Below are 230,686 nucleotides of genomic sequence, written 5' to 3'. Positions count from 1 at the left end.
CTTTGCTATGCTGTGTAATTTCACATAAATCACACTTTTTCATAGGAAAAAATACCAATTCCCCACACTTTTCCAAAGGAACATTTTTCCAAAGGAACATTTGCACCACAATGCAAACTCGCCCAAATTTCGGGATCAATTTTCATCATAATGCAAATGCCAAGGTCGTCTGAAAGCCTATTACTGAATTTTTCTCACAACCCTATTCAGATTTACCCCGATTATCAAACCAACACAAATCCCTATAATGCGTTCCATCGATCAATCAACCGGCAGGATTTAAAATGAAACGTCTCAAAACCACTTTATTAACCATCATGTTAACCGCAACACTAGGAGGCAACGCTATGGCAGCAGACTACCGCAACAACCCATTCACTTTGACTTACGACCACGCCATCACCCAAAACGTGGCGGGCAAAGTGCAAATCCACCTCGTCAAATACGTGCAAAAACAGACCGGCATCGAAGTCGCCGCCAACGTTTATACGCCCGCCAATTTTGACCCGAGCAAAAAATACCCGACCATCGTCGTCGCCCACCCGAACGGCGGCGTGAAAGAGCAAGTGGCGGGTCTGTACGCGTAAAAACTCGCCGAACAGGGCTATCTGACCATCGCCTTTGACGCGGCGTACCAAGGCGCAAGCGGTGGCGCACCACGCTACACCAGCATTCACTATTATTCTTCAATAAACAAAACCGACATTTTTTCATGATTTTCTCCTTGTTATTTGATGAAGCAAATAATGATTAAGTAATAAACCACACTTTATGAACAACATTTTTTACTAATAGGAAATGACATGAAAAGTGCAGTCAAATTTTCGGATATTTTGCGTATTTAAACCCTATCCGGGTCGACTTTATGCGAGTCGTCAATCTTGCAAGCCTTTAAGACGCTATACCCTGAAAAACACTAAAAAATCCTACCGCACTTTGCTATAATGCGCGCCATTCATTTCATTCAAAATAAGAGAAGAACATGACTGATTTTCCTGCCATTCGTGACCTCAACGAGCAAAATCTCAACGAAATTTTACAGCTTTCACAACATTATCCTTTGGTGATCACCTTTTACGCGCCAAGCCATACAGATTCTGTGGCGTTTGTGAAAACCTTGGAAAATTATGCCAACCAATACCAAGGGCAATTTGTGTTAGCTAAAGTGGATTGTGAGAAAGAGCAAATGGTTGCGGCACAATTTCGTATTCAAGCCTTGCCGACCACTTATTTATTTAGAGACGGGCAAGCGTTGGATGCCTTTCAGGGGGCATTGGATAACACCACATTGCAACAGCGTTTGAGTGTGATTTTGCCGAAAGAGGAAGAAATTAAATTTAATCAGGCGTTGGATTTGCTTGCGGTGGAAAATTATGATCAAGCGTTGCCGTTGTTGAAAGAGGCGTGGGAGTTGTCTGATCAGAAAAATAGCGATATCGCACTGCTCTATGCTGAAACCTATATCGCCATGAAAAAAACTGAGCCTGCACAGCAGATTTTGAACAAAATCCCCTTGCAAGATCGCGACAGTCGCTGGCAAGGATTACAAGCGCAAATTGACTTGTTGATTAAAGCCGCCGATACGCCGGAAATTCAACAATTACAGGAAGAATTTGCAAAACAGCCAACCCATGATCTCGCGTTGAAATTGGCGTTGCAATTACACCAAGCCAACCGCAACGAAGAAGCCTTGGAGTTGTTATTTACCATTTTACGTCAAGATTTAGGCGCGGAAGACGGCAAAATCAAGCAGGAGTTTTTATCCATTTTGGCTGCTATCGGCAATAACGATCTGGTAACCAATAAATACCGCCGATTGCTCTATTCGTTGTTGTACTGATGGGAAATCTTCTATAATACCGCCCACAAATTTCAAGTTGATAAGGATTGATTATGTCAGATATTAAACACGCGCAATTACTCATTTTAGGATCAGGCCCTGCCGGTTACACGGCGGCTATTTATGCGGCGCGCGCTAATTTGAAACCGGTGCTCGTCACCGGATTACAACAAGGCGGACAACTCACTACCACCAGTGAAATTGAAAACTGGCCGGGTGATTTTGGTGAAACGACCGGCCCGGAATTAATGCAAAGAATGTTGCAACACGCCGAAAAATTTGAAACCGAGATCGTCTTCGATCATATTAACCGCGTGGATTTATCTTCTCGCCCATTCAAATTATACGGCGATGCACAAACCTTTAGCTGCGATGCGCTAATCATCGCCACCGGTGCGTCTGCCCGTTATTTAGGCTTACCTTCCGAAGAAAACTTCAAAGGTCGCGGCGTTTCCGCTTGTGCCACTTGTGACGGTTTCTTCTATCGCAACAAACCGGTTGCCGTCATCGGTGGCGGTAACACCGCTGTGGAAGAAGCACTCTATTTAGCCAACATTGCTTCCGAGGTGCATTTAATCCACCGCCGCGACAGTTTCCGTGCAGAAAAAATTCTCATCGACCGCTTATACAAAAAAGTGGAAGAAGGCAAAATCGTACTACATACCAACCGCACTTTAGATGAAGTGTTGGGCGACAACATGGGCGTAACCGGCGTACGTTTGAAAGACGTGCAATCTGAAGCAACGGAAGAAGTCGTATTAGACGGCGTCTTCGTGGCCATCGGCCATGCACCGAATACGGAAATTTTCCAAGATCAGCTAGAATTAAAGAACGGCTATATCGTTGTGAAATCCGGTTTAGATGGCAATGCAACCGCCACTTCTGTGGAAGGTGTTTTTGCCGCAGGCGATGTAATGGATCACAACTATCGTCAAGCCATTACCTCTGCCGGCACCGGCTGCATGGCGGCATTAGATGCTGAGCGTTATTTGGATGCGCAAAAAGCATAACTGTTCGGTCATCGCACCGAGACAACACATTGTGCAATACAGGGTGGGCAATAACGCCCACCTTCCGTTTTTCTGTTTCTGATACAACATAACTTATGGATAAATCTCGTCAAAAATATTTGCAACAATGGCTTCGCACACAGCAAAAGCCGATTAAAAAATATTTGAATCTCAACATTCTGCTCGCCACTTTCTCCTCAGTGATTTTAGTGGGACAGACTTATCTCTTGGCCTCTTTGCTGCATAAGCTCATTATTCTGGGCGAACCGGTCACCGGCTTGGCGCCTTACTTTATTGGCTTAGTCGTCGGCTTTGCGCTACGTGCGCTGATTTTGTGGATCCGAGAAAAAATCGGCTTCAAGTGCGGTCAATTATTACGGAATATTATTCGTCAGCAAATTTTGGATAAAATCCATCAAGTTGGTCCGGCAACGATTAACAATAAACCTGCCGGCAGCTGGGCAACCATCATGTTGGAGCAGGTAGAGAACTTGCATAATTTCTACGCCCGCTATTTACCGCAACAAGCGCTTTCCGCCATTGTGCCGATGATTATTCTGATTGCCGTGTTCCCGTTAAACTGGGCAGCCGGTTTGATTTTAATGGGCACCGCGCCGCTAATTCCTATCTTCATGATTTTGGTGGGCAAAGCGGCAGCAGACAGCAGCCAAAAGAACATGGATACCCTTGCGCGTTTAAGCGGTCAATTCCTCGATCGTCTGCGCGGTTTGGAAACCTTACGTTTATTCGACCGCACTTCCGAGCAAACCCGCCATATTGAAAACAGCACGGAAGATTTCCGTGAAACTACCATGGATGTGCTGAAAATGGCGTTCCTCTCCTCTGCCGTTCTTGAGTTTTTCACTTCGATTTCTATTGCATTAATGGCGGTGTATTTCGGTTTCAGTTATTTAGGACAAGTAGAATTCGGCAGTTACGGCACGCCGATTACACTCTTTATCGGTTTCTTCTGCCTTATTCTTGCACCGGAGTTTTATCAACCCTTACGCGATCTCGGCACCTATTATCATGACCGAGCAGCCGGTATTGGTGCGGCAGATGCCATCGTGGATTTCTTGGAAGAAGATTATTTAATCGCTCAAGGCAACAGCAAAGCGGCATTTGAAAGCCAAAGTGCGGTGGAAATTTTAGGTGAAAATGTGGTGGTTTTGTCGCCACAAGGCAAACCGCTGACAGAAGCGCTGAATTTCCATATTCCGGCGCAGAGCCACATCGCTATCGTAGGACAAAGCGGTGCCGGAAAAACCTCGCTGATCAATGCCATTTTGGGCTTTTTACCTTATGAAGGCAGCCTGAAAATCAACGGGCAAGAATTGCGCAATGTCGATTTAGCCCAATGGCGCAAACACATTGCCTGGGTCGGACAAAACCCGTTGTTGTTGCAAGGCACGATCAAAGAGAATTTATTATTGGGTGATATTCAAGCTTCCGCGCAAGAAATTGATCAGGCTTTGGCATTAGCGCAAGCGAAAGAATTTACCGACCGTCTCGGCTTAGAGGCAGAAATTAAAGAAGGTGGCATTGGCGTGTCCGTAGGGCAAGCACAACGTTTAGCCGTTGCACGTGCGCTACTGCGCAAAGGCAATTTGTTGTTATTAGATGAACCGACTGCCAGCCTTGATGCGCAATCGGAAAATCAGGTATTACAAGCCTTGCAACACATCAGTCGCCAACAAACAACCGTGATGATCACTCACCGCATTGAAGATCTGAAACAATGCAACACCATTTTAGTGATGCGCCACGGACAAATTATTCAGCAGGGGCATTTTGACCAACTGCAACATCAAGGTTTCTTCGCCGAATTATTGGCACAACGACAACAGGATATTAACTAATGCGTGCTTTATTGCCTTTTATTCGTTTATTTAAATTTGCCAAACTGCCATTAATTTTCGGTGGTTTGTTAATGATTCTAGGGCTTGCCTCCAGCATCGGGTTACTTACCCTTTCGGGTTGGTTCTTGGCGGCGACCGCCATTGCCGGCTTGGGTTCGCTCTTTAACTTTTTCTATCCGTCCGCTAGCGTACGCGGTTTAGCCATCGGGCGCACGGTGGCGCGCTATTTTGAAAAAGTCGTCACCCACGATGCCACTTTCCGCGTGTTAGCCAAATTACGCGTGCAAGTGTTTAGCAAAATTATTCCGTTAAGCCCAGGCGTGCTCAATCGCTATCGTAACAGTGATTTATTAAACCGTTTGGTCGCCGATGTGGATACCTTAGACGGACTTTATCTTCGCCTGATTGCACCGTTTATCAGCGCCATTGTGGTGATTACCTTAATTACCCTTGGATTAAGTTTTGTTCATGTGCCGCTCGCACTGTTCCTTGGCCTCACGTTACTGACCTTGTTACTGGTGATCCCAACCATTTTTTACCATCTAGGCAACAAATTCGGCGCAAAATTAACCCAATCCCGCGCGCTTTACCGCACGCAATTTGTGGAATTTATTCAGGCACAAGCAGAATTATTGTTATTTAACGGGGAAGAAAAACTAAAAGGGAAATTGAGCCAAACAGAACAACAATGGCAAGCCTATCAACAACAGGAAGCGAATTTATCGGGATTTTCCACCGCACTTTTGTTGTTCGCCAACGGCTTGGTGTTATGTATTGTGATGTGGTTTGCCGCACAAGTGGATTTGGGCAGCGATGAATACCGTGCCGCGTTGATTGGCTTGTTCGCCTTTGCCGCCCTCGCCTCGTTTGAAATTCTGATGCCTATCGGCGCCGCATTCTTGCACATCGGGCAAATGGTAGCATCAGCTGAACGGGTGACGGATATTATCGAACAGCAACCATTGGTGGATTTTTCCGGCACGCAACTTGTTGAAAGCCAAACTCAAGTGCCGTTATTGCAAATTAATCACGTTCATTTCACTTATCCGCAACGTGATAACCCGGCATTAGTGGACTTAAATCTCTCTATTCAAGCCGGTCAAAAACTTGCCATTTTAGGGAAAACCGGCAGCGGCAAATCGACGCTACTTCAATTATTGGTACGCAATTATGATGCCAACCAAGGAGAAATCTTATTCGCCGGCAATCGCATTCAAGCCTATAGCGAAAGTAGTTTACGCCAACAATTTTGTTTCTTAACGCAACGCGTGCATGTATTTAGCGACACTCTGCGTAACAACTTGCAACTGGCTACCCATGCACCATTAAGCGATGAAAAAATGATTGCCGTGCTACAACAAGTGGGCTTGGAAAAATTGGTGAATCAAGAACAAGGATTGAATTTGTGGCTGGGAGACGGCGGTCGTCCGTTATCGGGCGGTGAACAACGTCGTTTAGGCTTAGCGCGTGTGTTATTAAATGATGCGCCGATCTTGCTGTTAGATGAACCGACAGAAGGCTTGGATCGCGAAACCGAACGCAATATTCTGCAAGCGATTTTGGCACACAGTGTCGACAAGACTTTAATTATGGTGACACACCGTTTAACCGCCATTGAACAATTTGATCAACTTGTGGTGATCGATAACAGTCGATTAATTGAACAAGGTTCGTACAGCGAATTGATCAATAAAGAAAATGGCTTTTTCAAGCAACTGACACAACGTATTTAAAAGGAAGGGCTGGAAAGGTGGAAACCTTTCCGGCTTAGTCTCGGCACACGAAAATTCTGACTCTGGCTGCTTTCTTCCGAACCTGACCTGGTAAACCAGACTTCATTGCGAGGGACCGAAAAGGTTTCCATTGAATTAACCGCACGATTTGATAGCGCGATTAAGGCTTCGCATTATGCAATAAGCCCTATTGAATTGCAAATGTTATCTCCGGATCACATCAGAACAGCCTGAACTTTAAACAAACGAGGAAAACCATGACCGCACTTAACCAACTTATCGAACTGTTAAAACTGGAAAAAATCGACGATTTACTTTTTCGTGGCGCAAGCCAAGATCTTGGGTTTCGCCAAGTGTTCGGTGGTCAAGTCGTGGCGCAGGCGCTTTCTGCTGCGATTCAAGTCGCCCCTCAAGATCGTTTTTTACATTCTTGCCACGCCTATTTTCTCTCGCCGGGCGACAGCCAATATCCGATTATTTATGACGTCGAAATTTTACGCGAGGGCAGAAATTTCACGGCAATGCGGGTAAAAGCTATTCAACATAAATCACCGATTTGTCACATTACCGCCTCTTTTCAAACACTGGAACAAGGCTTTGAGCATCAAAGCGAGATGCCAAAAGTGGAAGCCCCTGATGCCTTAATGTCAGAAAGCTCGGTCATTCAGCAAATGGCACAAACCATTCCGGAAGCCGTGCGCGATAAATTTACGGCAGAACGTCCATTTGATATTCGCACCAAATATTTAAATAATCCGTTCCGTGGACACAAACTGCCACCGCAACAATTCTCTTGGGTGCGTACCAATGGCGAGGCGCCGACAGACTATCGCATTCAACAATGCCTGCTTGCCTACTTCTCTGATTTTCATTGTATTTTGACCGCACTTCATCCCCATGAAAAAGGCTTTTTACAAAAAGGCATGAAAGTCGCCACCATCGACCATTCTATTTGGTTCCATCGCCCGTTTGATATGAACGACTGGTTGCTCTATGCCATCGAAAGTAACAATGCCTACGCTGCCCGCGGCCTTGCTCGCGGTCAATTCTTCGCAGCAGATGGCAGATTAATTGCCACCACACAACAAGAAGGGTTAATTCGTTACGTTCCGGAAGAACAATAAAAAACGAGGGAAAAAATGACCGCACTTTATGCCGCTCAAGATTTTTGGCATGCCGTTACCACGGCACTGCAAACCACGGATCTGTTAGAAAAATGCCGCTTAGTGAATCATCTTTATGATGAGCTATTACCGCAGATTAAATTGGCGGAATTATCCGATTTTCCGGAAGTGACACCTGAAATGGATCTTGCCGGTATTCCGGAGAAACCGCTGCTCGTTGCACCGAAAGATGTGCCGAAACGTTCTTTCGCCACAGAGGAAGGTTATGCAGCCACCTTGCACGCTATTGCCCATATTGAATTTAATGCCATTAATTTAGGCTTAGATGCTGCTTGGCGGTTTGGCCGAAATGCACAACAAGAATTAGGCGAGGGTATGGCATTTGTAAAGGATTGGCTGCGTGTCGCACGTGAAGAAAGTACACACTTTTCCTTAGTCAACGCACATTTGCAGACCCTTGGATATCAATATGGCGATTTTGAAGCCCATGCCGGTTTATGGGAAATGGCACAGGCAACCGCGCATGATATTTGGGAGCGAATGGCATTAGTGCCGCGTGTACTGGAAGCGCGAGGGCTGGATGCCACACCTGTGTTACAAGAAAAAATTGCACAACGCAAAGATATGGCTGCCGTCAAGATTTTAGATGTGATTTTAACGGATGAGATCGGGCATGTTTATATCGGCAATCATTGGTATCATGCGCTTTCCGCCAAACGCGGATTGGATGCCATGAAATGCTTTACCGAATTGCTGCATAAATATCGAATTGTAATTTTTAAAGGGGTAATCAATACAGATGCCCGTTTACAGGCCGGGTTCACGCAACATGAATTAGATTGGATTTATGAAGTGGAACAGACATTAAAGTCGTATGTTAAACATTAAAAAATGCCCGATAAGAAATATTATCGGGCATTTTTTTAGAATCGAACGCCTGTGCCAACACCAACGCCTACGCCGACACCATTAGAACCGCCACCAACACCGACACCGACGGAACAGGCACTAAGACTCAAAACGAGAAATAATGTCATGATCAATTTTTTCATTTAGTCCTCTTTTTTCACTTGTTCAACATTCTCATATAGCCGATAAACCCCGATAAGATCGCGCTTGGCGATAGATTTAAAGGGCAACAATAAATAATAAATGAAACGATAATGTTCTACAGATGCCAACATATCCAGCCACTCCTGTGGCTCGCAACATTCACGGTATTTTCGCATAACATCGCAAATGATCTCATCGGATAATTCATCTTCACGACATAAATTATAGATAAACAGCAACAAATCACGCGCTTTTTGCTTACTTAAAGTTCGCTTGGTCGCATTCACTTCAAAATCAATAAACAACACTTGACCATCACGCCATAGAATATCGCGAATTGCCGGACGTCCGTGCACCAACCCTTGTTGATGTAAAGTCGCCAATGCCACCGCCGCATCCAATAAAATAGCGCGTTTTTGTTGTTCGGAAAGATGAAGCCCCATCCAATGGGCCACACTGTTCCCGCCGTCTTCCAACACCAAAAAATCCTCACCAAACATTTCAAGGCGCGGCACCGGCGCATCATGTTCCGCAAGATATTGCAAACTTTGAATTTCGTTTTTAAACGCTTGTTTCGGTTTCGGCTTCAAAAAATGCCACACACCGTGTAATTGTTCCGGTTGTTTTAACCAAAACTCTTTATCGTTATAAGTAAAATGATATACGCGCTCACCTTTATGCTCAGCAAGGATTTGCTGAACATATTCCTCAAAGGATAATGCGGATAATTGCGACATATTTTCGTTCCCCACAAACATAAAGTGCGGTCAAAATTAACCGCACTTTTAAGCCAATAGCCCGTGCTATTTTTTAATTAAACTTAATTTAGCCACACGATCACCGGCTAATTGACAATCCATTTTATAAAATTGGTTGCCGTTTAAACGAACATCCGCGGTAAGACGCGAATCACTGTTAGCATGATTCGCTGAACTGCGGAATACCCGTGAGGTTTGTGCAACCTGCTGAATTTTTGCAATGCAAAGGTAATTCAATTTAGCATCATTACCGGTTTTTATGTTGGACGCCCCTTTATCTGCGCTGTTGGTTCCCAACATTTTGTACAATTTAGCCCCTTCGGCGACGAACGCTTTATGCGATTCATTGGCATCATTTACGCTGTAAACTTTACCGTTTTCTTGCACAGCAGACACTTTCCCGGCTTTATAGAAAAATAATTTATTCTCGCCTTCGTGCGTAACTTTAATCAATTCCGGTTGTCCATTAAGATACGCAACATAATGGGTATTGTTATGCGTATATTCAAAGCGCGGCAATGTTTCCGCTTTTTGCACAAAAGCATTAACATCAAATTTTGCTGTGGATGTTGAGCCGGCCTCAATAACCGCCCCCGGTTTGTGAGTGTTGCTCGACGGAAATAAAGATCCGCACGCAGAGAGCAATAGAATTGAAGAACATAGTGTCGCTTTGATGATATATTGACGCATAAAAACTCCTGAAACCAATAAAAGTGCGGTCTAGTTTAACCGTTTTTTGATTTTTTTTAAACCTTACGCATTGGAGAACATCTATGTTTACATGGTTAAAACAAAAAGGCATGACTTTCATTTGTGCCTGTTTACTGACATTCACATGCTCAACTTCCGCTTTTGCCCTGGCTATCGGCGAAAGTGAAATTAACCAATTACTCAAACAACACAATCATTATAAAAACAGTTATGGCATTTCGGGACTCGCCGGCGTGGACTACAACCTGCATGATTTCAGCGCCAAAATTGGGCAAACGGGAGAAAAACGATTGGAATTAAACGGCATTATCGATGGCTTATTTCAACTCCCTACCGATAAATTTTCTGCCAAATTGAATCTCACCTTCGACACCGTGCCATATTATGATGCACAAAAAGGCGCCGTCTATTTGAAAGATATTCGTGTGCTTCGTTGGTCCGGCTCGCCACAACAGTATATGGGGCAAGTGCAAAATCTTATTCCCCTACTTGCCAGTAATATTTCCGCTTACTTGAGCAGTACACCGATTTATACGCTGGATGAAAAGAATCCTCGGGATAAAATGATCAAGCAAATCGCCAAAGCCATTCGTGTAGAACAAGGCAGACTGGAAGTGGAAACCATTGATAATTTGTTAAAACCGTAATCTTGAAGAAAAAAGAAAGGCTGAAATAAATTCAGCCTTTTTATTTTTAATCATCATTCGCGGGATAAAAACAATGCTGCCGCCCCACGCACGCCGCCGGAATCACCGTATTTAGCTTTTTTAATCACCGGTACTTTAGCGCTACGCATTAAATGTGGCGGTAGCGCTTTTGGTAACGCTTCGTATAAATAATCGAAATTGGATAATCCCCGCCCAGCACGACAAGATGCGGATCGAAAGCCGTAATAATGTTGCCGATAGAAATCGCAGCAAGCTCCACAAAAACGCCGACAAAATCCACCGCACTTTTATCGCCCGCATAGAAACGTTGAATGATGTCTTTCGCCGGTAACGCTTCACCTTTCAAATCACGGTATAGCATTTCAAAACCACGACCGGATAAATAGGTATCCAGACACGCTTTGTTGCCGCAACCGCAATCATAAATCGGCGCCTTATCCCAGCCGAGTAATTTCAACGCGTGGTAGTTCAGTTGCAAATGCCCCAGTTCCCCCGCCATGCCTGTTTGTCCTGAATGAATTTTGCCATTCAATACAAATCCACCACCAAAACCGGTGCCTAAAATCAAGCCTAACACCGAAGGATATTGTGCATTTTCAGCATCCCAAGCTTCCGATAACGCAAAACAGTTTGCATCATTCTCGGCGCGAACTTCACGGTCTAACAGCGCAGATAAATCACGCAAAATGGGTTTATTGTCTGCCACGCGAATATTAGTAATTTCAGCAATGCCGGTACTTTGGTTCACAAACCCCGGAATCCCCAACCCCACAGCCCCTTTACAACCAAATTTTTCATCGGCTTTCTTCACTAAATTGACAATGGCATTCAACCAATCTTCATAGCTGTTTTTCGGTGTTTCCACCCGCTCGCTATATTGCTTCTCCAACTGAGAATTAAACACCGCCAATTCAATTTTAGTGCCCCCAATATCAAGCCCGTATAACATACGCTTCTCCTTTTACACGACTTAACAAATACCTGAAAAACCTACCGCACTTTTAGCCACTTATTCCGTTTTTTGGAAATACTGTTTTTTCGCTAAAAATGCAAAAATCACCCAATGCACCAACCACGCAATTAACACGGAAATCAATAAATCAATCGGATAATGCATGCCGAAACGCAAGCGACTGACTAACATCAACACCGCCCAACAGCTCATAAATGCGATTAATAATTTTGCGCGCCCTTTTCGGTTACCGATTAATTGCACGAAACCCACCGTTAACATAAGCCAGCTGGCGGCAAAAATCGTATGTCCGGATGGAAAAGAATAGCCCACTTCGCTCGCGTAATGACCTTTGATCCAGTCCGGTACAGCGTCTTTCATTTGATAGAATTGCTCAACAAATTGCGCCCGTGCTTTACGATCTTGCGCATAAAAAGCCTCGGTGCTTATGCCGGTCTGCTCGGCGACATACGTCACGAAAGGTCGTGGTTCGGTAAATGCATTTTTCAATCCGGATTTCAGCCCTTGCGTCACAACCATTGAAAAAGCCATTACAGCAACAGCTAAAATCCATTGTTTTCGCTGAGGAAATAATGGTAAAAAAAGCAACGCAAAAACGCCGCAAGTGATAATGGCGTAAGGCACACTCCCACTTTCTGTCAACCAATATAAAGGATGCTCGTAGTCTTCAAAAATGAGACTGCCACTCCACTGCCAAGAGAACAACCAGACAAAAAGAGGGACAAGACAAAGCAATAGTGTATATAATGACAAACTTTTTAACATATTCATAACCATAGATAAAATTGAGCCGTCATTTTATCACCAGAACCCGGCAAAAGAAAAAGAATAAGGACAAAATAAGGACACGTTATGGCAAAAATTGAACTCGTTGCCCAAGCCAATTTACCTACAGAATTCGGGCTATTTAAAATTGTAGGATTTGAATTTCCCGACACGAAAAAAGAACATGTTGCTTTAGTCTTGGGCGATATCAGCCATTCAGAAGAACCCGTTTTAGCACGCATCCATTCCGAATGTCTCACCGGCGATGCCTTGCATAGTTTAAAATGTGACTGCGGTTTCCAGCTTGCCGCGGCATTACGCCAAATTCAACAAGAAGGTCGCGGCGTATTGATTTATCACCGTGAAGAAGGTCGCGGCATTGGCTTAATTAATAAAATTCGCGCTTATTCCTTACAAGATAAAGGCATGGATACCATCGAGGCAAATTTGGCTTTAGGGTTTGCTGCGGATGAACGTAATTTTAGCGTATGCGCAGACATTTTCGATTTATTGGGTGTCAAACAAATTCGCTTACTCACCAATAACCCGGAAAAAATCGAAACAATGAAACAATCCGGCATCAATGTGGTAGAACGAGTGCCGTTGAATGTTGGGGAAAATCGCTATAACACCGCTTATTTGGATACCAAAGCTAAAAAAATGGGCCATTTTATCGTGCATAACGGCGAACAACATTTAATGGAATGCCCGTATTGCCAAGAAGAAGTGCCGAAAAAATAACAGACTCACATTAAATAAAAAAGCACAAACGTTCATTGCGTTTGTGCTTTTTGTTTTTCTAAGGCAGCTATCTCAAATATCTATCCAAGCATACTTTTAACACTTAAATAAACGTTCCTATTTTCAACCGCACTTTACTCAATCCGTCTAAACAAATCCTTGCTGTAAATAGCCTCTGTTGGATTGGCTGAGTCGTAACCGTTTAAGGTTGGATGAAGATAAACAGGAAGCCGAGACTGATATAGTGGCAACACCACATTTTCTTCCTGCAAAATTTGCTCAATTCGGCTATAAAGTGCGGTGCGTTCCGCCGATGGAATCACCTTCAAGCTTTGCTCAAACAAACGATCCACTTCTTCGTTACGATAACCGCTTTTATTATCTGGACTATGACTATAAAACAAACTTAAAAATGCGGAGGGTTCGTTATAATCAGCACACCAACCGGAACGGGCAATATGGAAATTGCCTTTGGCAATATTTTCTAATAACTGTGATTTCGGCATGCCTTCGCCAATAATTCGGATCATATCTGACTGTGACCACATACGAATCACCCCTTGCACTAACTGATTCTGCAATTCAGATTGTTCGTAACTCAAGGTCAGTTTTAACGGCGCTTTTTCGCTAATTTGACCTTGGCTCAATAATTGTTCTACCGGTGTTTGTTCCCAGTGACTTTCCGCCGTTTGCATAGACTGCGGTAAAAAATTATCCGTTAAATAGAACCGACTTGGGTTTTCAGGCAATAAGCGACGAGGAGATGTCAGCATCGCCAAGGCTTTACGCACGGAACTTTGTGCCAATTGTGGCATGTTGAAATTAAACGCATAGAAATAAGTACAGAGTTGCGGGAAATATTGTGTCCGTTCAACGTATTGTTGCGGTTGCCACACAATATCTAATGCGCCCACTTCCTGTTGTGAGGTGATTTTTTGATAATCCACGTTTTTGAAGGAAACTTTTTCTTTCGCCCAATAGTGTGGATTCTGTTCTAGATGAATAAGCTCACCTTGCTGACCGCTGACTTGATACGCCCCATTGGTCACGATGCCTTCATGAGGTTGCAAATATTGCGGCAACAAGCTGCTATGAGCCAGCATGTGTGGCAAATATGGCGTTGGTTTATCTAAGGTTAAGCGTAAAGTGCGGTCGTTTTCCGCCACGACTCCCAGCGCCTCCGGTGGCAGTTCTTGCTTCAATACTTTCTCTGCATTGAGCAGATTCATGTACGCCAGATAATCTTTTAACGGGCTATTAGATTTCGCCAATGCCTGCCAGCTTGCCACGAATTGCTGAGCCGTCACGGACTCACCATTGGACCATTTAGCGGTTTCGCGTAACGTAAATTGCCACGTTTTATTGTCTTGAGTTTGCCAATTTTCCGCCATCGCCGGCACGATATTGCCTTTGGCATCGTAAATCACCAATCCTTCAAAAAGATCACGCAGAAAAGCAACTTGATCAATGTTAGACGCTTGTTGTGGATTGAGAAATAAATCGGAATAAACACCGCGAACTAATCGTTGGCGACGGGATTGAGAGAATTCCGGTGTTGCAGATGCATCAACTGTTAGAGAGGTTTCGGCGGGCTTTTGAGCGTTTTTATCACATCCGTTGAGAAAAAAAACACCTAAAAAAAGCACCGCACTTTTAAATTGAAAAAGACGAAAAGCAGAAAGTGGAAAGTGAGCAACACGCATAGGAATCAATTTATGAAAAAGTGAGTGCATTATACACCTATTCTTCTTCCAGCGTTTTAATCCAGAAAAAGAAAAACCAATATTTAATCAATAACACGGTAATAATAACACTTTTGCCAATCCAACTCGGAGTGAAATAAAACCCGGCTAGCAACATTGATGTAGAAAGCATCAAAATAGAAATTTTGGTCTTCATAGTCAGCGCTCGCTGTTCATGAAAATCTTTCAAATGCTTTTGATAGATCTTAGATCCGACAAACCACCGATGTACTCGCTCGGAACCTTTGGCAAAAAAGAAGACGGTTAATAATAAAAACGGCGTAGTCGGCAAATATGGCACAATAATACCAATAATACCGACGGCTAAAAAGAAAAAACCCAATCCGGTATAAAAATACTTCATGTGAAATCCTCAAAATAAAAATTATTCGCAATTATCCCTGAATGGCTAGATTTTTCAACCTTGAAATCATAAAATCGAGCCCAATTTTACTCACTACGTTTATTTATATTATTAAGGATAGCTTCATGACAAACCCATTACTGACGCCAACCGCACTTCCTGCATTTTCTAAAATTGAACCGCAATACATTGAATCCGCCATCAAACAACTTATTCAAGAAAACCGCGAAACCGTAGAACGCGTGGTAAATCAACCGCACTTTACTTGGGAAAATTTCATTCTACCGTTAACCGAAGCCGGTGATCGTTTAAGCAAAGTATGGTCGCCAATCTCTCATTTAAACTCAGTGAAAAATAGCCCGGAATTACGTGAAGCCTATCAAGCCTGTTTGCCATTATTAGCCGAATACAGCACTTGGGTCGGTCAACATCAGGGGTTATATGAAGCCTATTTACAATTAAAAAATAGCCCTGAATTTGCCGGCTATACTCAAGCGCAAAAGAAAGCCATTGAAAACAGCTTGCGCGATTTCAAATTATCGGGCATTTCCTTGCCGGCAGAAAAACAAAAACGCTATGGCGAGATTGCTGCCCGCTTGTCCGAACTGAATTCACAATTTAGCAATAACGTATTAGACGCCACCATGGGCTGGGAAAAGATCGTTGAAGATATCAACCTGCTCAAAGGCTTACCGGAATCCGCACTGGAAGCGGCCAAACAATCCGCGGAAAGCAAAGGTGTCACAGGTTATCGCTTCACCTTGGAATACCCAAGCTATATTCCCGTAATGACGTATTGTGAAAACCGTGAATTACGCGAGGAAATGTATCGCGCCTTTGCCACCCGCGCGTCCGATCAAGGGCCAAATGCCGGTAAATGGGATAACTCGGCGATTATGCAAGAGATCCTCACTCTACGCGTGGAATTAGCCAAATTATTGGATTTCAACACCTACACCGAATTATCCCTTGCCACCAAAATGGCGGAAAATCCGCAACAAGTGTTGGATTTCTTAGAAAATCTCGCCACACGTTCTAAAGCCCAAGGCGAACGTGAATTGCAAGAATTAAAAGACTTCTGCAAAACACATTATAATTTGACCGCACTTGAGCTTTGGGATCTGTCTTTTTACAGCGAAAAACAAAAGCAACATTTATATGCCATCAACGATGAAGAATTGCGTCCGTACTTCCCGGAAGATCGCGTATTGAGCGGTTTATTTGAATTGATTAAACGCATTTTTAATATTCGCGCGGTGGAACGCCATGGCGTCGAAACCTGGCATAAAGATGTGCGTTTCTTCGATTTACTTGATGAAAAAGATGACGTACGCGGTAGCTTCTATTTAGACTTATACGCTCGTGAACATAAACGCGGTGGCGCTTGGATGGACGATTGTATCGGTCGTCGTAAAACGATTGACGGCAGCCTACAAAAACCGGTGGCGTACTTAACCTGTAACTTCAATCGCCCACTTGGCGACCAACCGGCCTTATTCACGCATGATGAAGTCACGACGCTATTCCATGAATTCGGTCATGGATTGCATCATATGTTGACACAAATTGATGTGGCCGATGTGGCCGGTATTAATGGTGTGCCTTGGGATGCCGTGGAATTGCCAAGCCAATTTATGGAAAACTGGTGCTGGGAGGAAGAGGCGCTACAGTTCATTTCCGGTCATTATCAAACCGGCGAACCGCTACCAAAAGAGAAACTCAGCCAATTACTTAAAGCCAAAAATTTCCAAGCTGCGATGTTTGTTTTGCGTCAGTTAGAATTTGCGCTGTTTGATTTCCGCTTGCACCACACATTTGATCCGAACAAGCAAAATCAAGTGTTAGCGATGTTACACGAAGTGAAAAGCCAAGTTGCCGTCATCCCTGGCGCAGAATGGGGAAGAATGCCACATAGCTTCAGTCATATTTTTGCCGGTGGCTATGCGGCAGGCTATTACAGCTATTTATGGGCGGAGGTTTTATCGGCAGATGCCTACTCGCGTTTTGAAGAAGAAGGGATTTTCAATGCCCAAACCGGCCAATCCTTCTTGGATGAAATTCTCACCAAAGGCGGCTCTGAAGAACCGATGACCTTGTTCAAAAACTTCCGTGGCCGCGAACCACAGTTAGATGCGTTGCTGCGTCACAAAGGTATTGCAAACTAAAAATGCTGAAAAAAATGACCGCACTTTTGCGGCAATCAAAGTGCGGTCATTATTCAATGTGTTTTTGAACTTATAAAAAAGGCTTACTCATAACAAGTAAGCCTTTCGCTTCTTTAAAATCTATTTATTTTTTCAACACCAACACAACGGAATCTCCGGCAACCACTTCACCGGATTTTTTCTCCATATTGGTGATTTCATCCATGTTGGAAATCACCACTGGGGTTAACACAGATTTCGCTTTGGCTTCCAATAAGGCTAAATCCAATTCGATAATGGTGTCACCACGTTTAACGCTTTGACCTTCTTGCGCCACGCGAGTAAAACCTTCACCTTTTAATTCAACGGTATCAATACCAAAGTGAACGAATAACTCAACGCCTTCTTTGGATTCCATAGAAAACGCGTGATTGGTTTCAAAGATTTTACCGACAACGCCATCTACCGGTGCAACCAGTTTGTTACCGGTTGGACGAATTGCAATACCGTCGCCAACAATTTTTTCGGAGAAAACAACATCCGGAACATCTTCAATATTCACGATTTCACCAGAAAGCGGTGCATAGATTTCTACATCAACCGCTTTCTTATCTTTTGAGCCAAATAGTTTGTCAAATAAACCCATTTTTTATCATCTCCTGAAGTTTAAAATCTGGTCTTATTCTAGCTTAAAAAGCGAAAATTGTATCTAATTTAATGCTTTTTCTGCTAAAAAATCAGCAACTAAGCGCTCAATTTCGGCAGCCGTTGGTTGCTGTAACGCTTTTTCAGCCAAGAGTTTTGCATCTTGATAATTGACGTTACGAATTAATTTCTTAATGCGTGGCACAGAAATTGCACTCATACTAAACTCATCCAAGCCCATACCTAATAGTAAAATAGTGGCATTTTCATCACCGGCTAATTCACCACACATGCCGGTCCATTTTCCTTCCGCATGAGATGCATCAATAACCTGTTTAATTAAACTCAGCACAGACGGACTCATTGGGTTATACAAATGAGAAATGAGTTCATTGCCACGATCCACGGCCAACGTATATTGGGTTAAATCGTTCGTACCAATACTGAAGAAATCGACCTCTTTTGCTAAGAATTTGGCATTCACCGCAGCGGATGGCGTTTCCACCATCACACCGATTTGAATATTTTCATCAAAATCTTTGCCTTCATTGCGTAATTCAACTTTTAATTCTTCAATCACAGATTTAAGCTCTCGAATTTCTTCCACAGAAATGATCATCGGAAACATAACGGCTAATCGACCGTAAGCAGATGCGCGTAACACTGCTCTTAATTGCGCATTTAAAATTTCACGACGATCCAACGCAATACGAATAGCACGCCAACCGAGGAATGGGTTCATTTCTTTCGGCAAATTCAAATACGGCAATTCTTTATCGCCACCGATATCCATGGTACGCAATATCACCAAGTTACCATTCATGGCTTCCACTACTTCTTTATAAGCAATAAATTGCTCTTCTTCGGTTGGTAGCTGATCGCGATCCATAAACAACAGTACGATATAAACCCACACCTTCTGCACCATTACGCTCTGCCCCTTCAACATCGCGAATGGTCCCAATATTGGCCACCACATCCACACGGTGTCCATCTAACGTCAATGCCGGTAAATCTTTTAATTTTGCCAATTCGGCTTTTTCTTCCGCTAACTTCGCTTGCAATGTTTTTAGACGTTGGATTTCGTCTTGGGAAGGGTTAACGTAAACCGCATTATTTAAGGCATCAAGAATTAAGAAATCACCGGTGTTCACCAACTCGGTAACATTGTTCGTCCCCACAATTGCCGGTAATTCAAGAGAACGTGCCATAATGGACGTATGTGATGTGCGACCGCCGATATCCGTCACAAAACCTAACACTTTATCTAAATTTAACTGTGCCGTTTCAGAGGGCGTTAAATCATAGGCAACTAAAATCGCTTCTTCATTAATTTCGCCTAAATCAACAATGTGCATCCCTAAAATATTTTTAATCAATCGATTGCCAATGTCGCGAATATCACCGGCACGTTCTTTTAAGTATTCGTCATCAATTTCAGACAACATGGCGACTTGCTGATCAATAATTACATTGGCAGCTACGGCAGCATTCACCTTATTTGAACGAAGATAATCAAGAATTTCTTCCTCTAACTCCTCATCTTCCAGAATCATCAAATGGCCTTCGAAAATCGCCGCTTTTTCTTCCCCTAAAGAAGCATAAGCACGATCTTTTATTGAATTTAATTGTTCAACTGCCGCACTGCGCCCTTCATAAAAACGCGCGATTTCGGCATCAATTTGGCTCTCTTTAATTTTTTGCGTATCCAGAACAATTTTTTCTTCTTTAAGGACAAGCGCTTTACCAAAAACAATGCCTGGAGAGGCTGGAATTCCTGAAATCATAATGACCTTCTCTATTATCTAAATTCATTGATGTAAATTGAACAAAAATCAATCACCGAACAAATAAAACAAAGCCATAACTCACGGCTCTCCATGCTTTTATTAAAAACATAAGAACGCAAATTATGGCGAAAGAATTATTCTAACGTAGGAATTAATGCAACAAGATGTTCAACCGCTTTTTCTGCATCTTCACCTTCAGCAGAAATCGTAATCACCGTCCCTTGAGTTAATGCTAATGTTTGTAATTTAAATAAACTTTTTGCACTCGCACTTTTTCCTGCAGAAGTAACTGTAATATCTGCGGCAAATGCTTTGGCTTCTTTTACAAATTGTGCCGCTGGACGAGTATGCAAGCCGTTAGGTGCTGTGATTTCAACATCTTTTGATGTACATATAATTTTCCTCTGGAAAAAGTGGATGGGATTCGTCAAATATTTATTTAAATAATTAAAATAAATATGATGCAGTATCAGACGAACACAATGAATGCGCAAGACGATTTGGCTTAAAATTTGAATTAGATCACAAAAAAAAAGAAAAATCGGTCATTTCATTAACTAAAAGTTAACATGTCATACCTAAAAAATGGTAAACCACTTTTATTCAGCAGAAAAATGGCGCTGCGATTTCATTTCTTTTTTACTGGTTAACAAACGATGGTAGTTTTCATAGCGAACAGCACTGATTTTGCCTTCTTCTACCGCCTGACGTAAGGCACATCCGGGATCATTTAAATGCTTACAATCACGGAACTTACAAGTACCCAGCACAGTTTGAAATTCACGATATCCTTTTGTAATCTGTTCATCTTCCAAATGCCACAAACCAAATTCACGGATGCCCGGCGAATCAATTAAACTGCCACCTTGCGGTAAATGATATAAACGAGAGGAAGTAGTGGTGTGTTGTCCAAGACCCGAGGTTGAACTAATTTCTCCGACCAACGCGTCCACCTCCGGCAAGACAGCATTAATCAAACTGGATTTTCCTACACCGGATTGCCCTACAAAAATAGACACGCCATCCGATAAAAGTGCGGTCAGTTTTTCCAGATTTTTTTTATTTTGCGCTGAAACCATCAGCGTTTGATAGCCAATATTGCGATAAATTTCCAACTGCGAATCCACGTCTTGCCATTGTTGTTCCGTCAACATATCGGCTTTATTCAACACAATAATGGGTTCAATGTTGGCTTCTTCGCACACCACCAAATAACGATCAATAATATTCAGCGACAAACTCGGCAGTACGGAAGAAATGATGATAATACGATCAATATTGGCAGCGATGACTTTAATGCCGTCATAGTAATCCGGACGGGAAATTTCATTTTTACGCGGATGAACCCCTTCAATCACGCCACTTACACCTTGCAACTGCTCATTACCTTGTCGCCAGATCACACGATCGCCCACGACAACACTCACCAATGTGCGACGCAAGTTACAACGAAAAATCTCGCCTTGCGCATTTTCCACATCCGCATGACGGGCATAGCGCGTGACGACCAAACCATCTTGCGAATCGCCCAGCATATCATCCTGCCAATCAATGTCTTTCTTCTGATGGCGATGTAATACCTTATTATTATTGGATTGAATTCGGCGTTTTTGATTTTGCGTTAATTTTGGTTTACTCATACAAAGTGCGGTCGTTTTTTATAGCGTTTTTCGCTAGAATAAGGAAAATTTTCGCATAGGATACCTTATATAATGACATTAGATAAACAAAATCTGATCTGGATTGATCTTGAAATGACAGGCTTAGATCCGGAAAAAGAACGCATTATTGAAATTGCAACCATTGTGACCGATAAAAATTTAAATATTCTTGCCGAAGGCCCTGTTCTAGCCGTCCATCAATCTGACGAATTACTCAATAAAATGAGCGACTGGTGCATGAAAACCCACACGGCAAACGGGCTGGTTGAACGCGTTAAAAACAGCAAATTAACCGAACGTGCGGCAGAATTACAAACCTTGGATTTTCTCAAAAAATACGTTCCCAAAGGGGTATCACCGATTTGTGGTAACAGTGTGGCACAAGACAAACGCTTTCTCTTTAAATATATGCCGGAACTTGCAGACTACTTTCACTATCGCCACCTTGATGTCAGTACATTAAAAGAATTAGCCGCCCGCTGGAAACCGGAAATTCTGGACGGCTTTAGTAAACAAAACACCCATTTGGCATTAGACGATATTCGCGAATCCATCAAAGAACTCGCTTACTATCGCGAACATTTTTTAAAGATAGACTAAATCGACGAATATATAAACAAGCGCATCATTTTCATGATTTTATACTTGCACTGTCTAAAAATATTCGTATAATGCCGTCTCATTCATTTGATGTGAATGCGGGAATAGCTCAGTTGGTAGAGCACGACCTTGCCAAGGTCGGGGTCGCGAGTTCGAGCCTCGTTTCCCGCTCCATTCTCAACATCAAATCTCTGCGGGAATAGCTCAGTTGGTAGAGCACGACCTTGCCAAGGTCGGGGTCGCGAGTTCGAGCCTCGTTTCCCGCTCCAAATTGACAATCCCTCGCATTTGCGGGGGATTTTTTTTATGCTTAACAAGTAACTTTCACGATGACATTTGTGCCATGACTCTTGGCAACCTTACGTAATCATAAAACTACATAATTCCCTCAAAGTGCGGTACAATCCAGCCTTATTTTTCAACCGATGAAGAAGATGACTGAAACATTAATTCAATATATTTCTGATGAAAATGCCATGTGTAATTTTGGCAAAAAACTCATTAATGCCATTTGCCAAGTACCCAATCATAAAAGCATTACACTCTATCTGAACGGAGAACTCGGTGCGGGAAAAACCACATTAAGCCGTGGCATGATTCAGGCGTTGGGTTATCAAGGCAATGTAAAAAGCCCTACTTATACGCTCGTGGAAGAATATAAAATTTCGGGAAAGAATATTTATCATTTTGACTTATATCGCCTGTCTGATCCGGAAGAACTTGAATTTATGGGCATTCGCGATTACTTCGCAGAAAACACGATTTGTTTAATTGAGTGGGCGGAAAAAGGTGCCGGTTTGCTCTCTGCACCGGATTTACTCGTCAATATTCATTACGCTGAACATGCCCGCAATATTGAATTAATTGCTAAATCTGAAACCGGTCGACACATTATTGAAAAACTGAATTAACCCTTTATCACAATGAAACCCAAAACGATGTTTAGATTTCTTTTGATTAACAGCCTTTTCTTTTTTGCGCTCTCCGCGTTTGCAAATAATACTTGGACGATAGCGATCGACCCGGGCCATGGTGGGAAAGACCCTGGCGCAATCGGACTCAATCTCAAAATTTATGAAAAAAATGTCACACTTTCCATCGCCAAAGAATTAAAAGCGTTACTGGATAAAGATCCTCACTTCCGTGCAGTACTCACCCGTAACGGCGATTATTTTATTTCCGTGCCGCAGCGTTCCGAAATTGCCCGCAAATACAAGGCCAATTATTTAGTTTCCATCCATGCCGATTCCTCCGAAACCCCGAATTTACGCGGCGCTTCAGTGTGGGTTCTTTCCAATCGCCGTGCCAATGATGAAATGGGGCAATGGCTGGAAGATCATGAAAAACGTTCAGAATTACTCGGCGGCGCCGGTAACGTGCTTGCTTCACACAATGAAAAATATTTAGATCAAACCGTATTGGATTTGCAATTTGGTCATAGCCAACGCGTCGGATATGAATTAGGCAACATCGTTTTACGCCACTTTTCCCAAATTGCCTCTTTAAGCCGTCCAACGCCGCGCCATGCCAGCCTTGGCGTATTGCGCTCACCGGATATTCCCTCCATTTTGGTTGAAACCGGCTTTCTATCTAATCAAGAAGAAGAGCTTAAATTAAGTACGCCGGCATACCGTAAAAAAATCGCCCAAGTTATTTACAACGGCTTAGTGGAGTACCACCGTAAAAACTATAAAGACGAACCTGAAATTGCCACGGTAAAAACGCCTGAAAAATCTACCGCACTTGAGACAAACGATAGCGCTTTACGCCACACCGTAAAATCTGGTGAAAGTCTAACAAAACTTGCGGCCAAATACGGCGTAAAAGCAGCGGACATTCTTACGTTGAATAAATTAAAACGCAAAGAATTGCGAATCGGCGAAACCATTAAAATTCCAAGTAACGGCAAAAATAACGTCAAGGAAAGCGTTGAAGAAAAAGAGAGTCAAACACAAGTTTCTCAGGAAAACCCCCAAGAGATTAAATCTGTCGACATTAAAGATAGTGGTATTCGTCATACCGTAAAACGAGGCGAATCCTTAGGTAAATTAGCCTTAAAATATAAAGTTTCCTCTGCTGACATCCTTACGTTCAATAAACTCAAGCGAAAAGAACTCTTGGTGGGTGAAACCCTGAAAATTCCGGGAGACGCCAAAATAGAAGAAGTAAAAACAGAAAAAACACCAAAAACAAACGCTCCAAACGCTAAGGAAACCAAATCGACAGAAACTAAGGCTGCGGATAAAAGTAAAAAACAAGAGAAATCCAATAACAGCCCTACTAAGCCGAAAGAGCAAAGTAAAAATAAGGTGGAAGTCAAAGAAGCAATACCGAAATTCCATACGGTGCAAAAAAATGAAACGCTTTACTCCATCGCGCGAGAATATAAAGTTTCACCGAATAACCTGTTGAAATTAAACCCAAAATTAAAAGATGGCAAAGTGTTAAGCGGACAAAAAATCCAACTGCTTGACGATAATCCAGGGAAAAAATAATGACCATACGTATTTTATCGCCACAATTAGCCAACCAAATTGCTGCCGGAGAAGTGGTGGAACGCCCTGCTTCGGTGGTAAAAGAATTAGTGGAAAACAGCCTGGATGCCGGTGCCGATAAAATTCAAATTGATATTGAAAACGGCGGCGCCAGTCTTATTCGGATTCGCGACAACGGCATTGGTATTGCCAAGGAAGAATTGGCTTTAGCACTTGCCCGTCACGCCACCAGTAAAATCGCTGATCTTGCCGATTTGGAAGCCATTTTAAGTTTGGGATTCCGTGGCGAAGCCCTTGCCAGCATCAGTTCTGTTTCCCGTTTGACTCTAACCTCTCGTACCGCAGAACAAAATGAAGCTTGGCAGGTATATGCCCAAGGCCGCGACATGGAAACGACTATTCAACCCGCATCCCATCCAGTGGGAACGACAGTTGAAGTGGCAAATTTATTTTTTAACACGCCCGCCCGTCGCAAATTTTTACGTTCCGAGAAAACCGAATTTTCTCATATTGATGAAGTCATTCGTCGTATTGCCTTGGCCAAATTTAATATCAGTTTTACCCTCACGCATAATGGCAAAGTATTACGCCAATACAAAAGTGCGGTCACGAATGAACAAAAATTAAAACGTGTTGCAGCGATTTGTGGCGATGATTTTATTCAGAATGCATTGCAAATTGATTGGAAACACGATGATCTGCATTTATCCGGCTGGGTAGCTACGCCATACTTTCACCGCCCGCAAAATGATTTAAATTATTGTTATGTGAATGGGCGGGTGGTGCGCGATAAAATCATTACTCACGCTATCCGTCAGGCCTATGCAGACTATTTAACCAACGATCAGTACCCTGCTTTTGTGCTGTTTATTGATCTTAATCCAAATGATGTTGATGTGAACGTACATCCTACCAAACATGAAGTGCGTTTCCAGCAATCTCGTTTGGTACATGATTTCATCACTCAAGGCATCAGCAATGCATTAGCCTCCGAGCCAATGCCGTTGAACACACCGCCAACAGAATGTGGCGTGGAAGAACCTGCCGGTGCATGGGAAGTTTCAACGCATACGAAACCTAATCGTTCGGCTGCGGGACAAAATATATTTGCCCAACCGATGGTTCATTCTGCCAATACCTACATAGGAAATAGATATCACGAACCACCAAAACAGCAGCAAAATCCACCGCACTTTTATGGTAGCTCGTTCCCTCGTGAGCCGATAACACCGAAGGTACTCGAGGCGCATAACGCATTGTGGGCGTCTTCGGAGAAACACGTGCAAAGCAACGTAACCGAAGTCAAAAAGCCAAATACCAATTTCTTGCACGCCCTTGCATTAATTCAACATAAAGCCTTGTTGTTACAGCAAGAACAACGTTTTTACTTGCTCTCGCTTGCGTGTTTGCAACAACTCAAACAAACGCTGAATTTAACTTTAGCGCCAACCTCTCAACCATTGTTAATTCCAATTATTTTCCGTTTATCGGATGCGCAATGGCAGGCATGGCTTCAACAAAAAGCCTTTTTCGAGCAAATCGGCTTTGTTTTTATGGAAGAAGCGGCACAACATAAAATCACGTTACAAAAAGTATCGGCACATTTGCGCCAACAAAACTTACAACACATGATTGTGTCGTTATTGAATCAATCTTTCGAAAATTTACCTGAATTTTTGACCGCACTTTTGGCACCTTTAGCCTCCCCGCCAATCACCGTGCTTGCCGATGCGGTAAATTTACTGACTGAAACAGAACAATTACTCGCGAAACAGCAGCAAATTCGCCTGTTAGATTTACTCGTCGAAATTGACTGGCAGCCTTATTTAACTCAATTAACCCGCTAACTATGCAGCATTCAGAACACAAACCTTTAGCGATTTTTTTAATGGGGCCTACCGCCTCCGGCAAAACGGATTTGGCAATCCAGTTGCGCCAACAATTGCCCGTGGAAGTTATCAGTGTGGATTCTGCCCTGATTTATCGCGGCATGGACATTGGCACGGCGAAACCCTCAAAAGCCGAACTGGCACTGGCACCTCATCGTTTAATTGATATTTGCGATCCGTCAGAAAGTTATTCTGCGGCAAATTTCCGCACAGATGCTTTACGCGAAATGCAAGAGATTAGCGCACAAGGCAAAATCCCCTTATTGGTGGGCGGCACAATGTTGTATTACAAAGCCTTATTGGAAGGTCTGTCGCCCCTCCCCTCCGCCGACGAAAAAGTGCGGTCGGAAATTGAGGCAAAAGCAGCACTTATCGGTTGGGGTGGATTACACCAAGAACTCAGTAAAATCGATCCGATTTCAGCACAACGCATTAACCCGAACGACTCGCAACGGATTAACCGCGCATTAGAAGTCTTTTATTTAACTGGTAAGACCTTAACGGAATTAACGGCACAAAAAGGCGAGGCCTTGCCGTATGACATTCTGCAATTTGCGATTGCACCGGAACAACGAGAGGTCTTACATCTTCGAATTGAGCAACGTTTTCACAAAATGATTGAACTTGGTTTTCAGCAAGAGGTCGAAAAATTGTGCCGTCGTCCCGACTTAAACGAGAACCTGCCGTCTATTCGCTGTGTGGGTTATCGACAAATGTGGGAATATTTACGCGGTGATTATGACCACGATGAGATGATTTTTCGTGGTATCTGCGCCACCCGCCAATTAGCAAAACGCCAGATCACTTGGCTACGTGGTTGGACATCACCGATTCAATGGTTGGATAGTTTGCACCCGGCTCAAGCCCTTGAAAAAGTATTAACATCGGTTTCAACGAAAGCGTAAAACACAGATTGCGCCTAGTGACTTTCAATATAATTGTTGCTATATTGATTTGCGGAGGCATACAGCTTGCTGTATTGTTTTAATTCATCATTTTTTACAAAAAGAAGGAAAGAAAAATGGCAAAAGGACAATCTCTACAAGATCCTTACTTGAATGCATTACGTCGTGAACGCATTCCCGTTTCAATCTATTTAGTAAACGGTATCAAATTACAAGGGCAAATCGAATCGTTTGACCAATTCGTGATTTTATTGAAAAACACGGTAAATCAAATGGTTTATAAACACGCAATTTCAACTGTTGTTCCGGCACGTTCTGTCGCACATCACAATGCGAACCAACAGCAACAACACCAAGTACAACAGGAAACTCCTTCTGTAGAAAACAATATTGATGCTCAAGCAGAATAACAAAGCGGAAAATATTGGCTAATTTACTCGATAATTTAACTCAACAACGTTTAACTGAAAGTGCGGTGGATTCTGCGGAAATTTCCACCGCACTTTTTGCGTCTGAAAATCCCCAAAAAAATGAACATCACGCATTGAACAATGCCATTATCGTGCACTGTTTTTTTGAAGGACAGAAAAATGTAGACGATTTAAACGAATTTCAACTCCTTGCCAAATCTGCTCAAGCACATATTCTCACCGTCATCACCGGTAGCCGCAGTTCGCCACAAGCCAAATATTTTGTTGGGCAAGGCAAAGCGGAAGAAATTGCCGATGCGGTCAAACAATACCAGGCCGATTTAATTTTAGTAAACCATACCTTAACGCCTGCACAAGCCCGAAATCTAGAAAGCTTGTGTGATTGTCGCGTAGTCGATCGCAACGGCTTAATTTTAGATATTTTTGCTCAACGCGCCCGCTCTCACGAAGGGAAATTACAAGTGGAACTGGCCCAGTTAAAACACCTCGCCACACGTTTGGTGCGTCGTAAAACCGGGCTAGATCAACAAAAAGGTGCGGTGGGCTTGCGTGGCCCCGGTGAAACTCAACTGGAAACCGACCGTCGTTTAATTAAAGTGCGTATCAACCAGTTACAAAATCGCTTGGAAAAAGTCGCCAAGCAACGTAATCAGAATCGTCAAACGCGCCAAAAAGCAGATATCCCGACTATTTCTTTAGTGGGTTACACCAATGCCGGAAAATCTACCCTGTTTAATTTATTGACCTCTGCCAATGTGTATGCGGCGGATCAGTTATTTGCTACGCTCGATCCCACATTGCGTCGACTCAGTTTAAAAGATGTCGGCACAACGATTTTGGCGGACACGGTTGGCTTTCTACGGGATTTGCCCCACGATTTAATTTCCGCCTTCAAATCCACCTTACAGGAAACCACCGAAGCCGCATTATTGCTCCATGTGGTTGATTGCGCCGATCCCCGCAAATTAGAAAATATCGAGGCGGTGAATCACGTTTTGGAAGAAATCGGGGCGCAAGATGTGCCACGATTGTTGGTGTACAACAAAATTGATCAATTAGAAAATGTGGTATCGCATATAGAATACGATGAAAAACATCACCCAAGTGCGGTCTATATTTCGGCTAATTCTGCAGATGGCCTTGAACTTTTATTGGACGCGATTCGTGTTCGTTTAACAGATTATATTCTCCAATTCCCGCTTCAACTGTCACCGTCGGAAGGCAAAATCCGTCATGCGCTGTATGAACTGAATTGCGTGGAAAAAGAAAAAATCAGTGAATATGGTGAGTTTTTATTGAGTATTCGTCTTGAAAAAACAGAATGGCTGAAACTGGTGAAACGTTTTCCTATACTTGAAGCATTTAATCCAATTCAGCCGGAAGAAGACTAGGTTTTGCCAATTCCATATTGACGTAATTTATTGGCGATTGCCGTGTGGGAAACACCCAAGCGAGCGGCAAGTTTTCGGGAGCTCGGGTATTGGGCGTAAAATTTGGTCAGCACTGCCGCTTCAAATCGCCCTACCATTTCCTCTAAGGTTGTACCTTCCATCATCAATCCCTCCATCTCTTGCGATGCAGAGACCGATGTTTCCAAACCTAAATCCTCAATATGCAACTGATTATCTTTTGTTAAGGGAACCGCGCGGTACAAGGCATTATAGAGTTCACGAATATTGCCGAACCAAGGATATTGTTGAAGATAATGTAAAAATCCAGCATCAAAGTGCGGTGCAGAAATGGCGAGTTTTTCACTGATTTCTCGGATAAATTGACGAGCTAGTGGCTCAATATCTTCCACGCGATCGCATAATCGAGGCAAGTTTAACGTCAGCACATTTAATCGATGAAACAAATCACTGCGCATTTTGCCTTGTTCTACATAATGTTGCAGTGGCTGTTGTGTGGTACAAATGACGCGAACATTGGCGTAATGTTCCTCTTCCTCACCCACACGACGAAAAGTGCCGTCACTTAAAAAACGGAGTAGCTTTGCCTGTAAGGTTAAGGGCAACTCCTCCACCCCGTCCAACAACACCGTGCCGCCATCCGCATATTCAAAAAAACCGATAAACTCGCCGTCTTTATTGCGTCGCCCGAACATTTCCGTTTCCGCATCTTCTCCCGGAATACCGGCGCAATTCACCGCAAGAAATTCCTTATTTCGACGCGTACTAAAATCATGGCAAGCTTTGGCGATCACATCTTTTCCCGTGCCGGTTTCACCTTGAATCAATAATGGCGCATCCAATAAAGCAAATTTTTTCGCTTTGGCGATAATGTCCTGCATTTGCGGATTTCGCGTCACGATATGAGAAAAAGCATCAATATTTGGGGACGTTGCCATAAGAAGCCTCAAGAAATAAAAAGCACATTCGGTAGAAAACAGCAGTTATGATACCGTTACAACAAAGAATCGCAACCATTTTGGCAAGTTTTATTTACAGTTTACACCTTGTCTTTTTGCTTTACTTTCAAATTATCAAAAATACTCGCGCCAAGATGACTCAATAATTCTTTATGAATATGAGATAAACGCGGTTTTTCATTCGACTCAAATGCCAACGGACGACAAAATTCCATGGCTTTAATGCCCAATCGCGCCGTCAACAATCCAACGCCAATGCCCTGTGCGGCACGGGCAGAAAGTTTAGCGGTGAGATCTTGCGAAAGCCAATTCACACCAAGATCTTGAATCAATTCTGTCGCTCCGGCAAAGGCCATATTCACCAACACCATGCGCAACAAACGAAGGCGGCTGACATAGCCCAATTCAATGCCATAAAGCCGTGCAATTTGGTTGACCAAACGAATGTTGCGCCAAGCAATAAAAAACATATCTGCCAACGCCAGCGGGCTAATTGCTACCAATGCGGCCGACTCTGTCGTTGCTTTGTTAATGAGTTTTTTGGCCTGTTTATCAAATGGCTGCAACACATTTTGACTGAACAAATGCAATACTTCCGGCACGGAATAAGATTCGTTCATTTGCTGACGCCACTTCGCCAAATCGCTTTGTTGCGCGTCCAGTTTCATTAATTTGCCCATTTGCTCACACAATTCAATCGCTTGTTGATGGGTTGCCGCAGAAAATTCACCGTGAGAAACGACCGCACTTTCCAGCCATTCACGGCTTTGATGCTGCATTTCACCCCGCTTACGCAAGTGCACCAAACGTCGCCACTCACCAATGATGGCAGAAATGCCAAGTAACACCGCCAAACATAACACCAAGGAAAAGGCAAAATAGATCCATTGATTTTGCTGCCAAGTATCCACCAGCCATTGTACGGACTGCGCCACTGTCGCCGTAAAAAATAAAAGTGCGGTTCCTATCAGGGCTCGGTTCCACCAACGCGGTGGCGGTTGAACACTTTGCTCAAATTGCACTTCTAACAATTCACCTTCCAAAGGCACATTGTCTGCATCCGTATCCGGCACAGCCTGTTCTTCATGAAATTCCTGCTTGGCGATGAAAGCTTCCTGTTGTTCAACCTGCTCCTGTTGACTAAAAATCGTTTTTTCCATTCTGCTTGCTCCTGTTATAACTTATCGCCCAGCAAAAATTGCAACACGGCATCCATTCGTAAGTGCGGTATGTTTTCACCCTGTTCTAAACGGCGCGGTTCAAACTGATCAAATTCAAATTTTTGATCTTGCCAAAAATCAGCACTCGGCAATTTACTCGGCACACTGCCGGGATAAAGCGTGACTTTTTGCAAATCGCTACTCCGCACGCCTTGAATGGCTTTAAATTGACGACCATGTTGATTTACCACCATCTGTTGCGTTGCCCGAATAGACGCAATGGCGGTGTAATCGGTAGCAATATCGGCAAACTCCACGTAACGCCCGCCATCCTGTACTAACTGACGCATGAGGCTGACCAAATTCGGTAACTGATCGGTGGTGATATGATCTGCTTTGGTGGCGATAAACATCAATTTATCGATTTTCGGCGAAAAAAGGCGGTTCAAGAAATTACGTTTGCCGTAATGAAAATTGCGAAACAGTTGATGTAACGCTAATTGCATGTCCTCAAACGCTTCGCGACTGTGATTCAACGGCGTTAAGCAATCCGCCAAAATCACTTGCCGATCAAAAGTGGAAAAATACTGTTGATAAAAATCTTTCACAATGTGCCGACGGTAATAATCGTAGCGTTTTTGCAACACCGCAAAATAACTGTTTTCTTTCGCTTCATTTTTCACTTGTTGCCATTGTGATTCGGTTAAATGCAACAAGGGGAAAAATTGCAAAGCCGGTGCCCCCTCCAGCTCACCGGGTAACACAAATCGCCCCGGCTGAATAAAATGCAATCCGTGCTGTTTACATTGCCATAAATAATCGGTGTAATCCTTGGCTAGTTGCGCCAAAATATCCTCATCCGCCGGCGCAGTTAAATTCACGTTTTGAGCTTTTTCCAACCAGCTTTGTGCAAATTTCAAATGTGTCGAATTAAGCTGCCGCTGCAATTCTAGCGACCATTGCTGAAAATCCAAATCCAACAACGGCAAATCCAACAGCCATTCTCCCGGATAATCAAAAATATCCAGATACAACGTCCCTTTTTCTTTCACATGACGCAATAAACCGCTACTGCGCTGATAACGAATCGCCAGACGTGTTTCACTTACGCCTTTGGTGGACTGTGGCCACTTCGGTGGTTGTTGAGACAATGCGTTAAGATTGCCTTCATAATCAAAACGAGGGATGGACAAATCCAATTGCGGAATACGTTTTACCGCAATAATGCCATGTCGGCGTGCCGCATCAAACAAGGGAAGATGGCTATTATCGACGCGATTAATATGTAACAACTGATTAATTAAACTCGTAATAAACGCAGTTTTTCCACTTCGACTTAGCCCTGTCACAGCAATGCGTAATGTACGATCCAAACCGCGATTAACCAGTTCATTTAATTCTTTTTGCAGATGATTTAGCATAATTTCCGTTCTTTTTAATTAAGGGAAAATGACATAGATAATGAGCGATATTATACCGAAAAAATGAAGAGGCGCTTAATTTGCTTGGGATTAAGGAAATAATGGAAGAAAAGTGCGGTCATTTTGGGCGACAAATTTTCAGAACTGGCAGATTCGCTAGAATATCCACGGAATATATCTTACAATTTGGCATTCATTTTTAGCCTGTTGATCCGTTTATGATGTTGTATAAAAAATTAATTGTGCCTGTTTGTTTGTTTGCTTTTGCGGTGGATTCTGCAACGGCGGCACCACGCGTGCCTGAAGAACTGACAGACAACGGATTGATTTATTGCACGCACGCCTCCGGCTTTTCCTTTAATCCGCAAACGGCGGATGCGGGAACCAGTATGAACGTGGTGACAGAGCAGATTTACAATAAACTGTTTGAAATTTCGAACACCGCTGCCGAGCCAATCCCCGTATTGGCACAATCTTACTCGCTTTCGCCCGATGGCAAAGTGATCACCATTCATTTACGCCGTGGGATTAAGTTCCACCAGACCGATTGGTTTAAACCGACCCGTGATTTTAATGCGGATGATGTCGTGTTTTCGCTCAATCGGGTATTAGGTTATGAGACGTATTTACCGACGTTAGAACAAACTTCCGTCAGCTATAAAAATCCGCAATATCGTATTTTCCATGAACAGGCGAAAAAGGTGCGCTTTCCTTATTTTGAAAGCATTAAGCTAAACCAAAAAATTGAATCGGTGAAAGCCATCAATCCGCATACGGTAGAGATTACCTTATTCAAACCTGATGCTTCCATTTTGTCTCACTTAGCAAGTCAATACGCGATTATTTTCTCGCAAGAATATGCGGTGCAGCTTAATGCAGACGATAACTTAGTACAACTAGACACCTTGCCTGTCGGCACCGGCCCGTATAAAGTCAAAAACTATTTCCGCAATCAATATGTGCGTTTAGAAAAAAACGAAGAATATTGGAAAAAAGAAGCTAAAATTCATGACATTCTGATTGATTTATCTGCAGATCGTACCGGGCGCTTGGTGAAATTCTTTAACGGTGAATGCCAAATTGCTTCCTATCCGGAAGTTAGTCAGTTAGGGTTACTGAAGGAAAATGACGCACGCTATTATATGAAAAGTGTTGAAGGCATGAATTTGTCGTATTTGGCGTTTAATTTCCAAAAGACAGCAATTCAAGATCCGGCATTGCGACACTCAATCTCACAAGCCATTAATCGTAAAAGAATCATTAAAACGATTTATCACAACACAGCAACGGTGGCGAATAACATTATTCCGAATATTTCGTGGGCTTCAAGCGTGAATACGCCGGATTTTGAGTATGACTTCATGCCATTGAAAGCCAAACAAGTGTTACAAGATAAAAAATTAAGCTTGACGATGTGGGTGATTAATGAAGAACAGGTATATAACCCGGCTCCGCTTAAAATGGCAGAATTAATTAAATCAGATCTTGCGAATGCCGGCGTTGACGTGAAAATTCGCCCGGTTACACGAACATTTTTAATTGAGCAATTACATAATAAATCTGAAGACTACGACATGATTTTAACCGGTTGGCTCGGGGGAAATTTAGATCCCGACAGTTTTATGCGCCCGATTTTAAGTTGTAGCACCTCAAACGAAATCACCAATTTATCCAACTGGTGCAACGAACACTTCGATAACATCATGGATAGTGCATTAGATAGTTCCAATCAACAGATTCGCTCCGAAGCCTACAACCAAGCGCAAGAATTAATTTTATCAGAATTGCCGATCATCCCTATTGCAAACGTCAAACGAGTTTTGGTCGCTAATGGTCGCGTACAAAATATTGAGATGAGCCCCTTCGGCACCTTGAACTTCTCGACGCTATCACTACGAAAAGGACACAAGTAATGTTTAATTCTCTGATTCGACAATGTGTTTTTCTCGTTTTGACATTTCTTATCCTGACATTAATCAGTTATCTGATTTTGATGCGGGATCCACTGAATGCCGAATTAATGACACCGCACTTTTACAATGGGTATTTTCATTATTTGGTGCGCCTTATCCAAGGCGACTTAGGTATCAGTTATAACGGTGGTGAAGCCCTTAAATCGACAATTTTTACCGTGCTCCCACCAACATTAGAACTCTGTTTTTGTGCGATTTTACTGGCAACATTGTTCGGTATTCCCCTTGGGCTCATCGGTGCAACTTATCCTGCTAATTTTATCGGAAAAACCATCCGAACTTTATCTGCTGTCGGTCTCTCCTTGCCGGTATTTTGGATTGCGCCGATTTTATTGTATTTTTCCGCCATTAATTCGTGGGAAATTTCTGCTATCGGGCAATACAATTTACTTTATGAAATCAAGCCGATTAGCGGTTTCCCAATTATTGATGTTTGGTTTGTTGAAGCGCCTTATCGGATTAAAATCATCCAAAACGTTTTGCAACACTTGGCGTTACCGACTTTAGTTTTAACCATTTTACCTACCATGGAAATCGTACGTTTAGTGCAACAACGAGCTGAATTTATCTTCCAACAAAACTACGTTAAAGTCGCTTCTACACGAGGTTGGTCGAAATTTAGCGTGTTACGTAAATACATTTTGCGCAACACCTTGCCTTTGTTAATTCCTCACACCACCCGTTTATTTACGTTGGTGATTACACAATGTATGTTGGTTGAAAATACCTTAGGTTGGCCGGGAATCGGACGTTGGTTAATTGATGCCGTCACACAGCAAGACTACAACAGTATTTCAGCCGGCATCATTACTATCGGGCTTTGTATTATTATCATTAAAGTGGCATCTGAAAGCTTAATCTTTATTTTGGATCCGTTAAATAAGAAGGGTTGGCATGCAAGATAGAGAACCTGAAGATTTTCGCGAAAGCGATTCGTTAAAGCATATTTGGGCACTCTTCCGAGAAGATCGCATTGCGCTTTTCAGTTTCTATGCTCTTTTAGTGCTGATTTTGACCGCACTTTTTAGTCCATTGATTGCCCCTTACTCTGCTGAAATGCAATTTATCGGGCAAGAACTTATGCCGCCTTCTTGGGCCAATAACGGCCAGATCGCCTATTTTTTAGGAACCGATGATATTGGTCGGGATGTGCTCAGTCGTATTATTATCGGCACGACCTACACCGTTGGTGCTGCCATTATTGTAGTAATTCTGACTGCACTTATCGGTGGCGGACTTGGTATTTGGGCGGGAATGTCGCAAGGTATTAAATCTCGTGTGCTTGGCCATTTTTTAGATGCCTTCCTCACTATTCCGGTGTTATTAGTGGCAATCATTATTGCCACTTTAATGGAACCAAGTTTAATTAACGCCATGTTGGCAATCACCTTAGCATTGCTACCTTATTTCGTACATGAAATTTATCGCAGCATTCAAGCAGAGCTCAAAAAAGAATATGTATTGATGTTACGCTTAGACGGCATCTCTAATAGCGTGTTACTGAAAGAAACCATCTTACCCAACATTGCACCACAATATATTCAAGAAATCTCCCGTGCATTTACGATTGCTATTTTGGATATTAGTGCCCTCAGTTTTATTTCTCTTGGCGCACAACGCCCAGCACCGGAATGGGGGGCGATGATAAAAGACTCCTTAGAATTAATTTATTTAGCCCCTTGGACGGTTATTCTGCCGGGACTTGCAATTATCATCAGCGTACTAATCGGCTTGGTGTTTACCAATGGGCTATGCCGAGCGATTACCAAATATTATGAGTAGATAACTATGGCTCTCCTAGATATTCGCAATCTTCGCATTGATATCCAAACCCCAAATGGGTTAATCCGCATTGTCGATAATGTGAGTTTTACAATCGATGAAGGGGAAATTTGTGGCTTGGTCGGTGAATCCGGTTCAGGCAAAAGCCTCATTGCTAAAGTTATCTGTAATGCCTTTAAAGATTCTTGGATTGTTACCGCTGATCGTTTCCGTTTTAATGATATTGAATTGCTAAAACTCAAACCGGCACAACGTCGCAAACTTGTGGGTAAAGAAATTTCGATGGTGTTTCAAGATCCGTTAACCTGTCTTGATCCTAGCCAGAAAATTGGTAAACAACTTATCCAAAGCATCCCCGGATGGACATTTAAAGGTCGTTGGTGGCAGCGTTTATTTAATTGGAAAAAACGTCGCGCCATTGAGTTACTGCATCGCGTCGGAATCAAAGAACACAAAGATATCATGCGCAGTTACCCTCATGAATTAACCGAAGGAGAAGGGCAAAAAGTCATGATTGCCATTGCCGTGGCAAACCAACCTCGATTACTGATTGCCGATGAACCGGCAAATTCGGTGGAATCCATTACAAAAGTGCAAATATTCCGTCTGCTTTCAAGTATGAATCAAAACCAAGGCACATCCATTTTACTTGCCAGTAATGACATTAACACTATCAGTGAGTGGTGTGATTCATTTATTGTGCTATATTGCGGACAAAATGCAGAATCCGGCCCTAAAGAGAATATTTTAGAAACCCCACATCACCCCTATACCCAAGCCTTGTTGCATTCCATTCCGGATTTCACTCAACCTTTGCCTTTTAAAAGTCAACTTGGCACACTCAAAGGTTCGGTTCCCCTACTGGAACAAATGCCGATTGGCTGTCGTCTTGGCCCCCGCTGCCCATTTGCGCAGAAAAAATGTATCGTAAAACCGACCGCACTTCGTATTAAACAGCATGAATTTTTCTGCCATTTTCCCATCAATTTACGGGAAAAGAAAATCAAAGAAAAAGAATTGATTCAACCGCTCACTTTAAGTTCCGATCAAGAATAAAGGAAAGAAAATGCCATTATTACAAGTGGAAGATCTCACAAAATCATTTAAAAATACACTCGGTCTGCTTAACCCCGGTTATTTTCGCGCAGTAGAAGAAATCAGTTTTTCCCTCGAAGCGGGCAAAACATTGGCGATTATCGGACGTAATGGCTCAGGAAAATCTACCTTGGCAAAAATGATCGTAGGCATCACCGAACCCACTTCAGGCAAAATCCTATTCAAAGATAAACCACTCACTTTCGGTGATTACAACTATCGCTCCAAACATATCCGCATGGTGTTTCAGGATCCGAATACGGCGTTTAATCCACGCCTCAATGTGGGACAAATTCTTGATACGCCATTGCTATTGGCCACACATCTAAATGAGCAAGAACGCAATCAGAAAATTTTTGATATTTTGAAATTAGTGGGAATGCATCCTGATCACGCCAATATTAAAATTAATACGCTTTCCGTGAGCCAAAAGCAACGTATTGCCCTTGCACGCGCGTTAATTTTAGATCCACAAATTATCATTATTGATGATGCGGTTGGGTCATTAGATACCACGGTCAAAACCCAACTGACCAATTTAATGCTCGAATTACAAAACAAGCTAGGACTTGCCTATATTTATGTTGGTCAGCATTTAGGCATCATTAAGCATATTGCCGATGAAATTTTAGTGATGGAAGACGGCGTGATGATTGAATACGGTGAGACGCATTCAATTTTCACGGACCCACAAACGGATATTACTAAACGGCTAATTGAAAGCCATTTCGGTAAAATTTTGGATGACTCTTCTTGGGAGAAATACCAAGACTAAAAAATCCAATGCATTCAATAAGAAAAAAGTGCGGTGGATAATTACGATAAAAAATTTTCATTAAATGAATTCAAGTCGAATTAACTGATAGGGAAGACAAAAAAGGTGGCTGGGGTACTAGGATTCGAACCTAGGGATGCCGAGATCAAAACCCGGTGCCTTACCGCTTGGCGATACCCCAATAGATTTTTATTATAAGTAGAAACTGAGAATAGTATGGCTGGGGTACTAGGATTCGAACCTAGGGATGCCGAGATCAAAACCCGGTGCCTTACCGCTTGGCGATACCCCAACAACTATATTGATATCAATGAAATAAATGGTGCGGGACGAGGGACTTGAACCCACACACCTCGCGGCGCCGGAACCTAAATCCGGTGCGTCTACCAATTTCGCCAGTCCCGCAAATATGGTGGCTATGACGGGATTCGAACCTGTGACCCCAACATTATGAGTGTTGTGCTCTAACCAACTGAGCTACATAGCCATTTCTTTGCAATCATCTCATTGACTTTGCGGGGCGTATTATGCGGATATTGCCCCTACTCGTCAACCATTTTTTTGGGAAAATAAATAAAATTAGATCATTCGGATAGAGATTAAACAAATCGCATTAATTTTATTCAACGCTTAGTTTACTCCTCTCTCAACCTAAATGACTTTTAGTCATTCCGGCTCTCAAAAATATTCTTTTTGAGGGCCGCACTTTTCTCTTGAAGATTTATTCTTCAATTAAACGGCGCAGTAAACTGCCATCAAACAAGGCTCTTTTTACTAAAGCAAAAGCACCTATCACATCTTCATTGCTAAGCTCCGATGCGACTAATGGCGTATTTTGGACAAACGCCGGTAATGCATGACTTTCCAAGGTGCGACGAATTGCGGCAAATAAGACATTTTTGGCTTGGGTTATTTCACCGGAAATCACAATTTTTTCCGGATTAAACATATTCACACTCATTGCCAACACACGCCCGATTTGTGTACCAACGTGTTCAATTAACTCTGTGGCTACCACATCTTGCTTATTGCTGGCTTTGCAAATTGCCTCAATGTCATGGGCTTCCAAAGAAAGCCATTTACTTTGGTAACCATCTTCCAATAACTCCGACATTTTATTTTCAATTGCTGAATTGCTGACCACCGTTTCCAAGCAGCCCACATTGCCGCACATACAACGTTTTCCTAACGGATCCACCTGAATATGCCCAATTTCGCCTACATTCTTTTTATAGCCGGAAAAGAGTTCATGATTAATCACAATTCCCGCACCCACACCGCGATGAATACGCAATAGCAATGAATCGTAACAATCTTTGGTGACACCAAAATAGTGCTCCGCAAGGGCTAAACTACGCACATCATGCCCGATATAGGTCGGTAAATTGAAACGTTCGGCAACGTGATTAGCCAAGTCCCAAGGCGTAGTTAATTCAAAGTGCGGAACCTGTTCAATCATGTTACTTTTCGTATCCACAAAGCCGGGAACCGTGATACCAATCGCAATAAATTCACTGCCACGTTTTTGGTTTTCTTGAATAAATTCATCCAAGCGTTGAAATAAAAACTGTTCAAATGCTTGTGGTGTTGGGTAATTTTCAAGCGTAAAGACGGATTTATTCACTAATTTGGCGGATAAATCCATAATGGCTAAGGTTAAATGTTCCCGCCCGATACCCACTAAAATCGCACGAAAATGTTTATGTTCCGCCACAATCGAGGTTGCCCGACGCCCGCCGGTAGATTCTTGTTGCTCAACTTCTTTAATTAAACCGCGAGCAAGTAAATGGCGGGTGATTTTAGTCACACTTGCCGGAGCAAGTTGGCTTATTTCAGAAATTTGAATACGGGAAATAGGACCTTGCTGATCGATGAGCTTATACACCACCGCACTATTCATTTGTTTTACTAGATCAACATTCGCGATTTGAGGACTTTCTCGCATTTTTTTCTCCCGCAAAAGTAAGTTGAGTGATGTTAAACGGCATTTAAACACATTCGGAACGACTATTCATCGTCCATTCCCAAGGCTTTGGAAAAGGTTTGCAGACCCACCGCATTACCATTTTTCACCATGGTTTGCATAGCTTTTGTCGGCGAATGGATCAATTTATTCATTAATTTATAACTTAATTCTTGTAGCACTTGTTCCGCCTCTTCGCCTTGTTGTAAGGAGGCTATCGCTTTTTCCAGCAAATCCTGGCGAGTAAGCTCCGCCTCTTCACGATAACGACGGATCAAATTAGAAAACTGATGGACTTTCAACCACGCAAAGAAATCCGCGCATTCCGCCTGAATAATTTCCTTTGCCTGCGCAGAGGCTTGTTCCCGTTGGCTTAAATTATGCTGAATGATATTTTGTAAATCATCCACCGTATAATGATAAACACTGTCTAATTCCGCCGCACTTTCTTCAATGTCACGCGGCACGGCAATATCCACCAACAACATCGGACGATAGCGGCGAATGATTTGCGCCTTTTCAACCATGTTGCGGTTTATCAAAATATGCGGGCTGCCGGTAGAGCTAATCACAATATCCGCTTGATTTAAGCCCTGCTGTAACTGTTCTAGCGGCAGGATTTGAATATCCACCGTTGTATCTAATTTCTCCACGAGGGCTTCTGCGCGAGCTAAAGTGCGGTTGGAAATGACCATGTTTTTTACACCGTGACGCAATAAATGACGGCACACCAATTCAATGGTTTCCCCTGCGCCCACTAATAAAATGGTTAATTCGCTCAGCGATTCAAAAATTTGGCGCGCCAAACTGCAAGCAGCGTATGCCACAGATACCGCACTTTCACCAATATTGGTTTCTGTACGCACGCGTTTTGCCGTGGAAAATGTTTTTTGAAATAAACGGGATAATTCGCCGGAAATAGCTTGCTGTTCTTGTAGATAGTGCTGCTCGCTCATTTGGTAAGCTTGCTTCACTTGCCCCAAAATTTGTGGCTCGCCTAAAATCAATGAATCCAAGCCACAAGCTACTTCCATTAAGTGATTGACTGCCGGCAGGTTTTCATAAGTGTAAAGGCAACGTTGAAGCTCGGCTAAGTCCAGTTGATGAATTTCAGCGAACCATTGTACAGCCTGGCGAATCCAATGTTGCGTTTCTTGTGGCGGGACGGTTTTATTGTGCAGATAAACTTCAGTTCGGTTACAAGTGGATAAAATCACCGCACTTTCGGCTAATTCAATTTGCCGAATATGACGCAAAGCAAAAGCACGTTTTTCGTCAGAAAAAGCAACTTTTTCCCGTAAGGCAACAGAGGCGGTTTTGTGATTAATACCAAGAACTAAAATCGTCATAAAAAATACATGAAAAATCACCGCACTTTATTATGTTGACACAACAAATACGGCAACATTTATCCCACTAAAATAGAAAAAATAGACATAAAAACGGGCTATATTCTAGCTGAATTGCCCCTACTTGGGCAAATTAGCGCAAGAAAAAAGCCATTAATCTGCAATTTTATTGCGAATCATCAAATTTCTAAAACGTATCTTTTGCTTGGCGTAATTGGGTAAATTGCGCCAAATTGGTTGCCGTTAAAAACGGATTAATGTGTTTTTCCAAGCCTATCGTGGTGGGCAGGCTTGGTTTATTTTCAGCACGTAACTGCGCCACTAAAACGCGATGATTTTCCACCGCACTTTTGTTTGCCCAAACGTTTTGCACAAACGCCAAATTGCTTAACGTATATTCATGCCCCGGGCAAACGATGGTGTCGTCAGGCAACGCTGCAAAACGCTGCATGGTGGCAAACATTTGCGCGTAATCCCCGGTAAATACCCGTCCGCAACCGGCGGAAAATAACGCATCACCACAAAACAAATGCCCATCCACCCAATAACTCACATGCTGCGCCGTATGCCCGCCGCTGGGCAATACTTGAATTCGATAATGTTCGGTGGTAAGGTCGCCTTCATTCACTACCTGCGTCAGCCCACAAGCAGTGCACTCTGCCGGACCATAAATCGGGATTTGAGGAAAACGTTGTTTAAACGCCGCGACGCCGTTCGTATGATCTGCGTGATTGTGCGTGAGCAACAATGCTTCAACGGAAAAATGTTGTTCTTCCAGAAAATGAAACAGACAGTCGGTTTCTGGCAAATCAACAATGAGCAACGGTAAATTTTCCCGTGCATAAAGCCAAATATAATTATCGTTTAACGCAGGAATCGGAATTAACATAGGACCTCGGAGTTACCATGATGTGGCGTGCTAAATATGAAAAGTCACTGGCGATGCCCACCGGTTGGCAACAACTGCCAAATGGGCGCGCTTATTGTAACGCATTAAACGCTTATTTTGCCCCTTGGTTTACAAAAATTTGTGGTTATCAGATTCTGAAAATTGGCGGACTTAGCGCAGAAATTCAATGTGATTTGCCCCTTCGCCACCAAATTAGCCTCAGCGAAAAAATAACGGAAAATTTGACCGCACTTTTAGACGATCATCATTCACTCGTACAAGCCAAGCTCACCGAACTCCCCTTTATTCAACAGCAGTTGGATGCTTGTGTGTTGGCCAACACGCTGAATTTTGTCCAAGATCCCCATCAAGTGTTGCGAGAAACCCACCGAGTTCTCACCGATGACGGCTATTTGTTTCTCAGTCTGTTTAATCCGTTTAACGGTCTATTTTTTAAATCAAAAACAGGCGACTTCCCCGCGCGTCATTATTGCATTTGGCGGATCATCGATTGGTTGGAATTACTCAACTTTGATATTTTAGAACAGCGGAATTTGGCGCTATCCCATCAAACCGCCGGTTGGTTTGCCCCGCTGACGGTTATCGTGGCGCAAAAACGCACCTACCCGTTGACGCTTAATCCACAAAAAGTGCGGTCAAAAATCCCGGCGTTTTTACAACCGGCAGAAGCGTTGAAACAAGCCGAAGATCTTTAGTCTTTGAAGAAAAAAAATAACGGTCAGAAATAAATTAATTTCTGACCGTTCCTATTTGTAGTGAGGAAAAAATTAATCTTCTTTACCTAAAATCTGGTTAATCTCGCTTTTATATAATACTGCTTTAGCACCATAAACTGCTTGTACGCCACCACCGACTTCCAACACTTCAACGGCACCTAACGCTTTTAAGCGTGGTTTATCCACTAATTTGACGTCTTTCACCGCCACCCGCAAACGAGTAATACAGGCATCCACGTTCTCAATATTTTCTGCGCTACCTAGGGCGTTGATGATCTCGTGGGCGTTTTCCGTTAAAGAAGAGGTTTGTTGTTCCACGCTGTCTTCTTGCTCTTCTGCACGTCCCGGGGTCATCACATTAAATTGGGTAATTAAGAAACGGAAGCTGAAATAATATAACGCCGCCCAACATACACCGACCCAAATTACCGTAAACCAGTTGGTATTTTCATTGCCTTGTAAGATCCCAAACAACAGGAAGTCAATAAACCCGCCGGAGAACGTGTTACCGATGGAAATATTCAAAATGTCGGCAATATAGAAGGAAACGCCGTCTAAAAAGGCGTGGAAAACATACAGCCAAGGTGCAACGAATAAGAACATAAATTCAATAGGCTCGGTGATCCCTGTAATAAAAGAGGTTAACGCTGCACCAAGGAATAACCCGCCAATGGCTTTACGGCGCGCTTTCGGCACACAGTGATACATCGCCAAACAAGCTGCCGGCAAGCCGAACATCATGGTGTCAAAACGACCTGCGAAAAAACGTGTACCTTCGGTAAATAAACCTTGGTGATTCGGATCCGCCAATTGGGCAAAGAAGATTTTTTGTGCGCCGATAATGGTTTCACCATTCACGATTTCCGTACCGCCTAATTCGGTGTACCAAAATAAAGGATAAATCATGTGGTGTAAGCCTACTGCACCACATAAGCGCATGAGGAAGCCATAAAAGAATGTTCCGATTGCGCCCATAGAAGCAATATGTTCACCGGCAGACAACAACCAATTTTGAAATGTCGGCCAAATTAAAAAGAAGATGGCGCCGACAAAAATCGCCGCAAAGGAGGTGACAATCGGTACAAAACGTGAACCGCCGAAGAAGCCTAAAATTTGAGGCAATTGAATATTATGATATTTATTGTGCAGTTTGACGGTAATCAAGCCCATCACCAAAGCACCGATCACCCCTGTATCAATTCCTTTGGTTTCCGGTGAGAACAGCGGAATCAATGCTGCAATCGTACCGGTCATGATCAAATAGCCGACGGTTGCCGCCAACGCCGCAACCCCTTTATCCCGTTTGGCTAAACCAATGCCCAAACCGATACAAAGCAATAATGCCAAATTGCCGAACACCACCGAACCGGCTGCCGACATGATCTGAAACACACCTTGCAAAACAGAATGATCCAATAATGGATAGGCTTGCACGGTGGCTTTATTGGACAATGCCCCCCCAATCCCTAGTAACAAACCGGCTGCAGGTAAAATGGCAATCGGCAACATAAATGCCTTACCAACCTGTTGAAGCTGTTTAAACATACGTTTTCTCCTTAATTTACGACATGGTTTATGCCCCAAATACCACACTTGCCAGATCTGGTGTTTTCCCTTCAAAGGCAAAGTGCTTTGTGGAATATTACTTCAATACGTCAGTAAAAAATATGATGAAGATCGCATTTTAAAAAGAAAACCTGTTTTCTGATTAACACACTGATTTTAGATAAAAAAAATCGGCACCTCAGTGCCGATAATGTTTATTTATTCTTGCATGTTATGCCGCAATTTCACGAATATCTTCGGTTGAAGCATTATTCATCACGGATTCCACGCCTTTTTGTGCGGCCGCCTGTGAGGAATAATATTGGCTACGACCGATTTCTTGATGGTTAGCCGCTTTCAACACGAAATACGGTTGATCGCTTTTTGTCGTGCGAAACTCAAAGTTTTTCTCATCTACGCCGTTTTTCTGCACGGAAGCAATGCCGTTTTGCGCAGAGGCTTTGGTTTTGTAAAGCTCGCTGGTTAAAATGACTTGTCCGTTAGTGGCGATTAAGTTGAACATAAATTGGCCGTCTTTCGCGACTTTTAATTCATAATGTCCTTGTGCCATGTTTATTCCTCCTAGGGTTAATTCAATGGTCTGAAACGTCTACATTTAATTTGGTTAAAAAAGAAATGTTAGACGCTGCTAAATGTATAAAAAAAGCCTGTTTACCGCAACAGCCAAGAGTGAGAATATGCTAGAATGCGCCCCGATTTTATAGAACAGCAAATCTAACAGAGAGCAAATTATGGCAGGTATTTATCCGCTGAATGGTCGCCTTCAACATTATGTGTGGGGCGGTGAACGTTATATTCCTCATTTATTGCATATTGATAAAACTGAATCTCACTATGCCGAATACTGGCTTGGGGCCCACCCATCGGCACCGTCACAGATTCTTTACGCACAAGAGGAAATATCGTTGAGCGATTTTTTACACCAAAATCCCACCGCACTTGGTACGCAAAGCCGTCAATTGTTTGGGGATAATTTGCCTTATTTGCTGAAAATTTTAGATGTTGCCAATCCGCTTTCCATTCAGTTACACCCAACCAAAGAACAGGCCGAAATCGGCTTTGTGCAAGAAAATGCCGCAGGCATTCCGTTAAATGATCCGAAGCGCACCTATAAGGACGATAACCATAAGCCGGAAATGATGATTGCGTTGTCCGATTTTTGGCTTTTACATGGTTTTAAAACCAAAGCCCAAATTCTCGATACACTACGCCAACGCCCGTCACTTGCGGAATTGGCAACAAAATTGGTCTCGCAGAATTTAGCGGATTTTTATGCTGACATTATGTTGGCAAAACAAGAGCAACTGGCACAATGGCTCTTGCCGATTATTGAGGGTCAACAGAAAGCTTACGAGCAAAATCAGCTTGCTATGCAGGATCCTGATTACTGGGTGCTTTACACATTGCACGCCATGAAGATTTCCCGAGACAAGTTAGATGCAGGCTTAATGAGTTTCTACCTGTTCAATATTGTAAATTTGCAGGTCGGCGAAGGTATTTTCCAAGCTGCCGGCGTACCGCATGCGTATTTACGCGGGCAAAATATTGAATTAATGGCCTGTTCCGACAACGTGATTCGTGGCGGTTTAACGCCAAAACACGTTGATATCGAACAATTACTAAAAATCATTGATTGCAGTGAAATCGTCCCTCAAATTATCGCGCCGGCGCCTAAAAATCAGGTTTACACCTACCCCACGCCCATTGCTGATTTTGCCTTGAGCAATATGCCTTACGCAAAAAACACCGAGATTTCCGACCGCACTTTAAACGGCTCGATTCTCTTAGTGATGGCAGGCGAAATCTCCTTGGAAGTCGCACAACAAAAACTCACGTTGAAACAAGGACAAGCGGCGTTTATTGAAGCAGATACAGACTATCGCGTGCATGGCATACAAGAAGGTTATGCCGTTCTCGCCGGGCTGCCGCTTTAAATTTAGTTACGCTTTCCCTCACCCATTTACGGAAGAGGGGAAAAATTCATATTTTCTTGGCGATTCAAGAAAAAAATATATCAAAAATAGGAACATTATGACCGAACAAACTTTTATTCCCGGCAAAGATGCCGCCCTTGAGGAAAGTATTGAAAAGTTTCAACAAAAACTGACCGCACTTGGCTTTCACATTGAAGAAGCCTCGTGGTTAAATCCCGTGCCAAACGTGTGGTCGGTCCATATTCGTGACAAAGACTGCCCACAATGTTTCACCAACGGCAAGGGGGGCAGTAAAAAAGCGGCATTAGCCTCCGCATTAGGTGAATATTTTGAGCGTCTTTCCACCAATTATTTCTGGACGGATTTCTATTTAGGGCAAGACATTGCCAACAGCGATTTTGTGCACTATCCGAACGAAAAATGGTTCCCGATTGAAGATGAGGCACTGTTGCCTCAAGGGATTTTAGACGATCATTTATTTGAACATTTCGATCCGAATCAGGAGTTGACTCCTGAACTTTTAGTGGATTTGCAATCGGGTAATTACGAGCGAGGTATTGTCGCGCTGCCTTATATACGCCAATCGGATCAACAGACGGTGTATATTCCGCAAAATATTATCTCTAACCTTTATGTTTCCAACGGTATGTCTGCCGGCAACAGCCAATTTGAAGCCCGTGTACAGGGATTGTCGGAAGTGTTTGAGCGCTATGTGAAAAATAAAATCATCGCAGAAGCGATCAGTCTGCCGTTAATTCCGCAGGAAGTGATGGCGCGTTATCCTTCGATTCAAGCCTCTATCGACAAACTGGAACAGGAAGGTTTCCCGATTTTGGCGTACGACGCTTCTCTTGGCGGTAAATATCCGGTGATTTGTGTCATTTTGCTCAACTCGACCAATGGTACGTGTTTTGCCTCTTTCGGAGCGCACCCAAAATTCCAAGTGGCATTAGAGCGCACCGTCACCGAATTATTACAAGGTCGCAGCCTAAAAGAGTTGGACGTTTTCGCCCCGCCGTCATTCAATAATGATGATGTGGCCGAACACGCCAATTTGGAAACCCACTTTATTGATTCCAGCGGTTTAATTTCTTGGGATTTATTCAAAGACACACCGGATTACGAGTTCGCCGATTGGAACTTCTCCGGCAAAGATACCCATGAAGAATATGATAACCTCATGACGATTCTCCGCGAGGAAAGCAAAGAGGTTTACATCATGGATTATAACCACTTAGGTGTTTACGCCTGCCGCATCATCGTACCGGGCATGTCCGATATTTATCCGGCGGATGACTTAATTTACGCTAACAGCAACATGGGCATGGACTGGCGCGAAATTCTGCTGGATTTACCGCACTTCCACCACGACCAAGAAACCTATCAAGAATTATTGGACGAACTGGACGAACAAGACATTGACGACGCCACCCGCGTACGCGAATTTATCGGCATCGTGGCACCGAAAGCCAGCGGTTGGACAACCTTGCGCATCGGTGAATTAAAATCCATGCTCTATCTCGCTTTAGGCGACTTGGCAATGGCGTTAGACTGGGCGAACTGGACATACAATATGAACAGCTCCGTATTCACCGCCGAACGCGCCAACTATTATCGTTGCTTAATCAGCAGCCTTGAATTGTTTATGGATGATCACCGCGATCCGCAACAATATCGTCCGGTGTTCGAGAAAATGTACGGCAAAGATGCAGTGGAATTTGCGTGGGGCGCAATTCAAGGCGGAAATCCGTTCTATAACCTGCCAGCCAGCGACGAAACCCTCGCTAACTTTAGCGAACACCAAAAATTATTAGCAGCCTATGCTAAATTGCAAAAGGCAAAACGTGAAAATTGGCAGTAAAGTGCGGTCGTTTTTAAAAACATTTTTGAAGGGCGAAAAATATTCGCCCTTTTATTTTCCGAAAAATTTTCGTTCTGTGATCTAACACATAGAAATAAAACCCTGTTCAGGCTATGATTTAATCAATTGTTTCACATAAATTAGAGGAGGTTATTTATGCAAACTTGGACAGCTGAAATGTGGCAAGCAGCGTTAATCGGTTTAGTGGTGGGTTTTGTTATTGGTTATTTCTTATTACGACTCACAAAAGAGTCTGCCAAAAAACAAGTGAAAACTGAAGCGGAATTGCGAGTCGCAAAAGAGCAATTGGAAAGCCAAAAACAACAATTGGAAAAACATTTTGCGGAAAGCGCCGATTTGTTGAAATCTCTTGCGCAAGATTATCAAAAACTGTACCAACATCTTGCTCACTCCTCGACTCAACTACTGCCGGAACTGAACGACAGCACCTTGTTCCAACACAGTTTATTGGATGAAAAAGGCAACGTTTCCCCGTCTAAAACAGAAGATCCACCGAAAGACTATTCCGAAGGTTCTTCAGGTTTATTCAAAGCAGAAAGATAATTCAACAAGCGCCCTTCAATTGAAGGGCGTTTTATTGTTTGAACATTTATTAAAAAAACTCACCGCACTTTTCTTTTTCCTCATGAATTAAATAAAAAACCAAGAACATTCAACCATTTTACTTGTCATAGTCATCACCGAAACTCATTGAGATTTCGTTTTTTATTTTTTTTGATTGGAGAACATTTAATGAAAAAACGTCATTTTGTTTTAACCGGCATTGCTCTCGGATTAAGCATTTTAACAACCCCAATGATGAGCCAAGCAGAAACACCAGTTTCCATCGTAGCAGGACAGCAACTTCCAAGCTTGGCACCAATGCTGGAAAAAGTATTACCTTCCGTGGTGTCTATTTCCGTCGAAGGAAAACAAAAAGGCAGTTCAGCTGAAATGGATGATGATATTCCGGAAGAATTTAAATTCTTCTTTGGCCCGGACATGTTCGATCGCAATCGCGCACCGCGTAATTTCAAAGGTATTGGTTCCGGCGCCATTATCAATGCGGAAAAAGGTTATGTATTAACAAACAACCACGTGATTAAAGATGCCGACAAAATTACCGTGCAATTACACGATGGCCGCGAATTTAAAGCGAAAGTGATCGGTGCTGACGAAATGTCTGATGTAGCCTTGATTCAAGTAGAAAATCCGAAAAATTTGACCGCACTTAAACTCGCGGATTCCGATAAATTACGCGTAGGCGATTTCACGGTTGCTATTGGTAATCCGTTCGGTTTAGGACAAACCGTGACCTCCGGTATCGTGTCTGCTTTAGGTCGCTCCATGGGCTCTGACAGCGGCACATACGAAAACTATATTCAAACAGATGCTGCCGTAAACCGTGGTAACTCCGGTGGCCCGCTCGTCAATTTAAACGGCGAACTCATCGGCATTAATACCGCCATTATTTCGCCAAGTGGCGGCAACGCGGGTATTGCGTTTGCGATTCCGAGCAACATGGCGAACAATCTCGTACAACAAATTCTTGAATTTGGTGAAGTTCGTCGCGGTATGTTAGGCATTAAGGGCGGAGAATTAAATGCTGATTTAGCTCAAGCCTTTGACATTGAAGCGAAAAAAGGCGCTTTCGTGAGCGAAGTAATGCCAGGCTCTGCTGCCGATAAAGCCGGCTTAAAAGCAGGCGATGTCATCACAGCAATGAACGGTCAAGCGATTTCTAGCTTTGCGGAAATGCGTGCCAAAATCGCGACTTCCGGCGCAGGTAAACAAATTGAGCTGACCTATTTACGCGATGGAAAATCCAATACCGCCAAAGTTACGTTACAATCAGACGAGCAAACCCAAACCACCGCCAATAGCCTATTACCGGCATTGGATGGCGCAGAATTGAATAACTACGATGAAAAAGGCGTAAAAGGCGTATCTATTGGTAAAATCAAACAAAATTCCTTAGCGGAACAACGTGGTTTGAAAAATGGCGATGTCATCATTGGCATTAACCGCCAAAAAGTCGAAAACTTAGGTCAATTGCGCAAAGCCTTGGATAGCAAACCATCTGCTATTGCGTTAAATATCATCCGTGGTGACAGTAATTTCTATTTATTAGTGCAATAAAGCATCTTTAAAAAACAAAAAAGGCGAATTGATTTCGCCTTTTTTATTATAAAAATCACCGAGAAAAACGACCGCACTTTTACTCGCCAGATAACATAAAACTTTCCCGCAATTGCTGCAATTGATCCCGCACCGTAGCAGCTTTTTCAAATTCCAAATCTTGCGCAAACTTATACATTTGCTGTTCCAGTTTCTTGATTTGTTGTTGATATTCTTTCGGTGATGTAGGCACGGCATAAAGTGCGGTCGGTTCTGCCACCATTTTTCCACGTTGTTTATTGGCTTTCGCTTTTTGATTGGCGCCCTGACCGATATCCAACAACTCACCCACTTTTTTATTTAACGCCTGTGGCACAATGCCGTGATCTTCATTGTATTTCGTTTGTTTTTCGCGACGGCGATTGGTTTCCGTAATGGCTTTTTCCATAGACTTAGTGATGCTGTCCGCATACAAAATCGCTTTACCATTCAAGTTTCGCGCTGCACGTCCGATGGTTTGAATCAAAGAACGTTCGGAGCGCAAGAAACCTTCTTTATCCGCATCTAAAATCGCTACGAGTGACACTTCGGGAATATCCAAGCCTTCCCGTAATAAGTTAATTCCGACCAACACATCAAATTCGCCCAAGCGTAAATCACGGATAATTTCTACCCGCTCTACGGTATCAATATCGGAGTGCAAATAACGCACTCGAATCCCGTGTTCATCCAAATAATCCGTTAAATCTTCCGCCATTTTTTTGGTCAGCGTCGTCACTAAAACTCGCTCATTTTTATCCGCTCTTTGACGCGCTTCAGAAAGCAAATCATCCACTTGAATAGACACCGGGCGAATTTCAATTTGCGGATCCAGTAAGCCCGTTGGACGCACTACCTGATCGATAATTTCTGCACCGGATTTTTCTAGCTCATAAGGCCCCGGGGTAGCCGAAACATAGATAGTTTGCGGAGCCAAACGTTCAAATTCCTCAAAACGTAACGGACGGTTATCCAACGCTGAAGGCAAACGGAAGCCATATTCTACCAACGTTTCTTTACGGGAACGGTCGCCACGATACATCCCGCCGATTTGCGGCACGGTGACGTGAGATTCATCGATAATTAAAATGGCATCGGACGGCATATAGTCAAATAAGGTTGGCGGCGGTTCGCCTTCATTTCTGCCTGACAGATAACGTGAGTAGTTTTCAATCCCCGAGCAATAGCCCAATTCGTTCATCATTTCAATATCAAACTGAGTACGTTGGCTAATGCGTTGTTCTTCTAACAATTTATTCTCTTTAATGAAATATTCCCGTCGTTGTGCCAGTTCCACTTTGATTTTTTCAATGGCATCTAAAATGCGCTCGCGCGGTGTGACGTAGTGCGTTTTTGGATACACAGTGAAACGTGGCACGATACCAAAGCTGCTTCCGGTGAGCGGATCGAATAAGCTTAAACGCTCAATTTCATCATCAAATAATTCAATTCGTACTGCGCGCTCATCGGATTCTGCCGGGAAAATATCAATAATTTCCCCACGTACACGAAATGTGCCGCGCTGAAACGCCTGATCGTTGCGCGTATATTGCAATTCTGCCAACTTCGCCAAAATCTGACGCTGATTGATTATTGCCCCTTGTTGCAAATGCAACATCATTTGCAAGTAAGAATCCGGGTCGCCCAAACCGTAAATAGCAGAAACCGAGGCAACCACAATGGTATCTCGCCGCTCTAAAAAAGATTTAGTCGCCGACAAACGCATTTGCTCGATTTGATCGTTAATAGACGCATCTTTTTCAATGAAGGTGTCGCTGCTCGGCACATAGGCTTCCGGCTGGTAATAATCATAGTAAGAAACGAAATATTCCACCGCATTTTCAGGGAAAAAAGCTTTCATTTCCGCATAAAGCTGCGCCGCAAGAGTTTTATTTGGCGCAAGCAACATGGCCGGTCGGTTTAACTGCGCAATCACATTGGCAATCGTAAAGGTTTTTCCGGAACCCGTAACGCCCAGTAAGGTTTGGTGCGCCAAGCCGTCTTCTAAATTTTCGGCAAGCTTGGCAATGGCTTGTGGTTGATCACCGGAGGGCTTGAAATCGGAATGAAGAATGAAAGGTTTGGTGTTAATTTTCTCTGACATAAAGTGCGGTCATTTTTTACGGTATATTCTAAATGCTGCGCATTTTAACACATTTATCACGCCACATTGAGTGATAAAAAATGAAGTTTTACACAGAGTTATATTTGTCAAGTGGCCTAAATCACAAATTTATAAAAAAATTTTAAAAAATTCTCTAGATTTTTGTTAACTATTTGAAAAATAAAAAAATGTTATTTTACAATCAATTTTATATCGAATTTCAATAAAGCCTGATTTTATCGGGAGCGGGGTGATTTTTAAAATAATAACTCACAAACTTATCCACAGAGTTTGTGGATAGAAATATCACACTAAAAACGGGGAAATATTTTTTATTTTAGGTGTTGACAACCTATAGAGGGATAAGTAACATACGCGGCCTATCTTTTGATACCAAATTTATTCCTCCTTAGTTCAGTCGGTAGAACGGTGGACTGTTAATCCATATGTCGCTGGTTCAAGTCCAGCAGGAGGAGCCAGTTTTTTCTTTTGGATAGTTTTTATTTGTCTCCTTTTATAAAAACTAAAGCATACCGAAAGAATTTGAGCCCATAGCCTCCTTATGGGCTTTTATTTTTTTCTGCTGAATCCTTTTTATTCTCGCCTCTTTTATCTCGTTATCTCGCAAATAATGTCGCGCCTCCGCTTACCGGCAAGGTCGTCCCATAAAGCAACGCTAATGCAAAGAAAATCAACATAAGACCGGCAAAACATTTCGCCACAGTTTCAACATTGATCTCTGCAAAAGGTCGACGATACCATTGGCCGATTTTAATCGCCGTTGAGCGAGCATAGCGCACCAGTAACGCAAATGCAGATAACGTGATTCCCGTCCCCAGCGACATCGCTAATGTTGCCGCGATGCCCCAAGGGAACAAATCCAACATATAAGCAAGGAACAAAACAAAAATCGCACCGGAGCAAGGTCGCATACCGATACTCAAAATAATCAATACGCTTTCTTTTATATTTGTGCTTTGATTCAAAGCGTCAGGATCCGGAATATGTTGATGACCACAACCACAGTTGGCATGGTGTTCCGTATGTGTTTCTGCAAAAACAGTTGAAATTCCTACCGCACTTTTTTCAGCAATTCGCATCTCATTTTTGATAGGGCGTTGAATCGTATTAATGTGTAATTTTTGTTTCTTCTGTCGATGCTGTTTATACAGCGTTTTCCCGCTCTTCCAACACCAACTCAGCCCAAGCAAAATCACCATAACATAAGCCGTTCGTTCCAACCATAATTGGCTTAAATTGAAGTAGGCGGAGGAAAGCTGCAAAATCAACACCACCACAGACACCGCCACAATGGCAACGAAACCTTGCGCTAAAGAAGAGAAGAAAGTGATTTGCATGCTACGTGCAAGCTTCGTCTGGTGAGTTGCCAAATAGCCGGCAATAATAAACTTGCCATGCCCAGGACCTAAGGCATGAAACACACCATATAAAAAACTCACTAAAATGAGCAAACTGCCGGCATAAACGGGCTGCAGTTCTATAGCATGTAAATAGGCAGAAATGAGCTGATTAAATTCCCGTTGCCAGAGTACAACATGGGAAAATAACCACGGAAACAAATAAATACAGGCAGCTAGCAATATGCCTAACAACAGGAAATAAAATAAACGGGATTTCATGAATTTCTTAAAAACTATTTGCAAATTAACCGCACTTTTTGTGCAAACTGCGCGCCAAGGGTGTCATCTTCGTTGCGTTGAGACTGATCTAACGAGGAAGCATAGGCTTTGAGCTTTTCATTAACATCAGGCTCCAGCACTTCGCCATGACAATTTTCCGGTAATTGAGAAAAATCGACAGCCGAATGAAAAGGCTGATCGTAATACATAGAAACATAATAAGTCGGATCGTAAGTACTTAATGTAAATTCGTTATCCTGCAAAAGCTGCGGTTTTGACAACATAAAATCAAAATAATACAACACCTGCGCTCCACTGCTCTTCATCCCGTAATTTTGTGGTTTCGCACTGTATTTTACTTTATTGCCTTGTTTATCAAATAAATAGCTAAAGTAATGCTCATTGACCACATTGCCGATAACCTCATCAATTAATTTTTGCAATGCTTTCTTGTCACCTTTTGCTTGTTTTACATCATATAACACAGCGGCTGAACTGGGCTCATCTAAAATCCATTGCATCGAAAACCCGACTAATTGTTGTTTGTCCACCAACACCTTCATTTTCATGTCAATAAACGCATGAGGATGCGCAAAAAGCGTTTGGGCACAAATTAAGGTTATAAAAAATAAGCTTATTTTTTTCACTGGATCACCTTCCCGGTAAATTTGACTTCATTATTTTAGCATAAATAAAAATGCACCACAGTGCGCTCAAAAAAGCATCCATCATGAAAAAATCACCCGTTTTTTCTGATTTATATCAAACAAACCTAATTTTGCATTTTGCTTCTCACTGAAAAATCGATAACATTCAACACCATCAAGTGATTGCTTGATATTCATAAAGTTCCTAAATAAAATAATCATAAATAGCTAAACTACTTTCCTACCTCTCTTCGGAGAGGTTTTTTTATGCCTAAAATTTTACTGCGATAAATTGGCACAACGGCAAACATCAAGTAGAATGAGCCGCCTGAATCATGACAATGATTTTTATGCTTTATTGTTTCTTTAGGGTCATTCCGCATGTAAAAACATCGACAAAAATGACCGCACTTTTCCCTTAACCAGAGAAAAATTATGTCAACACAATTCGTTTACACGATGCACCGAGTAGGCAAAGTGGTTCCGCCGAAACGTCATATTCTAAAAGATATTTCCCTAAGCTTTTTCCCAGGAGCCAAAATTGGTGTGCTCGGTTTAAACGGCGCAGGTAAATCCACGTTGCTTCGCATTATGGCGGGCATTGATAAAGAAATCGAAGGGGAAGCACGTCCGCAACCCGGTATTAAAATCGGTTATCTTCCTCAAGAACCAAAACTTGAACCGCAACAAACTGTGCGTGAAGCGATTGAAGAAGCGGTGGGTGAAGTTAAACGTGCGTTAACGCGTTTAGATGAAGTTTATGCCTTATATGCCGATCCTGATGCAGATTTCGACAAACTTGCCGCGGAGCAAGCGGAGTTGGAAGCCATCATTCAAGCGCATGACGGGCATAATTTAGATAACCAATTAGAACGCGCCGCCGATGCATTACGTTTGCCGGACTGGGATGCCAAAATCGAACATTTATCCGGGGGGGAACGCCGCCGTGTGGCACTTTGCCGTTTATTGCTCGAAAAACCGGATATGTTGTTATTAGACGAACCGACCAACCACTTGGATGCGGAATCCGTGGCATGGTTAGAGCGCTTCTTGCACGACTACGAAGGCACCGTGGTGGCAATTACCCACGACCGTTACTTCTTAGATAACGTTGCCGGTTGGATCTTGGAGCTTGACCGTGGTGAAGGCATTCCTTGGGAAGGCAACTACTCTTCTTGGTTGGAACAAAAAGAAAAACGCTTGGCGCAAGAACAGGCGCAAGAATCTGCCCGCCAAAAATCCATTGAGAAAGAATTGGAATGGGTGCGCCAAAATCCAAAAGGTCGCCAAGCGAAAAGCAAAGCGCGTATGGCTCGTTTTGAGGAACTTAATTCCGGCGAATATCAAAAACGTAATGAAACCAACGAACTCTTTATTCCACCTGGTCCACGCTTAGGCGATAAAGTGATTGAAGTGCAACATTTAAGTAAATCTTACGGCGACCGCACTTTAATCGATGATTTGTCTTTCAGCATTCCGAAAGGCGCTATCGTTGGGATTATCGGAGCAAACGGTGCGGGTAAATCGACCTTGTTCCGCATGCTTTCCGGCAAAGAACAACCGAATTCGGGTTCCATCACCTTAGGTGAAACCGTCGTGTTGGCTTCCGTAGATCAATTCCGCGATGCGATGGACGACAAGAAAACCGTGTGGGAAGAAGTTTCTAACGGACAAGATATTTTAACAATCGGTAACTTTGAAATTCCAAGCCGTGCTTATGTAGGACGCTTCAACTTCAAAGGCGTGGATCAGCAAAAACGCGTAGGCGAACTTTCCGGTGGTGAACGTGGCCGTTTGCACTTAGCCAAACTGTTACAAGCCGGCGGCAACGTGTTGTTACTGGATGAACCGACCAACGACCTTGACGTGGAAACCTTACGCGCATTGGAAAATGCGATTTTAGAATTCCCAGGCTGTGCTATGGTCATTTCCCATGACCGCTGGTTCTTAGACCGTATCGCTACACATATTTTAGACTACGGTGATGAAGGCAAGGTAACCTTCTATGAAGGCAACTTCTCCGATTATGAAGAATGGAAGAAGAAAACCTTCGGTGCTGAAGCCCTTCAACCACACCGCATGAAATATAAACGTATTGCGAAATAAGCCTTTGTCGTTTAACCCTTAACCCCAGACTTTATTGAATCTGGGGTTATTTTTTATATTTTCTCACCATATTTACAACCACATTTCACTTATTTCTCATTTTGTGATTTTAATCACAGCCAAATGAAATAAAACCCTTTAAAATCAAAAAATATAAATATATAAATTATTTTATTTAACAAACCAAAACGTAGAGGAAACATCATGAAAAACATTGATTTATTAATTACATTAACTGCCCATGAGCGCGATTCAAATAATGTTACTATTGCTTTTACTGTCGGAATAAACGCCCTAGAAAAAGGCAAACACACTGTCATTTTATTGCTTTCCGATGCCGTTCATCTCGGCGCTAAAAATTACGGCGATAAAATCGACATTGGCGCACCATTCAAACCAGTTCGTGAACTCATTGATACCTTTATTGCAAAAGGTGGTAGAATTGCCGTGTGTTCTTCCTGTATGCAACATAACGGCGTATCCGAAGAAAGCCTTTATCCTGAAGCAGAAATTGTAACTGCCAGCTTTATTACAGAATCCTTATTTGCTTCACAAAGACAACTTCAACTGAATTAATCTTTTTATATCGTTACAAATAAAAAGCCATTAAACATCGCATTTAATGGCTTTCTTTATATACTTCAAATTGTTAAAACAGGATTTATCTGCTGCCTTCCTCAATCACGCGTGGAAACAGAATATTATTTTCCGTATGAATGTGCATCATTAAATCATCCATAAATTCTTGAATCCCACTATAGAGGGCACGCCAAGTATTACACGCATCTGCCGGCGGTGTTAAGTTATTGGTCAGCGCTTTCAATACATCCAAATGCTCACCGTGTTCAGCGTGTTCATGTTCCATAACTTGAATCGGCATTCTTGCCATCGCATAGTTACCCATTTTGATCATCGGGAACAAAATTTGCTCTTCTTTCATCATATGACTGGTTAAATCACTATAAATATTTTGAATTTCAGCAGCAATGCCAATCGGACAATCATCACGATCGCCGTGAACGGATTCTACTCGCTCAGCCAAGACAAAAAGTTCAGAAAGCTGTTGTTTGTGACGTTCATGATAACGATGAATAATGTGCTCGATGATGTCTGCGTAAGGTGCTGTCAACCAACGTTGCTCATCGTCCTGTTTTTTACTATTTTGCAATTCTGTTAAACGAGCTTCAATTTCCGCTAAATTTAAATTTTTCTCTGCAACAGCTGCGCCTAATGTATCGGCGCCACCACAACAAAAATCTAAATCATATTCACGTAAAAGTGCGGTTGATCCTGGAATTGAAATCGCAATTTCACTTAATTTTTTATCGGCAAAAGACATGATAATTTCCCCCATAACTGTGGATAACAAAAAAAACTGAGTAAAATGGTAAACTATTTTGTAGGAAGATAAAGCACTTTTTCAAAAAAAATGATTTTGTATGATTCAGGTCAAAAGTCATACCTTAAAAGAGTGAGACAGAAAAAAGGGAAAAAAGGGTATGCTAAAGAACATCATTTTATTACCAGGACAAACCATGAACCGTTTATTTACAATGCTACTTGCCGCATGGCTGCCGATGTCTGCCTTAGCGCTAGAAAAAGAAGCCCGTGAAATGCCGAAAGGCGGAATCGATAAGGCATTATTGGGACAAATTTTATTTTTTGATAACAACCTCTCTCTACACGGCAACCAAAACTGTTCCAGTTGCCACAGCCCGGATACCGCCTTTGTTGATTTACGAGAAAACAGCGCAGACAAAATGGTCTCTCAAGGTGATGATCCGACGCGGTTCGGCACACGAAATGCGCCAACCATGCTTTATGCAAGCTATGCACCGGAATTTCATTACGATGAAAAAATTCAGGATTATGTGGGTGGGCAATTCTGGGATGGGCGAGCTAAAAACTTAGCAGAACAAGCCGGCGGGCCGCCGATCAATCCGGTGGAAATGGGCATGCCGGACAAACTTTCCGTTGCTAAACGAATTTTCAATACACCAATGTATCTCACGCTCTTTACTCAACATTACGGTAAAGAAACTTGGGAAAGTGTAGATCGTGTTTATTCTGCCATGGAAGATGCCCTTGCCGTATTCCAAAAAGAAAAACGTTTATTGCATCCTTTTGATGCCAAATACGATAAATCGCTACAAGGCAAATATGCGATGACGGCACAAGAAGAACGTGGTAAACAATTATTTTTTGATAACACCAAAACCAACTGTAGCAACTGCCATCAAGCGCAAGATACCGAACATAAGGAAGAAACTTTCACCAATTATCGCTACTACAACATGGGCGTGCCTAAAAATCAGCGTTTAATCGCACATAATCAGCTCAGCCAGGATTTTATCGATAACGGTTTGTTGGATAACCCAATGGTCAACGGCGATCAACGCCAAAAGGGAAAATTCAAAGTACCTACCCTGCGCAACATTGCCGTCACCGCACCTTATATGCACAACGGCGTGTTTAAACATTTGCGCACCGTGTTGGAATATTTCGATCATTTCAACAACCCTGCGCGTAAACTTAATCCAGAAACTCAGAAACCTTGGGAAGCACCGGAATACGCCGCAACAATGAATCTTGAAGAACTCAAAGCGCCACCGTTAAGCGACGAACAACTGGATGACCTTGAAGCCTTTCTGAAAACCTTAACGGACGAACGCTACGAAACGCTACTCAAACAACAATAAAAACGCTCGCCAAAATGACCGCACTTTTCTCTTCTCTCAGCACGAAAAGTGCGGTTAAAAATCCCGTTGTTTTTTGCTATAATCCTGCGCAATTTTGCTTCCAAGATTTTATTAATGAATGACTATGACAACGAATTATTCCGCCAACGAAATTACCGTTTTAAAAGACCTTGAACCGGTACAACTCCGCCCGGGCATGTACACCGACACTACCCGCCCAAATCACCTCGCACAAGAAGTTATCGACAACAGCGTGGACGAGGCCCTTGCCGGTTTTGCCACGAAAATTGAAGTGATTTTGCATAAAGATCAATCCATTGAAGTGACCGACAACGGACGTGGTATGCCGGTGGATATTCACCCGGTGGAAAAGATATCCGGCGTAGAAGTGATCATGAGCAAACTGCACGCCGGCGGTAAATTTTCTAATAAAAATTACACCTTCTCCGGTGGTTTGCACGGGGTGGGAATTTCTGTGGTGAACGCCTTATCCGAGCGAGTTGATGTCACCGTTAAACGTAACGGTGAAGTGTATAAAATCGCCTTTGAAAATGGTCAAAAAGTGGAAGACCTCACCGTTATCGGTACCTGCGGTCGTCGCACGACCGGTACCACCGTGCATTTCAAACCGAATCCGAAATATTTCGACAGCGAAAAATTCTCCGTCAGCCGTTTGCGTCATTTACTCCGAGCCAAAGCCGTGTTGTGCTCAGGGCTAGAAATTAAATTTATCGATAAAGTGAATGGCACCGAAGACACTTGGCTTTATCAAGACGGCTTGAACGACTATTTAATGGAAGCGGTAAACGGTTTAGTCACCTTGCCGGAACAACCGTTTATCGGTGAATTTAAAGGCGAAAAAGAAGCGGTATCTTGGGCGTTATTATGGTTGCCGGAAGGTGGCGAACTCATTGGTGAAAGCTATGTAAACCTGATTCCGACCGCACTTGGCGGCACACATGTCAACGGTTTACGTCAAGGCTTATTGGATGCCATGCGTGAGTTCTGCGAATTCCGCAATTTATTGCCGCGCGGCGTGAAACTCACCGCTGACGACTTATGGGATCGTTGTGCTTATGTGCTTTCCCTTAAAATGCAGGACCCGCAATTCGCCGGACAAACCAAAGAACGACTTTCCTCCCGTCAAAGTGCGGTGTTTATTGGCGGCGTTGTGAAAGATGCCTTCAGTTTGTGGCTCAACCAAAACGTTCAAACTGCCGAATTGTTGGCGGATATGGCTATTAGCTCAGCCCAACGCCGTTTGCGTGCAGCGAAAAAAGTGGTGCGTAAAAAACTGGTAAGCGGCCCTGCGCTACCGGGCAAACTCGCCGACTGCAGCTCACAAGATCTCAATTTAACCGAATTATTCCTCGTGGAAGGAGATTCCGCCGGCGGTTCTGCCAAGCAAGCTCGAGAACGTGAATACCAAGCGATTTTGCCGTTGCGCGGTAAAATCTTGAACACGTGGGAAGTCTCACCGGAGCAAGTCTTAGCCTCACAAGAAGTGCATGACATTGCCGTGGCACTGGGCATTGACCCCGACAACGATGACTTATCCCAGCTACGCTACGGTAAAGTCTGTATTCTCGCCGATGCGGATTCGGATGGTTTACACATTGCCACCCTACTTTGCGCCCTCTTCCTACGTCATTTCCCGAAACTGGTAGAACAAGGCCATGTGTATGTGGCGATGCCGCCGCTCTATCGAATCGACTTAGGCAAAGAGGTGTTCTATGCCCTCGACGAAAGCGAAAAAGACGCTATCTTGGATCGTCTGAAAGGGAAAAAAGGTAAACCAAACGTCCAGCGTTTTAAAGGGTTGGGTGAAATGAACCCAATGCAATTACGCGAAACCACAATGGATCCGAACACCCGTCGTTTAGTGCAACTCACCTTTGAAGCACAAAGCGAAGAAAGCCAAGAAACAATGGAAACCATGGATATGCTACTGGCCAAAAAACGCGCTGAAGACCGTAAAAACTGGTTACAAGCGAAAGGGGATCAAGTGGATTTGGCTGTGTAAAAAGAAAAGTGCGGTGAAATTTTCAAACGCTTCAAAACATTTCAAAAATTAACCGCACTTAAAAGCTCCCCTCGCCCCTCTTTACAAAAGAGGGGAAACTTGGCGAAAGCCAATAAATTAAACGAATATTATCGACATAAATAAAACGCAAAAATAAATCATGACTGACTCCATCAACTACGAAGGCATCGAACAAATGCCACTACGCCACTTCACCGAAAGGGCGTATCTCAACTACTCCATGTACGTCATCATGGATCGCGCCTTGCCGTTTATCGGTGATGGTTTGAAGCCGGTACAGCGACGCATTATTTATGCCATGTCCGAGCTAGGGCTGAATGCGGCGGCAAAATATAAAAAATCTGCCCGTACTGTGGGGGATGTGTTGGGTAAATTCCACCCGCACGGTGATAGCGCTTGCTATGAAGCCATGGTGTTGATGGCGCAGCCCTTCTCTTACCGTTACCCATTGGTTGACGGGCAAGGCAACTGGGGCGCGGTGGACGATCCGAAATCTTTCGCGGCGATGCGTTATACGGAATCCCGTTTATCTAAAATTTCAGAAGTGCTATTGGCGGAGCTCGGTCAAGGTACTGTGGATTATCAACCAAACTTTGACGGTACCTTAGAAGAACCGCAATATTTGCCGGCACGTTTGCCGCATATTTTACTCAACGGTACGACAGGGATCGCGGTGGGGATGGCAACGGATATTCCTCCGCACAACATTAATGAAATCGCCGATGCTGCAGTGATGTTGTTGGATAATCCAAAAACCACCTTGGATGACTTGTTGACTGTGGTGCAAGGCCCGGATTTCCCGACAGAGGCGGAAATCATTTCACCGAAAGAAGAAATTCGCAAAATATATCAGCAAGGTCGCGGCTCTATCAAAATGCGTGCAGCATGGAAAAAGGAAGACGGGGAAATCATTATCAGCGCCCTGCCGCATCAAGCGTCGCCATCCAAAGTGATTGCGCAAATCGCCGAGCAAATGACCGCGAAAAAACTGCCGATGGTAGAAGATATTCGTGATGAAGCAGATCATGAAAATCCGGTGCGCATTGTGATCGTGCCGCGTTCGAATCGCGTAGATACCGATGCCATGATGGCGCATTTATTTGCTACCACCGATTTGGAAAAAAGCTATCGTGTCAACATGAACATGATTGGTTTGGATTACAAACCGGCAGTGAAAAATCTGTTGGAAATCCTCACCGAGTGGCTGACTTTCCGTCGCACCACCGTGACTCGACGCTTGCAATACCGCTTAGACAAAGTGCTTGCACGCCTGCATATCTTGCAAGGTTTGATGATTGCCTTTTTGAATATTGATGACGTCATCGAAATCATCCGTCACGAAGATGAACCGAAAGCCGAATTAATGGCACGTTTCAACTTAAGCGATGCACAAGCGGAAGCCATTTTGAACTTGCGCTTGCGTCATTTGGCGAAACTGGAAGAACATCAGTTGCAAGCGGAACAAGCAGAGCTGGAAAAAGAGCGGTCATCTTTGGAAGAGATTTTAGGCTCTGAACGCCGTTTAAATACGCTGTTGAAAAAAGAAATTCAACAGGATGCCAAAACATACGCTAGCCCACGCCGTTCGCCGTTGATTGAACGAGCGGAAGCCAAAGCTATTGCAGAAAACGAAATGCTGCCGACAGAACCGGTGACGGTGATTTTATCGGAAATGGGTTGGGTGCGTTGTGCGAAAGGGCATGACATTGATCCGCAAGGCTTAAGCTACAAAGCCGGCGACAAATATTTGGCGCATGCCTACGGTAAAAGCAATCAACCGGCGGTGTTTATCGACAGCACGGGACGCAGTTACGCCCTGGATCCGCTAAGTCTGCCGTCTGCTCGCTCCCAAGGCGAGCCGCTCACCGGTAAACTTACCCTGCCGGCAGGCGCTACTGTTGATCAGCTCCTCATTGAAAATGAAGATCAGCCGTTGCTCATGGCATCTGACGCCGGATATGGCTTTATTTGTAAATTCGCCGATTTAGTCGCTCGTAACAAAGCCGGTAAAGCGCTCATTTCCTTACCGGAAAATGCCAAAGTGTTACCACCGTTAACACTGAAAAATCCGACCGCACTTTTGGTGGCACTCACATCTGCCGGCAGAATGCTGATTTTCCCTGCACAAGATTTACCGGAACTGTCCAAAGGCAAAGGCAACAAAATCGTCACTATTCCGTCCGCCAACGCCAAAGCGCGTTCTGAATTACTGGTGCGGTTATTGTTGATTGAAGAAAATTCCAGTCTCATCTTCCATTCCGGGAAACGTAAAGTAACCTTAAATCCGGAAGATTTACAGAAATTCCGAGCCGAACGGGGTCGCAAAGGGACGCAGTTACCGCGAGGGTTGCATAGCAACGTGGACATCGAAGTGGTGACACCACAGGAATAAAAAAGATAAGGGTGCCAATGGCACCCTTATTTTTTTAGGTTGAAGAACTTTTTTGATTTTCCTGCAATCTCGCTAACCCCTGACTAATCAGCAAACATCCTTTCCAGCCCCAATAGATTCTATGTTGTTGAATGAGCCCGTTTTCGATTTCCATCAATTCTAGAATATCAATTTGTTCACCCTCATCGGTTTGCCTTGGATATTCCCAAACTAATAAACGCCCATTTGTGAGATAGTCACCACGCCGAAACCATTTGACCAACTCATTAGGACGACGCTTTGTCCCTTCCTGTAAGAAAAATTTAATCTCATCCTTGCTATTCAGTACGCCATTTGTCCTATCTAAGATAGCCGGAACCAAAGGACTTTCAAATACCGCATGATCCGCGTATAACGCAATTAACGCCTCAACATCGCGCTCCTTTGCATACTGGTGCCATTTTTCGTATATGTATCGAATCTCATCCATTTATTGTATCCACTTAACCTTCTAATAACGCTAGACGCTCTTTTGCTTCTTCAGAAAAACGGCTTTTTTGTGCGATTAAATCTTTATAAATAGAAATCGCCATCGGTCGATTACGTTTTGTGCCTTCGCCTCGTTCATACATTAACGCTAAGCGGAAAATAGCCTCTTCATTACCTTGTTTAGCCCCTTTTTCTAACCACTTGAAGGCTTTATTAAAGTCTCTAATTTTAATTTCGTTATAGTACAGAGTGCCTAAAACGAGCATCGCCTGTGAGTCATTAGCTGATGCGGTTTTCTCCAGCAAAGAAATGCCATGATTAAGATTCTTTTTGACGCCATAACCACCGGCGTAAAGAATACCTAAATTGGTTACCGCAATTCTGCTTCCTTGTTCTGCGGCTTCGCTGAACCACCAATAGGCTTTTTCATAATTTTGTTCGACACCTTCTCCACGAAAATAAAGTCGCCCAAGATCCAACTGTGCGCGTCTATCATCTTTCAACGCAAGAAGATACATCACATTAAACACGGAGGGCATATCATTGCGTTGAAGAAAAGCACGCCCCCAATCTCTTAGCTGATCATTCGTAAGTTCATTACGCAACAGTTTCCCGCTTTCTTCCACGGTTTGAACCATGGGAAAAACCGGCGTTTCCACAGCAAGAGCAGAAAAACTAAATAAGCCAAGGCCAATTGCAAAATGCTTTAAGCGTTTTTTCATCATCTTTTTACAAAGTGGCATAAAGTAAATTCGCAAAAAACAATAGGGAAATACCCATTTCAGTGAAACCCACTTGTTTGACCGACATTTTTTTCTTCGGCAACCAAATGGCACGAATGAATGGCGGCACAAACGCCAACGCCATGAGATATTGTTGGACAAAAACAAATCCGAGAATACAAAGGGCGTGAAAACCAATGGATAATTTTAAATACAACGGATTTTTACGCTCGCGCATAACGGATTTTACATATAAAGTCGTTCCAATAAAAAATAAGCTCGGATACAGCGCGACCAGCCAAATTTTGTCATCAAAAGTGCGGTCAGGAAAATAATAAGCTCCCATACCGGCAATGGCAAAAATCACGATACCTACCAAATCATTTAAAAAAGCGCGCTCATCTTTCTGCTTAACGTAATAAATACTGATCAACACGAACGGCAACATGGCCGCCACAAATAACACCGTATGCCAGTTATAAATCAATACTGGGATGGCAAAAATGACACAGGCGAAGAAATAAATCCACGACCATTTGATATATAGTTCCAAATTTCTGCCTTTAAATAAATTCAGAAACGGATAAGTCATTAAATACAAGGAAAACCATGCCAGCAAAAAGAAAACGTGTTGCCAAATCGGGTTGCTGAGCAACATCCCATATAAAAATGGCATGAGCGCCATGACGATGGCACCGTGTTGATTCGAAATCAATAGTTTCATAAATAAGACGAGTGATTGGTTAATAAGTTTAAGAATTTTAGAGGTTTTTCATTTAGATGAACATAGCTCTTGCGAATTATTTTTATTACGAAAAACAAACTAACTTGCATTCAATGTTTAATCGGCTAATTCCACATCCAACAACAAAGGTGCATGATCAGAGCTTTCCGTTGGTTCTGTTGTCGCATTTAATACGTTCAGCCCACGCACAAAAACATGATCCAACGGATTGCCTAAAAAACGTAATCGGTGATCTTGTGCAAAAGAAACTTCAATCAAACCGAATTCCTTTATCAATTCTCGGATGATCCGCATACGATAACCGTTCCAAGAATTAAAATCACCGGATAACACAAGCGGGCCTTGATGTTGCGAAACTAACTGCATCAGTGTGCGAAGTTGTTCTTCATAAGCCGTCGGATTCATTTCAAAATTAATCAAATGCACGTTGACCAATAACAGCGCTTGCCCGTGGGACAGAGGCAAACTCATCGCCGCGCCCACTTTGGGAATACGAATCCAAGGCTCAGATTTTGAGCCGGCACAGTAAAAGTGCGGTGCAAATTGAGAGAGAATTTCAATGCCGGATTGTTGTTGTAAATAAGCAAAGGCGCTGACATAAAGTGCGGTAGGAAATCGCGATGAATATTGCGCAGCCAATTCTTGTGTGTTTAACACTTCCTGTAATAACAACAGATCACGTCCCTGCGCCAAACGATTCAGCGCCTCTTGCCAACCGGCATCTTGTCCTTTATGCAAATTCCAAATCAACAAGCGAAATGTCTTCTGTGTGATTTCGGGGAGAGGCTGTTCTGCTTGATAACAAATTAACTCATCCTGTTTTTTTATCGGATGATAGGTGAGATTTGGCGTCGTGGTAAAGTGAATGTTGACGGGGGAGAAAATCGTTAAGCTATAAAAAAGATAACCGGCAATCGCCGCTATAAGGAAAACGAGAAAGGCGATAAGTTTAAAGGCGTGTTTTCTAAACATCATTACACCGGACGAATGCTTTTCACATCAACGCTACAATCAAATTCGCGTTCTAATAATTGCAATTTTTGATCCTGCAATAAATCCTGTTTCGCCTGCTCCCGTAATTGAGCATAAATTTTGCGGCGATAATCCGTCGGCGTTAAATACTGTTCGTCATCGTTAATTTCAACGGTCAATGCAATGGTTTTCCCTAACACATGTGAAACCGACTGCTGCAGCAATTTGCAATGTTTATCTTGATTCAAATGTGCATGGCTGGAACGCACACCCAATTTAAGCGAATCTTCGCTTTCCGTCCAAATAAAGGTATTTAACGCGAATTCTTTGGTGAGATTTTCCACGCCACTTTGTTCAATCAACTGTGCCCAGCGATCTTGTTCTTCCGTTAAATGGACAATTTTTTGCTGTAATTCAGGGGTGATGTCTTGCAGAATGGCGGCCTTGATGTCCGAAGGTTTGGGACCTTGTTCAACGTATGCCAGTTCAGGATTGCTCCACTCCCAACGGTAATCTTCGCCTAGCACATCTGAATCGTTTTCTTCGCTCTCCGATTCATTCGGATTTTCTACCGCACTTTTAGCATCCAAGGTGTCAGAAGCGTGAGAAAGTGCGGTCAGTTTTTCAGAGGAATGTTGTGCTAGGCGCTCAGACTTTTTTTTTTCTTGAGAAGGGCTGCTCGGCATGGCATCCAGTTGGTCTAACCCGTTTAATGCGCCAAGTACAGGCGAGCTCACCAAGGTTTCTGCCGATTGCGTGGATTGAGGTTGCGCGCTTTTTGCCACGGTTTCATTCGTAGTGGATTTTTTACGATCTTGATAATGGGCTTTTATCGCCTGAGAAACGACCGGCATTTCAATCGCCGCTGAAGCAGTTTGACCAGAAGATTTAACACGATTTTCCACCGCACTTGATGTATTTTTTGGTGAGCTTTCTTGCGTACTACTTTCAAGGTTTAGTGGTTGACCAATGAATTTCGGATGAAACGCCAACGCACGCAATAACACCATTTCTGCGCCCATGCGCGCGGTTGGTGCCAAACTTAATTCTTTCCGACCACTCACCACCACTTGGTAGAAAAACTGTACATCCTGTGGTGCGATATGTTTCGCTAAAAAGCTAATGTGATCCGCTTCCGTTAACGAGGCTTGTGGTAATAATTGCTGCATCGCAATCTTGTGCAGATTTTCTGCAACTTCACGCAACAGCTCATCCCAATCACCTGCTTTATTCGCCACCTCACTCACAACTTGCATGAGCTTTTCGCCATTGCCTTGTTGCAAGGCATAAATAATTTCAATGGCTTGGGTTTCATCCAATAAACCAAGCATTTCATTGACAATATTGAGCGTGACATTGCCGTTACTCATTGCAATAGCTTGATCTGTCAAACTGAGACTGTCGCGGATACTGCCTTGTGCCGCACCGGCAAGTTTATCTAATGCTAAAGACTCAAAGGGAATCTGTTCCTGATTTAGGATGTATCCCAAATGCTCGGCAATTTGGGATTGCTCCAAGGCTTTCAAATGGAACTGCATGCAACGAGATAAAATCGTCACCGGCAGTTTATGAGGATCAGTGGTCGCCAACAGGAATTTCACATATTCCGGCGGCTCTTCCAAGGTTTTTAAGAGCGCATTGAAAGAATGGCGTGAAAGCATGTGCACTTCATCGATAAGATACACTTTATAACGCCCCAACACCGGCTTGTATTGCACGTTATCCAACAGCTCGCGTGTATCTTCCACTTTGGTGCGGGATGCCGCATCGATTTCAATTAAATCGATAAAATTGCCTTCTTCAATGGCTTTACAGTGTTCACATACACCACAAGGCTCGGCAGTCACACCGTTAACACAATTCAGCCCTTTGGCAAATAAACGGGCAATGGAAGTTTTCCCCACGCCGCGCGTGCCAGAAAATAAATAAGCATGATGCAGGCGATTTTCACGCAAGCCGTTAGCAAGTGCGGTCAAAATGTGTTGCTGACCGACAACCTCGGCAAACGTTTTTGGTCGCCACTTTCTTGCTAATACTTGATAACTCATGCTTTATCCCTGTCCATTTGGAAAATTAATGGCCGGCAAAATTAACTAAAGTATAAGGTTCTACGCCTAAATCGCGTAAGCGTTGTTCGCCGCCGAGATCCGGTAAATTGATCACGAATGCCGCATGCTTCACTTCGCCGCCCAAACGTTGTACTAATTTGACCGTGGCTTCAACGGTTCCGCCTGTTGCCAATAAGTCATCAATAATCAATACGTTATCACCTTTTTGAATGGAATCTACATGAATTTCCAAGGTGTCTTGTCCATATTCCAATTCATAAGATTGCGCAATGGTTTCACGTGGCAATTTACCCGGTTTACGTACCAATACGAAAGGCACATTTAATGCCAATGCCACCGGTGCACCAAAAATAAAGCCACGGGATTCCGTCCCAATGACTTTATTAATGCCTTTATCTTTGCAATGTTGCACCATCAAATCGATCGCAGCGCGAAATGCCGTCGGTTGTTCTACTAAGCTGGTAATATCACGAAAAATGATCCCCGGTTTCGGATGATCAGGAATGGATTTAATTGAAGAAGCAATAAGTGCAAGTTGTTTTTCCATTTTTTTACCTAAAAGTGCGGTTGTTTTTTCACACAAATTAAAATTATAAATCGGCGCGCATATTATCATAAATCGACAGATTGCCGAACATTAATCATAAAGATCTTCGCCATTTTTTCGGGTGCGCAGAAGCTGCAAAATCCACACGTATTGTTCTGGGGTTTCGGTAACAAAACTTTCGATTTCTGCGTTCATGGCACGAGCAGATTGCTGCGGATCATCACTCAGTGTCATTGCCGGATGAATTTCCATTTGGTATTTACCCAGCTGCGCGTTATAGCGTGGAAACATCGGGATCACAACGGCTTTTGCCAACTTCGCCATTTTATTAATGCCCGGTAAAGTCGCTTTGTAAGTCGCGAAGAAATCCACATACACGCTTTGTTCTTCCCCAAAATCTTCGTCCGGCAAATAATAACCCATTTGTCCTTGTCGAATGTGGCTCAAAAACGGTTTGATGCCATTTTGACGGGCGTGCATTTTGCCGCCGAAACGTTGGCGCGCCAGCGTCCAAAGCCAATCCACCAGAGGATTGCGATGCGGGTTATACATGGATGTCATCGGAATGCCATGGGTGTGCAAAATAATCCCTGACGCATCAATTGCCCAACCGTGCGGCACCAGCAAAATCACATTTTTGCCCTGCTCTTTTGCCTGTTTAATATGTTCAATGCCAATAAATTCACTGCGCTGTTGCAAATGTTTTTTTGAACGCACCGCAATTTCGCCGATCCCTAACATCACTTGCGCCAATACAACAAACATGTCATCAATCACCTGTTCGCGGTGTTGTTCCGACCATTGCGGAAAGCAATATTGCAAATTAATTTGAGCGCGTTTGCGTTGCTTTTTCGCTTTATGTCCAACCAACAGACCAATCTTGGCGGCGAATTTATCGCGCAAACGAAAAGGAATAAACGCCAGCAACAGCAAAACCAAAATACCGAGCCAAATGCCCCAATATTTAGGCTTTAAATAGGACCACGAGAAATGCGGCTCATAGCCGACACGTGCCGTTAAACGAATATTTTGTTGAGAATCTGTCATAAAAAAACGTTGCGGAAATTCACCGCACTTTATCCCGTTAGAAATTAAACCAGCCTTGATCAAAAGCCATTTTTATCGTCATGATAAAAGACATAACCACCACCATTGGGCGAATCAACGTTTTGCCTTTGGTCATCACCATTTTAGCGCCTAAATTGGCGCCAATAAATTGGCCCGCCATCATAGCCAAACCGACCGTCCATAAAATTTGCCCGCCAATAAGGAAAAAAATTAAGGAAGCCAAGTTAGAGGTAAAATTCATGACTTTGGCATGCGCAGTGGCCTTGGCTAAATTAAAACCCAGTAATGTCACACATGCCAAGCTCATAATCGAACCGGTGCCCGGCCCGAAAAATCCGTCATAAAAACCCATCCATGTGCCGATACAAAAAGCGAAAATCGGATAAGACAGACGTTGTTTACGATCTTCATCGCCCAGTTTAGGGGTGACTAAAAAATAAATCCCGATCGCTAAAATTAAAAATGGCAGCATTTTTTTAATGACGGAGGCATCAATCAGCTGAATTAAAATCGTTCCGGCGACAGATCCAAAGAAAATCATCAGCAAAATTAGCCAAACTTCCGAAAAATTGACCGCTCTTTTGCGCAAAAAATAAAGACTGGCGGAAAAGGAACCACCACAGGCTTGTAGCTTGTTAGTCCCTAGTGCAACCGCAGGCGGGATCCCCGTCATCAGCAACGCCGGAATCGTGATTAATCCGCCACCGCCGGCAATGGCATCAATAAAACCGGCAACAAAAGCGACCACAAATAAAATGGCTAAAATATCAAGACCGAATTCCATCCCTTACTCCAACCATTCACTCCGATTTGGTGAGTTCAAGATTTGTTGACACAAAAAAGGTTCTGGCGGTGTGACTTTGGGCTTACTTGGTGTTGCCCCGGGTTTTGGCGGTTCAAACCAAGAATAAAGTTCGCTATCACAGCCATCCTCAGCAGGCACCGGTGCTTGGTTTTCGCAGTGTTGTGCTCCCGGCGGACAAGTGAGGCGCACATGGAAATGCGAGTCATGCCCAAACCACGGACGGATTTTGTGTAACCAAGCACGATCCGAACCTGCAGTTTCACAGAGTTTCAACTTAATCGCCGGATTAACAAAAATACGCGTCACTTTCGGATCTTCCGCGGCTAACTTAATCAGTTTTGCGTGATTTGCTGTCCAAATGCTTTCGTCCACCCGTTGTGCTTTGCGATTCACCACCAACAAACCTTTTCCATCTGAATTCAAGGCATCAGTGTCAGACATACTGCCCATGCGCAACCAAATGTCAGCATCTAAGCCCATTTGATGACTGGCGTGCCCCGTCAAAAAACGTCCGCCCCCCGGCATAGCAATATCCCCAACCAACATCGTTGGTAAACCAGCCGCTTTGACGCGTTGCCCAAGACGTTGCAAATAACGAATCATGTCCGGATGACCATAATAACGGTTTTTATTCATACGAATGACTTGATAGCCTTCGCCTTTATAAGGCAAGGGTTCCGCACCGATAATACAGCCGTTGGAATAGCTGCCAATCGCCTCGGCTTTGCCGTTTTCTGCCGGAATCGGGCGTTTGATCTGTTGCCAATCTTGTGGTGCAGCAAAAGTGGAGGTCGCAAAAAAAACGCTGCTAAAAATGACCGCACTTTTGATGAGTTGATGAAAAATCTTATTCATTATGGTGTCCCTGTTGCAAATTATCGACACTGCGCCTGAAATCGTAATAAATGATCTAATAGCACAATCGCCATCATCGCTTCGGCAATCGGCACGGCGCGAATCCCCACACAAGGGTCATGACGACCTTTGGTCACCACCTCTACGGGTTCGTTATTAAGATTGACTGAGCGCCCCGGAAGGGTGATGCTAGAGGTAGGTTTTAACGCAATGGTCGCAATAATCGGTTGTCCTGAGCTGATACCGCCCAAAATGCCGCCCGCATGATTGGAAAGAAAGCCCTCCGGTGTCATTTCGTCACGATGTTCACTGCCCTGTTGTTCTACGACGGCGAAACCATCGCCAATTTCTACGCCCTTTACCGCGTTAATGCTCATCAGAGCGTGGGCTAAATCCGCATCCAATCGGTCAAATACCGGTTCGCCTAAGCCCACCGGCACATTTTCGGCAATGACAGTTAATTTGGCGCCGATGGAATCACCTTGCTTTTTCAAGTCACGAATTAATTCATCGAATTTTTCCACCGCTCTTTTATCCGGACAGAAAAACGGATTACTATTCACTTCCGCCCAATCAATGTTTTCAAGGGATTGTGGTGCAATTTTCACTTTGCCGATTTGGCTTAAAAAGCCTCGCACTTCAATGCCGAATTGTTCACGTAAATATTTTTTTGCAATAGCGCCTGCCGCCACACGCATGGCGGTTTCACGAGCAGAAGACCGACCGCCACCGCGATAATCACGAATACCGTATTTTTGCTGATAAGTGAAATCAGCATGCCCCGGGCGAAAACGATCTTTGATTTCGCCATAATCCTGCGAGCGTTGATCGCCGTTTTTGATGATCATGCCAATGCTGGTACCGGTGGTTTTGCCCTCAAAGACGCCGGACAAAATTTGCACTTCATCGTCTTCTCGACGTGGCGTCGTGTAACGAGAGATACCCGGTTTACGGCGATCTAAATCCGGCTGAATATCTGCTTCCGAAAGCGCCATATTTGGTGGCACACCATCAACAATACAACCTAATGCGATGCCATGAGATTCACCAAAGGTGGTGACGCGAAACAATTGCCCAATCGTATTTCCAGCCATAATCTTCTCTCTTTAATTCGATTTATGATTTCACTTCCACCAACGGCATAATCGCGCCGGTATCTTGATTTTTGATAAAGACATCAAGCTGATTGAAAGCGATCTCAATGTTATTTTCCGCAAACAATTCGTTAATACGGCGGTTTAACGCATCAATGGTATTGGTGCGCTCAGAGACTTGAGAAACATAAACTCGTAATTCATGATCCAAAGTGCTAGCGCCAAAACTGAGGAATAAGGCGCGCGGTTCCGGATCTTTCATAATATTGGCTTGTTCTGCTGCCGCTTGTAACAATAAGCGTCTGACCAAGTCTAAATCGGAACCGTATGCCACGCCAATGGAAATCACCACACGAGTAATCGTGTTAGACAATGCCCAGTTAATGACCTGTCCGGTCACGAAAGATTTATTTGGTACAATGACTTCCTTACGATCAGGATCGATAATCGTAATCGCACGAATACGGATTTTCGCTACCGTGCCGGTCACATCGTTAATGGTCACGGTATCACCAACCCGAATCGGACGTTCAAATAAGAGAATGATACCCGACACGAAGTTCGCAAAAATTTCCTGCATACCAAAACCGAGACCTACAGAAAGTGCGGCGAATAACCACTGCAATTTTGACCATGACATGCCCAAGGTGGCAAAAGCCCAAGCCCCACCAATGGCAACTAACGTGTACGTCAATAACGTGTTGATAGTATAAGGCGTACCTTGTGATAACTTCACGCGGGAGAAGATCAACACTTCTAAAATCCCCGGCAAGTTGCGCACTAAAATGTAAGTAATACCGATAATCACTAACGCAACAAGTAAGTTAAACAGCGAAATACTTTCGGTTACCACACCGGCTTCTGTTGTCGTTGTTTGCTGCCATAAGGTAATGTCGCGTAAGTAACTTGCTACGGTGACTAAATCCGACCACACATAATAGAGAATCGCAAACAATGCCGTCCAAATGAATAAATCGGCAAAACGTAACAACTGACTGCGCACTTGGTTGACCGCCATGCCTTCTTCTTGCTCGCTCACCACCACAACATCATCGGAAGGCGAACCATCATTCAACTCAGCCGCTTTTTGCTGACGTTTTTCTTGTAAACGACGATAAGCCAAACGCTGAGAAGATACTGTGATCGCACGGTATATCGTATGGCGCGCCAACGACCAAACCACCCAAGCGATGTAGGTGTTAATCATATGATTAATTAAGTTTAGTGCCGTGTAGTAATAACCGAGAACCACCAATACGATTAACCCGACCGGCACTAATTGCAACAAGATGCGGACAATTTTTAAAAGCAGTTTATCGCGATGATCGTGGCTTGTTTGACCAAAGGCTTTTGACGCTTTGCTAAAACGTGGTGCAATGATGACGATACAGAAAACTAATGCGATGATGGTATTCACTTCTCCAAGCACATCATCCGCCAAACCGCTTTCCATTACGTCACTAAATACCGAAGTATTCAATAACAACACCACGGTAACAATGATGCGTTTTGTAATGGCTTGCAGTTTTTCAGCCGCATCCTGCGTGAAACCGAAGTGGTGTACCAAAATGCCATTTGGACGTAACACCGCAAGGACAAAAGTAAAAAACCACCAATACGCCGCCATACTCAACGACCACTGCCAAAATTCCGCAGGGTTTCTCACGAAGAAGAAACCAAACAACTGACAAACGGCCAAGAACCATAATGTTGACGATAACGAAATAATGCCGGTAAACAATAACGCCATAGGGGTGTGCCACTGGCTATCGGTTCTAAGGCGATTAATTTCACTGTTGATAGAGGCTAATTTTTGTTTAATAAAGGTTTTAAATCTAAAGATAATGCCACCAATAAGCACTAAAATCGCCACATAGGTCAGCAAATAAGGCAAATTATCAAAATTACTCGGAAAACCTAATTTTTTACTGATTCCCTCAAGTTGCTCGCCAAGCGACATAGGTAAATTCTTAAACCACGCTAAATTAATCGGGTTATTGCTTTTTACCCAAAAGCTTTGTTGATCCAATTTGGCTTGAATTTGATCACTGATTTGCGTAATTTGTTGCTGTGTCAATTCTAAAGAAATCGCTAAATTCAGCTGATTATTTAAGGACTTAATCACATCTGAAGCAATTTTACGGCGCTCTGTCAACAAATTGATGAGCTGTGTTTTTTCCGCCTCAGTAAAGGTTTGATTCTGATCCGCTTGAACTTTCGCTAAGTAAGCATCTAAATCGTATAACTCATTACGGCGTTGGGTCATATCAAAAATTTGTACACGCAAATCGGCAATTTGTTTTGATAATTCTTGGATATTCAAGTTTGTCGGTAATTTTTGTTTTTGTTGTTGAATAATCCGTGATAGCACTAATGTGCCTTGCAACGCACTAATTTGCTCATCAATGGTGCGCTGCGTTTGGGTTAAGCTATCCAACACACTACGCATACGCAATTCATCTTGCGTCAAGGCGTTGGTTTTTTCCGTTTGTTCCAATAAAAATTGGCTCAGTTGCGCATTACGCTCCAATTCTTTCTGAATATAATTATTTTTGACCGCACTTTGACTTTGTTGCTGTACTTGATCAACCTGATTTTGTGTTTGTGCCAAATGCTGTTGATTAATCGCCTCTTGAATGGCCGCAATCTGTTGTTGTAGCACTTGCGCACGAGCGTTTAATAAGTCATAACGGCTTTGATATAACACCGTCAGCTGATCGCTGTTTTTCAACAAAATTTGATTGTAATTATTTTTCAGCTCAATCAGTTGTAACTCTAACTGAGCCTGCTGTTTCAATGCTGCTGAAGTCGTACTATCGCCAAGCTTTTGATTAAGCTCTTGCGCACGCTTCAAATTGGCGGTTAATGTGGCTTGCGCCCGCTCGGATACTGAGCTTTGCCCCGCCAATTGGCTATTCACTGTCCCTAACGCCGATTGCGTTTCCTGTTGTTGTTCGATTAATTTTTCAAGCTGAGCTTGTAAATCCGCTAAGCGGCGAGATTGATAATCCGCAGCTGTGGCGGTATTTAACTGTTTTTTCAGCGTTTGTAATTCGGCATTATTCTTCTGAATCTCAGCATCCGCCCCATTCAATGTGGCTTGTAGCGCCTCATTGGTCTTTTGCTGCGCTTGAATTTGTTGCAATAAATCCAAAGAGGTTTGAATGTCTGTGACCAACGTTTGTTTTTCATCACCATCCGGCATTTTTTGTGCGGCGGCGAGATCTGCCTTGAGACTTTTTTCTGTTGGCAAAGACAGGGTATTTTGATCGGCAAAGGCACTTTGTGACACCGCCATATTTAAAAATAAGGCAGCACAAAGTGCGGTTAAAAACGCGTTTATTTTCATATTTATCCTAATTGTTTCGCTAGCCAGCCTGCTAACGTTTTCCGAGAAACTTTGATTGCACCGTCGCTTAAATTTAACGGCAATTCATAATAGGCAACAGGTTGTTTAAAACGTTCCAATCGCCCTTGTAAAAATCCGTTCAGATTTTCCACCGCACTTTTTGTCGGCTCCCGCCATTCCACAATGGCTACCGGTCGTTGACCAAACTCCTGATCGGTGACAGGCAATACAAAAACCTGTTTGACTAAATCAGACTGTAAAATCAGTTTTTCAATTTCTTCCGGCTGGATGTTTTCCCCACCGGAAATAAACATATTATCAATTCGCCCTGAAATCACAAGTTCGCCATCGTGCCACACGCCTTTGTCTTTCGTTGCAAACCAACCTTGTTCGTTAAGAAGAGAAACGATGCGGTCCTGTTGCCAATAACCTAACGCTAAGCCTGCACCGCGCAACCAAATTTCCTCATTGTGCAAACAGTATTCACGTCCGGCTAAGGGCTGCCCTACCCCGTTTTTTTCATCGCTTTGTTTAGCAAACACCGTAGAAGCCATTTCTGTCATGCCATAACCGGAATAACTTTTCACGCCAAGACGCTGCAAAGCTTGCGTCAGTGCTAAAGGAATATGTGCCCCGCCAAGCAATACGGCGCGTGTTTGTATCGCCGTTGGTTTTTCCTGCAAATACTGTAACCAGCGTTGCACTTGCGTCGGCACCAAAGAAACGTGGGTCACCTGATTGACTGCCGCATAAAAATCTTCGCCAGGTAACACTAAAGTTGCCCCTGTTGTCAACCAACGCCACACAATGCCCTGACCGGAAACATGATATAACGGTAATGAAAGCAACCATGAATCTGCCGCACCAAATTGCATTAAATCACATACGCCTTGTGCGTTTGCCAAATGTGCTTGCACATTATGCACAACGGCTTTTGGCAAGCCCGTAGAACCCGACGTAAGCGTCATAGTAGCTGGTTGCGTCAAATTAACGGGAAAATCACCGAAAAAGTCTATTTTCTCTGCCTGCTTTATGGCATCCGAAAAAGTAAAAAAACACCTGAAAATCTCACCGCACTTTTGGGATTCAGCAACACATTCTGCATGATCTGAGGTAAAGAAAAAATCCACATTATAGGCTTGACAAAGTGCAATACGTTTTTCCAGAGGAAACATGGGGTTGAGCATTAAAACACGGGCACCGATTTGAATCGCGGCTAAATAAAACAGCACCAGTTCTAGGCTATTTTTCCCACACAAAGCGATGCCATTTTGGGGCTTCACACCGAGGTGTTGCAAATAAGTGGAGATTTGCTGTGTTTTTTCGAGAAGTTGTTGCCATGTAAAAGCGTCGCCTTGCAAAACTTGCAAGGCGATTCGCTTGGAAAATAAGGGAGATTGTGCAAATTGACGACCAAGTGCCATAAGATTTAATTTGCCGTAAAAAATGGCCGCACTTGATCAATTAAATATTCCGGCAAATGCATGGACTGCATAGCCCCTTCCAACATGAGCATTTTACGACCACTGTTGGTGTTCGTGATCACCCAATATGGCGTATCAGGAATTTGTTTCGGTTTGGTGTGATTACCCGCCATCAGCAAAGTCCCTTCATCACGGGCAAAGTAAACGCGGGTGCGCCCTTGTAACGATTCCGTTGCGAGGGCAAAACCTTCCGGATTGGTACGGTATAAAATCGTTAAAATATTTAAGAAACGAATGACCGCTTTATTCTCTTGTTTAAATTCTTCAGAATTGAGCAAAGCCTCCAATCGGCTAATGGTTTTTTGCATGACTTCGTCAGATTGCTTTTTAAGCACCGGTTTATTGATTTCTTCATCAAAAACAGGTTGTTGCTCAGTTATCTGCGGTTGCTCATTAGAAGACGTGGTTGCCATCGTTGATTGATTTTCCGGAAGGCTAAAATAAGCATTACGCGGAGAAAGATTTAATAAACGGCGTAAAATATCCGATGCACTTTCGCCAATAGATTGCGTGTTGCCGGCAATGTATTGATAAAGTTCTTCGTCCACTTCGATAATTTTCATTTTCTTTCTCCACTTGCTTGATCTATTTAAGCTTTTCGCACATTATAGCGAGCTATTAGCAAATTCTCTAGCCCCAAATTTAGCCGATGAAAAAATTACTCAATTTTCAATTTAATGAATTAAAACAAGCAATTAACAAACCTGTTTTGGTGTTTATTCACGGTTTGTTCGGCGATATGAATAACTTGGGTGTGATCGCACGCGCATTTAGTGATGATTATTCTATTTTACGGGTGGATTTACGTAATCACGGCTTGAGTTTTCATAGCGAAGACATGAATTATGATTTAATGGCAAAAGATGTAGTTGACGTGATTCATTCTTTGGGCATTCGTGAAGTGATTTTAATCGGGCACTCCATGGGGGGAAAAACCGCTATGGTTTGTGCAGCAAATTATCCTGAATTAGTAAAACGCTTAGTGGTCATTGATATTGCACCTGTCGCTTATGGCGAACATGGACATGATGATGTATTCAACGGTTTATTTGCCGTAAAAAATGCACAACCCCATACCCGTCAAGAGGCTAAGCCCATTTTAGCGCAACATATTCGCGATGAAAGTGTACAACAATTTATGTTGAAATCTTTTGATGCCTCAAGTGACAATTATTTTCGCTTTAATTTAACCGCACTTAAGCGCAATTACCCCCACTTAATGGGCTGGGAATCTTGCCATATCAAACAACCTTGTTTGTTTATCAAAGGCGGCAATTCATCTTATATATTGCCCGAATATACCGATCGCATTTTATTCCAATGCCCACGGGCGACCTCCTTCACCATCAACGGCAGCGGGCATTGGGTTCACGCAGAAAAACCGCAATTTGTTATCCGTGCAATTACGCATTTTTTAGATAGAATTAATAGCTCAGATGAATCCAAATAGAATTTCATTTGGTGTTGAATCTATGGTATAGTTCACAACAAATTTCGTTGTGGCTTATCATTATCACTTTCTGAATAATTCTTTATTCAACGTGATGAACACGCCAGTGGTTAATTAAAATGGCAAAACAAGATTCTGACTGCATTACTTTAGATTTATTTAGTGAAATTCGTAGAGTTGGGCGTCCGAAAACCAATCCACTGAGTCGGGAGCAACAAATTCGTATTAATAAACGCAATCAATTAAAACGTGATAAATCCTGTGGATTAAAGCGTGTCGAATTGAAATTGCATGCGGATTTGGTTCAACAACTAGAAGATTTAGCATCCACTCGAAACGTGAATCGTTCCGAGCTAATCGTAGCAATTTTACAAGATTATTTTAACGTTAAGAAATAGGTAACAAGATGGCTGTTGTCGGCTTATTTTATGGTAGTGATACAGGCAATACTGAAAACATTGCCAAAATGATTCAAAAACAATTAGGTAGCGAATTAGTTGATATTCGTGACATTGCAAAAAGTAGCAAAGAAGATATCGAAGCGTATGATTTTCTTCTGTTTGGTATCCCAACTTGGTATTACGGTGAAGCGCAATGTGACTGGGATGATTTTTTCCCAACATTAGAACAAATTGATTTTACCGATAAACTTGTTGCGATTTTCGGCTGTGGCGACCAAGAAGATTACGCCGATTATTTCTGTGATGCGATGGGAACAATACGCAATATTGTTGAACCTCACGGTGCAATTATTGTTGGTCACTGGTCAACCGAAGGTTACACATTCGAATCATCACAAGCATTAGTTGACGATAATACCTTTGTCGGATTATGTATTGATGAAGATCGTCAACCGGAATTAACGTCTGAACGTGTCAACAAATGGGTTAAACAAGTTTATGACGAAATGTGTTTAGCTGAGTTAGCTTAATAGCAAAAAAGGAGCTGTTATGTCTGAAGAAAACATCAAATTATTAAAAAAAGCAGGATTAAAAATCACCGAACCCCGTTTGACGATTCTTGCTTTAATGCAAAAACACAGTGAACAGCATTTTTCTGCGGAAGATGTTTACAAAATGCTATTAGAAAATGGTGCAGACATCGGTTTGGCCACGGTATATCGTGTTTTAAACCAATTCGATGAAGCAAAAATTTTAATTCGTCACAACTTTGAAGGGAATAAATCCGTCTTTGAATTAGCACCAACACAGCATCACGACCACATCATTTGTACCGATTGTGGAAAAGTGTTTGAATTCAATGACGAATTAATTGAAAGTCGCCAAAAAGAAATCAGTAAACAACATGGCATTGAGCTTTCCAGCCACAGCCTGTACCTTTACGGAAAATGCAGCGATATCCATCAATGTTCAGAAAATAACAAAAAATAATTACAAATAAGGCGGTCTTTGAACCGCCTTATTCATATTAAAAACATATCAAAAACCGACCGCACTTTTCTCGTCTAAAAATAAGATTTTCCTTAGGGGAAAATGCCTTGTTGTGCTATAATTACGCCAATTTTTTCACTATTAAATTTAATGATTAGGAAGTTCTAAATGTCTGATTTCGTCCAAGATATTACGCCGGTCAGTATTGAAGAAGAGCTGAAATCTTCATACCTCGATTACGCCATGTCCGTTATTGTAGGACGTGCCTTGCCTGATGTACGTGACGGCTTAAAACCGGTACACCGCCGCGTGTTATTTGCTATGCACGAAGGGGGCAATGCCTACAATAAACCTTACCGTAAATCTGCCCGTATTGTGGGTGACGTTATCGGTAAATACCACCCACACGGTGATAGCGCGGTATATGATACCTTGGTGCGTATGGCGCAACCTTTCTCCTTGCGTTATATGTTAGTGGACGGTCAAGGTAACTTCGGATCTGTAGATGGCGATGCGCCGGCGGCGATGCGTTATACGGAAGCCCGTATGACCAAAATCGCCCACGAATTATTGGCAGATCTCGATAAAGAAACCGTCAATTTTGTGCCAAACTATGATGGTTCGGAACAAATTCCTGAAGTATTACCAACCAAAGTCCCAGCCTTATTGGTCAACGGTTCTTCCGGTATTGCGGTAGGGATGGCGACCAATATTCCACCACACAACCTAGGCGAAGTATTAGACGGTTGCTTGGCTTATATCGAAAATAACGACATCACCATTGATGAATTGATGAGTCATATTCCCGGCCCGGATTTCCCAACAGCCGCATTGATTAATGGTCGTAAAGGTATTGAAGAAGCCTATAAGACCGGTCGTGGTAAAATTTATGTCCGTGCCCGTGCGGAAATTGAAACCGATGAAAAAGGCCGTGAAACCATCATCGTTAACGAAATTCCGTATCAAGTCAATAAAGCCAAATTAATCGAAAAAATTGCGGAATTCGTCAAAGAGAAAAAAATTGAAGGCATTAGCGGTTTACGTGATGAATCAGATAAAGACGGTATGCGTATCGTCATTGAAATCAAGCGCGATGCCGTGGGTGAAGTGGTATTAAACAACTTGTATGCCCTCACGCAAATGCAGGTCACTTTCGGGATTAATATCGTAGCATTAGACCACGGTCAGCCGAAACTCTTGAATTTAAAACAACTCATTGAAGCGTTTGTGTTACACCGCCGCGAAGTGGTGACCCGCCGTACCATTTTTGAATTACGCAAAGCCCGTGAACGCACCCATATTTTGGAAGGTCTTGCTATTGCGTTAGCCAATGTGGATCCAATTATTGAGCTAATTCGTCAAGCACCTAATCCTGAAAGCGCCAAACGTGAATTACTTGCTCGTCCATGGCAACTTGGTCATGTGGCAGAAATGTTGGCAGCAACAGGTGTAGATGCCGCTCGCCCAGAAGATTTAGACGAGCAATATGGCATTCGTGACGGTTTATATTATTTAACCGAAGTCCAGGCCCAAGCCATTTTAGATTTACGTTTACAAAAATTGACCAACTTAGGTCATGACGAAATCCTAGACGAATACAAAAAATTACTGGAAGCCATCGGCGAATTGCTCTATATCCTACGCAGTCCCGAACGCTTAATGGAAGTGATTCGTGAAGAGCTGGAACAAATCCGAGAACAATTTAACGATCCGCGAAGAACAGAAATTACCGCCGCTTCCGGTGACATTAATTTAGAAGATTTAATCGCCCAAGAAGATGTGGTGGTGACACTTTCTCACGAAGGCTATGTGAAATATCAGCCAATTAGCGATTACGAAGCACAACGCCGCGGTGGCAAAGGTAAATCGGCAACGAAAATGAAAGAAGAAGATTTCATTGAGAAACTCTTAGTTGCCAATACTCATGACACCATTCTCTGTTTCTCCAGCCGTGGACGCTTATATTGGTTGAAAGTATACCAACTTCCGCAAGCCAGCCGAGGATCACGCGGACGACCAATCGTCAATATTTTACCGCTCAATGAAAATGAACGTATTACCGCCATTTTACCGGTGACCGCTTACGAAGAAGATAAATTCGTCGTCATGGCAACCGCCGGCGGTATTGTGAAGAAAATTGCGTTAACCGAATTCAGCCGTCCACGTTCTAGCGGTATCATTGCGCTGAACTTACGCGACGAAGATGAATTGATCGGTGTAGATATTACCGACGGCAACAATGAAATCATGTTGTTCTCTTCCCAAGGTCGCGTGGTCCGCTTCAGCGAATCCGCTGTGCGTGCAATGGGGCGTTTGGCGACAGGGGTACGCGGTATCAAACTCGCCTTAACCAATGATCTGAATGACGATGAAAGTGCGGTTGAAATTGAAGATGTTTCTGACGATAACACAGAAGAAACCTTAGATCTCAATATCGATAAAGTCGTTTCTTTAGTCATTCCAAAAAACGATGGCGAAATCCTGACTGCGACACAAAACGGCTACGGCAAACGGACGAAGTTAGAAGAATATCCGACCAAGTCCCGTAATACTAAAGGGGTGATTTCAATTAAGGTGAGCGAACGTAATGGCAAAGTCGTTGCGGCAACACAAGTGGTTGATACCGACCAAATCATGTTAATCACCGATGCCGGTACCTTAGTTCGTACCCGCGTAAGCGAAGTCAGTATTGTCGGACGTAACACGCAAGGTGTTCGTTTAATCCGCACAAGTGAAAATGAACATGTTGTGAGCCTAGAACGCATCTGCGATGTTGATGACGAAGAAGGCGAACAAGAAAGTGCGGTAGAAAATACCGAAGAATAACAACATAAGAGCATTTTAAGGCAGCAGTGTTTTATTGCTGCCTTAAATATTGGGGGATAAATGGATATTTATTTAGTTTATTTGCACATTATTTGTGCCTTCGTCAGCCTCGGATTACTCATTATTCGTGGTGCTATGCAGTTAACGAAGAAAGACTGGCGAGCAGTCAAATCGTTGAAAATTCTACCGCACTTAATAGATACCCTATTGGTTTTAAGCGGTATTATCATGCTATTTATATTTAACTACGGCTTACCGGTGTGGATTATTGCGAAGACGGTATTATTGATCGGTTATATTGTCTTCTCGGCAAAATTTTTCAGCAAAAAACAATTGCAAAATCAACCGCACTTTTTCTTCTTGGCGCTTGTATTACTGATAGCCACGATCCTAATCGGTTATTTTCACTAAAATAAAAAAGTGGGTATCAAACCCACTTTTTATCCCCCGGCTAATTTCACCTTGTAGCCTTTCTGCTCCAGTAGCTGTTTCAGTAAATCACGTTTTTCACCCTGAATTTCGATGGTATGATTTTTTACTGCTCCGCCACACCCACAACGTTTTTTTAGTTCCGCGGCTAAGGTTTTCAATTCGGTTTCGGCTAATCCAAGCCCGGTAATAATGCTCACACCATTACCTTTACGACCACTTTTTTGCAGTTGAATTCGTACGATACCATCACTTTGTGGAATCTCTTCCTGCGGTTTATCGGCTTTAATCCGTCCTACTTCAGTAGAATAAACTAATTGATTTGTCATAATAAATTACGCGATAGAAGCGTTAATCGCTTTCAATACCTCTGCCGGATTTTCAGCCTGCGTAATTGGACGTCCAATGACCAAATAATCAGAACCTGAACGAATAGCAGCAGCTGGTGTCATCACACGGCGTTGATCACCAAAATCGGCGCCAATCGGACGAATGCCCGGTGTTACAAGCAAGAAGTTTTCACCACAGTTACGACGTAAAATTTCCACTTCCTGCGGAGAACATACCACGCCATCTAAACCTGCACGTTGGGTCAAATGCGCTAGACGAATCACCTGTTCCATTGGAGAGGCATTAATGCCAATTTGCAATAAATCCAAATCTTCCATACTCGTTAACACGGTCACCCCAATTAATAATGGCGCATCTTTTCCATAAGGCTCAAGAATTTTTTTCGCTTCCTCCATCATACGCAAACCACCGCTCGCATGTAAATCCACCATCCAAACACCTAAATCAGCCGCAGAACGTACCGCTCTTGCCACGGTATTCGGAATATCATGAAATTTCAAATCAAGGAAAACATCAAAATTACGCGAATGTAATTGCTTCACAAAATTTGTTCCAAGAGTGGTAAACATTTCTTTCCCGACTTTTAAACGACAATTTTGTGGGTCAAGCTGATCAACTAACGCTAAAGCATCGGCTTCTTTTTCATAATCTAATGCGATGATGACTTTATTTGTCATAGTTTTCTCCTTACAGATAAGCAATGTTAGCGGCTTAATCATGTTCAATCGCGCTAACCGGTTTAATCGTTTCCCACTGACGACAAGAGGGACAACACCAAATTAATTTATGGGTTTGATAACCGCAATTACTACAACGATAATCAAAAGTTTGTTTAATGCGCTCTCCCACCATTTTATGTAGCAAAATTAAACTATCCTTCCCTCTTCCATTTTCCGCATCATCAATTTGATATTGAATAAAGCGGTGAAAAATAGGCGTAGCCGGATTTTGTTGAAGTTGTTGGTAAAGCTTAAGTTGTGCCGCAGCAAGCCCATCTTTTTCTTCAATAAGATCAGCTAACATCAAGGATACTGCACTATTATGATTTTTTTGATTGGCTTTGATGAGAAATAACTCAAAATTATCTAACTGATTTAATTTTTGGTAGCAGAATTTCAAGGTATTTAAAACTTCACCTATATAATCAGAATTTTGTGTCAAAATATTTTCTAAAATATCGACCGCACTTTTATAGTTTTCTTGTTTAATCGCTAAATCAGCAAGCATTATGGATGCCCTAGCACAACTAGGAGAAACCTTTAAAGCTTGTGATAAAATCTGTTGAGGATTTTCTTTGCTATCTTGGGGTAAATTGCGCACGTATTCACAATAATAGTGTGCCAATTCGATATGATTTTTTTTAGGAGAGATTTTTGCAAGCTTTTCAGCAACATTAATGGCTTTTTTCCATTCTTTCGTTTTTTGATAAATAATCGCCAGCTGTTGTAATGCCGCCTCGGCAAATTCGGGCTCATCAACCATTAAAATATAAAGATGTTCAGCACGATCAAAAAAACCTACTGCCATAAAATCTTTTGCAAGTTGTTGTTTAGCAAGCAATTTTTGTTCAAAGGTATAATGTGGGCTATTATCTAATGCTTGATGAATTCGTAATGCACGATCCACCTCACCTCTCGAACGAAAAAGATTTCCTAATGTTAATTCGGCCTCAAATTGTGATGAACTATTAATTTCATTTTCACTTTCTTGTTTTTGGAGCATATCCAAAAATAAATCAACTGCTTTATCTGTTTGATTAGCTAGTAAGAAATTAACCCCAGTTACATAATCACGGGAAAGTTTATTACTTATGTCCTCCTGATCCCTTTTAGCACTACGATGCCCCATATACCAGCCATAAGCGGCAGCAATAGGTAAAAGAAGGAAAAGCAATTCAAGCATTATTGAGAAACCTTATCTCTGCTATTTGTTAATTCATTAATTTGCAGAGTTTGTCGTTTAATCTGACGATTTAATGCAATATTTTTAAGTTTTAGTTTGATGTAGAAAAAACCGGTAATAAACCAACCAAGGATAAGCCCCAAGCCGAATAAAATAGCAACCAAGGTAGAAAGTTGGAATTGACTTTGTGCGACAATATAATTGAAGGTGATCACTTGATCATTATTTGCACCTACGGTGACAGCAACCAGCACAATAGCTAACACGATGATTAATCCGAAAATATATTTAATCATTTTCTTTCTCCTTAAAATAAAGTTGCCTTCATTATGCCAAAAATGAGCATAAAAAACGACACTTAAAAGTGCCGTTATAAAAAGTTAGTCAAATAAATTATGCGTAAACATCAACGCGTTCTCTTAGCTCTTTCCCTGCTTTAAAGTAAGGTACACATTTTGCATCTAATTTTACTTGTTCACCGGTTTTAGGATTACGACCTAAACGAGGTTGGCGACAATGCAAAGAAAAACTACCGAATCCACGTACTTCGATACGTTCACCACTTTCTAATACATATGACATTTGTTCTAAAATCGCTTTTACTGCTTCTTCCACAGATTTAACAGGTACACTGTGATTTTTCTGTACTAAAAGTTCAATCAGCTCTGATTTAGTCATACTATTCTCCTAACTCTTTAAACCGGCATATTGCTATGCCGATTTTATTAACAAAGCGAATTATTCACCTTTTGCTGCTTTGAAAGCTTCAGCCATTGCATTTGGAATAGCAACATCTTCTTGCTTATTCACGGTTGCAACGGCTGCCGCTTCTTCAGCTTGATCTTTCGCACGAACAGATAAGTGAACAATACGAGCTTTACGATCTACACCAGTGTATTTTGCTTCAATTACATCGCCTGCAGCAACTTCATTCGTTAAATCTGCTGCGCGGATGTAACCTTCCACACCACCGTCTAATTCAACTTTAGCGCCTTTCGCATCAGCTTCAACAACTTTAGCGTTTAATACAGTGCCTTTTTTGTTGATAGCAACGAAGTTATTGAATGGATCTTCTTCAAGTTGTTTGATACCTAAAGAAATACGCTCTTTCACTGCATCGACTTGTAATACAACTGCGGCAACTTCATCACCTTTTTTGTAATTACGTACAGCTTCTTCACCTTGAACATTCCAAGAAATGTCAGATAAATGAACTAAGCCGTCAATACCGCCATCTAAACCGATGAAGATACCAAAGTCAGTGATAGATTTGATTTTACCAACAACTTTGTCACCTTTGTTGTGAGTTTCAGCGAATTGAGCCCATGGATTTGCTTTGCATTGTTTTAAGCCTAAAGAAATACGACGACGTTCTTCATCGATTTCTAATACCATCACTTCAACTACATCACCTAAGCTAACCACTTTAGATGGGTGAATATTTTTGTTAGTCCAATCCATTTCAGAAACGTGAACTAAACCTTCAACACCGTCTAAAATTTCAACGAAACAACCGTAGTCAGTTAAGTTAGTTACTTTACCGGTTAATTTGCTGTTTACTGGGTGATTTTCAGCGATTGCAGCCCAAGGATCTTGACCTAATTGTTTTAAGCCTAAAGATACACGAGTACGATCTTTATCGAATTTCAATACTTTAACGGTGATTTCATCACCAACATTAACGATTTCGCTTGGGTGTTTAACACGTTTCCAAGCCATATCGGTAATATGTAATAAACCGTCAACACCGCCTAAATCAACGAATGCACCGTAGTCAGTTAAGTTCTTAACAGTACCTTTAACTTCTGCACCTTCAGACAAGTTCGCTAATACTTCTTCACGATCTTGGCTGCTTTCAGATTCGATTACTGCACGACGGGAAACAACAACATTGTTACGTTTTTGATCAAGTTTGATTACTTTGAATTCTAATTCTTTACCAAGTAAGTGATCTGCATCACGAACTGGGCGGGTATCAACTAATGAACCCGGTAAGAATGCGCGAACACCGTTTAACTCAACTGTGAAGCCGCCTTTCACTTTACCGTTAACTAAACCAAGTACAGTTGCTTGTTCGTCGTAAGCTTTTTCCAATACAATCCAAGCTTCGTTGCGTTTTGCATCAGCACGGGAGGCAACAGTTTCACCGAAACCATCATCCACAGCTTTAAGCACAACATCAACAACATCACCAACTTGAACTTCCAATTCACCTTGTGCATTTAAAAATTCTTCGGAAGGAATTGCAGACTCGGATTTAGAACCGGTATCTACAAGTACGAAGCCTTTTTGGATAGCAACGATGGTACCTTTAACAACTGCACCTTGACGGGTTTCAAGGTCTTTTAATGATTCTTCAAAAAGTTGAGCAAAAGATTCTGTCATAATTAATCTTCAATTTAAGTAAATAACGTCCACTTCTAATCCATAAAAAGTGGGGCTGATAACAAAGTTTATCCATCCTTGAATAAACCGTAAAAATTTAAGCTTTAATACCAATACGCTGCTGAATATAGTCTAAGGCCTGACCAATCACTTCATCGATACTCAATGTCGTGCTGTCAAGTAAAAACGCATCATCAGCGGGTTTTAAAGGGGCGACTGCTCGATTTCTATCGCGCAAATCACGCTCTTTTATCTCGGCTAAAATCTGTGCAAAGTTACCACTAATCCCCTTATTTTGCAACTGGTTATAGCGTCTTTTTGCACGTTCTTCCGCACTCGCATCTAAAAATAATTTCACTTGCGCATCAGGAAACACCACCGTTCCCATATCACGACCATCCGCAATTAAACCGTCATTTTTGGCGAAATCCTGCTGAAGTTGTAATAATGCCGCACGAACTTGCGGGAAAACAGCAACTTTTGATGCGGCATCCGCCACTTCTTGCGTACGGATTAAATGACTGACATCCATGCCACCTAATAATACATTCACTTCGCCATTTTTCGGCACAAATTGAATATCCAAATGACGAGCAAGGTCAGCCAATGCCGTTTCATTGGTTAAATCAGCATTTCGTTTTAATGCGGCTAATGCTGTCACGCGATAAATTGCGCCGGAATCCAACAACGCAAAACCTAGTTTTTCTGCCAATGCGTAACATAAAGTGCCTTTACCGGCACCACTTGGTCCGTCTACTGTAATAATTTTATTCATGATTTTTCTCTGTCAAAAGGGATTGAATCTCAACCGTCATCTTGTCAAACATGTCATAACGTTTGCGATACATAGAACGTTTTTTACTTTGAATGTCTTCTAAAGGACGACGCTCAAGTGCGGTCGGAATTTGCCAATAATTTTCCGCCAAATGCCCCTCGTTTTCCTGCCAAAATTCATCGTAGTTAAACAATAATTTTGCCGAATCATTCCAGCGATATTTTGCCTGACGTTTATGCGGAATGCCTTCCAAACGACAATTCAACGTCTCCGCAAAAATTTTAAACGCATTCACCAACATAAACATCGGGCGCACACCATGTAGCAATTTTGTCGCCTGACGCACTAAATCCTGTGCTTCATCGCCCTTTGGCCCTTGAATTGAGGCGATCAATAAACGGTTATCCGCTAAAAACGTAAAGCTGGCAGAATAAATCGTACGTTGATTAGCATCGGTTAAAGCGATAGCAAAAAAGCCTTCATAAGGATCGATATGGTTGAGCGTTAAATTTAATGTCAATTCATCCGTTAACTGTGCCAACAGTACCGGCTGTTGTGAGATTAATGTCTCGCATAACGACACACCAAAGTGTTTTTCCGCCATGGCAAAATTGGTCTTAATAGCGTCTAAACGCTGTGTCGCATTAAAGTGTTTATCACAGTACTGGCTTAATAGCGTATTTACACGATAAGGATACTGAGCAAAAACCGGCTGCCACAAGGGATTTTCATGAATAAAATCGACTAACGCCTGACATTGCACTGCAAAAACCAAACGGCGCGCCCGATAACGTAGCCATTCCCGCAACAATTTTAATTTGCGTTTTTCTACGGGAAACATTTCATGAAATGTTGGAAAATGGAATTTCGTCACCACAAACCTCAAAAAGAATTCAATAAATTAAGTGTAAAATTATAGCAAAAAGGCAGTTGCTTTTAAATGCGCCGATAGGCTGTAAAAACGTAGAAAAAAACGACCGCACTTTATAGTTTTACCTTTTCGAAGAGAAAAAGTGCGGTCATTTTCACGGGTATTTTATGCAACAAAAACCTGTTGCACTAAGAACATATACAATAAAGTACCGGTGGCAATGGACAAAAACATATTCCGTTTCCAAAAATGCAATACCAGCACCACTGCGCCTGCAATAAACTCAGGTAAGCCATGAAAACCGCTCAATACATCAATATTTTTATAGCAATAGACCACCAGCATGCCAAACATCGCCGCAGGCAACACTCGCCCTAAATAACGAATATATTCAGGAATCGGACGGTTGGCTGGGAAAATCCAAAACGGCAGCCAACGCGTAATTTGCACGGCCAATACGGCAATTGCAATAGTGAGGATTTGTTCCATCAAGCTCATTTATTGCACCCTCTCTAATTTCGTGGTCAGTTTCGGACGACGGAATGTTAAGACCATCCAAATGCCTATCAGGGTTGGCAATAAGAAATAGTCATGACCAAAAATTAGCAGTGAAATAAATGCAATCGCCAGGCCTAACAAGGAACTTTCGTGAGATTTTTCTTTCGTCCAATTTTCCGCAAAAATCACGAGAAACAACGCAGTCATTGCAAATTCTATCCCTTTCAAATTAAATGGAATGATATTGCCAAACAGGTTGCCCAAGACCGCCCCGACCACCCAATACATATGCAGGTAAAAGCTGACAAAAAACAGATACCAGCCACGATCCAAGTGCGGTGGGATTTTTGCCATATAATTAAGAGAAAAAGATTCATCGACTAACGTTGCGATAAGATACGGGCGCTTTTTACCTAAAAATTTACCGTATTTTTCCAACATGGAAATACTGTAAAAAATTTGCCGTCCGCTAACCATCAAGGTAATCAGCAAAGCATTGAGGGGCGCAAAAGACAAGGTGAGCGCACCGGCAATAATAAACTCGACAGAACCGCCATAAATCAACAATGCCATTAAAAATGGGTACCACACGCAAAATCCAAGGGCTTTCATATAAATGCCGTAGGCTATACCGAGGAATAAAAAACCGGCAATCATCGGTGCGCTATACGGCAATGCCGCTTTGGCTGCGGCAAAAATAGGATGAGGCGTTGTCTTAACATCAGACATACAACTAATTCTCGTCTAATACAGATAGTTCAGGTAAGGTTGAAAAGCTTTGTGCTTTCACGGTTTCATAGAAATCATCCACGAAAGCAACTTGTGCATCCGCTTCACGAAAAGCCGCGTATAAATTGCTGTGCAAACCTTGGTCGGTAATTTTGCGCGCCACAATATAACCCCGATCCAAATAAGGTTTCGCTGCCCAAAACGGCAATGCGGCGACGCCACGTTTACTTGCCACCAGTTGAATAATGGCAATGGTGAGCTCACTGGTTCGACGGGTCGGATTAATGCCTTTCGGATGCAACACTTTACGCAGCAAATCCAACATATCATCCGGTACCGGATAAGTAATCAACGTTTGATCGATAAAATCTTCCGCTTGCCAAATATCCTTCGCGGCAAGTGGGTGATCTTTCGCACATAGCCCTACCATTTCATAGGAAAACAACGGCTTATACACAATGCCCGGATTTTCTTCCACTTCTTGCACCACCGCCCAATCGGCACGATGACTTAATAACAAGCCAACCGCATCCGTGTGGAAACCGGACACAATATCCAGTTCTACCAGCGGCCAATGTTTACGGAAAGAATCCATTGCCGGCATCAACCAATCAAAACAAGTATGGCACTCCACCGCAATGCGTAATTCCCCCGCATCACCTTGTTTTACACGTGCCAGATCGCGTTCTGCTTCAATCACTTTCGGCATGATTTCGTTAGCAAGCTGAATCAAGCGCTCCCCTGCGGCAGTGAAATGCAAGGGTTGGGTTTTACGTTCAAATAACGGCAAGCCGTATTGATCTTCTAATAATTTAATTTGGTGGGACAAGGCTGACTGGGTGAGATAAACCCGTTTGGCCGCCAACGAAACGCTGCCGGTTTCTTTTAGGGCTAACAAGGTTTTTAAATGTCTGAGTTCAAGGAAGATTGGTTTCATGAGAAAGATTCATACTTATGAGAAAAATGATGAAACCCTATAATACACGAAAATGCCCTGTACTTTAATGTTACCTGGGAGAAAAGTGCGGTGCGTTTTCACTGTATTTTTTGCTTGGCACATATATTAACGCCATGAATCACAAGATTATTAAAAATTTTCATCAACTTTCAGAAAATTATTAATTTGCATAATGAACTTAATTCCGTCATTCTAGCCTCGTACAGACGTTTAGCCGTCTAAATCATTTAACACAAAACAAGGAATTATGATGACAACATTTCATTTATCGGGTTTCCCACGCGTAGGGGCAAAACGTGAACTTAAATTTGCCCAAGAACGTTACTGGCGCGGTGAAATCGCTGAAGCTGATTTATTAGACATTGCAAAAAAATTACGCGAAATTAACTGGCAACATCAAGCTAATGCGAATGCGGATTTTGTGGCGGTTGCTGATTTCACTTTCTACGATCATATTTTAGATTTGCAAGTGGCAACAGGCGCCATTCCTGCACGCTTTGGTTTCGACAGCCAAAACTTAACCTTAGATCAATATTTCCAATTGGCGCGTGGCAACAAAACACAATTCGCCATTGAAATGACCAAATGGTTCGATACCAACTACCACTATCTCGTGCCGGAATTCCACAAGGACACCCAATTTAAAGCCAACCCGGCGCACTATGTGCAACAAATCCGCGAAGCTAAAGCCCTTGGTCACAAGGTAAAACCCACCATTGTTGGTCCATTAACCTTCCTTTGGTTAGGGAAAGAAAAAGGTGCCGCATTTAATCGTTTCGATTTGTTAAACAAACTCGTGCCGGTTTATGTGGACATCTTAAACGCGTTAACCGCTGAAGGCGTGGAATACATTCAAATTGATGAGCCTGCTTTAACCTTAGATTTACCGGAAGAATGGATTGCCGCTTATAAAGCAGTTTATGCCAGTTTTGCTGCGCAAGTTAATGCCAAACTCTTGCTTGCCACGTATTTCGGTTCCGTGGCGGAACATGCGGATTTATTGAAATCCTTACCGGTAGCCGGTCTCCATATTGATTTGGTGCGTGCACCGGAACAACTCTCCGCCTTTGCCGATTACGACAAAATCCTTTCCGTAGGCGTGATTGACGGTCGTAACATTTGGCGTGCGAACTTAAACCAAGTGTTAGATGTGGTTGAACCATTAAAAGCAAAATTAGGCGAACGTTTATGGATTGCGCCAAGCTGTTCCCTACTCCATACGCCTTATGATTTAGCGGTGGAAACCCAACTGCAAGCCAACAAGCCGGAGCTTTATCAATGGTTGGCGTTCACCTTACAAAAAATTCAAGAATTACGCGTCATTAAAACCGCACTTGAGCAAGGCAGAGCAGCTGTGCAAGCTGATCTTGATGCTAGCCAAACGGCAGCTGATGCGCGTAAAAACTCTCGTGAAATCCACCGCACTTGTGTGGCGGAACGTTTGGCAAATCTGCCGAAAAATGCCGATCAACGTAAATCGCCATTTGCAGAACGGATTAAATTACAAAATGCGTGGTTAAATCTACCGTTGCTGCCAACCACCAATATTGGTTCCTTCCCGCAAACCACGGAAATTCGTCATGCCCGTGCCGCCTTCAAAAAAGGTGATCTCAGCTTGGCGGATTACGAAACGGCAATGAAAAAAGAAATTGAATTTGTGGTACGTGAACAAGAAAAATTGGATTTAGACGTGTTAGTGCATGGCGAAGCGGAACGTAACGACATGGTGGAATACTTCGGCGAATTGCTTGATGGATTTGCGTTCACCAAATTCGGTTGGGTACAAAGTTACGGTTCCCGCTGCGTAAAACCACCGGTCATTTACGGTGATGTGACCCGCCCGGAACCGATGACCGTGCGTTGGTCGCAATATGCCCAAAGCCTCACCAACAAAGTGATGAAAGGCATGTTGACCGGCCCGGTAACGATTTTACAATGGTCTTTCGTGCGTAACGACATTCCACGTTCCACGGTGTGTAAACAAATTGCCGTAGCGCTTTCTGATGAAGTGTTAGATTTAGAAAAAGCAGGCATCAAAGTCATCCAAATTGACGAACCCGCTATCCGCGAAGGCTTACCGCTCAAACGTGCCGATTGGGACGCTTATTTACAATGGGCAGGCGAAGCTTTCCGTTTAAGTTCAATGGGTTGTAAAGATGATACGCAAATTCACACACACATGTGTTATTCCGAATTTAACGACATTCTACCGGCTATTGCCGCCCTGGATGCCGACGTGATCACCATCGAAACCTCCCGTTCCGACATGGAATTGCTTACCGCATTCGGTGATTTCAAATACCCGAACGACATCGGCCCGGGCGTGTACGACATCCACAGCCCACGTGTGCCGACCGCAGAAGAAATTGAACATCTTCTTCGCAAAGCGTTGCAAGTGGTACCAAAAGAACGCTTATGGGTCAACCCAGACTGCGGCCTAAAAACCCGTGGCTGGCCGGAAACCATCGCCGCATTAAAAGTGATGGTAGATGTCACGAAGAAATTACGTGCAGAATTAGCCTAATTCACAGATAATTGTTCACAGGTAAAAAGAAAAGCTGAATCTCGAGAGAGGTTCAGCTTTTTTGTTTTACGGAAGAGAAAAGTGCGGTTTTTTTTAAAAGAGTTTTATTCAACAAAATACGGAAAAGTGCTCTTTTTTTAAACATGTCGCTTAGCTGTGGAAGCAAAGGTAATTTTATCAGGGCGATAACTAATGCTACCGTACTGAAATAGACGTCCGTCGGCTAAATAAGTGGTGCTGGTAACATTCACTACCATATTATATTCACCGAGATCCATAGTACTTTTTTCTTCTTCATTGGCATAACGAAACGCAATTTCACGCTGTGAATAACTAATTTTTAGACCTAGTTCACTTTCTAAATAGTGATAAATGGAGTGTTCCGCAATCTCACGATTAATAAAAGGAACAATACGACGATCAAAATAAGAAACTTCATATTCCACCGCCTCCCCGTCAATTTCACGAACACGACCTATACGGTAAAAATCAATTTGATCATTTACGTTAAAGATCTGCATTAATTCCTCTTCCCCTTGCACAATATACAAGCTGGTCAAGGTTGTTTTCACTTGATGGGTTAAAGGGCGATTCAGCTCTCCAACGGTTTTGATTTCGGAAAGCTGTTGAGGCGTTGATAAATTATGCTCGAGAACAATAGAAGTTCGCCCCTGTTGTTTCTGAATGTAACCGTCCATTTCGAGCAGAGAAAGAGCTTTGCGAATAGTGTCTTTAGAAAAACCATATTCTTGCATAAGCTCACTTTCACTGGGTAATTCTTGCTTGGGAGATAAAATTCCATCGGTTATTTTTCTTTTTATATCATTATAAACCGCTTTGTATTTACTCACTTTTCCACTCCATTTTTGACTTTTATTCCCTCAATTCAAATATTCAATAGAATAACACAAACCTTTCTTCTTATACGTATAATTTTTGTGATCAAAATCACGCTTTTACGTTAATGTTTAAACTTTTACGTAAAAGTTATTGCGTAAAATAAAATTTAGATTAGAATCTCTACAACTTTTACTTCTGAAGGAAAAAATTATGCTTACTCGGTCAAGTGGTGTTTTAATGCACATTACCTCATTACCCAATGCATTTGGAATTGGTAGCTTTGGGCAATCTGCCTATGATTTTGTAGATTTTTTAGTTGAAACGAAACAAACCTATTGGCAAATCCTTCCATTAACCACCACCAGCTACGGTGATTCCCCCTATCAATCCTTCTCTGCGATTGCAGGTAACACACATTTAATTGATTTTGCTTTACTCACCCAAATGGGTTTATTGCAAGAAACGGATTATGCTTCGGTTAATTTTGGCAATGATCCGACAAAAGTAGATTACGAGCGCATTTTTTATGCACGCCGCCCGATCTTAGAAATCGCAGTCAAACATTTCCTTGCCGATAAAAAACACCAAGCAGACTTCAAAAACTTTGAAAAAAACAACCGCACTTGGTTGGAAGACTATGCGGAATTTATGGCAATCAAAGAGCATTTCGGCAATAAGGCCCTACAAGAATGGGAAGATAAACAGGTTGTTGCCCGTCAACCCAAAGCACTTGGGAAATACCGTACGATGCTGAAAGAGCAAATTCAGTATTTCAAAGTAACGCAATATTTCTTTTTCCAACAATGGTTGGCATTAAAAAATTACGCTAATCAAAGAGGAATTAAAATTATCGGCGATATGCCGATTTATGTGGCGGCGGATAGCGTCGAAGTATGGACTATGCCGGAACTCTTTCAATTAGATAAAGAACGCAATCCGCTTTTCGTTGCCGGTGTTCCTGCCGATCAGTTTAGCGCCACCGGACAGCTTTGGGGCAATCCGCTTTATGACTGGGCTGAACATAAGAAACAAGGCTATGCTTGGTGGATTCATCGTATTGAGGAAAGCTTTAAAATTTACGATGTACTTCGTATCGATCATTTCAAAGGTTTCTCCGATTATTGGCAAGTGGATGGCAAAGCAGACATTGCAAAATACGGTAGCTGGCAACCCGGCCCGGGATATGATTTGTTTAAAGCGGTAAAAGCACAGCTAGGCGATTTGCCGATTATCGCTGAAGATCTCGGCAATATTGATGAAAAAGCGAAGAAATTACTGGTTGATTGCGGTTATCCCGGCATGAAAATTTTGCAATTTGGTTTTGAAGATGTGAGTGGTGAAAGCCTGGATAGCCCACATTATTGCATTCCGCATTGTATCGCCTATACCGGCACACATGACAATGATGTCACAAACGGTTGGTATGACGGATTAACGTCGAAACAGCAACAATATATCAATGCTTATACCCATCGTGCTGCAAATGAATCTGTTTGTCAGGCAATGATTCGACAATTATTTGCTACCGTAAGTAATACGGCGATTGCCACCATGCAAGATATTTTAGATTTACCTGCCAGCTCAAGAATGAATATTCCTTCTACTATAGGTGGAAACTGGGAGTGGCGAATGCAAGAAAGTGATTTAACCAACGCCAAAAAAGATTTCTTAACCCAAATAACCACGTTATATGGACGCGCCAATAAGGAAAAAAGAATGATTAAATTTAGTGAATTTGTACAGCAAACAACAAACAAAAAACTTGAAAAGTTAAGTGATCACGCGATTTACGTACAGTTATTAAACTATGTTAAAACCCTTGCTGCGAATAAGGAAAAAAATACGGCTAAACGTAAGGTCTACTATATTTCTGCAGAGTTTTTGATTGGCAAATTGCTGTCTAACAATTTAATCAATCTTGGCGTATATCAAGAAATCAAAGATGAATTGGCGCAGGCAGGAAAATCACTCAGCCATATTGAAGATATTGAGCCGGAACCGTCTTTAGGGAACGGCGGATTAGGTCGTTTAGCGTCCTGTTTTATTGATTCCATGTCCACACTCGGGCTAAATGCGGAAGGTGTAGGCTTGAATTACCATTGCGGTTTGTTTAAACAAGTCTTTAAAAACAATGAGCAACATGCAGAACCAAATGATTGGATTGAAAAAGAGTCTTGGTTAATCCCGACAAATATCCGTTATGAAGTACCATTTAAAGACTTCACGTTAACCTCTAAATTAGATCGCATTGATATTCTTGGTTACAAAAAAGACACCAAAAATTATCTCAACTTATTTGATATTGAATCAATTAATCATAAATTGATTAAAAAAGGTATCACCTTTGATAAAACAAAAATCAAAGAAAATCTGACTTTATTCCTTTATCCGGATGACTCCGATAAAAACGGTGAATTATTACGTATTTATCAGCAATATTTTATGGTCTCCAATGCGGCACAGTTATTAATTGATGAAGCCATTGAACGTGGCAGTAATTTACATGATTTAGCCGATTATGCCTATGTGCAAATTAATGACACCCACCCATCCATGGTGATTCCGGAATTGATTCGCTTATTAACGGAAAAACATCGTATTAAATTTGCAGAAGCGGTAGAAATCGTGCGCAATATGGTGGGTTACACAAACCATACGATTCTTGCTGAAGCCTTAGAAAAATGGCCTTTAGCTTATTTAGAAGAAGTAGTTCCACATTTAGTGAAGATCATCAAAAAACTAAATAAATTAGTGCAGAAAGAATATTCAAATCCTGATGTACAAATTATTGATAAGCAAAAACGCGTCCATATGGCGCATATGGATATTCATTTTTCAAACTCTGTAAACGGTGTCGCGGCATTGCACACGGAGATTTTGAAAAATTCCGAACTCAAAGCGTTTTATGAAATTTATCCCGAGAAGTTTAATAATAAAACTAACGGAATCACCTTCCGTCGTTGGTTAGAATTTTCTAACCAAGCGTTATCCGCTTATATTAAACAACTTATCGGCGATGAGTACTTACATGATGCAACTCAATTGGAAAAACTGCTTGCCTTTAAAGATGACAAAAAAGTACATCAAAAATTAGCTGAAATTAAATTCCGGAATAAATTAGCTCTGAAGACTTATCTTAAAGAAAATAAAGGCATTGAATTGGATGAAAATTCCATTATCGATACGCAAATTAAGCGTTTCCACGAATATAAACGCCAACAAATGAATGCACTTTATGTGATTCATAAATACCTTGAAATCAAAGCAGGCAAACTGCCGAAACGTAAAATTACCGTGATTTTTGGTGGGAAAGCCGCACCGGCTTATGTGATTGCACAAGATATTATTCATTTAATTCTTTGCTTGTCTGAGTTAATCAATAATGATCAGGATGTGAATCAGTATTTAAACGTCTATTTAGTGGAAAACTACAATGTTAGCGTGGCGGAAAAATTGATTCCGGCAACGGATATTTCAGAGCAAATTTCCCTTGCCTCAAAAGAAGCTTCCGGAACGGGCAATATGAAATTTATGCTGAATGGCGCATTAACCTTGGGCACGATGGACGGTGCGAACGTAGAAATTGCCGAACTAGCCGGTGCGAAAAACATTTACACCTTCGGTAAAGATTCGGAAAGCATTATTAAACTGTATGAAACCGCCGGTTATGTTTCAAAAGATTACTATAAAAAGGATAAGCACATTAAAAGAGCGGTCGATTTTATCCTTGATTCTACGCTGGTGAAACTGGGTAATGAAGAGCGTTTAAAACGCCTGCATGATGAGTTGCTCAATAAAGACTGGTTTATGACCTTAATTGACTTTGATGCTTATGTCACAGCGAAAGAACAGATTTTGGCGGATTATGAAGATCAAGATAGCTGGAACAAAAAAGTGATTCATAACATCGCCAAAGCCGGTTTCTTCTCATCGGATCGCACCATTGCACAATATAATACCGATATCTGGCATTGTGAGGATTAAAGGGAACGTATGAAACTACTCACCCTCAACGTACACGCTTGGTTGGAAGATAACCAAGCGGAAAAAATCGACATTATTGCCGACACCATTGTTGAAAAGGGCTACGACATCGTTGCCCTACAAGAGGTGAACCAATTAATGTCAGCACCTGCGATTTCACAAGCATTAAAGCAAGACAACTATGGCGTTGTGTTGCTGAATAAAATCAATCAACGGGCGACGCAAAAATATTCGCTGTTTTGGAGCAATTCGCATATTGGCTACGATAAATATGACGAAGGCATCGCCTTTTTAACCCGCTTGTCGGTTTATGAAGTGGATGCTTTTTATTGCAGCCAACATCAGCGCCTCAATTCTATCCTCTCGCGCAAAATTCTTGGCTTAACCGTGGAATATCAAGGCCAACTTGTAGATTGTTATTCCTGCCATATCAACTTGCCGAATTGCGCGGGTGAAAATCAACTGGACAACATTCGCAATATCGTGGAGCGCAGCCAAAGCCGAAATCTTAAAATTTTGATGGGTGATTTCAATACAGATGCAATCAGCGATCCAAACGCTTATCAGAAAATTAAATCTCTCGGTTTACTTGATACTTTTGAGATTGCGGAACAGAAAGATAGCGGGATCACCGTTGAGAAAGCGATTGATGGCTGGAAAGGCCACAGTGAAGAAAAACGATTAGACTATATTTTTTTAAATCAAGCAAAAAGGGTTTTATCGAGTCAGGTGGTTTTTAATGGCAAAAATAAACCGGTAGTTTCCGACCATTTCGGTTTGGAAGTCGATCTTACATTGTAGGAGAACATACATGAAAAAATTGCTCAGTTTTGAATTTTGGCAAAAATTCGGCAAATGCTTAATGGTGGTAATTGCCGTTATGCCTGCCGCAGGTTTGATGGTAAGTATCGGTAACTCGTTACCGTTAATTAGCGATGCCGAATGGCTGGCGCGCGTGGGTAACATCATTGCGCAAATAGGTTGGGGCATTATCGGCAATCTGCATTTGTTATTTGCTTTAGCCATTGGCGGCAGTTGGGCGAATGAGCGTGCGGGCGGTGCGTTTGCCGCAGGTCTTGCCTTTATTTTAATCAACTTAATTACCGGTCACTTCTTCGGCGTAAAAATTGAAATGTTGACCGATCCGAATGCCCATGTCAGCACCATCTTGGCAGGCGACATTCCGGTGGCCAACTACTTTGTGAATATCCTCGGACAACCTGCATTAAATATGGGGGTATTCGTAGGAATCATCGCCGGTTTTGTAGGGGCAACCACCTTTAATAGTTACTACAATTTCCGCAAACTGCCTGAAGTGCTTACTTTCTTTAACGGTAAACGCTTTGTGCCATTCGTGGTGATTTATCGTTCCGTTTTAGTATCGTTAGTGTTGGCGGTGTTCTGGCCAGTGGTACAAACCGGGATCAATCATTTCGGTGAATGGATTGCCAACTCTCAAGACTCCGCGCCTATCCTTGCGCCTTTTGTTTACGGTACATTAGAACGTCTTTTACTACCTTTCGGTTTACACCATATGCTCACCATTCCGATGAACTACACCTCATTGGGCGGTACCTATGAATTCTTAACCGGTATGCAACAAGGCAAACAAGTATTCGGACAAGACCCGTTATGGCTCGCTTGGATCAGTGATTTAATCAACCTGAAAGACGCGGGCAATATGACGCAATATAACGAACTCCTCTCAACAGTGACACCGGCGCGCTTTAAAGTGGGTCAAATGATCGGTTCAAGCGGTATTCTAATGGGCATTACGCTTGCCATGTACGTGAACGTTGATCCAGATAAGAAAACCATCTACAAAGGGATTTTCCTTTCTTCCGCCCTTGCCGTGTTCTTAACCGGCGTAACAGAACCGATCGAATATATGTTTATGTTCGTTGCACTACCACTTTACCTTGTGTATGCGGTCGTCCAAGGTTGTGCATTTGCCATGGCGGATATTGTGAACTTACGCGTTCACTCCTTCGGTAACATTGAGTTTTTAACCCGTACGCCAATGGCGATTAAAGCGGGCATCGGCATGGATCTCATCAACTTCATTTGGGTATCCGGTGTGTTTGCGGTCGCTGCCTTCTTAATTGCAAATTTCATGATTAAGAAACTCAACTTAGCCACCGCCGGTCGCAACGGCAACTACGATGCAAAAGGCACTGACGAAGCCCCGGCAGAGGAGAAAAAAGTCGCTAATGCCAGTGCGCAAGTGATGCAAATCATCAATCTTCTCGGTGGACGCAACAATATTGCCGAGGTAGATGCTTGTATGACCCGTTTACGTATCACTGTGCATAATCCTGAATTAGTGGGCGATGCAGCGGCTTGGAAACAAGCAGGCGCAATGGGTTTCATTGTTAAAGGCACAGGCATTCAAGCCATTTACGGACCAAAAGCAGATGTACTGAAATCGGATATTCAAGACCTACTCTCTTCAGGCGTTGAAATTCCGAAAATGTAACAATATGCAAACATAGATAAACTAAAAGAGCGGTTAAAATGATCTGACCCCAAAAGAAAAGCTGAATCTCGAAAGAGGTTCAGCTTTTTATTTTTATGAAAAGAAAGTGCGGTGGGTTTTGAGCATATTTTTGAAATGTAAAAACGTCAGGAATAAAACTTAATATTTTTGATATGCCGGATTACCGACAGGTTCAAAATAAACAAATCTGTTTTGCTGAATTGCAAATAAAACAACCGCACTTTTCTGTCTTTCACTTTTAATCATCCATCAGTAAAAAATATTTTCCTTGTAATAATTGACTTTTCTCCCCTCTGCCCTTACCTTACAGCAACGTTATAACCTTTCATTTCTCTTTAAATTTAAAGGAGTTTTTATGCAATCTCGTATTATCGTTGACAGCAGAGAAGAATCGTTGCTTAGCACACACAAAGTGTTACGTAACACCTATTTCTTGTTAGCGTTAACATTAGCCTTTTCCGCTGTGGTGGCTTATGTGTCCATGGCGATGAATTTACCAAGACCGGGGCTTATCATCATGCTTGTGGGTTTCTATGGGCTGCTTTTCTTAACTAATGCCCTAGCAAATAGCGCATTAGGGATTTTATCTGCTTTTGCCTTCACCGGTTTCTTAGGTTACACCGTAGGACCGATTTTAAATGCCTATGTGAGTGCAGGTTTGGGGGATGCCATCGTGTTAGCCTTAGCGGGCACCGCAGCCACTTTCTTCGCTTGTTCCGCTTATGTCTTAACCATGAAGAAAGACATGTCTTTCTTATCCGGTACGATTCTAGCCTTATTCGTGGTGTTATTACTTGGCATGGTCGCGAGTTTCTTCTTCCAATTCCCAGCACTTTATGTGGGAATTAGCGCGTTGTTCGTGATTTTCTCCACTATGGGAATTTTGTATGAAACCAGTAACATTATTCATGGCGGTGAAACCAATTACATTCGTGCAACGGTCAGCTTATTTGTGTCTATCTACAACCTGTTTATCAGTTTGTTAAACTTACTTTCCTTCTTCTCTTCCAGAGATTAATTATTAATTTGATAGATAAATTCAACGCCCCTTCTTTGGGGCGTTTTTATATAATCCGTCCTCATAAATACTAAGGTTATTATCATGCTTGAAGTCAATAATAAACACATTGAAACCGATGCTTCGGGTTATTTACTCAATATTGATGATTGGGATGTTGAAGTCGCGCAAGCCATTGCGAAATTAGAGAATTTGGAATTAACTGACGCTCACTGGGAAATCATTCATTTTGTACGCGCGTTTTATCAGGAATACAAAACCTCACCGGCGATTCGTATGCTGGTGAAAGCTACCGCACAAAAACTCGGTGAAGACAAAGGGAATAGTCGTTATTTACAACGTTTGTTTCCTGACGGTCCGGCAAAACAAGCCACAAAATTAGCCGGATTACCCAAACCAGCAAAATGCTTATAATTTATTTGATAATTATTTGCATTTAAAAAATAAAAGAATATAATTTACCCCGCAACTTATGTTGTTATTTTTTACTAAAACTTTTCAAAGGAGAAAAACATGCGTTTATTCGCGACATTAATCAGTGTGCTTGCACTAAGTTTAGGCAGCAGCTTCGCTTATGCAAAATTTAAAGTTGTTACCACCTTCACCATCATTCAAGATATGGCGCAAAATATCGCCGGTGATGCGGCTACCGTGGAATCAATCACCAAACCGGGAGCAGAAATTCACGATTATGAGCCAACCCCAAAAGACATCGTGAAAGCCCAATCTGCCGACCTCGTATTATGGAACGGTTTAAACCTTGAACGTTGGTTTGAAAAATTCTTCCAAAACGTGAAAGATAAACCGGCGGTTGTTGTAACTGAGGGTATCGAGCCAATGTCTATTAATGAAGGTCCTTATACCGGCAACCCAAATCCGCACGCCTGGATGTCCCCTTCCAATGCATTGATTTATATTGAGAACATTAAAAATGCGTTGGTAAAATACGATCCACAAAATAAAGAAACGTATGAAAAAAACGCCGCACTTTATGCACAAAAAATCAAAGCGTTGGATAAACCGCTTCGCGAAAAATTAGCACAAGTGCCGGAAGCTCAACGTTGGTTGGTCACCAGTGAAGGCGCTTTCAGCTATCTCACTCGTGACTATGGTTTTAAAGAAGCCTATTTATGGCCGATTAACGCAGAACAACAAGGTACGCCACAACAGGTTCGCAAAGTGATTGAAACCGTAAAAGCCAATAAGATTCCGGTCGTTTTCAGTGAAAGTACCATTTCACCGAAACCGGCAAAACAAGTGGCAAAAGAAAGTGGCGCGAAATACGGTGGTGTGCTTTATGTAGATTCGCTTTCCAATAAAAATGGCCCGGTGCCGACTTATGTCGATTTGTTAAATACCACCGTGTCCACTATCGTAAAAGGATTTGAAAAATAATGTCATCGAATATTGCCTCGATTTGTGTTGAAGACGTTACAGTCCGCTATAACAACGGCCATACCGCCATCCATAATGTCTCCTTTCACTTGGAAGGAGGCACCACCTGTGCCCTCGTGGGCGTCAATGGTAGCGGAAAATCGACCTTGTTTAAAAGTCTCATGGGATTAATTCATCCACAACGAGGCAATATTACGTTGTGTCATTTGCCAATTAAACAGGCATTAAAACAAAACTTGGTCTCTTATGTTCCCCAGTCGGAAGAAGTTGACTGGCAATTCCCGGTGTCTGTTTATGATGTGGTGCTCATGGGACGCTACGGCTACATGAATTTCTTACGCCGCCCAAGTGAAACAGATAAGCAAAAAGTGCAAGAAGCCATGCAACGGGTGAACATTGAGCACCTTGCCCACCGTCAAATTGGTGAGCTTTCCGGTGGACAGAAAAAGCGCGTATTTTTAGCTCGTGCGCTTGCGCAACAAAGTAAGATTATTTTACTGGATGAACCTTTTACCGGCGTTGATGTGCAAACAGAAAATGCCATTGTCGATTTACTTGGGCAATTACGTAGCGAAGGTCATCTCATTTTGGTTTCTACCCACAACTTGGGGGCGGTACCGGATTTCTGTGATCAGGTGGTAATGATTAATCGCACTGTCATTGCGACGGGTTCAACAGAAACCACCTTCAACCAACATAACTTAGAACTCGCCTTTGGTGGCGTATTGCGTCACATTAAATTGCTCGGTACAGACCTACACGATGATGAAGATCCGCGCGCAGTCACCGTACTTACCGATGATGAACGGGCGGCGGTGTTTTATGGTAAAACCAAAGTCGATCCTCCGGCACCAATTGTGAGACAGTGCAAATCAGAGGAAAAACCCTAATGCTAGCGCTCTTACTGGAACCTTTTTCCTATGATTATATGGTGAAAGCCATCTTGCTCAGTTCTGCCGTCGGTGGCGTTTGTGCTTTCTTATCAGCTTATTTAATGCTAAAAGGTTGGTCTCTCATTGGGGATGCCCTTTCCCACTCGGTTGTTCCCGGTGTTGCCATCGCTTATGCGCTTTCCCTGCCTTATGCACTCGGCGCTTTCTTTTCCGGTATCTTAGCCGCCGTGTCTATTTTATGGGTGAAATCCATTACCAAACTGCGGGAAGATGCAGTTATCGGCTTCATTTTTACCACTTTTTTTGCGCTTGGTTTGTTGATCATTTCCCTCAATCCGACCTCTGTCAATGTGCAAGATATTGTGTTAGGTAACATCTTGGGCATTGCAGATGAAGATATTCTTCAAGTGGCAATCATCATTGGCATCAGTCTAATTTTATTACTCATTTTCTGGAAGGATCTGTTATTAATTTTCTTTGATGAAGTTCATGCCACTTCCGTAGGACTCACACCAATTTATTACAAAGTGCTGTTTTTTACGCTACTCAGCGCATGTGTCGTCGCCGCATTACAAACCGTCGGTGCGATTTTAGTTATCGCCATGGTAATCACACCGGGCGCTACTGCCTATTTACTTACCGATCGTTTTAAAACCCTTGCCATGATCGCCGTTATTCTAGGCATTCTTTCCAGTGCGATTGGCGTGTATATCAGTTATTTCTTAGATGGCGCAACGGGTGGCATTATTGTTTGTATTCAGACCGCACTTTTCCTATTGGCTTTTATTTTCTCGCCAAAATACGGCTTAATCCGCCAGCGTAAACCAATCACGAAAGAAGAGGTGCAACAATGAATGCTATTTATCAATGGCTCACCGAGCCTTTCGCGTATCCCTTTATGCAAAATGCGTTGATCACGGCGCTATTGGTCTCCGTTATTTGCGCCATGCTCTCCTGCTATTTAGTGTTGAAAGGTTGGTCGTTGATGGGGGATGCAATTTCTCATGCTGTTCTGCCGGGCATTGTGGTGGCTTTCTGGTTAAGTTTGCCTTTAACCATCGGTGCCTTTGTCGCCGGATTGCTCTGTTCTGTCTGTGTGGGATATTTAAAAGAAAACAGTCGTATTAAAGAAGATACCGCCATGGGCATTGTCTTTTCAGGGATGTTTGCGCTCGGGATTGTCTTGTTTAGCAAAATTGAAACGGATCAACATTTAACCCATATTTTATTTGGTAATTTGCTTGGCGTGAGCGATGCAGAAATGTTGCAAACGCTAGTCATCAGTGCGGTCGTTTTTTTGGTTGTTTTTTTACGTCGAAAAGATTTTTTACTTTATTGTTTTGATGCTACGCAAGCCAAAATCGTTGGCTTATCGCCTCGACTCTTGCATTACAGTTTACTGATTCTTCTCGCGTTAACCATCGTCAGTGCCATGCAAGTGGTAGGCGTAATCTTAGTCGTTGCGATGCTTATTTCACCGGGTATTACCGCGTTTATTTTAAGCAAGCGCTTTGATCATATGATTGTCATTGCCTTGGCAACATCTATCAGCACCAGTATCTTCGGAACGATTATTAGCTACCACATTGATGGCGCCACAGGCTCTTGCATTATTTTGTTACAAGCGGCGGTATTTTTAACCGCACTTATTTATAGCAAAATCAAACTGCGTTTCAGTGTAGCACTTGAAACGCCGTAAATTCTTTGTCGCCAAGATAATCTTCTACAAATACATCGTCCACGATGGCAGTGCGAGGCCCCTCTTGTAACCAAGCATCTAACGCTTCAATTTGACTTTCCGAACCGACGGCGATCACTTCCACGGTGCCGTCGGCAAGGTTACGTACAAATCCCGTTACGCCGATTTTCAGCGCTTGCTTCCACGTAAAATAACGAAACCCAACGCCTTGCACATAACCGTGAACACAAAAACGTTTTTTGACCATACAATTTCCTCTTAAAATTGAATAAAAACAAAAAACTAGCGCTTAAATACAATTTTCTATTTTCATTTTTCCCAATTTGGAATAGCATACAAACTACGCTTTATTCCATAAAGTGTCATCTAATTTTAATGAATGTCCTTCAAAACAGGAGTAAATATGAAATTTCGTTTTGCTGTCTTAACTGCAACACTTTTAGCCAGTACGGCGAGCTTTGCCGGCATGGTAACCAGCTCATCTAATATTGATTTTTTAGCCATTGACGGTCAAAAAGCAAACAAATCTTTATTGAAAGAAACTAACGCATTTAATATCAACGATACACAAAAACACCAAGTTGTGGTTCGTGTATCCGAAATTACTCAAGTGGGTTCCGATCGCTCCTTATTCGAATCAGATCCGATTGTTGTGACATTCCAAGGTTCAAATGAAGATATCGTAATTTCAGCCCCACGTTTACAAAATGAACGTGATGTAAGTAACTTCAAACAATCTCCTGTCATTACCGTAAAAACCCAATCCGGTAACAACGTAGAAAATAAACAAGAATATTTAAAACAAGAAGGTTTATTCCCGGGCATGAACCTTATCAAAGACTTAAACGAATACAACGCGTCTGGCGCACCGGCCTCTTTACCTTCTTTAGCAACAATCACCACCTCAGCTGCAACAGCGGTAGTCGTTGGCGGTCCTGCTGCAACCGGTAAAGTCAACAAAGGCAAGGTGACATTACAAGGTGAAAATGTGGCAGAGCAAATGTTGCAATATTGGTATCAACAAGCCGATAAAGAAACCCAAGCACGTTTTATTGATTGGGCGAAAAAACAAAAATAATCGGTGATTTCTTCTCATTCATTGATGTCCGAAAAGTGAGCTTGTTCGCTCACTTTTTATTTTAGGAGCACTTATGCAAACGACCTATCGCACATTGTCGGCGAATAAACACATTGCCTTAGTGGCGCATGACCACTGTAAAGCGGATTTGATAAACTGGTGTAAAACCCACCGCACTTTATTAGCCCATCATACCCTGTATGGCACCGGCACCACAGGGAGTCTCATTCATCGTGAAACCGGTTTAATTGTGAATAGCTTACTCAGTGGCCCTATGGGCGGCGATCAACAACTCGGTGGCTTAATTGCTGAAAATAAAATTGATTTAATGATTTTCTTTTGGGATCCGATGAATGCTGTGCCACATGATCCGGATGTCAAAGCGTTAATGCGCATTGCCACCGTTTGGAATATTCCGGTTGCTATGAATATGGCAAGTGCCGATTTTCTGATTTCTTCGCCATTTTTTAATGATACCTGCGATATTCGTATTCCGGACTATCAAGGTTATTTAAACGAACGCTTAAAATAGACATTGCTATGAATTGGAGCTTGATTCTTAATATTCTCAATTTTGTCCTTGGTGGCTTCGTAACAACGTTAGGGTGGTTATTCGCCACCCTCATGAGTGCCGTATTGATCGTCACATTGCCTTATACGCGTAGCTGTTGGGAAATTTGTAAAATGTCATTGGTTCCCTTCGGCAACGATTTAATTCATGTGAAGTATTTGGAACCTAAAAGTGCGGTGGGAAATTCCCTCGGATCAGTGCTCAATGTCGTCTGGTTTATCCTTTTCGGTTGGTGGTTGTTTCTTGCTCATGTTTTTTGTGGCATTTCTCAATGTCTAACTATCATCGGTATCCCAACCGGCTTGGCAAATTTCCATATCGCCAGAATTGCGTTATTTCCGGTGGGGCAACGGGTTGTTCCTAAAGCAATGGTGGATTTAATTCGTCAACAACACGCAACGCAATACGATCGTTTTTATAAGTAGTCTTAAGGATTTCGCATGAATCACTGGTTTAATGCAAAAGTGATTGCCTCCATTCCGATTTTTATTGCCGTCAATTTGGCGGTGATTGCCATTTGGTATTTTGATATTTCCGAGCAAAGTATGCCGTTGGTATTAGGCATTATTGCCGGCGGTTTGGTGGATTTAGATAACCGATTAACCGGCCGAATCAAGAATGTGCTTTATACGCTGCTCGCATTTTCTGTTTCTACGATCAGTGTGCAACTGAGCATCAACCATAATTTCCAATTTATGGTGTTGATGACGGCGATGACCTTTGTTTTCACCATGATTGGGGCAATCGGACAACGTTATAGCACCATCGCGTTCGGTACGTTGGTTGTGGCGCTATACACCACACTGACTTATTTGCCGGAAACCGTGTGGTATATGAACCCTCTGATGATTCTTTGCGGCACCTTGCTTTACAGTATCACCACATTATGCGTGCATTTATTTTTTCCGAATCGCCCTGTGCAGGAAAGTGTTGCCAGATCCTTTCTAGCGCTTGCCAATTACCTTGATGCGAAAGCCACTTTTTTTGATCCTGACGATATTGAGCAAATTGAAAATAAGCATATCGCCATGGCAATGAAAAATAGTGAACTGATAAGTGCGTTTAATGAGACGAGAACGGCGCTGTTTTATCGTATCCGAGGACAACACCGCCACAGCCGCACAACTAAAATGATTCGTTATTATTTTTCTGCGCAAGATATTCATGAGCGCATTAGTTCCAATCATTTTGACTACCAAACCCTTGCGGAACACTTAAAAAATACTGATTTAATTTTTCGTATTCAACGCTTACTGGAACTCCAAGCCCAAGCTTGCCGTGATATTGCGCTAAGTTTGCAACAAAATAAAACCTACCGTTATGACCTGCGTTTAGAAAAAGCCATTAACGGGCTAAATCAATCGTTCGAGCTTTATAGTAATGGCCATATTGAAGAAACCGAAAATCTTATCAATCTCCAAACCTTACTGGATAATTTAAAAAGCGTTGACTATCAATTACGCCATATTGATCAAGAAGTGAATGAGTTGGAACAAACCGATACGGCTCAAATTTATACGGAGCAAATTACCGGTTTAAACAATATCCTACTTGCCCTGCGTAGCCACTTTAATTTCAATTCGCAACTCTTTCGCCATGCGGTACGTTTGTCGATTGTGGTGTTTATTTGCTGTACTATCGGCGAGTTTTTGCCGTTAGATCGGGCTTATTGGGTTTTATTAACCGCTGTTTTTGTTTGTCAGCCTAATTACACGGCCACCAAACTGCGTCTAAAACAGCGAATTGTCGGCACCATTCTCGGTGTGATTATCGCCTCGCTTCTGCCTTATGCGAATCCGACACTGGAATTACAATTAGGCTTAATCGTTCTCACTAGCACCCTGTTTTTCTTTTTCCGTACCAATAATTACAGCTTTTCCACCTTCTTCATTACCTTACAGGTGATTTTCAGCTTTGATGTGATGGGCTTTAATGTGGAACAAGCGCTTTATTCTCGCGTCATTGACACCCTGATCGGCGCGACCATTTCTTGGTTTGCCGTGTCTTACTTATGGCCGGATTGGAAGTATTTGCAGTTGGATAAAGTCAGCCGTCAGGCAATCAAAAGCGATGCGAAATATTTGTTGTATATCATCAGTCAATTACAGTTTGGCAAAGGCGATAACTTGAAATACCGCATTGCCCGTCGCTATGCCCATGAATATGCTTCGGCATTAAGCGCCACCATTTCCAATATGAACCATGAGCCGAAAAAATATCAGGCATATTTACAGGCTGGATTCGAGCTTTTAAAAATTAACTATTCTCTACTGAGTTACATTTCTACGCTAGGAGCTTACCGCAGTAAAATGAAACAAATGCAACAAAGCACTTTTTTCTTGGCGGAATTTTATCCGGCAGCGAAGAAAATTATTTACATTTTAGAGCATATTGAACAGCTTACACCGATGGTTTTCGAGAAATTACAAAATAACATTGAAGTGAGTTTAAAACAGGCACAAAGCCATTTAGAAAAAAATCATAAAGCGGCACAGCTGCAAGGACACATTCCAATGCAGCAACTTAGCATGATCAACCAAATTTTACCGCCGCTTTACCATGCCGTTCATAAATGTTGTTAAACATCAATCAGGATCAAAATGGCTGCTTCACCGCCCCATTCCTTTGGGGCTTGGTGCAATGCTCGTACTTTCGGATGCTGCACTAACCAACGGGGAATTTGGCGTTTTAACGTATAAGTGCCATAACCTGTCATCACACTGGCACAATAAAGATGTTCTTTCTCGCAGGTTTGAATTAATGCCGCCAGCTCTAATTTTGCCTGTTCACGCGTTAAGCCATGCAAATCCAAAAAAATCTCCGGTGAAAAATCTCCACGCCGTAATTGTTTCAGCAAATGAGAATCTTCATTTTCACGCAAATATTTGACCGCACTTTCCTCATTTAACAACGGCTCATATTCATCAGAAAAATAAAATAACGTGTCTTGTTGTTCACGCTGTTCCTTTATCGTGGATTGCGTTTTCTTTTTATGGGACCTAGCAGCCACAAAAGTATCCTGTTTTAACGGTTTCACGCCTCTCATTTCAGCACGAAACAGGGAAATTGCTTCCTCATCTAACATTTCGTTTCCTATCTCAAATATGGTATAACTACGCGTAATTTTAACATTGATACGAGCAAATCATGAACCAAATTACCTTTAATCAGGAACTTATTGACGATATTTATTCCGCCAACGTGCAAGAAGAACTGCACACGATCAAAGATTTCCTACGTTGGTGCTACAGCACCTTCAATCGTGCCGACATTTACTACGGACACGGCTATGACAATGCTTGGGATGAAGCACAACAATTGGTCTTAGCTACCTTGCACCTCCCAGCTGATTTCCCAAGTGAATTGTATGACACCCGTCTCACTACGGCAGAAAAGCTTGAAATCATCCGTTTGGTCATCATCCGCATTGAAAAACGCATTCCTGTTGCTTACTTAATTCACCGTGCTTGGTTCTGCGGCTTAGAGTTTTATGTGGATGAACGCGTGATTGTTCCTCGCTCTCCCATCAGTGCCTTGATTGAACAAGGATTCGCCGGCTTATTAACACGTGAACCGCAACGTATTTTAGATATGTGTACCGGCAGCGGCTGTATTGCGATCGCCTGTGCGGAGCGCTTCCCTGAAGCCGATGTGGATGCGGTTGATCTCTCTTTTGATGCATTAAATGTTGCCGAAATCAACATTGAACGCCACAAATTAACTCACCGCGTCTTCCCGATTCAGTCGGATTTATTCTCCCGTTTATTGGAAGAACAGTATGATCTCATTGTCACTAACCCTCCTTATGTAGATCTAGAAGATCTCTCCGATATGCCGGAGGAATTTCACTACGAACCGGAAATGGCTCTCGGCTCCGGCAATGATGGGTTAACTATCACCAAAGAAATCCTGCGCCTAGCACCAAATTACTTAGCGGATGATGGCGTATTGGTGTGTGAAGTGGGTAACAGCATGGTGCATTTAATAGAACAATTCCCACAAGTGCCGTTCAACTGGCTTGAACTCGCCAATGGCGGTGTGGGTGTATTCGCCTTAACCAAAGCGCAATTAATTGAACATCAACATGCGTTTCAATAAACGGAAATAATAAAAAGAAAAAGTGCGGTCGATTTTAAAAACGTTTTTAAAACCAACCGCACTTTTTTCATTCAAGGCAATTATTTATTCAACATTTCTCTTAACGCTGAACCGATTTCTGCCAAACTTCTCACGGTTTTCACACCGGCAGCTTCCAGTGCCGCAAATTTTTCATCAGCAGTCCCTTTTCCGCCACTGATAATGGCACCGGCATGCCCCATGCGTTTGCCTTTCGGCGCTGTCACGCCGGCAATGTAGCTCACCACCGGTTTGGTCACATGTTCTTTAATGAACGCTGCCGCTTCTTCCTCCGCGGAACCGCCAATTTCGCCGATCATGACAATCGCTTCCGTTTGCGGATCTTCTTGGAATAATTTCAAAATATCCACAAAGTTGGAGCCTGGGATTGGATCGCCGCCGATACCCACGCAAGTCGATTGACCAAAACCTTCGTCCGTGGTTTGTTTCACGGCTTCATAGGTCAACGTACCTGAGCGAGAAACAATACCGATTTTCCCTTTTTTATGAATGTTGCCCGGCATGATACCGATTTTGCATTCTTCCGGTGTAATCACGCCCGGACAGTTTGGCCCAATCATGCGCACACCTGTTTGGTTCAAACGTTGTTTCACCACCAGCATATCCAAGGTTGGGATGCCTTCGGTGATACAAATAATCAATTTAATCCCAGCATCAATCGCCTCTAAAATCGCATCTTTACAGCCCGGCGCCGGCACATAAATCACCGTTGCTGTGGCACCGGTTGCCTCGACTGCATCGCGTACGGTGTCAAACACAGGCAATCCTAAATGGGTCGTGCCACCTTTATTTGGTGAAACGCCTCCCACCAGTTTAGTGCCATAAGCTAATGCTTGTTCGGAGTGGAATGTACCTTGACCGCCGGTGAAACCTTGGCAAATTACTTTCGTATCTTTATTAATTAAAATTGACATACTATTGCTCCTTATGCGTTAGCCTTTGCCGCTTTCACCGATTCTACCGCCGCATCAGTCAACGTTTGGGCAGCAATAATATTCAAACCGCTCTTCGCTAAAATTTCACGGCCTAACGGGGCATTATTACCTTCTAAACGCACCACCACCGGCACGTTGACACCCACTTCGTTCACAGCCGCCACAATCCCTTCAGCAATCAGATCGCAGCGTACAATGCCACCAAAAATATTGACGAGTACCGCTTTTACATTTTTATCGGAAAGAATAATTTTAAACGCTTCTGCAACGCGTTCTTTGGTTGCACCGCCGCCCACGTCCAAGAAGTTCGCCGGTTGACCGCCGTGTAACTTCACAATATCCATAGTACCCATGGCAAGCCCTGCGCCGTTCACCATGCAACCGATATTGCCGTCTAATGCCACATAGTTAAGTTGGAAACTTTCCGCTAAGGCTTCGCGCGGGTCTTCTTGGCTTGGATCTTGCATTGCGGCTAAAGCCGGTTGACGATATAGCGCATTGCCATCCACCACGATTTTGGCATCTAAACAAAGGAGGTTCCCCTCTTTTGTAACCACCAGTGGGTTCACTTCTAATAGAGACAAATCTCTTTCTACGAACATTTTTGCCATTTGGGTAAAAATATGAGCAAATTGTTTCACTTGATCGCCTTTTAAACCTAATTTAAACGCCAGCTCACGCCCTTGATATGGCATACCACCGGTAAGCGGATCAATCGCCATTTTGTGTAATAAGTGCGGTGTTTTTGCCGCGACTTCTTCGATATTCATCCCACCCTCAGTGGACACCATGAACACCACACGTTGAGAAGCACGATCGAGTACCGCGCCTAGATACAATTCACGTTCAATTTGTGAGCCTTCTTCTACATAAATCGTGTTTACCGGCTGACCATTGGCATCCGTTTGGAAAGTGACCAAACGTTGCCCTAACCATTTATTCGCAAACTCTCTGACTTCCGCTTCGTTGCGTACAAGTTTCACGCCACCCGCTTTACCGCGTCCACCGGCATGCACTTGACATTTCGCCACCCAAGCATCACCGTCTAACTGTTTAATCGCCTCTGCCGCTTCATCTGCGGTTTTACAGGCAATGCCTTTGCCCACCGGCAATTTGTATTCGGCAAAAACTTGCTTACTTTGATATTCATGTAGATTCATAGAAAATCCTCTGTTAAATGCCCTAATTTTTATTGTCTGTTGAAACAAAGAACCGCCTGCCTTACGCACACGCGGTTCTTCTTTCTTTAGATTTCTAGCAATAATCTTGTTGGGTCTTCCAACAATTCTTTCACGGTGACCAAGAAACCGACAGACTCACGGCCATCAATTAAACGGTGGTCATAACTTAATGCCAAATACATCATTGGACGAATCACCACTTGACCATCCACAGCAACCGGACGCTCTTTAATGGCGTGCATACCCAAAATCGCGCTTTGCGGTGGGTTGATAATTGGAGTGGACATCAAAGAACCAAACACACCACCGTTAGTAATCGTAAAGTTACCGCCGGTTAAATCTTCCACAGTCAACTTACCATCACGTCCTTTTTCCGCTAAGGCTTTAATCGATTTTTCAATGTCTGCCATAGAAAGGTTGTCGCAATCACGCAATACCGGGGTCACCAAACCACGTGGCGTGGAAACCGCTATGCTCACGTCAAAATAATTGTGATAAACCACATCGTCACCGTCAATGGAGGCATTCACTTCCGGATAACGTTTTAAGGCTTCTACCACCGCTTTGATGTAGAAAGACATAAAACCTAAACGTACGCCGTGTTGTTTTTCAAATTTTTCGCCGTATTGTTTACGCAAATTCATGATCGGTTGCATATCCACTTCATTGAATGTGGTTAACATCGCTGTATTATTTTTGGCTTCCAACAAACGTTCGGCAATTCGTTTACGTAAACGGGTCATCGGCACGCGTTTTTCACTGCGTGCGGAATATGCCATCGTGCTGACGGTCGTTTCTGCCGGTTTAGGCGCAGCTGCACGTTTTGCGATAACCGCTTCGACGTCTTCGCGGGTAATACGACCGCCCACGCCAGTGCCTTTCACGTCAGATGCTTGAATATCATGTTCCGCCAATAAACGACGAACTCCCGGACTTAACGCATCCGTGGTATGAGGCTCATCCGGCACTTCGGTACGACGATCCGCTGGTGTCGGTTCTGCCGTTTTTTCCATGGCTGCTGCAGCGGCTGTTGCGGAAGCTTCCAATTTACCCAACAACTGCTTGCTCACGACTGTGGCGCCTTCATCCTGTACAATTTCACTGATCACGCCGTCTGCTTGAGCCGGCACTTCAAGCACCACTTTATCTGTTTCAATTTCCACAATTACTTCATCGCGTTTCACCGCATCGCCTGCTTTTTTATGCCAAGTGGCGACTGTTGCATCAGCAACTGACTCAGGCAAATCCGGGACAAGAATTTCAATAGTCATAATTTCATTCCTTTTTTCTATTCATTTAGCTAAGTATCAATGTTGTTAAGCATAAAGTGCGGTCGTTTTTAAGGTGTTTTTAAAACAAGCGAAAAATACACCGCACTTTAACGGATTAAAGCGTCAATGCATCTTCCACCAATTGTTTTTGCTGTTTGGCATGCAATGACAAATAACCTACCGCCGGTGAAGCAGAAGCCGGGCGGCCGGCATAAGACAATTTGGCATTGTCCGGAATCACTGCCTCAAAGTTATGTTTACTGCAATACCAAGCCCCTTGGTTCAGGGGCTCTTCTTGACACCATACAAAATCCGTTACATGTGAATAAGGTGCTAAAGCGGCTTTCACATCGTCATGCGGGAACGGATAAAGTTGCTCAATACGAATGATAGCCACGTTATCCTGTTCATTTTTACGGCGTTGCTCCAATAAATCGTAATATACTTTACCGGCACACATCACCACACGTTTCACATTTTTCGGATCAAGGTTGTCAATTTCACCAATGACCGTTTGGAATGTGCCGTTAAGCAATTCATCCATACTGGACACCGCTAACGGATGACGTAACAAGGATTTCGGTGAAATACCAATTAACGGACGGCGCATTTTACGAATCGCTTGGCGACGTAACATGTGATACACCTGCGCCGGCGTTGAAGGCACACAAACTTGCATATTTTGTTCTGCACAAAGCTGCAAATAACGCTCCAAACGGGCAGATGAGTGTTCCGGGCCTTGTCCTTCGTAACCGTGTGGTAGCAACATCACTAAGCCACACATTCTACCCCATTTTTGCTCGCCGGAGCTGATGAATTGGTCAATCACGATTTGCGCCCCGTTGGCGAAATCACCAAACTGCGCTTCCCAAATGGTTAAGGTTTTCGGATCCGTGGTGGCATAGCCGTATTCAAAGGCAAGCACCCCTTCTTCGGTTAAAACGGAATCCCATACTTCAAAGCGACCTTGATTGGCGTGTAATTGGGTTAATGGCACATAGCCGGTACCGTCTTTTTGATTATGTACGACGGCATGACGATGGAAGAACGTACCACGACCGGCATCTTCACCGGATAAACGCACATGAATGCCTTCATCCAATAAGGTGGCGTACGCCATGGTTTCCGCCATCCCCCAGTCCAATAATTTTTCGCCTCGACCCATTTCTTGGCGGTCGGCATAGATTTTTTCAACACGAGGATGCGGTTGCACGTAATCCGGATAGTGAGAGACACGTTTTGCTAAGGTTTTAAACCGCTCTTCCGGGAATTTACTTTCATACGGCGCCGTCCAGTCATAGTTGAGATACTGCAACCAGTCCACTTTTGCCATATCCATAGGGCGCCATTCCGGCACGACACATTCGCCGTTATCCAAGGCATCACGGTATAAATTGGAAATTTCAGTGGCATCTTCTTCTGTAATCACGCCTTCTTGAATTAAACGATTGGCATACACCTTCGGTGGTGTTGGATGTTTTTTGATAATGCCGTACATCATCGGCTGAGTCGCCAATGGCTCGTCTGCTTCGTTATGACCATGACGACGGTAGGAAATCAAATCAATGAAAATATCCCGTTTAAAGACCGCGCGATATTCCACCGCCATACGGGCAGCAAAAGCAACCGCTTCTGGGTCATCGCCGTTCACGTGAATAATCGGCGCTTGAATCATTTTCGCGATGTCGGTACAAAATTCGGTAGAACGGGTGTCCGTCGGGTTAGAGGTGGTAAAACCAATTTGGTTATTGATCACAATACGAATCGTGCCGCCCACTTTATAACCACGCGCATTGGACATGTTTAAGGTTTCTTGCACGATACCTTGACCGGTAACCGCGGAGTCACCGTGCACCGTTACCGCCAACACTTTATTATGTTCGGTGTCTTGTTTACGGGTTTGTCTTGCGCGGACAGAACCAATCACAACCGGGCTCACAATTTCCAAGTGAGACGGGTTAAAGGCAAGTGTCAGATGTACTTTTTTATCATCCACAGCAAAATCAGAGGAGAAACCTTGGTGATATTTCACGTCACCGGTGCGATTATCTTCCGCATGTTTACCGGCAAACTCATCAAATAAGTCGCTTGGGCGTTTACCAAACACGTTGACTAACATATTTAAACGACCACGGTGCGCCATGCCCAAGACCACATCGTCCATCCCATTACGGCTAGCATGACGGATGATCTCTTTCATCATCGGAATAAACGCATCGCTTCCTTCCAAAGAAAAACGTTTCGCACCCGGGAATTTCGCCCCTAAATAACGTTCTAAGCCATCCGCTGCCGTTAATTCTTTCAGCAAATTGATTTTTTCGTCTTTAGTGAAAAGCGGTTGTTGAATCCATTTTTCTTGTTTGCTTTGCAACCAATTACGCTGTTCCATATCATGAATGTGCATAAACTCAAGCCCGATATTACCACAATAAGTGGCTTTCAAATCGCGGGCTAAATCACGGAGCTTCATGCTTTCTTTGCCATAAACGGCATAGTCGATATTGAAACTTTCGTCCAGATCAGCGTCGGTTAATCCATGTTGGTGATAATCTAATTCAGGCACCGAGGAAGTTTTCCAACGATAATAATTGAGAGGGTCGAGTGTGGCTTCAATGTAACCACGAGAACGGTATGCGTTAATGAATTGTAAAACTTTGACTAATTTGGCGCTCGCTTCCGGATCAATCACGGTCACGCTCTGTCCATGATTTTCTCGCGCTAAACGGCGAAAATAATCGCGCACCGTTGAATGGGGTTGCTCAAGTGCGGTGGATTTTGGCAGCGTTTTAAAAATTTCCTGCCAACTGGCATCCACACTGTTCGGATCCTCAAGATAACTTTCATAAAGATCCTCAATATAAGACTGATTTGCCCCACCTAATGCACTGGAGGAGAGCCATTCATGTAAAGAATGCTGCATACATACCACCTTAAGATTTAAATACGCTAACAAACAACGTAACGGTAAATAAAATACAGAAGAATTTTCTGCGCTTTGAATGCTCGCATTATGCCAAAAGCATTCATTTGATACTGTGATCTAGGTTTGAATTTTTACAAAAAATTAACTTTTGTGTAAAAAAAGAGCAGTGAAAATATTTTTATTTCTCACCGCACTTTCTAAAAAATTAATGAGGTAATTTACTCGCTCGCTTTGACATAAGGGTTGGTTCGTTTTTCTTCACCAATAGTGGTATAAGGCCCATGCCCGGGTACAACAATCATATCATCTCCCAAAGGGTATAATTTATTACGAATCGACGCCAGAATTGCCTCATAGTTGCCCCCAGGGAAATCTGTTCGTCCAATGCCATTTTTGAACAACACATCACCGGTAAAAGCAATACGTTTTTGATGTTCTATAAAACCGATATGCCCTGGCGTATGTCCCGGCAAGTGTAAAACCTCAAACGTGAAATCACCGATATTGAGCGTTTCACCATCCTGATCTAACCAACGATCCGGTTCAAAAGCAGACACCTCAAACAGCATGCCAAATTTTTCTGACTGTTGTGGCAAGTTTTTAAACCAATAATCATCTTGCGAATTAGAACCCCAAATTTGGACATTAAAATGCTGTTTTAATTTTTCTGCCGCCCCCAAATGGTCTAAATGGCCGTGAGTTAATAAAATCACTTGTAAATTCAGCCCAAGTTCTTCAATCCGTTTAATCAGTTTTTCCGCTTCTCCACCCGGGTCGATAATTGCCGCTTTTTTTTCATCGTCCCAAATTAAAGAACAATTTTGTTGAAATGCCGTTACAGGAATAATTTCAATGTTCATACGATACTCGCCATATTTTTCGGTAAAAAAACCGCACAAAAGTGCGGTCTAAATTTCAGATGTTTTTTACTAACTACCGCGCCAAGTACGCACCGGGCCGGTATCCATGTGCACAAAATTACTGTGCGGATAAAAACCGACACCACCATTTTGTAGCGCATCAACCGCATCACGTACTTTCGCTAACGGAACACCATCAATGCGAAAATCAATGGCTTGTCCACGAATATGGTAGCTATTACTTGCTACTCCACGGCTACGACGATGCATTGCCGCATTGCTGGCAGCAGAACGATAGCCACAAATAATTTGAATTTCCGTGTTACGTAAACCAAGATTCTGCTGTACCTGATAAAATTTAGTGAACAGATTTGGATCCATTTGATGAACCTGATTGGTACGCTTATCACGTAGAAGGTGGTCTAACAATCGCAACGTGGCGTTACTGAAACCACGTCCAAGCGCAAATTCTGCACTCAGTTTCTCACCGGTATTAATGTTACGAAAACTTAGTAGGCGTGGTTTTGGCGTTGATACAGCCGCTAAAACCGTATTCGGTAAAAGCGAAGCGCCTAATACAATTCCCCCTAGCGATAACCATTTACGTCGACTATGGTTAATATGACTCATTATGTATTTCCTAAATATGATCGCAATCCGTTTACTTGATTAAAGTTACCAAGCTAAATCCCACGGATTAACGTTGAATATAGTGTTTTAAAATATCCCAATTAATATAACTTAAATCAGGCGTTTTGTCATAACCGTAAATATCCGGCAAAGTGTGAACTTGATCTTTATCCACCCATGCAGTGATATAATATAAAAAGACCGGATTGTCGGATTTAATACCCGCTGAGGTTGTTTTTTTACTTTTCAGCACATTTTGTTTTCTTTCATCTGTCCAACCCGCTTCTTTCAATAGAATAGTGGCCAACTGATCGGATTTTTCCACACGGACACAACCAGAACTTAACGCACGGTTTTTATTGCCAAATAAATTACGTTTCGGTGTATCGTGCAAATAAATCGCCTCAGAACTCGGCATGTTGAATTTATAGTTCCCTAATGCACTGTTATCACTTGGAGCTTGGCGTAAACGATATGGGAATCTTTTCGCCGACATATTTTCCCAATCGATAGTATAAGGATCGATAGTATTGCCACTACCATCAATAATCGTATAGCCATGGCGATAAATATAACTCGGATCTTTACGTACTTTGGGAATAATGTCTTCGTTAATCAAACGGGTTGGCGCATTCCAAGGCGGGTTCACTACCACATTACTCAAACGACTAGACATCACTGGTGTTTTACGGCTGGATTGCCCAACAATCACACGGGAACTTAAAACCACTTGTCCATCGCGATAATAATTGAGTTCGTAACTTGGAATATTCACGAAAATACCATCTTGGAAAGCCGGTAAAATGCGTAAACGTTGAGCATTAATCGCCAAACGATGCAATTCAACCACATTATGCTGATCAACACCCGCTTCAATCACATGAGCAACGCGCGCCGATGTTTGCTTAAAGAGCGCATTTTCGCCGGAAAGATTTTTCACAAAAGTAAAATTATCATTATTTTTGACCGCACTTAACCATGCAGACACTTGCTCATCACTTAACTGACCGGCTTTATAGCTATTGCCTGCATATAACCATTTTTGTGCGGATTTCGCTACATTGGTGGCATAAAACAAATAATCTAAAAATGCATCGGTTAACAGAACATCTTCAATTAACTCGCCTTTTCCAGCGGCTTCATGGATCGCATTTAAAGCATTTGCTGAGCGTTTTGAAATTCCCCCGGCAATAGCTAAGGCATAATCGTGTAAAAATTGCTGCTTGGCCTGATTATCTGTCCAAATTGGAGAAAAATGATTCTCAACATAAATTTTGGCAATTAAAGGTTTAAATTGAAGAGAGATATCACCAAAACGCTCAGAGAAAAGTTTTTCAGCCTCAAGCGCCAAGCGTTTTTTCTCTGCCGCTAAACGCGCTTCCTCGACCTTATTTTCGAGCTCCAACTGCTGTGTGGCGAGAGTTAAATCACTTTGCTGTAATTCTTCTGCAGCGACATTCCCCACATAAAGCGCGCTTATCATCGCGAGAGTAACTACTTTAAACGTTCGAGTATTCATCAACTTACCTTAATTTTTATAAACTTTCTTAAAAACGACCGCACTTAGAAAAGTGCGATCCAAAAACAAGAGATTTATTGATTTGCAGACTTATCAGCCTGTTTTATTTCAGCCTTTTTCTGCTCAAATTTAACCATATCTGCCGCAATTGCAGCTGCCTCTTTCAAGAAGAAATCCGGCGCTTCATAATCTTTCGGCAAATCATCAATATCTTTCAATGGCTTTTTACCTTCACGTTTGAAACGCTCATTAATGTCTTTCAAACGTTTCTCGTCATCTTTATCATTTTCCGCTTTGCGTTTTTGATAATTTAACGACAAGAACTTACGTTCACGACGTTCATTACGCACTTTTAAATCTTCGTTAAGTGCAATAAATTCCGGATTTTTCGCCATTCGGTCATTATGTTTTTGCACCAATTCAGAGACTGGTTCGCGTGCTTCGCTCACCTCAGAATAATTCACTGACGGAATTTTATCCCATGGCAACGCATTATCTTCTTTTTCTTCACCGTATTCTTTACTATCAATGACATCTGGGAATTGAATATCCGGCGCAACACCTTTCAGCTGTGTACTACCGCCATTGATACGATAGAATTTTTGAATCGTATATTGCAATAAACCCAGTGGCGTTTGATCCAAATCATAAACAAAATTCAAGGAACGACTTTGTTGAACGGTACCTTTTCCATAAGAATTTTGCCCGATAACAACGCCACGGTTATAGTCTTGGATTGCTGCTGCAAAAATTTCAGAGGCTGATGCACTAAAACGGTTGATCATCACCAATAACGGACCGGTATATTGCTGCGCATTATCCGGATCTTCATGTACACGAATGCGTTGATAAGCATCACGAACCTGAACAACCGGGCCATCACTAATAAATAAACCGGTTAAACCAACAGCTTCTGTTAAAGCACCACCGCCATTTTCACGAAGATCAACAATTAATGCAGACGCTTTTTTCGCTTTTATGTCGTTAAGTAATTTTTTGACATCTTCTGTTAATCCCAAGTAAAAACTAGGAATCTTAATCACAGCAACATCAACGCCATCCATTTTCTCAATCGTTAATTTTGCTGCTTGGTCTTCAATACGAATTTTGTCACGTACCAAGGTAACAATACGAGACTTGCCACCTTTAGCCGATTCAACTTCCAAACGAACTTTAGACCCTTTTTTACCTTTGATCTTGTCAACAATGTCCTCTAAGCGCCAACCGACTACATCTTCAATTTCACCTTTTTCTTGGCCTACACCAATAATTTTATCGCCAGCTTTAAGTTTTTTGCTACGTTCTGCCGGCGCGCCAGGCACTAACGATTTAATGCTGGTTTCATCGTCTTCAGACTGTAACGTAGCGCCAATACCTTCCAAAGAAAGATTCATACTTTCATTGAAGCTTTTTGCCGTACGAGGCGCTAAATAACTGGTATGTGGGTCGATTTCACGGGCAAATGCGTTTAAGTAGGTTTGTACCACATCATCCGCTTTGGTTTGAGTCAATCGACGAATGGCCAAGTTATAGCGTTTAACTAATTTCTCTTTAATTTCAGGCCATTTTTTGTCTTTTAATTTCAAATTGATGATGTCATTTTTAACACGGGCTTCCCATAATTTATCGGCTTCCGCTTCCGTTTTAGGCCATGCGGCTTTTTCACGATCAATTTCAATTTGCGTATCGTCATTTAAAGCAGGTTCTTTATCCAACAAAGACAATGCGTAACGATAACGCTCATAACGACGTTTCATCATTAAATCATAGATATTAAACGCAATATCCAAGTTGCCTGCATTCAATTCATCATCAATTTTTTTGCTATATTTTGCGCGTAAATCATCAATATCCGACTGTAAAAAAGTATTACGGTTAAAGTCTAACCCTTTGAGATAACGGTCAAAAATTTTCTCAGAGAATTCGTCATCTAATTGAAATTTACGATAATGAGACTGCGTCAAACGTGTTGTCGCCCGCTTCGTGGCAAACATATTCGCTTCAGAAGGTTGCAGTGCAACAATATCTGAAGGCTTTAACTTAGGTTGTACCGCGTCAACAACACCCGCATTAAGAAACAACGTTCCTAATACAAGTGCGGTCAAATAATTTTTCGTTTTACTCAATTTCATTCAAACTTTCCTAATATATACGGCAAAAACAAAATGAAGTTATCTGCACAGATAACTTCATTAAAAGTTGGTTTAAGCAAATAAGCGATCTGCTGTGACGTTTACGACCAAACCGTTATCTAATTCTACGCGGGCGGCCTCGTTGGAGAATTCCAACACTTTAGCATTTTGCGCTCTGTCGCCCACTTTGACCTTCACCAGCTGACCTTCTTGTAACTCTGCCATGTTTACGCTGGTCAGCGCTAATTTAGGTTTACGTGCCATTTTTTCACCCTGTTTTGGAGTACGACGCGCCGGGCGCTTTTTCTCCGTTGCCGGCTTGGCGGCTTTTTCCGCTGCGCGTTTTTGTGCAACCAATGCTTTAGCTTCCGCTAATTGTTGAGCAGCATGATCCGCATGTTCCTGTTCTAATTCACCAGCCGGATTACCTTGTAAATCCACACGCACGGCACCCACTTTACAACCATGTAAATAGCGCCAGTTAGACGTATATTGACGTAAAGCATGACGTAATTGTGTTTTACTTACGCGTTCATCATCTTTTAATGCTTCACTTAAATCTTGGAACAAACCGATTTTTAATGGTTTTGCTTCGCCCTCAAGAGAAAAACAGAGCGGAAATTTTTCCGCCAAATAAGCAATTATTTCTTTATTATTAGTTAATTTTTGTACTTCTGTCATGACGAAATCCTGTAGACATCCTATATAGATTTTGAATAGAAAAAACTTGCCACATTTTAGCCACTTTGGCTAAAAATGACAATGAATAATCAGTTTTAGCGTGGAGAAATCATAAACGCCGGCAAAAACGACCGCACTTTTTTATGCCATCTTCAGCAAATCCGTGCCAAAAGAAAAGAACCAGTATAAAATACGCGTTTCTTTAATGAGGAATAACAATTCATGACAGGCAAGTTACAAACCGATTTGACCAAGGCAAATTACTCCCGCATAGCCCGCTGCGGCGATTGTAATGCCGTGATCAAAATTCTGCCCTTACAAAAAGGCCAACGCGCTGTCTGTCCGCGCTGCCATAATGTGTTGTACTCAACCAACCGCTGGAGCCTTAAACGCTGTTCCATTATAGCCCTTTCAATTTTGATACTCATGCCCTTTGCGCTCACCTACCCGCTGTTGAGCATTCACCTGCTCGGTGAAAAAATTAATGCTTCGGTATGGCAAGGGGTTTGGAAAATGGCAACACAAGGCTTCTCTTATACGGCATTTTTAATTTTTATTTGTGCTGTTTTTATGCCTATTGCCTTTGCGCTTTTAGTCATTTTGTTGCGCTTAGCGCAAATGGTCAAAGCCAAACCTCGCAACCTTTTAATCTCCTTAGGCTACATTAAACCGTGGGTCATGTTTGATGTATATTTAGTGGCGCTGGGGGTGACGATGTTCAAAGTAAAAGAATACGCCACGTTAGAATTGGATATTTATTTAATCGCCTTTATTTTTACTGCACTTTTAACCACGTTATTATTTATCAAAATTAACCCGGCAGAAGTGTGGAATGATTTTTACCCACAAAGTAAGGCGGTCAACGACATCACCAAAGCAGAGGATTTGCGCTACTGTCATTATTGCCAATACAGTTTCCTCAATCCCTTGACGGATAATAAAGGCAAAGAAATTTGCCCCCGTTGTTATTCGCAAATTGATATTCCTTCTGCCATAAAATTACAACGGACTTGGGCGTTATTGTTAGCCGGTATTATCATGCTCTTTCCGGCAAACCTGCTGCCCATCTCGGTAATTTATGTCAATGGAGCACCAAGTGCCGATACGCTAATGTCCGGCGTGCTAAGTTTTATTGACATGGGAAGCTATTTCATTGCCTTTGTCGTTTTCACCGCCAGTATTTTCGTCCCCGTCAGTAAGGTATTGATTATTTTATATTTACTGATTTGTGTACATTTTAAGCTGAGACATTCCATCCGCTGGCAAATGGGTTTATTGCATGCGGTCCATTTTGTCGGTCGCTGGTCGATGTTGGATTTATTCGTTTTAGCACTCATGATGTCCTTAGTAACCAGAGGGCAAATTATTGATTTTTCTGTAGGCACTGCTGCGCTGTATTTTGGCGCTTCAGTTTTCTTAACAATGATTGCGGCGGAACAATTTGATAGCCGCTTAATTTGGGAAATTTATGACAGACAACACAAAACACACAACACACACTGAAGTCGATACCAACGTCACTCAAAATAGACGTATTTCGCCTTTTTGGCTTCTTCCTTTCATTGCGCTTTGTATTGGCGCTATCTTGTTCTTCCAAATAATTCAGGAACAAGGCATTAGCGTTCGTATTACTTTTGCAAATGGTGAAGGTTTAGTCGCAGATAAAACTCAAATCCGCTATCAAGGTTTACAGATCGGTGTTGTAAAAAAAGTGAATTTCACCGATGACCTACAAAAAGTCGATGTGGTGGCTAATATTTACCCAGAAGCAAGAAGCGTGCTGCGTGAAAACACCAAATTCTGGTTAGTCAAACCAAGTGCTTCTTTGGCAGGGATTTCAGGGCTAGATGCCTTGGTGTCAGGTAACTACATCACATTACAACCGGGTGATGGCGATGCCAAAAACGAATTTATTGCAGAAACAGAAGGTCCGATTGCACAATTAAACCCTGGTGATTTATTAATTCATTTAATCGCCGATGATCTGGGTTCTATCTCCATTGGTGCCTCAATTTATTACAAAAAAATGCCCGTGGGGAAAGTTTATGACTACCATTTCACCGAAGACGGTAAAAAAGTCGAAATTGATATTGTCATCGACAAACCTTATGCAAAATTTGTGAAAAAAGACAGCCACTTTTGGAACATCAGCGGCATTAATGCCAACATCGGTGTTTCCGGTTTAAATGTGAACGTTGATAGTCTGAATGCGGTGGTGCAAGGCGCTGCCGCTTTTGATTCACCACACGACAGCCCGATTGCGGAAATGAATGAAACCTATACGCTTTATTCCAATTTACAAGCGGCAAAACGCGGCATTAATATCAGCGTGAATATTCCGAATGTCGCCGGCTTAGAGGCAGGCAAAACGCAAGTGTATTACCAAAATACGGAAATTGGTGTGCTATCCAAATTAAGTGCGGTAGAAAATAACGATGAAATGTTAAGTGGTACATTGCTCATTGATCCGAACCTAACCAATTTATTTAAAACTAATACCCACATTGTATTGCGAGCGAAAAAAAGTGGCTTAGGCGATTTAACCGATATTCAAAAACTTTTACGCGGTCAATATTTTGAAGTTCTGCCGGGCGATGGTGATAATCAAACCGTCTTTAATGTAATTAAAGAAAGTGAGTTACTGCTCAAACAACCGAACACCTTGGTGCTCACTTTGAGCGCACCGGAAACCTACGGCATTAGCGAAGGACAACCACTAATTTATAACAACATTCAAATTGGTGAAGTGGTTGCGCAACATGTCGCTTCCGATGGGGTGCAATTTAAAGTTGCCGTTGCCGCTGATTATCGCTATTTGATCCACAGTGATACGTTATTTGTTGCCGCATCCAATTTTGATGTGAGTATTGGCGTTGATGGCTTACGCTTTGAAGCTGCCACGCCAGAACGATGGTTACAAGGCGGCATTCGAGTTATTGCAGGCAAAGAACAAAGTAAAGCAAAAGAAAATTATGTACTTTATCGCGATTTAACCAGTGCAGAGGCCGGTATTACCGATAATAGCCCCAATCCGACAACCACCCTGACAACGTCCAATTTGCCAAGTATTAACAAAGGGTCATTGGTACTTTATCGCCAATATGAAGTGGGCAAAATTTTAGATATCCGTCCACAACAGCAAAACTTTGCAGTTGATGTATTTATTTATCCGAAATATCAACACTTATTAACTGATAAAAGCCTGTTCTGGGTGGAAAGTGCGGCGCAAATTGACATTACGCCGAAAGGTATCAGCATTCAAGCAACACCGATTACCCGTTCACTAAAAGGCGCAATCAGTTTTGATAACAGTGGTAGCAAACATAATCGCACCCTTTATCCGAATGAACTTCGAGCAAAATCTGCCGGACAACAAATTATCCTCACGGCAGAAGATGCGACGAATTTAAGTAAAGGCATGGCGCTACGTTATTTGGGTTTAACGATCGGCGAAATTGACAGCGTTCAATTAGATCAAAAAAATAATAAAATCATCAGCAAAGCGTTGATTCATCCGAATTATATGGCATTAATTGCCAAAGAAGGCTCCCGTTTCAAAGTGATTTCACCGCAAATTTCCGCGGGTGGTATTGAAAATATCGACAGCCTATTACAACCGTATATTGATGTAGAGATTGGTTCCGGCAAAACGAAAACCCAATTTACCTTAACCCAATCCATCAGCAATAACATCAAATACACCAATGGCTTGCCGCTTGTCTTAGAAACGACAGATGCGTTAAACATTACTACCGGTTCGCCGATCATGTATCGTGGTGTAGAAGTAGGTACAATTAAAAATTTAGAGCTAAACTCCCTCGGCGATCGCGTATTAATTCATATTGTCATTGCGTCAAAATACCAACATTTAGTCCGCAAAAACTCTGAATTCTGGATTGCTTCGGGCTACGATTTCAACCTGAGCTTGTCTGGGGCACAATTTAACACCGGCAGCGTACAGCAATTGCTCAAAGGAGGAATTTCTTTCTCTACGCCATCCGGCACAGTCGTTCAGGAACCAGCGAAAGCGAATCAACGTTTCTTATTGCAAATAAAACGTCCGCAAGATAGCCAGAAATGGAATCAGGGTGCATTGCCGCCAAGCCATTAAAGTGCGGTCATTTTTCCAAGCGTTTTTTATTTTAAATATTGAATAAAAATATTTAATATTTTAAGAATTTCTTAAGAAACACCACTTATAATGCGCCACATCCGACACAAACAGCGATGTGGCGTGACTATTCCATCTGATATTATTTAGGAGTCTTTATGAAAAAAATCGTAACCTTAGCAGCATTATTAGCCATGTCTTCTACCGCATTTGCCGGTTTTCAAGACACTAACGCAAGTAACAATCTAACCACCGTGCAAGCGGCACAAAAAATGGCTGATCACGCCCCAGTTACTTTAGAAGGCAACTTTGTTCGTCAAATTGATGACGATGAATTTGTTTTCCGTGATAGCACGGGTGAAATCAAAGTGGATGTTGATGATCACGCGTGGAAAGGCGTCAATGTCACGCCAAACGATCGCGTTCGCATTCAAGGTTCCGTTGATAAAGATTTTGGTGAACCGACAAGCATTGAAGTACATCAAATTCAAAAAATTCAATAATTCACTCAAGCACCGCCTTTACGGCGGTGTTTTTTATATATAACAAACACACCAAAAACAAACCGCACTTTGACTAAAAAAGCCAAAGTGCGGTTTGTTTTTGAAATGAATTTATTTCTTCGTTGCTAATTCAAGTAACTTCACAATCACGTTCACGGCATCTTTCATGCCTTCCAGCGTAATCAATTCATGCTTGCTATGGAAGTTATAACCGCCGGTAAAAATATTCGGACAAGCCAAACCCTTTTCCGCCAACCACGCGCCGTCTGTACCACCACGAATCAATTTATGATTAGGGGTAATATTACATTGTTTCATGGCTAAATCGGCTAGCTCAATGGCTTGCGGAACCTGTTTAATCACCTCATACATATTTTTATAGTTTTCCGTTAAAACCAATTCAACCGGTTTTAACAAACGTTTTTGTCGGTTAAATTTTTCCACTAAATCACGGATAAATTGTTTACGTTTTTCAAAATGAGCGCTGTCAAAATCGCGGATTAAATACTGTAATTCCACTTTTTCAATCGTCCCGTCAAAGTGGTTCAAATGGAAAAAACCTTCTCGTGCGTCCGTTTGTTCCGGCACTTCCGTCGCCGGGAACGCATTTTGAAATTCGCAGGCCAACGCAAGCGCATTAATCATTTTGTGCTTTGCATAACCAGGATGAATATTGCATCCGTAGAAAGTGATTTTTGCGGAAGCTGCATTGAAATTTTCATATTCCAATTCACCGACTGCGCCACCATCTATCGTATACGCCCAATCACAAGAAAAACGCTCAAACGGGAAAAATTGCATCCCTAAACCAATTTCTTCATCCGGGGTAAACGCCACCCGAATATTGCAGTGAGGTAAATTCTCGGTTTTCAAGCGATAAAGTGCGGTCATAATTTCCGCTATTCCGGCTTTGTTATCCGCGCCCAACAACGTTTTACCGTCCGTGACGATTAAGGTTTTGCCGACCAGTTGGTGTAAGAAAGGATAATACACCGGGCTGATAAACTCTTCCCCGATACCCAAAGCAATATCGCCACCACGATAGTTATCAATCACTTCAGGTTGTACATGTTTGCCGCTGCAATCCGGCGAGGTGTCGAGATGGGCAATTAAACCAATTGTCGGCGCGTGAGGATCTACGTTGGAGGGTAAAAATGCGGTTAATACAGCGTGTTTATTGAGCTCGATTTCTTGCAACCCGAGTGCCACCAATTCTTGCTGTAACAGTTTGGCTAAGGCTAATTGTCCTGCCGAACTAGGAGAAATTTTCGCACCAAGTTTGGCTTGCGTATCATAACTCACATAATTAAAAAAACGCTCCAACACCGGTTCTCGAGATAATAAATCTTGCATTCTTTTTCTCCCTTATTTTTATCTAATTTGACTTTCCGAAAAAACAATAAAAAATTGTGTTAAGTCTAGCTAGAAATAGGGCCAAAATCCTTGATATATCACAACTATTTTAGTTTTTATGAAAAAACCTGATTAATTCCTTTTCATTATCTCCCGTTCACTATATCATTAGCGCTTATTTTACAGTCGCCGCCTACATTTTTGTGGGCATTTGTTTCTAATTTTTACCGAAAAATTTCGGTACATTAGGGAGAAAACCAAAGAAAGTGGAAAACTCGGTTCAAAACAAGCCAATTATTGAGCTTCGTTCAATCAAAAAATCCTACGGTTCCAATACCATTATTAATGATTTTAATTTAACCATTAATAATGGTGAATTTGTCACCATTCTTGGCCCATCCGGTTGTGGTAAAACCACCGTGTTGCGTTTATTGGCCGGATTGGAGGAATTAGATTCAGGCAACATTATTTTGGACGGTGAAGACATTACCAATGTGCCGGCAGAAAAACGTCACATCAACACCGTATTCCAAAGCTATGCTTTGTTCCCGCACATGACGATTTTTGAAAACGTAGCTTTCGGTTTGCGTATGCAAAAAGTGCCGGAAAGCGAGATCAAACCTCGTGTGTTAGAGGCATTGCGTATGGTGCAGTTGGAAGAAATGGCGGAACGTAAACCAACCCAGCTTTCAGGCGGACAACAACAGCGTATCGCGATTGCTCGTGCGGTCGTCAATAAACCTAAAGTCTTATTGCTTGACGAATCTCTTTCTGCGTTGGACTACAAATTGCGTAAAAAAATGCAATACGAGTTAAAACAATTACAACGCCAATTAGGCATTACCTTTATTTTCGTTACGCACGACCAAGAAGAAGCCATTACGATGTCTGATCGTATTGTCTTATTGCGTAAAGGTAAAATTGCACAAGACGGTTCTCCACGTGAGATTTATGAAGATCCGGCAAACTTGTTTGTGGCGCGTTTCATCGGCGAAATTAACGTTTTTGATGCGACCGTGATTGAGCGTAAATCAGACAACGTGGTGCTTGCTAATGTGGAAGGCCGCATTTGCGATATCTATACCGATATTCCGGTCGAAAAAGATCAGCAACTTCAAGTCTTGCTTCGCCCGGAAGATATCGTGATTGAAGAATTAGATGAACACGAACAATCCAAAGCCATTATCGGTCATATTATCGACCGCACTTATAAAGGCATGACATTGGAATCTACCGTGGAATTCGAACATAACGGCAAACGCGTATTGGTCAGCGAATTCTTTAATGAAGATGACCCACATATGGATCACAGTGTCGGTCAACGCGTAGGCATTACATGGCACGAAGGTTGGGAGGTTGTACTCAACGATGAAGATAATCAATAATAAATTCCAAAAAATTACTGTTGCGATTATCTTCAGCTGGCTAATCTTCTTCGTGCTGATCCCAAACTTATTGGTATTAGTCGTAAGTTTTTTAACCCGAGATGGTAGCAACTTTTATGCCTTGCCATTTAACGTTGATAACTACATCAACCTGTTTAATCCGCTTTATGCGCAGGTGGTGTGGAACTCATTGTATATGTCGGGCATTGCCACCATTATTTGCTTACTCATTGGCTATCCGTTCGCCTTTATGGTCAGCAAAATTCACCCGAAATATCGACCGCTCTTATTGTTCCTTGTGGTGTTACCCTTCTGGACAAACTCGCTGATTCGTATTTACGGCATGAAAGTGTTCCTCGGCGTGAAAGGTGTGTTGAATACAATGTTGATGGACATGGGCATTTTGAGTGAGCCGATTCGCATTCTAAACACCGAAGTGGCGGTGATCATCGGTTTAGTCTATTTGCTTCTACCGTTTATGATTTTGCCACTCTACTCCGCGATTGAAAAATTAGACGGACGCTTATTAGAAGCGGCAAAAGACTTAGGTGCGAATGCTTTCCAACGTTTCTTCCGTGTGATTCTACCATTAACCATGCCGGGCATTATTGCCGGTTGTTTATTGGTATTATTGCCGGCAATGGGTATGTTCTATGTCGCCGACTTACTTGGCGGTGCGAAAGTGTTGCTTGTAGGTAACGTGATTAAGAGTGAATTCTTGATTTCCCGCAACTGGCCGTTCGGTTCTGCCATCAGTATCGGATTAACAATTCTCATGGCATTGTTGATTTTCGTGTACTACCGTGCAAATAAACTATTGAATAAGAAAGTGGAGTTAGAATAATGAGCCGTTTACTACGTAATATCTTTATGTTTGTGGTATACGCTTATTTGTATATCCCAATTATTATTTTAGTGACCAACTCCTTCAACGAAGACCGTTATGGTTTAAGTTGGAAAGGCTTTAGCTGGAGCTGGTACGAGCGTCTTTTCAATAACGACACCCTTATCCAAGCTGCAGTACACTCTGTGACGATTGCCTTCTTTTCGGCAACCTTAGCGACAATTATCGGTGGTTTAACCGCTATCGCCCTTTATCGCTACCGTTTCCGTGGCAAACAAGCTGTGAGTGGCATGTTGTTTATTGTGATGATGTCGCCGGATATCGTCATGGCGGTATCTTTGCTCGCCTTATTCATGGTAGTTGGTATTTCTTTAGGTTTCTGGTCGCTATTACTCGCCCACGTCACCTTCTGTTTGCCGTATGTCACCGTCACCATTTTCTCTCGCTTAAACGGTTTCGATGCAAGAATGTTAGAAGCTGCGAAAGATTTGGGTGCCAGTGAAGTGACGATTTTACGCAAAATCATCCTGCCACTTGCATTACCTGCTGTGGTATCCGGTTGGTTATTAAGCTTTACCATCTCGCTCGATGACGTTGTGGTGTCCTCTTTCGTGAGCGGTGTAAGCTATGAAATCCTACCGTTGCGTATTTTCTCCTTGGTGAAAACCGGTGTGACACCGGAAGTAAACGCCCTTGCAACCATCATGATTGTGCTTTCATTATTACTCGTAGTAGCCAGCCAATTTATCGGCAGAAAACACAAAGACATCTAGTCGTAATAATGTTTCACAAATAATTTAATATCACATACAATACGCCTTGACGCACAATCAAGGCGTTTTTTTATACCTGTATTTTATGCAGGTGGTTTTTTTCACCTCTTTTACGGAGAACAAACAAAAATGAAAAAATTTGCTGGTTTATTCACCGCAAGTATGATCGCTGTTGCCCTTACCGGTTGTAACGATAAAGACAACAAGCAAGCGCAAGCAACGCCGGAAGCCCCTAAAGCTGAAGCACCCGCAAATGATACCGTGTATCTTTACACTTGGACTGAATATGTACCGGATGGTCTTCTCGATGAATTCACCAAAGAAACCGGTATTAAAGTGATTGTTTCCAGTCTCGAATCCAACGAAACCATGTATGCAAAAATCAAAACCCAAGGTGCAGCCGGCGGTTATGATGTTATTGCGCCTTCTAACTACTTTGTGTCCAAAATGGCGCGCGAAGGGATGTTAAAAGAACTTGATCACAGCAAATTACCTGTCATTAAAGAATTAGACCCTGATTGGCTCGACAAACCTTACGACAAAGGCAACAAATATTCCCTTCCGCAATTATTAGGCGCACCAGGTATTGCCTTTAACACCAATACTTACAAAGGCAGCGATTTCACCTCCTGGGGTGATTTATGGAAACCTGAATTTGCCAACAAAGTGCAATTATTAGATGATGCCCGCGAAGTATTCAACATCGCGTTATTGAAAATCGGCCAGGATCCGAACACACAAGATCCGGCGATTATCAAACAGGCTTATGAAGAATTACTGAAATTACGTCCAAACGTGCTTTCTTTCAATTCCGACAACCCGGCAAACTCTTTCATTTCCGGTGAAGTGGAAGTCGGTCAATTATGGAATGGTTCCGTACGTATTGCGAAAAAAGAACAGGCACCTTTAGACATGGTATTCCCAAAAGAAGGTCCGGTCCTTTGGGTAGATACCCTCGCGATTCCGGTTACTTCTAAAAACCCGGAGGGCGCACACAAATTAATTAACTATATGTTGGGCGCAAAAGCGGCGGAAAAATTAACCTTAGCTATCGGCTATCCAACCGCTAACCTTGAAGCGAAAAAAGCCTTACCAAAAGAAATCACTGAAGATCCGGCAATCTATCCAACGGCTGAAGTATTAAAAAATAGCCACTGGCAAGATGATGTGGGTGATGCGATTCAATACTACGAACAATATTATCAAGAGCTGAAAGCAGCGAAATAATTTGTTCTCATAGCCATCACAAAAGTGCGGTCGAAATTTATATTAATTTTCAACCGCACTTTTTTTATCCGGTGCTAAGATAAGGACATTAAAAACGAAAAAGGAGAGAATTATGACAACACCAATTTCAGACAAAATTCACCACGCGTTGTCCCAAATTGATAATGCACTGTTAGCTCAGGATATTTGGCTTATTTTACAAGAGCAAAAATTTATGGGATTCCTACCGCACTTTGTCGTACAGCACTTATGCAACAAACATCAAATCACTCCTCAACAGCTCTCCCTTCAACTGCTCCCTATTGCCGCTTGTTATGCCACCACGCCTATCTCACATTTTAATGTTGGCGCGATCGCCACAGGGGTGAGCGGCAATTTTTATTTTGGCGCGAATCAAGAATTTTGCCAAACAGATATTCAACAAACCATCCACGCCGAACAAAGTGCGATCAGCCATGCTTGGATGCTCGGAGAAAAACAAATCACCGATATTAGCGTCAACTACACGCCATGTGGCCATTGTCGCCAGTTTATGAATGAATTAAATAGCGCAGAAAGATTACAAATTCATTTACCGCATAGCCAGAATAATCCGTTGCACCAATATTTACCTGATGCATTCGGGCCAAAAAACTTAAACATTCAGCTACATTTGCTGGATCAACATGACAATCAATTATCCTTAAACAGCAACGACCCAGTGATTTCACAAGCCCTTGCGATGGCTAACCAAGCGCATGCGCCTTATTCAAACTCTTTCCATGGCATTGCATTACAAACGCAAGATCAACACATTTATCACGGCAGTTATGCGGAAAATGCGGCATTTAACCCTAGCCTACCGGCTATGCAGGTTGCGCTGAATTATCTTATTTTAAGTGGTGAAATGGTAGAAAATATCACCCGTGCGGTGATGGTCGAAAAATCTCAAACCTTAAACTACAAAGTAATAGCAGATGCCCTACTCGCCAGCGTATGTGAGGTGAAATTAGAATATTTTGAGGTATAAAAGTGCGGTGAATTTTCAGTGCGTTTTTAAGAGAAAAAAATGGGTGCGTATAACCGCACCCATATTTATTTTTTTAAGTAATTTAGTTTGCAGATTTACCAATCACCTCTAATCCGCCCATGTAAGGACGTAAAACCTCCGGTACGGTAATCGAACCGTCAGCATTTTGATAGTTTTCCAAAACTGCTACTAAGGTACGCCCCACGGCTAAACCGGAACCATTAAGGGTGTGCACCAAACGGGTTTTCTTGTCGCCTTTTAAACGACAGCGTGCTTGCATACGACGCGCTTGGAAATCCCACATGTTAGAGCAAGAAGAAATTTCACGGTACGTATTTTGCGCCGGTACCCAAACTTCTAAATCATAGGTTTTGCAGGAACCAAAGCCCATATCACCGGTGCAAAGTAATACTTTACGATATGGCAAACCAAGTAACTGCAAGACTTTTTCCGCATGACCGGTCAGTTCTTCCAGTGCATCCATGGATTTTTCCGGTTCCACAATTTGAACCAATTCCACTTTATCAAATTGGTGCATTCGAATTAAACCGCGTGTATCACGACCGTAAGAACCTGCTTCAGAACGGAAACATGGCGTATGTGCGGTCATTTTTAACGGTAAATTTTCCGCTTCTAAAATGTCACCACGTACCAAGTTAGTGACCGGCACTTCCGCTGTCGGGATCAACGCATAAGTGCGTTGCACTTCATTTGGATCTTGCCCTTCTAGCGGTTTCGTGTGGAATAAATCTTCACTGAATTTAGGTAATTGACCTGTGCCATAAAGCGTATCGTGGTTCACTAAATAAGGCACATAAGCTTCCGTGTAACCATGTTGTTCCGTATGTAAATCCAACATAAATTGCGCGAGTGCACGATGTAATTTAGCAATTTGACCTTTCATCACCACAAAGCGGGAACCGGTTAATTTCACCGCAGAAGCAAAATCTAAGCCTTGTAAATTTTCGCCTAACGCAACGTGGTCTTTTACCTCAAAATCAAATTTGCGTGGTTCACCCCAACGGGATACTTCAAGATTTTCAGTGTCATCTTTCCCTAAAGGCACTTCATCAGCAGGAATGTTCGGGATGTTTAAGGCAATGTCATTTAACGCATTTTGTACTTTTTCTAACTCAACTTTACCTTGCTCTAATTCTGCTGCCATGTGGTCTACTTCTGCCAACAATGGCGCAATGTCTTCTCCACGGGCTTTTGCCGCACCGATCGCTTTAGAACGGGCATTACGTTCTGCTTGTAACGTTTCGGTTTTTACCTGTAAGGCTTTGCGTTGTTCTTCTAGTTGCGTGATATTTGCCACATCAAGCGTGAAACCACGTTTAATTTTTAATTTTTCTGCGACTTCTGCCAAATTATTACGAAGTAAATTCGGATCGATCATACTTTTACCTTTCTTCTTCTGTTTATTAATACCGTGTTAAAAATTGCGTTTATTCTATATCGTATTCAAGCAATAAACTAGCAAAAACATGGACTAAAGTGCGGTCAGAAATCGCCATGTTTTTTCGTCCAGCCCAATTTTCTACTCAAAAAGAGGTCATCGAATACTCCCTATGAGTTTAAAACAAGGCAAATAAAACTTTGATGTAACGCAACAATTTTCCTAATTCTACTACTTAATAAGTAGTCTTAATGTTAGACTAGCGCTGATTTTCTCGTCACCAAATGAAATTATTTTCTGGAGTATCTATGGAATTTCTAATGAACTTAAGTGAAGGCTCGCAATTTGCTATTCAACTTGCGATCGTCTTAATCTGTTTATTCTACGGCGCCAAAAAAGGCGGTATCGCTCTCGGTTTGTTAGGCGGTATCGGTCTTATTGTCTTGGTGTTCGGCTTCGGCATTGAACCGGGTAAACCGGCAATCGATGTCATGTTAACCATCCTTGCGGTGGTAGTAACATCTGCAACATTACAAGCCAGTGGCGGTTTAGATGTGATGTTGCAAATCGCAGAAAAATTACTACGTAAAAACCCGAAATACGTCAGTATTCTCGCTCCGTTCGTTACCTGCACCCTCACTATTCTTTGCGGTACCGGACACGTGGTTTATACCATGTTACCGATTATTTACGATATCGCGATTAAAAACGACATTCGTCCGGAACGCCCAATGGCAGCAAGTTCTATCGCCTCACAAATGGGTATCATCGCTTCCCCGGTTTCCGTTGCAGTAGTCACCTTAACGGCTTTCTTGGTGAATGCACAAAACCATTTAGCCGGCTTTGACGGTTACTTAGATTTATTAAAAATCACTGTGCCATCCACCCTTTGTGGTGTTTTAGCTATTGGTATCTTCAGCTGGTTCCGTGGTAAAGATTTAGATAAAGACCAAGAATTCCAAGAAAAATTAAAAGATCCTGAATTCAAAAAATATGTGTATGGCGACAGCGCTTCCCTACTTGATAAAAAATTACCACAATCCAGCTGGAACGCAATGTGGATTTTCTTTGGTGCCATTTTAGTGGTTGCCTTATTGGGTTATTTCAAAGAATTGCGTCCATCTTTTGAGAAAAGTGCACCGGCACAAGTCGTTGAAGTGCTTTCAGGCGATAAAGCAGTCAAAAGCTTTAACGTGAAAGACGGTAAAATTCTTGCCGTAGCCAAAGACGGTAAAGTTGCTCTTGATGTTAAAGACAACAAAGCTAAAGCAAAAACCGCTTATGACAGCGTTGAGATTTACGACAACAAAGGTACATTAACCCAAACTGTTGTTTTACAAGATAACAATGTGGTCATTACTGACGGCGATAAAACAGAAACCATTGAAAACGCGACAATCGGCTTAAAAGACACTGCGAAGAAAAAAGTCACTTTAGGCATGGTTCACGTTATCCAAATCTTCATGTTATTGGCCGGCTCATTAATCATCATCTTTACAAAAACCGATGCCGGCAAAATTAGTAAAAATGAAATCTTCCGTTCCGGTATGATTGCATTAGTGGCAGTGTTCGGGATTTCTTGGATGGCAGAAACCATGTTTACCGTCCATACACCGATGATGAAAGCAGCCTTAGGGGATGTCGTAAAAGCGCACCCTTGGACTTATGCTGTGATGCTACTATTAATCTCTAAATTCGTTAACTCCCAAGCTGCTGCATTGGTGGCATTCGTACCGCTTGCATTAGGTATCGGTGTTGACCCGGCGATTATTCTTGCCTTCGCAGCGGCTTGCTACGGTTACTACATTTTACCAACCTACCCAAGCGACTTGGCCGCGATTCAATTTGACCGTTCAGGTACGACCCACATCGGTAAATTTGTCATCAACCACAGCTTTATTTTACCGGGCTTAATCGGTGTAATTACTTCCTGTATCTTCGGTTATATTTTCACAACCCTGTTTGGATACTTGTAATTTAGATTAGATTTAATCAGATGAAAAAAGGCTACTTCTCATGAAGTAGCCTTTTTTATATGTTCATAAATCAAAAAACAATTCTAAAATCAACCGCACTTTTATCTGGTTCGAATGCAAATAGAAACCCTACTTATAACGTTTCTTCTGGCTTTCCTGATCCAATCCTTTTAACCAGTCCAATTTCTCTTTCATCTTAATTTCCATCCCTCTTGTAGTCGGAAAATAAAATTGTGTGTCTTTAAGTTCTGGCGGGAAGTAATTTTCACCCGCGGCGTAGGCGTTGGGTTCATCGTGGGCATAGCGATATTCAGCACCGAAACCGAGATCTTTCATCAGATTGGTTGGCGCGTTGCGGAGGTGTTCCGGCACATCAAAATCAGCTGATTCCGTCGCCAATTTTTTCGCAGCTTTAAAAGCAAGGTAAACCGCATTGCTTTTCGGTGCAACGGCTAAATACACGATAGCTTGTGCAATGGCGCGTTCGCCTTCGGCGGCACCTACACGAGTAAAGCAATCCCAGGCGGCAAGGGCGACTTGCATTGCGCGCGGGTCAGCATTTCCCACATCTTCCGAAGCGATTGCCAACAAACGGCGTGCCACATAAAGAGGATCGCCGCCGGCAGTGATAATGCGGGCATACCAATAGAGTGCCGCATCTGGTGCGGATCCGCGAATGGATTTATGTAGCGCAGAAATGAAATCGTAGAATCGGTCGCCTTGTTTGTCAAAGCGCACTTGGCGTTCACCTAAGACTTCCGTGAGTAAAGTGCGGTCTAAAATTTTGCCGTTTTTCGATTCGGCCGCCATGTCCACCATCATTTCGAGGCAATTCAACGCAAGGCGTGCATCGCCATTGACATATTCCGCCAAAAGCGACAACAAATTTTCCTGCAAATCTAACCGCACTTTGCCCAAGCCGTTTTCCGGATCATCAATGGCTTGTTGCAACACACGCTCAATTTCCTGCGTGGAAAGTGGTTTGAGAATATAAACCCGTGCGCGGGAAAGCAGTGCGTTATTTAATTCAAAGGAAGGATTTTCTGTGGTGGCACCAATAAAAATAATGGTGCCATCTTCAATATGAGGCAGGAATGCATCTTGCTGGCTTTTGTTGAAACGATGCACTTCATCCACAAACAAAATGGTACGCAAACCCGCCAATTTATTTTGTTTGGCTTTTTCGATAGCTTCGCGAATTTCTTTAATGCCGCTGGTAACGGCGGAAATACGCTCCACTTCCGCCTGAATGCATTGCGCGATAATTTCTGCCAACGTGGTTTTGCCGGTGCCGGGTGGCCCCCAGAAAATCATGGAATGAACATAGCCTGCCTCAATCGCTTTACGCAACGGTTTACCTTCGCCCAACAAATGAGACTGGCCACAATATTGCGCCAAGGTGGTTGGCCGCATTCTGGCTGCTAAAGGGCGAAAGTCATTTTCGTTGAAATCAAAGCTAAAGTTAGACATGGTTCAATTCGCTTATTTTTTACGTTGGTCGTCCAATTCTACGCCTTTCGGTACGCTAAATTTAAACAAACCGCTATCTAAATGTTGGTTGGTAATATTGCGCAAGATATATTGATTAGACTGCCCGTCTTTTTCAATGGTACTAAAACCTTTTAATACGCCGTTTTGATCGATACGAATATCAAATTGCTTGATATTGCTGTTTTTGGCTTTCGGTTTTAACACGAACGTGTCATCTTTTTGTTCCACCGAATATTGCGCCCAATGACTTTTGTCATTGCTGGTGAGCAACACGAATGGCGTATTATTTACCGCCTCTTTTACCCAATTGGCCGTCACTTGTTCCACAAAGGGATCATAGAACCAAAGGGTTTGTCCATCCGCAATAATTTGGGTTTCTTGTGGGGATTTGGTATCCATACGAAACAAATTCGGACGCTTGATTTGTAACTTTCCGTTGCCTTGTTGCACATTTTTACCATTTGCCGAACTCACCGTTTGTGCAAAATCGGCACTTAACGTATCCACTTTATTTAAGCGATTCTGTAACTCAATATCGGCATTTGCCCATGCAAAAGAGGCTATCGCCAAAAGAGAAAGTGCGGTGAGTTTTTGAAACGTTTTTTTCATGTTATTCAATTCCTTATTAAGATTGCCTTTCGTCGCCTCATTTATGAATCGATTAAACAGCAAAAAATACAGTAACCCTTTGACCTCAAAAGGTGAGATTTATTCTAATAATCTGCCCCACGCGCCAAAATCTCACGTTTGCCGTTTTGCAATGGCGAGACGATACCCTGCTCTTCCAGTTGATCCATGATATTCGCGGCACGATTAAATCCCACACGAAAACGGCGTTGAATCGCAGAAATTGAGGTGGTACCTGTACTAACAACAAACTCGACCACTTCATCAAACAACTCATCGGTCTCGCCCGAGCTATCACCTAACCGTTCTAAGGCGTCTTCATCCTCGTTGCCGTCTAAGATGCCATCAATGTAATTCGGTTTACCACGCGCTTTCCAATCATCTACGACACGGCCTACTTCCTCATCGCTCATAAAGGCACCGTGAATACGGACTAATTCGGTAGAACCTTGCGGTGAATACAACATGTCGCCCTTGCCCAGCAAGGATTCGGCACCACCTGCATCGAGAATCGTACGTGAGTCAATTTTAGTTGCCACAGTGAACGCGATACGGCTCGGCACATTGGCTTTAATCAAGCCGGTAATCACATCCACAGAAGGACGTTGCGTTGCCAAAATTAAGTGAATTCCCACTGCGCGGGCTTTTTGCGCCAAACGAGCAATCAGTTCTTCCACCTGTTTGCCGGCAACCATCATTAAATCGGCAAATTCATCTACGACGACTACAATATAGCTGAGTTTTTCCAACGGAGGCGGAAGCTGATCCATAGAATCGCCCGGACGCCACAATGGATTTGGAATCGGCATTTTTAACGCATCATATTCATCGATTTTTTCATTAAATCCTTCAATGTTACGTACCCGTAAAGCAGACAATAATTGATAACGACGTTCCATTTCATCCACGCACCAACGCAACGCATTGGCAGCTTTTTTCATGTCGGTCACCACTTCCGTCAACAGATGAGGAATGTCGTTATAAATAGAAAGTTCGACAACTTTCGGGTCAATCATGATGAACTTGACCTCTTCCGGTTTCACGCGATAAAGCAAGCTTAAAATCATCGTATTCACGCCAACGGATTTTCCGGAACCGGTGGTTCCCGCCACCAATAAGTGAGGCATTTTAGCCAAGTCCACGATCATAGGTTTACCGCTAATATCTTTACCTAATGCCATGGAAAGCAACGCTTTGGCATTACGGAATTCATCGCTATCCAGCACATCGCGAAGCGGCACCATTTGACGATGATCATTCGGTGTTTCAATGCCGATATAAGGTTTACCTGGGATGACTTCCGCCACACGAATTGAGCGGAACATCAAAGCGCGCGCCAAGTCTGTATCCAAACTGGTGACTTTGGCGGCTTTTACGCCTGGGTCTAATTCCAATTCATAACGGGTTACCACTGGACCAACCAACACATCTTTCACTTTGGCTTTCACATTGAAATTGCGTAACTGTTGTTCAATACGTTGCGAGGTTTCCACAATTTCTTCTTGAGTAATATTTTGAGCTTTGCTTTGGTGACGCTCCAATAAATCCAAGCTCGGCAATGGTGTGGTCGGTTTTTCTACGTTAGCTTTATGCTGCTGAAATGCCGGATGCACAAGAGAATCACCATAAGGTTTATATTGTGGCGTAATGTGAGGTACGCCTGTTTCGACTTCTTCTGTGTCACTCACCGACGGAGTAACTACGGTTGTTTCATGATGAATTTGAGTCGGTTGTAACGTCTCTTCATGCGCATTCGCATGTGGCGATGCTAAAGACACCGTTGGCATCATTTCCCGTTCTGAAAAATCATGGGAAAAATCCACCGCACTTTGGATCTCAGTCTTTGGCTCAACAGGTACTTGTGTCAGTGGTAGAGCGTCTTGGGCAGGTGTAGCAATGGTCACATTGGGTAATGCCTCTTGCTGCTCAAAATCATAAGAAATAAACGCATCAGCAGTATCAGTCTCTTTTTCCATAGTAATCGTCATAGTGTCAGAAGACACTGATGTCGTTTCTTCAGAGAGCCCGGTGATATGAAGCTGATGATTTGATTCCGTATTTGTTTCTGCTGAATTTTCTTCAGCCAAGCCTTTTGCCTGCGTCATTAGGCTTTCTTGAGAAACCAAAATAATTTCTTCTTTCGCTTCAGCAGGAGCATTTTCTTCTGCTTGCGGTTGCGTTTCTTCCGCTGGTGGCGTTTGCATGGTTAACCATTGATAAAAACGAAGCAACAGACGAATAAACGAAGCACCGGAGCACAAAATAAAGCCCGCGAGGGCAAAAATGCCCGCGAAGACAAGCAATCCGAATTTTCCGGCCGCCTCATAGAACGTTAACGTGAGCCAGCCGCCTAACACGCCACCGGATAAATAATTTGCCGTGTTGTTAAAAGACAATGTGCAAATGACCGTTAACCCGCAAAGCAATAAAATAAAACCGAATGTCCGCAAACTAAATTTCGTCCATGTCAGCGAAGTCACTCGTTTAGTACGAATTAAATACGTGGGAATAAAACACAACATGAACGGAATAACATTCCCCACGTAACCGAAGAGTACAAAAAATAGATCCACAAACCACGCCCCGAATGCGCCGGCTTTGTTGATGGTATCTGGTGCAAAACTGGAGGTCGCCCAGGAGTTATCCAGCGGCGTGTATCCCGACCAAGCAATGATCAGATAAAACCCGAAAAGTGCGGTCATACCTAGCAACAAATTTAATAAATAATATTTCGGGGAAAAATGTTCGGTAATACGTTTAATCATGCTTTACGACTTTATCTCTATTTTAACTGTAAAAAATTGGTTTGTTTGACTTCTTCCATCACCACATAAGTGCGGGTGTCATTTACGCCGGGTAACCGTAACAAAGTGGTCCCCAGCAATTTACGGTACGCTGCCATATCCGCCACTCGGGTTTTCAATAAATAATCGAAATCACCGGAAACCAAATGGCATTCTTGAATTTCATCCAACTGTTGTACTGCTAAATTAAATTCTTCAAAGACATCGGGTTTACCACGGACTAACGTAATTTCTACGATCACTAACAATGGGGAATCCAATAATTCCGGATTCAGTAAGGCGCGATATCCCATAATCACCCCTTGTTTCTCCAAACGTTTTACACGTTCTAAACAAGGCGTTGGGGATAATCCCACTTTTTTTGACAAATCAATGTTGGAAATTTTGCCGTTGCGTTGTAATTCATTGAGTATTTTTATATCAATGGCATCTAAAGCTTTTGTTAATTTCTTTTCCATGTGTGACGTTCGTATGAATGAATGAGAGAAAATAGTGATTAATTCTAGCCTATTTGACCCAATATTGCAGTAAGAAAGTAGAAAGCTCTCCAATATTCATTTAATACAAAATTTAATTTGTTTAACTCTATTTTGCATTCAATCAAAGAACAATGCAGATCTGAGCAAAAAGAGATTGTTTTCATTCCCTTTGCGTGTTCTAATGAGCACCCGCTAGACAGTCACTTCAGTAAGTTAGTTATTTCGGTTCTTCCTCATTCAAGTTTTGAATTTGTGCTTTGAAGATTCAATTTATCCATCTCTATTTAAGTTAAATCGCTAGCAATTCGTGCTGAACATAAGCACACAATTTCATTATTTAAAATAAGGAAGACAACATGTCTAAATTAAACGGCACCGTAAAATGGTTCAATTCAACAAAAGGTTTCGGTTTTATCGCACCTGAAGATGGTTCTAAAGATGTTTTCGTACACTTCTCCGGCATCGTGGGTAATAATTTCCGTACTTTAAACGAAGGCGACCGCGTTGCTTTTAACGTACAAGATTCCCAACGTGGTCCAACAGCCGTTGACGTTGAAGTGATTTAAGAAACATTTCTGTATAAAAATAGCCCTTCTCAAAAGGGCTATTTTTTTATCTATCGTTTTTATTCATCCGCATTTTCAAAAGTGCGGTCATTTTTTAAAGCGAATCTAAGATCCCTAATGCATCAACTAATTTCTTCACGGTGAACACCTGCATGTTTTCCACCGCATGTTTTGGCTTATTCCCGAACGGAACAATCGCACGTTTAAAACCGTGTTTTGCGGCCTCACTAATACGTTCCTGCCCACTTGGCACAGGGCGAATTTCACCGGCTAATCCCACCTCGCCAAACACCACAAGATCTTGTGGTAACGGACGGTTACGAAAGCTGGAAATAAGCGCCAAAAGCAACGCCAAATCGGCACTGGTTTCGGTAACTTTAACACCGCCAACGACATTCACAAACACATCTTGATCCGCCATTTGCAATCCCCCGTGGCGATGCAACACAGCGAGCAATAAAGCAAGACGGTTTTGTTCTAACCCCACAGCAACACGGCGTGGATTGGCGAGCATAGAATGATCCACCAGCGCTTGAATTTCCACCAACAACGGGCGTGTACCTTCCCATAGCACCATCACCGAGCTGCCGGGCGTTTGTTCATCACCGCGACTTAAAAAAATCGCCGATGGGTTTTTCACTTCACGTAAACCTTGTTCTGTCATGGCAAATACGCCCAACTCATTCACGGCACCAAAGCGGTTTTTGTGGCTACGCAAGGTGCGGTAGCGAGAATCTGTTTCGCCTTCCAATAATAAGGAACAGTCAATGGCATGCTCTAACACCTTCGGTCCGGCAAGTGTGCCGTCTTTGGTGACGTGTCCCACCATGATGATTGCCACTTGTCGGGTTTTCGCATAACGCGTTAAAAAAGAAGCACATTCACGCACCTGTGCCACACTGCCCGGTGACGATTGAATATCCGCCAAGTGCATCACCTGAATAGAGTCGATCACGATAATTTGCGGTTTTAATTGATCCGCCAAATTACAAATCTGCTCGACGGAAGTTTCCGACAGCATATTCAGTTTTTCCGGCGGCAACCCAAGGCGTTTGGCTCGCATAGCAACTTGCTGCAAAGATTCTTCACCGGTCACATAAAGTGCGGTCATTTTTTGTGACAAATGACACATCACCTGCAACAATAATGTACTTTTCCCCGCGCCAGGATGCCCCCCGATCAGAATCGCACTGCCCGGTACTACCCCGCCGCCCAGCACGCGATCCAGTTCATAAAAACCACTGCTAAAACGCGGTGTTTCCTGGAGGCTGATTTCACTTAACGTTTGAATTTTAGCGCGGGTTTCACCGGCATAGCCACTAAACCGATCCGCTTTATTATTTGACGTAGAAACCAACCGCACTTCGGTGATGGTATTCCAAGCTTTACAGGCGCCACACTGCCCTTGCCAACGGGAATATTCTGCGCCGCAATCGTTACAAACATAAGCCGTTTTTGTTTTCGCCATAGGGTTATCCGCCGATCGTTAACGTCATCAGGTGAAGCATGCGTTGTGCATATTGCGGCGTTTGAATAAGGTCGAGCAATTTATTCATCGCCAGCGCATTATCTTTCGTCTCACTGTGCAAACGAATGACGTCATGTAGTTTCGCCAAAACATCCGCGTTCGCTTCGGTTAAATCGTTCAACACATTTTCTTGTGCATAATGTTGATTTGCTGCCAGCTGTTCATTCAACGCTGCTTCTAACAAAGATTTATTGTCTTCGCAATAATGATACAGGTTGAAAAAAGCCCCAACGCGCTCTACGGTTTTAATAAAATCCGATGCAAAAAAATGAGCCCCTAAAGCCAATGTTTCTTCCACTAAAGACTGCTCATAAGTTAAAAGTGCGGTCAATTTTTCCGTTGTTTTTTGCATCCGTTTTTCCGAATACAAAAAGCCGCGCCACTGTTCAATCCAATCACTGGCTTTCGTCGTTTTATTTTGGGCTAATTGATATCCACGTTTTGCTTTACTGACGGAATAAAAATGTACCTTGTCTGCATAATGGGTTAAAAAATCAGCGACAAAGGCAAAAAATGGCCCCAATTCACCAGACTTCACTTCAAACTCAATTTCACGAATAGGCTGTTGTTTGTCGCCCGCAATAACATTTCCCTGATCAAAAGCCACTTCAATTTGGCAATCGGGCGTATATTGAACCAGCCATGTTTGGCGCATAAAGTCGGTGCTAAAAATCGGCTGTAAGGGCTCATCAACATTTTCTAATACAAGCCCATGCTGACGAATTAACGCCGCTAAATTAGGTTCTGATGTCGGTAATTCCACATTATATTCCGGACGCACATGCAACCCACCGGATACTTTGCCATCGGTTTTTAAGGTCAAGGTGTAATGGTCATCTTGCTGACGTACACGCAAGCCCATTTTCTGCTGAGTGAAATAGTTATCGGCAGTGTCGTAATAAGTATTGGCTAAAAAGGCTTTTTGCTGTTCGATAATGTGGAAATGATGCAGCAAGGCATTGAGCTGTTCTTCTTGAATATCACCGACCGCTAATTTTAATTCGATTTCGTTTGCCATGATAAAATCCTTTAAGATCATAAAGTTTTGTATTTACTCTGAATTCATGGGTTTTATTATCCAATAAAAGCCTGATTTTTTCGATTAAAATCGTGAATTTTTCATTTACATCAGGTAATATGCGCGTGAATTATTAACCTTAATTAGGAGTCATTTTCATGGCAATGAATAACATCCTTGGATTATTTGCCCACTCCCCTTTAAAGCCGTTACAAAAACACTCCAATAAAGTCACTGAATGCTGTGAATTATTGGTTCCTTTCTTTGAAGCGATCTTCCGTGAAGACTGGAATGCCGCTGAACAATTCCGCTTAGATATTTCCGCCCATGAGCGTCAAGCCGATGCATTAAAACGTGAAATTCGTTTGAAATTACCACGCGGTTTATTCATGCCGATTGAGCGTACCGATTTATTAGAATTGGTCACACAACAAGACAAATTAGCGAATTACGCAAAAGACATAGCCGGCCGCATGGTTGGACGCCAATTCGGTATTCCGCCGGAAATGCACGATGAATTTATGAGCTATGTGAGACGCAGCTTAGATGCTACCGAACAAGCCCATAAAGTGATCGAAGAAATGGATCAATTATTAGAAACCGGTTTCAAAGGTCGTGAATTAAACTTTGTTAATCAAATGATTAACGAGTTAGATATCATTGAAGATGATACCGATCAGATGCAAATCAAATTAAGAAAAATGCTTTATGAGGTTGAAGGTCGTTACAACCCAATCGATGTCATGTTCTTATATAAAATTATTGAATGGGTTGGCGTGCTTGCCGACCAAGCACAACGAGTCGGTTCACGCATTGAATTAATGCTGGCTCGCTCATAATTTCCATTTACTTAGGTATTTTTCAATGGAACTACTTCATCAATACGGCTCATTATTGATTTTCATTACAGCCGTTTTTGGCTTTTTCATGGCCTTTGGCGTAGGAGCCAACGATGTTTCAAATGCAATGGGAACATCCGTTGGCTCAGGAACAATCACAGCAAAACAAGCCATTATTATTGCAATGATTTTTGAAGCGGCAGGTGCTTATCTTGCCGGTGGCGAGGTCACCGAAACCATCAAAAGCGGCATTATCGACACCATGCAATTTGTTGCCGAGCCGGAAGTGCTGGTCTTTGGCATGATGTCAGCTTTATTCGCTTCAGGCGCATGGTTATTAATTGCCTCCCGTATGGGCTGGCCGGTATCCACAACCCACTCTATCGTCGGTGCGATCATCGGTTTCGCTTGCGTGACTGCAGGACCGCACTCTGTTGACTGGAGCAACATTAAAAATATTGTGGGAAGCTGGTTTATCACCCCCTTACTTGCCGGTTTACTTGCTTACGCTATTTTTATCAGCACACAAAAACTGATTTTCGATACAGAAAGTCCTTTTAGAAATGCACAAAAATACGGCCCTTACTACATGGGCATCACCATTTTTATTTTGTGTATCGTGACCTTAAACAAAGGGTTAAAACACGTTGGATTGAATTTAAGTAGCACAGAGAACTTACTGATTTCTTTTGCTATCGGCATTATTTCCATTATTTACAGCCACTTTTATTTCCGTAGCATCAAATTTAAATACAAAATGTTGGAGGGCGGCTCCTTCGGTGGCGTAGAAAAAGTCTTCAGTATTCTGATGTTGATGACCGCTTGCGCCATGGCGTTTGCCCATGGTTCAAACGATGTAGCCAATGCCATCGGACCACTTTCTGCGGTTGTTGCCATTATTGAAAGCGGCGGTCAGATTGTTAACAACGTTCCCCTTGCTTGGTGGATTCTACCTTTAGGTGCCGCAGGGATTGTTGTTGGTTTAATTGTTATGGGTTATAAAGTGATGGCAACCATCGGTACCGGCATTACAGATCTGACCCCTAGCCGTGGTTTTGCCGCCCAGTTTGCAACAGCAACCACCGTGGTGATTGCTTCCGGCACCGGATTGCCGATTTCCACGACACAAACCTTGGTTGGTGCGGTATTAGGTATCGGTTTTGCGCGCGGTATCGCGGCCATTAACTTAAACGTTATTCGTAGTATTGTTGTTTCTTGGGTGGTTACGCTACCGGCCGGTGCGTTCTTCTCCATTATTATTTATTACCTCTTAACAACTATTTTCCATTAATCCTGTCTGAAAAAGTGCGGTCAATATTTACGTTAAAATTTCACCGCACTTTTCGTTTTTTTATAAAGGATTTCCCTATGCAAAAAGCTTTATCTACACTGCTTGCGCTATTTTGTTTCACTGTTGGCATGTCTGCCGCACAAGGAGAAACAAAATACGTCACAGAAAACCTCTCCACGTTTTTACGCAAAGGCGCCGGTGAACAATTTAAAATTGCCGGTACTATTCAAGCAGGCGAAGCCGTTACCGTATTAGATAAAAAAGATCGTTACACACTGGTTCGCGACAGTAAAAACCGTGAAGCTTGGATTTTAAGCAGTGAACTCAGCACTAGCGCCAGTAGCAAAGATGAAAATCCGAGATTAAAAAATCACATTCAAGAGTTGAGTTTAAAACTCAATCGTTTAGACGATGATTGGCAAAAACGCACGGTAGAAATGCAACGCCGTACCAAACAGGCGGAGCAACAAAGTAGCGAATTATTAGAACAAAATTCCCAACTCAAACGGGAATTGGAAATGACCAAAAATAAAAATCGTGATTTAGAAGCCATGTTAGATGCCGGCAAACGCGAAATTGCCATTCAATGGTTCATCTACGGCGGTTCGGTACTTGGCGTGGGATTGGTTCTCGGCTTAGTATTACCGCTTATTATACCTAAACGCCGTCGTCGCGATAGTTGGTCATAATGGCGGAAAAATTTCACGTCTATTTAGTCGGCGGAGCAGTTCGCGATCAGCTCCTCAACCTCCCCGTCAAAGATCGGGATTGGGTGATTGTGGGCGCCACGCCACAAGATTTGTTAAATCAAGGCTATCAACAAGTCGGCAAAGATTTCCCGGTTTTTCTCCATCCACAAAACAAAGAAGAGTATGCTTTGGCGCGTACTGAACGCAAAGCGGGCAAAGGTTACACTGGCTTTATTTGCGATTTTTCAGCTGACATCACGTTAGAACAAGATTTAGTTCGTCGCGATCTTACCATTAACGCCATTGCGCAAGATTTAGCCGGCAATTTATACGACCCCTATCATGGCGTGGAAGATCTAGAAAAACGTGTTTTGCGCCATGTTTCCCCCGCATTTTCGGAAGATCCTTTACGCGTTTTGCGGGTCGCCCGTTTTGCTGCTCGCTATCATTACTTAGGCTTCAACATCGCTGATGAAACCCTACAATTAATGACCGCACTTAGTGCGCAAGGCGAGCTACAGCATCTGACAGCCGAGCGCGTTTGGGCAGAAACTGAAAAAGCCTTAAATGAAAAAAATCCTGAAATTTACTTTGAAACCTTGCGTCAAGTTGGTGCACTCAAAGTACTCTTTCCCGAATTAGATGCCCTTTATGGTGTGCCAAATCCGGCAAAATATCATCCGGAAATCGATAGCTTCGTGCATACAATGATGGTACTACAACAGGCAACACAGCTTTCAGAACAGGTCGATTGTCATAAAAGTGCGGTGCGTTTTGCCGCCATTTGTCATGACTTAGGCAAAGCCTGTACCCCAAAACAAAACTGGCCCCATCACCACGGACACGAAAAACTGGGCGTTGCACCGACAAAAAGCCTGTGTAAACGTTTAAAAGTACCGACATATTATCAACAACTGGCAGAACTCACCTGCGAATATCATTCACATGTTCACAAAGTATTTGAGCTACGCCCGGAAACCATTGTAAAACTGTTTAATACTTTTGATGTATGGCGTAAGCCATTGCGTTTTATGGAATTTCTTCTTGTTTGTTTTGCGGATACGCGAGGTCGCAAAGGATTTGAACACATTCAATACCCTCAACAGGAATTTGCCATCGCCTTGTATCAAGCCGCATTAAAAGTAGATATTCAATCAATTATCGCTGCCGGTTTTGAAAACAAAGCCATTCGTGATCAACTTAATCGCGGACGTATTTTTGCCGTCAAACAAAAACGCCAAGAAATCTTACCGCACTTTAAACCCTAAACCGGCGTTGAATGCTTTACGCCATAAAAATCGAACCGTAAAATCAGCGTTATTTTTTATCAAACAGGTCATATATGAAAACCATTAAATTTTCTCTTTGGATTCTCTTCGCCGGACTGTTATTGGGCGGCTGTACCGTCGATCAGCAACGCCCTACCGATGTAAAATACATCGAAAAAACGGATCCCACATGGCAACAGCATTTAAAACAGTTACAACAAATCAAAAGTTACCAAGCTTTAGGCCAACTGGGTTATATCAGCACGAAAGAACGTTTCTCTACCCGTTTTGACTGGCAATATCACCATCCACAAAATTACACGTTGAAACTTTATTCCACGCTCAGTAGCGAAACGCTACAAATTGAAATGCACCCACAAGGCATGACAATTTCCGACAATAAAGGTCGTCAACGTTCTGCGACCGATGCCAAAATGCTACTTAGAGAAATTATCGGCATGGATTTCCCATTGGATGAATTTGTCTTTTGGCTAAAAGGTCAACCGAAAGATAACAGCGACTATTTAGTGGCAGAAAATCACTTCCTCGGTTCTTTTACCCATCGCGTTGACGGCAAAACGTGGACGGCGGATTATCTGTCCTATCACCTCAATCGCCAGCCTCCAATGCCGGAAAATATCTTGCTGAAAACCGAAGGGCAAACCCTGAAAATTCGCGTGGATGAATGGAACTTAAAATGAAAACATACCAATTTTCCACCGCACTTTTAGTGCCAGAAGGCTTAAATAATGAAGCCGGCCTGCGTTTCCCTTGCCCGGCGAAATTAAATCTGTTCTTGTATATCAACGGAAAACGCCCGGATGGTTATCACGAATTACAAACCCTATTTCAATTTGTGGATTTTGGCGATTGGCTATCGATTAGGGTAAGAAATGACGGCAAAATCAATTTAATTTCGCCAATCGCTGATTTAGCACCTGAAGATAATTTGATTTATCGTGCAGCACATTTATTACAGCAAAAAACCGGTTGCTCACTCGGCGCGGATTTGCAATTAGATAAAATTCTGCCCATCGGCGGTGGCGTGGGTGGCGGTTCTTCTAACGCGGCAACGGCTCTTGTTGCCTTAAATCATTTATGGCAAACCCATTTAGACACCGAGCAACTTGCCGCTCTTGGTTTAAGCTTAGGTGCGGATGTCCCCATTTTCGTGCATGGCAAAGCCGCATTTGCCGAAGGCGTAGGCGAAAAAATCACCTATTGCGAACCACCGGAGAAGTGGTATCTCGTGATCAAGCCAAATGTGTCTATTTCTACTGCCGTGGTTTTTTCCTCTCCTGATTTACCGCGAAATACCCCGAAAAAATCACTACAACAATTATTGTCCGAAGAATACATAAACGATTGCGAAAAAGTTGTACGAGATCACTATTCAGAGGTTGAAGAAATACTGAACTGGTTGGTAGAATATGCTCCGGCAAGATTAACAGGAACCGGCGCTTGTGTTTTTGCGGAATTTGACGATGAAAAATCTGCTCAATCCGTGCTCAACGACATGCCAAAAGCGTATTTTGGATTTGTTGCTAAAGGATTAAACGTTTCACCGTTACGCACCATGTTGGAACAGCTTAAAAGTGAAAATCCGTTTCTCCGTTAACCCCCTAATTTTATCATCTAACACCTGAGGTCAAACTTACAATGCCAGATATTAAACTCTTCGCCGGTAACGCTACACCGGAACTCGCCAAGCGTATTTCAATATGCTTAAAAACGAAATTAAGCGATGCAACCGTTGGTCGTTTCAGCGATGGTGAAGTACAAGTGCAAATCAATGAAAATGTTCGCGGTAGCGATGTATTTATCATTCAATCAACCTGCGCACCAACAAATGACAACTTAATGGAATTATTGGTTATGGTTGATGCATTACGTCGCGCGTCTGCCGGTCGTATTACTGCCGTAATCCCTTATTTCGGTTATGCCCGCCAAGACCGCCGCGTTCGTTCTGCTCGTGTACCGATTACAGCAAAAGTAGTTGCCGACTTCTTATCCGGCGTTGGCGTTGACCGTGTGTTAACCTGCGATTTACACGCAGAACAAATCCAAGGTTTCTTTGATGTGCCGGTAGATAACGTATTCGGTTCTCCTGTGTTAATCGATGACATTTTGAAAAAAACCGACTTAGTGAATCCAATCGTTGTGTCTCCGGACATCGGTGGTGTCGTACGTGCCCGTGCTGTGGCGAAATTATTAAACGACACCGACATGGCGATTATCGACAAACGCCGTCCACGTGCCAACGTTTCTCAAGTAATGCACATCATTGGTGATGTGGCAGATCGTGACTGTATCTTGGTTGATGACATGATCGACACCGGCGGCACCTTATGCAAAGCGGCTGAAGCCTTAAAAGAACGTGGTGCTAAACGCGTCTTCGCTTACGCTACACATGCGGTATTCTCAGGTTCTGCCGCGAAAAACCTTGCCAGCGATGCGTTAGACGAAGTTGTCGTAACAGATACCATTCCGTTGACGGACGAAATTATCGCATTAGGTAAAGTTCGCTCATTAACATTATCCAAAATGCTTGCAGAAGCGATTCGCCGTATCAGCAACGAAGAATCCATCTCTGCAATGTTTGATGAATAAGCGAAAAATACATATAAAATCAACCGCACTTTAAATGACAAAAGGCTTAGAAAACTAAGCCTTTTGTTTTTATATCAAATCAATATTCCCACTTTTAATTATTGGTTTCCTTGTTTCGCCACCTTAAATCTGTCTTCCCTATGCTATAATTACAACCATATTTTTGACACATAGAGGTATCGCATGAAAAAACTTATTTTAGTCTTTACGGCAATTTTAACCATCACCGCCTGTTCTCAGCCAAAAGATATTTATTTCAATGGCTCCGAAGGTTCTCACTCCGGTTTAAAATTCGATAAAAATACGAAAACACTGGGTATTAATAATTAATCCCCAAACCCTATCTCAAATCTCAAAGTGCGGTAGAAAATTTACCTATTTTTTCGACCGCACTTTCATTTCCTTAACGGGTGATTTTCACTGTCACATTAATGGTTGTCCGATAGCCGGCTTCATCAACAACCGTTATTTGATAGGTGCCGATGCCTGCCGGTTTCCATAAAAATGTTTCATCTGCTCTGCTCTCGCCTAAATACGCGTTATTCACAAACCAATAAAGATGCTGAACTTCGCCTGATGTCGTGGCAATTAACGGAATGTGGTCTTCTACGCTATTCACATTAATAAAATAAGTCCGATTTTCCAGTGGTGAGGTAATTTTCAACGGATTATGCGTAATCTGTTGTAAAGATTGATTTTGCTGTTCATAAGGGCATTCCGCATTGACCATCGGACTACGTTTCATAATTCCGGCTTGAGCAAACAATTTTTGATAGTCACTGCTCCAGATCTCATAAATTTTTTGTTCCGTTTCCTCGAGCGGATCTGTTGCACAAGCTAAAACATCCGTGCCTTTACGTACGCGTAACTGCTGATAGATATTGCTTACCTGAATGGGCGATTTACCGGGAATAAAAAGAGTATTGGTAAGTTGCTGGCAATGTCTATTAGGTAAGTTGCCGTCAGCGGCACATACCGGAACATCTTTTAAAGTTAACTTTTCGCGGCTAAGCGGATCTTGCATCGTCGGAGATTGCGTAATAATCGCATCTGCCAGCTGTAAAAATAACGGTGCGGCAAGGCGACGCCCAATAAAGTGCGGGTTGCTTTTATTGTTAAAATTGCCAAACCACACTACCAACGTGTAATTGCCAAAGTAGCCTGCTGTCCAAGCATCGCGCAATCCGTTAGACGTGCCGGTTTTCCAATAAATCGGTAACTTGGTTTTGATGGCTTTGTTATAAATATCGGTGCGAATATTCTGCGCTAAGATGTCGCCTAACATATAACTGCTTTCCGGACTTAATAACGGGATAGATTGTTCGGAGGAGGCGTCTTTCAAGGTTTGCAACGGTTGCCATTTTCCCCCATTGGCAAGAGCGGCATATAAGCCAGTCAGTTGTTGTAAGGAAAGCTCTGCACCGCCTAACACCAACGACAAGCCATAATGGGCTTTTTCCTTCGGCAAAACAATTTCCGCTTGTTTCAGCAAATCGTAAAGATCAGGATATTTCAGACGTTGCGCCATCTCGACGGCAGGAATATTTCGACTTTGTAATAACGCCTGCGTAACACTCACCGGCCCAAGGAAATTACCTTCGTAATTCTCCGGTTGATAATCGGCAAAATTCGTCGGCAAATCTTTTAAAATCGTTTTCGGATGGGCTAGCCCTTGATCAAAGGCCAAGCCATAAATAAACGGCTTCAAGGTCGAACCATAAGAACGCTTTGCCAATGTGCCGTTAATTTGACCGCTGATTTGCGGATTAAAATAATCACCGGAACCTACCAAGGCTTTAATTTGCATGGTGCGATTATCCACCAACAATACCGCCAGATTATTCACACCATAGTTTTTTTGTTGTTGCAAATAACGCTGGCTAATTCGCTCAACCAAACGTTGTAATCCACTGTTTAAGCTGGTCACAATGCGCCTATTTTGCGTGTCCTCTTTTTCCGCATATTGTTGCAACACTTGGTCGGTAAAGTGCGGTGCGAAAAACGGAAGTTTTTCAATGGGGCGTAAGGGATAATTTAATTTGAAATGGGATTGCCATTGGCGATCTTGCGGATGACTTTCCACCCAACGGGCATACAATTTATTACGGGCATTAAACAGTTGCGGATTCAGCTGTTGATTATTCTGCTGAATATAGCCATTTGGGTTTTTCGGCAAAATCGCCAATGTCATGGCCTCCGCTAAATTCAAGTTTTTGTTGGCACGATTAAAATAAATCAGGCTTGCCGTCCCGGCACCTTCAATGTTCCGACCATAAGGTGCAAAGTTGAAATAGGCCTCTAAAATATCCTGTTTGGAATATTGCAATTCTAATTGAACGGCACGGAAAATTTGCTCGATTTTCCCGTGGATAGTTCGGCTGTCAATATTCCATAGAATCCGCGCCAATTGCATGGTGATGGTAGATCCGCCCTGCGGCGAGCCACCTAACAGATAGGTTTGTGCCGCGCCACGCAACAAACCGTAAGGGTTCACCCCAAAATGATAATAAAACCACTCATCTTCCTGAAAAAGCACGGCATCCACTAATTGTGGCGAGAGTTCTTCTAATGGCGTCCACAGGCGATATTTCTGATCTTTTGCTGTTGTTAGGCGTAATAAATTCTGCTGTTCGTCATACACTGCAACAGAATAGGGAAAACGTTGCTTCAAAGGCTCATGAGGTAAAAAATGAACCACTACGGCTGTAACGAATAAACCGCATAAAACAAGATACAAGCATTGACGAAATTTCTGTGACATAACCATCAAACATGACTAAAAAACAAAAAAGTGCGGTGGATTTTCAATGTGTTTTATCGCCAAGACAGCTCCACCCTTTTGACTTAACTTACGATTAAATTTCCTTTTCTGCCTATGACAAAAAGAGCCCTGCTTCATAATTGACTAACAAACCACCGACAATTAACCAAAAATAAACCAAGGTGCCGAGAATCAACGGCTTAAAACCGGCCTGTTTAATTGCACCAATATGCGTTGTTAACCCCAACGCAGCCATCGCAGAAACAAGCAGAAACGTATCAAGCCCAACCAAACATTTTACTAACGCTTGCGGCAATAAATTAAACGAATTGAACACCGCAACAGCAATAAACCAAAGAGCAAACCATGGAATAGTGATTTTCCGTGACTCTCCCGCTTGTGCATCTTTAGTCAAAAGCCAAGACAATCCCAATAAGAAAGGGGCCAACATCATGACCCGAATCATTTTGGTAATCACTGCCGTGTCCGCAACAACCGGGCTGATATTGCCGCCAATGGCATAAACCTGCGCCACCTCATGAACGCTGGAGCCCACATAAATACCGAATTGGTGTGGTGTCATTAATGTGCTCACCCAAGGATAAAATAGCGGATACAGGAAAATGGACAGTGTGCCGAAAATCACCACCACCGCAATCGCCACCGAAACTTTATGCGATTCTGCCTTTGTTACCGGTGCGGCTGCCATCACGGCAGCAGCCCCACAAATACTGCAACCGGACGCAGTGAGATAAACAAGTTGTTTATCCATTTTGAGATAACGAATACCAACAAAACAGGTCAGCAAGAAAGTGGAAAGTAACATCAGGCCATCGGTCAGAATCGCGTTTACTCCCACGTCGGTAATATCCTGCAGCGTCAGGCGAAAACCATACAACACGATCCCGGCACGTAAAACCGGCCCTTTAGCAAATAAAACGCCTTTTTCAATATGGCTTTCATAACGTTTATAAACACTATTACCAAAGAGCATCCCCAGCAAAATGGCAATAATGAGCGCGCTTAAATGCGCCTGCTGAGCAAATGGTGTTTGACTTATTTGTTGTGCGATAAATGCTAAAAACGCCACACAAATCAGTCCGAAATAGAATGATCGATTTTTCATTGGATTTGTCATGAAAGGGAAATGAGGCTTCATTATACGCTGAGAACAGCGAAAAATGGAGTTGATTCTGACCGCACTTTAGGCTTGTAAACCGTTAACAATAAAAAACTCTCCATCAAACGAGGGAGAGTTTTTTATTTTTTAAGCGATTATTGAATCACTTCAATATCCCCTTTCGCAGCAGATTGCGCATTAACCGCACGGTTATACATGTTTTCTGCATAAGCTTGTGGAATTTTGAATTTACCCACGTTCACTGCTTTTAATTGATATTGAATGACGGTGGTGGTCTCACCCACGGAACCGTAGCTCAACATACGGTCTTCACGCAAATCACGGTGTACCCAGTTAAAACGTTGTTGAGTTTCCTCTTGTGCGCTCATGTCACCATCCCCCGTTACCACTTCAAATCCAGCCGGATAAAGGTCGGTAATCACCATGTTGTCTTGCACATTTTGTAATGAACGTACATTGACTTGTACGTTAATGATGTCGCCAAGTTTCACAGAAGTCACCGGTTTGCCGTCTTTATCTAAGTAAGTGCGGTCGATTTCCACACCGTTTTTAATCGCCTCAGCAGGCGGCTGTTGTACATAGCCGGATTGGCTAATGGCATACCAGGCTCTTTGCGTACTTTGGTTAACAAAGTTAAGCACAGCTTTGTCTGCATTGATATTGGCTAACACAAAAGCACCTTGTACACTGCCGATATTTTGACCTTCTTGTTGAATATGTAATTTTTCAAGTTGGTCAGGGTATTGCTTACCGTAAGCCTCTAAGGCTAAAAGCACCATTGCGGAAGACAAGCTGTTATAACGGTCGTCGTTTAAATCTTGCACAATGCCTTCAAACAATCCGTTAGATAATAGCGCTGCCTGTTTCGGGAAATGACGTGACAACACATACAACACCGAACTTTTCTCAATCAACGGATCTAAATAATCGCGGTAGAACCATTCGCTTTTCGCCTGCGGATGAGCAAAGTTTGCCATCAGATTGTTCATCAGCGTGTTTGCATCTTCTTCCTGTTTCACCAACTGATAGGCACCAGCCAACCAAGCAGTTGTTAAATCAGATTGCCATTCTTCCGCTTTGAAATGACGCTCCAATAGACTACGAATAGACATTAAACTGTCGCTTGGCACTTGACCTAAACGCGCCAATAAGTACGTCGCATAAGCGCGTTGACGCAGCATGGCTAAATCATCTTCACTTTCCGGACGACTTAAACGTTCTAACGCCGCGATAGTTTGATTAAACAAGCCGTTTGGCGCGACCCATGCTGCCGGTAATTGCACGTTGTGCTCTTGCGCTTCAATGAGGAAATGCGCCACATAAGCTGTTAAGAAGGCATCATCTTCATCTAAACCGGACCATACACCAAAGCCTTCATTCTCAGTTTGGCGCGCCGGTAATAAATTAAAGACACGATTCAAGTTGTTGTGTAATTGCTGTTTAGTGGCTTCAATAGCTTGCTTGTCGCCCGCTTGTGATAAAACGCCAAGTAAACTTTGGTACTCAGGATTATTCGCCAATAACAGATTAGGCATTGCCGCACTAATAATTTGTTCCGTACAGAAGTTGTCATAGTTGCCTAAATAACTTGTGATGCCTTTCGCTAAGACCAACGGAGCGGAAGAGATCAGCGCGTATTGCTCACGGCGTTGTGGGAACAACAGATTCGGTAATTCGCCTTGTACCTGTTGATTTACCGCCACATCCCCCACTTTGATGAATTGCTGTTTCGCCGTCAGTGGACGCACGGAAATACCGTATTTGCGTTCAACCTGTGCCGGTTGTTGCTGTTCATCTAAGTAAGCCGCAGTGAAATATAAAATGCCGCTACCAAGCAAATCTGTTGCTTTTAATTGGAAATCCACCACGCCTTCGCTCATCGGAGCTAATACAATGGAGGTTTGCGCATTGCTTAATACTTGGAACTGCGGTGCAACATTGAGCTGAACAAGCACATTTTGTTTACTCTTCGTATTATTCGAAACGGTCAAACTGACTTTACTTTCATCATTTGGTGCCAAGGTTATCGGCGCACTGGGCGATAAAATCATGTCATCACGCACCAAAGTTTCCGCTTGTGCGATATTCATTTGTGAACCGTCATTTGTTACGGCAACCGCCATGACTTTCAAATTACCATTAAAGCCCGGTGGAATTTGGTAAGTTACCGTTTTGCTTCCGTCCACATCCACAATATTTGACCAGTACACTGCCGGTTTATCGGTTTTACGTTTAAATGGATTGGTATTGGCCGCCAAGGCTTTTTCCAACATTGCCATTTCTTCCGAGTCACCACCGGTTTGTGCAAACTGCAACACTTTACGAAATTCCGGCAGAATCAAATCCAGAATCTGCAAGGTTTCCACTTGAAGGGCATATTTCGGGAAGAAAAACGCCAACGGATCTTCTTGTTTATGTCCTGCCACTTGCAAGATGCCTTCATTCACCGCATAAATCACCGCTTTACTTGGTTTATCCGCAGATAACGTAAACTGAACTTTATCACCGGATTTCACTTGCTGCGGTGCACTTAACGTCACATTCAGACGATGGTTATCCACATTGACGCTAAACGGCGCAACGCCATAACTTAGCGGACTGGTGAAAATATCATCGGATTGCATATCACGAGAGAATTGCACGTTAATATAGCCACTTCCCTCAAAATTCTCAGGAATTCTGATTTTTTGTACAGAACGGTTAGTCGTGGATTTAAACCATTGATGGGCATATACACGATCACGTTCAATGGTGATTAATCCACTTCCCGCATAAGGTGCGTTAATCGCCACTTCAATTTCTTCACCCGGCATAAATTGTTTTTTATTCAAATTCAATTTAAGTTCAGTGTTTTTATCCATGGCGACAGAGACGTTGCTGTTACCGATCACCGTATAAGGAATGCGATTGACGGTTTCACCGTATTGGTTATTAATCACCAATACAAAGTCACCACTACGCTCAGTATTCAAAACAAAATCAGACCCGCTTGGATCGATATCCAACGGTTTTTCATCAATTTGATTTTCCACCAGTTTAGATTCGTACTTATAAGCACCGGAGCGTTGTTCGGTCAGCACGGAAACATATTTACGTTCCATTAAGACCGCACTTAGCCCTTGCACGGAGATTTTTTGCAGACTTGGATTAATCGCAATTAAGTTCACCTGGCTTACGCCGTTTTCTCTTAAATAATTCAAGTCTTGCGCACTGCTGTAGCCCACTAACCAAGGTTGCGCAGAAACCAACACCGATTGCACTTTAGATACGCCACGACCGCTGTTATTTTCATAGCCGTCCGCCGTGAAATACAACATTTGTACGGTATTTTCCGCTTCTTGCGCTAAATTCAAGGCAAAAACGGCATCACCGTTATTATCCGTGGTTTGATCCTGTAATTCGGTTTCCAACAAAATCGCATTTTTATTGCGTTGATTATCATAGAACTGATAGTTCTTGTATTCAGGAAAGCTCGGGAAGAGAGAATGCAACATGATGTTTGCACTCACTCGGCGTTTTTGCGCCGGCGTACCAAATAAATTCGTTAAATGGATAGTCGCCTTTAAATCCTGTGGCGAAACCCAACCGGCTTGTTGGCTACGATTAAACATCGTATTGATTTTCAACGTATCCGGTTCAAATTCCTGCACTTGGAACGTCATAGAGCCAACATCAATTTGTTCTTGTTGTTGACCAATAGAAATATGTGCCGTCCATTCACCGGTTTCTGCATTTTCCGACAACGGATACGTCAAATCATTAAAACCACTTTCACTCACACGGATCGTTTTTTGCCATTGGGTTTTACCGGACGGTGACGTGATTTCTAAAGTGAGTGGCACATTGGCCAAGGATTTTTTCCAATCCAACGCCTTACTGATCATGCCGATATACACGGACTCACCCGGACGATAAATACCACGGTCATTAAACAAGAACGTCTTAATGGCGTTTTGTTCCGGCGAAATTTCTTGGCCACGAATATCAAAACGGGAGAAATCTAAAGTGCGGTCTGATTTATCAATCGGCAGGAAAGACTGATCCTGCCCGCGTGTGACTAAATACATAACCGGCTCAAGTTCTTGCTTGAAATTCTCTAAAGATGGAAGCTGAGCCACCCCGAGTTTGTTAGTAAATTGACTGGCAATCACTGTGTTATTGCGGGAAATCACTTTCACTAACGCATTCGACACCGGTGCGCCACTGGCAATAGATTGCACGAAAACAGATTGCGTACCATCCGCAGCTTTTTTCGCAATAATGCCCAAATCCGTTAACACGATTAAACGGTAATCACTGGTTTGTGAATTCGGATCGGAATCCCAATAATAGTAGCTGTCTTCATCTTTGCTATCTTTTAAATTATCGCCGTCAGATTCACTGCCAGAAGTCACCGCACTTGCTTTTACCCAGAAGATCCCTTGCTTCGGCAAACCTTTTTGCGATAAATCCACACTGAGATAGTCCGATTTACGTGGATTATCGTTAGCAACAGTAAGGGTTTCCGTTTTAAACGTCGCAATATCATCAAATTTTAAATTGCCTAAATCCGGTTTTTGGAAACTATTGCTGTTTAAATTTGCTACATGGCGAAGTTGCTCAGCCTGAACGCGGCCAATATCCAGTTGCACACTGTCAGCGTTACGTACAGCAAGGGTTAATTTGCCGTCGCCATATTGAGACAATAAAGAACCTTTGCCCACAAAACCGACATAGGTCGGATAATTCGGTGCACATTCTAAGCTGCCAATCGGTTTTTTCAGTTGATAACCGCCTAAGGCTGTGAATTTATTATTCAGTTGCAAATACAGGCAACGTCCTTCCGGAATATCAAAACGGAAAGATTGTTGAGCCGAGTAAGGATGTTCGCTTGGAATCAATTCCGGCTGGACGCGTTCACCACGTCTCACCGCCGCTTCCGTTAATTTTTCCGACTCCCAACTTTGCCCTTCCGGTAAGGAAGGTAACAAAATCGCAATAAGATTCTCGGCAATGTCTTTTCCTTTCACGCCGTAATTGAAATTAAAGGTTAAAACTTGCTCTGCTTCATTTTGCTGATTGTTAATCACCCTAAAACTATTATCCTCGTTTTGCAGACTGTATTTCGTCGGCACCGGCACGAGCTTAGTGATGTCTTTTTCTAAGGTATTCACACCGGTCTTCGCCCGCAACGTTTGGCTAATTTTGGTTTGCACAAATTGATTCGGTTGGGTCGATAAAGACAGGTCATCCGAGCTGATCCATGCTTCCAATTTATTGTCGGAATAACGAATCTTAAATTTCAACGGATTAATCAAATTGAGCGATTGATCCTGATTTTTGCGAACTAAATTTACTTCAACCGCACTTTCTAAAGCTTTCGGATCAACCGGATTAGAAAACACCAAATGCGTTAATGCATGACGAACATGAAAGACATTTGGATCCTGATAAAAGTCCGCATCGGAATCCACAACACTAAAAGGCTGGGTTTTCACGGAATGAGGCGTAGTGACCGATTTCGCATAAGCCAAACTCGGATTTAATACTGTTTTATCTAACGTAATTTTATATTCTTGCCCTGTTGGCCAATCCTGCGCAGGGGTAAAACTCAATAAATTATCACTCGCCCAAACCCATTTCCCTTCAAGGGCAGGTTCCATTTTAATGCCTTGCGTGATTTCAGTTTTCAGTTTATCAATCGGTGCGGCTGCTCCGTTAAATTCGATGTTCAGTGGATAAATGGTATTGGATACGCCTTCTTCCCCATAATAGGTCGGCTCAATAGGGTTAAATTTCACATGAACCGCATTGCGCTCGTTTCCCTTTTGTTGCTGATACCAATAACTACCACCAGCTGCTACGGCTAACGCGAGTGCACCAAGCACTAAAAATTTTATTTTGCCCTGCATTAGATGTTCCCCTGATTAACTTTAAAATTGAGGCTGTCATTTACCATCATTAATTCGTTCCGCCTACTGTAATCTGATCGATTTTCAATGCCGGTTGCCCTACGCCCACCGGCACGCTTTGTCCTTCTTTACCGCAAGTGCCTACACCATGATCCAATTCCACTTCATCGGCAACCATGGACACATTTTGCATCACTTCAATGCCGCTGCCGATTAAGGTCGCGCCTTTCACCGGCTTGGTGATTTTGCCTTTTTCGATCAAATAAGCCTCTGAAGTAGAGAATACGAATTTGCCGGAGGTAATATCCACTTGGCCACCACCAAAGTGCGGTGCAAAAATGCCGTGTTCTACGGACGCCACTAAATTCTCAAATTTATCTTTACCCGCCAGCATATAAGTATTGGTCATGCGTGGCATTGGCAAATGGGCATAGGATTCACGACGTCCATTGCCTGTCGGTTGCACGCCCATCAAACGGGCATTCATTTTATCTTGCATGTATTTTTGTAAAATACCGTCTTTAATTAATACGTTATATTGACCTGGCACGCCCTCGTCATCCACGGTGACCGAGCCGCGGCGATCCATTAAAGTGCCGTCATCCACGATCGTGCATAAAGGCGATGTGACTAATTCACCGATTTTGCCGGTAAATAAGGAACTTTCTTTACGATTAAAATCGCCTTCCAAACCGTGCCCTACCGCTTCGTGTAATAACACCCCCGGCCAACCTGCGCCTAACACCACCGGCATTAATCCTGCCGGTGCCGCTACTGCGCCTAAATTCACTAATGCTTGACGCACCGATTCTTTCGCAAAATAGACCGCTCTTTGCTCGCCTTTATAGTTTTCAAAGAACCATTCCAAGCCAAAACGACCACCTGCGCCCGCACTACCACGCTCGCGCTTACCGTCTTGTTCTACCAATACGGAAACCGATAAACGAATGAGTGGGCGAATATCAGCTGCCAAGGTGCCATCTGTGGCTGCGACTAGCATTTCTTCATACACCATGCTCAATCCGGCATTCACCTGTACCACTCGCGGGTCTTCCGCACGAGCCGTTCTATCCACTAAACGCAATAACTCAATTTTTTGCTCTTGGCTTAAACTGTATAGCGGATTAATCGGCTGATAACGCAAAGGCGCATCCACCGGATTAAATCTCACCGGCAGAATAAAATTACCTTGAGAAGGTTGAGCAATGCCACGCACCGCTTGAGCACATTGTTGCAAATTGGCTAGATTAATTTGGTCAGAATAGGCAAATCCGGTTTTCTCGCCACTGACTGCACGCACGCCTACTCCGCGATCAATATGAAATCCGCCTTCTTTAATAATCCCGTCTTCCAATACCCAGTTTTCATCCTGACTTAGCTGAAAATATAAATCGCCATAATCCACGTTGCGTTGCGCTAACGTATCAAATACGTTGGATAAATCGGATAACGCCAAATGACTGCGGGTTAATAAAGACTCGGTAACTTGTTTTAACATGAAAGATTTACTTATATCGAAAAATAGATTGATAAAAAATACGCAAATTATAGCGAATTCGAGCTCTCGGGGAAAGGCTAATCACTTTTTGATATGATTGGTGTAGATCTGTTTTGTCATCAGCTTTCAGATTACCGTCTTTGTAGTATGGCTCATTTTTTATAGGGGATTATACTGAACCCCTTATTTTTCCAATTAAGTAACAGATTATGCAAAATCCATTTAAAGCCGAATGGACGGCAAAAGGGCATACGCTCTGCTTAGGACATTGGGATATTCGCTATAACGACATTCCTCTCGTCCTCCCCGCTGAACGCCGTGATAAAGATATGGGCACCAGAAATATCTATAATTTTATTGATCCCGAAGATGAGCTTTATTTAGAAGGCTTGGATGAAAACGACTGGATTTTAGCCAACATGGATTGGCTGTCAGATTTATTTATTCAATACGACATTCCCTTGGAAGAAGACTACATGCGGGCGTTTTATCAAGCAGTGAATCCGGAAGACTGGCGTTGTGGCAGTTGTGGCGGTTGCATTTAACCGTCACAGATTGAATACAGAATGAGACTTTTAATCAAAAAGTGCGGTCGTTTTTTACGGTGTTTTAAGACTGTCGCTCAATCACCACTTTAATATCTTCCGGTGGGGCGTAATAAGGGGCGGAGGTGATAAATAAATGAATGCCCAACTTAGCATAATCAGCAACATTATGTTTATTCACACCACCGGCAACAGAAAGAGTGATTTTTTTACCGCTCGCCGCCACCAAAGACAATGCCCGTTTCACGTCATCCACCGACCATTTATCCAACTGAATAATATCCGGTTCGGCATCCAACATTTGTTCAAATTGACTGAAATTATCCGCTTCCAAGGTAATTTTATTTTCCGGCGCTTCCCGTCTTAAACGTTCCACGATTGCCGACCAATTATCGGGTTCCACAAGCAAGTTGCGATGATTGGTAAACACCAGCAGCGTTTCGCTAATGCCTTGCCGATGAATATGCCCGCCTGCTGCCAATACCGCATTGGTCGCTAACTTTCGGGTATTCGGAATGCTTTTGCGGGTGCAGGCGACCACCGCATGAGGATTGATGGCTTTGGCATTGGCGATCATGTCCGCCGTGTATTGCGCCACGCCACAAGACCACTCCAACACGAGCTGAACCACTTTCCATGCCTGATGTAATTTGTCGCCAAAACCCACCGCACTTAACAGCACCGTGCCGGCATCAACGGTTTCACCTTCCTGCCCATAAACCTGCGGTTCAAGCTCCAGTTTTCTCAGCAATTTTTCTGCCACGCTAATGCCCGCCACAATACCGGCATTTTTACGTTTAAATAAAATCGTCGCCGGCACGTTGTCCAAACCGAGCGCGCGCGTCGTCAAATCGCCACGATAGATATCCTCCAATAAAAAATCGTCTAATTCTTTATCTGAAAAATAAATCATGTGTTCTCCTTAAATAAATCGTCCTAAATGTAATTGGGCTGCCCAATAATGGCTTTCAGCATATTCTCTATATAAATCAAAATATAGCAACGATTAAAAACCGACCTTTTACGGGAAAACTCACACGACACAAGTGGAAGTCAGATTTGAAAAGGATACGGTTTGGCTGAGTTTACAACAGATGGCTGATTTATTTGGGCGCGATAAATCTGTTATTTCACGCCATTTACGAAATATTTATAGTGATGGAGAGTTAGATAGAAAATCAACTGTTGCAAAAAATGCAACTGTTCAAATTGAAGGCAAAAGACAGATTAATCGAATAATCGAATACTATAATCTTGATGTGATTATATCTGTGGGTTATAGAGTCAATTCTATTTTAGGGACTAAATTTAGAATTTGGGCAACCGCTCGTTTAAAAGAGTACCTTACTCAAGGCTATGCGATTAACCAACAGCGTTTAAAGCAAAACGCACATGAACTGGAACAAGCACTTGCACTTATTCAAAAAACGGCAAATTCCTCAGCATTAACACTAGAAAGCGGTCGTGGATTAGTGGATATTGTCAGCCGTTATACGCATACATTTTTATGGCTACAACAATATGATGAAGGTTTACTTGCCGAACCGAAAACCCAGCAAGGCGGTATGTTGCCCACGTATTCCGAAGCCTGTTCTGCACTGGCCGAGTTAAAAGCACAGCTGATGGCAAAAGGCGAAGCAAGCGATCTATTTGGACGTGAACGAGATAATGGCTTATCTGCTATTTTAGGCAATTTAGATCAAAGTGTGTTTGGTGAACCTGCTTATCCAAGCATTGAAGCAAAAGCCGCATATTTACTGTATTTCGTCGTCAAAAACCATCCTTTTTCAGACGGTAATAAACGTAGCGGAGCGTTTTTGTTTGTGGATTTCTTACATCGAAATGGGCGTTTGTTTGATCATAATGCTCATCCGGTTATCAATGATACCGGGCTTGCTGCACTCACATTATTAGTTGCCGAATCTGATCCCAAACAAAAAGAAACGCTCATTAGGCTTATTATGCATATGCTTAAGCAAGGGGAATAACCAACAAATAGCGACCAAAGTCGTTATTTGGATTCGGATCAATTAAGTAAATCGGTGTATTGCGTGGAGCTTCATTGACTAAGCCATTGGATGGAGACACTCCTTTTGCCTGAGCGTTTGGAAAACAATCGAAAAATCGACCGCTCTTTTGCGCCTTCGACGTCCATTTACATCAATAAAATGCAATGGATGAATTTACTTGGCCTGCTGGGCTATGTTGAAACCATTTTGATGGTGATTATTTCATTTTTGATTGGAGAGGAAATGGATGCGGATAGTTATCCGTTATTCATTTGTTTAGTATTGGCGACGAGCCTGATTATTTTTGATGGCGTGTATAAACAGCGCGCAAAGGGAACAAACCATGTCGTTTAAAGAAATTAGTCCAGAACAAGCTTGGGAAATGGTGCAAAATGGTGCCATGCTTGCAGACATTCGGGATCCACAACGTTTCACCTATTCTCATGCGAAAGGGGCTTTTCATTTAACCAACCAAAGCTTTTTACAATTTGAAGAACAGGTGGACTTTGACTCCCCGATTATCGTGAGTTGTTATCATGGTGTGAGCAGCCGAAATGTGGCGACTTTCCTCGTTGAGCAAGGCTATGAAAATGTGTTTAGCTTAATTGGTGGGTTTGATGGTTGGGAGAAGGCAGGTTTACCAATAGAAACGGCTTATTAGTATTTTTTGATTTAAAGTGCGGTGAAATTCACCGCACTTTTCTTTTTGTCTCGCTATTGCTTGTCCACAATCGCTTTCAACATCGTGTAAGATTGGGCTTGCTTTTGTTCATCAAAAATATAACTCACTGCCATAATTTCATCAAAATGTACCCGCTCACGTAATTGCTTGAGTTGAAAATCCACGCTTTCAGGACTACCGATAAGCGAACAAGCAGTCATTTGTTCCACTACGGCACGTTCTTGGTTGTAAATCGGGATTTCCTCGAAATCAACTGGGCCAAAGTGCGGTTTCTTTTGGGCGTGCATTTGAGCTTTCCAAACATCTTCTTCTGAAGCCATAGGCGGTTGTAAATTTTGTTGTGCGTTAGTCACCACGTTTAAGAAAAATAGTGTTTGTGTCGTCGCTAATTGTTTCGCTTCTTTATCGGTTTCAGCGACAATCGCGTTCACCCCTAAGATGACATAAGGCTCAGCAAGATAGGTAGAGGGTTTGAAGTTTTTGCGATAAATATCTACCGCCATTTCCATCATGCGTGGCGCAAAGTGTGAAGCAAAGGCATAAGGCAAGCCAAGTTCTGCCGCAAGATAGGCACTTTCGGTGCTGGATCCCAAAATATAAAACGGTATATTCAAGCCCGCAGAAGGATAAGCCGAAACAGGGTTGCAATCTTTAAAGTAACCGCGAAGTTCTGCAATTTCCGCAGGGAAATCCAGACTGTTTCGTCCACGACGAAGTGCTGCAGCCGTTTGCATATCAGTTCCTGGTGCACGGCCTAAACCGAGTTCAACACGGTTTGGATAAAGCGTCTCCAGTGTGCCGTATTGCTCAGCTACTACATACGGCGAATGATTCGGTAACATCACACCACCTGACCCCACGCGCAAAGTTTTCGTATTGGCTAGCGTATGTTGAATTAAAAGTGCGGTCGCTGAACTCACCAAATTTTTCATATTATGATGCTCAGCAATCCAATAGCGTTCAATGCCAATGTTCTCAGCATGTTTTGCAAGATTCACCATCGAATCGACCGCTTGCAAATAAGTTTGCCCTTCACGAACGGGGGCAAGATTGAGAATAGAAAGTTTCATGGTGTTTCTCCTTATTGATTGAGCAAAGTGAGCAAAGTGAAATCTAACATCACTTTCCCAATATGCGTGCCTTTGTCCATTTCTATATGGGCTTTTGCTACGTCTTTAAAATCAAATACTTGATGAATAATCGGTTTGCCGATTTCACCGTTGCCGAGTTTTTCCCAGAGCTCGTTGCGTAAGGATTGGGTGATTTCTGCCTTTTCTAATTTGGTGCGACTGCGCATTGTTGAGCCGGTGATGTGGATGCGTTTTAAGGCAATCGTCAATAAATCCACGTTTTCGGCGATGTTGCCGCTCATAAATCCAATTAAAAATAACCGTCCGTTTTGGCGAAGACTGTCGATATTACCTTGGAAGTAGCTGGCACCGACCAAATCTAACACGGCATCCACGCCACCTTGTTGTTTTAGCACTTCTGCAAAGTTTTCGGTTTTGTAGTTAATTGGTGTGCCGCCGAGCTGACGGATGACATCTGCTTTTTCTTCATTACCCACAGTGGCAAAGGTTTCAATGCCTAAGCCTTTGGCAAGCGTGAGCGCGGTGATGCCAATGCCACTCGTACCGCCATGAACGAGTAAGCGTTCGCCTGATTTAACTTGTTGGTGCATAAATAAATTCACCCACACGGTGAACAAGGTTTAGGGCAATGCTGCAGCTTCAAGCAAAGAATAGCCTTTTGGAATCGGCAGGGCTTGCGTAGCAGGCACGATGCAATATTCAGCATAAGCACCACCATCGGTTAAGACACAGACTTCATCGCCCGGTTTAAATGCCGTTACACCTTCTCCGATAGCAGCAACCGTTCCTGAAAGTTCTAAGCCCATAATGGGTGTAACCCCTTTCGGCATTGGGTATAAGCCTTGGCGTTGCATAATGTCGGGTCGATTAATGCGCCCGCATATGCCACTTTCACTAAAATCTCTCCCGCTTGTGGTTAGGGAATTTCCGTTTCTTCGATAAAAAGCACATCGGGCGTGCCTGTTGTTTTCATATTAATTTGTTGCATTTTCATAGGGGTTTCTCGATAAATAGGTCTTTATTGTCCCTTATTATACGAGGTTTTTCTGACTGGTAAATCAATAAAATTGGAATAGACAGTTCCGAGAAAAGGAAAAATATTGCAAAATAGGCACAAATTCAGATGTATTCGAAAAAATGATTGTATTTAATAATATTTCCTTAAAACGCGGGCAAACCGAATTGCTCGAGAATGCCACGGCAACCATCAATCCGAAACAAAAAGAAACGCTTATTAGGCTTATTATGCACATGCTTAAATATAAGCAAGATAAGTAATGATAAATAGCGACCGAAGTCGCTATTTATATATCAACGTTAAACTTAATAAAAAAATTATTTACATAATTCTTTTACTGACTCTACTAATGCTTCCATTTTGTCGTAAGAATTAATGCCACTTGGGCCACCAAAAAATGGGCAAACACAAATTAAAGTATCATTGTACTTGCGATAGAAGATATTAAATTCTTTCAACGCTTTAGTTTCATATACGGCTTCTCCAGTAAAAAACTTAAAGAAGTTATCTTTTTCAGTGACTCCCGTACAAATAATAACTTTAGGATTACATTCATCTATAAGTTGACGATAAAAAGCACCACGATTTTCAACACACCATTCTCTATATTCATCGAATGTTTCAAATCCTGTCATCTTAATGAATTGTTCATTCCATTGAATTGATGCTCTATTTTTGAAATTGATTGGTAGCATATTTAGTTTAAAACCAATACCCTGTGGATAAAGCACATTATAAGTACTAACAAAATACTCATAGCTTTCACCACTTTTCCAATCTAAATTATAGTAGTACCACAAAAACCAACATAATTTTTGATTATATTGCGTAGTCCAACTACCATCAAAATCGTCCTCTAACCAAGAGTGCGGTATTAATTTAGGGCTTAAACTAAATTTCTTATAAAAATCATCAGGAGAAGCTTCATCACCAATTCCCCATTCTAACCCACAAAACCAAACATCTGAGTTAGGATTTCCGCCATCTCCTCCAGCGAAGGATATTGCCACTTTTTTAAAATCTTCTGTTACTATCATTTTATCCTTATTGTTTAAGTAGATTTGTCCAAATTTCCATTGTTTCTTCTTGAATTACGCCTTTTTCTTGACCTAATTTTATTGCCAGTTGCTGTAAACTTTTAGCCAACTCAGAATGACCGCAATAATTTAAACTACGAATGATGCGGGAAATCTTCTTACTTTCATGCCCGATATTACGTAGCCAAACTTTACGTTCACTCAATTCTGTTTTTGAGAATATTTTATTATCTTCACGATATAAACAGAAGTAATCCAGAATAATATCAATAGAATGTAAATATTTATTTTGAATTGCTTCATCTCCAATAAAAATAGCCAAGTCTTCTTCGTTAAAAACCGATACTGAACGATTCCATTTGGAACTTTCAGTAACAGGTAAAAGCCAAGGAATATAAAAATAAGCATCGCCAATCATTCTTTTTGGCATTGCCCACATATCTTGCAAAGATAAATTATGTTGGCTTTTTCTTTGTTCTAAATAAAATTCAATTACTGGATGCATACGTTTCTCGTTGATTCATCAGTCATACAGTATAGTGATATAAAACTCGCTATTTATGTGAAAAGTGCGGTCATTTTTCTATGAGTTTTTAGTGTTCTCTAATAACTCTGCCACCACTTTCGGCACTCCCTCTCCTGCCTTTTCTTTTATTGCAATCACTTGCTTGCGTACAAAGCCTGTATTGGGATTCGGATCAATTAAGTAAATCGGCGTATTGCGTGGAGCTTCATTAACCAAACCATTCGCTGGATACACCTGCAAAGAGGTGCCAATCACTAATACTACATCCGCTTGTTCTACAATCTCAATGGCTCGTTCTAGCATCGGCACCATTTCGCCGAAAAAGACGATATAAGGGCGCATCGGATGTCCGTTTGGATCTTTATCGTCTAATTTCTGATCACCAAAACAATCCACGATATAACTTTCATCAAAGCTACTGCGAGCTTTATTTAATTCACCGTGTAAATGCAACACATTTGAGCTTCCTGCTCGCTCATGTAAATCATCCACATTTTGCGTAATGATTCTCACATCATAGGCTTTTTCCAATTCAACTAAGGCAAGATGCGCAGCGTTTGGCTTAGCTGCGGCGGCATTTTTACGGCGTTGGTTGTAAAAATCTAACACTTTCGCACGGTTCTTTTGTAAGGCTTCCGGTGTACAAACTTCTTCGACTTTATGCCCTGCCCACAAACCGTCTTCCGCTCTGAAGGTAGGAATGCCACTTTCGGCACTAATCCCCGCACCGGTTAATACCACGCAAATTGGTTTATTTTTCGCTGCCATGTTTTTTCTTTCCTCTCACTTTTAGAATCTCATCAATCGCTCTATCTCTTCCCATCATGCCCGAAAATATTTCTGCTTGATCAGGTGATTGATAAGGATTCATCTTAATGCCCTCTCTGTTGATGGCTTCATCATAAAACATAAAGCGACAATGTGTGTCGTTAGGAAATGTCCTCGAGATATACACGATCAATTTCTTGATAATTTTCGCCAAAATGCACAATCCACCAGTTCAACATTTCACTCTCAATGACCGTAGCTGAAATTTCATATTCACTGCCACAATCTTTCACTGTTTGATCAACCTATAACGGCGTTTCTGTCAAAAATCCACCAATCGCTTTATCTACTCTGAACGTTAATCGAATTTTTCTGCCATAACTAAAGCCGAACTTTTGGCTTTCAACATACGCTTTCAAATTAAAATCCGGGCGCTCAAATTGCATGGTACTCACGGTAACCTCAAGCAAACGATGCAAAGCAAGATGCAAAATATCGCCATGTTCATATTGTGCCACTAAATAGCTACTCGGGCCTTGTTGTACCAAAGCAAGTGGCTTAACTTGTGCTTTATGCTCTTTGCCGTGAATACTTCGATAATGCACCTGTAAAAATCGGTTTTGATAAAGTGCGGTGCTAATTTGAGCAAAAATTTCGGGCTCAATTTTGGCGGGCAATAACGGTTGGCTGGTTGGCGCAATCGCCACTTTGTTTAGCCATTCGGAACCGGATTTTTTATTGGCATCATAGACCAAGTTATATTCTGCCTGCTTAAAAAAGGATTCCATCGAATTCAGGATATTCGCAGGCAAAATGCCTTTTAAATATTGCTTCGCCAACATCAGAACCAAGGATTGTTGCTCATTTAAAATCGGCAAATCGAGCCCTTTAGCATTTTCTTTCCAGCGATAACTGTAAGGCTTGCTGAGGGTATTACATTCAATATCAAACTGTTCTGACAGGCTTTTTAACTGGCGTTGAATACTACGAATATCTCGAAAAAAACCAATGTCCTCTAACTTCTGTTGGATTTCATGCGTGCTGATGTAACTACGTTTTGGAATTAAACGTAAAATTTCTAATTGTAAATATAGGGAATTGGATTCTTTTGCCATATTATTTCTCAGCGTTGTTATATAAAAATCCCCAACATATTGTCGGGGATGAGAATTAAATTGCGTTATCCCAATACAACAATACGTTGCTCAGGACGGTTATTGTAGTGAGGGAAAAAACAACATTCGATGACGTAAAAGCTAAAACGTTCAAAAAATAGATTGTTTTCCCACCGCACTTTTTACATTACCACCACATCAAACTGCTCTTGGGTGTAAAACGGTTCGGTTTTTACTTGGATTCGTTTGCCAATAAAGACTTCCAACTCAGCTAACAAACCGTGGGATTCTTCGTTGATTAAGTAGTCGGCAACCGCGTGGGAGGCGTAAACCACAAATTGTTCGCTGGCGAATAAATGGTGCACGCGGATAATTTCGCGCATGATTTCGTAGCATACGGTTTCCACTGTTTTCACTCGTCCGCGACCTTGGCAGGTTGGGCATTCGCAACACAATACATGTTCCAAACTTTCCCTAGTACGCTTGCGTGTCATTTCCACCAAACCTAATTGTGTAAAGCCATTAACGTTTGTTTTCACCGGATCACGCGATAAGGCATCTTGCAAGGACTCCAACACACGATTACGGTGTTCTTCACTTTGCATATCAATGAAATCAATGATAATCATGCCGCCAAGATTGCGCAGTTGAAGTTGTTGCGCGATGGTTTTGGTGGCTTCAATATTGGTGTTGAAAATGGTTTCTTCCAAATTACGATGCCCCACGAATGCACCGGTGTTGATGTCGATCGTGGTCATGGCTTCTGTTTGCTCAATGATTAAATAACCACCGGATTTGAGATTCACTCGTCTATCTAAAGCATGATGAATCCCCTTTTCCACACTGTACACATCAAAGAGCGGTTGATTTCCCGTGTATAAAATCAGTTTGTCGGTAAGGTTGGGGATGAATTCTTCGGTGAATTGTTTCACTTCATTAAAACAGAGTCGGGAGTCAATGTGAATGCGATCCAATTTGCCACCGATAAAGTCGCGCAGAATGCGCTGTGTCAGCGCCAATTCGCCGTAAAGCATAGAACGGGTTGGGTATTTCGCACGGCGTTCTAGCACTTTTCGCCACAAGCGTTTTAAGAAATCGGCATCTTGTTGTAAATCCAGTTCAGTCGCCCCTTCGGCCGCAGTACGGATAATAAAACCGCCCAATTCATCGCATAAAGGCAAGGTGAGCTCTTTCAAGCGATTACGTTCTTCCTCACTTTCAATGCGTTGTGACACGCCCACATGGCTGTTTTCCGGCATGAATACTAAATAACGGGAAGGCAAGGTAATATCTGTGGTGAGTCGCGCACCTTTCGTGCCAAGCGGATCTTTTACCACTTGCACCACAATGTCTTGTCCTTCGTGTACCAGCTGGGAAATGTCTTTCACCACAAATTGCTTTTGTTCACTTTCTTCCACACATTCGGTGTGCGATACAATGTCTGAAGCGTGTAAAAAGGCGGCTTTTTCCAGGCCTATGTCCACAAATGCCGATTGCATTCCCGGTAATACACGGGTGACGCGACCTTTATAAATATTTCCGACAATACCGCGTTTACCTTGGCGTTCAATATGCACTTCTTTCAGCAAACCGGTTTCCACTAAGGCAATGCGCGTTTCATTTGGTGTCACATTGACCAATAATTCAACAGAATCCATAAAATATCTTATCCAAAATGTCGTTGTTATTGATTTTGCCGATTAGTCTAACGAAAAGGAAAATAGAATAACAGGGGCAAATAAGGTAAAATGCTCCCCTTTTTTTGAATATAAGAACTATTTTTAGGGTTGATAGGATGTTTGGTTTAGATCCGACAATTGTTACATTTACTATTTATATTTTCGGCATGATTGGCATTGGGGTTGCCGCCTATTATTACACCAAAGATTTATCCGATTACATTTTGGGTGGGCGTCGCTTAGGCAGTTTCGTCACAGCGATGTCTGCCGGTGCCTCCGACATGTCCGGTTGGTTGTTAATGGGATTGCCGGGCGCCGTGTATTTATCCGGTTTGGTCGAGGGCTGGATTGCCATCGGCCTAACCTTGGGTGCCTATTTAAACTGGCTCTTCGTTGCCGGACGTTTACGGGTTTACACCGAATTCAATCATAATGCCTTAACCCTGCCCGAATATTTTCATCATCGTTTTGGCACGCGTCACAATGCGTTAAAAATCGTTTCCGCCTCCATTATTTTGGTGTTCTTCACCATTTATTGCGCCTCAGGTGTGGTGGCTGGGGCAAAATTATTCCAAAATCTTTTTTCAATCGATTATTCCACCGCACTTTGGTATGGCGCGCTCGCCACCATCGCCTACACCTTTATCGGCGGTTTCCTTGCGGTGAGTTGGACGGATACGATTCAAGCCACGCTGATGATTTTCGCCTTATTGCTTACCCCTGTTTTTGTGGTGATTTCTATCGGCGGCGTTGATGATCTACAAAATATCGTACAACAAGCAGAAATAAGCGCACAAAAAGAATTTACCGACTTATTCCGTGGCACCACCATTATGGGCTTGTTAAGCCTTGCAGCCTGGGGGTTAGGCTATTTCGGACAACCGCATATTCTCGCTCGTTTCATGGCGGCAGACTCTGTGCGCTCTCTCAATAAAGCCCGCAAAATCAGCATGACCTGGATGGTGCTTTGCTTAGTAGGTGCCGTTGCCATCGGTTTCTTTGGTATGGCCTATTTCTATGCAAATGCAAACACCGCTTCTGCCGCTTTGGTAAACCATGAGCCGGAACAAGTTTTTATTGAATTATCCCGACTATTATTTAATCCGTGGATTGCCGGTATTTTACTTTCCGCCATTCTTGCCGCGGTGATGAGTACCTTAAGTTGCCAGTTGTTAATTTCTTCCAGTGCCATTACGGAAGACTTTTACAAAGGCTTTATCCGCCCGAAAGCATCAGAAAAAGAATTAGTTTGGTTAGGTCGCATCATGGTATTGGTGATTGCCGCCATTGCCATTTGGATTGCGCAAGATCAAAACAGTAAGGTGTTGAAACTTGTAGAATTTGCTTGGGCTGGGTTTGGCAGTGCCTTTGGTCCGGTAGTTTTACTTTCACTCTTTTGGAAACGCATGACGTCCTCCGGCGCCATGGCAGGCATGCTCACCGGCGCAATAACGGTATTTGCTTGGAAAGAGTGTTTACCGCAAGAAAGCGAATGGGCGCAAGTGTATGAAATGATTCCGGGCTTTGTGTTCGCCGCCATCGCCATTATTATTGTGTCGCTGTTATCCACAAAACCGGACGCGACCATTACTGACACCTTTGAAAAAGCCCAAAAAGCGTATCATGATGCGCTGTAACCTTAATTCACCGAGATAACGATATGATCGATTTTCGTCCTTTTTATCAACAAATTGCTACGACCCATCTTTCCCCTTGGTTGGAAACCTTGCCATTACAAATGAAACAATGGCAACAGCAAACCCACGGGGAATATGCCAAATGGGCAAAAGTCGTGGAATTTCTACCGCACTTGCCGGCTTCTCGTATTGATCTTAAAAGTGCGGTCAAATCTGAGTGCGATTCTGCGCTTTCTGATGGTGAACGCCAGCGTATTACTCACCATTTAAAACAACTCATGCCATGGCGCAAAGGGCCTTATCATTTACTTGGCATTCATGTGGATTGCGAGTGGCGCTCTGATTTCAAATGGGATCGCGTGCTACCGCATTTAGCGCCATTGCAAGACCGCACGATTTTAGATGTGGGTTGCGGCAGTGGGTATCATATGTGGCGCATGGTGGGCGAAGGCGCAAAAATGGTGGTGGGCATCGACCCGACAGAATTGTTCTTATGCCAATTTGAAGCGGTTCGCAAACTCTTAAATGACGATCGCAGAGCTAATCTGATTCCTCTCGGCATCGAGCAAATGCAACCCCTTGCCGCGTTTGATACGGTGTTTTCTATGGGCGTGTTATATCACCGAAAATCGCCGCTCGATCACCTTTCCCAACTGCGTGCGCAACTGGTTAATGGCGGTGAATTGGTGCTCGAAACCTTAGTGGTGGACGGTGACGAAAATACGGTGTTGGTGCCGATGGATCGCTACGCCAAAATGAAAAATGTGTATTTCATTCCATCTGTCGCTGCTTTGATTCATTGGTTACAAAAAACCGGCTTTAAAAATGTGCGTTGCGTGGATGTCGCCGTTACCTCATTAGAAGAACAGCGTAAAACCGATTGGTTAGAAAATGAATCCTTAATTGATTTTCTCGATCCGGCGGATCACAGCAAAACCATCGAAGGCTATCCTGCACCGAAAAGAGCGGTTATTTTAGCCAACAAATAGTCATAAATCTCATTGAGATCAAAGGTTAAAAAGAGTAAAGTAAGCAACCGTTGATTTTTATAAACTAGCTTAAAAAAGGCGGAAAATTATGGGTAAAAGTGTTGTTGTTCTCGGCGCGCAATGGGGCGATGAAGGAAAAGGAAAAATCGTTGATTTGCTCACCGACCGCGTCAAATATGTGGTTCGTTATCAGGGCGGTCATAATGCCGGTCACACCTTAATCATCAATGGTGAAAAAACCGTTTTACGTTTAATTCCATCAGGTATCTTACGCGATAACGTCACCTGTTTAATCGGTAATGGCGTTGTACTTTCCCCAACTGCCCTCATGCAAGAAATGGGCGAATTAGAAAACCGTGGCGTGAACGTACGTGACCGTTTATTGATCTCCGAAGCTTGCCCATTAATTCTGCCTTACCACGTTGCGATGGACCACGCCCGTGAAGCGGCACTTGGCAAAAAAGCCATCGGTACCACCGGTCGTGGTATCGGCCCGGCTTATGAAGACAAAGTCGCTCGTCGTGGTTTACGCGTAGGTGACTTATTTAATCGTGAAGCCTTTGCCGAAAAACTCAAAAACATCCTTGATTACTACAACTTCCAATTGGTGAACTACTACAAAGTCGAACCGGTTGATTATCAAAAAACCTTAGATGATGTGTTCGCCGTTGCCGATATTATCACCGGCATGGTTGCTGACATTACCTCTATCTTGGATACTGCCCGCAAAAATGGCGACAACATTTTATTCGAAGGCGCACAAGGCACCATGTTGGACATTGACCACGGTACCTATCCGTATGTGACCAGCTCCAACACCACTGCCGGTGGCGTTGCTACCGGTTCCGGTTTTGGTCCACGTAATTTGGATTATGTGTTGGGTATCATCAAAGCCTATTGCACCCGCGTGGGTGGCGGCCCGTTCACGACAGAATTATTCGATGAAGTTGGCGCAGAAATTGCCCGTAAAGGGAACGAATTTGGTGCGGTCACCGGGCGTCCTCGTCGTTGTGGTTGGTTTGACGCGGTAGCCATTCGTCGCGCGATTCAATTAAACTCTATTTCCGGTTTCTGCATGACGAAATTAGACGTGTTAGACGGTTTCGATGAAGTGAAAATCTGCGTGGGCTACAAAATGCCAAACGGCAACATTGTAGAATACGCACCGCTTGCGGCGAAAGACTGGGAAGGTGTTGAGCCGATTTATGAAACCATGCCGGGTTGGAAAGAAAACACCTTCGGCGTCACCGATGTGAATCAATTACCACAAACTTGCCGTAATTACATCAAACGCATCGAAGAAGTCACCGGCGTACCGGTTTCTATCCTATCAACCGGACCGGATCGCGTACAAACCATGATTTTACAAGATCCGTTTGCTGCGTAAAAATGCATAGAAAAATGACCGCACTTTTGAGCCATCAAAGTGCGGTTCTTTTTTGGAGAGTTTTTTTTATGAATGAACAGGAAAAAAACGTCGTCGAATACCTAACCGAACACCCTGATTTTTTCACTACCCACCCTGAATTGCTCGCCAAACTGTCCGTGGTTCATCCGCAAAAAGGCACGCTATCTTTAGTAGAAGCACAGCTAGAACAGCAACGCCAACAAATCAAAACTCTCACAGCGTTCTTAGAAAAATTTCATCAGCTTGCCTATCAAGAGGCAGATATTTTCTATGCGCTTATGCCCTTACAAAAGAAATTGTTTCAAGCGGAAAATTTCCAACACGGTGATGAAAAACTGAAACAATGGGCGCAATCCTACGAGCTAGACGGTGCAAAAATATTGCTGTTTCGAGATGCGTGGCCAAAAAATGAAACCATTCCCGAACAATATTGGATTGATCGCAAGGCGTTTGAACTGATTCGTTTAGAACGTCTCGGCTTGCGCCAATTTTACTTGGGCGATTTAAGCAACAAAGAAAAACATCTGATGTTTCTGCCGGAAGAATTTCCCATTGGCTCCGTGGCAATTTGCTTGCTCGGCGCAAAAACAAGTCATAAACCGACCGCACTTTTATTATTTACCTCTAGAGATACCGCCCGTTTCCATAATGGGCAAGACACTACATTCTTAAAACACATCGTGGATATTGTGGAATTGCATTTAACACGTTGGCTGTGAATCCATTTAGACTAGAAAGTGCGGTGCATTTTGCCTTGTTTTTGCAAATCCTTGATCCGGCTCACGAACTGAGAAAAAGTCGGTTCTTTTATGTTGGCAACTTCTCTACAATGGGGCCGTTTTTAGCGATTAAAAACACACAATTCAATTTAACTTCAGATATCACAAAGGTCTCATTATGAAAATTTTAACTTGGCCTGTGGTTGCAGGTGCTGCACTTGGTATCGTTGCTCCACTTCTAACCTACAATGGCAATCCCGGCAATATGGGTTTCTGTGCGGCGTGTTTCTTACGCGATACCGCTGGTGCATTAGGACTCCATCGCGCCGCTCCGCTACAATATATTCGTCCCGAACTTATCGGCTTAGTTTTAGGTGCGCTTGCCAGTGCCTATTTTTCCAAGGAATTCCGACCTCGTGGCGGCTCCGCACCATTGGCTCGTATCATCCTTGGGTTCTTTGCCATGATCGGCGCACTGATTTTCTTAGGCTGTCCGTGGCGTGCTTATTTGCGTCTAGGCGGTGGCGATCTCACTGCCATTACAGGAATCGTTGGATTATTCGCCGGCATATTGGGTGGCATTTTCTTTGCAAATCGCGGTTTTTCCCTAGGAAAATCAAGTGAACAAAGCAAATCGTCTGGGCTCATTGGCGTGCTGTTTACTTTGGCATTGCTCATCTTGCTTTTAACTCAATTTAAATTTGGCGAAAATCTGGCGATTTACTTCTCCGAGAAAGGCCCGGGTGCACAACACCCAGCCGTTTGGATGTCGCTTGCCGGCGGTGCATTGCTTGGTGTGTTAATGCAAAAATCCCGCTTCTGTACGATTGGCGCATTCCGTAACTTCGTATTATTCCGCGATACACAGCTATTAAATGGAGTCATTGCTCTTGTTGTCTTCGCTGCAATCACTAACAGCTTGCTCGGACAATTCCATGTGGGATTTGAACAACAACCTATCGCACATAACCAATACATTTGGAACTTCTTTGCCATGGCGTTATGCGGATTGTGTTTCGCCCTTGGTGGCGGTTGCCCAGGTAAACAATTGGTGAATATCGGGGAAGGAAACAATGACGCAGCATTGTTTGTATTAGGCATGCTATTAGGTGCAGCTGCGGCACATAACTTCGGTTTAGCGGCTTCGCCTGCCGGTGTTACCGCTTATACGCCGCATGTTTTAGTACTTGGCTTTGCCGCCTGTGTTTACATTGGCGTAACCAATAAATCAAAAGCCTAAATCCTCCATAGCGAGATAAAAAAACGCCCGTAATAAACGGGCGTTTTGTGTTTCTGAAATTCGACAACCTTTAAAACTCAATACAAAAGTGCGGTCGATTTTCGTCTTATTTTAAATCTTCGGCTAAGCAAGGCTGAATTTTATTCAACATTTCTTTTAACACGCGTGGTGCTGCGGCAACAATATGACCGGCTTTTAAGTAGCTATGACCGGCATTGTAGTCAGTCACGATACCGCCAGCTTCACGAACGATTAAATCGCCTGCCGCCACATCCCAAGCTTTGATACCGTATTCAAAATAACCGTCTAAACGACCAGATGCCACATAGCAAAGATCCAACGCAGCAGAACCGGTGCGGCGGAAATCAGCCGCCTCTTCAATTAAGCTTTGCATCATATTGAATTGCATTGGCATGTATTTCGCTTGTTTGAATGGGAAACCGGTAGCAAGTACTGCGCCGGATAAATCACGTTTGTTTTCAACGCGTAAACGCTGTTCGTTTAATTTTGCGCCTTCACCACGTACAGCAGTAAATAATTCATTGCGAATAGGATCGTAAACCACGCCCACTTCGGTGCGGCCTTTAACACGAATAGCAATAGAAACGGAGAAATGAGGCAAACCTTTTACAAAGTTTGTGGTGCCATCCAGTGGATCAATCACCCATTGAACATCGTTATCACTGCCTTCTAATGCACCGCTTTCTTCGGTGATGATGGTGTGGTCAGGGTAAGATTTTTTAATGACTTCGATAATCGCTTCTTCTGACGCTTTATCCACATTGGTTACATAGTCATTTTTGCTTTTTTCCATGGTGACGATGTCGTCACGACGTTCGTAGTTTTTAGCAATAATATTGCCTGCTTTTCGTGCTGCACGAATCGCGATATTTAACATAGGATTCATAGATTCCACCGGATTTTAAAGAACAATTTAGGTGCGAAATTATAAGAGATTTAAAAGAAAATAGCTATCAGAAAAATTTTTAGAATTGTTGACTAAAAACAAGGGGTATTTGTGATAGAATACACCCCGCTATTGAATAAGATAAAAATGAGCATGTTGAAAAATATTCGAATTGTTTTAATTGAAACCTCGCACAGTGGCAACATCGGTTCTACCGCACGAGCAATGAAAACAATGGGATTAACAGATTTAGTGTTAGTGGCGCCGAAACAAGGTGTGGATGATCAAGCGATTGCCCTTGCTGCCGGTGCAGAAGATGTGGCGAAAAGTGCGGTTATTGTAGAAAACTTTTCCCAAGCCGTTGCCGATTGCTCGTTAGTGATTGGTACCAGTGCAAGATTACGTCATTTGCAAAACTCACTCATTGAGCCACGCGAATGTGGGGAAAAAGCCATTAATCATGCGATGAGTGGAAAAGTGGCGATTGTATTTGGACGTGAGCGTGTCGGCTTAACCAATGAAGAATTGCTCAAATGCCACTATCATGTGACGATTCCTACAAATCCCGATTATGCCTCGTTAAATTTAGCCATGGCGGTACAATTAATCAGTTACGAAATACGTATGGCTTACTTGGCAACACAGCGTGAAGAAAATCAGACAATGACACAAACGCAGCCTGATATGTATCCCAAAATGCAAGAATTAGAGTATTTTTTTACGCGTACCGAGCAGCTTTATCAATCCCTTGGCTTTATTCAAAATCAAGGTGTCATGCAAAAACTCCGACGCTTATATGGTCGTGCTGAAGTCGAAAAAACAGAACTTCACATTTTACTCGGCATGTTAAGTGCGGTTGAAAAAAAACTTAAATCGTAAAAGAATAATAGTTGACTGTAAAAGTCAACAATGTAAGATTTCTTCGCTTAATTGATTATTTTTTTATTTAGGAACATAAAAGATGAAATTAACCTCGAAAGGTCGTTATGCAGTCACCGCAATCTTAGATATTGCTATTCATGCCGATAATGGTCCCGTAAGTTTGTCCGATATTTCCGAGCGACAACACATTTCCCTTTCTTATTTGGAACAACTGTTTGCAAAACTGCGCCGCAATAATTTAGTCAAAAGTGTGCGCGGACCGGGCGGCGGCTATAAATTAGGTCATATGCCGGAAGACATTTCCATCGGTATGATCATTGCTGCAGTAAATGAAAATATTGATACGACAAAATGTTTAGGGAAAGGCAATTGCCTAAACGGACAGGAATGCTTAACGCATACCTTATGGGACAAGCTGAGCCAACGTATTGCAGATTTCTTAAATGAAATCACATTGGCTGAGTTGGTTTCTCAACACAAACAAAACAAGCCATCCCAGCACAAACATCAAGATTTAGAAAATCTTCTCGTGATAAAAACGAATAACGCACAACATAGCTAAAAGTGCGGTTTAAAATAAAACTATTTAGGAGTGAATGATGAAATTACCTATTTATTTAGATTATGCGGCAACTTGCCCGGTGGACGAACGCGTCGCGAAAAAAATGATGGAATACTTGACCATCGATGGCGTTTTCGGCAACCCGGCATCGCGTTCCCATAAATTCGGTTGGCAAGCCGAAGAAGCGGTTGATATTGCGCGTAATCAAATTGCCGATCTTATCGGTGCCGATTCCCGTGAAATTGTTTTCACTTCCGGCGCAACAGAATCGGACAACCTTGCTATCAAAGGTGCTGCGCATTTTTATCAAACCAAAGGCAAGCACATTATCACTTGTAAAACCGAGCACAAAGCGGTGTTGGATACGTGCCGTCAGTTAGAACGCGAAGGTTTTGAAGTTACTTATTTAGAACCGGAATCCGATGGTTTAGTGGATTTAGAAAAATTCAAAGCGGCACTTCGCCCTGACACTATCGTCGTCTCTATTATGCACGTGAACAATGAAATCGGTGTGATTCAAGACATTCAAGCGATTGGCGAATTATGCCGTGCAAACAAAACCATTTTCCATGTGGACGCCACCCAAAGTGTCGGTAAAGTGGAAATCAATCTTGCTGAATTACCGGTCGATTTAATGTCTATGTCCAGCCACAAATTATACGGACCAAAAGGCATCGGTGCATTGTACGTTCGCCGCAAGCCACGTATTCGTTTAGAAGCGATTATTCACGGTGGCGGCCATGAGCGCGGTATGCGTTCCGGTACATTACCTGTCCACCAAATCGTTGGTATGGGTGAAGCCTATCGTATTGCGAAAGAAGAAATGGCAACAGAAATTCCACGCATTAAAGCCCTTCGTGATCGTTTATACAACGGTTTAAAAGACATCGAAGAAACCTATGTTAACGGCTCCATGGAACACCGTGTTGCCAACAACCTCAACATCAGTTTTAACTACGTGGAAGGCGAATCCTTAATGATGGCATTACGCGACATCGCGGTTTCTTCCGGTTCTGCTTGTACTTCCGCGAGCCTTGAGCCATCTTATGTTCTACGTGCACTCGGCCGTAACGATGAATTGGCACACAGCTCCATCCGCTTCAGCCTAGGTCGTTTCACCACGGAAGAAGAAATCGACTACACCATCAATTTGATGAAAGGTGCGGTGGAAAAATTACGCGCATTGTCTCCGCTTTGGGATATGTTCAAAGAAGGTATCGATTTAAACACCATTGAGTGGGCTGCCCACTAATTTTGACGGGCGGTGCAAATCGCCCAATCAGTACATTATTTTAGGAAAGGAACAAAAAATGGCATACAGCGAAAAAGTTATCGATCATTACGAAAATCCACGTAACGTGGGTTCTATGGACAAAAAAGACAGCTCAGTCGGCACCGGCATGGTGGGCGCACCGGCGTGCGGTGACGTGATGCAATTACAAATCCGTGTGAACGATGAAGGCATTATTGAAGATGCAAAATTCAAAACCTACGGTTGTGGCTCTGCTATTGCCTCCAGCTCTTTAATCACCGAATGGGTGAAAGGTAAATCCTTGGAAGAAGCGGGCGCGATTAAAAACAGCCAAATTGCTGAAGAACTTGAATTACCGCCGGTAAAAGTACACTGCTCTATTTTGGCAGAAGATGCCATTAAAGCGGCGATTGCCGATTACAAAGCGAAAAAAGGTTCTTAATGTCATAAAAGTGCGGTCGTTTTTCTAAGCGTTTTTAAACGCAGAGAAAACGGACCGCACTTTGCCTTTTCCTCGCTGAGTAAAGGTGATAATTATTAATATATTCATCATATTATTTTTGATATCCCGAGTGTTACTTCTTTCTACTTTATAACACTGCGAAATACCTAAGTAGCTATTTGATTTTGGAGAAATAAAACATGTCAATCACACTCACCGAAAGCGCAGCTGATCGCGTCAAAACATTTTTAGAAAAACGCGGAAAAGGAATCGGTTTACGTTTAGGCATTAAAACCTCCGGTTGCTCCGGCTTGTCTTACATGCTGGAATTCGTGGATACATTAAACGAAGACGATCACGTGTTTGAACAACATGGCGTGAAAGTGATCGTGGACACAAAAAGCCTGGTGTATTTAGACGGCACCCAATTAGACTTTGTCAAAGAAGGCCTAAATGAAGGCTTCAAATTCACCAACCCGAACGTCAAAGACGAATGCGGTTGCGGTGAAAGTTTTAACGTATAATTGAGACGATGATGAACAATCCCTTTGCATTATTTGATTTGCCCGTAGCCTTTCAGGTAGACAGCGCGTTATTAAATGAGCGTTATTTAGCGCTGCAAAAGTCTCTTCACCCGGATAATTTTTCAGCAGCCTCTGCGCAAGAACAACGCCTTGCTATGCAAAAATCAGCGGAAATTAATGATGCTCTTCGTATTTTAAAAGATCCGATTGCACGCGCCGACAGCATCATTGCCCTCAATACCGGCGAACAAGAAAACCCAGAAGAAAAAAGCAACAAAGACATTGGTTTTCTGATGCAGCAAATGGAATGGCGTGAAACCTTAGAAAATATCGAAAACCGTAAAGACACGGATGAATTAACCGCATTTACCAAAGAAATTGACCAAATCCGTCATGCCATTTTAAGCGAATTATCCACCGCACTTGGTGAGCAACAATGGGATATCGCACGGGCAATAACAGATAAATTACGTTTTATTAAAAAACTTCAAGCAGAAATTGAGCGAGTTGAAGAAACTCTTTTAGATTTTTAATGTAAAGCATATCGAGAGACAACATGGCGTTACTTCAAATTGCAGAGCCGGGACAAAGTGCCGCACCCCATCAACAAAAACTTGCCGTGGGCATCGATCTCGGCACCACCAACTCCCTAATTGCTACCGTACGCAACGGCCACAGCGACATTTTATTAGACGAACAAAATCATCCGTTATTACCTTCTGTTGTGCATTTTGGCAAAGATGAAAACGTGATTGTCGGTTACGAAGCCGCCGAACTTGCCACGCAAGATCCGCAAAATACGGTGGTTTCCGTCAAACGTTTAATCGGTCGCAGTCTTGCAGATATTCAACAACGTTATCCGAATTTGCCTTATCAATTTGTCGCCAGTGAAAACGGTTTGCCTTTATTAGCAACACGCCAAGGTGTGCGTAGCCCGATTGAAATCTCCGCAGAAATACTGAAAAAATTGACCGCACTTGGTGAACAACGCTTGGGCGGCGATCTTGTAGGCGCAGTGATCACCGTGCCTGCCTATTTTGATGATGCTCAACGCCAAAGCACTAAAGACGCAGCGAAATTAGCCGGCCTTAATGTGCTACGTTTATTAAACGAACCAACTGCGGCAGCCATTGCGTACGGTTTGGATAGCGGACAAGAAGGCGTGATTGCCGTGTATGATTTAGGCGGCGGCACCTTTGATATTTCTATTTTGCGCCTCTCCCGTGGTGTGTTTGAAGTGTTGGCGACCGGTGGCGACACGGCGCTAGGCGGTGATGATTTCGATTTGGTCTTAGCCGATTGGATTATCGAACAATCTGCGGTAAAACCGGAAAATGACAGCCAATATCGTGAACTTATTGAATTAGCCAATCACGTTAAAGTGGAATTAACTAACGTAACGGAAGCTAAAATTCAGTATCGCAATTGGCTTGGCAACATCAGCCGAGAACAATTTAACGAACTGATTCAACCGTTAGTTAAACGTTCTTTACTTGCTTGTCGCCGCGCCTTAAAAGATGCCGGCGTAGAAGCGGAAGACGTGAATGAAGTGGTGATGGTGGGCGGTTCTACCCGCGTGCCTTATGTGCGCGAACAAGTGGGTGAATTTTTCCAAAAACAACCACTGACCTCTATCGATCCCGATAAAGTGGTCGCTCTTGGCGCGGCCATTCAAGCCGATATTCTCGCCGGCAACAAACCGGATTCCGAGCTATTGTTATTGGACGTCATTCCGCTTTCACTGGGCATTGAGACCATGGGTGGTTTGGTGGAAAAAATCATTCCGCGCAACACCACCATTCCTGTGGCGCGAGCGCAAGAATTCACTACCTTCAAAGACGGACAAACCGCGATGTCGGTGCATATTGTACAAGGTGAACGGGAACTAGTTAACGATTGTCGTTCTCTCGCCCGCTTCACCCTGCGCGGCATTCCACCGATGGCGGCGGGTGCGGCACATATTCGCGTCACCTACCAAGTAGATGCCGATGGATTGCTCAGCGTCACCGCCATGGAAAAAACCACCGGTGTGCAATCCTCAATTCAGGTGAAGCCATCTTACGGTTTAACAGACGATGAAATCGCCAACATGCTGAAAGCCTCCATGGAAAATGCCAAAGAGGATATTCAAGCACGTTTATTGGCGGAACAACGCGTAGAAGCGGAACGTGTACTGGAAAGTGTGCGCTCAGCTCTCGCACAAGATTATGATTTATTAGATGACGACGAATTAAGTGCGGTCAAAAACGCGATTATTTCGTTGGAACAATTAAAACAGCAGGATGATTCCCTTGCCATCAAACAAGGTATCAAAGCGCTGGATTTAGCAACGCAGGAATTTGCGGCTCGTCGTATGGATAAATCCATTCGCAGCGCATTAGCAGGTCACTCCGTTGATGATATTGTAGGAAAGTAAGGATGTTAAAATGCCAAAAGTGATTTTTTTACCCAATGAAGAATTTTGCCCGGAAGGCATGGTGGTTGATGCCGCTGCCGGCGACAATTTGCTTGAAGTGGCCCACAACGCCGGCGTAGAAATTCACCATGCTTGCGATGGCTCTTGCGCTTGCACCACATGCCATGTGGTGGTGCGTGAAGGAGGCGATTCTTTAAATGAACCAAGCGATCAAGAAGAAGATATGTTAGATAAAGCGTGGGGCTTAGAAATGGACAGCCGCTTATCTTGTCAATGTATTGTCGGTGATGAAGACTTGGTCGTTGAAATCCCGAAATACAACATTAACCACGCAAATGAGGCGGCGCACTCATGAAATGGACGGACGCCCAACTCATTGCCGAAGCGTTGTATGACAACAATCCGGAGCTAGATCCAAAAACTGTGCGTTTTACCGATTTGCACCGCTGGATTTGTGAGTTAGAGGGTTTCGACGATGATCCGCAAAAATCAAACGAAGGGATTTTAGAAGCTATTTTGCTGAAGTGGTTGGAAGAGTACGAGTAGAAATTCTCTCAGAAAAACAACCGCACTTTAATCGTAGGGACAGGCTTTATGCCTGTCCTGTTCGTATCATCAGATTGTCGGACAGACATAAAGTCTGTCCCTATAAATGTGGAATGATGCTTACTGCACCTGCATTCCCGCTTTCACCCCCGCATCCGCAGACAACAGGAACAAATCAGCGCCGCCAGTGCCCGCACTTAAAATCATGCCTTCGGACACACCGAATTTCATTTTGCGTGGCGCAAGATTTGCCACCATAATCACAAAGCGACCTTCCAGCTCTTCCGGCTTATCGTAAGCCGCCTTGATACCGGAAAAAACTTGGCGTTTGTGATCGCCCAAATCCAGTTCAAAGCGCAATAATTTATTAGATTCCGGCATGGCTTCGCATTTCAACACTTTCGCCACACGCATATCTAACTTAGCGAAATCATCAATCGTGATCGTCTCCGCAATCGGCTCAATAACTCCCGCAGATTCATTGGCATTTTGAAGCGCACTTTTCGCAGCAGGTGCGGCATTCACTTGCGCATTTTCCGCTTTAGACGCCTCAATCATTGCTTCAATTTGTTTACCATCCAAGCGAGAGAACAAGGCTTTAAACGGTGCAATTTGATGATTTAATAAAGGCTGCGCTAAATTTTCCCACGTTAATTCCGCCAGCAAGAAGGCCTCTGCACGTTCTGCCAGTTTTGGTAACACCGGTTTCAAATAGCCCATCAGCACGCGGAATAATTGAATCCCCATAGAACACACCGCTTGCAACTCTGCGTCTTTGCCCTCTTCTTTCGCAATCACCCAAGGGGCTTTATCGTCGATATATTTATTGGCTTTATCGGTTAATGCCATGATTTCACGAATGGCTTTGCCAAATTCGCGATTTTCGTAATACGTAGCGATTTGCTCAGATTGTGCGATAAATTCATTAAATAAAGCCTGATCATCTAATGCTGCCGCCAACTTGCCATCAAAACGTTTTTGGATAAAACCGGCGTTACGGGAAGCCAAATTCACCAATTTATTCACCAAATCCGTGTTCACGCGCTGAACGAAATCTTCTAAATTCAAATCCAAATCGTCAATGCGATTACTTAATTTCGCCGCGTAGTAATAACGCAAACATTCCGGATCCAAGTGTTTCAAATAGGTTGCCGCTTGAATGAATGTACCGCGGGATTTTGACATCTTCTCGCCGTTCACCGTCACATAGCCGTGCACAAAAATATTGCTCGGTTTGCGGAAACCGGCACCTTCTAACATGGCAGGCCAGAACAGGCTGTGGAAATACATGATGTCTTTGCCAATGAAGTGATAAAGCTCGGCATCGCTGTCTTTGCGCCAGAAACTGTCGAAATCAATATGGCTTTCGCGTTTGCACAGATTTTTGAAAGAGGCCATGTAACCGATAGGCGCATCCAACCAAACGTAGAAATATTTGCCTTCCGTATTCGGAATTTGGAAACCGAAATACGGCGCATCGCGGGAAATATCCCATTGTTGAAGACCCGCTTCAAACCATTCCTGCATTTTATTCACCACTTCCGGCTGCAAAGATCCGGAACCCAACCAGTTTTTCAACATGGCTTCAAAACTTGGCAAATCAAAGAAGAAGTGCTCGGAATCTTTCATGACCGGCGTTGCGCCTGACACCACAGAACGCGGGTTAATGAGTTCTGTCGGGCTATAGGTTGCTGCACACACTTCGCAGTTGTCGCCATATTGATCCGGCGATTTACATTTTGGGCAAGTGCCTTTCACAAAACGATCCGGTAAGAACATGCCTTTTTCAGGATCGTATAGTTGGGAAATGGTACGGCTTTTAATAAAACCGTTTTCTTTTAAACGGTTGTAAATGAATTCTGAAAACTCGCGATTTTCTTCGCTGTGTGTGGAATGGTAGTTATCAAAACTGATGTTAAAACCGGCAAAATCCGCCATGTGTTTTTGGCGTACATCGTCAATAAGCTGTTCCGGCGTAATGCCCATTTGATCCGCTTTTAGCATAATCGGCGTACCGTGAGCATCATCAGCACACACAAAGTGAATGTCATTGCCGCGCATCCGTTGAAAACGCACCCAAATATCCGCTTGAATATGCTCCAACATGTGGCCTAAATGAATCGGGCCGTTGGCATACGGCAAGGCACAAGTAACTAAAATTTTACGCTTGGAATTCGACATATTATTGACCTTTAAAAGACTTGAAAAACAGAAAAAAATTGGGGGTTATGTTACCTTATTGAGGGTATTTTTTCTAGTTTAATCATGATTTAGGCATTTTTAACTTAACAGATAAAGGCGCTCATGATTAAATAGAGCCCGACGAATTTACTACATTAAAAAGGAAGCATTATGGCGACATTATTTTCCGAGAATTTAACGGAACAACAAAAGGAACAGATTGTTCAGCTATTCAAAAACTTTCAACATCCTACTCTGCAAAAAGATCTCATTTCTCTTAATACATTGAAAAAAGTCGAAAAAGGCGGAAACACTTTACGCGTGGAATTATCCATGCCTTTTGCCTGGAACACCGCGTTTGCCGAATTAAAAGATGCGTTAACTGCACCATTAAAAGACGCAGCAGAAGTGGAAAATATCAAATGGCAGCTTAACTACCAAATCGCGACCCTTAAACGTGCCAACAATCATCCTGCGGTGAAAGGCGTTAAAAATATTATTGCGGTGAGTTCTGGTAAAGGCGGGGTGGGTAAATCTACCGTTTCTGTTAACCTTGCCATCGCGTTACACCAACAAGGCGCCCGCGTAGGGATTTTAGATGCGGATATTTACGGCCCCTCCATTCCACACATGCTCGGTGCACCGCATCAACGCCCGACATCACCGGATAATCAACACATCACGCCAATTGAAGCGCACGGCTTGTATGCTAACTCCATCGGTTTCTTAATGGACGAAGACAACGCCACCATTTGGCGTGGTCCAATGGCAAGCAGCGCATTAAGCCAACTATTACAAGAAACCCTATGGCCTGACTTAGATTATCTTGTGATCGACATGCCTCCGGGCACCGGTGATATCCAACTTACCCTGTCCCAACAAATTCCGGTGACAGGCGCCGTGGTTGTTACAACACCACAAGACATCGCCCTATTGGATGCTGTGAAAGGGATTTCCATGTTTGAGCGTGTTTCCGTGCCGGTGTTAGGTATTGTGGAAAATATGTCCATGCACATTTGCAGCAACTGTGGTCACCAAGAAGCGATTTTTGGTACCGGTGGTGCAGAGCGCATTGCAGACAAATACAACATCAAAGTATTAGGTCAACAACCGTTACACATTCGCCTTCGTCAAGATTTGGATCGCGGCGAACCGACTGTGGTTGCGGCACCGGACAGCGAAATTGCACAAGGTTTCTTAAAATTAGCGGAAAAAGTTGCGACCGAACTTTACTGGCAAGGTTCTGTGATTCCGAGCGAAATTATGTTCCGCGAAGTGAAGTAACGGCGTTACTTAAATTATCCCGTATAAAATAGAAGTGCGGTGGATTTCCAAGATGTTTTAAAACATCCGAAAAATCCACCGCACTTTTTGCTTATCGTAATAAAAAAGCCACGTTGTTTTGACAAAATGGCTTTTTGTTTAAATCGCAATCTTAATAATCGCAAATCTCATCATCAACGAAGAAATAAGCAATCTCTCGTGCCGCGCTTTCCGGGCTATCGGAACCATGCACGGAGTTTTCCCGTTGACTTAATGCAAAATCACGACGAATCGTGCCTTCTGCCGCCGTTTCAGGATTCGTCGTACCGATTAAAGTGCGGTAGTCTTGCACCGCGTTTTCTTTTTCTAACACACTCACGAATACCGGTGCAGAAATCATGTATTCCACCAAAGGTGCAAAAAAGGGTTTGCCTTGGTGTTCCGCATAAAAACCTTCCGCTTGTTCTTGGGTGAAGTGCACCATCTTAGCGGCAATCACTTTGAAGCCTTGTTGCTCAAAGCGTGCCAAAATCGCGCCGATTAAATGACGCTTTACGGCATCCGGTTTAATAATAGATAACGTTCGTTGTAAGCTCATTTCACATCCTCTTACTGTTGTTTTGCTTTAGCTAATAATAAATTGGCAAGGGTTTGCACACCGATACCGGTCGCACCGGTCGCCCATAAGTCGCTTGGGGTTTTGCGATACGTGGCGGAACAATCAATGTGTAACCAATGTTGTTGATAATTTTTCACGAAATAAGATAAAAACGCGGTTGCCGTGCTGGCACCTGCGCCCACGGGAACCGTGCCGGTATTGGCAATGTCAGCGAACGCTGTTTTAATTTGTCCGCGATGTAATTCCGCAAACGGCAAACGCCAAAATGGCTCTTGTTCTTGCTCGGCAGAACGGAATAAATCGGCGACCAACTGATCATCCATGGATAGCACGCTATGATAATCATTGCCCACCGCGACTTTTGCCGCACCGGTTAAGGTCGCACAATCCACGATAAATTGAGGTTGTTGTGCGTCCGCATCAATTAAGCCATCCGCCAACACCAATCGCCCTTCGGCATCCGTATTAAGAATTTCTACGCTGACACCGTTACGATATTGGATAATGTCACCCAATTTAAAGGCGCGACTACTCACCAAGTTTTCTGCACAGCAAAGGAATAATTTCACCCGTTGATTTAAACCACGCAAAATCGCCAAGCCTAACGCTCCCGTCAATAATGCTGCGCCACCCATATCAGTGCGCATAGTACTCATGCCATCGCTCGGTTTAATACTGTAACCGCCACTGTCAAAGGTAATGCCTTTGCCCACCAAACAGGCCAACACCGGCGCGTCCGAATTACCTGTCGGGTTGAAATCCAACTGCAACATCGCCGGCAGATTTTGCGAGCCTTTCCCCACCTGCCATAAACCGTGGTAACCACGTTCTAGCAATGCTTCTCGAGAAACGATGGAAAAACTGACCGCACTTTGTTTAGCGGCTTGCTCTGCCGTCTGCCCGATAAACTTCGCGGCGCGTTGGGCAAGCTCTTCCGGCGTTAAAATGGCTGCCGGCAGATTAATGATTTCACGCACGAAATTGCCACATTGAATACGGTGATTCAGTTCTTGTTGTTGCTCCGCAGATAATGTCGGAAACTGCAATTTAAACTGTTTCTTCGCATTGTAAAAACCTTGATAAAACGCCCAGCAATTTTCCAACTGCCACCCTTCTCCGCTTAACGAAACATCAGAAATTCCCTGATTTTGTAACTTCCGCGCCGCTTTTTGTATGGAAGTGCGGTCGGAAAAATCAGTTAAATGAAGGGTCGCTTTATCTTCATTAAAACTGACGAGTGCCTTTTCACCCCAAACTGCCGAGGCCGGTTGGTTTGAAAGCAAAACCTGCATAGACATAATTTCTCCTTTAAATATTGAGAATAACGGCTTGTAATATATCAGTTTTATTGGGCTTTCTCATCATGAATCCAATAAAAAAGCGCTTCCTACGGGCATCTGCGTTAAAAAACTTTCTTGCCACCGACAAAAACGGTATAATCCGCACCGACTTTTTGTATGAGATTCCGCCCAAAGTAGCCGGCGGAAAAACCGATTAATTATTTTAGAGGATCAAATGGCAAAAGAAGATTCCATTGAAATGCAAGGCACTATCTTAGAAACCTTGCCAAACACCATGTTTCGCGTTGAGTTGGAAAACGGCCACGTGGTAACTGCACACATTTCCGGCAAAATGCGTAAAAACTACATTCGTATTTTAACCGGCGACAAAGTAACCGTAGAAATGACACCATACGATTTAAGCAAAGGCCGCATCGTATTCCGTAGCCGTTAATTTCGCTTTATTGCATAAACAAAAACACCGGATAATGTCCGGTGTTTTTGTTTTTAGCATCAATCTTTTCTTACCCGTTTCAAGATCAGGCGCTGAAGCCACATGCCTAACAAATGCAACAAGAAAAAGACCGCACTTAAGACATATAACGGCATATCACCAAAAACGCTGTAAGGGGTTTTACCTTGTGTCGGCGCAATACGATGCGTCAACACCGTTTCCACAAATTGCGGGGCTTGCGCCACAATTTTACCTTGCGCATCAATAAATGCCGTCACGCCTGTATTCGTTGCCCGAATCACCGGTTTGCCGAGTTCCAACGCACGCATTTGTGCCATTTGTAAATGTTGCCACGGGCCGATGGAATTACCGAACCAGGCATCATTAGAAACCGTGAGAATAAAATCGCTATTTGCCGTGAGATTTTTCTGCAACTGCGCACCGAGAATAATTTCATAACAAATTGCCGCGGTGAAATTCAGGTTCTTGGCTTGTAATGCTTGCTGTACAGGCGCTCCGCTTTGAAAAGCTGACATAGGTAAATTAAACACCGAACCAAGCGGGCGTAAAATACTCTCTAACGGAACATATTCACCAAACGGTACTAAATGATGTTTGTTATAACGGTTTGCCGTTTGCATCTGATAAGGTGCCGTTTGATTCCCCACCACCACAATAGAATTGAACAATTTGCCTAATGTTTCATCTTGATAAATCGTACCGACCATCACTTCCGTATTGGCTTTTTCCGCCAAGGATTGCAACATTTGAAAAAACGGTTGAATGCTATTTTCATAGGTAGGAAACGCCGCTTCCGGCAAAATGATTAAATCCGTTTTTCCTAGATTATCGCCAATTAATCGCCCATAATTTTCCATGGTTTGATACAAATAATTTGGATCCCATTTCAAATTTTGTTCAATATTGCCCTGCACTAAAGAAACATTCAGCGCTTTTTCAGGATTTTCTTTTACATAATTGATCTGCGATGTGTAACTTGCCGCCCCACCAATAATCACTAAAATGAGACTATTTGCCAAGATAACATTCCATTTTTTCGGTGAATTCCATAACGCAGAAACGATGTTAAAAACGACCGCACTTAAGAACATAGCCAAGAAGGTTAAACCGGTAACGCCAAAAATCGGCGTAATCCCAGCAAACGGGCTATCAATTTGCGTATAACCGAATTGTAACCAAGGAAAACCGGTAAAAACCCAACCGCGCAGGAATTCGGTAAACGTCCACAGTACCGGATACATGACGGCTCGCTGCACCTGTAAACGGCGTACCAAATATGCAAATAAGAGCGGATATAGCGATAAGTATGCCGCCAACAGCACCACTAAGAAATAACTCACCAGTAAAGGCGCATCTCCAAATTGATGAATACTAACATGCAGCCAGTTCACTCCAAACGTAAAGAAACTCAAGCCCCATAAAAAAGCAGATAAAAGTGCGGTGGATTTTTGCGGTGTTTTTACCACCCAAATCAAGCCAAATAAAGAGACATAGGACAAGACCCAGTAATGAAAAGGCGCAAAGGCGAATACACCGATGGCACCCGAAATAAGCGCAATAAGGTAAGTTAAATATTTGTTCATCATAAAATAGTGAAGCAGGCAAAATGCCTGCTTTTTATCCTTTTAAATATTGGTATTCCATTCCGCACATTGCCAAAAGAAGCAACTTAACGGTTTTAAATGGAAAAGCTACTCAGCCACGTTCTCAACGTTCTCCATTTCAGGCAAATACTCGTCCGGCACGGTAACGCGAAGTTGAATAATGCGACGGCTGTCTGCAGAGGTCACTTTAAAGTGCAGATTTTCCAGTGTAATTTCTTCACCACGTTTTGGTAAATAACCGAATGCCTGCATAATCAAACCACCAACAGTGTCCACCTCTTCGTCATTAAATTGGGTGTTAAATTGTTGATTAAAATCTTCAATATCCGTTAAGGCACGCACCGCGTAAGCATGGCGAGAAAGTTGGCGAATATCCGCCACATCCTCTTCATCAAATTCGTCTTCAATGTCTCCGACGATTTGCTCCAATACATCTTCAATAGTCACCAAACCGGACACAGCACCAAATTCATCTACCACAATCGCCATGTGGAAGCGCTCGGAACGGAAATCTTTTAGCATTCTGTCCACACGTTTACTTTCCGGCACGATCATGGTCGGACGAATCATATGTAACAGATTAAATTCTTCCGCATTCGCACGCAGGTATTTCAGCAAATCCTTCGCATGCAAAATCCCCACGATATTGTCGCGGTCGTCTGCATCGGCAATCACCGGGAAACGGGAGTGAGCAGATTCAATGATGGTGTCCAAACAAGAATCTAAATCCTGATCGGTTTCAATGAAAACGATTTGAGAACGCGGAATCATAATATCGCGCACACGCAATTCAGCGATTTCCATCACGCCCTCAATCATTTCACGGGTATTTTGGTCGATGAGATCGTTTTGTTCAGAATCTCGGATCACTTCTACTAACTCATCGCGATTTTTAAGTTCGCCTTGAAAGAAACGTCCGAAAAGAGATTGGAAAAAAGATTTTTTAGTAACTTCAGATTGGTTGGTCGAGTGTTCTTCGTTCATAAAAATAAAAAAAGTTGCCGTCGGATTGACAGCGGAGAAAGTACCATATTTGCCACGAAAGCGCAAAAGGAAGAACGGAAGTGCGGTCTGTTTTTCTCTTAAATTTTGTGGCATATCACAAAATTATTAATCGCTTAATGAAGTGCCATGAGATATTTCAAACAAAAAAATGCGGCGAATATTCACCGCACTTTTGGTTTAATCATTCCCTTTAAAGCGATATTCCGTCCATTGGTAATACGCTTCACCTGCTTTCACAATGCCGCCATAATTTTGCCATTCGGGGTGATTTGGCGTGTCGGGCAAACATTGAGTTTCCAACGCAACACCGCTGTAATCCGCGTATTGCGTGCCATGTCGAGTTGGTGTACCTGAAAGATAATTTCCAGTATAAACCTGCAATGTCGCTTGTGAAGTCAACACTTCCAAATGCAAATCGTCATTTGGTGAACTCAGCAAAACGCAAGGTTTTTGCCAGGCTTTATTGACGACAAAAGAATGATCGTAGCCCTTGGTAGCAAGCTGTTCGCCTTGCATAAAATCCTGTTGAATCGGCTTGGCAACGCGAAAATCAAAACTTGTGCCTACCACGTGTTTTAACGGCGAATTTGGAATGCCTTCGCTATCTACCGGCAAATAGAAATCCGCATTCAGGCGCAAGCGGTGATGGCGAACATCTGTCCCCTGCTCAGCGTTTTCTAAATTGAAATAAGCGTGGTTGGTTAAATTCAATGCCGTATCCTGATCGCTTTTCCCTGCATACTCGATTTTTACCGAATTCTCTTCCGTTAAGGTATAAGTCACCGTCACATCCACATTGCCGGGAAAGCCTTGATCGCCGTCGGCAGAATGCAAGGAAAAACACACGAAATTTTCACCGCACTTTTCTAATGCCCAACGGCGTTTATCAAAGCCGTTTACACCACCGTGAAGTTGATGCTTTCCTTGGTTGGCGGTTAAGGTCACGGTTTTATCATTAAGCGTAAATTGGGCATTGGCAATACGGTTGGCATAACGCCCGACACTCGTCCCCAAATAGGCTTGCTGAACCGGATACGCTTCCAACTTGCAGCCCAGCAAGACTTCACGCAATTCTCCGTTGACCGGCACGCAGCAAGACGTCCAAGTTGCGCCCCAATCAGTAAATTGCACACGCATTCCCTGTGCATTTTGCAACGTGAAAAGCTGAAACGGCAAGCCGTCCGGCGCAGTGCATTGCGCGTGTTGTTCTAGCATACACGTACTCCTTGTGAAGCCGTGCAAACATAAAAGTCTTCTTTCAAACCTGTTTGTTTTTCGTAATTGTCTGCCACGATTTTGCGTACGGCTTCCACTTTATCGTGTGGTGCAAGAGCAACGATACAACCGCCGAAACCACCTCCGGTCATGCGTGCACCACCCTGCTTACCGATGACCAATTGTGCCAATTCCACTAAATAGTCAATTTGTGGCACGGTGATTTCAAAATCGTCTCGCATGGAATCGTGCGACTGTCCCATTAATTCGCCAAGACGGGTTAAGTCGTTATGTTTCAAGGCCTCTACCGCATCTAACACCCGTTGATTTTCCGTGACCACATGGCGGGCGCGTTTTGCCACCAGCGGATCAAGTGCGGTCAATTCTGCTTCTTTTTCTTTAAACTGTGCCACAGACACATCACGCAAGGCTTTCACGCCGAAAAATGCCGCTGCGCATTCACATTGCTGACGACGGGTGTTGTATTCGCCGGTAACTAAATCATGCGGCACATTAGAGTTCACGATAATTACCGCCACATCCTGCGGCACGGGCGTTGGTTGCGTTTCAAGACTACGGCAGTCAATCATCAATAAATGATCTTGTTGTCCGAGCGCAGAAATCAGCTGATCCATATTGCCACAGTTGGCACCAACAAATTTGTTTTCTGCTTTTTGCCCGATAAGCGCAATGTCTGTATGGCTTAAAGGCAAATCGCTCAGCTGCTGACAGAATTTTCCTGTTGCCACTTCCAACGCGGCTGAAGAACTCAAGCCGGAAGAATGCGGCACGTTACCGGAAATCACCAAATCCGCTCCTTGTTTAAAATCAGGGCAACGTTCCTGAATGAATTTCACCACACCACGCACATAATTCGCCCATTTTTGTTCACTTTGTGGGATTTCTTTATCTAGTGAAAACTCATCAGACAAATCCAAATCGGCGGCATACACATTCCAAACATGATCGTTGCGTTTCGCGCCGGCAATCGCCGTACCGTAGTTAATGGCGCATGGCATCACAAAGCCATCGTTGTAGTCGGTATGTTCGCCGATGATATTGACTCGACCCGGCGCATACACGGTCAATTCAGGCTGTTTGTTGTATTTTTGGCTGAAAATGTGTTGGGATTTTTGGATTGGGGTCATGTTTGTATCCTTTATATTCAAGTATTGCTCAATCAGCTCCCCTCTTTTATAAAGAGGGGCGGGGGGAGATTTCGACGTATAACTTTACGCATGAAGTTGAATTTTATTCAGCCAAATCTCCCCTAACCCCTCTTTGCTAAAGAGGGGAATTAGGTACATTATTTCAGTTTATAGTGAATTTCACTCAACGCACGCAGTCTTTCTGCTGCCTGTTCCGCCGTTAAATCACGTTGGCTTTCGCCGAGCATTTCATAGCCCACCATAAACTTGCGCACGGTAGCAGAGCGTAAAAGCGGCGGGTAGAAATGGGCGTGCAATTGCCAATGGTCGTTTTCCTCGCCATTAAACGGTGCAGCGTGGAACCCCATGGAATACGGGAAAGAGGTTTCAAATAGGTTGTCGTATTTGGTCGTGAGTTTTTTCAATATCACCGCCAAATCTTTCGCTTGCGCATCACTTAATTCCGTCAAACGTTTAACGTGCACTTTTGGTAACAACAACGTTTCAAACGGCCAAACTGCCCAATACGGCACCACAGCAACCCAATGTTCTGTCTCCACAACGATGCGTTCTTTGCGTTCCAATTCTTGTTGAGCATAATCCACTAACAGCACGGAACCGTGTTTCTCGTAATATTGGCGTTGTGCTTTATCTTCTCTTGCCACTTCGTTCGGCAGGAAGCTGTTGGCCCAGATTTGTCCGTGTGGATGTGGGTTAGAACAGCCCATTGCCGCCCCTTTGTTTTCAAAGATTTGTACCCATTGGTATTTTTGTCCGAGCTCACGGAGCTGTTCCTGCCAGACTTTAATGACCTCTTCGATCTCAAGTGCGGTCAATAATGGCAACGTTTTACTGTGATCCGGCGAAAAACAAATGACGCGACTTTCACCTCGAGCTTGTGAACTTTGGAATAACGGATTGTCATTCTGCTGCGGTGCAGGCGTGTCTTCTAACAGCGCGGAGAAGTCGTTTTTAAACACATAAGGTTTGTGATAATCGGGATTCGGTTCACCGGTAATGCGTTTATTACGCGGGCAAAGATAGCAATTCGGATCGTGACTTGGCTTTTGTTCTTCATTGACTTTCTCTTGTTGTCCTTGCCATGGACGTTTAGCGCGATGAGGAGAAACTAAAACCCATTGGTCGGTTAACGGATTATATCTGCGGTGCGGATGATCGGTAGGTTCAAAAACAGTTGTCATAATGTACCTATGTTCGGTTGTATTTAATTTATGAAAACGATTACAAAAATATGGCATAAAATAGCATATTTAACAAATTAAACTGTTAGCAAGATCACAAAAATGAATTTCTATTTGTTTAAGCCATAAAGCGATGAGAAAAACTGTGACAGAAACGACACTTTTAAAAGTAAGCGTTTCCAAAAAGTCTTTTTTCCGATTATGATTCCTTAGGTTTTAGTCACACATAATGAAGGGATATCTATGGTTACTATTCGAGATGTTGCTAAACAGGCTGGCGTTTCTGTCGCGACAGTATCTAGGGTGTTAAATAATCACCCTTGTGCGAAAGAACACACACGTGCCGCTGTATTGAACGCCATTGAACAATTAGGCTACCGTCCAAATGCCAATGCGCAAGCCTTGGCTTCGCAAAGTTCTGATACATTAGGCGTCGTGGTGACCGATGTAACGGACGCTTTTTTTGCAATTTTAGTGAAAGCAGTCGATCACGTCGCCATGGAACATGGCAAAAATATTTTGATCGGTATGGGGTATCACCAAGCGGAAAAAGAAAAAGAAGCCATTGATACCCTACTGCGTAAACGTTGTAATTGTTTAGTCGTGCATTCCAAGGCATTAGATGATCAAACTTTAGCGGATTATTTAGAAAGTGTGCCGGGAATGGTGATTATCAACCGTTGTATTAAAGGTTATGAATCCCGCTGTGTCGGATTGGATAACCAAAAAGGCACTTATATTGCTACCAATACACTAATTAACGCAGGACATCGCCATATCGGTTATATCGGCTCAAACCATAGAATTAACGACGAAGCTGAGCGCAAACAAGGTTATTTGAATGCGCTTACAGAACATGGTATTCCCGTTGTCGAAAATGCCATCGTACATAGCACACCGGATTTCGAAGGTGGTGAAGAAGCCATGATTAACCTATTGAGTTATAACGATAATTTAACAGCCGTTGTTGCCTACAATGATTCCATGGCTGCGGGTGCGTTATCCGTACTCAATGAAAATAATATCAAAGTACCGAAACAGTTCTCTATTATTGGTTTTGACGATATGCCAATTGCCCGTTATTTGGTGCCTAAACTTACAACAATTCGTTATCCTATTGATCTTATGGCAAATTATGCCGCAAAACTGGCACTAAGCTTGGTTGATAAAAGCCTTTCTTTACCTATTAATCCGCAATTTAATCCGACATTAGTCAGACGTTTTTCAGTGGAAAGCGCCTATCCAAAGGAGGAAAAACGTTAAAATTGCATTATTTTTGAGCGAGAGATGTAATCGTTTTCATAAATGTGAATATGATCACATTCTTTCCCCAAAAAACAAGGTATCCTTACTGCCAATTACCCGAGTAGCGATTGCAGTGTAAAAAGGTAAGATTTTGATAATAATGCTTTAATGAATTATCACTGAAATAAACCCCTCTTTATTCTTTATATGAACAATTAATGGAGAACATGCATTATGAAAAAAACAGTATTAAGTGCAGTTGCTTTAGCAGTAGCTTTCGGTGCCGGCATCAGTGCAGCACAAGCAGAAACCCGTATCGGTGTGACAATCTATAAATATGACGACAACTTTATGTCTTTAATGCGTAAAGAAATCCAAAAAGACGCAGATCAATTAAAAGACGTGAAATTATTAATGAATGACTCTCAAAACGCACAGTCTATTCAAAACGACCAAGTTGACGTATTACTTTCAAAAGGCGTAAAAGCGTTAGCGATCAACTTAGTTGACCCATCTGCGGCACCAACCATCATCGGTAAAGCAAAACCGGACAATATTCCTGTTGTGTTCTTCAATAAAGACCCGGGTGCAAAAGCAATCGCTTCTTATGATAACGCTTACTTTGTAGGTACAGATCCGAAAGAATCAGGCATTATCCAAGGTGACTTAATTGCAAAACAATGGAAAGCAATGCCGGCATTAGACTTAAACAAAGACGGTAAAATCCAATTTGTTTTATTAAAAGGTGAACCGGGTCACCCAGATGCTGAAGCACGTACAAAATATGTAGTAGAACAACTACATGCTCAAGGTATTCAAACTGAACAACTCTTCATTGATACCGGTATGTGGGATGCCGCATTAGCAAAAGACAAAGTAGATGCATGGTTATCCAGCTCTAAAGCAAATGACATCGAAGTGATCATTTCTAACAATGACGGTATGGCATTAGGTGCATTAGAAGCAACCAAAGCTCACGGTAAAAAATTACCAATCTTCGGTGTTGACGCCCTACCTGAAGCATTACAACTGATCAAAAAAGGTGAACTTGCTGGTACTGTGTTAAATGACGGTGTAAACCAAGGTAAAGCCGTTGTTGAGTTATCTAATAACTTAGCAAATGGCAAACCGGCGACCGAAGGCACTAAATGGGAACTTAAAGATCGTGTTGTACGCGTTCCTTATGTTGGTGTAGATAAAGATAACTTATCAGAATTCTTAAAATAAATTTGTTTTATTAATGTAAGGGGAAGCGTAGGACAACACTTATGTCCCTTCCCCTTTATTTATGAGGTTGGATATGACAGAACAAATTCAAAGTCAAAGCGGAAGCCAAAATGGCGAAGTCCTGCTTACCATGACTAATGTCAGCAAGTCCTTTCCGGGCGTAAAAGCCTTAGATCACGCAAACTTAAGCGTCCGTTCGCATTCTGTACACGCATTGATGGGGGAAAACGGTGCGGGTAAATCCACGTTGTTAAAATGCTTGTTCGGCATTTACGCTAAAGACGAAGGTGAAATCTTGTTTTTAGGCAAACCCGTGAATTTTAAAACCTCAAAAGAAGCCTTAGAAAACGGCATTTCCATGGTGCACCAAGAACTTAACCTTGTGCGTCAAACCAGCGTAATGGATAACCTATGGCTAGGTCGTTACCCGCTTAAAGGGCCTTTTGTAGATCACGCGAAAATGTACCGTGATACCAAAGCTATTTTTGATGAATTGGACATTGATGTTGATCCAAAAGAAAAAGTAGCCAAACTTTCCGTTTCACAAATGCAGATGATCGAAATTGCGAAAGCGTTTTCTTATAACGCAAAAATTGTGATTATGGATGAACCGACATCCTCACTTTCCGAAAAAGAAGTGGAACATCTGTTTAAAATCATTCAAAAATTAAAAGATCGCGGTTGCGGTATTATTTATATTTCTCACAAAATGGACGAAATCTTCAAAATTTGTGATGAAATCACCATTCTGCGTGATGGAAAATGGATTAATACCGTGCCGGTAAAAACCTCCTCCATGGAAGAAATCGTCTCCATGATGGTAGGCCGTGAACTCACCCAACGCTTCCCGGAAAAAACTAACGTACCAAAAGAAATCACCTTAGAAGTAGAAAATCTGACGGCATTAAACCAACCTTCTATTCAAGATGTATCTTTCAATTTGCGTAAAGGGGAAATTTTAGGGATTGCAGGTCTCGTCGGCGCGAAACGTACAGATATTGTTGAAGCCATTTTCGGCGTGCGCGAACTGAAAAGCGGCACCATTAAGCTCAATGGAAAAACAGTAAAAAATCATACCGCACTTGAGGCAATTAACCACGGTTTTGCGCTCGTGACCGAAGAACGCCGTTCAACAGGGATTTACTCTAACTTAAGCATTGAGTTCAACTCTCTGATTTCCAACATGAAATCCTATTTAACCCCTTGGAAATTGCTCAGTAATAAGAAAATGAGCAGTGACACCCAATGGGTAATTGATTCCATGAATGTCAAAACGCCATCACACAAAACAACGATTGGCTCACTTTCCGGCGGTAACCAACAAAAAGTCATCATCGGTCGTTGGTTATTAACCCAACCTGAGATTCTGATGTTGGACGAACCGACCCGCGGGATCGATATCGGTGCAAAATTTGAAATTTATCAATTAATTCAGGAACTGGCGAAAAAGGATAAAGGCATCATCATGATTTCTTCCGAAATGCCTGAACTCCTTGGGGTAACCGACCGCATTCTCGTCATGAGTAACGGTAAAGTTGCCGGTATCGTTGAAACTGCAAAAACCTCTCAAGAAGAAATTTTGCAACTTGCCGCAAAATATTTATAAATAACAAAGGAACAAATTATGAGTGCCTTAGAAAAAAATAAATCATTCGATTTCCTAAAACAAAATGCGATTTATTTTGTGTTGTTGATTTTACTTGGCATCATCATCGCACAAGATCCAACATTTCTTAACTTGGTCAACTTCAGTAACATTCTGACCCAATCCTCCGTGCGTTTAATCATCGCTCTTGGGGTTGCCGGCTTATTGGTGACACAAGGTACCGACTTGTCCGCCGGTCGTCAGGTTGGTCTCGCCGCGGTAATCTCTGCGACCATGTTGCAATCCATGGAAAACATGAATCGTGTTTTCCCTGACCTCGGTGAAATTCCAATTCCGGTAGTTATCCTTGCCGTTTGTGCTGTGGGTGCAGTCATCGGTTTAGTCAATGGTTTAGTTATCGCTTACTTAAACGTAACGCCGTTTATCGCCACCATGGGTACCATGATCATCGTTTACGGTTTCAACTCCCTTTATTACGATGCTGTAGGCGGCTCCCCTATCGCCGGTTTCAGCGAAAACTTCTCTGTTTTTGCTCAAGGCTTCATCCGTCTAGGTTCGTTTAAGCTCTCCTATATCACTATTTATGCCGCTATTTGTGCTTTCTGTGTGTGGGTGATGTGGAATAAAACACGCTTTGGTAAAAACATTTTTGCTATCGGTGGTAACCCTGAAGCGGCAAAAGTTTCCGGTGTAAACGTTGCTCGTAACCTTGTTGTCATCTACATGATTGCCGGTATGTTCTATGCATTCGGTGGTATGTTAGAGGCCGGTCGTATCGGTTCTGCAACCAATAACCTCGGTTTCATGTATGAATTGGATGCTATCGCAGCCTGCGTGGTGGGTGGCGTGTCTTTCGCCGGTGGTGTGGGTACGGTTATCGGTGTTATTACCGGGGTAATCATCTTCACCGTCATTAACTATGGTTTAACGTATATCGGTGTGAACCCTTACTGGCAATACATCATCAAAGGTAGCATCATCATCCTCGCGGTAGCTATCGACTCCTTGAAATACGCGAAGAAAAAATAATCTTCCGATTCATGAAACATTGAAAAACGCCATAAAAAACGACCGCACTTACCAAAGTGCGGTCGTTATTTTTTGTATTTTAACTACATTTCACTGAGCTTGAGGCGTAATTTATTAACATCTAACTGCCACTCTTGCGCCAAAATATCCACCCAATGCGCAATATTCTCCTGCCAATTTTCCGCGTCACCGTTCTGTGCCAACGCAGCAATTTGTTGCAAGCGTTTTAACCCCACCGAAGCTAAAGCGCCTTTTATTTTATGCGAGGTTGAAAGCAACTCAGCTTGCTGTTCCGGCGCCTTCTCATACGCTTGGTAAGCCTGTTGTAATTCAATCACATAACCGCTCATTGCCTGTTCAAATAAAGTGAGATTATCCTGCACAAACTTCACCCCCAGCATTTCAATTAACTCGCCCAGCATTTTCGTGTCAAAGTCTGTAGATTCCTGCAATGGTTTCTTTTCCACCACATCAAAATGTTTGATTTCTTCGCCAAAATAATCCAACAAACATTGATTTAATTCATCGAGAGATAACGGCTTATGAATGACATCATCCATGCCTTGTTCCAAATACGCTTCTTTCTTTTGCACCACATTCGCTGTCAACGCAATCAATGGCGGAAGAAAATCATAAATGCCATTTTCATAGTTTTCACGCAGATGATGGGCAATATCAAAACCTGACATATCCGGTAACTGAATATCCAAGAAGACGAGGTCGTAATAGTTCTCCTCAAATTTTTGAATGGCTTCCGCCCCAGTCATAGCCACATCAATTTGGTAACCGAGTTTTTGCAACATAGATTTTGCGACAACGATATTCACTTCAATGTCTTCCACCAACAAAATGCGCAATTTTAACGGCACTTTATTACCACTTTCTACCGGCTGTTGAGCCTCTTTAGCTTTAAAGGTCAGTAAGAAGGTTGAGCCTTTTCCTAATTCACTACTTACCGTCAAATCGCCCTCCATTAGCTGTGCTATAGTTTTAGAAATTGATAAACCAATCCCACTGCCCAAAGATTTGTAGTGATGAGAATCTACTTGATAATACAGTTCAAAGACTTTTTCTAAATCCGCTTCCGCAATACCGATGCCGGTATCCGTCACACGAATAGCAAATTCATCTTCAGCAGTTTGCTCAATAGATAAGGTCACACTTCCCTGCGGAGTAAATTTCACCGCATTCGTAATCAAATTCCATAAAATCTGGCTTAATCGCACCCCATCCAACATCAACCAATTCGGTAATGTCGGTGGACAAATTAAGCGAAATTCTAAGTGTTTTTCTCCCGCAATGAGCACAGCAAAATTACTGATATCATTCAGCAACGCATACAAATCCGTTTCTTTACGATTTAACTCAATACGACGCGCATCAATTTTTTCTAAATCGATAATATCGCTGAAGATATGAGAAAGGGAAATTGCACTGCTGTTGATGGTTCGTAAATAACTACTCTGGCGTGCTGTCGGCTGTTCTTCCAATAAAATGCGACTTAACCCAATAATGCCATTTAACGGCGTACGTAATTCATGGCTAATTGTGGTCATTAATGTGGTTTTATCTCGGCTGATTTTTTCCACTTTATCCAATGCCGCCGATAAGCGTTTTTCCGCTAACAGTCGCTCTTGCACTTCATTTTGTAGTTTCACCACCGAACGAGACAATGCTTGGCGAGAACGTTCTAATTTTTCCACCAATAAGGTAAAGAAATAAATCACAAAAGGCGCAGAAATCATCCCGAATACAATGGAACGTAAAAGATCTTGCCAATAGATTGTGCCAACAAAAATCAGGCTTAATACCATTTGTGTACATAACGCCAAGATGGCCAGAATTAACACACCTAAAATAGAAAAACGGATTTTCCCCAGGCGGACGACCCAATCCACATAACGACGCGCAAAACTACCGAACTGTTTGATATTCTTCATAGGATTCCATGGAAAGAGAGAAATAATAAATATTGTACCTTAACTGTACAAAGGATGTTGAGGCGTTTTAAAGACAAAAAAGTGCGGTCGAAAAACATATTGAATTTCGACCGCACTTTTAAGAGAAATAACTCGACGGATTAACCGTTATAACGTTTAAACACGAGTGTGGCGTTCGTGCCACCAAAACCAAAGCTATTTGACATTACAGTTTGTAAACCGGCGTTTTCTTTAATTTCAGTGACGATGTTGCAACCTACAGCTTGTTCATCTAAGGTTTCGATGTTAATGCTTGGTGCAATGAAATCGTTATCTAACATTAACAAAGTGTAAATCGCTTCATGCGCACCCGCGGCCCCTAAAGAGTGACCTGTCATAGATTTGGTGGAAGAAATCGCCGGGATTTTATCGCCGAATACGTTTTTAATCGCACCCAATTCTTTCACATCACCAACTGGCGTTGATGTACCGTGCACGTTGATGTAGTCGATTGGTGTGTCAATGTTTGCCATGGCTTGTTTCATACAACGTTCTGCACCTTCACCGCTTGGCGCCACCATGTCATAACCGTCAGAGGTTGCACCATAACCGACGATTTCCGCATAAATTTTCGCGCCGCGGGCAAGCGCGTGTTCCAATTCTTCCACAACCACCACGGCACCACCACCGGCAATGACAAAACCATCACGGTTTGCATCATACGCACGAGACGCTTTGGTTGGGGTTTCATTATATTTGGTGGACACTGCGCCCATTGCGTCAAATTCAGTCGCACATTCCCAAGATAATTCTTCTGCACCACCGGCGAAAACGATGTCTTGTTTACCTAATTGAATAAGTTCTAATGCGTTACCAATACAGTGTGCTGAAGTGGCACAAGCGGAACTGATACTGTAACTCACACCCTTGATTTTGTATGGAGTCGCTAAGCAAGCGGATACGCTGGATGCCATAGTTTTAGTGACGGCATAAGGGCCGATGGCTTTCACGCCGCGCGGACCACGCACAGCATCACAAGCCACCAACTGGTTGTGGGCAGAGCCTGTGCCAGCGCCGATCACCAAGCCGGTACGTTCGTTAGACACTTGCTCTTCGGTTAAACCCGCATCTTCAATCGCTTCTTTCATAGAAAGATAAGCGTATGCCGCCGCATCGCCCATGAAGCGATACACTTTACGATCGATTAACTCGCTCGGGTCCAATTTAATGGTACCGGCCACATGGCTGCGCATTTTCATTTCAATAAATTCAGGTACGATTTCAATACCGGATTTACCGGCTTTTAATGAAGCCAATACTTCTTCTTTGTTGTTACCAATACTGGAAATAATACCAAATCCGGTGATTACTGCTCTTTTCATTCGTTCTTCCTTATGAGTTGGGAAAATCATTTCGACTTACATTTGTTAGCTGAGCGCAATTTACTATGAAACCAAAATATTGCAAGCATTAATTATAACGTTCGACCAGTTAGGCCAAATCAGCGTATGATATAGCCCAAACGAAATTAGCCAAGGAATGAAATCAATGCGCGTTATTAGCCATGTCGACATCAGTTTTAACCAAGAAAACACGCCTGTTTCCAATCAATTTGACGATGTTTATTTTTCTAACCAAGACGGTTTGGAAGAAAGTCGTTACGTTTTTCAACAAGGCAATCAACTGTGGCAACGTTGGCAACAACACCAACAAAGGCACTTCGTCATTGCAGAAACAGGCTTCGGCACAGGGTTGAATTTTTTCGCCGTCACCACACTTTTTCGTGATTTTCGCCAACAATTTCCACAGGCAACATTACAACGCCTATTTTTTATTTCCTTTGAAAAATATCCGCTAACCGTAGAAGCCCTATCGCGTGCTCATCAACATTATCCGCAATTTGCCTCTCTCTCCGCACAATTACAACAGCATTGGTTAGATCCCATTGAAGGTTGCTATCGTTTTCATTTTGAGGAAACCACGCTCGATCTTTGGTTTGGTGATATTCACGACAATTTGCCACAGCTCGGCGATTATATGCACAACAAAATCGATGCGTGGTTTTTAGATGGATTTGCCCCCAGCAAAAATCCTGATATGTGGAATGACGCGCTTTATACGCAAATGTACCGTTACACCAAACCGCAAGGCACGTTCGCCACCTTCACTGCCGCAAGCGCGGTGCGTAAAGGTTTAGAAAATGCCGGTTTCAGCGTGCAAAAGCGCAAAGGTTACGGTAAAAAACGTGAATGCTTGGCGGGTGAAAAAACACTTGAAAAACCCACCGCACTTTTCACCCCATGGTACCTGCCACAACCCGCCCAGTTTGAGAGTGTGGCGGATGTTGCCATTGTGGGTGGCGGCATCGCCTCCTTATTTACCGCATTCGCCTTAATGCAACGAGGCGCGAACGTCACCCTTTATTGCGTGGATCCACAGCCGGCGATGAACGCCTCCGGTAACAAACAAGGCGCATTTTATCCGCAACTGAGTGACGATGACGAACGCAACATTCGCTTTTACATACAGGCTTTCGCTTACGGCTTACAACAATTACGTAACGCCGAAAACCTCATTAAATTTGAACATGAATTTTGTGGTGTGGCACTGTGCGGCTATAACGAAAAAAGTGCGGTCAAATTACAGAAAGTTTCGCAACTTCAGCTGCCTGAAAGCCTTTATCAAAGCCTAAGCCAAGCAGAATTAAGCGCTAAAGTCGGTCTCCCATTGCCTTGTGACGGCGGATTTATTCCACTGGGTGGATGGCTTGCGCCACAGCAATTTGTGCAGAATCTGTTTGCTTATTTGCAACAGCGTGGGCTCAGCATAAAAACATCGCAAAAAATGACCGCACTTTCCCCACAAAGAAACGGCTGGCTGGTGACGAATGCTGAAAACGACAGGTTCCATCATCAAATTGTCGTTCTCGCCAACGGGCATCAACTGCATGAATTTCCTCAAACGCAGTCGCTACCGCTTTATGCCGTGCGTGGGCAAGTCAGCCAAATTCCCATGTCAGAGCATCTGCTGAAACTGAAATCCGTGCTCTGTTATGACGGCTACATCACGCCTGCCGATCAGGCTAAAACCAGCCATTGCATTGGCGCCAGCCATGTGCGTGATTGCGCTGACCGCACTTTTAGCGAGCAGGAACAGCGGGAAAATCAGGAAAAAATCCAAAAGAACTTAGAGGGTATGCCTTGGGTGAAAGAGGTGGATACCTCTGCCAATCTGGCGCGAATCGGCGTGCGTTGCGCCGTGCGGGATCGTATCCCAATGGTCGGCAATGTGCCGAATTTTGAGCAACAATGTATAGATTATAAAAATCTGTTTAACTTGCTTCGCCGTAAACAGGCCGTTTCACCTGCTACCGTACACCCTAATTTATATCTCATCGGCGCCCTCGGCTCACGCGGTTTAACCTCAGCCCCGATATTGGGCGAAATACTCGCTTCGTTAATCTACAACGAACCACTTCCGCTCAGCGAAGACCTTATACACCATTTATCAGCAAACCGTAGTTGGATAAGAAAATTGTTGAAAGGCACTTCTGTCGCAGATCTTTAAGCCCACCTTCCCAAGACCTATTTGAAAAAATAGGTCTTTTTTTCGTCATTCCATAAAATGAAATGTGATGTATATCAAAAAAATTAAAAACATATTGTTTTTAATGCTTTGCACAAAATAAAAGTCCACATAAAATAATGCGAACCATTATTATTTACATGATAATTATTTTTGATTTACTAGGAGCCATAAATTTATGCGTAAATTTAAACCAAGCTATCTTTCCCTTTCCATTCTTACAGCACTAAGTATTTCTTCTGTGACTTCTGCAGAGACAAGCAATCAACCGACAGAACAACTCAATGAAATCGTAGTGTCGGGCGATTCAAATGGTAACGGAAATGCTGCAGACAAAACCCCACCTAAAATTGCGGAAACCGTTAAAACAGCAAAAAAATTAGAAAAAGAACAAGCCCAAGATGTGAAAGATCTTGTACGTTATGACACTGGTATCACCGTTGTTGAAGCTGGTCGATTTGGGAACAGTGGCTTTGCCGTTCGTGGTGTAGAAGAAAACCGAGTTGCCATTCAAATTGATGGATTAGCACAGGCACAAACAATTTCCTCACAGGGGTTTAAAGAACTGTTTGAAGGCTATGGCAATTTTAATAACACACGTAACAGCGCAGAAATAGAAACGCTTAAACAAGCAACGATTCGTAAAGGTGCAGATTCTCTTAAATCCGGTAGCGGTGCATTGGGTGGCTCAGTCAGTTTTGAAACCAAAGACGCGCGCGATTATTTAATCGAGAAAAATTACTACGCCTCTTACAAGCGCGGTTACAACACTGCGGATAATCAAAATCTAAACACGTTAACATTGGCAGGACGCTATAAATGGTTTGATGCCATTGTTGTGGCAACGTCTCGTAAAGGGAATGAACTCGAAAACTTTGGCTATAAAGACTTTAAAGACAATATCCAAGGTAAAGAAAGAGAAAAAGCAGACCCTTATCGTCGTACGCTAGACAGTACATTAATGAAATTCGCTTTCCAACCGACAGACAATCATCGTTTCTCGGTAATGGCCGATTTATATAAACAAACCTCTAAAGGCCACGACTTCTCTTATACGTTGAAAGCAAATACGCAGTATCAAAGTTATGATGAAGCCGAGTTACGTCATACAGACGATAAAGTCGAACGTAAAAATGTTGCCTTTACGTATGAAAACTTTTCCTCAACACCGTTTTGGGACACATTAAAAATTACCTACTCCCAACAAAAAATCACCACTCGTGCGAGAACCGATGACTATTGTGATGGAAATGACAAATGTGCCTTGGCCGGTAACCCACTTGGGATGAAATATAACGACGAAAACAAACTTGTCGGCAAAGATGGTAAATTAGCGTCTTATTACAATAAACCGGCGATGTCTCAACCTGATTCAGATACAACAGTTGATCTGCCAGTAGAACCATATAATGGAAAAACCAAAAAATACAAATGGCAACGAGTTAACTGGGATAAACTTCCTAGTGGCTATGAAGATTATTATGTAAAACCAGGCAATAAGTCTTGTGATAATGATTTCAGCTCTTGGGACTCACCAAAAGTGGGAGATGTATCAACCTGTAAAGCTACACTATCCAAAAAAGGAAGCACTACCCCAGCAGAAAGCAAGTTAAATATAAATGGCAAAAGCTATGATCTCTTGGGTGCCGATAAAGGTTTAATCGGCGATGAACAGCTTGTTCCAACCAATGTTTCTCATATCTTTAGCTGTGAGGCATTTAATTGTAATAAACCAAACATTACCGGCTTTCAAAAAGACGGAACACCAGTCGATATTCCTATTGAAGTGTTCGAAAAAGATGGCAAAAAATATGCCAAAACAGCCATCATGAGTAATAACCAATTGAGCGGGCCGATGTTTTTCATGCCAAATAAAAAAGGCTATCAAGACAATTTATGGTCACAACGCGATCTAGTCAGCAAAACCAAACAAGTTAATCTCGATCTGACCAAACATATCGAATTAGGTAAGACTCAACACGAGCTATCCTATGGTGCATTGTGGGCAGAGATGGAAAAATCCATGGTAAATACGTCAGGAGCCAGCCCGCGTAACCTGAAATGGTGGGCAGAATATCCTGCAAACTGCGATACCTTCTTAAGTCCGACAGAATTAAATCCGGACAGATCACATACTCTCTGTAACAAACAAAATGTATTTTCTTTCTTAATTCCGGTTAAAACCAAAAGCGGCGCATTGTATTTTATTGATGACTTCCGTGTGAACGATTATTTTGCCTTCAATGCGGGCTATCGTTATGACCGCGTAAAATATCAACCTGAATACATTCCGGGTGTCACACCGAAAATCCCTGATGATATGGTGACAAACCTCTATATCACAGAACCTAAGTTTGATCCAAATCGCGCCGATACGGATATGACGGAATTAGCTAAGAAAGAAGCCAACGCAATTGCCAATATTAAAGAAATTGCGCAACCTAAAAAATTCTCAGCGAGTTCTTATTCCTTTGGCACAACAATTGATCCGTTAGACTGGTTACGCCTACAAGTTAAATACAGTAAGGCATTCCGTGCACCGACAAGTGATGAAATTTATTTCACCTTTAAACATCCGGATTTTTCTATTTTACCAAATAAAAATCTTCAACCGGAAACAGCAAAAACAAAAGAACTCTCTTTAACTTTCCATAATGACATGGGGTACATCACAGGGTCTGTTTTTGATACCAGATATCATAACTTTATTGATTTATCCTATAAAGGAAATTACAACTTTAAAGGGCATTCTAAATTATTGCCATTTAGCGTTTATCAAAATATAAATCGCCCAAATGCGAAAGTAACCGGTTTTGAAATCTCATCTCATCTGGAATTAAGCTATCTTACTAAATTCCTCAATGGATTTAGCCTAAGTTATAAATATAGTCAGCAAAAAGGAAGAATGGATGGCAATATTCCAATGAATCCAATTCAACCGAAAACAGCAATCTATGGAATTAGCTATGCTCATCCTGATGAAAAATTTGGATTAGATTTATATGTTTCTCACGTATCCGCCAAAAATGCGGAAGATACTTATAATATGTATCACAAAGAAGAAGGTAAGAAAGAAACAACGCTTAAATGGAGAAGTGATTCTTACACAACCCTCGATTTATTGGGCTATGTTAAACCAATTAAAAATCTCACATTAAGAGCGGGTGTCTATAACCTAACCAATCGTAAATACATCACTTGGGATTCGGCGAGATCAATACGTCCATTTGGAACAAGTAATATGATCAATCAAAATACCGGATTAGGTATTAACCGCTTCTATGCACCGGGTAGAAACTATCGACTCTCTATGCAATTAGAATTTTAACCAACAAAAAAGGAGAAGTTTGAAACTTCTCCTTTTTTCTTCTAAAGTGCGGTCGCTTTTTATCACAAATTTTATCCATGCTTCCTATGGGCTAAATTCTTTCTTAGTGACCTATTTTAAAGGTTACAAACAGAAAAAATTTGGTGATATACATCAAATAAATCACAAAATTCTCATACACCTATTTTACGTCCATCCCTTTCTTTGTATAATAATAAAAATTATTTTTATTTGTATAAATTATATTTTTATTTACCAGGAGCCATAAATTTATGCATAAATTTAAACCAAACTATCTCACCTATTCCATTCTCGCTACTCTCACTATATCTACTGCCTATGCTGAAAACAGTACAACTCAAGATCAGCTCAATGAAATTGTCGTTTCAGGCAATGCCTCCGAGCCCAATGTACAAGAGAAAAAAGTGGGTGAAACACAAATTACTTCTCATAAACTAAGTAAACGACAAGCTGCGGATAGCCGAGATTTAGTTCGTTACGAAACAGGTATCACTGTTGTTGAAACAGGAAGAACCGGTTCAAGTGGCTATGCCGTGCGAGGTGTTGATGAAAACCGTGTGGGCATTATGGTTGATGGCCTTCGCCAAGCTGAAACATTAAGCTCTCAAGGATTTAAAGAACTCTTTGAAGGTTATGGTAACTTTAATAACACCAGAAATGATGTTGAAATCGAAAACGTTAAAATGGCAACCATCACTAAAGGCGCCGATTCCATGAAATCCGGTAGCGGGGCGTTAGGTGGTTCTGTAGCCTTTGAAACAAAAGATGCGCGTGATTTTTTGCTGAATAAAAATTATCACATTGGTATTAAACGTGGTTATCAAACTATGAATAATCAAAACCTAACTTCCGTCACTCTCGCTGGAAAATATAAATGGTTTGATGTGCTATTCATTAATACCGAACGAAAAGGTCATGAAATAGAAAACTATTATTACGATATTTATCCAAATGAGGAAGCCGATCATGCGGCGGTTGGGCGTACTCGTGAAAAAGCGGATCCCTACCGTATTACCCGTAATAGCAATTTGATCAAAATTGGCTTTCAACCAAACGATGAACATCGTTTCAGCGTGGCATTAGATGATTCCAAATTAAAATCCAAAGGCGCTGACCTGTCTTATAGCTTAAGAGCGCACTCCAGAACAGATACTGAACGCTATGGAGAACGTTTAACCAACGATAAATCCCAACGCAAAAATACCCAATTTACCTATGAAAACTTTACCCAAACACCACTTTGGGATCATTTTAAGATTTCCTATTCCTCACAAAAAATTACAAATAACGCAAGAACAGATGAGTATTGTTATACGTCAAAATGTATTCAAGTCGAAAATAAACAAGGATTGCATTTAGACGATAGCAATGGTGTTTACAAAGTCGTTGATAAAACCGGTGGAGAAATCACAGGAAAAGGAATTGAAAGCGGTTGGAGCACAGAAAGTGAATATCGAAATGCCAAAGGTGAAAAACTCTCCGGGTTTGATTATAAAGAACAATCTGTGGAATCGACATTGATTGACTGTGAAAAATTAGATTGCTCTAAAAAATACAGAGTATTTGTTAAAAACAATGAGAAGTATGAAAGTAAATACCATTTTGAAGATCGTCAAATCGAAACTAAAACATTACCAAATGGAAAAAAATATGGTTATATCCCATTAAAATCTATCCCAAATGCTTGGGGAGGATTACAAGAGGAAGAACTGTCTTATTTATTCCCACGCTCCGCAGGCTATAGCCGTAATGACTATAACGATCGTGATTTAAATACAGATACCAACCAAATCAATTTAGATTTTGATAAAGAATTTGAGCTTGGCAAAACTAACCATAGTTTGAAATATGGTGGGTTATATTCCAAAACTGAAAAAAGCATGGTTAACAAAGACGGCTATCAGGGTGGAAACGTGCAATGGTGGGCTGATAATTTCTTCTGTAATGAAGCAATTGAGGGAACTTATCCGGTTGAACGCAAACCTGCACCAGATAAATGGCCTTCCGGTTCATGTACAGGTAATTACCGAGCCAAAACAGGAAACTTATCCAGTTACTTAATCCCGGTCACCACCAAAAACCATGCGTTCTATTTAGGTGATAATATTAAATTTACTGATTGGGTGGGGCTTGATTTAAATTATCGCTATGACCAGATCAAACATCTTCCAAGCTATAATCCAAATATTCCTGTACCAAAAGGTCTTATTGCCGGGATTTTTGTTCCTTTCCCTGACGGTGCGATTCCTTACGGCCCTGGTGCAAACTGCGGTTATAACACAGACTGTATGAACAAAAATTTTGCTCAAAATCTAGAGCAACTCTTGCGTACTACATCCTATAAACACCATTCTTATAACATTGGACTCAACTTAGATCCACTTGATTGGATGCGGGTACAATTTAAGTATTCCAACGGGTTCCGTGTACCAACCTCAGACGAAGTGTATATGACCTTTAAGCATCCAAGCTTTTCAATTACCCCAAACACCAAGTTGAAAGCAGAAATTGCTAAAACTAAGGAAGTCGCGTTTACATTTTATAAAGATCGTAGTTATTTCACACTCAGTGCATTTAGAACCGATTATGATCACTTTATTGATTTAGTCTTTATGGGAGAAAGAGCCATTGAGCAAGGCAGCGCATTAACTTATCCGTTCTATCAAAACCAGAACCGCGACGGCGCAAAAGTAACCGGTGTTGAAGTAAATTCACATGTTGAACTAGGCGATCTAACACCAATTTTACAAGGATTTAGAATAGGCTATAAGTTGACTCACCAAAAAGGTAAAGTTAACGGCAATATTCCAATGAATGCTATTCAGCCAACCACATCTGTATATAATCTAGGCTACTCTACTGAAGGTGATCAATATGGGATCGATTTATTTATCACGGATGTTGCACCGAAAAAACGCAGCGATACCTACAATATGTATTGGAAAACACAAAGTGAAGACCCAAATAGACTCGTTCAAGGTAAACGGGTTACTGACAGTACATTAGCTTGGCGAAGTGGACACTACACTATCTTAGATGCCATCGTTTACGCTCGACCAATTAAGAATCTCACCTTAACGGCGGGTGTATATAACATCACTGATCGCAAATACATCACTTGGGATTCTGCACGTTCTATTCGCGCAATCGGAACGCTTAACTTAATCGATCAAAATACCGGCGCTGGAATCAAGCGCTTCTATGCTCCAGGTAGAAACTTCCGCTTCAATGCAGAACTTACCTTTTAACCCAACAAAAAAGGAGAAGTTTCAAGCTTCTCCTTTTTCTTTCTTCTAAAGTGCGGTCGGATTTCAAAACGTTTTAGAAACTGACCGCTCTTTTATCTGTAATTAACTTACGCCGCGACCATCACCATTGCCGGGCGAATCACGCGACCGTTAAGCAAGTAGCCTTTTTGTAACACAGTGGTGATTTGGTTAGTTTCAAAGCCTTCCATCGGTTGCATGGAAATAGCTTGGTGGAGATCCGGATTGAAAATCTCACCGACAACGCCTACAGGCTCAACGCCGAAACGGGCAACCGTTGCCAATAATTCTTTTAACGTTAACTCTACGCCGTTAAATAAAGCTTTAACGGATTCGTCTTCCATGTTTGCCGGCGTGGCTAGAGCGCGTTCTAAGTTATCAATGGTGTTTAAAATGTCTTTGGCAAATTTTTCTAACGCAAATTTATGCGCTTTTTCAACATCTTGTTCTGTACGACGACGAATATTGTCGATTTCAGCACGAGTACGTAACAATAAATCTTGTTCTTTTTTTGCAGTTTCCGCTAATTGCGCTTCTAATTCTTGTACGCGTGCAATCGCTTCTTCCAAAGGATCTTCCGTTTGTTTTTGTTCTTCAACATCCACTTCTTGCGATTGAAGATCTTGTTCTAATTCTTCGTTTTGTTCTTGTTTTTGCTCGTCTGCCATTGTCATTCTCCGATTAATAAAAGTTGGGCGATTATAACAAAAAATGCTGCATTTACCACTTGAGTAAAAGGCTTTCTGTTGTAATATAATGCCCAATTCATTGAATTCAAGTTAGTGTAAAAACAATATGGACACGTTAAATTCGGCAAAACCGCAAACGTTGCATACCTCGTTTCAAACCATTGCATTAGTTGGTAAACCGAGAAATGATATCAACCTACAAATGCATAAAAACCTGTTTTTTTGGCTAATTGAACGCGGTTATCACGTGTTGGTTGAGCAAGACATCGGTAAAAAAATTGACCTTCCGCCAAAACATTTAGCTAGCCTAGAGGAAATCGGCCAATCCGCCCAACTTGCCATTGTGATTGGTGGCGATGGCAATATGTTGGGGCGTGCCCGCATTTTAGCCGAATATCATATTCCGCTTATTGGCATCAACCGTGGCAATTTAGGTTTTTTAACGGACATTGACCCCAAAAACGCCTATTCCCAATTACAAGCTTGCTTGGAAAACGGCGAGTTTTTTGTGGAAGAGCGCTTCCTCTTGAAAGCCTGCGTGGAACGCGACAATGAAATCATTGTCAGTAGTATTGCCGTCAACGAGGCGGTGATTCACCCGGCAAAAATTGCGCATATGATTGATTTTCATGTGCATATCAACGATCAATTTGCGTTTTCACAACGTTCCGATGGTTTAATTATTTCAACGCCTACCGGTTCAACCGCCTATTCTCTTTCCGCCGGTGGCCCGATTTTAACCCCGCAATTAAATGCCATCGCATTGGTGCCGATGTTCCCGCACACCCTGTCTTCACGCCCGCTCGTAGTGGATGGCAACAGCAAAATTTCTATTCGCTTTGCGGAATACAACACCTCTCAATTAGAGTTAGGTTGTGACAGTCAAGTTGCCCTCCAATTCGGACCTGATGATATTATCCACATTCAAAAATGTGACTATCCTCTCCGTTTACTGCACCTCAAAAGCTACAATTATTACAAAGTATTAAGCTCCAAATTAGGTTGGCTACGTAACTTTTCTTAAAGATTAACAAACCCTCTTTACTGTATATTAAAACAGTAATATACTGATAAACATACAGTAAAGAGGATTTGCTTATGTTGACCCAACTCACTATTAATAATTTTGCTATCGTTCGTCAGTTAAATATTGAATTATTACAAGGAATGTCCGTCATCACCGGGGAAACCGGCGCGGGAAAATCCATTGCCATTGATGCACTAGGTGTTTGTCTCGGACAACGAACAGAAGCCTCCATGTTACGGGAGGGTCAAGAACGCGCCGATATTTGCGCGACGTTTCATCTAAACAGTAACAACCCGGCTTTCCAATTTCTACAAGAAAACGAATTGCAGGATCCTGACAATCCTGAAGACTGCATTTTACGCCGCATTATTAATCATGACGGACGCTCTAAAGCATTCATTAATGGCATTCCTGTGTCGGCCGCCCAATTAAAAGAGATCGGGCAACATCTCATTCAAATTAATGGGCAACACGCCTCGCAACGTTTACTGAAAAACGACTACCAACTGCAGTTAGTCGATAATTTCTGTCAACATACCGCACTTTTACAACAAATGAGCCTTGATTATCAAACATGGCGCAATTTGCAACATCAAGTCAAAACCTTCCAACAAAAATGCGCGGAAAACGAAGCGAGAAAACAGCTTTTACAATATCAAGTAAGTGAACTGGATGAGTTTAATTTAAAAGAAAATGAATACGAGGAATTAGAAGCGGATCATCTTCGTCTCTCCAACAGTGAAGAACTAACGCAGCTTTCCCAATCAGTTTTGCAATTATTAAGTGAAAATGAAACGGTCAGCGTAGATTCGCTACTTTATCGCGCTGTGCAACATTTAAGTGAACTCTGCGAGTTAGATAATCGTTATACTAATGTGCAAAATCTATTAAATGAAGCATTGATTCAAGTGCAAGAAGCCACCAATGAAATTCAGTCGTTAAGCAGCAATATTGAGCAAGATCCAACGTTATTGGCAGACATTGAACAACGCCTAGGACAAACTGTGCAATTAGCGCGCAAGCACAATGTAAAACCACAAGATTTAGTGGCATTACACCGTCGTCTCAAAGCGGAATTGAATGAATTGGAAGATTTTTCCGGCAGTGAAGAAATGCTCATTCAACAAGAGCAAGCAGCTCACGAAAAAATGCTTGCCACCGCGACCGCACTTCATCAAAGCCGTCAATTGGGTGCACAAAAGCTGGCACAGCAAGTAACCAAATCCATCAAACAATTAGCGATGGAACACGCAGAATTCTTTATTGAATTGCATAGTGACTATGACAAGATAAGTGCAAATGGCGCAGATAATGCGATTTTTACCCTACAAAGTAACTTAGGCCAAAGCGCTCAACCACTCGCTAAAATTGCTTCCGGCGGTGAGCTTTCCCGCATTGCCTTAGCCATTCAGGTACAAGGATCTAACCAAACCGCCATCCCAACATTAATTTTTGATGAAATTGATGTCGGTATTAGCGGTGCCACTGCAAATGTGGTCGGTAAATTATTAAGAAAACTCAGCGAAAAATGCCAAGTCATTTGTGTTACTCACTTGCCGCAAGTCGCCTGCCACGGAACACATCATTTTTCTGTTGAGAAATCGACCGTCGATCAAAAAACGGAAACAAAAATGACCGCACTTTCTCCTCAGCAACGCGTCAAGGCATTAGCCAAATTATTAGGCGGAAGCAAAATTACGGATGCCGTCTTAGCCAATGCACAAGAAATGCTAGATGCTGCAGCATAAGTGAAGAAGACAAAAAAATTGGGCGAAAATAACGCCCAATTTTTATATGGAAAAAACAATAAAATCGTTTTGATACAAATTTCTTTTTTTTATGTTTTTATCCTGAAAGGCCAGTATAATTAGGCTCTTTCTTTCACTCTTAATTAAGTAAATGAAATGCCAATAAACTTTACCCAAATCATTAAAGATAGCTTTCATTTCATGCAAAATGAAAAGCGAAATATTATCGTCTTGTGCGCACTTTACTTTTTTGCCGACATCATCATGGTGTTGTTGCAATCAGCGATGTTGCCAAATGAAATCGTTGTTTCTCTGTCAAACAACCAAATTTCTTCCGCTATCTCAGAAGAACAAGGCATCAATTTGGTGACATTCTTTTTTCTTAAACAGTTTATTTATATTTTTATCAGTGCATGGTGTTTAGTCACCATTCATCAAATTAGTTTGCGACAGTTCAATACCGTTCTGCAGAGTTTCGCCTCAACATTGAAGCGTATTTGGGGCGCCCTTTTACTAAGCTTCTTGATTTTTACCCCAATTCTTGTGGGACTTACAGAAGCCATGATCGCCATTCAACAAAAAGTACAGCCTTCTATTATTTCGTTATTTGCGATTATTATCGGTATCGGCTTATATATTCGTCTTTGTTTGGCGCCGGTGCATTATTTATTAACTGATGCCGGCATAAGTACTTCCGCTAAAATTACTTGGCGCGCTGCGATGGGACGTGTTTCATCCTTATTTATCTTCAGCTTACTGATTTATGTTCTTGTGCCTTTGGCTGAAAGTTTTCTGATCAGTTTTTCAAGCAATGCCATCATGGCTGTCATTACCGGTATCATTGCGGCATTAATCAACGTGTTTGCATTGGTTGTCACTTACCGTTTTTATACGTTATTCATTGCAAAGGCATAACATCAATATGAAACAATTACTTGAGTTTATTCCCTTAGTTCTTTTCTTTGCAGTATATAAATTAGTTGGGATTCGTGAAGCGGCAATGACATTGGTCATTGCCACCATCGTGCAATTTATTATTTTGAAAGTGAAATACGGCAAAGTTGAAACGCAACAAAAAATTGTTGCGGGTGCTGTTATTTTCTTTGGTACGTTAACCGCCTATTTTAACGATCTTGAATTTTTAAAATGGAAAGTCACGATTATTTATGCGGTTTTTGCGCTGGTTTTGCTTATTGCTCAATTTGGTTTCAAAAAAATGTTGATTAAACAACTCCTTGGAAAAGAAATCCAATTGCCGGAACATGTTTGGAAAAACCTAAATCTAGGTTGGAGCGGCTTTTTTATTTTATGTATGTTAATCAACATTTATATCAGCCAATATTTATCCGATGATATTTGGGTCGATTTTAAATCCTTCGGCATCATCGGCATGACCTTTGCCGCCACGCTCATTACCGGAATTTATATTTATCGCTATTTACCTCAAACACAACAAGAAAAAAACAAGGAATAATCAATGTCACCTCAATTAATTGATAGCAAAACCGGACAACAATCTCACGGCACCCTTCTGCTCAGAACGTTAGCGATGCCCTCAAACACCAACGCTAACGGTGATATTTTTGGTGGTTGGATTATGTCTCAAATGGACATTGGCGGTGCTATCTTAGCAAAAGAAATCGCTCATGGACGCGTTGTGACTGTCGCCGTTGAAAGCATGAATTTCATTCAACCGGTTTCTGTTGGAGATGTAGTTTGTTGCTATGGACAATGTTTACACGTTGGACGTAGCTCAATTAAAATCAAAGTGGAAGTGTGGGTTAAAAAAGTTGCAAGCGAACCTATCGGTGAACGCTATTGCGTGACAGAAGCGCAATTTACATTTGTTGCTGTCGATCAGGAAGGCAAACCTCGTGCTATTCCACGCGAAAATAATCACGAATTAGATGCCGCTTTGGCACACATGAAAACGCCATAAACTAAAAAGAGGACTCAAAATGTACTACGTCATTTTTGCTCAAGACAAACCGAACACGTTGGCTCAACGCTTAGCAGTGCGTGAACAACACCTTGCTCGTTTGAAACAACTCCAAGCGGAAGAGCGTTTATTAACCGCAGGCCCAAACCCAGCTATTGATGATGAAAATCCGGGTGAGGCCGGTTTCACCGGTTCGACCGTCATTGCCAAGTTTGATAGCTTGCAAGCAGCAAAAGACTGGGCAGCTCAAGATCCTTATGTAGAAGCCGGCGTGTATGGCGATGTCATCATTAAGCCGTTTAAAAAAGTATTTTAATTTTCAAACGGTCATCACGGAAACATGTTGAACTAATGATAACAAAGGCGGATCTAAGTATCCGCCTTTGATTTATGACTAATGGAAAATAGCCATGCGATACTTGCAACGAACCTCAATTTCTCTGTTAATTTTAACCGCACTTTCTTTCTCTGCCTTGGCAGCAAAAACCGAAAGCGCCGTACCCCACGAAATCAATTTAGCGCAAGAACAAGCAAAGTGGGCACAACAGCAACATGATTCGGAATTGCTTTTGATTAAGCAACGTTCAACGTTCCTTCAATTGGAAAATCTGCTTAAAAGTGCGGTGAAAAATAACAACGTTTCTGATAATGCTGAGTTATATCTTAACCTCATTGAGTCTTTAAAAGGCTATCCATTGCAAATGGATGCGACAACCACCTACATTGATGCCCGCATTAAAAGCGTTAGTAAAGATACGCTACCTGAAGAGGTAAAGGCATTAAAACACGAAATCGAACAAGTTATCACGCAAAATCCTACGCATTTTTTACGTAATCGATGGGAACAAGGCATTTTCACACTATTAATAAATGCTGATGATACGGAAGGATTAGTCCATTATGCACAACGTGTTAAGCCAAGTTCCTTGGAGATGCAAATAGCCGTATTAAATGCCGAACTTCAGCTTGAACGCACAAAAAACGAAACAAATAAAAAACAAAACTCCAACAGCGACTCAAACATTATTTCCCGCTATGAACAACTTTGGTTAGCCAACAGCAAACTTCCTAATGACGCGCAACTCTGGGCAAAATGGTATTCCGATGGCAAACGGACACAAGATAAAATCTACCAAAAAGCCGAGGAACTCTTTGCCCAAAATGATGCGAACGGGATGGCGTTGCTATCATCGGAATTAAATAAAATTGATAGTGCGAAAGAAGACGAAATGGTTTTGGCAAATTTAAAACGCTTTGAATCCCTATTAAAAAATCCGGCAACCCTGCCTGAATTGGCCGATAGACTACCACTCATTGAAGAAAATAATAAAATCGTCACAAAATTTGCAGTGGTGCAGACCTTTCCGCGTTATTTACGCACTCTATCGGAAACAATGAAAGAGCCTAACTTTGCCCCCTATCAACAATGGGCAAAAAATTGGCAATTAACAGATGCGCAAATTCGTGAGTGGGAAATTGCTTTTCTTGGTCGTTTTTTTGACAATGAAAGCCCGAATTTCCAACAATGGCGGGATGCAGAAATTCTCAAATTAAAAGCAGATAACCTTACCGAACGCCGTTTGCGTATGGCCATTTGGCAAAAGACCGATTTAACCCCATGGCTCAACGCACTTTCAGAAGAAGGTCAGCAAAAACAGGAATGGCGTTATTGGCAAGCCAAAACAATAGCAAAACGCGATAGCAAAAAAACAAAAGAAATATTGACCGCACTTTCTGACGAACGCGGTTTTTATCCAATGTTGGCAGCCGCCAAATTACATCCGAAAACCCGTGGCAACGGTTATGATTTCGGCCAACCAGAATTACTTATTGCCCCGAGTATCTCCGATCCTTATTGGGCTGATGAATTCAAAAAAGTAAAACCGGCATTGGAAGAAATTGCCGAACTACGTCAACTCGAAAGATTTGGCCCGGCTAAACAGCGTTGGCGTTTCTTGTTGGAAAATCTGTCCGGTGATGCCAAAAAAGAGAAACAAATGGCGCTTAGTCAATATGCCAACCAACAAAACTGGTTTGATTTAGGTGTGGATGGCTCCATTATTGCTAAAGCGTTTGATTACATTCAGTTGCGCTTACCAATTGCTTATAGCGATTATTATGATATTGCACTCAAAAGCCGCTCGGCGTTAAGCAAAACCAAACCGCAAGCCGCGCTAAATACCAATGTCAGTAAAAGTTTCGCCATGGCGATTTCTCGTCAGGAAAGCGCGTGGAACCCACAAGCACAATCTTCCGCCAATGCACGCGGATTAATGCAATTGCTACCAAGTACTGCCAAAGCAACAGCAGACAATGCCAAATTGCCTTATGCAGGCGAGGCGGACTTATTTAAGCCGCTCAATAATATTTTGTTAGGCACGGCACATTTAGCGGAGCTAAACGCCAAATATCCGAATAATCGCATTTTGATTGCTTCCGCTTATAATGCAGGTGCTCATCGTGTGGAAAAATGGTTGGCGCGTGCCAATGGCAAGTTGGAAATGGATGAATTTGTGGCATCTATTCCGTTCTATGAAACCCGTGGTTATGTTCAAAATGTGCTAACTTACGATTTTTACTATCAAATATTGCAAGAAAAAGAAGAACCACAAACCTTTAGCAAAGAAGAATTTGATCGGCTATACTAGCCAGACTAGTTTAATAGTATAGGATTGTTGATATGTATATTAGTCGCGATTTAGAACAATGGAATGCCTTCCTCAATATGTTGCAAACCGCTTTTGAACAAGGTAAGGCTCAAGAAGTATTAACCTTATTGCTTACCCCTGATGAGCGTGATGCATTAGGGCTTCGCCTACAAATCATCGCTCAACTACTCAATAAAGAGCTGCCTCAGCGTGAAATTCAACAAAATCTGAATACCAGTGCGGCAACCATCACTCGGGGATCTAATATGTTAAAAACCATGGATCCTGTTTTTATTGATTGGATAAAAACGCAACTCAATGCGCAAGAAAAAAACCATTAAATTTCCATTCAAACTAAGTAACCTGCGCAATCTATCCTTGCGCAGATTACCGCTTTTCAGGAAATTTCCCACTCAAAGTGCGGTACGTTTTTTATATCGTTTTTTACTTGCTACTTTAGTAGTCACCTTTGCCTTTCGTTTTATTCCCATTCCTTATTCAAGTTATATGCTGGAACAAAAAGTATCTCATATTTTGTCCGGTGATTTTACTTATCAAACACGCTACGATTGGGTGAGCTTAGAGGATATTTCTTGGCAAATGCAACTGGCGGTGATTGCGGCTGAAGATCAGAATTTCCCCGAACACTACGGCTTTGATTTCACCGCAATTAAACGGGCTTTTCTGCATAATCAAAAAAGCAATCGAATCCGTGGTGCCTCCACCATTTCTCAACAAACTACCAAAAATCTCTATTTATGGCATGGACAAAGTTGGTTACGCAAAGCAATCGAAGTGCCGGCAACCTTAATGTTAGAAACCTTGTGGTCCAAAAAGCGTATTCTCGAAGTGTATTTAAACATCGCGGAATTTGGCGAAGGCATTTATGGCGTAGAGGCTGCCAGCCGTTTTTACTTCAAAAAACCGGCCAAAAATTTATCGCAAAATGAAGCCGCACTTTTAGCCGCCACGCTGCCCAATCCGCTCATTTATAAAGCCAATGCCCCGAGTGCTTATACCAAGCGCAGACAGCTTTGGATTCAACGTCAAATGGAACAATTGGGTAAATCATACTTAGAAACGCTCAATTAGTTCCGATTTATTTCAAAATCAAAAATAAATAAATTACTCAAAAAACCTTAATTAAATACTTTTTGATTAATAAATTCGCCATTTTCTTGAAAAAAATATCAAATTAAGGTAACTTCCTTAATCCTTATCTATATTTTATTTTTAAATTATTTATCTATTTTGGGGAGTATTCACATTGATTAGGCGTATTCAAACATTTTTCCAATCAGAAGCAGCAGGCGGCATACTATTATTACTTTTTGCCTCAATGGCTATCCTGCTTGCCAACACCTCTTTTAATCAACATTACTTCGGTTTCCTCGATACACCGGTCAGCGTTCAATTCGGTGCTTTCAGCATTGCTAAACCTTTATTAATGTGGGTCAACGACGGCTTTATGGCAGTCTTTTTCGTTTTGGTTGGTATGGAAGTCAAGCGTGAAATGTTGGAAGGTTCACTATCAAGCTATCAACAAGCGATTTTCCCTGCTATTGCGGCAATTGGTGGGATGGTGGTACCGGCATTAATCTATTTTATGGTTGCCCAAGGTACACCGGAAATCTATTCCGGCTGGGCAATTCCTATGGCCACAGATATTGCCTTTGCCATTGGGATCGTTGCTCTTTTAGGTAAGCGCGTCCCTTTACCACTCAAAGTATTTTTATTGGCACTTGCCATTATTGACGACCTTGGTGCTATTATCGTCATTGCGATCTTCTACTCACATGAACTCAGTACCCCGGCACTGATTATCGCTGTGGTAACCATCAGTATTTTAGTCACCATGAATCGCTTTAAAGTCAGCGCTCTTTGCGCTTATATGGTCGTCGGCTTGATTTTATGGGCATCCGTATTAAAATCCGGCGTACACGCGACTCTCGCTGGCGTCATTATTGGTTTTTGCATTCCAATGGAAGGTCGTAACGGTTCAAGCCCATTACACCAATTTGAACATATTCTGGCGCCTTGGTGCTCTTATTTAATTCTACCGTTATTTGCTTTTTCTAACGCGGGAGTTCCTTTAGAAAACGTGGGCTTATCCAGCCTTAATTCGCCTCTTACTCTTGGTATCGCACTCGGATTAATCGTTGGAAAACCATTAGGCGTATTTCTATTTAGTTACCTATCGGTCAAATTACGTCTTGCCCAGTTACCACAAGGGGTTAATTTCGCTCAAATTTTTGCTATTGCAATACT

Annotated in this window: 195 protein-coding genes, 7 tRNA genes, 1 other RNA gene and 5 pseudogenes (1 of these 208 only partly in view); 111 read left to right on the top strand and 97 right to left on the bottom strand. The window is 42.6% G+C overall.

The features are described 5' to 3' along the window. Window positions 1-284: 284 nt before the first annotated feature. From J5A60_RS09535 to cydC, 5 genes and pseudogenes are all read left to right on the top strand, one after another. A pseudogene (locus J5A60_RS09535) lies at window positions 285-668 on the top strand (alpha/beta hydrolase); the annotation flags it as partial. 314 nt (window positions 669-982) lie between these two features. After that, entirely contained in the window at window positions 983-1,840 is an 858-nt protein-coding gene (locus tag J5A60_RS03670; protein ID WP_212510609.1) for a co-chaperone YbbN, read from the top strand. Between the two features lie 53 nt (window positions 1,841-1,893). Beyond that, window positions 1,894-2,850 (top strand): thioredoxin-disulfide reductase, encoded by a 957-nt coding sequence (trxB, locus tag J5A60_RS03665; protein WP_212510608.1) that lies wholly within the window; start codon window positions 1,894-1,896, stop codon window positions 2,848-2,850. 95 nt (window positions 2,851-2,945) lie between these two features. Beyond that, window positions 2,946-4,709: a cysteine/glutathione ABC transporter permease/ATP-binding protein CydD gene (gene cydD, locus J5A60_RS03660; RefSeq protein WP_212510607.1), complete on the top strand. Its 1,764-nt coding sequence runs from the start codon at window positions 2,946-2,948 to the stop codon at window positions 4,707-4,709. Beyond that, entirely contained in the window at window positions 4,709-6,442 is a 1,734-nt protein-coding gene (gene cydC / locus J5A60_RS03655) for a cysteine/glutathione ABC transporter ATP-binding protein/permease CydC (RefSeq protein WP_212510606.1), read from the top strand. The genes cydD and cydC overlap by 1 nt, the downstream gene beginning before the upstream one ends. A 23-nt stretch (window positions 6,443-6,465) precedes the next feature. Here cydC and ffs read toward each other — a convergent pair. After that, window positions 6,466-6,564: signal recognition particle sRNA small type (gene ffs / locus J5A60_RS03650), an RNA gene on the bottom strand. Window positions 6,565-6,699: 135 nt separating this feature from the next. On the opposite strand from ffs, the gene tesB reads away from it, so the two are divergent. After that, window positions 6,700-7,566 carry an acyl-CoA thioesterase II gene (tesB, locus tag J5A60_RS03645; RefSeq protein WP_212510605.1) on the top strand — a complete coding sequence of 289 codons (867 nt, stop codon included), beginning with the start codon at window positions 6,700-6,702 and terminating at the stop codon, window positions 7,564-7,566. Window positions 7,567-7,581: 15 nt separating this feature from the next. Next, window positions 7,582-8,454 carry a ferritin-like domain-containing protein gene (locus tag J5A60_RS03640; protein WP_212510604.1) on the top strand — a complete coding sequence of 291 codons (873 nt, stop codon included), beginning with the start codon at window positions 7,582-7,584 and terminating at the stop codon, window positions 8,452-8,454. 35 nt (window positions 8,455-8,489) lie between these two features. Here J5A60_RS03640 and J5A60_RS09590 read toward each other — a convergent pair whose 3' ends face one another. The 3 genes from J5A60_RS09590 to J5A60_RS03630 form a co-directional block, all read right to left on the bottom strand. Next, window positions 8,490-8,618, bottom strand: coding sequence for a lipoprotein (locus tag J5A60_RS09590; protein ID WP_256439085.1), 129 nt, complete (start codon window positions 8,616-8,618; stop codon window positions 8,490-8,492). Next, the gene (locus tag J5A60_RS03635) at window positions 8,619-9,356 is read right to left on the bottom strand and encodes a lipopolysaccharide kinase InaA family protein (protein WP_249113889.1); all 738 of its coding nucleotides are present in this window, start codon (window positions 9,354-9,356) and stop codon (window positions 8,619-8,621) included. A 66-nt stretch (window positions 9,357-9,422) separates the two neighbouring features. Next, the gene (locus J5A60_RS03630; RefSeq protein WP_212510602.1) at window positions 9,423-10,067 is read right to left on the bottom strand and encodes a hypothetical protein; all 645 of its coding nucleotides are present in this window, start codon (window positions 10,065-10,067) and stop codon (window positions 9,423-9,425) included. An 83-nt stretch (window positions 10,068-10,150) separates the two neighbouring features. Between J5A60_RS03630 and J5A60_RS03625 the strand changes: the two genes are divergently transcribed. After that, window positions 10,151-10,735 (top strand): DUF1439 domain-containing protein, encoded by a 585-nt coding sequence (locus tag J5A60_RS03625; RefSeq protein ID WP_212510601.1) that lies wholly within the window; start codon window positions 10,151-10,153, stop codon window positions 10,733-10,735. A gap of 53 nt (window positions 10,736-10,788) precedes the next feature. Here the strand turns inward: J5A60_RS03625 and nagK are convergent. Beyond that, window positions 10,789-11,705 (bottom strand): annotated as a pseudogene (gene nagK, locus J5A60_RS03620) (N-acetylglucosamine kinase). A gap of 60 nt (window positions 11,706-11,765) precedes the next feature. After that, entirely contained in the window at window positions 11,766-12,506 is a 741-nt protein-coding gene (locus J5A60_RS03615) for a phosphatase PAP2 family protein (protein WP_212510600.1), read from the bottom strand. A 75-nt stretch (window positions 12,507-12,581) separates the two neighbouring features. On the opposite strand from J5A60_RS03615, the gene ribA reads away from it, so the two are divergent. Beyond that, a complete protein-coding gene (gene ribA / locus J5A60_RS03610) occupies window positions 12,582-13,235 on the top strand; it encodes a GTP cyclohydrolase II (RefSeq protein ID WP_109127816.1) in 654 nt (217 codons plus the stop codon). A gap of 134 nt (window positions 13,236-13,369) precedes the next feature. On the opposite strand, the gene J5A60_RS03605 is transcribed toward ribA, so the two are convergent. Together J5A60_RS03605 and J5A60_RS03600 are read right to left on the bottom strand one after the other, a co-directional pair. Then, window positions 13,370-14,938, bottom strand: a complete 1,569-nt coding sequence (locus J5A60_RS03605) for a peptide ABC transporter substrate-binding protein (protein ID WP_212510744.1) — start codon at window positions 14,936-14,938, stop codon at window positions 13,370-13,372. 37 nt (window positions 14,939-14,975) lie between these two features. Further along, on the bottom strand, window positions 14,976-15,341 hold the full coding sequence (locus tag J5A60_RS03600; RefSeq protein WP_212510599.1) for a YbaN family protein: 366 nt from the start codon (window positions 15,339-15,341) through the stop codon (window positions 14,976-14,978). Window positions 15,342-15,466: 125 nt separating this feature from the next. On the opposite strand from J5A60_RS03600, the gene prlC reads away from it, so the two are divergent. Further along, the gene (gene prlC, locus J5A60_RS03595) at window positions 15,467-17,506 is read left to right on the top strand and encodes an oligopeptidase A (RefSeq protein WP_212510598.1); all 2,040 of its coding nucleotides are present in this window, start codon (window positions 15,467-15,469) and stop codon (window positions 17,504-17,506) included. A gap of 124 nt (window positions 17,507-17,630) precedes the next feature. Here the strand turns inward: prlC and crr are convergent, their stop codons facing one another. From crr to rsgA, 4 genes and pseudogenes are all read right to left on the bottom strand, one after another. Continuing rightward, complete coding sequence (gene crr / locus J5A60_RS03590; protein ID WP_048750187.1) at window positions 17,631-18,131, bottom strand: PTS glucose transporter subunit IIA; 501 nt, start codon at window positions 18,129-18,131, stop codon at window positions 17,631-17,633. 63 nt (window positions 18,132-18,194) lie between these two features. Next, window positions 18,195-19,917 (bottom strand): annotated as a pseudogene (gene ptsI / locus J5A60_RS03585) (phosphoenolpyruvate-protein phosphotransferase PtsI). Window positions 19,918-20,054: 137 nt separating this feature from the next. Then, window positions 20,055-20,315, bottom strand: coding sequence for a phosphocarrier protein Hpr (ptsH, locus tag J5A60_RS03580; protein WP_212510743.1), 261 nt, complete (start codon window positions 20,313-20,315; stop codon window positions 20,055-20,057). Window positions 20,316-20,519: 204 nt separating this feature from the next. Continuing rightward, window positions 20,520-21,560, bottom strand: coding sequence for a small ribosomal subunit biogenesis GTPase RsgA (gene rsgA / locus J5A60_RS03575; protein WP_212510597.1), 1,041 nt, complete (start codon window positions 21,558-21,560; stop codon window positions 20,520-20,522). Between the two features lie 72 nt (window positions 21,561-21,632). On the opposite strand from rsgA, the gene orn reads away from it, so the two are divergent. The 9 genes from orn to hflX all read left to right on the top strand — a co-directional run bounded on the left by orn (window position 21,633) and on the right by hflX (window position 29,292). Further along, entirely contained in the window at window positions 21,633-22,181 is a 549-nt protein-coding gene (orn, locus tag J5A60_RS03570; protein ID WP_212510596.1) for an oligoribonuclease, read from the top strand. A 98-nt stretch (window positions 22,182-22,279) separates the two neighbouring features. Continuing rightward, window positions 22,280-22,355 (top strand) — tRNA-Gly (locus tag J5A60_RS03565). Between the two features lie 19 nt (window positions 22,356-22,374). After that, window positions 22,375-22,450: transfer RNA gene (locus J5A60_RS03560), tRNA-Gly, on the top strand. Window positions 22,451-22,615: 165 nt separating this feature from the next. After that, window positions 22,616-23,092 (top strand): tRNA (adenosine(37)-N6)-threonylcarbamoyltransferase complex ATPase subunit type 1 TsaE, encoded by a 477-nt coding sequence (gene tsaE / locus J5A60_RS03555; RefSeq protein ID WP_212510595.1) that lies wholly within the window; start codon window positions 22,616-22,618, stop codon window positions 23,090-23,092. Window positions 23,093-23,104: 12 nt separating this feature from the next. Then, window positions 23,105-24,676: an N-acetylmuramoyl-L-alanine amidase gene (locus J5A60_RS03550; RefSeq protein ID WP_212510594.1), complete on the top strand. Its 1,572-nt coding sequence runs from the start codon at window positions 23,105-23,107 to the stop codon at window positions 24,674-24,676. After that, the gene (gene mutL / locus J5A60_RS03545) at window positions 24,676-26,523 is read left to right on the top strand and encodes a DNA mismatch repair endonuclease MutL (RefSeq protein ID WP_212510593.1); all 1,848 of its coding nucleotides are present in this window, start codon (window positions 24,676-24,678) and stop codon (window positions 26,521-26,523) included. The genes J5A60_RS03550 and mutL overlap by 1 nt, the downstream gene beginning before the upstream one ends. Window positions 26,524-26,525: 2 nt before the next feature. Further along, window positions 26,526-27,470 carry a tRNA (adenosine(37)-N6)-dimethylallyltransferase MiaA gene (miaA, locus tag J5A60_RS03540; RefSeq protein ID WP_212510592.1) on the top strand — a complete coding sequence of 315 codons (945 nt, stop codon included), beginning with the start codon at window positions 26,526-26,528 and terminating at the stop codon, window positions 27,468-27,470. A gap of 116 nt (window positions 27,471-27,586) precedes the next feature. Next, complete coding sequence (gene hfq / locus J5A60_RS03535; RefSeq protein WP_109127805.1) at window positions 27,587-27,880, top strand: RNA chaperone Hfq; 294 nt, start codon at window positions 27,587-27,589, stop codon at window positions 27,878-27,880. A 14-nt stretch (window positions 27,881-27,894) separates the two neighbouring features. Continuing rightward, the gene (gene hflX / locus J5A60_RS03530; protein ID WP_212510591.1) at window positions 27,895-29,292 is read left to right on the top strand and encodes a ribosome rescue GTPase HflX; all 1,398 of its coding nucleotides are present in this window, start codon (window positions 27,895-27,897) and stop codon (window positions 29,290-29,292) included. Here the strand turns inward: hflX and J5A60_RS03525 are convergent. The 3 genes from J5A60_RS03525 to J5A60_RS03515 all read right to left on the bottom strand — a co-directional run bounded on the left by J5A60_RS03525 (window position 29,289) and on the right by J5A60_RS03515 (window position 32,850). Continuing rightward, window positions 29,289-30,248: a sigma 54-interacting transcriptional regulator gene (locus J5A60_RS03525; protein WP_212510590.1), complete on the bottom strand. Its 960-nt coding sequence runs from the start codon at window positions 30,246-30,248 to the stop codon at window positions 29,289-29,291. The two genes, hflX and J5A60_RS03525, sit on opposite strands and share 4 nt — an antisense overlap. Before the next feature lie 101 nt (window positions 30,249-30,349). Further along, window positions 30,350-31,429: a TIGR01620 family protein gene (locus J5A60_RS03520; protein ID WP_212510589.1), complete on the bottom strand. Its 1,080-nt coding sequence runs from the start codon at window positions 31,427-31,429 to the stop codon at window positions 30,350-30,352. A 14-nt stretch (window positions 31,430-31,443) separates the two neighbouring features. Next, window positions 31,444-32,850 carry a YcjX family protein gene (locus tag J5A60_RS03515; protein WP_212510588.1) on the bottom strand — a complete coding sequence of 469 codons (1,407 nt, stop codon included), beginning with the start codon at window positions 32,848-32,850 and terminating at the stop codon, window positions 31,444-31,446. A 221-nt stretch (window positions 32,851-33,071) separates the two neighbouring features. Between J5A60_RS03515 and J5A60_RS03510 the strand changes: the two genes are divergently transcribed. The 5 genes from J5A60_RS03510 to J5A60_RS03490 are packed head-to-tail and all read left to right on the top strand — an operon-like array spanning window position 33,072 to window position 38,475. After that, complete coding sequence (locus tag J5A60_RS03510; RefSeq protein WP_212510742.1) at window positions 33,072-34,763, top strand: ABC transporter substrate-binding protein; 1,692 nt, start codon at window positions 33,072-33,074, stop codon at window positions 34,761-34,763. Further along, window positions 34,763-35,728 carry an ABC transporter permease subunit gene (locus J5A60_RS03505; RefSeq protein ID WP_212510587.1) on the top strand — a complete coding sequence of 322 codons (966 nt, stop codon included), beginning with the start codon at window positions 34,763-34,765 and terminating at the stop codon, window positions 35,726-35,728. Before J5A60_RS03510 ends, J5A60_RS03505 begins: the two co-directional genes overlap by 1 nt. Then, complete coding sequence (locus J5A60_RS03500; RefSeq protein ID WP_212510586.1) at window positions 35,718-36,605, top strand: ABC transporter permease subunit; 888 nt, start codon at window positions 35,718-35,720, stop codon at window positions 36,603-36,605. The genes J5A60_RS03505 and J5A60_RS03500 overlap by 11 nt, the downstream gene beginning before the upstream one ends. Window positions 36,606-36,611: 6 nt before the next feature. Next, the gene (locus tag J5A60_RS03495; protein WP_212510585.1) at window positions 36,612-37,661 is read left to right on the top strand and encodes an oligopeptide/dipeptide ABC transporter ATP-binding protein; all 1,050 of its coding nucleotides are present in this window, start codon (window positions 36,612-36,614) and stop codon (window positions 37,659-37,661) included. 10 nt (window positions 37,662-37,671) lie between these two features. Continuing rightward, window positions 37,672-38,475, top strand: a complete 804-nt coding sequence (locus J5A60_RS03490) for an ATP-binding cassette domain-containing protein (protein WP_212510584.1) — start codon at window positions 37,672-37,674, stop codon at window positions 38,473-38,475. Between the two features lie 106 nt (window positions 38,476-38,581). On the opposite strand, the gene J5A60_RS03485 is transcribed toward J5A60_RS03490, so the two are convergent. From J5A60_RS03485 to gloB, 7 genes are all read right to left on the bottom strand, one after another. Then, a tRNA-Gln gene (locus J5A60_RS03485) sits at window positions 38,582-38,656 on the bottom strand. Between the two features lie 36 nt (window positions 38,657-38,692). Next, window positions 38,693-38,767, bottom strand: a tRNA-Gln gene (locus tag J5A60_RS03480). A 28-nt stretch (window positions 38,768-38,795) separates the two neighbouring features. Next, window positions 38,796-38,880: transfer RNA gene (locus J5A60_RS03475), tRNA-Leu, on the bottom strand. A gap of 5 nt (window positions 38,881-38,885) precedes the next feature. After that, window positions 38,886-38,962 (bottom strand) — tRNA-Met (locus J5A60_RS03470). A gap of 234 nt (window positions 38,963-39,196) precedes the next feature. Then, window positions 39,197-40,420, bottom strand: a complete 1,224-nt coding sequence (locus J5A60_RS03465; RefSeq protein WP_212510583.1) for an ROK family protein — start codon at window positions 40,418-40,420, stop codon at window positions 39,197-39,199. 62 nt (window positions 40,421-40,482) lie between these two features. Then, a complete protein-coding gene (gene hemA / locus J5A60_RS03460) occupies window positions 40,483-41,787 on the bottom strand; it encodes a glutamyl-tRNA reductase (protein WP_212510582.1) in 1,305 nt (434 codons plus the stop codon). 187 nt (window positions 41,788-41,974) lie between these two features. Then, window positions 41,975-42,676, bottom strand: a complete 702-nt coding sequence (gene gloB / locus J5A60_RS03455; protein WP_212510581.1) for a hydroxyacylglutathione hydrolase — start codon at window positions 42,674-42,676, stop codon at window positions 41,975-41,977. A 20-nt stretch (window positions 42,677-42,696) separates the two neighbouring features. On the opposite strand from gloB, the gene J5A60_RS03450 reads away from it, so the two are divergent. After that, on the top strand, window positions 42,697-43,392 hold the full coding sequence (locus J5A60_RS03450; protein ID WP_212510741.1) for a class I SAM-dependent methyltransferase: 696 nt from the start codon (window positions 42,697-42,699) through the stop codon (window positions 43,390-43,392). Between the two features lie 72 nt (window positions 43,393-43,464). Here the strand turns inward: J5A60_RS03450 and J5A60_RS03445 are convergent, their stop codons facing one another. Continuing rightward, window positions 43,465-44,958: a PTS transporter subunit EIIC gene (locus J5A60_RS03445; protein WP_109127792.1), complete on the bottom strand. Its 1,494-nt coding sequence runs from the start codon at window positions 44,956-44,958 to the stop codon at window positions 43,465-43,467. A gap of 232 nt (window positions 44,959-45,190) precedes the next feature. Then, window positions 45,191-45,529, bottom strand: a complete 339-nt coding sequence (locus J5A60_RS03440; protein ID WP_006717680.1) for a YegP family protein — start codon at window positions 45,527-45,529, stop codon at window positions 45,191-45,193. A 181-nt stretch (window positions 45,530-45,710) separates the two neighbouring features. Here J5A60_RS03440 and manA point away from each other — a divergent pair, with 181 nt between their 5' ends. The 4 genes from manA (at window position 45,711) to J5A60_RS03420 (ending at window position 50,913) form a co-directional block, all read left to right on the top strand. Further along, on the top strand, window positions 45,711-46,913 hold the full coding sequence (manA, locus tag J5A60_RS03435) for a mannose-6-phosphate isomerase, class I (protein WP_212510580.1): 1,203 nt from the start codon (window positions 45,711-45,713) through the stop codon (window positions 46,911-46,913). 97 nt (window positions 46,914-47,010) lie between these two features. Next, window positions 47,011-48,774 (top strand): 30S ribosomal protein S12 methylthiotransferase accessory factor YcaO, encoded by a 1,764-nt coding sequence (gene ycaO / locus J5A60_RS03430; RefSeq protein WP_212510579.1) that lies wholly within the window; start codon window positions 47,011-47,013, stop codon window positions 48,772-48,774. Window positions 48,775-48,930: 156 nt separating this feature from the next. After that, on the top strand, window positions 48,931-49,338 hold the full coding sequence (locus J5A60_RS03425) for a YhcB family protein (RefSeq protein ID WP_109859021.1): 408 nt from the start codon (window positions 48,931-48,933) through the stop codon (window positions 49,336-49,338). A 189-nt stretch (window positions 49,339-49,527) separates the two neighbouring features. Continuing rightward, on the top strand, window positions 49,528-50,913 hold the full coding sequence (locus J5A60_RS03420; protein WP_212510578.1) for a Do family serine endopeptidase: 1,386 nt from the start codon (window positions 49,528-49,530) through the stop codon (window positions 50,911-50,913). A gap of 79 nt (window positions 50,914-50,992) precedes the next feature. On the opposite strand, the gene uvrB is transcribed toward J5A60_RS03420, so the two are convergent. Then, the gene (gene uvrB, locus J5A60_RS03415) at window positions 50,993-53,035 is read right to left on the bottom strand and encodes an excinuclease ABC subunit UvrB (protein ID WP_212510577.1); all 2,043 of its coding nucleotides are present in this window, start codon (window positions 53,033-53,035) and stop codon (window positions 50,993-50,995) included. 403 nt (window positions 53,036-53,438) lie between these two features. On the opposite strand from uvrB, the gene J5A60_RS03410 reads away from it, so the two are divergent. Then, window positions 53,439-53,514: transfer RNA gene (locus J5A60_RS03410), tRNA-Asn, on the top strand. A 138-nt stretch (window positions 53,515-53,652) separates the two neighbouring features. Here the strand turns inward: J5A60_RS03410 and zevB are convergent. Then, on the bottom strand, window positions 53,653-54,675 hold the full coding sequence (zevB, locus tag J5A60_RS03405; protein WP_212510576.1) for a zinc transporter permease subunit ZevB: 1,023 nt from the start codon (window positions 54,673-54,675) through the stop codon (window positions 53,653-53,655). A 14-nt stretch (window positions 54,676-54,689) separates the two neighbouring features. After that, a complete protein-coding gene (zevA, locus tag J5A60_RS03400; protein WP_305825888.1) occupies window positions 54,690-55,322 on the bottom strand; it encodes a zinc transporter binding subunit ZevA in 633 nt (210 codons plus the stop codon). A 435-nt stretch (window positions 55,323-55,757) separates the two neighbouring features. Here zevA and ettA point away from each other — a divergent pair, with 435 nt between their 5' ends. Next, entirely contained in the window at window positions 55,758-57,428 is a 1,671-nt protein-coding gene (ettA, locus tag J5A60_RS03395; RefSeq protein ID WP_212510575.1) for an energy-dependent translational throttle protein EttA, read from the top strand. 204 nt (window positions 57,429-57,632) lie between these two features. Continuing rightward, window positions 57,633-58,004, top strand: a complete 372-nt coding sequence (locus J5A60_RS03390; protein ID WP_212510574.1) for a DsrE family protein — start codon at window positions 57,633-57,635, stop codon at window positions 58,002-58,004. Between the two features lie 85 nt (window positions 58,005-58,089). Here J5A60_RS03390 and ytfE read toward each other — a convergent pair whose 3' ends face one another. After that, the gene (gene ytfE, locus J5A60_RS03385; RefSeq protein ID WP_048749641.1) at window positions 58,090-58,767 is read right to left on the bottom strand and encodes an iron-sulfur cluster repair protein YtfE; all 678 of its coding nucleotides are present in this window, start codon (window positions 58,765-58,767) and stop codon (window positions 58,090-58,092) included. Window positions 58,768-58,963: 196 nt separating this feature from the next. Between ytfE and J5A60_RS03380 the strand changes: the two genes are divergently transcribed. The 3 genes from J5A60_RS03380 to parC all read left to right on the top strand — a co-directional run bounded on the left by J5A60_RS03380 (window position 58,964) and on the right by parC (window position 64,563). Further along, window positions 58,964-60,127: a cytochrome-c peroxidase gene (locus J5A60_RS03380; RefSeq protein WP_212510739.1), complete on the top strand. Its 1,164-nt coding sequence runs from the start codon at window positions 58,964-58,966 to the stop codon at window positions 60,125-60,127. Window positions 60,128-60,251: 124 nt separating this feature from the next. Continuing rightward, window positions 60,252-62,150: a DNA topoisomerase IV subunit B gene (gene parE / locus J5A60_RS03375; RefSeq protein WP_212510573.1), complete on the top strand. Its 1,899-nt coding sequence runs from the start codon at window positions 60,252-60,254 to the stop codon at window positions 62,148-62,150. A 160-nt stretch (window positions 62,151-62,310) separates the two neighbouring features. Continuing rightward, entirely contained in the window at window positions 62,311-64,563 is a 2,253-nt protein-coding gene (parC, locus tag J5A60_RS03370) for a DNA topoisomerase IV subunit A (protein WP_249113888.1), read from the top strand. 34 nt (window positions 64,564-64,597) lie between these two features. Here the strand turns inward: parC and J5A60_RS03365 are convergent, their stop codons facing one another. The 13 genes from J5A60_RS03365 to seqA form a co-directional block, all read right to left on the bottom strand. Continuing rightward, window positions 64,598-65,032: a nuclear transport factor 2 family protein gene (locus tag J5A60_RS03365; protein ID WP_212510572.1), complete on the bottom strand. Its 435-nt coding sequence runs from the start codon at window positions 65,030-65,032 to the stop codon at window positions 64,598-64,600. A gap of 13 nt (window positions 65,033-65,045) precedes the next feature. Beyond that, window positions 65,046-65,774, bottom strand: a complete 729-nt coding sequence (locus J5A60_RS03360; RefSeq protein ID WP_249113887.1) for a tetratricopeptide repeat protein — start codon at window positions 65,772-65,774, stop codon at window positions 65,046-65,048. Next, complete coding sequence (locus J5A60_RS03355) at window positions 65,761-66,477, bottom strand: YwiC-like family protein (RefSeq protein ID WP_212510571.1); 717 nt, start codon at window positions 66,475-66,477, stop codon at window positions 65,761-65,763. The genes J5A60_RS03360 and J5A60_RS03355 overlap by 14 nt, the downstream gene beginning before the upstream one ends. A 117-nt stretch (window positions 66,478-66,594) precedes the next feature. Further along, a complete protein-coding gene (locus tag J5A60_RS03350) occupies window positions 66,595-67,470 on the bottom strand; it encodes an endonuclease/exonuclease/phosphatase family protein (protein WP_371817620.1) in 876 nt (291 codons plus the stop codon). A 2-nt stretch (window positions 67,471-67,472) separates the two neighbouring features. Continuing rightward, the gene (gene dnaX, locus J5A60_RS03345) at window positions 67,473-69,518 is read right to left on the bottom strand and encodes a DNA polymerase III subunit gamma/tau (RefSeq protein WP_212510569.1); all 2,046 of its coding nucleotides are present in this window, start codon (window positions 69,516-69,518) and stop codon (window positions 67,473-67,475) included. Window positions 69,519-69,543: 25 nt separating this feature from the next. Further along, window positions 69,544-70,155: an adenine phosphoribosyltransferase gene (gene apt, locus J5A60_RS03340; RefSeq protein ID WP_212510568.1), complete on the bottom strand. Its 612-nt coding sequence runs from the start codon at window positions 70,153-70,155 to the stop codon at window positions 69,544-69,546. Window positions 70,156-70,176: 21 nt separating this feature from the next. Continuing rightward, a complete protein-coding gene (lpxM, locus tag J5A60_RS03335) occupies window positions 70,177-71,133 on the bottom strand; it encodes a lauroyl-Kdo(2)-lipid IV(A) myristoyltransferase (protein ID WP_109103681.1) in 957 nt (318 codons plus the stop codon). A gap of 37 nt (window positions 71,134-71,170) precedes the next feature. After that, window positions 71,171-71,938, bottom strand: coding sequence for a TSUP family transporter (locus J5A60_RS03330; protein WP_212510567.1), 768 nt, complete (start codon window positions 71,936-71,938; stop codon window positions 71,171-71,173). A 3-nt stretch (window positions 71,939-71,941) separates the two neighbouring features. Then, a complete protein-coding gene (gene mepA / locus J5A60_RS03325; RefSeq protein ID WP_212510566.1) occupies window positions 71,942-72,814 on the bottom strand; it encodes a penicillin-insensitive murein endopeptidase in 873 nt (290 codons plus the stop codon). 20 nt (window positions 72,815-72,834) lie between these two features. Then, window positions 72,835-73,908 carry a chorismate synthase gene (gene aroC / locus J5A60_RS03320; protein ID WP_006717633.1) on the bottom strand — a complete coding sequence of 358 codons (1,074 nt, stop codon included), beginning with the start codon at window positions 73,906-73,908 and terminating at the stop codon, window positions 72,835-72,837. A 22-nt stretch (window positions 73,909-73,930) separates the two neighbouring features. Further along, the gene (gene mscK / locus J5A60_RS03315; RefSeq protein WP_212510565.1) at window positions 73,931-77,257 is read right to left on the bottom strand and encodes a mechanosensitive channel MscK; all 3,327 of its coding nucleotides are present in this window, start codon (window positions 77,255-77,257) and stop codon (window positions 73,931-73,933) included. A 2-nt stretch (window positions 77,258-77,259) separates the two neighbouring features. Further along, complete coding sequence (menE, locus tag J5A60_RS03310; protein WP_212510564.1) at window positions 77,260-78,681, bottom strand: o-succinylbenzoate--CoA ligase; 1,422 nt, start codon at window positions 78,679-78,681, stop codon at window positions 77,260-77,262. 5 nt (window positions 78,682-78,686) lie between these two features. Beyond that, on the bottom strand, window positions 78,687-79,304 hold the full coding sequence (gene seqA / locus J5A60_RS03305) for a replication initiation negative regulator SeqA (protein ID WP_109103675.1): 618 nt from the start codon (window positions 79,302-79,304) through the stop codon (window positions 78,687-78,689). An 86-nt stretch (window positions 79,305-79,390) separates the two neighbouring features. Between seqA and J5A60_RS03300 the strand changes: the two genes are divergently transcribed. From J5A60_RS03300 to J5A60_RS03275, 6 genes are all read left to right on the top strand, one after another. Next, a complete protein-coding gene (locus J5A60_RS03300) occupies window positions 79,391-80,191 on the top strand; it encodes an alpha/beta fold hydrolase (RefSeq protein ID WP_212510563.1) in 801 nt (266 codons plus the stop codon). A gap of 119 nt (window positions 80,192-80,310) precedes the next feature. Then, on the top strand, window positions 80,311-80,589 hold the full coding sequence (gene ybfE / locus J5A60_RS03295; RefSeq protein WP_109859187.1) for a LexA regulated protein: 279 nt from the start codon (window positions 80,311-80,313) through the stop codon (window positions 80,587-80,589). A gap of 8 nt (window positions 80,590-80,597) precedes the next feature. After that, window positions 80,598-81,122 (top strand): flavodoxin FldA, encoded by a 525-nt coding sequence (fldA, locus tag J5A60_RS03290; RefSeq protein ID WP_109859043.1) that lies wholly within the window; start codon window positions 80,598-80,600, stop codon window positions 81,120-81,122. A 19-nt stretch (window positions 81,123-81,141) separates the two neighbouring features. After that, on the top strand, window positions 81,142-81,582 hold the full coding sequence (fur, locus tag J5A60_RS03285) for a ferric iron uptake transcriptional regulator (RefSeq protein ID WP_006717619.1): 441 nt from the start codon (window positions 81,142-81,144) through the stop codon (window positions 81,580-81,582). A 168-nt stretch (window positions 81,583-81,750) separates the two neighbouring features. Then, complete coding sequence (gene gyrA / locus J5A60_RS03280) at window positions 81,751-84,408, top strand: DNA topoisomerase (ATP-hydrolyzing) subunit A (protein WP_212510562.1); 2,658 nt, start codon at window positions 81,751-81,753, stop codon at window positions 84,406-84,408. Between the two features lie 60 nt (window positions 84,409-84,468). Further along, entirely contained in the window at window positions 84,469-84,819 is a 351-nt protein-coding gene (locus J5A60_RS03275; RefSeq protein WP_048749600.1) for a SirB2 family protein, read from the top strand. A 29-nt stretch (window positions 84,820-84,848) separates the two neighbouring features. Here the strand turns inward: J5A60_RS03275 and yciH are convergent, their stop codons facing one another. The 11 genes from yciH to J5A60_RS03220 all read right to left on the bottom strand — a co-directional run bounded on the left by yciH (window position 84,849) and on the right by J5A60_RS03220 (window position 93,285). Beyond that, window positions 84,849-85,166 (bottom strand): stress response translation initiation inhibitor YciH, encoded by a 318-nt coding sequence (gene yciH / locus J5A60_RS03270; RefSeq protein ID WP_048749598.1) that lies wholly within the window; start codon window positions 85,164-85,166, stop codon window positions 84,849-84,851. Window positions 85,167-85,172: 6 nt separating this feature from the next. Next, entirely contained in the window at window positions 85,173-85,865 is a 693-nt protein-coding gene (gene pyrF, locus J5A60_RS03265) for an orotidine-5'-phosphate decarboxylase (RefSeq protein ID WP_048749596.1), read from the bottom strand. Between the two features lie 34 nt (window positions 85,866-85,899). Further along, window positions 85,900-87,090, bottom strand: a complete 1,191-nt coding sequence (gene lapB, locus J5A60_RS03260) for a lipopolysaccharide assembly protein LapB (RefSeq protein WP_212510561.1) — start codon at window positions 87,088-87,090, stop codon at window positions 85,900-85,902. Continuing rightward, window positions 87,090-87,386, bottom strand: coding sequence for a LapA family protein (locus J5A60_RS03255; protein WP_006717608.1), 297 nt, complete (start codon window positions 87,384-87,386; stop codon window positions 87,090-87,092). Before J5A60_RS03255 ends, lapB begins: the two co-directional genes overlap by 1 nt. Window positions 87,387-87,483: 97 nt before the next feature. Then, entirely contained in the window at window positions 87,484-87,768 is a 285-nt protein-coding gene (locus tag J5A60_RS03250) for an integration host factor subunit beta (protein WP_109103673.1), read from the bottom strand. Window positions 87,769-87,828: 60 nt separating this feature from the next. Next, on the bottom strand, window positions 87,829-89,475 hold the full coding sequence (gene rpsA / locus J5A60_RS03245; protein ID WP_109103672.1) for a 30S ribosomal protein S1: 1,647 nt from the start codon (window positions 89,473-89,475) through the stop codon (window positions 87,829-87,831). Between the two features lie 97 nt (window positions 89,476-89,572). Beyond that, window positions 89,573-90,250 carry a (d)CMP kinase gene (gene cmk / locus J5A60_RS03240; protein WP_109103671.1) on the bottom strand — a complete coding sequence of 226 codons (678 nt, stop codon included), beginning with the start codon at window positions 90,248-90,250 and terminating at the stop codon, window positions 89,573-89,575. Further along, window positions 90,243-91,091: a VirK/YbjX family protein gene (locus J5A60_RS03235; RefSeq protein WP_371817619.1), complete on the bottom strand. Its 849-nt coding sequence runs from the start codon at window positions 91,089-91,091 to the stop codon at window positions 90,243-90,245. The genes cmk and J5A60_RS03235 overlap by 8 nt, the downstream gene beginning before the upstream one ends. Before the next feature lie 195 nt (window positions 91,092-91,286). After that, window positions 91,287-91,619 carry a branched-chain amino acid transporter permease gene (locus tag J5A60_RS03230; RefSeq protein ID WP_212510559.1) on the bottom strand — a complete coding sequence of 111 codons (333 nt, stop codon included), beginning with the start codon at window positions 91,617-91,619 and terminating at the stop codon, window positions 91,287-91,289. Beyond that, complete coding sequence (locus tag J5A60_RS03225; RefSeq protein ID WP_212510558.1) at window positions 91,620-92,348, bottom strand: AzlC family ABC transporter permease; 729 nt, start codon at window positions 92,346-92,348, stop codon at window positions 91,620-91,622. 4 nt (window positions 92,349-92,352) lie between these two features. Beyond that, window positions 92,353-93,285 carry a LysR family transcriptional regulator gene (locus tag J5A60_RS03220; protein WP_212510557.1) on the bottom strand — a complete coding sequence of 311 codons (933 nt, stop codon included), beginning with the start codon at window positions 93,283-93,285 and terminating at the stop codon, window positions 92,353-92,355. Window positions 93,286-93,556: 271 nt separating this feature from the next. On the opposite strand from J5A60_RS03220, the gene metE reads away from it, so the two are divergent. After that, window positions 93,557-95,830, top strand: a complete 2,274-nt coding sequence (gene metE / locus J5A60_RS03215) for a 5-methyltetrahydropteroyltriglutamate--homocysteine S-methyltransferase (protein ID WP_212510556.1) — start codon at window positions 93,557-93,559, stop codon at window positions 95,828-95,830. A gap of 137 nt (window positions 95,831-95,967) precedes the next feature. On the opposite strand, the gene J5A60_RS03210 is transcribed toward metE, so the two are convergent. Then, on the bottom strand, window positions 95,968-96,681 hold the full coding sequence (locus J5A60_RS03210; RefSeq protein ID WP_109859054.1) for a UTRA domain-containing protein: 714 nt from the start codon (window positions 96,679-96,681) through the stop codon (window positions 95,968-95,970). Window positions 96,682-96,880: 199 nt separating this feature from the next. Between J5A60_RS03210 and malQ the strand changes: the two genes are divergently transcribed. The 9 genes from malQ (at window position 96,881) to J5A60_RS03165 (ending at window position 108,156) form a co-directional block, all read left to right on the top strand. Beyond that, a complete protein-coding gene (gene malQ, locus J5A60_RS03205) occupies window positions 96,881-100,654 on the top strand; it encodes a 4-alpha-glucanotransferase (protein WP_212510555.1) in 3,774 nt (1,257 codons plus the stop codon). Window positions 100,655-100,663: 9 nt separating this feature from the next. Beyond that, on the top strand, window positions 100,664-101,455 hold the full coding sequence (locus tag J5A60_RS03200) for an endonuclease/exonuclease/phosphatase family protein (RefSeq protein WP_212510554.1): 792 nt from the start codon (window positions 100,664-100,666) through the stop codon (window positions 101,453-101,455). Between the two features lie 10 nt (window positions 101,456-101,465). Next, entirely contained in the window at window positions 101,466-103,130 is a 1,665-nt protein-coding gene (locus J5A60_RS03195) for a PTS transporter subunit IIBC (protein ID WP_212510553.1), read from the top strand. A gap of 376 nt (window positions 103,131-103,506) precedes the next feature. Continuing rightward, window positions 103,507-104,169, top strand: coding sequence for a Bax inhibitor-1 family protein (locus J5A60_RS03190; RefSeq protein WP_212510552.1), 663 nt, complete (start codon window positions 103,507-103,509; stop codon window positions 104,167-104,169). An 84-nt stretch (window positions 104,170-104,253) separates the two neighbouring features. After that, window positions 104,254-104,583, top strand: coding sequence for a TusE/DsrC/DsvC family sulfur relay protein (locus tag J5A60_RS03185; protein WP_109859058.1), 330 nt, complete (start codon window positions 104,254-104,256; stop codon window positions 104,581-104,583). Window positions 104,584-104,682: 99 nt separating this feature from the next. Continuing rightward, a complete protein-coding gene (gene afeA / locus J5A60_RS03180; RefSeq protein ID WP_021616593.1) occupies window positions 104,683-105,564 on the top strand; it encodes an iron ABC transporter substrate-binding protein AfeA in 882 nt (293 codons plus the stop codon). Beyond that, window positions 105,564-106,454 (top strand): ironABC transporter ATP-binding protein AfeB, encoded by an 891-nt coding sequence (gene afeB / locus J5A60_RS03175; protein WP_212510551.1) that lies wholly within the window; start codon window positions 105,564-105,566, stop codon window positions 106,452-106,454. Before afeA ends, afeB begins: the two co-directional genes overlap by 1 nt. Then, complete coding sequence (locus tag J5A60_RS03170; protein WP_109859061.1) at window positions 106,454-107,311, top strand: metal ABC transporter permease; 858 nt, start codon at window positions 106,454-106,456, stop codon at window positions 107,309-107,311. The genes afeB and J5A60_RS03170 overlap by 1 nt, the downstream gene beginning before the upstream one ends. Next, the gene (locus tag J5A60_RS03165) at window positions 107,308-108,156 is read left to right on the top strand and encodes a metal ABC transporter permease (RefSeq protein ID WP_212510550.1); all 849 of its coding nucleotides are present in this window, start codon (window positions 107,308-107,310) and stop codon (window positions 108,154-108,156) included. Before J5A60_RS03170 ends, J5A60_RS03165 begins: the two co-directional genes overlap by 4 nt. Here the strand turns inward: J5A60_RS03165 and J5A60_RS03160 are convergent. Next, a complete protein-coding gene (locus J5A60_RS03160; protein ID WP_109432895.1) occupies window positions 108,131-108,403 on the bottom strand; it encodes an acylphosphatase in 273 nt (90 codons plus the stop codon). The genes J5A60_RS03165 and J5A60_RS03160 overlap by 26 nt on opposite strands. Window positions 108,404-108,559: 156 nt before the next feature. Between J5A60_RS03160 and J5A60_RS03155 the strand changes: the two genes are divergently transcribed. The 4 genes from J5A60_RS03155 (at window position 108,560) to yccS (ending at window position 112,387) form a co-directional block, all read left to right on the top strand. Continuing rightward, the gene (locus J5A60_RS03155; protein ID WP_212510549.1) at window positions 108,560-109,234 is read left to right on the top strand and encodes a DUF2057 domain-containing protein; all 675 of its coding nucleotides are present in this window, start codon (window positions 108,560-108,562) and stop codon (window positions 109,232-109,234) included. A gap of 73 nt (window positions 109,235-109,307) precedes the next feature. Next, on the top strand, window positions 109,308-109,766 hold the full coding sequence (gene mgsA / locus J5A60_RS03150) for a methylglyoxal synthase (RefSeq protein WP_021616599.1): 459 nt from the start codon (window positions 109,308-109,310) through the stop codon (window positions 109,764-109,766). Between the two features lie 8 nt (window positions 109,767-109,774). Further along, window positions 109,775-110,230 carry a YccF domain-containing protein gene (locus J5A60_RS03145; protein WP_212510548.1) on the top strand — a complete coding sequence of 152 codons (456 nt, stop codon included), beginning with the start codon at window positions 109,775-109,777 and terminating at the stop codon, window positions 110,228-110,230. Window positions 110,231-110,245: 15 nt separating this feature from the next. Continuing rightward, window positions 110,246-112,387, top strand: a complete 2,142-nt coding sequence (gene yccS, locus J5A60_RS03140) for a YccS family putative transporter (RefSeq protein ID WP_212510547.1) — start codon at window positions 110,246-110,248, stop codon at window positions 112,385-112,387. On the opposite strand, the gene smrB is transcribed toward yccS, so the two are convergent. After that, entirely contained in the window at window positions 112,384-112,890 is a 507-nt protein-coding gene (smrB, locus tag J5A60_RS03135) for an endonuclease SmrB (RefSeq protein WP_212510546.1), read from the bottom strand. The genes yccS and smrB overlap by 4 nt on opposite strands. Window positions 112,891-112,952: 62 nt before the next feature. Between smrB and prmB the strand changes: the two genes are divergently transcribed. Then, window positions 112,953-113,903 carry a 50S ribosomal protein L3 N(5)-glutamine methyltransferase gene (gene prmB, locus J5A60_RS03130; RefSeq protein WP_212510545.1) on the top strand — a complete coding sequence of 317 codons (951 nt, stop codon included), beginning with the start codon at window positions 112,953-112,955 and terminating at the stop codon, window positions 113,901-113,903. 80 nt (window positions 113,904-113,983) lie between these two features. Here prmB and sucD read toward each other — a convergent pair whose 3' ends face one another. The 9 genes from sucD to proQ form a co-directional block, all read right to left on the bottom strand. Next, window positions 113,984-114,856: a succinate--CoA ligase subunit alpha gene (gene sucD / locus J5A60_RS03125; RefSeq protein WP_109432890.1), complete on the bottom strand. Its 873-nt coding sequence runs from the start codon at window positions 114,854-114,856 to the stop codon at window positions 113,984-113,986. 11 nt (window positions 114,857-114,867) lie between these two features. Then, window positions 114,868-116,037 carry an ADP-forming succinate--CoA ligase subunit beta gene (gene sucC, locus J5A60_RS03120; protein WP_212510544.1) on the bottom strand — a complete coding sequence of 390 codons (1,170 nt, stop codon included), beginning with the start codon at window positions 116,035-116,037 and terminating at the stop codon, window positions 114,868-114,870. 86 nt (window positions 116,038-116,123) lie between these two features. After that, window positions 116,124-117,329: a 2-oxoglutarate dehydrogenase complex dihydrolipoyllysine-residue succinyltransferase gene (gene odhB, locus J5A60_RS03115; protein ID WP_212510543.1), complete on the bottom strand. Its 1,206-nt coding sequence runs from the start codon at window positions 117,327-117,329 to the stop codon at window positions 116,124-116,126. Window positions 117,330-117,444: 115 nt separating this feature from the next. Continuing rightward, window positions 117,445-120,249, bottom strand: a complete 2,805-nt coding sequence (gene sucA, locus J5A60_RS03110; protein ID WP_212510542.1) for a 2-oxoglutarate dehydrogenase E1 component — start codon at window positions 120,247-120,249, stop codon at window positions 117,445-117,447. Between the two features lie 221 nt (window positions 120,250-120,470). Next, window positions 120,471-121,112, bottom strand: coding sequence for an MBL fold metallo-hydrolase (locus J5A60_RS03105; RefSeq protein WP_212510541.1), 642 nt, complete (start codon window positions 121,110-121,112; stop codon window positions 120,471-120,473). Between the two features lie 69 nt (window positions 121,113-121,181). Then, complete coding sequence (locus J5A60_RS03100) at window positions 121,182-121,742, bottom strand: YcbK family protein (RefSeq protein ID WP_212510540.1); 561 nt, start codon at window positions 121,740-121,742, stop codon at window positions 121,182-121,184. Between the two features lie 67 nt (window positions 121,743-121,809). Beyond that, window positions 121,810-123,261, bottom strand: a complete 1,452-nt coding sequence (locus J5A60_RS03095; protein WP_212510539.1) for a L,D-transpeptidase family protein — start codon at window positions 123,259-123,261, stop codon at window positions 121,810-121,812. A gap of 74 nt (window positions 123,262-123,335) precedes the next feature. Further along, complete coding sequence (gene prc, locus J5A60_RS03090) at window positions 123,336-125,393, bottom strand: carboxy terminal-processing peptidase (protein ID WP_212510538.1); 2,058 nt, start codon at window positions 125,391-125,393, stop codon at window positions 123,336-123,338. A gap of 72 nt (window positions 125,394-125,465) precedes the next feature. Beyond that, window positions 125,466-126,074 (bottom strand): RNA chaperone ProQ, encoded by a 609-nt coding sequence (proQ, locus tag J5A60_RS03085; RefSeq protein WP_006717539.1) that lies wholly within the window; start codon window positions 126,072-126,074, stop codon window positions 125,466-125,468. Between the two features lie 222 nt (window positions 126,075-126,296). On the opposite strand from proQ, the gene J5A60_RS03080 reads away from it, so the two are divergent. From J5A60_RS03080 to J5A60_RS03070, 3 genes are all read left to right on the top strand, one after another. Then, window positions 126,297-127,577: a paraquat-inducible protein A gene (locus J5A60_RS03080; protein ID WP_212510537.1), complete on the top strand. Its 1,281-nt coding sequence runs from the start codon at window positions 126,297-126,299 to the stop codon at window positions 127,575-127,577. Further along, entirely contained in the window at window positions 127,543-130,185 is a 2,643-nt protein-coding gene (locus J5A60_RS03075; RefSeq protein WP_212510536.1) for a PqiB family protein, read from the top strand. The genes J5A60_RS03080 and J5A60_RS03075 overlap by 35 nt, the downstream gene beginning before the upstream one ends. 158 nt (window positions 130,186-130,343) lie before the next feature. Further along, entirely contained in the window at window positions 130,344-130,688 is a 345-nt protein-coding gene (locus J5A60_RS03070) for a YgiW/YdeI family stress tolerance OB fold protein (RefSeq protein ID WP_212510535.1), read from the top strand. A 111-nt stretch (window positions 130,689-130,799) separates the two neighbouring features. On the opposite strand, the gene pepT is transcribed toward J5A60_RS03070, so the two are convergent. Next, the gene (gene pepT / locus J5A60_RS03065; protein WP_212510534.1) at window positions 130,800-132,041 is read right to left on the bottom strand and encodes a peptidase T; all 1,242 of its coding nucleotides are present in this window, start codon (window positions 132,039-132,041) and stop codon (window positions 130,800-130,802) included. A 266-nt stretch (window positions 132,042-132,307) separates the two neighbouring features. Here pepT and potA point away from each other — a divergent pair, with 266 nt between their 5' ends. The 5 genes from potA (at window position 132,308) to cdd (ending at window position 137,279) form a co-directional block, all read left to right on the top strand. Beyond that, window positions 132,308-133,426 (top strand): spermidine/putrescine ABC transporter ATP-binding protein PotA, encoded by a 1,119-nt coding sequence (potA, locus tag J5A60_RS03060; RefSeq protein ID WP_006717532.1) that lies wholly within the window; start codon window positions 132,308-132,310, stop codon window positions 133,424-133,426. Next, entirely contained in the window at window positions 133,410-134,270 is an 861-nt protein-coding gene (potB, locus tag J5A60_RS03055; protein WP_109127731.1) for a spermidine/putrescine ABC transporter permease PotB, read from the top strand. Before potA ends, potB begins: the two co-directional genes overlap by 17 nt. Next, window positions 134,270-135,043, top strand: coding sequence for a spermidine/putrescine ABC transporter permease PotC (potC, locus tag J5A60_RS03050; RefSeq protein ID WP_109127730.1), 774 nt, complete (start codon window positions 134,270-134,272; stop codon window positions 135,041-135,043). The genes potB and potC overlap by 1 nt, the downstream gene beginning before the upstream one ends. A 129-nt stretch (window positions 135,044-135,172) precedes the next feature. After that, window positions 135,173-136,270, top strand: coding sequence for an extracellular solute-binding protein (locus J5A60_RS03045; protein ID WP_048749662.1), 1,098 nt, complete (start codon window positions 135,173-135,175; stop codon window positions 136,268-136,270). Between the two features lie 112 nt (window positions 136,271-136,382). Continuing rightward, window positions 136,383-137,279 (top strand): cytidine deaminase, encoded by an 897-nt coding sequence (cdd, locus tag J5A60_RS03040; protein WP_048749515.1) that lies wholly within the window; start codon window positions 136,383-136,385, stop codon window positions 137,277-137,279. 82 nt (window positions 137,280-137,361) lie between these two features. Here the strand turns inward: cdd and serS are convergent, their stop codons facing one another. Beyond that, entirely contained in the window at window positions 137,362-138,678 is a 1,317-nt protein-coding gene (gene serS, locus J5A60_RS03035) for a serine--tRNA ligase (RefSeq protein WP_212510533.1), read from the bottom strand. 308 nt (window positions 138,679-138,986) lie between these two features. Here serS and J5A60_RS03030 point away from each other — a divergent pair, with 308 nt between their 5' ends. Then, window positions 138,987-140,654, top strand: a complete 1,668-nt coding sequence (locus J5A60_RS03030) for an anaerobic C4-dicarboxylate transporter (protein WP_048749511.1) — start codon at window positions 138,987-138,989, stop codon at window positions 140,652-140,654. A gap of 129 nt (window positions 140,655-140,783) precedes the next feature. Here the strand turns inward: J5A60_RS03030 and J5A60_RS03025 are convergent, their stop codons facing one another. The 4 genes from J5A60_RS03025 to lrp form a co-directional block, all read right to left on the bottom strand. Further along, the gene (locus J5A60_RS03025; protein ID WP_212510532.1) at window positions 140,784-142,124 is read right to left on the bottom strand and encodes a replication-associated recombination protein A; all 1,341 of its coding nucleotides are present in this window, start codon (window positions 142,122-142,124) and stop codon (window positions 140,784-140,786) included. 12 nt (window positions 142,125-142,136) lie between these two features. Then, the gene (gene lolA, locus J5A60_RS03020) at window positions 142,137-142,754 is read right to left on the bottom strand and encodes an outer membrane lipoprotein chaperone LolA (protein WP_212510531.1); all 618 of its coding nucleotides are present in this window, start codon (window positions 142,752-142,754) and stop codon (window positions 142,137-142,139) included. A 104-nt stretch (window positions 142,755-142,858) separates the two neighbouring features. After that, window positions 142,859-145,537: a DNA translocase FtsK gene (locus J5A60_RS03015; RefSeq protein ID WP_212510530.1), complete on the bottom strand. Its 2,679-nt coding sequence runs from the start codon at window positions 145,535-145,537 to the stop codon at window positions 142,859-142,861. Window positions 145,538-145,554: 17 nt separating this feature from the next. Next, window positions 145,555-146,034, bottom strand: a complete 480-nt coding sequence (gene lrp / locus J5A60_RS03010) for a leucine-responsive transcriptional regulator Lrp (RefSeq protein ID WP_006717519.1) — start codon at window positions 146,032-146,034, stop codon at window positions 145,555-145,557. A 377-nt stretch (window positions 146,035-146,411) separates the two neighbouring features. Between lrp and J5A60_RS03005 the strand changes: the two genes are divergently transcribed. Further along, entirely contained in the window at window positions 146,412-146,621 is a 210-nt protein-coding gene (locus J5A60_RS03005) for a cold-shock protein (RefSeq protein WP_006717517.1), read from the top strand. 94 nt (window positions 146,622-146,715) lie between these two features. Here the strand turns inward: J5A60_RS03005 and radA are convergent, their stop codons facing one another. Together radA and J5A60_RS02995 are read right to left on the bottom strand one after the other, a co-directional pair. Then, entirely contained in the window at window positions 146,716-148,089 is a 1,374-nt protein-coding gene (radA, locus tag J5A60_RS03000; RefSeq protein WP_109859085.1) for a DNA repair protein RadA, read from the bottom strand. A gap of 4 nt (window positions 148,090-148,093) precedes the next feature. Further along, the gene (locus tag J5A60_RS02995; protein ID WP_212510529.1) at window positions 148,094-149,167 is read right to left on the bottom strand and encodes an inorganic triphosphatase; all 1,074 of its coding nucleotides are present in this window, start codon (window positions 149,165-149,167) and stop codon (window positions 148,094-148,096) included. 158 nt (window positions 149,168-149,325) lie between these two features. Here J5A60_RS02995 and J5A60_RS02990 point away from each other — a divergent pair, with 158 nt between their 5' ends. The 8 genes from J5A60_RS02990 (at window position 149,326) to J5A60_RS02955 (ending at window position 156,194) form a co-directional block, all read left to right on the top strand. Continuing rightward, a complete protein-coding gene (locus J5A60_RS02990; RefSeq protein ID WP_006717512.1) occupies window positions 149,326-150,006 on the top strand; it encodes a TIGR00153 family protein in 681 nt (226 codons plus the stop codon). Between the two features lie 25 nt (window positions 150,007-150,031). Continuing rightward, a complete protein-coding gene (locus J5A60_RS02985; protein ID WP_048749499.1) occupies window positions 150,032-151,297 on the top strand; it encodes an inorganic phosphate transporter in 1,266 nt (421 codons plus the stop codon). A gap of 77 nt (window positions 151,298-151,374) precedes the next feature. After that, entirely contained in the window at window positions 151,375-151,986 is a 612-nt protein-coding gene (locus tag J5A60_RS02980; RefSeq protein ID WP_109859087.1) for a TIGR04211 family SH3 domain-containing protein, read from the top strand. Beyond that, on the top strand, window positions 151,986-153,254 hold the full coding sequence (locus J5A60_RS02975) for a multifunctional CCA addition/repair protein (RefSeq protein ID WP_109859088.1): 1,269 nt from the start codon (window positions 151,986-151,988) through the stop codon (window positions 153,252-153,254). The genes J5A60_RS02980 and J5A60_RS02975 overlap by 1 nt, the downstream gene beginning before the upstream one ends. A 74-nt stretch (window positions 153,255-153,328) precedes the next feature. Next, window positions 153,329-153,955, top strand: a complete 627-nt coding sequence (gene lolB, locus J5A60_RS02970) for a lipoprotein insertase outer membrane protein LolB (RefSeq protein ID WP_212510528.1) — start codon at window positions 153,329-153,331, stop codon at window positions 153,953-153,955. Further along, a complete protein-coding gene (ispE, locus tag J5A60_RS02965; protein ID WP_212510527.1) occupies window positions 153,952-154,872 on the top strand; it encodes a 4-(cytidine 5'-diphospho)-2-C-methyl-D-erythritol kinase in 921 nt (306 codons plus the stop codon). Before lolB ends, ispE begins: the two co-directional genes overlap by 4 nt. Window positions 154,873-154,913: 41 nt before the next feature. Continuing rightward, window positions 154,914-155,864, top strand: coding sequence for a ribose-phosphate pyrophosphokinase (locus J5A60_RS02960; protein ID WP_006717500.1), 951 nt, complete (start codon window positions 154,914-154,916; stop codon window positions 155,862-155,864). A gap of 183 nt (window positions 155,865-156,047) precedes the next feature. Continuing rightward, complete coding sequence (locus J5A60_RS02955; protein WP_006717498.1) at window positions 156,048-156,194, top strand: hypothetical protein; 147 nt, start codon at window positions 156,048-156,050, stop codon at window positions 156,192-156,194. A gap of 73 nt (window positions 156,195-156,267) precedes the next feature. Here the strand turns inward: J5A60_RS02955 and pbpC are convergent, their stop codons facing one another. From pbpC to tldD, 4 genes are all read right to left on the bottom strand, one after another. Further along, on the bottom strand, window positions 156,268-158,625 hold the full coding sequence (gene pbpC, locus J5A60_RS02950) for a penicillin-binding protein 1C (protein WP_212510526.1): 2,358 nt from the start codon (window positions 158,623-158,625) through the stop codon (window positions 156,268-156,270). A gap of 112 nt (window positions 158,626-158,737) precedes the next feature. Next, on the bottom strand, window positions 158,738-159,751 hold the full coding sequence (locus J5A60_RS02945) for a YeiH family putative sulfate export transporter (RefSeq protein ID WP_212510525.1): 1,014 nt from the start codon (window positions 159,749-159,751) through the stop codon (window positions 158,738-158,740). 149 nt (window positions 159,752-159,900) lie between these two features. Further along, window positions 159,901-165,657, bottom strand: a complete 5,757-nt coding sequence (locus J5A60_RS02940) for an alpha-2-macroglobulin (protein ID WP_212510524.1) — start codon at window positions 165,655-165,657, stop codon at window positions 159,901-159,903. Window positions 165,658-165,706: 49 nt separating this feature from the next. After that, complete coding sequence (tldD, locus tag J5A60_RS02935) at window positions 165,707-167,155, bottom strand: metalloprotease TldD (RefSeq protein ID WP_212510523.1); 1,449 nt, start codon at window positions 167,153-167,155, stop codon at window positions 165,707-165,709. Between the two features lie 209 nt (window positions 167,156-167,364). On the opposite strand from tldD, the gene J5A60_RS02930 reads away from it, so the two are divergent. Then, window positions 167,365-167,700 (top strand): hypothetical protein, encoded by a 336-nt coding sequence (locus tag J5A60_RS02930; protein ID WP_212510522.1) that lies wholly within the window; start codon window positions 167,365-167,367, stop codon window positions 167,698-167,700. A gap of 64 nt (window positions 167,701-167,764) precedes the next feature. Here the strand turns inward: J5A60_RS02930 and modD are convergent, their stop codons facing one another. Continuing rightward, window positions 167,765-168,613 (bottom strand): ModD protein, encoded by an 849-nt coding sequence (gene modD, locus J5A60_RS02925; RefSeq protein ID WP_212510521.1) that lies wholly within the window; start codon window positions 168,611-168,613, stop codon window positions 167,765-167,767. A 133-nt stretch (window positions 168,614-168,746) separates the two neighbouring features. Between modD and rhuM the strand changes: the two genes are divergently transcribed. The 3 genes and pseudogenes from rhuM to glpE all read left to right on the top strand — a co-directional run bounded on the left by rhuM (window position 168,747) and on the right by glpE (window position 170,370). Further along, window positions 168,747-169,688, top strand: coding sequence for a RhuM family protein (gene rhuM, locus J5A60_RS02920; protein WP_212510520.1), 942 nt, complete (start codon window positions 168,747-168,749; stop codon window positions 169,686-169,688). Window positions 169,689-169,868: 180 nt separating this feature from the next. Then, window positions 169,869-170,063: pseudogene (locus J5A60_RS02915) on the top strand (EamA family transporter); the annotation flags it as partial. Beyond that, the gene (glpE, locus tag J5A60_RS02910) at window positions 170,053-170,370 is read left to right on the top strand and encodes a thiosulfate sulfurtransferase GlpE (RefSeq protein ID WP_049356822.1); all 318 of its coding nucleotides are present in this window, start codon (window positions 170,053-170,055) and stop codon (window positions 170,368-170,370) included. The pseudogene J5A60_RS02915 and the gene glpE, both read left to right, overlap by 11 nt. A 53-nt stretch (window positions 170,371-170,423) precedes the next feature. On the opposite strand, the gene J5A60_RS02905 is transcribed toward glpE, so the two are convergent. From J5A60_RS02905 to rng, 8 genes and pseudogenes are all read right to left on the bottom strand, one after another. After that, the gene (locus J5A60_RS02905; protein ID WP_212510519.1) at window positions 170,424-171,461 is read right to left on the bottom strand and encodes an LLM class flavin-dependent oxidoreductase; all 1,038 of its coding nucleotides are present in this window, start codon (window positions 171,459-171,461) and stop codon (window positions 170,424-170,426) included. 11 nt (window positions 171,462-171,472) lie between these two features. Beyond that, the gene (locus J5A60_RS09530) at window positions 171,473-172,072 is read right to left on the bottom strand and encodes a zinc-binding dehydrogenase (protein WP_249113886.1); all 600 of its coding nucleotides are present in this window, start codon (window positions 172,070-172,072) and stop codon (window positions 171,473-171,475) included. A 30-nt stretch (window positions 172,073-172,102) separates the two neighbouring features. After that, the gene (locus J5A60_RS09525) at window positions 172,103-172,336 is read right to left on the bottom strand and encodes an alcohol dehydrogenase catalytic domain-containing protein (RefSeq protein WP_249113885.1); all 234 of its coding nucleotides are present in this window, start codon (window positions 172,334-172,336) and stop codon (window positions 172,103-172,105) included. Window positions 172,337-172,817: 481 nt separating this feature from the next. Beyond that, a complete protein-coding gene (locus J5A60_RS02895; RefSeq protein ID WP_212510736.1) occupies window positions 172,818-173,534 on the bottom strand; it encodes a hypothetical protein in 717 nt (238 codons plus the stop codon). A 10-nt stretch (window positions 173,535-173,544) separates the two neighbouring features. Further along, complete coding sequence (locus tag J5A60_RS02890; RefSeq protein WP_212510518.1) at window positions 173,545-174,042, bottom strand: opioid growth factor receptor-related protein; 498 nt, start codon at window positions 174,040-174,042, stop codon at window positions 173,545-173,547. Window positions 174,043-174,120: 78 nt separating this feature from the next. Next, window positions 174,121-174,831 (bottom strand): NAD-dependent deacylase, encoded by a 711-nt coding sequence (locus J5A60_RS02885; protein WP_212510517.1) that lies wholly within the window; start codon window positions 174,829-174,831, stop codon window positions 174,121-174,123. Window positions 174,832-174,992: 161 nt separating this feature from the next. Next, window positions 174,993-175,946 (bottom strand): annotated as a pseudogene (locus J5A60_RS02880) (helix-turn-helix transcriptional regulator). Between the two features lie 182 nt (window positions 175,947-176,128). Next, window positions 176,129-177,604 (bottom strand): ribonuclease G, encoded by a 1,476-nt coding sequence (gene rng / locus J5A60_RS02875; RefSeq protein ID WP_212510516.1) that lies wholly within the window; start codon window positions 177,602-177,604, stop codon window positions 176,129-176,131. Window positions 177,605-177,741: 137 nt separating this feature from the next. On the opposite strand from rng, the gene putP reads away from it, so the two are divergent. From putP to yedE, 5 genes are all read left to right on the top strand, one after another. Beyond that, the gene (putP, locus tag J5A60_RS02870; protein WP_212510515.1) at window positions 177,742-179,262 is read left to right on the top strand and encodes a sodium/proline symporter PutP; all 1,521 of its coding nucleotides are present in this window, start codon (window positions 177,742-177,744) and stop codon (window positions 179,260-179,262) included. 23 nt (window positions 179,263-179,285) lie between these two features. Next, complete coding sequence (cmoB, locus tag J5A60_RS02865) at window positions 179,286-180,251, top strand: tRNA 5-methoxyuridine(34)/uridine 5-oxyacetic acid(34) synthase CmoB (RefSeq protein WP_212510514.1); 966 nt, start codon at window positions 179,286-179,288, stop codon at window positions 180,249-180,251. An 88-nt stretch (window positions 180,252-180,339) separates the two neighbouring features. Then, window positions 180,340-181,638, top strand: a complete 1,299-nt coding sequence (purA, locus tag J5A60_RS02860; RefSeq protein ID WP_048748746.1) for an adenylosuccinate synthase — start codon at window positions 180,340-180,342, stop codon at window positions 181,636-181,638. Between the two features lie 68 nt (window positions 181,639-181,706). Next, the gene (locus tag J5A60_RS02855) at window positions 181,707-182,378 is read left to right on the top strand and encodes a DUF484 domain-containing protein (RefSeq protein ID WP_212510513.1); all 672 of its coding nucleotides are present in this window, start codon (window positions 181,707-181,709) and stop codon (window positions 182,376-182,378) included. Between the two features lie 178 nt (window positions 182,379-182,556). Next, window positions 182,557-183,618 (top strand): YedE family putative selenium transporter, encoded by a 1,062-nt coding sequence (gene yedE / locus J5A60_RS02850; protein ID WP_212510512.1) that lies wholly within the window; start codon window positions 182,557-182,559, stop codon window positions 183,616-183,618. 106 nt (window positions 183,619-183,724) lie between these two features. Here the strand turns inward: yedE and suhB are convergent, their stop codons facing one another. After that, window positions 183,725-184,525 carry an inositol-1-monophosphatase gene (gene suhB, locus J5A60_RS02845; protein WP_212510511.1) on the bottom strand — a complete coding sequence of 267 codons (801 nt, stop codon included), beginning with the start codon at window positions 184,523-184,525 and terminating at the stop codon, window positions 183,725-183,727. 153 nt (window positions 184,526-184,678) lie between these two features. On the opposite strand from suhB, the gene trmJ reads away from it, so the two are divergent. The 9 genes from trmJ (at window position 184,679) to iscX (ending at window position 191,149) form a co-directional block, all read left to right on the top strand. Then, window positions 184,679-185,404: a tRNA (cytosine(32)/uridine(32)-2'-O)-methyltransferase TrmJ gene (gene trmJ / locus J5A60_RS02840; protein WP_212510735.1), complete on the top strand. Its 726-nt coding sequence runs from the start codon at window positions 184,679-184,681 to the stop codon at window positions 185,402-185,404. Between the two features lie 82 nt (window positions 185,405-185,486). Continuing rightward, window positions 185,487-185,969, top strand: a complete 483-nt coding sequence (gene iscR / locus J5A60_RS02835) for a Fe-S cluster assembly transcriptional regulator IscR (protein ID WP_212510510.1) — start codon at window positions 185,487-185,489, stop codon at window positions 185,967-185,969. A gap of 37 nt (window positions 185,970-186,006) precedes the next feature. After that, window positions 186,007-187,221 carry an IscS subfamily cysteine desulfurase gene (locus J5A60_RS02830; RefSeq protein ID WP_048748756.1) on the top strand — a complete coding sequence of 405 codons (1,215 nt, stop codon included), beginning with the start codon at window positions 186,007-186,009 and terminating at the stop codon, window positions 187,219-187,221. Window positions 187,222-187,279: 58 nt separating this feature from the next. Beyond that, entirely contained in the window at window positions 187,280-187,663 is a 384-nt protein-coding gene (gene iscU, locus J5A60_RS02825; protein ID WP_048748757.1) for a Fe-S cluster assembly scaffold IscU, read from the top strand. Between the two features lie 200 nt (window positions 187,664-187,863). Next, complete coding sequence (gene iscA, locus J5A60_RS02820; protein ID WP_212510509.1) at window positions 187,864-188,187, top strand: iron-sulfur cluster assembly protein IscA; 324 nt, start codon at window positions 187,864-187,866, stop codon at window positions 188,185-188,187. An 11-nt stretch (window positions 188,188-188,198) separates the two neighbouring features. Next, the gene (hscB, locus tag J5A60_RS02815) at window positions 188,199-188,720 is read left to right on the top strand and encodes a Fe-S protein assembly co-chaperone HscB (RefSeq protein ID WP_212510734.1); all 522 of its coding nucleotides are present in this window, start codon (window positions 188,199-188,201) and stop codon (window positions 188,718-188,720) included. A 23-nt stretch (window positions 188,721-188,743) separates the two neighbouring features. Continuing rightward, window positions 188,744-190,603 (top strand): Fe-S protein assembly chaperone HscA, encoded by a 1,860-nt coding sequence (hscA, locus tag J5A60_RS02810; protein ID WP_212510508.1) that lies wholly within the window; start codon window positions 188,744-188,746, stop codon window positions 190,601-190,603. A gap of 10 nt (window positions 190,604-190,613) precedes the next feature. Then, a complete protein-coding gene (fdx, locus tag J5A60_RS02805) occupies window positions 190,614-190,958 on the top strand; it encodes an ISC system 2Fe-2S type ferredoxin (protein WP_212510507.1) in 345 nt (114 codons plus the stop codon). Next, entirely contained in the window at window positions 190,955-191,149 is a 195-nt protein-coding gene (iscX, locus tag J5A60_RS02800; RefSeq protein WP_109127639.1) for a Fe-S cluster assembly protein IscX, read from the top strand. Before fdx ends, iscX begins: the two co-directional genes overlap by 4 nt. Window positions 191,150-191,269: 120 nt before the next feature. Here iscX and metG read toward each other — a convergent pair whose 3' ends face one another. Then, window positions 191,270-193,330: a methionine--tRNA ligase gene (metG, locus tag J5A60_RS02795; protein WP_212510506.1), complete on the bottom strand. Its 2,061-nt coding sequence runs from the start codon at window positions 193,328-193,330 to the stop codon at window positions 191,270-191,272. 171 nt (window positions 193,331-193,501) lie between these two features. Here metG and apbC point away from each other — a divergent pair, with 171 nt between their 5' ends. Next, window positions 193,502-194,614, top strand: a complete 1,113-nt coding sequence (gene apbC, locus J5A60_RS02790) for an iron-sulfur cluster carrier protein ApbC (RefSeq protein WP_212510505.1) — start codon at window positions 193,502-193,504, stop codon at window positions 194,612-194,614. 151 nt (window positions 194,615-194,765) lie between these two features. Here the strand turns inward: apbC and ndk are convergent, their stop codons facing one another. Together ndk and pepB are read right to left on the bottom strand one after the other, a co-directional pair. Further along, window positions 194,766-195,191 carry a nucleoside-diphosphate kinase gene (gene ndk, locus J5A60_RS02785; RefSeq protein ID WP_006717440.1) on the bottom strand — a complete coding sequence of 142 codons (426 nt, stop codon included), beginning with the start codon at window positions 195,189-195,191 and terminating at the stop codon, window positions 194,766-194,768. Window positions 195,192-195,202: 11 nt separating this feature from the next. Next, the gene (pepB, locus tag J5A60_RS02780; protein WP_212510504.1) at window positions 195,203-196,510 is read right to left on the bottom strand and encodes an aminopeptidase PepB; all 1,308 of its coding nucleotides are present in this window, start codon (window positions 196,508-196,510) and stop codon (window positions 195,203-195,205) included. 217 nt (window positions 196,511-196,727) lie between these two features. Here pepB and infA point away from each other — a divergent pair, with 217 nt between their 5' ends. After that, the gene (gene infA / locus J5A60_RS02775; protein WP_013746899.1) at window positions 196,728-196,946 is read left to right on the top strand and encodes a translation initiation factor IF-1; all 219 of its coding nucleotides are present in this window, start codon (window positions 196,728-196,730) and stop codon (window positions 196,944-196,946) included. Window positions 196,947-197,005: 59 nt separating this feature from the next. On the opposite strand, the gene lnt is transcribed toward infA, so the two are convergent. From lnt to galT, 5 genes are all read right to left on the bottom strand, one after another. After that, the gene (lnt, locus tag J5A60_RS02770; protein ID WP_212510733.1) at window positions 197,006-198,550 is read right to left on the bottom strand and encodes an apolipoprotein N-acyltransferase; all 1,545 of its coding nucleotides are present in this window, start codon (window positions 198,548-198,550) and stop codon (window positions 197,006-197,008) included. A 108-nt stretch (window positions 198,551-198,658) separates the two neighbouring features. After that, on the bottom strand, window positions 198,659-199,555 hold the full coding sequence (gene corC, locus J5A60_RS02765; RefSeq protein WP_111296679.1) for a CNNM family magnesium/cobalt transport protein CorC: 897 nt from the start codon (window positions 199,553-199,555) through the stop codon (window positions 198,659-198,661). A gap of 198 nt (window positions 199,556-199,753) precedes the next feature. Further along, window positions 199,754-200,791: a galactose-1-epimerase gene (gene galM / locus J5A60_RS02760; protein ID WP_212510503.1), complete on the bottom strand. Its 1,038-nt coding sequence runs from the start codon at window positions 200,789-200,791 to the stop codon at window positions 199,754-199,756. Then, a complete protein-coding gene (gene galK / locus J5A60_RS02755; protein ID WP_212510502.1) occupies window positions 200,785-201,939 on the bottom strand; it encodes a galactokinase in 1,155 nt (384 codons plus the stop codon). The genes galM and galK overlap by 7 nt, the downstream gene beginning before the upstream one ends. 158 nt (window positions 201,940-202,097) lie before the next feature. Further along, window positions 202,098-203,141 carry a galactose-1-phosphate uridylyltransferase gene (gene galT / locus J5A60_RS02750; protein WP_212510501.1) on the bottom strand — a complete coding sequence of 348 codons (1,044 nt, stop codon included), beginning with the start codon at window positions 203,139-203,141 and terminating at the stop codon, window positions 202,098-202,100. A 243-nt stretch (window positions 203,142-203,384) separates the two neighbouring features. Between galT and J5A60_RS02745 the strand changes: the two genes are divergently transcribed. From J5A60_RS02745 to mglC, 4 genes are all read left to right on the top strand, one after another. Next, window positions 203,385-204,404, top strand: a complete 1,020-nt coding sequence (locus J5A60_RS02745) for a substrate-binding domain-containing protein (protein WP_048748779.1) — start codon at window positions 203,385-203,387, stop codon at window positions 204,402-204,404. Window positions 204,405-204,620: 216 nt separating this feature from the next. Then, window positions 204,621-205,613, top strand: a complete 993-nt coding sequence (gene mglB, locus J5A60_RS02740; protein ID WP_048748781.1) for a galactose/glucose ABC transporter substrate-binding protein MglB — start codon at window positions 204,621-204,623, stop codon at window positions 205,611-205,613. Window positions 205,614-205,686: 73 nt separating this feature from the next. After that, a complete protein-coding gene (gene mglA / locus J5A60_RS02735) occupies window positions 205,687-207,219 on the top strand; it encodes a galactose/methyl galactoside ABC transporter ATP-binding protein MglA (RefSeq protein ID WP_162541378.1) in 1,533 nt (510 codons plus the stop codon). A gap of 18 nt (window positions 207,220-207,237) precedes the next feature. After that, window positions 207,238-208,248 carry a galactose/methyl galactoside ABC transporter permease MglC gene (mglC, locus tag J5A60_RS02730; protein WP_006717420.1) on the top strand — a complete coding sequence of 337 codons (1,011 nt, stop codon included), beginning with the start codon at window positions 207,238-207,240 and terminating at the stop codon, window positions 208,246-208,248. Between the two features lie 83 nt (window positions 208,249-208,331). Here the strand turns inward: mglC and J5A60_RS02725 are convergent, their stop codons facing one another. Then, on the bottom strand, window positions 208,332-210,188 hold the full coding sequence (locus tag J5A60_RS02725; RefSeq protein ID WP_212510500.1) for an ATP-binding protein: 1,857 nt from the start codon (window positions 210,186-210,188) through the stop codon (window positions 208,332-208,334). Window positions 210,189-210,328: 140 nt separating this feature from the next. After that, entirely contained in the window at window positions 210,329-211,549 is a 1,221-nt protein-coding gene (fabB, locus tag J5A60_RS02720) for a beta-ketoacyl-ACP synthase I (RefSeq protein WP_212510499.1), read from the bottom strand. 166 nt (window positions 211,550-211,715) lie between these two features. Between fabB and mnmC the strand changes: the two genes are divergently transcribed. The 3 genes from mnmC (at window position 211,716) to J5A60_RS02705 (ending at window position 220,349) form a co-directional block, all read left to right on the top strand. Beyond that, window positions 211,716-213,734: a bifunctional tRNA (5-methylaminomethyl-2-thiouridine)(34)-methyltransferase MnmD/FAD-dependent 5-carboxymethylaminomethyl-2-thiouridine(34) oxidoreductase MnmC gene (gene mnmC, locus J5A60_RS02715; RefSeq protein ID WP_212510498.1), complete on the top strand. Its 2,019-nt coding sequence runs from the start codon at window positions 211,716-211,718 to the stop codon at window positions 213,732-213,734. A 196-nt stretch (window positions 213,735-213,930) separates the two neighbouring features. Next, window positions 213,931-217,080 carry a TonB-dependent hemoglobin/transferrin/lactoferrin family receptor gene (locus J5A60_RS02710; protein WP_212510497.1) on the top strand — a complete coding sequence of 1,050 codons (3,150 nt, stop codon included), beginning with the start codon at window positions 213,931-213,933 and terminating at the stop codon, window positions 217,078-217,080. A gap of 272 nt (window positions 217,081-217,352) precedes the next feature. Continuing rightward, the gene (locus tag J5A60_RS02705; protein ID WP_212510496.1) at window positions 217,353-220,349 is read left to right on the top strand and encodes a TonB-dependent hemoglobin/transferrin/lactoferrin family receptor; all 2,997 of its coding nucleotides are present in this window, start codon (window positions 217,353-217,355) and stop codon (window positions 220,347-220,349) included. Window positions 220,350-220,456: 107 nt separating this feature from the next. Here J5A60_RS02705 and grpE read toward each other — a convergent pair whose 3' ends face one another. Next, window positions 220,457-221,035: a nucleotide exchange factor GrpE gene (gene grpE, locus J5A60_RS02700; RefSeq protein WP_212510495.1), complete on the bottom strand. Its 579-nt coding sequence runs from the start codon at window positions 221,033-221,035 to the stop codon at window positions 220,457-220,459. A 127-nt stretch (window positions 221,036-221,162) separates the two neighbouring features. On the opposite strand from grpE, the gene J5A60_RS02695 reads away from it, so the two are divergent. The 10 genes from J5A60_RS02695 to nhaA all read left to right on the top strand — a co-directional run. Further along, complete coding sequence (locus J5A60_RS02695; protein ID WP_212510494.1) at window positions 221,163-222,080, top strand: NAD(+) kinase; 918 nt, start codon at window positions 221,163-221,165, stop codon at window positions 222,078-222,080. 74 nt (window positions 222,081-222,154) lie between these two features. Further along, window positions 222,155-223,831 (top strand): DNA repair protein RecN, encoded by a 1,677-nt coding sequence (recN, locus tag J5A60_RS02690; protein ID WP_212510493.1) that lies wholly within the window; start codon window positions 222,155-222,157, stop codon window positions 223,829-223,831. Window positions 223,832-223,987: 156 nt separating this feature from the next. Beyond that, complete coding sequence (locus J5A60_RS02685) at window positions 223,988-224,746, top strand: beta-methylgalactoside transporter (protein WP_212510492.1); 759 nt, start codon at window positions 223,988-223,990, stop codon at window positions 224,744-224,746. A gap of 7 nt (window positions 224,747-224,753) precedes the next feature. Beyond that, on the top strand, window positions 224,754-225,305 hold the full coding sequence (locus J5A60_RS02680; protein ID WP_212510491.1) for a septation protein A: 552 nt from the start codon (window positions 224,754-224,756) through the stop codon (window positions 225,303-225,305). A 3-nt stretch (window positions 225,306-225,308) separates the two neighbouring features. Beyond that, window positions 225,309-225,770, top strand: coding sequence for an acyl-CoA thioester hydrolase YciA (yciA, locus tag J5A60_RS02675; protein WP_021616162.1), 462 nt, complete (start codon window positions 225,309-225,311; stop codon window positions 225,768-225,770). A 19-nt stretch (window positions 225,771-225,789) separates the two neighbouring features. Further along, on the top strand, window positions 225,790-226,086 hold the full coding sequence (locus J5A60_RS02670) for a YciI family protein (RefSeq protein ID WP_212510490.1): 297 nt from the start codon (window positions 225,790-225,792) through the stop codon (window positions 226,084-226,086). Window positions 226,087-226,180: 94 nt separating this feature from the next. Beyond that, window positions 226,181-228,418, top strand: coding sequence for a transglycosylase SLT domain-containing protein (locus J5A60_RS02665; RefSeq protein ID WP_212510489.1), 2,238 nt, complete (start codon window positions 226,181-226,183; stop codon window positions 228,416-228,418). A 32-nt stretch (window positions 228,419-228,450) separates the two neighbouring features. Continuing rightward, a complete protein-coding gene (gene trpR, locus J5A60_RS02660) occupies window positions 228,451-228,759 on the top strand; it encodes a trp operon repressor (protein WP_212510488.1) in 309 nt (102 codons plus the stop codon). Continuing rightward, window positions 228,737-229,510 carry a monofunctional biosynthetic peptidoglycan transglycosylase gene (gene mtgA / locus J5A60_RS02655; protein ID WP_212510487.1) on the top strand — a complete coding sequence of 258 codons (774 nt, stop codon included), beginning with the start codon at window positions 228,737-228,739 and terminating at the stop codon, window positions 229,508-229,510. The genes trpR and mtgA overlap by 23 nt, the downstream gene beginning before the upstream one ends. Before the next feature lie 175 nt (window positions 229,511-229,685). Beyond that, on the top strand, window positions 229,686-230,686 hold the 5' portion of the coding sequence (gene nhaA / locus J5A60_RS02650; protein ID WP_006717385.1) for a Na+/H+ antiporter NhaA. 166 nt of this gene lie beyond the right edge of the window; 1,001 of the gene's 1,167 nt are visible here — the first part of the coding sequence; the start codon lies at window positions 229,686-229,688; its stop codon lies beyond the right edge, outside the window.

It is taken from the genome of Aggregatibacter sp. oral taxon 513 (genome assembly GCF_018128305.1).
Lineage (GTDB): Bacteria > Pseudomonadota > Gammaproteobacteria > Enterobacterales > Pasteurellaceae > Aggregatibacter > Aggregatibacter segnis_A.
The sequence above is the reverse complement of the archived record's forward strand: the minus strand, read 5'-3'. Positions and strand labels throughout refer to the sequence as shown.

Coding starts and splice junctions, on each gene's coding strand:
- J5A60_RS03670 (WP_212510609.1), top strand. CDS start 983: ATGACTGATTTTCCTGCCATTCGTGACCTCAACGAGCAAAATCTCAAC.
- trxB (WP_212510608.1), top strand. CDS start 1,894: ATGTCAGATATTAAACACGCGCAATTACTCATTTTAGGATCAGGCCCT.
- cydD (WP_212510607.1), top strand. CDS start 2,946: ATGGATAAATCTCGTCAAAAATATTTGCAACAATGGCTTCGCACACAG.
- cydC (WP_212510606.1), top strand. CDS start 4,709: ATGCGTGCTTTATTGCCTTTTATTCGTTTATTTAAATTTGCCAAACTG.
- tesB (WP_212510605.1), top strand. CDS start 6,700: ATGACCGCACTTAACCAACTTATCGAACTGTTAAAACTGGAAAAAATC.
- J5A60_RS03640 (WP_212510604.1), top strand. CDS start 7,582: ATGACCGCACTTTATGCCGCTCAAGATTTTTGGCATGCCGTTACCACG.
- J5A60_RS09590 (WP_256439085.1), bottom strand. CDS start 8,618: ATGAAAAAATTGATCATGACATTATTTCTCGTTTTGAGTCTTAGTGCC.
- J5A60_RS03635 (WP_249113889.1), bottom strand. CDS start 9,356: ATGTCGCAATTATCCGCATTATCCTTTGAGGAATATGTTCAGCAAATC.
- J5A60_RS03630 (WP_212510602.1), bottom strand. CDS start 10,067: ATGCGTCAATATATCATCAAAGCGACACTATGTTCTTCAATTCTATTG.
- J5A60_RS03625 (WP_212510601.1), top strand. CDS start 10,151: ATGTTTACATGGTTAAAACAAAAAGGCATGACTTTCATTTGTGCCTGT.
- J5A60_RS03615 (WP_212510600.1), bottom strand. CDS start 12,506: ATGGTTATGAATATGTTAAAAAGTTTGTCATTATATACACTATTGCTT.
- ribA (WP_109127816.1), top strand. CDS start 12,582: ATGGCAAAAATTGAACTCGTTGCCCAAGCCAATTTACCTACAGAATTC.
- J5A60_RS03605 (WP_212510744.1), bottom strand. CDS start 14,938: ATGCGTGTTGCTCACTTTCCACTTTCTGCTTTTCGTCTTTTTCAATTT.
- J5A60_RS03600 (WP_212510599.1), bottom strand. CDS start 15,341: ATGAAGTATTTTTATACCGGATTGGGTTTTTTCTTTTTAGCCGTCGGT.
- prlC (WP_212510598.1), top strand. CDS start 15,467: ATGACAAACCCATTACTGACGCCAACCGCACTTCCTGCATTTTCTAAA.
- crr (WP_048750187.1), bottom strand. CDS start 18,131: ATGGGTTTATTTGACAAACTATTTGGCTCAAAAGATAAGAAAGCGGTT.
- rsgA (WP_212510597.1), bottom strand. CDS start 21,560: ATGAGTAAACCAAAATTAACGCAAAATCAAAAACGCCGAATTCAATCC.
- orn (WP_212510596.1), top strand. CDS start 21,633: ATGACATTAGATAAACAAAATCTGATCTGGATTGATCTTGAAATGACA.
- tsaE (WP_212510595.1), top strand. CDS start 22,616: ATGACTGAAACATTAATTCAATATATTTCTGATGAAAATGCCATGTGT.
- J5A60_RS03550 (WP_212510594.1), top strand. CDS start 23,105: ATGAAACCCAAAACGATGTTTAGATTTCTTTTGATTAACAGCCTTTTC.
- mutL (WP_212510593.1), top strand. CDS start 24,676: ATGACCATACGTATTTTATCGCCACAATTAGCCAACCAAATTGCTGCC.
- miaA (WP_212510592.1), top strand. CDS start 26,526: ATGCAGCATTCAGAACACAAACCTTTAGCGATTTTTTTAATGGGGCCT.
- hfq (WP_109127805.1), top strand. CDS start 27,587: ATGGCAAAAGGACAATCTCTACAAGATCCTTACTTGAATGCATTACGT.
- J5A60_RS03525 (WP_212510590.1), bottom strand. CDS start 30,248: ATGGCAACGTCCCCAAATATTGATGCTTTTTCTCATATCGTGACGCGA.
- J5A60_RS03520 (WP_212510589.1), bottom strand. CDS start 31,429: ATGGAAAAAACGATTTTTAGTCAACAGGAGCAGGTTGAACAACAGGAA.
- J5A60_RS03515 (WP_212510588.1), bottom strand. CDS start 32,850: ATGCTAAATCATCTGCAAAAAGAATTAAATGAACTGGTTAATCGCGGT.
- J5A60_RS03510 (WP_212510742.1), top strand. CDS start 33,072: ATGTTGTATAAAAAATTAATTGTGCCTGTTTGTTTGTTTGCTTTTGCG.
- J5A60_RS03505 (WP_212510587.1), top strand. CDS start 34,763: ATGTTTAATTCTCTGATTCGACAATGTGTTTTTCTCGTTTTGACATTT.
- J5A60_RS03500 (WP_212510586.1), top strand. CDS start 35,718: ATGCAAGATAGAGAACCTGAAGATTTTCGCGAAAGCGATTCGTTAAAG.
- J5A60_RS03495 (WP_212510585.1), top strand. CDS start 36,612: ATGGCTCTCCTAGATATTCGCAATCTTCGCATTGATATCCAAACCCCA.
- J5A60_RS03490 (WP_212510584.1), top strand. CDS start 37,672: ATGCCATTATTACAAGTGGAAGATCTCACAAAATCATTTAAAAATACA.
- J5A60_RS03465 (WP_212510583.1), bottom strand. CDS start 40,420: ATGCGAGAAAGTCCTCAAATCGCGAATGTTGATCTAGTAAAACAAATG.
- hemA (WP_212510582.1), bottom strand. CDS start 41,787: ATGACGATTTTAGTTCTTGGTATTAATCACAAAACCGCCTCTGTTGCC.
- gloB (WP_212510581.1), bottom strand. CDS start 42,676: ATGTTAATTCCGATTCCTGCGTTAAACGATAATTATATTTGGCTTTAT.
- J5A60_RS03450 (WP_212510741.1), top strand. CDS start 42,697: ATGTGGCGTGCTAAATATGAAAAGTCACTGGCGATGCCCACCGGTTGG.
- J5A60_RS03445 (WP_109127792.1), bottom strand. CDS start 44,958: ATGTTTAAACAGCTTCAACAGGTTGGTAAGGCATTTATGTTGCCGATT.
- J5A60_RS03440 (WP_006717680.1), bottom strand. CDS start 45,529: ATGGCACAAGGACATTATGAATTAAAAGTCGCGAAAGACGGCCAATTT.
- manA (WP_212510580.1), top strand. CDS start 45,711: ATGGCAGGTATTTATCCGCTGAATGGTCGCCTTCAACATTATGTGTGG.
- ycaO (WP_212510579.1), top strand. CDS start 47,011: ATGACCGAACAAACTTTTATTCCCGGCAAAGATGCCGCCCTTGAGGAA.
- J5A60_RS03425 (WP_109859021.1), top strand. CDS start 48,931: ATGCAAACTTGGACAGCTGAAATGTGGCAAGCAGCGTTAATCGGTTTA.
- J5A60_RS03420 (WP_212510578.1), top strand. CDS start 49,528: ATGAAAAAACGTCATTTTGTTTTAACCGGCATTGCTCTCGGATTAAGC.
- uvrB (WP_212510577.1), bottom strand. CDS start 53,035: ATGTCAGAGAAAATTAACACCAAACCTTTCATTCTTCATTCCGATTTC.
- zevB (WP_212510576.1), bottom strand. CDS start 54,675: ATGAAATCCCGTTTATTTTATTTCCTGTTGTTAGGCATATTGCTAGCT.
- ettA (WP_212510575.1), top strand. CDS start 55,758: ATGTCAACACAATTCGTTTACACGATGCACCGAGTAGGCAAAGTGGTT.
- J5A60_RS03390 (WP_212510574.1), top strand. CDS start 57,633: ATGAAAAACATTGATTTATTAATTACATTAACTGCCCATGAGCGCGAT.
- ytfE (WP_048749641.1), bottom strand. CDS start 58,767: ATGTCTTTTGCCGATAAAAAATTAAGTGAAATTGCGATTTCAATTCCA.
- J5A60_RS03380 (WP_212510739.1), top strand. CDS start 58,964: ATGAACCGTTTATTTACAATGCTACTTGCCGCATGGCTGCCGATGTCT.
- parE (WP_212510573.1), top strand. CDS start 60,252: ATGACAACGAATTATTCCGCCAACGAAATTACCGTTTTAAAAGACCTT.
- parC (WP_249113888.1), top strand. CDS start 62,311: ATGACTGACTCCATCAACTACGAAGGCATCGAACAAATGCCACTACGC.
- J5A60_RS03365 (WP_212510572.1), bottom strand. CDS start 65,032: ATGGATGAGATTCGATACATATACGAAAAATGGCACCAGTATGCAAAG.
- J5A60_RS03360 (WP_249113887.1), bottom strand. CDS start 65,774: ATGCCACTTTGTAAAAAGATGATGAAAAAACGCTTAAAGCATTTTGCA.
- J5A60_RS03355 (WP_212510571.1), bottom strand. CDS start 66,477: ATGAAACTATTGATTTCGAATCAACACGGTGCCATCGTCATGGCGCTC.
- J5A60_RS03350 (WP_371817620.1), bottom strand. CDS start 67,470: ATGTTTAGAAAACACGCCTTTAAACTTATCGCCTTTCTCGTTTTCCTT.
- dnaX (WP_212510569.1), bottom strand. CDS start 69,518: ATGAGTTATCAAGTATTAGCAAGAAAGTGGCGACCAAAAACGTTTGCC.
- apt (WP_212510568.1), bottom strand. CDS start 70,155: ATGATAATATGCGCGCCGATTTATAATTTTAATTTGTGTGAAAAAACA.
- lpxM (WP_109103681.1), bottom strand. CDS start 71,133: ATGACAGATTCTCAACAAAATATTCGTTTAACGGCACGTGTCGGCTAT.
- J5A60_RS03330 (WP_212510567.1), bottom strand. CDS start 71,938: ATGGAATTCGGTCTTGATATTTTAGCCATTTTATTTGTGGTCGCTTTT.
- mepA (WP_212510566.1), bottom strand. CDS start 72,814: ATGAATAAGATTTTTCATCAACTCATCAAAAGTGCGGTCATTTTTAGC.
- aroC (WP_006717633.1), bottom strand. CDS start 73,908: ATGGCTGGAAATACGATTGGGCAATTGTTTCGCGTCACCACCTTTGGT.
- mscK (WP_212510565.1), bottom strand. CDS start 77,257: ATGAAAATAAACGCGTTTTTAACCGCACTTTGTGCTGCCTTATTTTTA.
- menE (WP_212510564.1), bottom strand. CDS start 78,681: ATGGCACTTGGTCGTCAATTTGCACAATCTCCCTTATTTTCCAAGCGA.
- seqA (WP_109103675.1), bottom strand. CDS start 79,304: ATGAAAATTATCGAAGTGGACGAAGAACTTTATCAATACATTGCCGGC.
- J5A60_RS03300 (WP_212510563.1), top strand. CDS start 79,391: ATGAAAAAATTACTCAATTTTCAATTTAATGAATTAAAACAAGCAATT.
- ybfE (WP_109859187.1), top strand. CDS start 80,311: ATGGCAAAACAAGATTCTGACTGCATTACTTTAGATTTATTTAGTGAA.
- fldA (WP_109859043.1), top strand. CDS start 80,598: ATGGCTGTTGTCGGCTTATTTTATGGTAGTGATACAGGCAATACTGAA.
- fur (WP_006717619.1), top strand. CDS start 81,142: ATGTCTGAAGAAAACATCAAATTATTAAAAAAAGCAGGATTAAAAATC.
- gyrA (WP_212510562.1), top strand. CDS start 81,751: ATGTCTGATTTCGTCCAAGATATTACGCCGGTCAGTATTGAAGAAGAG.
- J5A60_RS03275 (WP_048749600.1), top strand. CDS start 84,469: ATGGATATTTATTTAGTTTATTTGCACATTATTTGTGCCTTCGTCAGC.
- yciH (WP_048749598.1), bottom strand. CDS start 85,166: ATGACAAATCAATTAGTTTATTCTACTGAAGTAGGACGGATTAAAGCC.
- pyrF (WP_048749596.1), bottom strand. CDS start 85,865: ATGACAAATAAAGTCATCATCGCATTAGATTATGAAAAAGAAGCCGAT.
- lapB (WP_212510561.1), bottom strand. CDS start 87,090: ATGCTTGAATTGCTTTTCCTTCTTTTACCTATTGCTGCCGCTTATGGC.
- J5A60_RS03255 (WP_006717608.1), bottom strand. CDS start 87,386: ATGATTAAATATATTTTCGGATTAATCATCGTGTTAGCTATTGTGCTG.
- J5A60_RS03250 (WP_109103673.1), bottom strand. CDS start 87,768: ATGACTAAATCAGAGCTGATTGAACTTTTAGTACAGAAAAATCACAGT.
- rpsA (WP_109103672.1), bottom strand. CDS start 89,475: ATGACAGAATCTTTTGCTCAACTTTTTGAAGAATCATTAAAAGACCTT.
- cmk (WP_109103671.1), bottom strand. CDS start 90,250: ATGAATAAAATTATTACAGTAGACGGACCAAGTGGTGCCGGTAAAGGC.
- J5A60_RS03235 (WP_371817619.1), bottom strand. CDS start 91,091: ATGTTTCCCGTAGAAAAACGCAAATTAAAATTGTTGCGGGAATGGCTA.
- J5A60_RS03230 (WP_212510559.1), bottom strand. CDS start 91,619: ATGAGCTTGATGGAACAAATCCTCACTATTGCAATTGCCGTATTGGCC.
- J5A60_RS03225 (WP_212510558.1), bottom strand. CDS start 92,348: ATGTCTGATGTTAAGACAACGCCTCATCCTATTTTTGCCGCAGCCAAA.
- J5A60_RS03220 (WP_212510557.1), bottom strand. CDS start 93,285: ATGAAACCAATCTTCCTTGAACTCAGACATTTAAAAACCTTGTTAGCC.
- metE (WP_212510556.1), top strand. CDS start 93,557: ATGACAACATTTCATTTATCGGGTTTCCCACGCGTAGGGGCAAAACGT.
- malQ (WP_212510555.1), top strand. CDS start 96,881: ATGCTTACTCGGTCAAGTGGTGTTTTAATGCACATTACCTCATTACCC.
- J5A60_RS03200 (WP_212510554.1), top strand. CDS start 100,664: ATGAAACTACTCACCCTCAACGTACACGCTTGGTTGGAAGATAACCAA.
- J5A60_RS03195 (WP_212510553.1), top strand. CDS start 101,466: ATGAAAAAATTGCTCAGTTTTGAATTTTGGCAAAAATTCGGCAAATGC.
- J5A60_RS03190 (WP_212510552.1), top strand. CDS start 103,507: ATGCAATCTCGTATTATCGTTGACAGCAGAGAAGAATCGTTGCTTAGC.
- J5A60_RS03185 (WP_109859058.1), top strand. CDS start 104,254: ATGCTTGAAGTCAATAATAAACACATTGAAACCGATGCTTCGGGTTAT.
- afeA (WP_021616593.1), top strand. CDS start 104,683: ATGCGTTTATTCGCGACATTAATCAGTGTGCTTGCACTAAGTTTAGGC.
- afeB (WP_212510551.1), top strand. CDS start 105,564: ATGTCATCGAATATTGCCTCGATTTGTGTTGAAGACGTTACAGTCCGC.
- J5A60_RS03170 (WP_109859061.1), top strand. CDS start 106,454: ATGCTAGCGCTCTTACTGGAACCTTTTTCCTATGATTATATGGTGAAA.
- J5A60_RS03165 (WP_212510550.1), top strand. CDS start 107,308: ATGAATGCTATTTATCAATGGCTCACCGAGCCTTTCGCGTATCCCTTT.
- J5A60_RS03160 (WP_109432895.1), bottom strand. CDS start 108,403: ATGGTCAAAAAACGTTTTTGTGTTCACGGTTATGTGCAAGGCGTTGGG.
- J5A60_RS03155 (WP_212510549.1), top strand. CDS start 108,560: ATGAAATTTCGTTTTGCTGTCTTAACTGCAACACTTTTAGCCAGTACG.
- mgsA (WP_021616599.1), top strand. CDS start 109,308: ATGCAAACGACCTATCGCACATTGTCGGCGAATAAACACATTGCCTTA.
- J5A60_RS03145 (WP_212510548.1), top strand. CDS start 109,775: ATGAATTGGAGCTTGATTCTTAATATTCTCAATTTTGTCCTTGGTGGC.
- yccS (WP_212510547.1), top strand. CDS start 110,246: ATGAATCACTGGTTTAATGCAAAAGTGATTGCCTCCATTCCGATTTTT.
- smrB (WP_212510546.1), bottom strand. CDS start 112,890: ATGTTAGATGAGGAAGCAATTTCCCTGTTTCGTGCTGAAATGAGAGGC.
- prmB (WP_212510545.1), top strand. CDS start 112,953: ATGAACCAAATTACCTTTAATCAGGAACTTATTGACGATATTTATTCC.
- sucD (WP_109432890.1), bottom strand. CDS start 114,856: ATGTCAATTTTAATTAATAAAGATACGAAAGTAATTTGCCAAGGTTTC.
- sucC (WP_212510544.1), bottom strand. CDS start 116,037: ATGAATCTACATGAATATCAAAGTAAGCAAGTTTTTGCCGAATACAAA.
- odhB (WP_212510543.1), bottom strand. CDS start 117,329: ATGACTATTGAAATTCTTGTCCCGGATTTGCCTGAGTCAGTTGCTGAT.
- sucA (WP_212510542.1), bottom strand. CDS start 120,249: ATGCAGCATTCTTTACATGAATGGCTCTCCTCCAGTGCATTAGGTGGG.
- J5A60_RS03105 (WP_212510541.1), bottom strand. CDS start 121,112: ATGAACATTGAAATTATTCCTGTAACGGCATTTCAACAAAATTGTTCT.
- J5A60_RS03100 (WP_212510540.1), bottom strand. CDS start 121,742: ATGAGTCATATTAACCATAGTCGACGTAAATGGTTATCGCTAGGGGGA.
- J5A60_RS03095 (WP_212510539.1), bottom strand. CDS start 123,261: ATGAATACTCGAACGTTTAAAGTAGTTACTCTCGCGATGATAAGCGCG.
- prc (WP_212510538.1), bottom strand. CDS start 125,393: ATGAAATTGAGTAAAACGAAAAATTATTTGACCGCACTTGTATTAGGA.
- proQ (WP_006717539.1), bottom strand. CDS start 126,074: ATGACAGAAGTACAAAAATTAACTAATAATAAAGAAATAATTGCTTAT.
- J5A60_RS03080 (WP_212510537.1), top strand. CDS start 126,297: ATGACAGGCAAGTTACAAACCGATTTGACCAAGGCAAATTACTCCCGC.
- J5A60_RS03075 (WP_212510536.1), top strand. CDS start 127,543: ATGACAGACAACACAAAACACACAACACACACTGAAGTCGATACCAAC.
- J5A60_RS03070 (WP_212510535.1), top strand. CDS start 130,344: ATGAAAAAAATCGTAACCTTAGCAGCATTATTAGCCATGTCTTCTACC.
- pepT (WP_212510534.1), bottom strand. CDS start 132,041: ATGCAAGATTTATTATCTCGAGAACCGGTGTTGGAGCGTTTTTTTAAT.
- potB (WP_109127731.1), top strand. CDS start 133,410: ATGAAGATAATCAATAATAAATTCCAAAAAATTACTGTTGCGATTATC.
- potC (WP_109127730.1), top strand. CDS start 134,270: ATGAGCCGTTTACTACGTAATATCTTTATGTTTGTGGTATACGCTTAT.
- J5A60_RS03045 (WP_048749662.1), top strand. CDS start 135,173: ATGAAAAAATTTGCTGGTTTATTCACCGCAAGTATGATCGCTGTTGCC.
- cdd (WP_048749515.1), top strand. CDS start 136,383: ATGACAACACCAATTTCAGACAAAATTCACCACGCGTTGTCCCAAATT.
- serS (WP_212510533.1), bottom strand. CDS start 138,678: ATGATCGATCCGAATTTACTTCGTAATAATTTGGCAGAAGTCGCAGAA.
- J5A60_RS03030 (WP_048749511.1), top strand. CDS start 138,987: ATGGAATTTCTAATGAACTTAAGTGAAGGCTCGCAATTTGCTATTCAA.
- J5A60_RS03025 (WP_212510532.1), bottom strand. CDS start 142,124: ATGTCTAACTTTAGCTTTGATTTCAACGAAAATGACTTTCGCCCTTTA.
- lolA (WP_212510531.1), bottom strand. CDS start 142,754: ATGAAAAAAACGTTTCAAAAACTCACCGCACTTTCTCTTTTGGCGATA.
- J5A60_RS03015 (WP_212510530.1), bottom strand. CDS start 145,537: ATGATTAAACGTATTACCGAACATTTTTCCCCGAAATATTATTTATTA.
- lrp (WP_006717519.1), bottom strand. CDS start 146,034: ATGGAAAAGAAATTAACAAAAGCTTTAGATGCCATTGATATAAAAATA.
- J5A60_RS03005 (WP_006717517.1), top strand. CDS start 146,412: ATGTCTAAATTAAACGGCACCGTAAAATGGTTCAATTCAACAAAAGGT.
- radA (WP_109859085.1), bottom strand. CDS start 148,089: ATGGCGAAAACAAAAACGGCTTATGTTTGTAACGATTGCGGCGCAGAA.
- J5A60_RS02995 (WP_212510529.1), bottom strand. CDS start 149,167: ATGGCAAACGAAATCGAATTAAAATTAGCGGTCGGTGATATTCAAGAA.
- J5A60_RS02990 (WP_006717512.1), top strand. CDS start 149,326: ATGGCAATGAATAACATCCTTGGATTATTTGCCCACTCCCCTTTAAAG.
- J5A60_RS02985 (WP_048749499.1), top strand. CDS start 150,032: ATGGAACTACTTCATCAATACGGCTCATTATTGATTTTCATTACAGCC.
- J5A60_RS02980 (WP_109859087.1), top strand. CDS start 151,375: ATGCAAAAAGCTTTATCTACACTGCTTGCGCTATTTTGTTTCACTGTT.
- J5A60_RS02975 (WP_109859088.1), top strand. CDS start 151,986: ATGGCGGAAAAATTTCACGTCTATTTAGTCGGCGGAGCAGTTCGCGAT.
- lolB (WP_212510528.1), top strand. CDS start 153,329: ATGAAAACCATTAAATTTTCTCTTTGGATTCTCTTCGCCGGACTGTTA.
- ispE (WP_212510527.1), top strand. CDS start 153,952: ATGAAAACATACCAATTTTCCACCGCACTTTTAGTGCCAGAAGGCTTA.
- J5A60_RS02960 (WP_006717500.1), top strand. CDS start 154,914: ATGCCAGATATTAAACTCTTCGCCGGTAACGCTACACCGGAACTCGCC.
- J5A60_RS02955 (WP_006717498.1), top strand. CDS start 156,048: ATGAAAAAACTTATTTTAGTCTTTACGGCAATTTTAACCATCACCGCC.
- pbpC (WP_212510526.1), bottom strand. CDS start 158,625: ATGTCACAGAAATTTCGTCAATGCTTGTATCTTGTTTTATGCGGTTTA.
- J5A60_RS02945 (WP_212510525.1), bottom strand. CDS start 159,751: ATGAAAAATCGATCATTCTATTTCGGACTGATTTGTGTGGCGTTTTTA.
- J5A60_RS02940 (WP_212510524.1), bottom strand. CDS start 165,657: ATGCAGGGCAAAATAAAATTTTTAGTGCTTGGTGCACTCGCGTTAGCC.
- tldD (WP_212510523.1), bottom strand. CDS start 167,155: ATGTTAAAACAAGTTACCGAGTCTTTATTAACCCGCAGTCATTTGGCG.
- J5A60_RS02930 (WP_212510522.1), top strand. CDS start 167,365: ATGCAAAATCCATTTAAAGCCGAATGGACGGCAAAAGGGCATACGCTC.
- modD (WP_212510521.1), bottom strand. CDS start 168,613: ATGATTTATTTTTCAGATAAAGAATTAGACGATTTTTTATTGGAGGAT.
- glpE (WP_049356822.1), top strand. CDS start 170,053: ATGTCGTTTAAAGAAATTAGTCCAGAACAAGCTTGGGAAATGGTGCAA.
- J5A60_RS02905 (WP_212510519.1), bottom strand. CDS start 171,461: ATGAAACTTTCTATTCTCAATCTTGCCCCCGTTCGTGAAGGGCAAACT.
- J5A60_RS09530 (WP_249113886.1), bottom strand. CDS start 172,072: ATGCACCAACAAGTTAAATCAGGCGAACGCTTACTCGTTCATGGCGGT.
- J5A60_RS09525 (WP_249113885.1), bottom strand. CDS start 172,336: ATGCAACGCCAAGGCTTATACCCAATGCCGAAAGGGGTTACACCCATT.
- J5A60_RS02890 (WP_212510518.1), bottom strand. CDS start 174,042: ATGCATCCAGTAATTGAATTTTATTTAGAACAAAGAAAAAGCCAACAT.
- J5A60_RS02885 (WP_212510517.1), bottom strand. CDS start 174,831: ATGGCAGCGAAAAATAAACCAATTTGCGTGGTATTAACCGGTGCGGGG.
- rng (WP_212510516.1), bottom strand. CDS start 177,604: ATGGATTCTGTTGAATTATTGGTCAATGTGACACCAAATGAAACGCGC.
- putP (WP_212510515.1), top strand. CDS start 177,742: ATGTTTGGTTTAGATCCGACAATTGTTACATTTACTATTTATATTTTC.
- cmoB (WP_212510514.1), top strand. CDS start 179,286: ATGATCGATTTTCGTCCTTTTTATCAACAAATTGCTACGACCCATCTT.
- purA (WP_048748746.1), top strand. CDS start 180,340: ATGGGTAAAAGTGTTGTTGTTCTCGGCGCGCAATGGGGCGATGAAGGA.
- J5A60_RS02855 (WP_212510513.1), top strand. CDS start 181,707: ATGAATGAACAGGAAAAAAACGTCGTCGAATACCTAACCGAACACCCT.
- yedE (WP_212510512.1), top strand. CDS start 182,557: ATGAAAATTTTAACTTGGCCTGTGGTTGCAGGTGCTGCACTTGGTATC.
- suhB (WP_212510511.1), bottom strand. CDS start 184,525: ATGAATCCTATGTTAAATATCGCGATTCGTGCAGCACGAAAAGCAGGC.
- trmJ (WP_212510735.1), top strand. CDS start 184,679: ATGTTGAAAAATATTCGAATTGTTTTAATTGAAACCTCGCACAGTGGC.
- iscR (WP_212510510.1), top strand. CDS start 185,487: ATGAAATTAACCTCGAAAGGTCGTTATGCAGTCACCGCAATCTTAGAT.
- J5A60_RS02830 (WP_048748756.1), top strand. CDS start 186,007: ATGAAATTACCTATTTATTTAGATTATGCGGCAACTTGCCCGGTGGAC.
- iscU (WP_048748757.1), top strand. CDS start 187,280: ATGGCATACAGCGAAAAAGTTATCGATCATTACGAAAATCCACGTAAC.
- iscA (WP_212510509.1), top strand. CDS start 187,864: ATGTCAATCACACTCACCGAAAGCGCAGCTGATCGCGTCAAAACATTT.
- hscB (WP_212510734.1), top strand. CDS start 188,199: ATGAACAATCCCTTTGCATTATTTGATTTGCCCGTAGCCTTTCAGGTA.
- hscA (WP_212510508.1), top strand. CDS start 188,744: ATGGCGTTACTTCAAATTGCAGAGCCGGGACAAAGTGCCGCACCCCAT.
- fdx (WP_212510507.1), top strand. CDS start 190,614: ATGCCAAAAGTGATTTTTTTACCCAATGAAGAATTTTGCCCGGAAGGC.
- iscX (WP_109127639.1), top strand. CDS start 190,955: ATGAAATGGACGGACGCCCAACTCATTGCCGAAGCGTTGTATGACAAC.
- metG (WP_212510506.1), bottom strand. CDS start 193,330: ATGTCGAATTCCAAGCGTAAAATTTTAGTTACTTGTGCCTTGCCGTAT.
- apbC (WP_212510505.1), top strand. CDS start 193,502: ATGGCGACATTATTTTCCGAGAATTTAACGGAACAACAAAAGGAACAG.
- ndk (WP_006717440.1), bottom strand. CDS start 195,191: ATGAGCTTACAACGAACGTTATCTATTATTAAACCGGATGCCGTAAAG.
- pepB (WP_212510504.1), bottom strand. CDS start 196,510: ATGTCTATGCAGGTTTTGCTTTCAAACCAACCGGCCTCGGCAGTTTGG.
- infA (WP_013746899.1), top strand. CDS start 196,728: ATGGCAAAAGAAGATTCCATTGAAATGCAAGGCACTATCTTAGAAACC.
- lnt (WP_212510733.1), bottom strand. CDS start 198,550: ATGAACAAATATTTAACTTACCTTATTGCGCTTATTTCGGGTGCCATC.
- corC (WP_111296679.1), bottom strand. CDS start 199,555: ATGAACGAAGAACACTCGACCAACCAATCTGAAGTTACTAAAAAATCT.
- galM (WP_212510503.1), bottom strand. CDS start 200,791: ATGCTAGAACAACACGCGCAATGCACTGCGCCGGACGGCTTGCCGTTT.
- galK (WP_212510502.1), bottom strand. CDS start 201,939: ATGACCCCAATCCAAAAATCCCAACACATTTTCAGCCAAAAATACAAC.
- galT (WP_212510501.1), bottom strand. CDS start 203,141: ATGACAACTGTTTTTGAACCTACCGATCATCCGCACCGCAGATATAAT.
- J5A60_RS02745 (WP_048748779.1), top strand. CDS start 203,385: ATGGTTACTATTCGAGATGTTGCTAAACAGGCTGGCGTTTCTGTCGCG.
- mglB (WP_048748781.1), top strand. CDS start 204,621: ATGAAAAAAACAGTATTAAGTGCAGTTGCTTTAGCAGTAGCTTTCGGT.
- mglA (WP_162541378.1), top strand. CDS start 205,687: ATGACAGAACAAATTCAAAGTCAAAGCGGAAGCCAAAATGGCGAAGTC.
- mglC (WP_006717420.1), top strand. CDS start 207,238: ATGAGTGCCTTAGAAAAAAATAAATCATTCGATTTCCTAAAACAAAAT.
- J5A60_RS02725 (WP_212510500.1), bottom strand. CDS start 210,188: ATGAAGAATATCAAACAGTTCGGTAGTTTTGCGCGTCGTTATGTGGAT.
- fabB (WP_212510499.1), bottom strand. CDS start 211,549: ATGAAAAGAGCAGTAATCACCGGATTTGGTATTATTTCCAGTATTGGT.
- mnmC (WP_212510498.1), top strand. CDS start 211,716: ATGCGCGTTATTAGCCATGTCGACATCAGTTTTAACCAAGAAAACACG.
- J5A60_RS02710 (WP_212510497.1), top strand. CDS start 213,931: ATGCGTAAATTTAAACCAAGCTATCTTTCCCTTTCCATTCTTACAGCA.
- J5A60_RS02705 (WP_212510496.1), top strand. CDS start 217,353: ATGCATAAATTTAAACCAAACTATCTCACCTATTCCATTCTCGCTACT.
- grpE (WP_212510495.1), bottom strand. CDS start 221,035: ATGGCAGACGAGCAAAAACAAGAACAAAACGAAGAATTAGAACAAGAT.
- J5A60_RS02695 (WP_212510494.1), top strand. CDS start 221,163: ATGGACACGTTAAATTCGGCAAAACCGCAAACGTTGCATACCTCGTTT.
- recN (WP_212510493.1), top strand. CDS start 222,155: ATGTTGACCCAACTCACTATTAATAATTTTGCTATCGTTCGTCAGTTA.
- J5A60_RS02685 (WP_212510492.1), top strand. CDS start 223,988: ATGCCAATAAACTTTACCCAAATCATTAAAGATAGCTTTCATTTCATG.
- J5A60_RS02680 (WP_212510491.1), top strand. CDS start 224,754: ATGAAACAATTACTTGAGTTTATTCCCTTAGTTCTTTTCTTTGCAGTA.
- yciA (WP_021616162.1), top strand. CDS start 225,309: ATGTCACCTCAATTAATTGATAGCAAAACCGGACAACAATCTCACGGC.
- J5A60_RS02670 (WP_212510490.1), top strand. CDS start 225,790: ATGTACTACGTCATTTTTGCTCAAGACAAACCGAACACGTTGGCTCAA.
- J5A60_RS02665 (WP_212510489.1), top strand. CDS start 226,181: ATGCGATACTTGCAACGAACCTCAATTTCTCTGTTAATTTTAACCGCA.
- trpR (WP_212510488.1), top strand. CDS start 228,451: ATGTATATTAGTCGCGATTTAGAACAATGGAATGCCTTCCTCAATATG.
- mtgA (WP_212510487.1), top strand. CDS start 228,737: ATGCGCAAGAAAAAAACCATTAAATTTCCATTCAAACTAAGTAACCTG.